Here is a 230,686-nt window from a genome sequence, read left to right as displayed (position 1 = left end):
AATAACCAAGCCGACAACCCAAATATAAGCGACAGCAAACGATGCAGCCAGCAGAGTGACGGCTCCTTTATGCCCCATCAGGATCGCCAATGTTTTGCGTCCGCCTTTTTTATCCTCTTCGATATCACGAATATTGTTCGACAGGTTGATCGCGCCGACAAGAATCGCAATCGGAATCGAAATGAAAATGCTCTGCTTATTGATCATGTCTGTCTGAATAAAAAACGAAATCAGCACAAACACCGAACCCATGCAAATGCCTGAGAATAATTCACCGAACGGTGTATATGCAATCGGCAGAGGCCCGCCTGTATACAGGTAGCCGATCGCCATTCCGACGAGGCCGATGACAGCCAGCCACCAGCTGCTGCTCATGCAAATATAAACACCGAGTAAAATGGCAATGCCGTATGAAGCGAGCGCTAATTGCAGAATCGTTTTGGGCTTCATACCATGTCTGACAATTGCGCCGCCGATTCCGACAGATTCAGCTGTATCTAACCCGCGTTTAAAATCGTAGTATTCATTGAATAAGTTCGTCGCGATCTGGATCCATAAGCAAGAAAACAGCATAGCCAGAAACAGCAGCAAATCAACCTTCACATAAAACATCGCCAAAACTGTTCCGAGAAGCACAGGAACAAACGACGCCGTTAATGTATGCGGACGCGTTAATTGCCAAAGGATCTGCCCCATACTTTCTTTTTCCGGCGCTGTCTGACCCTCACCCTTATTTGTTTGGTTCATCTTCCTCTTCCTTTCTATTAAAAGGCTTACTTTTTTTCAGCCGGCCACTTGATGAAACTTGCGTTTTGCTTCCTTATCTATCATAATGACTTCTCCACCATTTCACAAGATACCTTAAGCGGGCGTTTTCCTTCTTATTATACGCTTTCTGCCCTGATTTCATTAGAGTTCTGCCTGCGCCTTTACAAACAGGAGCGGAAAAATTTTTTTAAATCATTTACGCTTTTTAAAAGTTAAAAAGTTCTCTTCATTACATTTGATCTTTCCTTTATAATGAATCAGTCAGAGAAGCTTCATTCATACTCTCTTTCTGAGATAAAAATTCACTTCTGAAGGCAGAAGCCGATATATAAATTTGAGGGAGATTAGGGAAAATATGAAACTTTTTGCGCATCCGCTCGTCATATACTCATGTAATTATCGAAAAAACGGGAAGGGAATTTAGATATGCTGCAATTGATGAAACAGCTGTATGAAAAACCCGCTGTCAAGTGGACATGTCATACAGGCTTTTATTTGTTGATACTGCTTGTTTTGTTTTTTATGTATGGTTTTCACACCGCGAATACCGGTTCTTATATTTATAACGATTTCTAATTGGAGAGAGAATAACAATGAAACTTTTAGATGCTATTCAAACACATGCGGAAACTTATCCGCAAACCGAAGCCTTCCGCTCTCAAGGCCAGTCGCTCACATATCAGGAACTTTGGGCGCTGTCTGACCGTGCGGCTGCCGCGATCAAAAAACGCGTTTCTGGAGAAAAGGGTTCTCCTGTTCTGGTGTACGGACATATGGAACCGCATATGATTGTCTCCTTTTTAGGAAGCGTCAAGGCGGGACACCCTTATATCCCGGTTGACTTGTCCATTCCGTCCGAGCGGATTGCGAAAATTATTGAAAGCTCGGGCGCTGAATTGCTGATTCATGTATCTGGTCTTCCTGTTGATATTGACAGCGGGCTGATTCAGACAGTTTCAGCGGAAGAACTGCTGGAAAACGAAGGCACTGTCAGCCGTGATCAATGGGTGACGGGACACGAAACGTATTATATCATTTACACTTCCGGAAGCACGGGCAATCCGAAAGGCGTGCAGATTTCTGCCGCGAACCTTCAAAGCTTCACAGACTGGATTTGCGCGGACTTCCCGATCAACGGAGGAAAAACGTTTTTAAACCAAGCGCCGTTTTCATTTGATTTATCCGTCATGGATCTTTATCCGTGCCTTCAGTCAGGCGGTACTTTACACTGTGTGACAAAGGACGCCGTGAATAAGCCGAAGATCTTATTCGAAGAGCTCAAAAAGTCCGGGCTGAATATATGGACATCGACGCCATCCTTTGTGCAAATGTGCCTGATGGACCCTGGATTTTCACAAGATCTGCTTCCTGAGGCGGACACATTTATGTTTTGCGGAGAGGTTCTCCCGGTTTCTGTAGCCGAAGCGCTGCTTGAGCGTTTCCCGAAAGCGAGAATCTTTAATACGTACGGTCCGACTGAGGCGACAGTCGCTGTTACGTCCGTTGAAATTACAAGTGACATCATCAGCCGGCATGAATCTCTGCCAGTCGGCTTCGCCAAACCGGATATGAACATTTTGATTATGGATGAACAGGGGAATCAGCTCCCGGATGGAGAAAAAGGCGAAATCGTCATTGCAGGCCCGAGTGTAAGCCGCGGCTATCTCGGTGAGCCTGAGCTGACAGATAAAGCATTCTTCTCTTATGAAGGCCAATGGGCATACCGAACTGGCGATGCTGGTTATACACAAGATGGTCAGATTTTCTGCCAAGGCCGCTTGGATTTCCAGATTAAACTTCACGGGTACCGAATGGAGCTGGAGGAAATTGAGTTTCATGTGAGACAGTCTCAGTACGTGCGCTCAGCTGTTGTGATTCCGTATCAGCCAAACGGAACTGTCGAATATCTGATAGCTGCAATTGTGCCTGAGGAGCACGAATTCCAGAAGGAGTTCCAGCTGACGAGTGCGATTAAAAAAGAGCTTGCCGCTTCCCTGCCGGCTTATATGATTCCGAGAAAGTTCATTTATCAGGATCATATTCAAATGACGGCTAACGGCAAAATTGACCGGAAACGCATCCGCGAAGAGGTTCTTGTATGACGCCTTACAGCTCGTTTTTATTCTTTATATTGCTTGGCATTCTTCTTCTGCCGACCATCATTCTCGGCTTGAACGGGAAAAGATTCCAGGCATACAACATGTTTATATCCATTCTTATATTGGCTCTGATTTTCTCGCATGACTTACACGGCGTCATCGCCCTGTGTCTGTTTACCATATGGCAGGTGCTCCTGATCAGCGGCTACCTGGCGTACCGGCAGAAAGCGAACAGCGGCTTTGTCTTTTGCTCGGCTGTTATCGCGTCTATTCTGCCTTTATTCTTGTCAAAAATATGGCCGTTTCTTTCTCATCCGCAGCCGCATCATCCGCCGCATAACCTGATCAGCTTTTTAGGGATTTCGTATTTAACCTTTAAAGGCGTTCAGCTGATTATGGAAGCGAGAGACGGGCTGCTGAAGGAACAGCTTCCGCTTCACCGCCTGCTGTATTTCATCCTGTTTTTCCCGACGATTTCTTCCGGCCCGATTGACAGGTACCGCAGATTCGTCAAGGATGAGCAGAAGGCTTGGACAAAAGAGGAATATGCCGATCTGCTTTATACGGGAATTCACAAGATTTTCATTGGATTCCTTTACAAGTTCATTATCGGCTATGCGATCAACACGTATTTCATCATGAACCTTCCCGCGATCACGCACAATAAGATCCTCGGGAATCTGCTGTACATGTACGGCTACAGCATGTATTTATTCTTTGATTTTGCCGGCTACACGATGTTTGCCGTCGGGGTCAGCTATATTATGGGGATTAAATCGCCGGAAAACTTTAATAAACCGTTTATCAGCAAAAATATTAAAGATTTCTGGAACCGCTGGCATATGTCTCTGTCATTTTGGTTCAGAGACTATGTATTTATGAGATTTGTATTTTGGATGACAAAGAAAAAGTGGATCAAAAACCGTATGGCCGTCTCAAACATCGGGTATTTCCTGCTGTTTATGCTGATGGGGGTTTGGCACGGCCTTGCGCCGCAATATATCATCTACGGCCTCTATCACGCCGTCCTGATAACGTGTTACAACTTTTTCGAGAAGTGGAATAAGAAATATAAATGGCTCCCGTCCAACCGCTGGACAACGATTCTCGCTATTGTGATCACGTTCCATTTTGTGTGCTTTGGGTTTTATATTTTCTCAGGAAAGCTATTTCATCACCATCATTAAAGGAGATTAGAAAACTATGGATTTTAAACAAGAGGTATTAGACGTTTTAGCAGAGGTTTGCCAGGATGACATCGTAAAGGAAAACCCTGATATTGAAATTTTTGAAGAAGGTTTGCTTGATTCTTTTGGAACAGTAGAATTGCTGCTTGCGATTGAAAACCGTTTTGATATTCTGGTGCCTATCACTGAATTCGACCGGGATGTATGGAATACGCCTAATCACATTGTAAACCAGCTGTCTGAGTTGAAATAATGAAAAAGCGTTTTTTCGGTCCAATTATTTTGGCGTTTATTTTATTCGCAGGCGCCATCGCAGTTCCATCTTCATGGCTGACAGGCTTCATCACCGATAAGCGGGTGAAAGAATCAGCAACAGCCTTGAATCCGAGTATGTTTCAAGGGCTATATTTACAAGATCAAATGCTCAAAGATCCGACATATCTTCCGATTTACGGGTCTTCTGAGCTTTCCCGGCTGGACGAGTTCCACCCATCTAATTATTTTAAAGTAAACAATGAGGGATTTACGCCTTACCTTGTCGGCAAAGGCGGGTCCCAGTCATTGATACATTCCTTAAACTTCGCTGCCCATATGGATCAGCTGAAGGGCAAAAAAATTGTTTTCATCGTTTCTCCGCAGTGGTTTATTAAGCGCGGGTCTGATGAACAGCATTTTGCGCCGAACTATTCCGCGCTTCAAGGGCTGGATTTGGCTTTTAACGAGCAGATCGACCCTGACGTCAAAAAGAAAATGATGAAGCGTATGCTGCGCTTCAAAGCTGTTCAAAACGATGCTGTACTTTCCGAGCTTTATAAGGCGATGGTGAATGGCCAGACATGGAAAGTGAACGCGCTGAAGCCGGCGGCAAAAGTATATTACAAGATGCTAGAAAAGAAAGACCTTTATTATTCAGCGACGGAAACCACGGGACCAAAGCGGTATATCTCACAATCCGTGAAGGATAAGTCATGGTCTGAATTAAATAAACTGGCCGATGAATCAGGCAAACGCCACTCCGGGTCTAACGATTTTCACATCGACAATCCTGTTTATAAAAAGCTGAAGCCGAAAGTGCCTAAGCTGAAAGGGAAAAACAAAGGCAGATCGTATGCGAAGTCACCGGAATACGGCGATTTTGAGCTGATGCTTAATATCCTGAAAGACGCGGGCGCAGAGCCTATGTTTGTCACCATCCCTGTTAACGGAAAATGGTATGACTACACAGGCTTCCCGAAAAAAGGGCGCACTGACTATTATGAAAAGGTCAATAAACAGATTAAAGCGAAGGGCTTCCAAGTCGCTGATTTTTCAGGTCATGAATATGACCCTTATTTTATGAAAGATACCATCCACATCGGCTGGAAAGGCTGGGTGTATGTGGACAAGGCAATTGATGAATTCTATAAAACCGGAAAGGTTACTTCATCGTGAGCATCTATTAGGACGCGGCTGCATATTTCCTGCTAAGATTTGAAATAGTAAAGGAATCACAGCCAGCTTGATAAGAGGTGTTACATCAATGAAGATGACAGGCAATACGGTTTTGATCACAGGCGGTTCAGCAGGCATCGGGCTTGAACTGGCCAAACGGCTGCTTGAGCTCGGGAATGAAGTGATCATTTGCGGACGCAGCGAAACGCGTCTTGCAGAAGCGAAAAAACAGCTCCCAGCCCTCCATACAAAACAATGCGATGTCGCAGACCGCGCGGAGCGTGAGGCATTGTTTGAATGGGCCCAGAAGGAATTTCCAAAGCTGAACGTTCTCGTTAACAATGCGGGCATTCAAAAGGAAATTGACTTTAAAAAAGGGCCTGAGGAACTCTTTGTGGACGGGGATGAAATAGAGCTGAATATCCAAGCGCCTGTCCATTTATCAGCTCTTTTTACGCCTCACTTGATGAATCAGCCGGAAGCGGCAATTGTTCAGGTAACGTCCGGGCTCGCGTTTAACCCGTTAGCTGTTTATCCGGTGTACTGTGCAACAAAAGCGGCGCTCCACTCCTTCTCAATCACGCTCAGATACCAGCTTCGTGATACAAGCGTTGAAGTGATCGAGATGGCGCCGCCTATGGTTGACACGGGATTAAATCAAAAATCACGCGATAAGCAAGGTCTGACGTACCGCGGCATTACACCTGAAGAATATGTTCAATATTTCTTAGACGGCTTAAAAGAAGGCAAACAAGAGATTACAAATGAACGTGTCGAAGGTCTGCGGAATGCGGTCCGTGCCGATTACGACAGAGTATTTGAACAAATGAATGCGCAGGAGAATTAATTTCTCCTGCTTTTTCTTATAAATTTTTTACAAATTTGAGCAAACCTATTGCGATTATTTGGTGAAGGTATACAATAGAATATAAAATATTTTCAAATAAGTTTGATAATATAAACAATTTAACAACAGGGAGATTGACCATGACTAAACAAACGATTCGAGTTGAATTAACATCAGCCAAAAAACCGAAACCAGATCCACATCAGCTTTCTTTCGGAAGAGTGTTTACAGACCACATGTTTGTAATGGACTACGCATCTGATAAAGGCTGGTACGATCCGAGAATCATTCCTTATCAAGCCGTTTCAATGGACCCGGCCGCAATGGTATATCACTATGGCCAAACGGTGTTTGAAGGCTTAAAGGCTTACGTCACAGAGGATGACCATGTTCTGCTTTTCAGACCGGAAAAAAATATGGAGCGCCTGAATAAATCAAATGACCGCATCTGTATTCCGCAAATTGATGAAGAACAGGTTCTTGAGGGTTTAAAACAGCTGATCGCTATTGATAAAGACTGGATTCCGAATGCGGAGGGCACGTCCCTTTACATCCGTCCATTCATTATCGCAACCGAACCTTTCCTTGGTGTCGCGGCATCTCATACGTATAAGCTCTTTATCATCCTTTCTCCGGTCGGCTCATATTACAAAGAAGGCATTAAGCCTGTCAAAATTGCTGTGGAAAGTGAATTTGTCCGTGCGGTAAAAGGCGGAACGGGAGATGCGAAAACCGCAGGAAACTACGCTTCAAGCTTAAAAGCGCAGCAGGTAGCAGAAGAGAAAGGATTTTCTCAGGTTCTCTGGCTGGACGGCATTGAGAAAAAATACATCGAAGAAGTCGGCAGCATGAACATCTTCTTTAAAATCAACGGTGAAATTGTGACACCGATGCTGAACGGCAGCATTCTGGAGGGCATCACGCGCAATTCCGTCATTACTTTGCTTAAGCATTGGGGGCTTCCGGTATCAGAACGGAGAATCGCCGTTGATGAAGTCATCCAAGCCCATAAAGACGGCGTTCTTGAAGAAGCCTTCGGAACGGGTACGGCTGCTGTTATTTCTCCAGTCGGCGAACTGATCTGGAATGACGAAACACTGATGATCAACAACGGTGAAACGGGAGAAATCTCTAAAAAGCTGTATGACACGATCACAGGCATTCAAAAGGGTACAGTTCCTGATGAATTTGGATGGACGACTGAAGTCGCAACGCTCACTGAAAGCAAATAAACAAAAAACCAGCCCAAAACGGGCCGGTTTTTTTATGCTTCAATTTTGTTAAAGAACTGCGGCAGATGTGCTTTGTGCGCCTCCAGCATTTCGTCTAAGATCTGTTTGGCCACTGTGTCGGATGGTACGAGAGGATTAATCGTCATGGCAAGCAGCGCTGTTTGGTAGTCGCCTGTGACAGCCGCTTCCGCCGCGACACGCTCAAATGATTTGATTTGCTGGACGAGACCGCGGACAGATACTGGCAGATCGCCTACGGCGATTGGCTTAGGGCCGTTTTTCGTCATCACGCAGTTTACTTCAACAGCGGAATCATCTGGAATGCTTGCAATCGCACCGTTATTGACCGTGTTCACCGGCTGAATGTCGTGTTTATCATTGTAAATGGAGCTGATGAGGTTGCACGCTGCATCGCTGTAGTAAGCACCTCCGCGTTTTTCAAGCTGCGGCGGCTTGATCGCCAAATTTGGATCTTTATAAAGCTCGAACAGCTCTTGCTCTACCTTTTGCACTACTTCAGCACGGGTGCCTTCCGTTTGTGATGCTTCAAGCTCGTGCTCGAACATTTCTTTTGTTTTGAAATAGTAGCGGTGGTAGCCGCAAGGGATCATGTCGAGTGCTTTTAAGAATTCTGGCTCCCACTCAGCGCCGGAGATGTTTTTCATTGTCATTGCGTTTTTCGGGTCACCCATCGCTTCAATAACTTTATCCTTCACGCTGACGCCGTCTAAGAAGACGTCCATTCCGAACACCATATGATTCAATCCGGCAAATTGAACCTCTACCCGGTCAACATCTACATCGAGCGCTTTCGCTACGCCCATTTTGATGCCGATCGGGACATTGCAGAGACCGACGACTTTCTTCAGGTTGGAGTAGCGAAGCAAGGCCTCCGTCACCATACCTGCCGGATTTGTGAAATTGACGAGCCATGCGTTCGGACAAAGCCCCTCGATGTCCTTCGCAATCTCTAGGATGACCGGAATGGTGCGCAATCCTTTAAAGAGTCCTCCCGGGCCGTTTGTTTCCTGGCCGATGACGCCATATTTTAATGGAATGCGCTCATCCTTGGCTCTCGCCTGGAGCAGTCCGACCCGGAATTGAGTCGTCACAAAGTCTGCATCTTTCAGCGCTTCCCTCCTGTCCAAAGTGAGGTGAATGTCGATTGGGACACCGGCTTTTTCAACCATCCGCTTGGCAAGCGTGCCGACAATGTTCAATTTTTCCTCGCCTTCAGGAATATCAACGAGCCATAATTCACGTACAGGCAGCTCCTTGTACCGTTTGATTAAACCTTCCACAAGCTCCGGTGTATAGCTTGAGCCTCCGCCAATCGTTACAATTTTCAATCCTTTTGTCATATGCTTGCTCCCCCTTGCACGGTGATTTTTTCATATAGCTCAATGAATTCAGCCGCCAAATCCTTGACTGTCATGGCATTCATTAAATGATCCTGTGCGTGGACCATCAGCAGTGTCATTTCTGTTTTTTCTCCGCCCGCTTCACTTTGGATCAGTTCTGTCTGATAATGATGGGCTTTTGATAATTCATCCGCAGCTTCTTGAAGCTTACTCCGCGCCTCTTCGCTGTCGCCGTTTTTCGCGGCGGCGATCGCTTCCATTGCGGAGCTCCTTCCGTTTCCTCCGTAAAGAATGATTTGAAAAATAATTTGCTCCATTTTCTCATTCACGCGACTCACTCCTTTCTTTACAAAGCCGCCTCTTTGTCGTCTGAAACAGCAGGCGTTTGAACGAGTTCTAATTCGTTTTCTTCTTTCAGCTTCTGTTTATCCCACATTCTGAAGAACGGGTAGTAGACAACAAAGGAAACGGCGATATTAATGGCTTGCATGACCGCGCCTGATACTTTGCCTCCTGTCGCCAAGTAGCCTGAAAAGATCGGCGGCATGGTCCACGGGACTGCGATACCCGCAGGTTTGGCGACAAGTCCGGTGCTCATTCCGATGTATGTGAGTGTCAGTGTGATAAGCGGCGTGACGATAAACGGAATCAAGAGCATCGGGTTCATGACGATCGGCATTCCGAAAATGATCGGTTCGTTAATATTGAAGACCGCCGGGCCGATCGCAAGCTTTCCGAGCTGCTTCATTTGTTTGCTTCGGGCGCGAAGGAACATCGTGACAACCAGTGCAAGAGTGGCACCGCTTCCGCCGATATTGATCCAGATATCGAAAAATTGCTGGGTGAAAATCTTAGGCAGCTCCTCACCGGCTTGGAACGCGATCCGGTTGGCATCCATGGCGCCGTACCAAATCGGTGCCATAACGCCGCCGACAATGTTGGCGCCGTGAAGACCGCAGGCCCATAAAAGCATTTTGACGGCTTCTGCGATAAGGCTGCCCCCGAGGCTTCCGCCAAGAATGGAGAGCGGTGTCCCCAGTAAAACGCTTACAATATTATGAAGGCTTTCAAATGGCGTTGCTTCAACAATCAGTCGTGCTGCCCAAATCAGGAAGATGACGGCAAAGCCGGGGATTAAAGCGACAAATGACTTGCTGACCGCCGGCGGAACACCATCCGGCATTTTAAAAACCATATTGCGCTGGATAATGAGACGGTAAATCTCTGTTGACACCATCGCGATAATCATGGCGACAAACAGGCCTTTACTTCCCATCAGCGAAAGCGGAATACCGCCGCTGACCATTATCTCTTTCGTCGTGCCATCCGGCGTAAACGGCACTTGATACGGTGTCGCTAAGAGGAAAGCCGCAAGGGAGATGGCACCAGCTGACAAGGCATCGACCCCATATTTCTCCGCCAGCCTGTAGGCGATGCCGAATGCGGCGACAAGCCCCATAATTTCAAAGGTGGCATCAACCGGGTAAGCGAGCTTCTCAGACCAGGCGCTGCCGAACGTTTTTGCCATAAAATCGGCATATCCGGGAATCGGGAGGTTGCCGATGATGAGGAAAAAGGAGCCGATGATAATAAGCGGCATTGTTAAAATGATACCGTCACGGAGCGCCTGCAAATGACGCTGCCCCGCAATTCTTCCCGCTATAGGCATGACCTTCTCTTCTAACAACTGATTGACTTTATTCACATAGCCCGCCCCTCTCTATGACGCGTTTCCAAGCTGTTCAGCCGATTTCAGCACTTCCGCTCCGTTGCACGTCCCATAATGGACTGTGTTAATGACGTCTACCGGAACACCCTTTGATTCTCCTAGTTTTTTCAGCTGAGGAAGCATGTAACGGACTTGCGGGCCGAGGAGCAATACATCCGCTTTATCGATATGATTTTGTACAGAATCACCTGATACTGCCCAAATGGTATAGTCTTTTCCTTGTTCCTGCGCGCTTTTTTCCATCTTGCTGACGAGTAAGCTTGTTGACATGCCTGCTGCACAAACGAGTAATATATTCATGTAAAAGACCCCCTAAGAGTTTGATAGAATTTGTATGTCCTGCTGTTGATAACATCATATTATGAAATCGCTTTCATAAACACTCAAAGTTTTTCCGCAGGAAACGGAAAAAAGGTATATCCAGGCTGTCAGTTTATCGTTTTTTGTCAAACACATCGGAGAGCTCTTGGTACGTGCGGCTTTTTAACAGCTGGCTTACCGCTGCCGGATCATCCAAAATACTGCCGAGCAGTTTATACATGCTTTGCAAATCCGCTTTGTTTTCCTTTTCGACACAAAGCAGGCAAACAAATTGAACCCGTTTATTCTCCCAGTCTATCGGCTTTTTGAGCGTACAGACGGCCCAAAATGTCGTTTGCGTCTGCGGGACGAGCGGGTGCGGAATGGCCACGAGGTTGCCGAAGCACGTTGGCGACATCTCTTCTCTATCAAATATAGAATCTATTATTTCCTTATTCGCATAGCCGCCGTCCACTGCTTTCTGACCTAAAAATTGAATCACTTCTTCTTTCGAACGCAGATCCTTCTGGAAAAAAACGAGATCCTTTTTGAGATAGCTGACAGCTTTTTCTTTCTCATCATTCAGGATGGATTCTATTTTTGTAAAATCGGTTCCGCCTAAGATGGTGTTTACCTTTAGTACAGGCACAGGGAGTTCTTTTTTGATCGGAATGGTGCTGACCACAAAATCAATCGATTCATAAGACAACTGGTCAAGACTGTAATATTCAGCCGTGCCCAGAATATCGATCCGTTTGCCGAAGTGGGAGCGAAGTTTTTCCCTCAGAAGCTGGGCGCTTCCCGCACCTGACGCACAAACGATGATGCAGCGCTTCGGCGGGCTTTCTGTTTTCTTCCGTTCAATTGCGGCGCCGAAGTGCAGCGCTAAATAACCGACTTCATTTTCATGAATATCGATGCCCGTTTTTTCTTTTATGACGATTCCGGCGATGATTCCGGCCTCAAAGGCGAGAGGATAATTTTCTTTGATCGCTGCCAGCATCGGATTTCTCAGATTCATGCCATACCGGTTGCGGGTGACCGCGGGTTTTACATGCAGTGCCAACCCAATTTTCAGCTCTTGATCATGCAGGATGCCGAGCTTTAATTCTCGGTCGACCGCTTCGATCATGGCGGCAGTCAGCCGATCTGTTTCTTCATCGATTGAAAATTCGCCTTCTCCGCACTGCGGCTGTGTCATTCGTTTCGTGCCGAGAAGATGCATGGCGATATAAGCCGTTTCATTTTCCGGAAACGTGACGCTAAGGGCTGATTCCAGTTCTTTCACAATTGCTTCAGCAGCCTGGTATTCTTTTTGATGCAGAATGTGATCCATATCTTCCGGGAAAAGAGAAACATAGTGTTCCGTTCTGATCCGCTTACAGGCGATGGCGATATGAATGATGAGGTTATTCAATCCAAGGTTAGACAGAGGAATCCGGTCGTTTTTAATCTTTCTCATAATCACAGAATGGATGATCTCAATTTCTTCCTTTGGCAAAATATCAGCCTTTTCATTCAGAAAATCAATTTCTGTTTCTCTTTCATCAACAATGTACTCCGCCATACAGTACCTCATCTGCACCTCGTCTCCGCGCAGCTTGAAGCCGTAATTCGGGCGTGTTTCCATGACAATGCGGTAAGGAAGCAGCCGTTTCTTCACTTCCTTTAAATCGGTTTGGAGTGTAGATTTTGAGATAAAAAGTTCTTCGGCCAGCTCATCCAGCTTGAGATAATGATCCGCCAGCAGCAGCCGTTTCATGAGATATGTAATCCTCTCCTCGGGAAATACCGGCAGCCCCTTTTTCTGCTGAAACACGTCTTGCAGCAGCGTTCTAAAGGTCTGCTCGTCATGAATGCGCAGCTTGTATCCCGAGCCTCTTACCGATTGAACCAAAGCGCCATGGCCGCTTATCACATCTTGGAGTTCCTTTATATCATTGCGGACCGTCCGCGTCGTCACATGTAAATGTGCGGCAAATACCGAGCTTGTCACCGGAACTTCAGCCGCCATCAATAAGCGCAGAATTTCACGAAGTCGCCCATGCAGCATGAGAAAAACCTCCTATCAAGATAGATGCAGGAATTACATAAGTAGGCAGAAAGGATGTGGTGAAGGGAAAGCGAAATGTATATAAATTCTATAATGGGGAGAAATGCAAGTCAATGAACATCGGGAGGACAAGAGGGAAAACAGACCCATAAAAAAACAGCCGGGATCAGCCGGCTGTTCGGGATGCGGACATGTTCTTTTGTTTAGACGCCTTGCGGTCCTTCATGATTTTTCGAACAACCGGGTAAATGACCGGCGCCCATTTGATAACGGTTTTGATCATTTTTTTCAAAGCTCCGATTCTCCCTTCTTTTTTCTCAACCATTCCCCTGATTCCCCTTTGTTTAAACATGCTAACGCGACACGTACCTGTTTCCCGTCACCCAGAAACGCCACGGATAATCGCGCGCCTCTCCGCTGTTGTCGATGCCGATGCGCGGGCCGGTTGACATGTCTTCCGGTGTGTACCCGCTTTCAATGTAAAGCGGCTGTTCCGTGATCCAGCGTCCGTAGTCATTCATCGTGACGCCAAGCGCTTTCGTTAACTTTCCGGGACCATTTGTCCATTCTCTCGGACGCCGGCCCGGCCTTCTTTCCTCCATTAACAGCTGGCCTTCATGAGGCTCAATCGCCCTGATCAATACCGCTTGCGGAACATCCTCTTCTGCGGCAACGACGTTCAGCAATGTATGGGTGTGCATCACATACGTATACACACGGCCAGCTTCACCAAACATAATCTCAGTCCGCTTCGTCCGGCGGTTGTTAAAGCTGTGGGCTGCTCTGTCCCCGGCTCCCATATAGGCCTCTGTTTCCACAATAAAACCTGAAGCTGTCCCTTCATCCGTTTCCTTTACCAAAAGACAGCCGAGAAGAGAAGGAGCCAGTTCTAGGGCCGTTTTTTGATAAAACGTGATGGGCAGCGGATTTCTTTTTCTGGTCACGAATGTCGTACTCTCCTTTTTTCGTTTTGGTAATTGTACCATTCCCGAAGCAGCTAAAAAAAAACTTCAGTTTTAAAATTCTTCCATTAAGGGAATATTGTTACCGTTCAAAAAGGAGGCTCAACCAATGAAAGATGATCATCAAAAAGAGTATCACGGCACAAATGTCGAAGGCAGTGAGGATGCGCTTTCTCATAAGACATCCGGGAAAAACGAGTCAGAGGATACCTTGACGAACAGACAGGGGCATCCTGTCACCGACAACCAGAATGTGAGGACGGTCGGGAACAGAGGGCCGACAACGCTGGAAAATTACGATTTTCTCGAAAAAATCAGCCACTTTGACAGGGAACGCATTCCCGAACGTGTTGTGCATGCCAGGGGTGCAGGCGCACACGGATATTTCGAAGCCTATGGCAGTTTTGGAGACGAGCCGATTTCAAAGTACACACGAGCGAAGCTTTTCCAGGAAAAAGGCAAGAAAACGCCGGCATTTGTCCGTTTTTCCACGGTGAATCACGGAAAACATTCACCTGAAACATTACGGGACCCGCGCGGTTTTGCCGTTAAGCTTTATACTGAAGACGGAAACTGGGATTTGGTCGGGAACAACCTGAAAATCTTTTTTATTCGCGATCCGCTGAAATTCCCGGATCTTGTACACGCGTTTCAGCCTGATCCGGTGACCAATATCCAAGATGGTGAACGTATTTTCGACTTCATTTCTCAATCTCCTGAAGCGACACATATGATCACATTCTTGTTTTCGCCTTGGGGCATTCCTGCCAACTACCGGCAGATGCAGGGTTCAGGCGTTCATGCCTACAAATGGGTGAATGAGGAAGGCAAGGCCGTTCTTGTAAAATACCATTTTGAACCGAAACAGGGCGTCCGCAACCTGACACAGAAGGAAGCAGAAAAGATTCAGGGGAAAAACTTCAACCACGCGACACAGGATTTGTATGAAGCGATTGAAAACGGCGATTATCCGGAGTGGGAGGTGTATGCCCAAATCATGAGTGATGACGAGCATCCGGATCTCGACTTTGATCCGCTTGATCCGACTAAGCTGTGGTATAAAGAGGACTTTCCGTGGAAGCCGATCGGCAAATTAGTGTTAAACAAAAACCCTGAGAATTACCATTCTGAAGTAGAACAGGCTTCATTCGGCACAGGGGTCCTTGTCGACGGACTTGATTTTTCTGATGACAAATTGCTTCAAGGACGGACGTTTGCCTATTCCGATACGCAGCGGTACAGAGTTGGCGCAAACTACCTGCAGCTGCCAATCAACTCACCGAAAAAACACGTCGCGACCAACCAGCAAGGGGGTCAAATGCAGTACCGCGTGGATATCGGCGAAGGTCAAAATCCGCATGTCAACTATGAACCGTCGATTATGGGCGGGCTGAAGGAAGCGAAGCAAGATGGTAAAGACCACACCCCGCATGTCGAAGGTAACCTGAAGCGGGAAGCGATTGACAGAACGAACAATTTCGGACAAGCCGGTGAAACGTACCGGAGATTTACTGAGTTTGAGCGTACTGAACTCATCACAAATCTGGTCAATACGCTTTCAACCTGCAGAAAAGAAATTCAGGAGCAAATGATTGAGAATTTCACAAAAGCCGATCCGGACTACGGAAAACGCGTGGCGGAAGGGCTGAAAAAGGCTTCAGAAAATAACAGCAACGGACCGATCGGCACGACAGAAACGGCTCAAGCCGCCGAGCAGGCTGAACAGGAAAGCCATCCGTCTGATCCGTATTAACACCAAGAACAGGACTTTTTGAAGTCCTGTTTTTTCATTTCTCTATTGAAACGTTTCCACAAATTGTGTTGTACTGGAAGGAAAGAGGTGGTGAGAGCATGGAAATTCAGCAGCCGCTGATTCCTCAGCAAAAAACAATCGGCACTTTAGATCACGCCGTTTTCTTATGCATGGTATTTTGTTTTTGGTTTTCGGGCTATATTTACGTTCCTGTTTTCAGCCTGTATTTGGAGGATCTGCACTTTTCATACGGAGCGATCGGCATGATTCTCGGAAGCTACGGGGTGACCCAAATCCTGCTGCGGTTCCCGCTTGGGGTTCTGTCAGAAATTCTTTTTTCTCTGCGTAAGCCATTGTTAATCGCCGGCTTTGGATGTTCCATTCTCAGTAGCGTGCTTTTTCTTGCGTTTGATTCTTTTTTCTTCGTCCTGACCGCCCGGCTTCTCGCGGGGATTACAGCATCCATGTGGGTGATGGCGACGATTCTATACGCTCATTATTTCAAAGATGGCAGTGCCTCAAAAGCAATGGGCATCATGCAGTTTTTTACCGTCATGCCTCAGTTTGTCAGCATTGTGTTCTGCGGGCTTGCAGCAGCGCATTTAGGCAGGCAGGTTCCGTTTTGGATGGCACTGGCTGCCTCGTGCATCGGCCTTGTGATATGCTGCTTTATTAAAGATCCGTCCGTTTCTTCTGGGCAACGTAAGTCTCTCCGTATAACGCAACACATCAAAGACACATTGCGGCTGCCGAAGCTGAAGATTTTCACGATTCTATCTATGACTGCACATGCCGTGCTATTTATGACGGTGTTTGGTTTTACGCCGCTTTACACGAACCAGCTCGGAATGGGAGACATCGAACTGCTTTGGGTGATGACCGCCTTTTTTCTCCCTCATGCAGCGGCTACCCTGAGCTTTTTGTTTTTGCGTTTTACCGGAAGAATCGCCTATGGCACCATGCTGATCTGTTTTGCTGTCATTGGAGTCTGTTTGATGTTCGTTCCTTTTTCAGCTTCATTGCTCACAGTTTGCATGACCCATGCTTTCATCGGTCTGGCGCTTGGCTTTGTGTTTCCCCTATTGTTAAGCCGGGTCGTCGATATCAGCTCAGCGCGTTTAAAAATGTCAGCCATGGGATTTTATCAATCGTTTTATGCGCTGGGCATCTTTACCGGCCCCCTTCTCGCCGGAAAAATCGCACAGATTTTCGGTTTGGCCGAGGTATTTTATGGAGCCGGATTGATGGCATTGGCCGCTTTGATGATGATGCTGGCCACAAAGCGAAAACTGATCAGTTAATAGCTTTCATACCGGCGGAAGCGCCACACAGAAAAAACGGCCAGAAGCATGATGCACAGAATGGAGAATGTGAGCGACCATCCGAAAAAGTCCGCCCGCTCTCCATGAAGAAGAATATGCTCCGCCTGCTTGCAAAGCTCAGCCGGCAGCCATTTCGCACCATCAGGAAAAAGCGAGACAGCAAAGGAAACGGCAGCCGTCAGCCCAATTCCGGCTGCCGCGGCTGCTCCGAGAGACCGAAACATCGTGCTTCCGGCAAGCCCTGCAGTAACAATAAACATCATCCAAAGAGAGTAGAGCCCGAGGCTTGCTGCAAAGCGGCTGAACGATGCGTGCTCAAACAATATCCGAACGTAATAATAAGCAAGTCCGTACCCAGCTGCAAACGACGCGATCCCGATCATGCTTTGGGTGATCCATTTGTTCAATATATACTGGGCTGCAGTCACAGGCCGCGACATAATCAGAGCCGTTACACCTTGATTTCTTTCATTCGCCACACTGCCCATGACACTGAAGATGATCAGCGCCATGCCAAGCGTGTTAAATTGGGAAAGCGTGCTCACCATCACCTCAGATCCGGAAGGCATGGTAAAACTGATTTTCATACCGTCTGGAAGGTTCCCCCCATGCGCAATGATTTCCGGCATATAATAAATGGTCAGCGGCTGTGTCAGCCCCACGATCATCATCGCAATGGGCAGCCAGATCAGCTTTCCGCTTCTCCAGCCTTCCAGCCATTCCTTTTGTAATAGCGTCATCATGACATTCATGCGTGCACCACCTTAAGATAGACGTCTTCGAGAGACTCTGTTTTCTGTTCAAAACGGGTGACTGTCAATCCCATTTGGATACAATCACTCAGCAATATCCTGCCAGAGCCTGTATCGCTTAGCTCAAAAACAGCTTGGGACGGATTCATATAGACAACATCGGATATATAAGGCTTCTCTTCAAGCCAGCCTTTCAGTTTCTCTTTCACAGTAAGAGTGAAAACATTCGTTTGATGCTGTTCTTTGAGCTGCTGTAAAGCGCCTTTCCATGAAATCTCGCCGCTTTTCATGATCACGACTTGATCACACACCTGCTCCGCATCGTGCAAAACGTGAGTAGAAAACAAAACAGCCATATGTTTTTTCAGCTCCCGCATCATATCCAGCACCTCGATACGCCCTGAAGGATCCAGGGCAGAAACCGGTTCATCCAAAATCAAAAGCTTCGGTTTATGAAGCAGAGCCTGAGCCAGACCGAGCCTTTGTTTCATGCCGCCAGAATAACCGCCGATTCTTTTGTTTGCCGCGTCCTGCAAACCGACAAACTCCAGCATTTCGCCTATTTTCTCTTGGCATTTTTTCTTTGAAAGGCCAGACAGTCTCCCGGCAAAGGTTAAAAATTCATTTGCCGTCATCCATGAATAAAAAGCCGGGTACTGCGGAAGGTAGCCGATCATACTGCGATCTGCTTTTTGCTCCCCGTACAGCTTGACCGTCCCGGAGGTGGGTGACAGCAGTCCGGACAGCATTTGAAGCGTTGTGGTTTTACCAGCCCCATTCGGTCCTAATAGAGCGACACACTCGTTCTCCATGACTTGAAAGCTGACATTCCGTACAGCTTGATGATGCCGGTATGATTTGCATAATGACTCAATAGATAGCATGCTCGCTCACCTTTGCTTTCTGCCGACGGTAAAAAATAAAATCGGCCCAATAATATTGATGCATATAATTACTGCTGCCCACATCCATTTCGGCCCGTTTGTCCGCTCTTCTTTCACACAGCTGATCAGGGCAAACACTGCCAGCACGGCCTGTAACACAATCAGCGGTACAATCATTTCCCAAGAAATATTCATTAGCTGATCCTCCTATTTTTTCGGTCAGGCCTTATCACAAAAAAGTAATAGCAAATCAGAGGCATCGGCGCTTGAATCAGTCCGACAATTCCCCACACCCATGCCAGACGATCCCGTTTTTTCGCATCAATGAATAAAAAGATTCCCTGTGCCAATACAATCAGATAAGCAAACACAAAAATCGTCAAATCTGTTTGGGACATCAGTGTTTCACCTCACGTTCGCCAAGGTATCGTTTTTTCTCAGCTGCAATCAAAATCGGCAGGACAGCCAGCGCACAGACCTGAAGCACGACAAAAGCAGCGGGAACTTGAGTAAATGCCAGAGTCGCCGCGCTTACCACCATCAGTGCACAGAACACAAATAAGATAACTTCTTTCAGCACGCTTTTTCTTCGTTCGGCTTTCATTTGTGACAGCTGATCAAGCAATTCTTTTTGACTCGGTATATTCGGGTTGGCGCATTGGTCAATTTTCTGCAATTCCGATTTTAAATGAACAGATTGCTTTTCTTTATTCATCAGTCCACTCCTTTCTGATTTGCTGGAGCCCTTTATGGACTCTGGACTTTACCGTGCCTTCTTTGATATGCAGCATCATTCCGATATCAGCATAGGTATAGCCGTAATAGTGCCTTAATAAAACGGGCGTGCGCAGCTTCGGGTCAAGCTGAGAAAAGAGATCAAGCGTCTCGCTCCACTCAGAGCCTTTCGTTGACACGTCCCACTTGATCTTGCGTATCGTTTCCTCTGTAACAGCCTGATTTCGTTTCCATTCTCTCTTTCTCTTTTTCTGGTGATCAAGGTAGAGTCTTGACGCGATAGAGATCAGCCAAGTGGAGAATTTGGATCGGCCTTGAAAACTCCCCAGATGGACGTATCCTTTCAGAAAGGTTTCCTGAACTAGATCCTCGCTGACGTCAGGGTGAAGGGAAAGCTTTAACAAGTATTTATATAGAAAAGAATAATAATGCTGAAAAAGGGCTGTAAACGCCTCGTCGCTTCCCTCTTTCGCCTGCTGAATCAATTGCTGTTCTTCATTTGTATCCAACGGCCGCGATCCCCCCTTTTTTTGTTATCTTGCCTTATGAGACGACACCGGATTCCAGAGCGTTCAACTTTTTTTATAATTCTTTTGATCTATTGACTTCACTGGCCTCTCATCAGTTTTCGTGAACATCTAAATTTGTAAAGCGAAGTACAGTCTGTTAAGCTATGTTTTTATGTCTATTTCAAAATTTCATTATATATGGAGGACGATGCATTGAAAGTAGAAAGGCGAACGATTGAATATATTCCGAATGAAGAAAGACATGGTAAAGCAAAAGATTTATTTCCCGTATGGTTCGGGGCCAATATGCATATCACCACGTTAGTGACCGGTACTCTTCCCGTTGCAATGGGACTTAATCTGTTTTGGAGTGTTGCCGCTATTATTTGCGGAACCTTAATCGGTGCCATATTTATGGCTTCTCATTCCGCGCAAGGACCCCAGCTCGGCATCCCGCAAATGATTCAAAGCCGTGCCCAATTCGGCGTAATCGGAGCGATTCTTCCCCTCTTCTTAGTCATGTTTATCTACCTTGGTTTCTTCGCAAGCAGTACAATTCTGGCGGCCGGGACCTTAAGCAGCTTTGTTCCCATCCCGGGATCATGGAGCATTATAGGCTTAAGCGCCGCATGTTTTTTACTCACCATTTTCGGTCATGATTTGATTCATAAAATGCAAAAAATCCTTTCTTGGACTTCTTTTGCCGTATTTTTTGCTGCAACGATACTCATTTTCCAATTACCGATTCCGGCAGGCAGCTGGGTGCCCGGAACGGTCGACTTGCCCGTTTTCTTGGTGGCAGTCAGCGCAGTAGCGACTTGGCAGCTTGCCTATGCGCCTTATGTCGCCGATTATTCTAGATATCTGCCCATTAAAACACCGGCGTCCAAAACGTTTTGGTACAGCTACGCAGGAACATCTGTCAGCTCCATCTGGATGATGCTGCTCGGCGCGCTGCTGACCACAGCACTTCCTGATTTTACGACAAACTCAGGGACCCAGATTGTGCAATTGTTCGGCCCCTTCTCGTTCATTATGCTGATCATTGTTTTATTTGGCCAGATGGCGATTAATGTCTTTAACTTGTATGGAGCTTTTATGTCCACGACGACTACGCTTGAGCCGTTTCTAAAATTAAAAGTCACACCGAAAATCAGAATCATCATGATCCTTGGCGTCACAATCGTCGGAACAGTCCTAAGCCTTCTCGGGCAAAGCAATTTTATGGAGCTGTTTTTGAATTTTATCTTTTTTATCAGTTATTTCTTAATTCCATGGACGGCGATCAATTTAGTGGATTACTACTTCGTCCGCCACGGGAACTATGAGGTCAAAGCGATGTTTGATGTCAACGGGCCATATGGAAGAGTCAATTGGATCACAACGATTGCTTTCATTCTATCCATCTTGTTAGAAATTCCGTTTATCAATACATCCTTTTACATCGGGCCATTGGCAAAAATGTTTGGCGGCGGGGATATTGCATGGATTATCGGCTTAGCCGTGCCTTCTGTTCTATATTATGTACTCATGAAACCGCGCCTGAAAAAACGAGCGGCTTATCAAGAAAAGCTGTCTTCCCTATGAAGACAGCTTTTTTCATTCAAATCGTTTCCACACACGAGGCAACATGTCAGAGAGCTCGTGGGCGAGCAGCGTATGGGCAGAGTGTTCGTCAGTCCAAAGCTCGGCGCATGCACCGTGCAAGTATACGGCATTTAATACGGCATGTTTCGGGTCTTTGTGGCAGCAAAGCATGCCCAATATCATTCCCGTCAGTGTGTCGCCGGTTCCGCCTTTGGCGAGTGCCCCGTTTCCGGTCGAATTGCTCCAGCAGTCGCCATCGGGAAACGCGATGATGGTTTGATTTCCTTTTAACACGATCACCGTTTGCAGCTGAACCGCCCACTCCTTGGCATATTCTGCTCTTTTATTTTGTAAGTCTTTCACCGGAACCCCTGTCATTCGGGAAAACTCACCTGGATGCGGCGTAAGGATGACGGGCGCCTTCCGTTTCGGATACGTGCGCTTTGTCAGCGCCCCGGCATCCAAAATAACGGGGCAATCCTTCTCAAGGACATGATCAACGGCCTGCTGCACCCTCTCTGTTTGCGGAAGCCCCGAACCGATCGCAATTGCCCGGTACGTCTCTTCAAGGCCAGAGCCCGCCGCTTTTTCCCAGCCGTCACGCCAATACGTGGCCTCCGGCAGAACCGGAACGATCAGCGGGATCACGCTTTCAGACGTGCCGATGACAAGCTTGCCGAGACCGCTCCGCATGGCACCAAGCCCGGCTAAAATCGCAGCGCCCGGCATGTCGTCGCTTCCCGCCAGCAGCAAAGCCGTACCGTACGTACCTTTATGGCTCGCTGCATCTCTTTCAGGGAGCGCAGCCCTTACATGCTCTTCCGTCCAAATCGGAACATTCATATCCATACCTCCTCTTATTATCTCTTCTTATTTTTCCTGCACTACTTCCTTTTCAAACAAAAAAGACAGCCCCAGAGGCTGTCTTTTATTTTACAGGAACGTCGAGGTGATAAAGACGGCGATACCGTTCGTTCGTCGCCAGCAGTTCCTCGTGTGTTCCTTCCATTTCTGTTTTTCCATTTTCAAGAAAGACGATTTTATCGGCTGCTTCCACTCCCGCCAAGTGATGCGTAATCCAAAGAATCGTTTTACCTTTCAGCACCTCAAACACGGTTTCCATCAGTTCGCGTTCCGTGATAGGGTCCAAGCCTACTGTAGGCTCATCAAGTATAATGATCGGCGTATCCTGCAGCAAAATCCGGGCGAGCGCGATCCGCTGCCGCTCTCCTCCTGAAAATCGGATTCCGGTTTCCTGAACTGAAGTATGATATCCGTCAGGCAGCGACTCAATGTAATCATGCAGCTTCACCTGCTTTGCGGCGCGGTGCACATCCTCGTCGCTCGCCTTTCCGTTTCCGAGCCTGATGTTATTCAAAATGCTTGTGTCAAACAAGTGAGGCTTTTGATTTAACACAGCCACCGCATCAGCAATCTGCTCCTTTACAAGCGCTGTTTCCACTCCGTTTAACGTTACCGAGCCTGAGTCAGGTTTCAATGCGCCCTCAATTAATGCGAGTGATGTTGATTTTCCCGAGCCGCTCCGGCCGAGCAGCGCCATTTTTTCTCCTTGGTGCAGCGTAAAGGAAAAATGGTTCAGTACTTGGCTGCTGTTGTCATAAGAAAACGTCACATCGCGAAACGCCAAAGTGACGTCTTTGAGATCAAGCCTGTCAGCCGCAGACTCTGTTTGTGAAGCTTCAGGCTGAGGAGCCACCTTGTTCATTCTTCTGATAGAATCCTGATAACCCGGCACTTCGCCCAACGCATCAGAAAGCGGCAGAAAAGCTTCTGTCAGCGGGAACACAACCAGCACAAAGGCAGCAATCATCGTTTTGGCGAGTTCGCCATTTGCATGCTGCCCCGCCGTCCAAAACAGCATCAGCAAAATGAGGCCGGCGACAAGGCATTGCGCGGCGAAATCCCGCCATCTTGTAAAACGATGTTTTTTGCGTTCCAGCTCAAACCAAGCGTTTTCTTCTCTTTCATAGGAATCAATAAAAGCATGCCGGCGTCCGCTGAACATCCAGTCGCTGACCCCCATCACGGCATCTGTGAGACGGCTGTACAGCACATTTCGCCCGCTTTTCAGCTTGGCATTCTTCGCCCGCGTCACAAGCAAAGACACGACCGGAAACAGCACAACCAGAACAAACAAATAAAGCGCCAGCAAAATGGCAAACGGCCAAGAGAAAAAGCCAAGCGCAATCACTGAAACAGCATACAAAAGCAAGGCTGAGATGGCAGGGAAAATGGTTTTTAAGAAGGCATCCTGCAAATGCTCAATATCCTCAGACAAAATGCCGAGCATATCTCCCGTGCGAAAACGGGACCGCAGCATCAAAGCGCCAGGCTCAAGCATGTTGTAAAGGCGGACGCGCATGTCGGACACGATTTTCAAAATGATATGATGCCCGATCAGGCGCTCCACATAGCGTGACACAGACCGGGCGATCCCAAAGGTTCGAACGGCGACAATCGGCACATAAATGAGCAGGATGTTCTCCGGCCTTGTCGCCGCCTTTGAAATTAAAAACCCAGAAGTAAACATGAGAAAAGCAGCGGAAAAAATCGTTACCGCACCCAAAAAGACAACAAGAACAAACAGACGGGCATTTTGCTTGATATACGGCAGAATCCATTCTTCTTTCTTCATGCTCTTTCCCCCAGTTGTGCCTTCACGAGTTTGGTGTACACACCGTTTTTCGACAGCAATTCATCGTGAGTCCCGATTTCTGCTACCCTGCCTCCGTCCAGCACGATAATTTCATCCATATCGAGCATCCAATGGAGGCGGTGTGTCGCGAGAAAGACGAGCTTGTCATCAAATAAATCCAGCATCGTTTCTTTTATTTCATATTCTGTTTCGATATCCAGATGGGCGGTCGGCTCATCCAGCAGCAGAATCGGGCGGTTACCCAAAAAAGCGCGGGCAAGCGCGACACGCTGAGCCTGACCGCCGCTGAGCGCCCGGCCGCCTTCTCCGATCCGTCCCTCTAATCCTTCAAGAAGGGTGTTTACAAACTCCGTCAATCCCGCTGAGGAAGCAGCGCGGGCTGTATCTTCAGCAGAAGCGCTTGGGTGATAAAACCGGATATTGTTCGCCAGCGTATCATCAAAAATATAAGGATGCTGCGGAATATAGAGCAGGTTTTTCTGCCAGTTCCCGTCCTGCAGATGCGAACGGCTTGAATTGTTCACACTGATAACACCGTCATCCGGCTCCAAAAATCCTCCGAGAATATCGATTAAAGTTGATTTTCCGGCACCGCTTGCTCCAATGATGCCGATTTTTTTCTTCCCTTTAAATGAAAGAGTAATATCAGACATCGCTCGGCCGGCTGAGACACCTGACAGCTTCAGTTCATCCTCATCGGACCATGTTTCAAGCTGAAGCGGGGCCTCTTCTTTGAATCCCGGCTGAGATAATATGTCTTGAATCGTCTTGCCCGCTTCCTGACCATTAAGTGTCGCATGATAATCATTTCCCACTTCCCGCACCGGCAGAAAATATTCAGGTGCCAGAATAAGCGCTGTTAAAGCGGGGCCAAGCAAAATATCGCCGTCAATCAAACGCAAGCCTAAAAACACAGCAACTGTCGCCACCGACAGCATCGTGAAAAAATCGAGAGCAAATGAAGATAAAAACGCCACTCGCAGTGTGCTCATTGTCGCTTTGCGATACCGCTCACTGACATGGAAAATGTTTTTGCTATGCGATTTGCTCAATCCTAAAAAACGCAAAGTCTCCAATCCGCGAAGAGAATCAACGAAATGGTTGGACAATGTCTGGTATGATTTCCACTGGCGATCCGCTTTTCGCTGTGCGACAAGGCCAAGAAGAATCATAAAAATAATCAGAATCGGCAGGGCCGCGACTAAAATAATCGCAGAAGTCCGATCCTGAAAAAACACGTAGATGACAACCGCAGCCGGCACAATCGCCATGCTGACCATTTTCGGCAAAAACAGCTCTAGATAGCGGCGGAATTGGCTGATGCCTTCCATCGCCAGCGTCACCATTTGCCCTGTCCCCTCTTTCTTTGCAAAGCGGGGGCCTAAGCGGAACAGCTGATCGAGAAAGCTTTTCCTCAAATCAGCTCCCGTCCGGGCGGCATAATGATAGACGATTTTCTGACGCGCCACTGTCACCCCGTGCCGCGCGACAAAAGCGATGAGGAAAAAGCCGATCACCGGAAACAGGGAGGCAATGCTCTTCCCGTTGAAAAGCCCGGTTACAGCTTCACTCAGCCACTCTGCCTGCATGATAATAGCGGCTGTCTGAATCAGCGTTAAGCAAGTAATCACGGTGAGAATCCGCTTCATTCCTTTATATCGAAACAGGTCTTTTCCCATTAATAAGTCATAGGCTCCTTATGACTGACGCGCTTCCGGAAGACATAATAGCTCCAGATCTGGCTGCCGATTACAAACGGCAATAGCGTTAATGCTGCAATTGACATGACTTTTAGCGAATAATCACCGGAAGAAGCGTTAGCTACTGTTAAATCGAACGCGCTTTGAATCGAGCTGACCATCACCCGAGGGAATAATGAAATGAAAATCATTCCTACGGTCAGAGCAAGCCCCGCGCCTGTCATCGCAAATGTCCAGCCGTCTTTTTTCTTGCGGATGAATAAAGCTGCAAGCATAAAGCAGATGACAGTTAAAACAACAAGCGGTATTGTAATCTCGCCGCGGCGTGTAAACATGTCTGTCTCATAAGCAGAAAGGGCCGCGAAAGCAAGCACCGCCACAAAAACAACACCCATTATCTTTTGCGCCATTTGTCTGGCGCGCTGCTGCAAATCACCAATCGTACGCAGCGTGATGAACATTAATCCATGCTGGAAGCAAAGAAGTGTTACGGTCACGCCGCCTAGTACAGAATATACATTTATATAATCAGATAAGTGCGCGTGAATGTTCATATCGGCATCAATCGGCATACCGCGGAATAATGTCGTAAATAACACACCGAGCACAAACGGAGGAATCAGACTGCCGAAGAAAACCACCCAGTCCCAAACCTTTACCCATTTCAAATGATCAACCTTGCCGCGGAATTCAAACGCGACCCCGCGGCCCATTAACGCAAGAAGCACAATGACAAACGGAATGTAATAACCGCTCAGCATCGTTGCATACCAGTTTGGAAACGCCGCGAAGATAGCACCCGCACCAGTCAAAAGCCATACTTCATTCGCGTCCCAGAACGGTCCGATCGTGTTGATCAGCACTCTGCGCTCTAATTCATTATGGCCAAGAAAACGGGTCGCCATGCCGACCCCAAAATCAAAGCCTTCCAAAAAGAAGAAACCTACAAACAATACAGCAACGAGTATAAACCAAAGATCATGAAGAGATGCCATGGTATACCTCCTGACTAAATGGATCTGTTGATACAGGAACATCATGATGATCATCATGCTCCGCGCCTTTTTTAATTTCACGGATGAACAAGAAGACGAGCAATGCGCCCAAAATCATATACATCACACCGAACGCGATGATTGAGAATAACAGGGAGCCCGCCGTTACGTTAGGCGACACGGACTGAGCCGTTGTCATTAAACCCATGACCGTCCAAGGCTGACGTCCGATTTCTGTCATAATCCAGCCCGCGGAGTTCGCAATAAACGGGAAGGAAATCAATGCGATCATGATGCGCAAATACCATTTGCTGTTTTCCAGCTTTTTGCGGCGGTTCAGCCAAAGGCCGCCTAACGCAGCAAGAATCATGACAACACCTGCTCCAACCATAATGCGGAAACTCCAGAACGTCGTTTTGACAGGCGGAATATAGTCGCCTTTTCCGTACACTTTTTCGTACTCTGCCTGAAGTGTTTTCATTCCTTTGACACTGCCGCTGAATTTTTGATAAGCCAGATAGCTCAATGCGTAAGGAACTTTGATTTCATTAGAGCTCTTTTCATTTTTCGTATCAATTGTGGCAAAGGCCGTCCAAGCGGCAGGGTCGCCGCTGTCTTCCCAAAGCCCTTCACTGGCAGCCATTTTCATTGGCTGTGACTCCATCAAGTGTTCAGCCTGCATGTGTCCGCTAAGGCCGACGCCAAGGCCTGCACAAAGCCCGACAATCATTGCGAGTTTGAAAGATTGTTTAAAGAATGGCACTTCTTTTTTCTTTAATAGTTTAAAAGCACTGACACCGGCGATAAAGAAAGCCCCGGTGGCAAGCGCACCGAAAATGACGTGCGGGAATTCAACCCAAAGCTGCGGATTTGTAATCAGCGCGCCAAAGTCATTCATTTCCGCGCGGCCGTTTTTGATCGTAAAGCCGACCGGCTCCTGCATAAAGGAGTTCGCTGTTAAGATCCAGAAAGACGACATAATCGTTCCGAATGACACGAGCCAAATGCAGAGCGCATGAATTTTTTTAGGCAGGCGGTCCCACCCGAAAATCCATAATCCGATAAAAATAGATTCCATGAAAAACGCCAATAATGCTTCAATCGCAAGCGGCGCGCCAAATACATCTCCGACAAAACGGGAATAATCAGACCAGTTCAGTCCAAACTGGAATTCTTGTAAAATCCCCGTAACAACACCGACTGCGAAATTTATTAAGAATAAGTGTCCCCAAAACTTCGTCATTTTGAGGTACAGCTCATTTTTCTTCACAAGATAAAGAGTCTCCATCAATGCAACCATAAACACAAGCCCGATAGACATTGGCACAAACAAGAAATGAAACAACGTTGTTGATGCAAATTGAATGCGGGCTAATACTAATTCACTCATGCTTTATCCTCCATTTCCGGTTGAGAATGTTATATTGTTCACTACTTCACAAGCAGAACCGAAACTTTGATCAGTATTTCACAAAATAGACGAAAAAAATAATGCTCAACATTTCACAAATACGTCAAAAAGTCGTCCAATATGATTCAAGATTGCCAGACTGACGAATGGCACGATCCCTGAATGGTTCATATTAAGTACTTTACAACGATCTGCTTCAAAAATAAAGCCCAAAATACCCAAAAAGTACTGCGCTATGTGACGGATTATTGTCTATTTTGTTGCTGATTTATGACAGTCGCTAGGATAAATGACCCTTTATTATCGTACATCAATGCCTCGCTCCTTGCGAATAAAATGCTTGACCGGCATCAGCACTCGTTTCTCGGCACTCCGGCACATCCGGAATTTAGTCAGAACGTCTCTTTTCATCTGAATCATAAAGAAGAAACAGTTTGAATAGTAAATTTTTAATATATTAATAATTTCAATTTTTAGTATACTTAACATAGTGAACAATTTCACTGCAACAAGAATAGGGGAGGTTTTTCAATGGGAGAGCTTCAAACTCAATTGCAAATGCAAACGGATACAATTCACGAAGGGGTTCGAAAAGAGAATTGGTTTGCGAAAGCTATGAATATAAAAGTAGGCATCATACCGCTTCCTGTATATGCCCTGCTGTTTATATTAATTACTATTTTTGTATTGCATCACGATGTGAAAAGCGACATCTTGACATCCATTGCCGTTATGGCGTTTTTCGGATTTACCTTTGCCCAAATCGGAAAATCGATACCGATTGTGCGCTCTATCGGCGGCCCGGCCATCCTTGCTACTTTTATTCCATCTGCTGTCGTCTACTATCACCTGCTGCCAAATGATATTGTCAAATCCACCACGGAATTTACAGAAAACTCAAACTTTCTTTATTTGTTTATTGCCGGAATTGTTGTCGGAAGCATCCTCGGCATGAAAAGAGAAACACTTGTAAAAGCATTTATGAAAATTTTTATACCGCTTATCGCCGGTTCTGTCGCGGCCGCTATTGTGGGACTGGCTGTCGGTACATTGCTCGGCCTCGGATTTCAGCACACCCTTCTGTACGTCGTGATTCCTATAATGGCGGGCGGCGTTGGAGAAGGCGCCATCCCTCTGTCCATCGGTTATTCCGATATCATGCCGATGTCTCAAGGGGAAGCGTTTGCACTTGTTCTTCCATCGATCATGCTCGGGAGCCTGTGTGCGATCATCTTAGCGGGCCTGCTCAACAGAATCGGCAAAAAAAAACCGGAATGGACCGGCAACGGTAAAGTTGACCGTTCAGAAGATTCACATGCGCTGGAGGAATCGCAAAACGGCCAGCACATGTTCAACCTTTCTCTGTTTGCGTCCGGCGGAATCCTTGCCGTTTCCTTGTATTTGGTCGGTATGCTCGCCCACGATTTTTTCGGTTTTCCGGCCCCTGTTGCCATGCTGCTGTTAGCTGTTTTGATCAAGCTGTTCAGACTGGTCCCTGCCTCAATTGAAAACGGCGCGTTTGGCGTGTCCCGCTTCTTTTCAACGGCAGTCACCTATCCGCTGCTCTTTGCAATCGGCGTGTCTATGACGCCATGGGACAAGCTTGTTGCCGCCTTTAATCTCAGCAATATCATTACGATCCTGTCTGTCGTAGTCACAATGATGACGGTCGGCTTTTTCACAGGAAAATGGCTGAACATGTATCCGATCGAAACAGCCATTATTAATGCGTGCCATTCAGGGCAAGGAGGCACCGGTGACGTCGCGATATTAAGTGCCGCTGAAAGGCTTGAGCTGATGCCTTTTGCCCAGGTGTCCACTAGAATCGGCGGAGCCATCACAGTGTCCTTGACCTTATTGCTGTTACACCAGTTTTATTGATACGCTGCAAGCAAGTTCTTCGTATAACGAAAGAGCTTGCTTTTTTGCATTTCCGTGTTTTTACAAATTCCTGCCGCATGCTATAGTAATAGTTGGAAAGATTACGATAGAAAGGACTCTAGCATGCCTATGGGAACCAGTCTTTTTCTCTTTATCATTCTCGGGCTGGGCATTCAGCTGATATCAGCCCTTGCAGCAAAGCTTCTTCCGGCATTAGAACTTCTGGATTGATATTGTTCTTTGGATCGGTGCTGCTAGCTTTATCTTCTCTCAACAGCCTTTCTTAGATGGCATCGTCTCTCTGGCATTGATGTTCACCAGCTACTGGACCGCATTGGATCTGACTGTGCCCAGCCGTGTTGAAAAACCATCAGGCGAATGGCAGGAAATTGAGCTTGCAAGAGACCACACACGCCTCCTCTCGGACATTGCTCTGACTGTCATTGTGTTTGCGGGCGCTATTGTTTTCTTCATTTACGGGCCTGACACCAGTGTTCTAAAATATGTGATCCTGTTCGGTTTCATCTCGGGCGGCGCGGCACTGGTAAAACGCATATTAAATTTTCTAAGTGTAAAAGTCTTTTATTCATCGTCTTTAGAAACATGGCATATCAGTTCACGATATGAAAGCCGCACCTACCCGCTTTCAGACCTGAAAGACATCCGGCTTGAATCGACGGCAGATCTATTAAAGCTTCATCCGCTTTTGACCATGTATTCATCCCGGCTCGATATGACAACAAGCTTTCAGCAAGTCATAAGGCTCTCTCTTCCCGGAGAAACGCTGTTTCTGACCGTGAAAGATCCTGAAAAGTGGAAAGCGATTCTCGGGGAATTTCTAGATTCCGAAACCAAAGAGGAAACTGTTATTGCTGTCCTGCCGATTTATCATCGAAAAAATGTGAAACGGCTTTTAGGTAAATTGTATTTTGCCGTAAGCGTAAAAGGGATATCTGCTTACGCCATATTGGTGCTCGGTTTATATGCCTTACACGCCTCCCCTTGGGTCATGGCTGGTGCCGTGATGTTGTACTGGGTTTTGAATATGTATCTATCTGACCGGGTGCTGCGGACGGCAATGGATGCCAGGCCTTGTCTGAATTCAGACGTTCAGGCAGCGGCAGATAAGATTTTTAGAAAAGCAGGCATTTCGCATGTGGAGATATACGAAACGGATAGCGATGAATACAACGGCATGGCAGTCGGAATGAATGTAGGAAGATCAATGGTGATTCTGACAAGCGCTACATTAACCCTTCCGCCGTATGTCATTGAGGGTATTCTTGCTCATGAAGCTGTTCATATTAAAAAACGTGATGTGCTGTCCATGCAGCTGTTGCGCTTTTTATACCTTGGGGCAGTCATCGGGATCATTCTTTTACTTGAGCATTACATCGCTCATCCCGGCGCTTACAAAATCGCACTTTGGGCGCTGATCATGGGAATCATCATTCTATTTCAGCTTTATCAGTCATTTTGTTCCCAATGGATGGAGGTGCGCGCCGATCACATTGGCGCTTCATTGCTGGAGGGCGGATACAGGCAGATGGCCGAATCCTTAAAGATCCTGGCGGTTCGCCAGGATGAAGATCTGCAAAAACAAAACAACTACTGCTCTGATATAGATGAAGACGAAGTTAAGGTGAACTCTCTCATCCGGGATAACAGCTGGCTTTTCAGAATCATAGATTTTCAGTTTTCTCCTCATCCGCCTATGTATTGGCGTGTCAGCGCATTGCTTTCAAACAAAGGACACGGCATGGTCAAGCGCTGGCTGAGAGATCGGCTGAAAGAATCCATCTCCCTTAAATGAAACTTTTCAGGCTTTAAAACGTATGAAAAATAACTGTTTAAAGGGGGACGCCATATGATTGTGATTCTTATCGCTTTGATCTTCGGTATTATCGTCATTTATCAATCGGCTCGATCAACCGCTTCAGAAAACAAAGGACGCCAGCGGGCGGACAGCGGTTTTTTCGGATTTTCCGATGGCGATTCCCGCCATGATGGATGCGGCAGTGACGGAGGCTTCGGGGATTCCGGCTGTGACGGCGGAGGGGGCGGCGGCGATTAATCGCCGCCATTTTTTATTTCATCGACTCGATGTACGCGCCAAATGACGCCCCTGACATCCCCGGGGATACACGTACGCGATGGAGGGCGTACATCCCCTGATCTCTGGAGGCTGCTCCCGGTTCAGTCGTCACTCCCATTTGATAACCGGTTTCTTCAGCGGCCTTCAGGGTAGCTTCGTTGTAGCGCCCAACCGGATAGCTGATGATGGCGGTTTGCTGATCGAACATCCTGTCAAACAGCTTTTTTGAATCTGCCATTTCGCTATGCTGCTGCTCTGGCGTTAAACCGTTCAGCTCAAGGTGGTCAATCGTATGGCTTTCAATCGATATGCCATGCTGTGACATTTCCTTCATTTGATCCTCTGTCAGATGATGTTTATGTCCAATCGATTTGCCGATCATAAAAATCGTCGCCTTCATGCCATACTTCTTTAATACCGGATACGCGTCTTTGTAATTATCGGTGTATCCGTCATCAAACGTGATAAGCACACATTTCTCACTCGGCTTCTTGTCATGAGTCAGCATGAGATACGCCTCTTTTGGAGTTAATGTCTGGTAGCCGTTATCGTGCAGCCATTTCATATGTGCCTCAAATTCTTCCTTTGGCACACGGAGGCTGTTGCCTGAAGAGATGCTGTGGTACATCAAAATCGGCAGCTTTGCCGGTTTCTCTGTTTTGATCCATGCGGATGTATCATCTTCTTTTTTTTGCACATGTATTGTCTTTTCTTCCGGTTTCTTTTGTTCCGCTTTTGGCATCTGCTGCTCTGCGATTGCTTCTTTTTCAGCGCAAGCGGCAAGAGTCAAACAACTAGCCAAAAGAAAACTGCTTAAGATAAAACGTTTCATCGTTTTCCTGCTTTCTGTCTATTTCTTCCTTCTTTTCATCGGTTGATTTGCGGAATTTTCAAGTGAAAAAACCAGACATGTAGCCATGTCCGGTGCAAATTAGGAAAACTGATTCAAAATCAAAGACGTTAAAAGACCAAGAGCAGCAATTAACCCTGTCATCGGACCGCTGTCTTCATACGCTTCGGGCATCATCGTGGATGCAATCATTGCGATGATTCCTCCGCCCGCAAAAGCGGCGATTGCCGACATCATCTCCTCAGGAGCGCCATCGAGGAAGTAATATCCTGACCATGAGGCAAAAATAGAAATCATCAGTACCGCCGCCCAAAGCAGCAAGATTTTCGCCTTTGAATATCCGCTGTTCTTCATGCCGGCCGTGCTGGACAGCCCTTCAGGTATATTGCTGATAAAAATCGCAATCACCAAAAGGAAGCTGACAGATTGTTTTTCAAGAAGGCTGGCTCCAATCATAATAGATTCGGGGACAGCATCCATGATGGTGCCGATAAAAATCGCGATCCCCCCGCTGCCTGCAGCTGCTTGTCCCGATCTTTTTCTTTGAGACGCGCCTCTTTTCGAAACCGCGTAATCAAATAGGGTAAACACGACAGCGCCTGCTATAAATCCGGCTCCTGTCGAGACAATTCCGCCATTCTTCACCGCGTCCTCAAGAAGTTCATAGGCGGCAGCGCCGATTAATACCCCTGTGCCAAAAGCCATGATATAACCGATGATACGCTTGCGAATCGGGAGAAACATAGACGCCAGCGCACCCAGCAAAACAGCAGAGCCGGAAATCCCGCCCCACATCGCCGCATTCCACATTTCTATCTCTCCTTTCTACAAACCACTACCCGCCGCGGTTTTTGCTGTAAACCTTGAAATAGAGAGGGAATGCAAAAAACCGAACATCGCACCATGTCCGGTTCTCCAGCTTAACGGATTCTGATTTCAGTTTCACTGTCAAAGAAATGGCCTTTATTCATATCAAACGCAACTGTCAGCTCATCACCTGACTGAATATCGAGACGGGCGTCGATCCTCGCAATAAAGTCCTGGTTATCGATTTGGGAATAAATCATGATCTCAGACCCCAGCAGCTCCGCAACATTGATTTTCGCTTTAATTGAAGAGCTCTTATACGATTCCACGACAATCAATTCATCATGAATATCCTCAGGGCGGATGCCGAAAATGACCTCTTTGCCAATGTAGCCTTTTTCACGAAGCACCTTCATTTTCCCCTCCGGCACGCTCAACACCGAAGAACCGATTTTGATTGTGCCGTCAGACAGCTTCCCTTTGAAAAAGTTCATCGCTGGTGACCCGATAAAACCGCCAACGAATACATTTTCAGGGAATTCGTATACATCCTTCGGCGTCCCGATCTGCTGGATTTTGCCGTCCTTCATGACCACAATCCGAGTCGCCATCGTCAATGCTTCTGTCTGATCATGCGTGACATAAATCGTGGTGGTTTGCAGCCTCTGGTGGAGTTTAATAATTTCCGCTCTCATTTGCACCCGAAGCTTTGCATCCAGGTTCGACAAAGGCTCATCCATCAAGAATACCTTTGCATCCCGCACGATAGCCCTTCCCAGTGCAACCCGCTGTCTCTGCCCGCCTGAGAGCGCTTTAGGTTTGCGGTGCAAATATTCTTCCAATCCGAGAATTTTAGCGGCTTCCTCCACTCTTTTTTTGATTTCAGGCTTCGGCATTTTGCGAAGCTTCAGCCCGAATGCGATATTATCGTATACCGTCATATGCGGATAGAGCGCGTAGTTTTGGAACACCATCGCGATATCCCTGTCCTTTGGCGCCACATCATTTACCCGTTTTCCTTCAATATAAAAATCGCCTTTCGAAATTTCCTCAAGTCCTGCGACCATCCGCAGTGTCGTTGATTTTCCGCAGCCGGACGGGCCGACAAATACGATAAATTCCTTATCCGCAATGTGAAGATTAAAGTCGTCTACCGCCGCTTCCTTCTGATCATAATATTTATAAATGTGCTCCATCCGCAATTCAGCCATCTAACATCCCCCTTTGTTATTGTAAACGCTTTCTTAAATCAAGTGTATCAGCATTTATCCGACACTGAAATGGGCAGCATTCATAAAATCACACGGCCGTTTTCGTGCATATTTCCAGTTTACTCTGAACCTTCGCTTTGCAGGCAGATAAAATAAGCAAGCAGTGCGCCTGTATACGTTTTAATGTCTATTCCTGACCTCTCGATAAATTTATCAATCCGGTACTGCAGGCTGTTGCGGTGCAGATGCAGTTTTTTCGCTGTTAATGTCACGTTTGAGTTGTTTTCAATAAACAGCTTGATTGTTTTTCTCAGCTCAGGTTCATTTTCAAATAATAGCTCGGCTTCTTCACTAAGCAGTGATTTCAGCTGTTCCTTTTCTTCCTCCAATAATAAAAAAGGGAACATGATATCAAACGTCACACGCTGAACCTGCGGCAGCCGCTTTTCAGCAAATAGAAAATACGTTTGTTCACGGGCATAATGTTTCCGTAAGCGCTCATCCGTTTCATAAAACCTTCCGGCGTAAAAACGGACACTGAAGTAGAAATCACTTTCAAGAACCCTTGCGAGCGACTCCAGTTCGTCTTTCCCCGCTGCCGCTTCACTTTCCTGCTCGACAATCACGCCTCTGTCCTCATGCATCCAAACGATCACAAAAGACACCGGCCAAAAATGGCGCATCGCTTCCGCAAATGATGCCCGTTCAGTTTTGCCGATCAAATGAAAATGAATGAACCTTGTCCTCTTCTTGATATTCGGCGGCACTTCTCCTTTCGAGAATAGAAACGCAAACCACCTGTTTTCTTCCGGCGATTTGAGAGACATGTGATCCGCCTCTTCCGCTAACGTTAAAAATGACTGAAGCAGCAATGTCTCCTTTTGGCTGATCTCCGTTTTTGGGATCGAGATATATTTCTGACTGTTTTCATCAAAAAAACATAAGCAGTCTTCCTTTGTACAAAGCTTGTCAGACACAATCGAATCGGGATAAATAGCCAGCAGCGACTTCATATGGTCTCCTCTCCTATGTAAGGATATGTATTTTCAGTATAAGGCGAAATGCACATGTTCTCCAGCTTCTTTTCGTATTAGATGGCCCTCTTTCGTTTACAGCAACGGCAATAAAGAGGATATGCATGAACTGAAACGCGATACAGAAGCAATGGTTCTAAACAAATAGATCCCTCTGCGTCTGCGCAGAGGGACCTCCTTATTTTGAAATATCCACAAACCCTTCACCAAACACATCGCGCACATCATGAACGATCACAAACGCTTTTTTGTCACAGCTTCTGATGATTTTCTTCAGCATAGAAAGCTCCTGTTTGTTAATGACGATATACAAAATCTCTTTTGACTCGCCCGTATAGTTTCCCTTTCCTGATAAAATGGTGACGCCCCGGTCCATTAGCGTATTAACCTGCTCGGCAATTTCACCTTTATTTTCCGATATGACAGTAATCGCTTTTTTCGTATTCAATCCTTCAATAATGAAGTCCATCACTTTCGTTCCGATATACAGCATCACAATCGTAAACATCATTTTTTCCGCACCAATAATAAAATAAGAGCTGAAGACAACAATTAAATCAAAAAAGAGCAGGGCGTAACTGATATTCCAATCTAAATATTTATTGGCAATTCTGGCCAGAATGGCGGAACCGGCTGTTGTGCCGCCGACCCGAATGATCATGCCGATCCCGACACCCGCAAACACCCCTGCGAAAATCGTGTTAATGATCAGCTCATCAGACGGTGTGCTCCACCCGTGTGTCAAATGCAGAAAAAGCGAGTTTGCTGCCACGGCGATAATCGTATAAACCGTGGTTTTCCCATCGAGAAATTTATATCCGATCAATAGCAGAAAAGCGTTTAATATAAAGTTTGTCACCCCGGGAGACCATTGAAACACATAATACAAAATCAGCGTAATCCCCGTAACGCCGCCTTCCCCAAGGTCATTGGGAATCGCGAATAAATTCACAGCAAGCGCGAAGAAAAAAGCGCCAATCACAAGCATCAGCACATCAAGCATTTTCTTTTTCATCACAGAACACTCCTTCTTCAGATAGTATCAACAAAAAAACCCAGGAGTACGCTCTCGCAAAAGAGCAGAAACTCCTGGGCTTTTATCCCACCGTGTCATAACAGCCAGACTGTTATGTGTTTTCTCTCGGTCACAGGCCAATATGCATTGCGGAACCCTAGAAAACCAATGTTTTAGCATATCCTTTTCACTTTCCAATATTAGCATTATAAGGGACTGAGCAAATAGGTTCAAGGGGTATTTGCGGAGATTTAATTAAGTAAATTGAGAGGAATAAAAAATATAATCAGCTGTTAATAAATGAAAGATTTAACCGATATGATACAAAGTACCTTAAATTAATATAAATTAGAACCTTGTTTCTAATTTATCATTGACTGCATGAAAATATATAGGCAAAATAAAACATATATTTTAAACATTTAATTACATAGGAGGAAATATAATGTCAGATAAGCTACTACACTGTAAAACTTGCGGTCAAGAGATTGCAAAAGGTGTTAAAAAATGTCCGAATTGCGGTAAAGACCAGCGTAACTTTTTTATGCGACATAAAATCATTACGTTTATTTTAGCGATAGTAGTCATTATTATTATTATTGCGAACATCGGAAACAGCGGAGACTCTCAAGCTTCCACTACAACAACCGGCACCGCCTCTGAAAAGTCAACAAAAACAGTACAAAAGGCCGATATAGAAAAACTTTATACCAATGCGGATCAATTTAAAAACTATAAAGTTGATCTGTATGTAAAAGTTTTTGACGTTGAACAAGACGATGATGGTACATATCTTCAAGGCTATAATAACCCAGAAAAGTTAAGCAAAAATACACTTATTATGAGTGATGACTCTGATTTAGATATTAAAGATGACGACATTATTCACGTAGTCGGTACGGTGAAAGACAAATATGATGGTGAAAACGCATTGGGCGGTTCGGTTTCAGCGCCGAGAATCATTGCCGATTCCATTGAAAAAAGCGACTATGCAACAGCTTTTGCCCCAGCTCAAAAAACAATTAACGTGGATAAAACACAGAACCAGCACGGATTTGCACTCACACTTCAAAAAGTTGAACTTGCTGAAAAAGAAACTCGCCTGTATGTAAAGATAGAAAACAAATCACAAGATGAAATCAGCTTTTATGACTTCAATGCCAAAATTACAGCTGATAATAAACAGATTGAGCCTAAATCCGACCTTTCAGAATATCCTGAAATTCAAAGTGAAATTTTACCGGGAGTTAAAACTGAAGGAGTTATTGTTTTCCCTAAAATCGAAAGCAAAACAGCAAATGTTATTTTAGAAGGTTCTTCTGAAAACTACGATATTACAATCAATCCATTCACATTTGAAGTAAACTTGGACCAATAAAAAGAAGGGCTGGGGAAAACCCCAGCCCTTCTTTTTTATGATTTTACACTCTTGTACCCATTCACATTCGAAGACTGCCATCTCCAAGAATCGGCACACATTTCTTCAAGGCCTCTTTTTGCTTCCCAGCCCAGTTCCCGCTTGGCTTTTGCAGGATCTGCGAAGCAGGTTGCAATATCTCCGGGACGGCGGTCCGCAAATTGATAAGGAACCTCTTTCCCTGATACTTTTTCAAAGGCCTTGACCATTTCAAGCACACTGTAGCCCGTGCCTGTTCCGAGGTTGTATGCATCAGCTCCGGTGGAGTTCAATACTTTTTCCAGCGCTTTGACGTGGCCTTCTGCGAGATCGACGACATGAATATAATCGCGCACGCCTGTCCCGTCTTTGGTCGGATAATCATTTCCGAATACGCTTAACTGCTCCAGCTTGCCGACGGCTACCTGCGCCACATATGGCATGAGGTTATTTGGAATGCCGTTCGGATCTTCACCGATTCGTCCGCTCGGATGCGCGCCGAATGGATTAAAGTAGCGCAGCAGGGCAACGCTCCACTCATTGTCAGCCGTATGCACATCACGCAAAATTTGTTCAAGCATTAGCTTCGTCTGTCCATAAGGGTTTGTTGCACCTAATGGAAAGTCTTCCGTAATCGGTGATGTTTCCGGTACGCCGTATACCGTTGCGGAAGAACTGAATACGATTTTCTTAACGCCGTATTTCTCCATGATTTCACATAAAATAAAGGTTCCCGTGAGATTGTTATGGTAATATTTGAGCGGAATCGCAACAGACTCACCGACTGCTTTTAACCCCGCAAAATGAATCACAGCCTCAATCTCGTTTTCTGCAAAAACCGAATCTACCGCTTCCCGATCCAATAGATCCGCTTCATAGAACGTTAACTCTTTTCCTGTAATCTCTTTGACACGATTCAGCGCCTCAGCTGAACTGTTGGACAAATTATCAAGAACGACAATCTCATAGCCGCTGTTCAATAACTCCACACATGTGTGGCTTCCGATGTATCCGGCGCCGCCTGTAACAAGTATTGCCATGATGTAAACCCTCCTAAAAAATGACCTGATTTTATTATATAGTGTTTAGAACCGGGCTACATCCATTTTTAAGAAGTTTAATCGTTTATTAATGGTTTTTTCATATTTCATCTTAAACCCTTGCGATTAATTTGATAGATCTTTCAGCGAGAATATGCCCTTTTATTTTTTATAGAACTGCCCATATATTTTTATTGTATTTATTCTTATTATTATATCGATGTACCGGGAAAGAACTGTAAAGCCCGGGAAACTGCAGGCGCAGTCGGTTACCTGCTGAAGGACACGCTTCCTGAAGAACTGATAGACGCCATTCGGCTGCCTTCAGAGGCAAAGCGATTTTCCGCACAGTCACAGCCGCTAAAATCATCACTGAGACATTCCGCGCAAAGCAACAGCCTCATGCTGAAGAGCTGGCAGAGCCATTTACCAAAAGAGAGCTTGAGGTTCTTCAGCAAATGGCCTATGGCTTGAGAAATGAGGATATTGCCGAAAAGCTTTTTGTCAGTGAAAGCACCGTCAAAACCCACGTGCATCGAATTCTGCAAAAATGCAATGCCCAAGACCGGACTCAGGCAGTCGTTTTTGCCATTCGAAACGGCATTGTAAAATAGATATCTCTCATCCCGGCATGGTAGAATAAAACAAAGGAGATGATTGGAAATGAAACAAGACATCATTGAACGGTTTACTACATACGTAAAAGTCGACACGCAGTCCGATGAATCAGTCGACACCTGCCCTTCCACACCCGGCCAATTGACGTTAGGAAACATGCTTGTTGAGGAATTAAAGTCAATCGGCATGGAAGACGCAGCCATTGATGAAAACGGCTATGTCATGGCGACCCTTCCTTCCAATACTGACAAAGACGTGCCGACGATCGGCTTTCTTGCCCACGTCGACACCGCCACAGACTTTACCGGCAAAAATGTGAATCCGCAAATCGTTGAAAGCTACGATGGAAAAGACATCACGCTCAACGAAAAGCTGCAGGTCATCCTATCGCCTGATCAATTCCCTGAACTGTCGGGCTACAAAGGCCACACCCTGATCACCACAGACGGTACAACCCTTCTCGGCGCTGACAATAAGGCTGGCATCGCCGAAATCATGACAGCCATGGATTATCTCATCAAACATCCTGAAATCAAGCACGGCACCATCAGAGTTGCATTTACACCTGATGAAGAAATCGGCAGAGGCCCGCACAAATTTGATGTTGGGCGATTCAATGCCTCCTTTGCCTATACCGTTGACGGCGGCCCGCTCGGTGAGCTTGAATATGAAAGCTTCAATGCTGCCGCGGCGAAAATCACGATCAAAGGCAACAATGTACATCCCGGCACGGCAAAGGGCAAAATGGTCAACTCTGCGAAGATCGCAATGAAGCTGAACAGCATGCTGCCGGCAGATGAGGCACCTGAGTATACAGAGGGCTACGAAGGCTTCTATCACCTGCTTTCCATTCAGGGAGATGTAGAAGAGACCAAACTCCACTACATTATCAGAGACTTTGACAAAAACATCTTCCAAAACAGAAAAGAAACCATGCAGCGCATCGTTGAAGAGCTCCAGAACGAATACGGACAAAATCGCATTCAGCTTGATATGAACGATCAATACTACAACATGAGAGAAAAAATTGAGCCTGTCATCGAAATTGTCAACATTGCCAAACAAGCGATGGAAAACCTCGGCATCGAACCGAAAATCTCTCCGATCCGCGGCGGCACGGACGGTTCGCAGCTTTCCTATATGGGACTCCCAACGCCGAACATCTTTACCGGCGGGGAAAACTTCCACGGCAAATTTGAATACATCTCAGCCGACAACATGGTCAAAGCCGTAAATGTCATCGTTGAGATTGCAAAGCTGTTTGAAGAACAGGCGTAAGCTGAGAAACCAGTCCAAAAAAGGACTGGTTTTTTTGCGTGAAAATGAAACATTTTAAAAGCTCTGTCCGTAAAACAACTATCAACGGATGAGGAGGAAATGCAAAGATGAAGAACACAATTGCCGCAAAAAGCCTGTTCAAAAAATGGATGATTTCCCGCCCGCTCAAAATGCAAACAAAACGATCAAACCCATTTAAAAAAATAAGAAGAATGTTTAAACGCTTTTTCTGACCCTTCGCCGGACTCCCCTCAAATCAGCCAACCATTCCAATTTTCCGCCCAAATGCTCCGTAATTTGGGTTTTTTGTGTTCAATTCCTCAAAATAGGGTATACATCAAACAAAGAAGAACACATTATCCATATATAGTTAATTTGAATTACGGAAATTTAGGTTAAAAGTTATATAAAGGAATTCATTTTAACGTCGATAGTAACTATAGAACCAATCAAAAGGAAAAACACCGGCTTAATGCAAGACTATTTTCAGGTCATCGGAGAAAAGGATTTTTGAGGGATACGCATTTATTATTAGTTGATTTAGAATTTTTTGAATACTTTTAGACGTTTTATCCGTACAATAGAGAATACCAAAACTTTTTTTGGGAGGTATGTAAAATGATCCTATTTATTATCATCGCATTATGTGGCTATCTTCTCTTTTCATTCAGCAAAGACAATAGACGAAAACCGCAAAAGACAAGCCCTCTTCCTGCACCCGTTCCTCATCATAATAACCTAATCGACCTTGACGCCATCCGCCAAAAACGCCGGATGCATCTTTCCTAAGACATACCATATAAAATGAAAAGGCTGCAGATACATGCAGCCTTTTCGTTATTCCTGGAACCTATCCAAACAAAAGGAGACTTCAGTAATGATCGAATGATTGATGAAACAACGGATCTTTTCGTTTAAAGATGCTTTTCACATTTACAGCCAGAATGTGCGGATGTCTATCAGCAAAAAGCGGCTCAGCTGGGGTGATACGTATCGCCTCCAGATTGGAATGCTGATTTGCACAGCCATCGCGATTGTGCTGGATATGGTATTGTATGACGGTGAAGATAAGTCAATTTTCTAAAAAACTGTTGACAATTCATGCAAAAATACTAATATTAAGATAATTGAAAATCCAATAAGAAGATTTACCTTATCAAGAGAGGTGGAGGGACTGGCCCTATGATACCCGGCAACCGCTGTTTTACACAGAATGGTGCTAAATCCTTAAGAACATCGCGTTCTTGCAGATGAGGCAGAGATTTGATCGTTCAAGCTCTTCCTTACACAAAGGAAGAGCTTTTTTCATGCAGCAAACATTTTAGAAAAGAGGCGAATGATATGGCTCAACAAGTAAACCTTGCAGCACAGAAATCAGAAAAACAAAAGAAAGCCCCTTTCCGCGCCGATCATGTCGGCAGTTTATTACGATCCACCCCAGTAAAAGAGGCGCGGCAAAAACAAGCGGCCGGCGAGATCACGGCAGAACAGCTTCGTGATATTGAAAATAAAGAAATCACCCGCATTGTCGAAAAGCAAAAGGAAATCGGCCTAAACGTTGTAACCGACGGAGAGTTCCGCCGTTCGTGGTGGCATTACGATTTCCTGGAAGGGCTCGACGGAGTGGAACCGTTCATCCCGGCTGAAGGAATTCAGTTCCATAACGCGAAAACAAAAGCCCGCAGCATTAAGGTGACGGGAAAACTGGATTTCACCAGCCATCCGGCGCTTGCCGATTATCAATTTTTACACAGCATTGCCGGAGATGCGACAGCAAAACTGACAATTCCAAGTCCGAATATGCTGTTTTTCGGTGAAAAAGCTGATCAAGGCGTATATCCCGATCAGGAGGAATATTTTCATGATCTGGCCCAGGCGTACAAAAAAGCGATTAACGCTTTCTATGATGCGGGCTGCCGCTATCTTCAGCTCGATGATACGTCATGGTCTCTCTTCTTTGAAGAAAAAGGCAGAGAGGTTGTCCGAGCCCTCGGCGGTGATCCGGAAACATTGCCTGCGTTGTTTGCCAAAACGATTAACGATGCAGTGGCGGACCGTCCTGACGACTTAACGGTCACGATGCACATTTGCCGCGGCAACTTCCGTTCAACTTGGGCGGCATCTGGAGGCTACGACGCTGTAGCGGAAACGATTCTTGACGGTTTAGACCTTGACGGCTTGTTCCTGGAATACGATGATGACCGCTCCGGAAACTTTGACCCGCTTCGTTTTGTCAAACGCAAGGATCTGCAGATTGTCTTAGGCTTGATTACATCCAAATACGGAGAACTTGAGGACCCAGAGGATGTCAAACGCCGAATCAGCGAAGCTGCGCGCTTTGTCAGCTTAGATCAGCTTTGCTTGAGCCCGCAGTGCGGTTTCGCTTCAACAGAAGAAGGAAACCTTTTGACTGAGGAGCAGCAGTGGGCGAAGCTCCGTCATGTGGTCGACATTGCCAATGATGTGTGGAAATAATCTATCATTGACAGAAAAGAGAAATGTGTGAATAATAGATACTATCAGAAAATTTCATAAAAAGGTTTTCCTTATCAAGAGAGGTGGAGGGACTGGCCCTGCGATACCCGGCAACCGCTGTTTAACAGAATGGTGCTAAATCCTTTAGAGCAGATTTTTGCTCTAGAAGATAAGGTTGAGATTGTTCACGCAAGCTCTTCCTTATCCAAAGGAAGAGCTTTTTTATATTCGAATGGAAAGAAGGAATGAACAACATGTCACAGCAAACAACACCCGCAGAACAAAAACAATCGCTTCAGAGAAAAAAAACGCCGTTTCGCGCGGATCAAGTCGGAAGCCTGCTGAGATCTGAGCCCGTCAAAAAAGCGCGGCGGCAAAAGGCGGCCGGCGAAATCACTGCCGAACAGCTTCGCCAGATTGAAAACGATGAAATCATCCGCATTGTGGAAAAACAAAAAGAAACCGGCCTGAACGTCGTGACAGACGGGGAATTCCGCAGAGCGTGGTGGCATTTTGATTTCCTTGAAAATCTGGATGGCGTTGAGCCGTTTATACCTGAACAGGGTATTCAGTTCCATAATGTGCAGACAAAAGCACGCGGCATCAAAGTAACAGGCGATATTGATTTCTCAAATCACCCAATGCTCGAAGATTACTCATTTTTACATGGCATCGCTGGTGATGCAACGCCAAAAATGACAATTCCAAGTCCGAATATGCTCTTTTTCCGCGGCAGATTGGAAAAGGATGCATACAAAAACGATTATGCTCTTTTCCAGCATGATGTATCAAAAGCGTATAAAAAAGCGATTCAAGCGTTTTATGACAGAGGCTGCCGTTACCTCCAGCTTGATGATACAGCATGGGCTGTTTTCTTATCTGAAAAAGGCTTGAAACAAGTGGAAGCATTCGGAACAACGCCTGACGAGCTTCGCCAGCTGTTTGCGAAGTCGATCAATGACGCAATTGCCGACCGTCCGGATGATATGACCATTACCATGCATATTTGCCGCGGCAACTTCCAGTCCACTTGGACAGCTGAAGGCGGTTATGATGCGGCGGCGGAAACCATTTTTGACGGCTTGAATCTGGATGGGCTTTTCTTAGAGTATGATGATTCACGCTCAGGCGGATTCGAACCGCTTCGTTATGTGAAACGCTCTGATCTTCAGCTTGTCCTAGGCTTGGTGACATCTAAATTCGGTGAGCTTGAACATCCGGACGAAGTAAAACGCCGTATCGAAGAGGCGTCCCGTTATGTCAGCCTAGATCAGTTGTGCCTGAGCCCGCAATGCGGATTCGCTTCAACTGAGGAAGGCAACAAGCTGACCGAGGAACAGCAATGGGCGAAGCTGCGCCATGTTGTTGAGATCGCTAACGATGTTTGGAAATAAGGAACAGAAAAACACACTTGATTCCCTGGCGGGGCATGTGTGTTTTTTTATGCCTGCTCAATTTGATAGGCTTTGCATTTTTCATATAAGCTTGTTTTTCCTATGCCTAATAGCTTTGCTGCCTTTATTTTATTGCCGTCTGCTGCGGCAAGCGCCTCGATGATCGCGTTTTTTTCCGCCTCAGCGATTGTCTCTTTTAATGGCTGTATAGATTGATATTCCCGGATTTTGATTGTTCTTTGGATGGGTTGATCTTCAGGAGTGAGATTCAGGTGTTTCGGTTCGATTCGTTTGCCGTCGAGGACGTTGACAGCCCGTTCTAGGACATTTTCCAATTCTCGTATGTTGCCCGGCCAAGAATAGCTCTGAAGCACTGCAATTGCTTCTTTAGAAAGCTCCAAGCCATCAAAGCCAAATTTCCGTTCAAGTTTTTTTAATAGAAGCCCCGCGATCGGCACTACATCCTCTATGCGCTCTCTTAAGGACGGGATTTGAATGTTGATCACATTCAGTCGGTAATAGAGGTCTTGCCGGAAGTCTCCTTCCCGGACCATTTCTTCGAGATTTCGGTGTGTCGCCGCAATCACTCGTACATCTATTGGGACCGGGCTTCTTGCGCCGATCCGCTCTATCTCTTTCTCCTGCAGTACGCGAAGGATTTTGCTTTGCATATGCAGCGGCATATCACCTACCTCATCAAGGAAAATGGTTCCTTGATGCGCAAGTTCGAATTTTCCTTTTTTCCCGCCTTTTTTTGCCCCCGTAAAAGCGCCGTCTTCGTATCCGAACATTTCTGATTCAAACAAATGCTCTGGGATCGAGGCGCAGTTGACGCGCAGAAAGGGAGCATACCGGCGGCGGCTGTTCTGATGGATGGCGTGTGCAAACAGCTCTTTTCCCGTGCCTGATTCTCCTAAAAGCAAAACGGCCGATTGGCTGTCAGATACCCGTTCAGCCAGCCGTTTCGCTTCCATAAAGAGAGAGCTGTTTCCGATCAAATCGCCAAAATGATATTTACTGAAAAGCTCTTTTTCGTATCTATTTTTGTAGTAATTGAGTTCATTGAGGAGGGGTTTAATTTTTCTTGAATAATCCATCCATTCCTGCGGATTGCGAAACATAACGGTTCCGACCGCTCCTACAAGCTGCTGGTTCACATAGAGCGGATACCGGTTGGCGATCATTTCGCTGCCGTTAATCGGATGAATAGCGGCAGCCTCTGTCCGCCCCGTCTTCGCCACGATGTGCATTCTCGAGTTTTCAATCACGTCCTGAACGGGTTTTCCTATCGCTTCTTCCTCTGTTTTTTTAAGAAAGTCACAGTACGCCGGATTGATATAGAGAATTTTCCCCTCATGATCAACCACAACAATACATTCCGCCGCAAGGTTGATGATTTCATCCAGCCATTCAAAGGGTAATCTTTTAATAGAATGTTTCATCTCCCTGTCGCTCCCGTCACATTTTGTAATCGCTTTCAACCTTATGATAAACGAGAGCCTCCTATGAATACAAGAATCTATTATTGAGCTGTGTAGCCTCCATCCAGCACGACCGCCTGCCCTGTGACGCCTTTCGCCTTTTCACTCGCCAAAAATACGGCATAATCAGCAATTTCTTTCACCGAGAGAAGACGTTTTTGCGGCACAAGCGGAAAAATCACCTCTTCCAGAACCGATTCATAGGGAACATTTCTTGTTTTAGAAAGATCGCTCAGCTGATTGCGGACAAGCTGTGTGTCCACATATCCCGGGCAGAGTGCATTCACCGTAATCCCGTGGGGCGCGCCTTCCAGCGCCCCCACCTTTGTCAGCCCAATGACGCCATGCTTTGCGCTGTTATAAGCGGCTTTTCCCGCAAACCCCACCAGTCCGTTCACAGACGCGATATTGATGATCCTGCCGAACTGCTGTTTTTTCATAAGGGGAAAGACATGCTTCATTGCGATGAATGGCGCGGTCAGCATGACGCGAATAAGCTGTTCAAACCGTTCTGTCGGAAACTCTTCAATCGGCGCGACATGCTGTATGCCTGCGTTATTCACCAAAGTATCCAAACGTCCGTATCGGGTCTTGATAGTATGGACGATATCAGCGATTTGCTCTTCCTTTGTTACGTCACATGGAATGCCCGTGGCGCTAAAGCCTTCCTCGTTCAGCTTGGCAGCGGCCTCACCGCACGCTTTTGGATTTACATCTGAAATAATGACATCGGCGCCTTCCCGGGCGAATTCCTTTGCGATTTCAAATCCGATTCCGCCGGCTGCGCCTGTCACAAAAGCGACTTGTTTTTTCATGACATACACCTTCCTGCTCAAGATTTTTGCCGGATGACTGACTGGCTTACGGCGAAGTCAGCTTCAGTTTTCTCATATACCTCTTCCAGCGTGACGCCGTCCTGGAGCTCAGTCAGTGTCATATGTCCATTATCAAAATCAAAAACTGCTAAATCAGTAATTAGCCGATGAACGACTTTCTGTCCTGTCAGCGGGAGGGAGCATTGTTTTTTCACCTTCGATTCCCCATGTTTATTGACGTGCTCCATGATGACGACGATTCGCTTAGCCCCGTTGACCAAGTCCATAGCGCCGCCCATTCCCTTCACCATTTTGCCCGGAATCATCCAGTTCGCCAAATCCCCTTGCTCAGAAACCTCCATACCCCCAAGGATGGCCAGGTCGATATGCCCGCCTCGTATCATCGCAAAGGATTCCGCGCTGTCAAAATAGGATGCGCCTGTTACGGCGGTGATCGTTTCTTTCCCCGCATTTATCAGATCCGGGTCTTCCGTTCCTTCCAGCGGATACGGGCCGATCCCGAGCAAACCGTTTTCTGATTGAAGCATTACATGCACGCCCTCGGGTATCTCATTTGCGACAAGTGTCGGCATCCCTATCCCAAGATTGACGTTCATACCGTCTTTTATTTCCTTTACAGCACGTTTGACCATTCGTTTTCTGGCTTCCTTCATTGTGCCGCCTCCTTTCCCTTCGCTTGCCGAACGGTTCGTTTTTCAATCCGCTTTTCATGTGTGCCGAGCACAACATGCTGTACGTAAATACCAGGCGTGTGGATGTGGTCGGGATCGAGCTCTCCCGTCTCAACAATTTCTTCTGCCTCGGCAATTGTGATCTTTCCCGCCATGGCGGCAACCGGATTGAAGTTTCTTGCCGTTTTCCGAAAAACTAAATTTCCCATGGTGTCCGCTTTCCACGCTTTTACAATGGCGACGTCCCCAGTAATTCCTTTTTCTAACACATATGTGCGTCCGTCAAAGGTTTTATGCTCTTTCCCGTCAGCGATGGTGGTTCCGACGCCTGTGGCTGTATAAAATCCCGGTATGCCTGCTCCGCCTGCTCGGATTCTTTCAGCGAGCGTTCCTTGGGGAACCAATTCCACTTCCAATTCTCCGCTTAAAAATTGCTTTTCAAAAATTTTGTTTTCACCAACGTAGGAGGCGATCATTTTTTTGATTTGCTTGTTTGCCAGCAGAAGGCCGAGCCCCCAATCATCGACTCCGCAATTATTGCTGACGACGGTTAAATCTTTTACCCCTTTATCCCTTATCGCCAGAATGAGCTGCTCGGGAATTCCGCACAGGCCGAATCCGCCCGCGATCAGTGTATCCCCCTCCCGAATGAGTTCTGCGGCTTCCTTACTTGATGACAGCACTTTTCCCATATCTGATTCCCCTTTCGTTTGTCCTATACAAGGCCCGTCAAACTGTAAATCGCGATAATCACAAATACGGCGGCGGTTTTGATGAGAGTAATCGCAAAAATATCCCGATACGATTGGCGATGGGTCAGACCCGTCACAGCCAGCAGGGTGATTACCGCCCCATTATGCGGAAGCGTATCCATGCCTCCTGATGCCATTGAAATGACCCGGTGCATCACTTCAGGCGGTATGTGATAGGTCTGAATCGCTTTTAAATATTGATCAGACATCGCGCTTAACGCGATTCCCATTCCCCCTGAGGCCGATCCGGTGATCCCTGCCAGCGTTGTTGTCGTCACAGCTCCGTTTACAAGCGGATCCGTAAACGTATGTGAAATGCCGCTGCTCAGCTTATGAAACCCCGGCAGCGCAGCAACGATACCGCCGAAACCATACTCGGCGCCTGTATTCATCGATGCAAGCAAAGCGCCGCCGATCCCTTCATTCAGCCCTTCCTTTAGCTGTCCAAACACTTTTCTCCAATCAAACAAAATGGTTGCGATGATTCCGATCAGGAGGGCCAGCTCCACTGACCAAATGGCAACCGCGGAGGAGATATCAAGTTTCCCGAACTCTCCCAATCCTATGGCGGAAAAATCAAATTCATTCGGATACCACTTGGGAAGGAACGTGGTGAAACATTTGTTCATCAAACCAACGAGAATAAGAGGAACAAAAGCGAGTGCGTGCCGGACCTTACTTGTGTCAGGCTCTAAGACCGGCGGGCTTTGTTCCGGGGCAAGATCAGATGGCTCACGCGCGGCAGAAATCTCCGATTGAAAACCGGCGTAGCCTTCGCCCGTTTTCTCTGCTTTTTTGCGCCTCGATTCCAAGTAGAACATACCTGCCGCCAGCACAAACACCGCACCGATCATACCAAGCCAAGGGGCGGCGTAAATGTCTGTTTTGAAAAACGTCGTAGGAATTACATTTTGGATTTGCGGTGTACCCGGCAGTGCGTCCATTGTAAAAGTAAATGCCCCGAGAGCAATCGTTCCCGGTATGAGGCGCTTCGGGATGTCAGCTTCTTTGAACATATTTTTCGCAAAGGGGTATACAGCAAAGACGACAACAAACAGGCTGACTCCGCTGTACGTTAAAATGGCGCCCATCAATACGATAGCGAGTGTTGCTCGTTTCGCCCCGACCAGTCTGACAATTGTCTTCGCAATGGAAGCCGCCAAGCCGGACATCTCGACAACCTTTCCGAAAATGGCGCCAAGCAGAAATACTGGAAAGTACAGCTTAATAAACCCCGCCATCTTTTCCATAAATATGGTTGAGAAAAAAGGAAGCACAAAGCTTGGATCTGTCAGCAGCACAGCAAATAAGGCGCAAATCGGAGCAAACAAAATGACTGAAAATCCCCGATAGGCGACAAACATCAGCAAACCCAAAGCCAAAAGAATAATAATAATGTCCACAAACATCCCTCTTTTCCGCTTGTCTGAGAAAAGGAAAGCGTTTACAAAATATCCCCTCCCTTTCCGTCATTTCTAATGCAAGTTCTGTGCCAGTTGCCAGAACACCATTTCAAGCCTTTCCCTTTCCATATTTACGGAAAATGTGAGATAACTATTCCAATCCAGTGGAAATTTCCGTTTTTGCGGAAAACAAGAAAGGAAAGCTCCTTTTTGGGAGCTTTCCTCTTTCACTCATTTCGTTCCGATTAATACATCGACATCAACTGTCAGCTGAGCCGATTCCATTTTTCTAAACCGGTTGATTTTTTCAGCCGATGCGGACCAGGCTAACGGTGTCATGTTCAGAAGCCATTCTACGCCTTGCTGATGAAGCGTTTTGGTATAGCGCAGCCTCATCAGATGATCGAGCTGAAAATGTGTGGTAAAGCGCTCAATTGCAGGTGTATTGGAATAGGTTCGTCTTTCTGAATCTGCGTATAAAACCTGCCTTAGTTCTGTTAAATAATCTCTTTGAGGAACTACCTTTATAACCAAACCATCTTTTTTCAGGAGTCTGTGAAACTCTGCATAATTTGAAGGTGAGAAAATCGATAGAATGACATCAAATTGCCGGTCTTGAAAGGGCGCATTAGCTACATCGGCTACGGCCCACAGCTTTCCGCCACTATTTTTTGAAGCTCGTAAAATGCCATCCTTGGCAATATCAATCCCAATTCCGCGAACTGTTTTCTTTTCTTGAAGCAGATCGCACACCGCTTTCAAGTGGGTCCCCTCACCGCATCCGCAGTCTAAAATGGTTAACGTCTCTTTTTCAGACTTACGGTCACTGATCAAGTCAGCTATTGCCTGATGAAGCGGTGCAAAAAAATGATACTCTGCCATCAGCCGGCTTCTTGCTTCGAAAAGCCCCGCCCGATAGCTGCTTTTGACCGGCTTTGTCAGGAAATTTACGTACCCATGCCGGGATATATCAAACGTATGCCCGCTCTTAAAACAAACCAAACTTTTCCAAGATGTGACCATCATTGAAGAATTGCAAATCGGGCATTGAAATTGAGAGACAAATTGATTCATATAAGCAGCATGCTTCTTTATGTTTGACACAAAAAACACCTCATTCATTCGTTTTTAAATAAATGAAAAAGGCATAGACAAATAAACCTGGGCCTATCTAACTTTTTGGCCAGGTCTGGAATGTCGTCTATACCTGTCATTATCTATAACGAATGAATTGAATAATCATAAAAAAGAACTCCTTTTTGCTGCATAGAGGGTTTCCCCGCTATTATGATACAACAATCATCCAGAAATAGGAACAAGATTCTCACCGAGAGGCGGCTGCCCGAACTCCTCACTGTTCAGAAGGTCAATTAATAAGCAGACTGCAATCTTCCTTCTTTCTCTAACTGAATGAATTGATCAGCATCAGGAAAATCCTCTTTACGAACGGATCGGATTTCAGTTTGCAGCCGGGTATCAATCAATCCGGGATACAGCTGATCCACCTGCTCCAGACTGATGCTTTTAGAAAATGAATTCAGCCCCGCTTTTGACGTGCTGCAGCAGCTTTGTGAAGGCAGCAGATATTTAGCTGGAAGCTGACGAGATATTCATGATTCGCTTATCCGTTTTGATGTGCTTGTTGCGCTTCATAAAATGGAGGTGATCACCATAGGTTAATTGATCTGCAGGTATTTGTATCATCTCCTCCGCTTCATATTGTTTGATCAGCCTTTGATTAGGCTGCCTTGACATACAGTACAGCCGATGGTCAGCATGTATTCATTTCTTCACCTTTATTTTCTCGACTTCGAAATATAAATTTATTATTTTGAAAATAGTTAAAAAGGTTGATTTTCAAAAAGTGAAAGGATAAAATACTGCTATCATCTTAGAAAAAAGACATTCTTGTATATGATCAGTAATATGGTCTGATTGTTTCTACCTAGTAACCGTAAAAAACTAGACTACAAGAAAGTTTGAATAAATTTGAACGAGTTGAAAAGGACAAGTTCTTTTCTGTTTGCTCTTATTTTTCACACTTTCTGCACTTCCAGAATTTGTGAAGGATAAGGGCTTTTTTCATTTCCATAATAAACCTCATAGGAGTTGCTATCATGTACTTTTTATTAAACCTTGTCGGTCTCATTGTGATTATGGCAGTTGTGTTCCTATGCTCCCCGCAGAAAAAGAAAATCCAGTGGCGTCCAATCATTACGTTAATTGTTCTGGAGCTTTTGATTACGTGGTTTATGCTGGGGACAAAAATTGGCAGCTGGGCCATCGGACAAATTGGAAATTTCTTCACTTGGCTGATTGCTTGTGCCAGTGACGGGATCGCGTTTGCCTTCCCTTCTGTGATGGCAAATGAAACGGTAGACTTTTTCTTCAGCGCACTTCTTCCAATTATTTTCATCGTCACATTCTTTGACATCTTAACATATTTCGGCATTTTGCCATGGCTGATTGATAAAATCGGCTGGGTGATCTCAAAGGCTTCCCGCTTGCCGAAATTAGAAAGCTTTTTCTCTATTCAAATGATGTTCTTGGGAAATACAGAAGCTCTGGCAGTCATTCGCCAGCAGCTCACAGTATTAAACAACAACCGCCTGCTCACATTCGGCTTAATGAGCATGAGCAGCATCAGCGGCTCCATTATTGGATCTTACCTGTCAATGGTGCCGGCGACATACGTGTTTACAGCGATTCCTTTAAACTGCTTAAACGCACTGATTATCGCAAACCTGCTGAATCCAGTGCATGTGCCGGAGGATGAAGACATCATCTATACGCCGCCTAAAGAAGAGAAAAAAGACTTTTTCTCTACGATTTCTAACAGTATGCTTGTCGGCATGAACATGGTGATCGTTATTTTGGCAATGGTGATTGGATATGTGGCGTTAACGTCAGCAGTCAATGGCATTCTTGGTGTTTTCGTACACGGCCTGACCATTCAGACGATTTTTGCTTATCTCTTCAGTCCTTTTGCATTCCTACTTGGGCTGCCGGTACACGATGCGATGTATGTCGCTCAGCTGATGGGAATGAAATTGGCAACGAACGAGTTTGTTGCGATGCTTGACTTGAAAAATAATCTGAAAACACTGCCCCCTCACACAGTTGCGGTAGCGACGACATTCCTGACGTCATTTGCCAACTTCAGTACTGTCGGCATGATTTACGGAACGTATAACTCGATCCTTGACGGCGAAAAGTCAACCGTGATCGGGAGAAACGTGTGGAAGCTGCTCGTCAGCGGAATTGCGGTATCTTTACTAAGTGCTGCGATTGTCGGTCTGTTTGTGTGGTAGAAAAATGGAGCCATATCCCTTTTTAAGGATATGGCTCTTTTGATTATTGATAAACAGAGGAAGGCACCTGCACATCACGGATTCCAGCTGCATAAGGTCCCAAGTCATACTGGCCGAAGACGATGGCGATCCCGTTTTTCGTAAAGTAAAACGTTGTGTTTTGGTTAAGGATAATATCCTCTTTCTTTACATCAGGGAAAAACAGCGTGTCATGTTTTTTGATATAGCTGTATAGGTAATCTTTCGTTTTGCTGACTTTAGTTTTGGTATTCAGAATCTGATTCAGTGTCACCCGCTTGTGTGTGTTCAAGTCGTAGTTGAAGGACTGAACAGACGTTAAACCATGGGCGCCGCCTGAATAGATATAATTGAGCGTTTGAATGCTGAGCTTGCCTGCCGCATTATATTTGACGCTGAAGGATGTTTGATATTCCGCGTTGAAGCCCTGCTGTTCACCGGCTTTTTTGTTTTTCAGGTATTCTTGATACGATTGTTCAATGTAGGCTTTCAGCTCTTGATTGATGTTTTTTTCAAACGCGGCATTCCCGAAGTGATGCACCTGAGGATACTTTAATTCCTTGATCTTTTTGTACGTATGGCTGCTGACAGTCGGCGTTTTCGCTTGAACCGCTTTTAAAGATGGGGCCGCATATGCAAATACACTAAAAAGCAAAACAGCAGCAGCTACCGCATATTTCATCATTTTGTTCCATTTCATACAATCTCCTCCTTTTTGATCTTCTTTGTTTATCATTCCCTTTTTTCTGCAACGCACACTTTTATAGACTGATGAAGTGAAAAGAAGTTTCTAGGTCTATCTGCTCGATTTTCCCCAATAAAAAAGAGACAATATATTGTCTCTTTTTTACTATTTACGCCCGGCAATCACTTCGTGAACCGCTTGTGCCAAATCAATATTCCCAAACATCTCTAACACCGCAATGACGGTCTGGTCAGGTATGTGTTCTGACTCGTTCTTCGGCACGATCAGTTCTTCCACTGTTTTTTTCAAGCTTTCATTCAGCTTTTGCTGCGGATATGCTTTGGCATATAGCTCCAACGGATCAAGATCATGGTTCACACACCATTGGGCAAACACTAATATCATCATATTTTCGTCGCGCTCGTAAGCCTCTGCGAGCTGTTTTTCGTTCATATGTCATGCTCCTTATGAAAAGTATCTTCCTCTAAGATACAGGAGCGAATCAAATTCGTCTATCCCAATGGCGGTGGGCGGCAACTGCTTCGATAAACGCTTTGCTAAAGCCGGTGTAATCATCTTCGTCTTTTGCTGTCACAACGCCCGGCCCCTCTTTTGTGCCGACAGCTGATTTGAGGAGGTCAACTCCTTCGTTTGCCGCGCCGACCGCCTTATAGTGATTGTAGGCTTCTCTGATAAACGCCATCGCTTGTTTATCTTCTTTTAATTCAGGTCCTCCTGCGGCATAAACCGCGTCATACAGAACAGAGTCTGTCGTCAGGAATGTGCCGCTGACCTCAAGCTGCTGTCCGGCGCCGCTTGTGATGTACCCCAGCGTTTGACTGATGATATCCGCTGTGATCCCTTCTTGTTTTAAGGTATCCAGCACTGTTTGCAGTTCTTTTTCATCAAAACCATTGCCGGCGAGAACCGCGACTTTTCTCGTTGACGCTGCTTTCACTGTACGGGCTTGGCTTAATGCAGGTGAGGTAAGGATTTCTTTTGATGCTTTGCGTTTCGCCGGCGGCGCCACACCTACTCCTTTGGCGATTTCTTCTGCCAGGACAGTATCTACGTTGCTGAAGACATCTACGACCTGCCGCTGCACATCTTTGCTTTTGACCTTCCCGACCTCGAAGCAAAAGGCAGAAATGATGTGCTTTTTCTCAACCGGTGACATGCTGTTCCAGAACAGTTTTGCCTGTGAGTAGTAATTATTGAAACTGTCGCTCCGCTGGCGGATTTTTCTGCCCTCTACTTTCTCCTGATAGTGGACGTAACCGCCTTCTTCGGCTGACGCAGGAGACGGGTCATTGTTCTGCAGAGAGTTTTTATGATAAGCGACCGGCCCCTTGTTGATGGTCATACGGTGATAGCCGTCGTACTGGTTGTTATGGAACGGACATACCGGGCGGTTAATCGGAATCTCGTGGAAGTTCGGGCCGCCAAGACGGATCAGCTGTGTATCCGTATAAGAGAAAAGCCGTCCCTGCAGCAGCGGGTCATTTGTGAAGTCAATGCCCGGCACCACATTTCCCGGGTGGAATGCGACTTGCTCAGTTTCAGCAAATACATTATCCTGATTGCGGTTCAGCGTCATTTTCCCAATGATCTTCACTGGCACAAGCTCTTCCGGCCAAAGCTTCGTTGGATCAAGAATATCAAAATCAAATTTGAATTCATCTTCTTCATCTATCATCTGCACGCCTAGCTCATATTCAACAATGCCGCCGTTTTCAATCGTTTCCCACAGGTCGCGGCGGTGGAAATCAGGGTCTTTTCCGGCAATTTTCTGCGCTTCATCCCATACGAGAGAATGCACGCCGAGCACCGGCTTCCAATGGAATTTCACGAAACGCGCCTTTCCTTGTTCGTTCACAAAACGGAACGTGTGAACGCCAAAGCCCTCCATCATCCGGTAGCTGCGGGGAATGCCTCTGTCAGACATCGTCCACATCACCATGTGAGCCGACTCTGGATTATTGGCGACAAAGTCCCAAAACGTATCATGAGCTGTCGCGGCCTGAGGCATTTCATTGTGCGGCTCAGGCTTAAACGCATGCACCAAATCCGGGAATTTGATCGCATCCTGAATAAAGAACACCGGGATATTATTGCCTACTAGATCATAGTTTCCTTCTTCGGTATAGAATTTCGTCGCAAAGCCTCTGGCGTCACGCACCGTGTCAGCGGAGCCTTTGGAGCCCGCAACTGTTGAAAACCGGACAAACACGGGTGTCTTCACCGAAGGGTCCTGAAGAAATTTCGCCCGGGTGAATTCTGTCATCGGTTCGTAAACCTGAAAAAAGCCATGTACGCCATAACCGCGCGCATGCACGATCCGTTCAGGGATTCTCTCATGGTCAAAATGGGTCATCTTCTCCCGAAAGTGAAAATCCTCCATCAGCGTCGGGCCGCGAACTCCGGCTTTTAACGAATGTTCGTCCTCAGACACCCGTACACCTTGGTTTGTCGTCATTTTCTTTCCGCTGTTATCGACCCTGTACTGTTCGAGCTGCTCGTCTTTTGAGTGTTCATTGACTCGTTTGTTTTGATCATCACTCATGTCTGCTCCCCCTTTTCCTATTCCAGATCTCAAAAATAAACATTCTACAGCACATTTACCCGTGGCGATCTGCATATAAACTGCTCATCTGCTCTCTAGGTTTTTAGGTCTACTTGTCAACATGAGGTCATAAATATTTGAAATAAGCCTTCCCGAAGTGTGGAAGCGCTTACTAAAATTGTGCTGTTGAATGGGGGAGGTCATATCGTGCTTGCGATACTTGGTTTTGTGATGATCATTGTCTTCATGTATCTTATTATGTCTAACCGGCTTTCCGCTCTTATTGCCTTGATTGTCGTTCCTGTTGTGTTTGCCCTGATCAGCGGATTCGGCAAAGACCTGGGCGATATGATGCTTCAGGGTGTAACAGGCCTCGCTCCAACAGGCATCATGCTATTATTTGCGATCCTGTATTTCGGCATCATGATTGATTCAGGTTTGTTCGATCCGCTTATTGCCAAAATCTTATCCCTTGTCAAAGGAGATCCATTAAAAATCGCTGTCGGCACAGCGGTGTTGACGATGACCATTTCGCTGGACGGAGATGGGACAACAACGTATATGATTACCATTGCTGCGATGCTTCCGCTATACAAACGGCTCGGCATGAACCGGCTGGTGTTGGCGGGAATTGCAATGCTCGGGTCGGGAGTCATGAATATTATTCCGTGGGGAGGGCCGACTGCAAGGGTTTTGGCTTCTCTCAAATTGGACACGTCAGAAGTCTTCACTCCGCTGATTCCTGCTATGATTGCCGGCATTCTTTGGGTGCTTGCCGTAGCCTATATTCTAGGAAAAAAAGAACGGAAACGGCTCGGCGTCATCTCAATTGAACACCAGCACGCCTCCGATCCGGATACTGCGCCGCTCAAACGCCCCGCTCTCCAGTGGTTTAACCTGCTGCTGACTGTCGTGCTGATGGCCGCTTTGATCACCAGCCTGCTCCCGCTTCCTGTTCTTTTTATGATCGCATTTGCTATCGCCTTGATGGTGAACTATCCGAATGTAAAAGAGCAGCAAAAGCGAATCTCAGCGCATGCAGGAAATGCGTTAAACGTTGTCTCCATGGTATTTGCCGCCGGCATTTTCACAGGCATTTTGTCGGGCACAAAAATGGTAGACGCCATGGCGCATTCTCTCGTATCACTCATCCCTGACGCCATGGGCCCGCACCTGCCCTTGATTACAGCCATCGTCAGCATGCCATTTACCTTTTTTATGTCGAATGACGCCTTTTACTTCGGTGTTCTGCCGATCATCACGGAAGCCGCCGCTGCTTACGGAATAGATGCCGCAGAAATCGGCAGAGCCTCTTTGCTGGGCCAGCCTGTGCATTTGCTCAGTCCTCTCGTTCCCTCCACTTATTTATTGGTCGGAATGGCGGGCGTCAGCTTTGGCGACCATCAAAAATTCACGATCAAATGGGCAGTGGGAACAACCATTGTGATGACGATTGCGGCACTGCTGATTGGGATTATTTCGTTTTAACGTGAGAAAAGGATTTCCGCTGCCGGAAATCCTTTTTTGGTAATTTAGTTGATATATTTTATGACAGGCAAGCTTTCAGCACCTGAAGCATAGTAGTAATTTAAAACACTGAAAAAGTCTATCGCTTTGCCGGTTTTCAGATCAACGATCAATATATGGTCCCCATAGTTCTGATCATCCGCATCAAGCCTTCTAGGTGTTTTTTTACCTAACGTATCAAGGAAAGAATCATCATAACCTACCCCGGACTGATAAGCTGATACATGATGCATAAAAAGCGTGCCTGTGTCTAAGTAAACCATGATGGCTGAGCTTGAACTTGCATAACTCGAACGATAAGTGACAGGGTCAGAAATATTTTTAACCTTCACATCAGAAATGGAATGGGTGCGCTGATTATACCCGCCTCCATAGGAAAAATAATATTCTCTTTCCCAGTCTAATGAAGATGTTTTCGTATTAGAATTGTACAGCAGTGTACCATTAGCATAAACGGAACCGTCTCCATACTCAGCAACAAAGGCTTGTAAATTAGACGTTACCGATTTTACACTTGAATAATTTGAAGGGTTTTTCGCATTTAACTGAATGTTATATGAATCTCCCGTCGTTCCTTCAGAGTAAACCCGGATCATATAATCACCAGCGGGAAGCTCTTTTAAAAGCACTAAGTTCCCTGCTGCCATTGATATATTAGACGGCTGAGCTTCTCCTGTATCCCAATTGACAACATACAATTTCAGATGGTAATCGCTGTTGTCTGAAAGAATTCTTGTGATAAGGGTTCGATCTGACGAAGTACTGAAAAAGTACATATCATCAGGATTATTTTCATCAAGGACAGAGGTTGTATTGAAAACCTGGTCATCGGAGTTGTACATGGAACTTGTTTTAAAAACATTCTCATTCGAAGGCTTCTTCACTTTCATCTTTTCTGTTTTATTGTCCGTTTTAAGGCTTACTTGCTTCGCTTGATTTAATGAAACATCCTCAGTTTCCTTTTGTTTTTTCAGTTTTTCCTGCTGCTCCATGATTGGTTTATCTTTTAACACACTTTGCGCTGAGGCAGCATTTGAACTCATACATAAACTAAAAACAACAAGCAACACAGTACACAAAAAAGGCAGTGAAACAATTTTTTTGTTCTTCATATACAAACCCCTTTCCAATTTTATACTATACATATCGGCAAGGAGCTCGGATCATTTACATAAATATATTTATTTTCATAAATTGTTTATTTTTTCTATCAGTTCATTGACGCGCCATTCGAAGCAATCAGCTCTTTATACCAATAAAAGCTTTTCTTGCGGATACGGCGCAGGTCTTTCAGGTCGAATTCATCACGATTGACATAGATGAAGCCGTAGCGTTTAGAACAGCCCTGGTGAGTGGAAATTAAGTCAATCGCAGACCACGGTGAGTAGCCGAATACGTCAACACCGTCTGTAATCGCCCATTGAATTTGTTCAATGTGCTGCTTTACATAATCAATCCGGTAATCGTCATTAACCGTATCGTTTTCTTCGAGTTGATCGAAAGCGCCTAACCCGTTTTCTGTGATGATCAATGGCAGCTGGTAGCGGTCATAGATTTCACGAAGTGTGGAACGGAAGCCAACCGGATCAATTTCCCAGCCGAAATCGTTTTTCTTCAGGTTCGGGTTGGCGCTGCCGCGGTAGACGCCGTCTTCTCCCGTTTTCAAATGCTGGTCTCCTCCGCGCGCTGTTTCGTCCGAGCCGTCGCCTTTGCTTGCTTCCGCCGTTTGAGACGTGTAGTAGTTAAATGCGATAAAATCAGGCTTCGCAGATCGCAGAATCTCCATATCACCATCTTCAATGACTGGCGTATAGCCTTTTTCTTTCATATATGCCCAAGCTGTCGTGTTATAACGCCCGTGAACCGCCATATCTAAATAGAGCCAGTTGCGGATTGCATTGTAGTTGAAGGCTGCGACAACATCTTCCGGTTTTGAAGATGCCGGGTAAATCAGCGCAATGTTTGGAGCTGGGCCGATCTTGGCTTCCGGCAGCATCTCATGGCATAGATTCATAGCCTTCGCCTGTGCCACCAGCATGTGGTGATTTTGCTGATACAGTTCTTTTTTCGGGTTTTTCAGATTCGGATCAAGTGTGCCCAGCGCACTTCCATGCAGGATCATCATGTTTTGTTCATTGATCGTCAGCCAGTACTTGACACGGTCACCGAAGTGTTCAAACAGCACCTTCGAATAACGTTCAAAAGCGTCAATTGTAGATCGCTTTGACCAGCCTCCCTTTTCCTGCAATGCATTCGGCAGATCAAAGTGATACATCGTGACGATCGGTTCAATCTTATATTTGAGCAGCTCATCAATCAGATTACTGTAAAATTCAATCCCCTTTGGATTGATGTCTCCGTCGCCATCAGGAATAATGCGCGTCCAGGCGATAGAAAAACGGTATGCTTTAAAGCCCATTTCAGCAAACAGCGCAACGTCTTCTTTATAACGGTGATAATGGTCGCTGGCTACCTTAAAATCAGTCGTTCCCTCAGGATAGCTGTCGCGGGCGTCAATCACTGAAGGTCCCTTTCCATCTTCGTTCCACGCGCCTTCAACCTGATAAGCAGAAGTTGATGCTCCCCACAAAAAGTTCTCCGGAAATGCCGCAAGTTTGTTATAGTTCATCGTTTGTTCCTCCAATGTTTTAGATTAAAGAAAGAATTCTTTCTTCTGTTTTGACTTGCTTTTGATCAGTTTGAATGACGTCGGTATATTGATCTGTGTTTGTGATGATGATCGGCGTGTTCATATCAAACCCTGCTTTTATTAACTCCTCTAAATCAAATTCAGCCAGCAGATCGCCTTGTTTGACGGCTTGCCCCTGCACCACTTTAGGATAAAAGTGTTTTCCTTCCAGCTTCACCGTATCAAATCCGAGGTGAATCAGGATTTCTGTTTCCTGATGGGTGATCATGCCGAATGCATGGCCAGTCGGGAAAACGGTCGATATCACGCCATCTGCCGGAGCCACCAGCCGGCCTTTCTCCGGCAAAATCGCAATCCCCTTTCCAAGCGTCTCCGATGCGAACACCTTATCCTTCACTTCCGCTAACGGAATCACGCTTCCTTCTAATGGACTGCTGATCTGTTCATGATGTGCGACAGGTGCTGGCGGTTCCGTTTTGGCATCTGCTTTTTCTTCCGCGGGATCTTCAAAACCGACAATGTACGTTAGGATAATTGAGAGAATAAAAGATACCGAGATTCCCAAGATAAAGCCTGCAAACCCCTGTCCGTAGAAAATCGGGATGGTCAATAGACCCGGCGCACCTGAAGCGATGGCCACACTGTGAGCCTGCCCGATAATCGCGCCGCCAACAGCCGCACTGATGACACCGCATACAAAAGGTTTTTTCAGTCGGAGCGTCACCCCATAAACGGCAGGTTCCGTAATGCCGAAAATTCCGGTGACAGCGGCGGAGCCCGCAAGCGTCTTCAATTTTTTATTTTTCGTTTTTAACATGACTCCGATGGCGGCACCTGTTTGGGCAAACACAGCAGCTGCTGTAGCCGGTTTGATAGAATCCTGCCCGTTGACCGCAATATTATTTAAAATAACCGGCACGATGCCCCAGTGAATGCCGAAGATGACAAGGATCTGCCAAAGGGCTGCGATCACGGCACCGGCCAGCATCGGATTAAAATGAAAGATCGCCAGAATCACAGCCGCGATGCCATTTCCGGCATTTACGCCAATCGGCCCGAACACGATTAATGTGAGCGGCACGACCGTCACTAAACAGATCAGCGGCGTGATGAAGGTTTTTACACTGTCATGAATCAGCCTGTTTAGAAACTTCTCCATGCAGCTCATCACAAAAATCGCCAGGATGATCGGTATAACGGTTGATGTGTAATTCATTAAAACAACAGGAATGCCAAAAAAATCGGTATCCGCATTGCCATTCTTCAGTTCAATAATGGTTGGATAAATGAGCGCCCCGGCAACCGTGACAGACACAAACACGTTTGCGCCGAATTTTCGGGCAGCTGTAATGGCAAGCAGCAATGGCAGAAAATAAAACAGGCTGTCTGCGGCGGCATACAAAATCGTGTAAGTTGTATCCTCAGTTTTGAGCCAGCCGGCATTTGTACAGATCATAAGCAGGCCCTTTAAAATTCCCGCTCCCGCCATCACGCCAAGCAAAGGCGTAAAAATGCTCGATACGATATCAACCAGCCGGCCGAACAGATTCCCTTTCTGAGCATAACGCTCTGTTTGGTCATCCTGCAGCACACTTGATATCTTTCCAATCTCGCGATACACTTCGGAAACATGATTACCGATGACCACCTGAAACTGCCCGCCGCTTTCCACAACAGTCACGACATCGTCTAAAGCTTCTATTTTTTCTTTGTCTGCTTTTGAGCGGTCGTTCAGCGTAAAACGCAAGCGCGTCGCACAATGTACAAGCGAACGCACATTTTCTTCCCCGCCGACCAATTGTAAAATGTCTCTGGCTGCTGCCTGAATCCCCATTTTCCCTCATCCCTTCCGCTGAAAAATAAAAAACCTAAACTACCCCTGCCACAATAGGAACAAGTAGTTTAGGTTTTGCCTGCTGACCAGTAACAATCCTATAAAACTTCATCATTCGATTTTTCTTCAATTTTGCACCATCACCATCCCCTGAAAAAAATAAAAACCTAAATTACCACCAGCGCAGACAGAGATTCTCCGCACTCATCGTAATTTAGGTTTTGCCTGCTTATCAGTAACAATCCTAAAATCATAATATATTGATGTGAGAAAAAATTAACACACGAAAACAAAAATGTCAACGCTTTCATCATGTTTGTTTGACGACCCTTTCAATATGAATCGTTAAGTACAGAAGCTCGTCCCTGGTGAGTTTGTGTTCATATTCTTGTTCCATATACGCTTTGATTTTCTTCGTGCAGTCATACGCGCGATGATATTTTTCTTTCACCGTTTCCAGCAAAAAATCGTCCTGGCTTTCAAGATAAGTTCCGTTAAAAAGACGCTGCGCGAAAAACTTCAGGTGAGTGACAAACCGGTAATAATGCAGCGATTCTTCATCAAATTCAATATTAAAATGATATTTTACAATACTTAAAATCTCTTGCATCACTTTTGTAATGTTAATGATATTGGGCATCTCTTCATTGAGTTCGGCATTCACGATATGGAGGGCAATAAAACCTGCTTCATCCTCCGGAAGGGAAACACCTGTCTTGTTTTTCACCATGTGCAGCGCTTCTTTGCCAATGGCAAACTCATCTTTGTACAGCCGTTTGGTTTCCCACAGCAAAGCATTTTTGATATCAAGACCCTTTTTATTGCGCTGTATGGCAAAGTTAATATGATCGGTCAGCGACACGTAGATGCTGTCGTTCAGCTTTTTGCCAAGCTGTAATTTCGCGTAGCTGATAATGTCCTCACACACTTCCATACACTCAATCGGTATTTCATACAAAAGGGTTTTAAATTTCTCTGATACATCCTTGTTATCGAGAGTGAACACCTTCTCAATGCGTGCTTCATCGACCTCGTCGCCGGACTTTTTTTGGAACGCGAGCCCTCTGCCCATGATGACCAATTCGTTCCCTTGTTCATTGACCACACTGATCACGTTATTGTTGATCACCTTCGCAATCTTCATGACATGTCCCTCCAATCAGCTAAGAACAGACTACACCTTGATTGTACATTCTTTTTGTACTAGGTCAATATCTTCAGGGAAAGAGCAGCGATCCGGTCAATATACTTCACTCAGCACCGTCTGCCCGCTCTGTTTCTGAAGCAGCGCCTCAAGATGGCGTTCAAAGGATTCCTTATCTGCCCCCTGCTTCTTGACTATGCCATTCATTAAGTTGATGCTTTCGGCATTATATTTCGTATATTGTTTTTTCAGCTGATCCAGCTGTTTTCTTGTTTGTTTAGCGTTTTTCGGTGTGACCTGATTGATGAGCGCGATCATGCTGCCGGTAATCTCAAAAAAGGTGTCTCTATTGTCTTTAAGCTGCTGATTCTCATTCCGGCTCTTTTCTTGATTCCGGGTTTTTTGTAGCATTGCGAATGCCTCGCTGTTTTGTTTTTTGAGCCGCCCGTTTTCGAGTTTAATTGATTCAAGATTTTTCTTCGCTATATCTGCTTCCTCTTCTGTCATGCTGCTGCGAATGAAATATTCAGGGTTGCCGATCCCATAATCAAACGTCTCGCTTACGTGTACCATAGAACTGAATACAACCGCCAGCTGCATATCGTTTGATAGGGTCTGAAAGTCTTGCTTTTTCTTGCTGCCCAGTGATTTTACCATGCTTTGTTTGATCGTCTTTTGATCATGTTGGGCAGCGTTCTGAACATTGCTTTCGCTTTCACATGCGCTCATCGCAAGAACAGCGACCAGCAGGCTTATCAACAAGCCTATTCGCCTCATGCTCTGTCTCCTCTCTGCTGAAACCCTTCTGGAAAATGCGGCAAAATATAGTTAAATCGTACCAGATATTTGATGTGTCAGCAATAAACCAAAAGTATTATTTGACCTATATAGAACATAAACATTTTGTAAAAATTGACCACGGTTCCATCCTTTTCTATGCGGTTTCTCGTACAATAGAAGTATCGTTACTGGGGAGGGGCTCTGCAGATGAAACGTTTTACGAAACAAGAAAACAGCTGGGTTGTATATGACTGGGCAAACTCTGCTTATTCCATTGTCGTCACAACCGCGGTATTTCCGTTGTTTTATAAATCAGCCGCTGCGGAAGGCGGTGTCAGCGCTGCTCAATCAACTGCTTATTTAGGTTATACGATAGCGATTTCTACCTTTATTCTCGCCATGCTCGGCCCGATTTTAGGAACCATCGCCGACTATGAAGGCTGCAAAAAAAAGTTCTTCGGTTTCTTTGTGTCAGCCGGTGTCGCCAGCACCGCGGCGCTTGCCTTTATTCCAAGTGAACATTGGCTTCTTTTGCTGCTGTTCTACACCATATCGGCTGTCGGTTTTTCCGGCGCCAATGTATTCTACGACGCCTTCCTCGTTGACGTCACGCCTGAGGAACGGATGAATCTCGTCTCCGCCCGCGGCTTTGGCTTAGGCTATATCGGCAGCACGATCCCATTTATCCTCAGCATCGCCGTCATCCTGCTTGCACAAGCAGAAACGATTCCGATGTCCGTGTCTGCCGCAAGCCAGCTGTCCTTTTTTATAACGGCCGCTTGGTGGGGACTGTTTACCATTCCGATGCTGAAACACGTTCATCAGCGCTATTACATCAAAAGAGAACCCCGCATCATAGCCAACAGCTTTAAACGCCTCGGGCAAACGATGAAACGGATCCGGCAGTACCGGGCGCTGTTCCTCTTTCTGCTCGCTTATTTCTTTTATATCGATGGAGTCGGCACCATTATTACGATGTCGACCTCTTACGGGTCAGATTTGGGCATCAGCTCCACAAGTCTCCTGATCATCCTGTTTGTCACTCAGGTCGTCGCCGCGCCGTTTGCCATTTTATACGGAAGACTGGCGGAACGCTTCACAGGGAAAACAATGCTGTACGTTGGCATCGTCATATATATGATTGTCTGCGTATATGCGTATTTTCTGGAAACGACGTTTGATTTCTGGATTCTAGCCATGCTTGTCGCCACCTCGCAGGGCGGCATTCAAGCATTAAGCCGCTCCTATTTTGCCAAGCTCGTCCCGAAACACCATGCAAATGAATTCTTCGGCTTCTACAACATTTTCGGAAAATTCGCCTCAATTATGGGGCCGCTGCTCATCGCCGTTACCGCCCAGCTTACCGGAAAATCATCGACTGCGGTGTTCAGCCTGATCATTTTGTTTGTGATCGGGATTGTCATCCTCGCCTTTGTGCCGGAAGAAAACAGCACCAATGTCAGCCATCACGAAAATGACCTGCCCCTTTAACTGGGAGCAGGTCATTCATCATTTATTCGCTTTATTCACCTTAAGCTTTTTCCCTTTGACGGTTGTATCCTTCATGGCTTTGAGAACATGTGGGCCTTTTCCGTTTAAAATTTCCACGTACGAGGCGTTATCCATGATCGTAATGATGCCAATGTCATCAGCAGAAACCCCGTCGATTTTAGCGATCGTTCCGACAAAATCAACGGCTCTGATTTTCTTTTTCTTTCCGCCGTTAAAATACAGCTTCATGATGTCTTTATTCAGCTCTTCGCTTTTGTCCTTTTTGATTTTCGGACGGTCCTTCAGTTTAGCGAGAAAATCCGGTTTCTTTTTTGCGATTTCCTCTTGGGACGGGGCTTCTAATGTCTGAATCCCGAATCCGATATACTCTTCTATTTCAGCTAGGAACCGCTTTTCAAACGGTGCCACAAATGAAATCGCTTTTCCCTGATTCCCGGCTCGCCCTGTCCGTCCTGTACGATGTACGTAGCTTTCTTTCTCAAGGGGCAGATCATAGTTGATGACAAGGGCGATATTCTCTATATCGATCCCCCGTGCGGCGACGTCTGTCGCGACTAGATACCGGTACTCGCCTCTCTTAAATTCATTCATAACGTCAAAGCGGTCTTCCTGGATCATCCCGCCGTGAATTTTATCACATGGATACCCTAAGTCATCCAATTCATCAGTCAGCTGATTGACATGCTCTTTCGTCCGGCAGAAAATGATGCAGCTGTCAGGGTTCTCAGTAATAAGTACATCTTTCAGCAAAGAAAACTTATTCTCTTCTCTGACTTGAATCACCGCATGTTCAATATTCCTTGTGGTGAGGCCGGCCGCTTTGATTTCGATATGCTCTGGGTTTTGCATATATTGACGGCTTAATTTCTCAATATCCTCTGGCAGTGTCGCAGAAAACAGCATCGTCGTACGCTCGGTCGGGAGATGCTTGATAATCGCCTCCACCTGATCGATGAAGCCCATATTCAGCATCTCATCCGCTTCATCAATGACCAGATAGGAAAGGCGATCCAGCGGCAGCGTGCCTTTTTCAATATGATCTAGGACGCGTCCCGGTGTGCCGACAACGATATGGCTTTTTTGCTTCAGCTCGGCTTTTTGTTTATCAAAAGATGATTTTCCAAACACAGCTGTCGCTTTGATTCGTTTAAATCTTCCGATGTTCGTGATATCCTCTTTTACTTGCACGGCAAGCTCACGGGTCGGCGTCAGCACCAGTGCCTGCGGTTTGTTTTCATCCCAATCCGCCAGCTCGCAGAGAGGAATGCCAAACGCAGCCGTTTTCCCGCTTCCCGTCTGTGATTTGACGACAAGATCTTTTCGTTCAAAGGCTGCCGGAATCACGTTTCGCTGCACCTCGGTCGGTTCTGTATACCCCAGTCCTTCCAATGCTCGTAAAATGTCGTGACTGATTTGATAGTTTTTAAAATGACTCATGTATAAACTCCTGTCTCTTGCAGATGTTCTCATTATACTCTAATTTACGGCATCGTATGTGTTTTGCCGAAAAATGACGTTTTAGAAGCCATCAATCCCCTGTCTTTTTAGTTCCTGAACGGCCAATCGCGCCAGTGCATCGGCACCCGCGCGGTTCGGATGCAGCGTATCTCCATTCATATAAAGGGCAAGCGTTTTTTCCGGACCGATCGATGTAAAGTAAGATGAACTGAGGACATTCAGGTCAATAAGCCTTGTTTTTTCTTCATCGGCCAAAGCCAAAATAGAAGCCCTGTACCATCGGTTTACAGAGGAATGGATGCCTTCAGAAGTAAAGTCTGTCGCCCGGCCCTGCGGTGTTGAAAGGATGACTTCCGCTCCCTTTGCTTTCACCTGCCGAATCATATCACGCATAATCTCCTTAAATTCCGCTTCAGATTCATTATGCTTCGGATTTGTATCGTTAATGCCGAGCTGCAAAATAAAGTAATCACCCGGTTTGATGTACTTCAAGATCGCTTCCAACTGACCGTCATTTCGAAACCCTCTCGCAATCTGCCCGCCTGACGCCATGTTTCTCACTTGAAAGGTACGCTTGTCGACATAGTGAGGCAGCATCTGCCCCCAGCCCGCCTGCTTGCTGCTGTTGAGCGGATAATAATTGCACACCGTCGAATCGCCGCCGATATAGATCGTTCGGTTTGTCACCGGCTGATCAGACAATTTCTTGATTTTTAGGGCGCTGAGCGTAAAAGCGGTACCCGCCTTGCCTTCAGTCACCAGCAGATTCAGTTGCCCGTCGGTGACAGGAATTTGAAACGTATCCTCCGCACCGTCTCCCGTCATATTGATGACCTGAAACACACCCTCCGCCGCCACACTTGCCCTCGCCGTATTGCCCAGCGTCACCTTCACCTCATAAAGACCCTTCGGAAGATCCACATTAAACGTGTTGTCGCTTTTCGTCCCATTCGCCAAAAATTGAACCGCGTCACTTTTCACGCCCGTCCCGGATGCCGCCACATCCTTCATATGTTCCGGCGTTTGAAAACCGTAGCCCCTTGACGGGTTATAACGGTCAGACGCCCTTACCCCAATGTAATCAGGCTCAACCGAACCGCTTCCAAAGTCAAACTGATATACCTTCGGCTCTGACGCCTTCAGACTCTCCGCCCCGCTGAAACCCAACATTAACATCATCACAAAACCCGCCGTTATCCATTTTTTCATTAAGAATCCCCCTCTATGAAAACGCATTCATTAATGCATACTCGGTGATTGTTTCTTTATGATGACTGAATGCAGAAAAAAATTGCATTGACAAAGGAAAAGGAAGATTTTATTATATCAATAAGTGATATATCATTAGTTGATATAAGAAATGAGGTGACCGTTTGCCAAAGCAACGTCCGCAGGAAATGGATCAGCTTACCGATCCAGCCTATTATATTGTCTTAACCTTGCTGGAGCCAAAACACGGATATTCGATCATGCAGGAGATTGAGGACATGACCGATGACTCCTTTACGATCGGCCCAGCTACCTTATATACATTGTTAAAGAAACTGTTGCAGGAAGAGATCATTGAGCTTGTCAACAACGACAACCCGCGCCGCAAAGTGTACCAGACAACCCTGCACGGCCAAGAATTACTCAAAAAAGAAATTCAGCGCAGAAAAGTGATGGCTGAACACGGCGAACGCGCTTTTCAACAATTGAAAGGGGATTCATCATGAAACAGAAAAAATATATGATGTCCGACGGCTTGGCTTTTTCAGAAGAAAAAGATATGAAGAAACTCAGCGATATGGCCAGCAAAGGCTGGTTGCTCGATTCTTTTGCGGTTATGGGGTATAAACTTAGAAAAGCTGAGCCGCGGAAGTTGATTTACAGTATTGATTATCATGATGTTGGGGAAGAAAGCTTGGCGGAATACACCGAGATGTTTGAAGCGGCCGGGTGGGAACGTGTTTGCTCTTCACAAGGTATGCATATCTTTTCGGCTGAGCCTGGGACTTCGCCGATATACAGTGATCAATCCACCATGAGAGAGAAATATAAAAGAAGCGAAAAAGACGTTCGAAACGTCACCTGCACCTTGACTTTCCTGACTCTCTTGTCAATTGCACTCCATTATTTGACCGGATTAACAAATTGGGTGCCTGTGGCTTTTCTGGTTGTGACTTTTCCGTTTCTCGTGACATATGCGGCAACAAAAGCAAGAACGCTTGGAAAGTGGGGAAAATCAGTGTGACTTCTTGTCACACTTGATTACATCCCACCCTCCGCAATAGAAACTCATTTGGTTTTCTTGATCATACACATAATAACGGAGCCTTTCCCATTGATCATCAGTCGGTAAAATCTCCAATTCAATCGAATCGATGGATTCAAGATCATCCAGCTTCGATGCACTGATGTCTTCAAACCGTAAATGAATGTCACAGGTTTGAGCAGATAGTTTTAATTCAAACACAGGAATTTGAATATAACGATCATCTTCTTTCATATAGAAAGAAAACTCGTTTAATGTAAATGGACCAGTATCCGTGTGAGAAAGATGCTGTTTCATTTTCTCGTATTGTGTGATATTCATATGGATTCCTCCTCCTTTTATGTTTCATCGCCAACCATATAGATCTCCGCAGCATCGTATTCAAACCACATGATCCGTTCGCCTGAGTCCGTTAGGCACTGGAGTTTGCCTTCGGAAAAATAGTTTTTATCCGGTTGAGGGTCAGTGATCAGAAAAACATCATCATTGATGGAAGCTAACAGAAATAGAAAACCTGCAATGTCCCGATCTGTTTCATGTACTATGCATTGGAAATGAAATTGCCTTTTCGCCAGCTTCGTCACTTTGTAAGCATAGCCTTTGAAAAACTCTGACAGGTCTTCTATAAATGAACCACCCGTTATCACCTGTATCATGATTTGCTCATAGGCAAGCCCCTGCCAAAAACGATAAAAAGACTCAGCATCTTTAAGTTCGCATGATGTAACGGTTTGGTCGGGCTTAAGCTCGACCATGTCCAAATTGCCGATACTGCTTATAGAGGTTTTTTCCTAAAATCCTCCTTATTAGTTGGATAGCGCAGCGCAAATCTCTTGTCTGACTTGCTCGTACAAAAGAATGTGATGATACAAATCAGTATCGTGTTTGATCATATCCGGCGGGATGTCAGGATACAGCTCAAAAAAGCTTTTCTCCAACGAATGCCGCTGATGCCGGGGCATCCTTTTATTCGCCAGTACATAACCCAAACTGCCGGCAATAAGCATAAAAAACTCATACACTTCCGCTTCAAAGCCGTACAATTCATCAGGATACGGCGTTTCTTCAAGCTCTTGCTGTCTTTTTCTCAGTTTTTCAAACACGCGATCCTCTCCCTTCCACCACCTCATATTGCCGGCAATAAAAGCGGAACGTCTGCTCCTCCCATTCTTCCACAAGGTAGATGCCTTGCGTCTGCGGTTTAATACGGAGAAGCACATCAGACATGTCCTTTAGGGTTTCCAAATCTCGTATCGTAACGGCTGAAACGTCTTTGAATGTAAAAATAATTGAACGGAAATGATAAACAACTGCTAACTCAATCGTATAAATGGCGTCCCTATCTGTTTCTCGATAAAGACGCCATTTCTTGATATGCTGTAACAAAATTGGAGAAACTCCAGAAATATTCAATTCATTTGCCAATTTTGATTCCTCCGTTTGATGCTTCCCTATGCTCGATACTCACAGTAAGGCTTCAAATCAGGGAATGCAGCCTTTAACATCCTTTCTATTCCTTCTTCATTAACGGTAAAAATAAGATCTGACGAATCAAAAAAACCGACCTCAAAAACACATTCTTTCACAGGGGAGATATAGTCATCTTCATAAAAGTCAGCATTCCCATCAACAAACGGAACTTGTGTTAAATCGTACGGTATCGTCTCTTTAGGCACAGCAGTTAAAATAGAAAATATCACATAAATCTCAAATTCATTTAATATACGATGAAATTCCTCACCTGTGATAAAAAGATAGTCTTCACGCTCGCCGATGATATCGTTCCAATGATTCTTATCCTCGGATAAATCCATCATATTCAAAATATCGCCAATTACCCAATTATACTCAGTGATAGGCAGAGGGAATTGTTTGAAAAAATCATTTAAAAGAAAAAGATCAGAATTCGCATATTCCAGACAATACCTGCTCATGTTTTACCTCCACATCATTAAAGACACATGTTAAATGACAAACTCATCTATCTTGAAACAGGATAGGCGGATATTTATCTATCGCCTTCAATAACTCTTCACCAAACACAGTGATGGTGCATTTCCACGGATCACCCAAAAGCCCCCAAGAAAAATCCTGATGAAAAAAGAAATAATAGTCTCCGTTTGGAAATATCGGAACAGGCCATTCGCCAAATTCATCCTTAGGCATTGTCTGGTGAGGGCTAAAGATATAGCCGTCATGCTGCCAGTCTAATGCGTACATCACATCGTTCTTTTCAGTACATGATTGAAATGCTTTTAAAATAGAATTCTCTAAATCACTCAGCACTCCGCTCACATCATTATGACCAGCTTTACTGCTCATCCCGCTTGAGATATCAAACACTCGATATGGATCAGGCGGGATGATGTGATGACATCTGCTTCCAGGCTTCCATCTTATGAGCTGGTTCACTTCTGACCAGATGCTGTCTTGTTTTGTCTGACTTAAAGTGTGCCAATTCATCATGATCTCATCAACACCTTATTGGATATCCTGCTTATAAACACCAGAAGAAGTCACTGCGTAAACAGCGTTACTTGTCAGTTTCAGCTGTTGAACGTCTAGGGCTTCACCGTTCGAGTCACAGCACTTCACCTCTTGCATCGGCAGACTCACATCGGTAGAAATCAAATAAAGAGACGGCTTAAGGTCTGCTCTGTAACAGTTGACCGTCCCGACCCAAAAACCTTCTTTAGATACTGTGAGCTGATCAAATGCTTCTGATTTAGGTGCTTCATCCGACAGAATCCACACCCGTCTCACAACGTTTTCATCAAATGCGGCGACTGCATCTCCGTAATACAGCATATAAATCAATCCGTTTTTTTCTGCAAGCCCATAACAATCATCTACAACCGGCGCATCCATTTCTTCGAGCTTTCTATCAATATACATTTCCTTCTGCTTACCATCTAACGTAAAACACCACACACTATCACCCTTGGGATTTTCATCATGATAAATGCCTTCATCACATAAACCGACCCAAAGGTGTTGCTTCTCATCAAGAAGACAGCAGGAGACCCCTGAAGGCAAACAAAAAGCACTTCTCACTCTTCCCTCTTCTAAAAAAACCTTTACCTTCGGCTCATACGATTCGTAATAAACGAAGACATAGCCATTTGCACATTGTTGAAAGAGCTGAATATCGCTGTATGCAATCTGCTCTTTCACTTTAAAATCCCGAACTTCACCAGAAGGATCATAGATTGAAACAGTGATATCACCTTTCTCACCTTTTCCAATGTAAACACGCCCCTGTACATCGGCATGGAAAAAATAATCTTGGATGTCCGTGCTGATGATTTTATTCATTTTTATTTTTTTCATTGGTTATACTCCCAAGTTAGAAATTCTTTTACTCGTTAACCTTATACGCATAAAATTGTTTTGAATCAAAAGAAACAAACTCAGCCTCTACGGATATCAATCTTCTGTTTATGTCAATGAGAAAATTAGCATTTGATTGATACTCTGGTATCATAAGATTTGATAGGTTTCCGATTCCTTCCGGGTGATAACTAATCTCAAATATTTGCCAATTGTATTCTTCTGGAACAATTTTCTCCAATCTGATATCACCGTCACCTGCATTAAAATAAACAGAAGCTACATTTTGAAAGAGAATGTTATGAGTATATTTATTATTGTTTTCAAAAACTTGAATATCGAGTGAGAGTTCTTTTTTAAAGAACTGATAATCGACCTTTAAAACATCGCATCCCCCGTCAATATAATCTATCCATTGTTCAATTGTATTGTACATTGCTCTCTCCTAACTAATCTCTGAATTCTATTTACCAATGCAACTCCTTTATAGGCACAACCACCCAAGCCAAAAAAAACAAATACATTACTCCGTATATTGTTTTATCCAATCATTTAAATCATCTGTTGAATGCAAATAAGTTTCCGCAGAGTCTTTCAAATCAATCCCACTTAGAAGGATTAACATATCCCAGACTCTATCATCTTCTACTTCTGGGTCATCCGCATAAACATAAGTGCCCGCCCAATCTGACACTTCTTCTCTTGATGTTTGTTCATTTAAGACGCTTTTGATTTTATTTATGCATTCTATTAGCTTTGGCTCAGTCAAAATTTGATCACCGCGTACATCGTCTTCATTTTTAATCACCGACAATTCTTTTTTACTAAAGCTTTCTGACCTTTCAGATGATCAACAGACAATACTTTATTCGTTCTAATTGAAGAACTATCAGGAAGATCACACACAAAAACGTCAAATATTGCTTATTATTTGTTAAATTATGTTTAGAACATTTTCTATTTCTTGAACCTATTCTGATAATCTCAGAATCTGTTATTTCTATATGACAGAAGACAAGATTCGGTATCTTTAATAAAGTTTTTTCTGTTAACTGAACTCTGCTCAATATATCTATTAACTCAACGTTTTTTGAGTAATCTGATATTCTCATGAGCAACAATTGTATTTTTTATCCTCTGCTGAAGTTTTCATAAATAAATTTTTTATATTTAAACAAAGTATTTGTTTTTCATTCGTGAGTATCCACAATCATCCCTATCTTTATTTGAAACTGAGTAAAAATACGTTGCATATTGTTTATTTTCTATAATTTCACAGTTCAATGATTCGCCAAAAAATTGAAATAACTGTATTATTGATTAAACAATGTTAGCGCCATTGGAATATGATTACAATATTTTTACTAGAATGTTTATGTTATTTTAAGAATAAAAAAAGGCCACTTAGGCCTTTTACATCTTCAATCTCAAACTTGTTCTATATTATTGTCCTCAGCCACCACATCCGCCTTCCCCTGCCTCCTGACAAGCGTCAAAGCCATACCCGCAAAGATCATTGCAATGCCGAGTGTTTGAAAAAGATCCGGGCGGAATCCCGTAAACACGGTATCGAGCACGATCGCGACAGCGGGGTCGAGGAAGACAATGACCGAAATAAATTTCGTTGATAAAAATCGCAAACTGTCAAAAAACAGCAAATACACAATACCTGTATGAATAATACCAGTGGAGACGACCATGATCCAGTTTCCCTGAGACAGGTTTGCAAAAGCGCCGAAGTGAATAAACGGAATCAGGATGATAACCCCTAAACCGGTTTGCAGGAAGGTGGTCGTGTAAGGGCTGAGGTTTTGAATGCCTTTTCCCAATAAAGTGGTGAACGCATAAAACAGTGCGGCGAGAACTGCCCAAATGATTCCTGATCCCATCAGCTGTGTCAATGAAGTGCTGCCGTTAATCCCGGAAATCAGCGCCGTTCCAAGAAAGCAGATGATAATGGAGCTGACGGAGATCACATTTAATTTTTCTCTATAGATGATACTCCCCAGGAGAAGAACAAGCACAGGTGCAAGGTGGTATACAGAGATGGCAATTGTAACTGACGTTTCTTCAAAAGACTTAAATAAGAAGACCCAATTGAATACCAGAAAGAAACCGCATGCTAATGTTTGAAGGACTTCCCGCTTGCTCCATTTTTCAGTTTTATGCTGACCGGACACCAGCCAGCAAAAGCTTAAAAATAGCGTCGCGCACAGACAGCGAACGAATACCAATTCAAACGACGGCAGATTGGTATGCTCAGAGAAAAAGCCGATGGAACCGAAAATCACCATGGAAATGACCATTTTCAGCACGGCTGTTGATTTTTGTTTTGGTAATAAGAGATTTTGCTGCATCAAATGCCCCCCAGTATAGCTATCTGCAGATATAAGAGAAAATCCTCTTTTTTACATATTGATACTATTATAAAGGAAGCAGTTCCATAAATCACCCAGAGTTATTTTACGAATCTATACATAAAAAAAGCGCCTTGTAGGCGCTTTTTTCTTCTTATCTATCGAACAATTAATACAGGACAAGGTGATAATTGAGACACTTTATGGCTGACGCTTCCAAGCATCATTTCTTTCAGGCCGCTGATGCCCCGGCTTCCTACTACGATCAGGCTAACGCCTTTCTCTTTTGCGGTATTTAAAATTTCGTATGCCGGCTCTCCCTGTGCGTAAATGATGTCGGCTTGAACGCCGCTCTCGGCCGCTTTCGCTTTCGCGTTCTCAAGGATGTGTAAGCCTTCTTTTTTCACTTCTTGCCTGATTTCATCAATAAAATGTTCTGGTACATAGACAATCCCGGTCAGAGAAGAAGTCGCTACGACGGCTTCTCTCCCCACATGAAGGATGCTTAGTTCTGCCTGCTGTTCTTTTGCCAGATGCACTGCGGCATCAAGGGCTTTTGCACTCATTTCTGACCCGTCAATCGCAACTAACATTTTGTTAAACATACGCTTCCCGCCTTTCGGACTGTGGGTGGTTCATCTTTCTCTTTTATTGTCCGCCTGCTGTCTGTTATTGTCAATTGGGGTGTATGTTTATTCATAAAGTTGTCAGAGACTTTCTCCGTTTGTGGCAATGACCTGCTGATACCAGCCGAAGCTTTTTTTCTTGATGCGATTCAATGTTCCGTTCCCCTCATTGTCTCGATCAACATAAATGTAGCCATAGCGTTTTTTCATTTCGGCAGTGGACGCGCTGACAAGGTCAATCGGTCCCCATGATGTGTATCCGATTAAATCAACGCCGTCCGCAATGGCTTCCCGTGCTTCAATTAAATGTTCTCGCAGATAGTTGATTCTGTAATCGTCCTGGATCGTGCCGTCCTCGTCAACTTTGTCCACAGCGCCAAGGCCGTTTTCCACAATGAACAGCGGCTTTTGATAACGGTCGTATAAGGTATTGAGCGTGATGCGCAAGCCTTTCGGGTCAATCTGCCAGCCCCATTCTGATGATGTCAAATAAGGGTTTTTGACTCCGCCCAGCAGATTGCCTCCTGATTTCGCAAGATCTTCAGGATCAGTGCTCGCCGCCATGGACATGTAGTAGCTGAATCCGATGTAATCGACCGTATGTTTTTTCAACAATTCCTCATCGCCTTCAGCCATTTCAATTTCAATATTGTTTTCTGCCAGATAGCGTTTCATATATCCCGGGTACGCACCTCTTGCCTGCACATCTGAGAAGAAAAGTGTTTTGCGCTCATTCTCCATTGCCGCGAAGACATCCTCCGGCTTAGAGGTCATCGGATAGGTTGTTGTCGCGGCGATCATACAGCCAATTTTTGAGTCGGGAATGATCTCATGCCCCGCTTTAACGGCAAGGGCGCTGGCGACAAACTGGTGATGTGCGGCCTGGTACATCGCGTTCAATTGATGTTCTCCTTCTTCAAAAACAAGACCGCCGCCTGTAAACGGTGCATGGAGGACCACATTAATTTCGTTGAATGTCATCCAGTACTTCACTTTGTGTTGATAGCGTTTGAAAACAGTTCTGGCATAGCGTTCATAAAACTCTATGACTTTGCGGTTCTTCCAGCCGCCATAATGTTTCACAAGACCGAGCGGCATTTCATAATGAGAGATGGTCACGACTGGCTCAATATGATGCTTTAACAGCTCATCAAACAGATCATCATAAAATTTGAGGCCTTCTTCATTTGGCTCCTCTTCATCGCCATTCGGAAAAATTCTTGTCCACGCAATCGAAGTCCGGAACGCTTTGAAACCCATTTCTGCAAATAAGGCAATATCCTCTTTATAACGATGATAAAAATCAATTCCGGTATGATACAGATTTAAAGAAGTCATCGATTCATCAAATGGAGACATGATGCCGTTCGGTGATACATCAGCTGTCGAAAGTCCCTTGCCGCCCTCGTTATAAGCACCCTCCACTTGGTTGGCAGCGACCGCGCCGCCCCATAAAAACCCTTCTGGAAATCGTTTTGCATTTGCACTCATTACAGTTCACCTCATCAGTTTATTTTTTAAGATAAAGCAAGCAGCGCTTCTTTTGTTTGAACCCTGCCGATTTCTTTTACCGGCGAAAATGAATATCGGTCTGTGTTAGTGACGATAACCGGGGTGATCACGTCATATCCAGCTGCTTTAATCTGTTCCAGATCAAAGGAAACGAGAGGATCTCCAGGCGCGACCTTGTCGCCTTCTTTGACATGAGACGTGAACCATTGGCCCTCCAGTTTGACAGTGTCCAATCCAATGTGTATGAGGATTTCAGCTCCCTGATCACTCGTAATGCCAATGGCATGCTTTGTTTTAAAAACAGTGGTAACGCTTCCATTCACAGGAGAAACCACTTCTCCTTCTTCCGGCTCAATAGCAAATCCTTTTCCCATAATCCCGGCAGAAAACACTCCGTCATTGACTTCGCTTAATGCCTTGACTTCACCTTTAATCGGACTGTGAATGATTTCTCCGCTGCCCTCATGGCCATTTGTCACAGAAGGCTGCTGATCACTTTCAGACGGTACATCCTCGAATCCAATAAGATAAGCTGCCGCTGTTCCCGCAACAAACGCAAGCACAAGACCAATTATCGCGTAAATAAACGTTGGGCCGATAAAGACCGGGATACTCGGCAGCCCTGCGTTGCCTCCGACAATGTAGGAAGCGACACCCGTAACGCCGTAAAATGCGCCGCCAGCCGCACCGCCAAGTAAAGCGGCCGCAAACGGTTTTTTCAATCGCATATTAACGCCGTACATCGCGGGTTCTGTAATTCCCATCAGCGCCGTCACACTTGTGGTAAGCGCAAGCGATTTAAATTTCTTATTTCTGGAGCGAAGAAAAACCGCAAAAGATGCGCCGGCCTGCCCCATATTCGCCAAAAACATGGCGGGCAGCAAATAATCGTGGCCGTTTTGCGCGATGTTGTTAATCATAATCGGCACCAATGCATAATGCATGCCCGTCATAATGATCAAAGAGAACGTTCCCGCAAGCAAAATCATCGCCACAAGCCCGGCATGAGCAAATAAATAGTTTACGCCGACAGACAAGTATTCTCCTAAAATAGCACCCAGCGGACCAACTGTAATCAATGTCAGCGGCACGACAATCAATAATGTCATGGTCGGAACGACAATCAATTTGAGAGAAGAATGCGTGATTCGGTCAATCCATTTTTCCACATACGATGCGATCCAAATCGCAAGCAAAATCGGGATGACCGTTGATGAATAAGTGGCAGCGGTTACAGGAAGCCCGATAAAGGAAATGCTTTTCCCTGAACTGAGCAGCGCCGTCAGATCCGGATGCAGAATCGCCGCTGCAATCGCCGCCGCTACATACGGATTGCTTCCAAACTTTCTCGCCGCACTCATCGCAAGCAGGAGCGGAAGAAAGTAGAACGCACCGTCACCAACAGCTGACAGAATGACATGGACCTGGCTTTCCTCCGCCATCCAGCCGAATGTGACCGCTAGCGCAACAAGCCCTTTGATCATCCCCGCTCCCGCAATCGCAGGCAGAATCGGTGTAAACACACCAGAAATCACATCAAAGACCGCACTCAGCACATTCTTTTTCTGGCCAGATGCCCCGGCGCTCTTTTCATCACTGAGGCTGCTGTTTTGCAAAATCGCCTGATACACCTTCGGCACATCATTTCCGATGATAATTTGAAACTGCTCGCCGCTGATATTGGTGCCCATCACACCCGGCAACTGCTCCAATTGACTCCGGTCCGCTTTCGAATTGTCATAAAGATTAAAACGCAGTCTCGTCATGCAGTGAATCACGCGCTGAACATTTTCTTCACCGCCTACGAGTTGTAATATGTCTCTCGATAATTTATCATAATCCATGTGTATACCTCCTTTTTTTGGGGGAACTGGCTGGATGAAAGGTGGCCGCCTTTCTCCAGCTTTTTTTGTATTTAATGCTGCATCACCTCCAAAATGAGAATAAAAAAAACCTAAATGACACAGATTGCGAGAGTCTCCTCCTGCACCTGTACCATTTAGGTTTTGCCTGCTTTCGCAGTAACAATCCTGACGGGTCGCTGTATTTGTTTTGTAGGTATACTTTAGCACTAGATTTATGGGATGTCAACGCTTTCATTTTTGGTTTTGGACCTGAATATTTTACTTTTTAAATAACATTGTTTCTAATTTATCTAGCTCTGCCACAAGAGGTTCTTGATAGCTTTCACCTAGATATGTTTCAAAATATGCACGTAAAGCTCCTTTTACAAAAGTTTATTTTTTAATATTTTCTTGTCCTCATTACTATTTAATAACTCGTCTACTCTTTTTAATCTTCTTAAAAGAGTATTTAAATAGTTATGATCTTCTCGATTTACTCTGTTCTTTTTTTCTAATACTAAATCAATAACTTTTTGGACTTGTTTTTTAATCTTTGTTTCGCTATACACCACAAACTCCTATTTCCTAAGAATCTACCCTCTAAAATACGAAAAACCTTTTATTCTAAAAATAAACAAAAGCCTCAAAAGGATTTCCCAATCAAGTCTTGCTATTAGTTTATGAATCTATTTCGTATTTTTTTATACAAGGGCTATTACCTATCTGTATAAATTTCTGCTTTTTTCCATTATTATTTAACTTTTAATATTTAAACAGACTCTCTTAAAAATTCTATACTTATCCTGTCAACCTTCATCTCAACATTTTTACCAATCAAATAAGGATATTCTGAAAAATACTCATCTTCATCAGTAAGAACGATTCCTGCATCAATAGAATCCTCTTGTAAAACCCCCCTAATATAATATTGATAACCTAAACCAATACGTTCTAATTCTTTTGTTTCTTCTTTATTTTCACGAATAACTAACTCATCCAAAATAGTAAAACCAACTAATACAGAATATTTTTTCCCCACTTCAATTTCATAAGGACAAACAGAAGAAAAACCTGTGAATTCAACACCTTCAATTTCGAGGATCACTTCCTCTTCGATATGTGGATCAATTCCTTTAACAAGCGCTTTATATATCATAGTAGAACCTCTTTGATTTGTTTATTATATTGAATGAGATAGAGATTGTTTTTATACATTAAAACCTTGAAAGGCGTTTTGCCAATCAAGGTTTTATCATAGGCTAAGGCTCAAAAGCTGTTTTTTCTGGAAATACACCTCCTTCTCTTACTAAACAAACAGCTAATCTTTGTGCAGCTCGATCAAAATAAAATGTTGACAGGAGATCTTTATCAGGAATTTCTTCTAACTCTGAAAACTTCCTAGTTATTTTATTTAATTTCATTTTGCCCATAGTATTTTCATTAGGCCCGAATTTGTAAACCACACTTTCATCATCTTCATATTCTTTTAGTAATAAAACGTATGAAGCCAATGTTTTTTCCTCATTTAATAAAATCTAATTCACTGCACTTTTCTTTTATCCATTCTATTCTTTCATCAGCTTCCTTTTTTGATAAAATACCTCGTTTATTTTTGTACTTAATATTTTCTTTTGCCCAAATTAAAATGATCTTGGTATATTCCACTGTCTCTATTGTGCATATACTATCTTCTTCTTCGTCTGCGAAAATATCTTCAACCACAGTTTTATGTTTATCAGAACTAATTATATTTACATTTCCTCCACTTTCGTATATTGGTAATTTTCCAGCTAATACTTTTATTAAATGCTCAATCTCTTCTTTTATGCTATTAAAATCACTAAATATATCAGATCCTAATGAATTACTAATGAGGTAACCATTTTTAAGTGACTCTTCTTTTTCGAAATCCAAAATGACTTCATCATAATCATCTTTATATTCAATCTTATACTTATACTCGAGCAATTAAACTATCTCCCATCTGTTTTTTAATATACAGGGTATGCCGATACTACCTTACCATTTTTTACAATTATCTCAATCGTCATACCATTACTAGCTGTTCCTCTATATCTGTTATTCTTATATAAAACTTTATTATCAAAAGCTAAATTTATTTCATTAATTACTTGTTGTGGAGTCCATTCTCTCGGAAAAAAAGTAGATTTTGCTTTTTTTGTTACCCCATTCACTTCTATATTCGCTCTATAAACACCATATTTATTTGGCGGATCTACATTACCAATAACTTTACCATGACTTTTTGAAAGGCCTTCGTAATGAAATCCAACTGCTTTATCTTTCACTATTTCACCGTCAAAAATATGATTTAGTGCATTACTTTTACTACCTTTTTTGAAGTTATCTGTTGCTGTAAGATCCGATATTTTCCAAATTGGTTGATATGAATTTTTCTTCTCAACACTCGGAATTCTGGTAAGTGCTTTCTCTCCCTTACTCCACACAAAAACATACTTTCCAATCTTAGCAATAGGAATAATAAAAAGAGTACTCAATATTCGTTCATCAACCGAAACTTTTTTATTAGTTTTAGGATCTTCGCCAGTTGTTGCCCGAATTCCATCATTAACAACAAAAAACTCACCTATTGTATCCGTTACTTTCCCTAAACCAGGTGCTTCTTCATCAATATTTTTGACTCCGCCAGCACTTCTGCCTTCTGGAATCTTTTCAACAATTTCTATACTAGGTTTACCATTTTTAAGATATCGTCGAACGATTTGGCCATTTTCGTAGATACTGTATACTCCGCCGATATAGTTTATATCTGCTTGATTCCTCACAGTTTCATCAGCAACATCTACTCTTTGGACCACTTTCCAGCCTTTAACGTTATAAAGTTTACCATTTATCACTCGAATATCTCCAGCTACTTTTGGAGATATCATAGCTGCTTCTTTCTGCAGTACCGTCAAGTTACTGTCATCACCATAAATCTCGCGCTCGATCTTCTGTTGTTTGTCATCCATCATCACAGAATCAACGTTTGATTGCTTATGTTTCTCCAGTTTCTTCAGCATCATCTCCATCGGTGAATCATCCGCCTGCTTCATTTGCGGATTGATGGCGCCGAAGGTTTGGTTGATCTTTTCTTCTTCCTGTGATTTCAAGATGGAGCCGCTTTTGTAGCCTGTGATTTCAATTTTCGGACCGGTGTACATCGTTTCGAGCTGATCGATATATTTTTTCATCGTTTGAAAATCTGATTTTGGCGTTTCTAGTGCTTGAGTTTGCTGGCCGTCAAATTGAAAGAGCTTATTCAGGGTGTCCGAAATCAGTCGCTCAGCCTGTTCTGTTTCCAACCGAAAAAAGGAGTCATTGACTGTCGGCAGGCTGACGATGTGGCCGATGGCTGATGTCTGCCGATTCACTGCGTCTGTGAGCTGCTCTGTCACTTCTCGTGCATGCTTGATCCCATGTCTGGCATCGTGTGAGAGAAAAGCCTCCGCAATCATGCCGTGGGAGTCAGATTCTACAGAGGAAATCGCATGCTGTGTTTGCTTCAGCACTTTTTTGTATTCGTCGATAAACATGCCAAAGAAAAGGAGAAAAGGCTTGTGGCACTCCTCGTAAAAGGTCCGGATGGCATCTCCGCCTTTTCCTTTTAACGCATCCTTCATGCCTGCCAGATGCTCAACACTTTTTTCCAGCTTCTCCAGCTGCTGTTTTTGCTTGTCCAGTTTCTCAATCGTATGCTGAATGCCCTCGTGAAGAGCGTGGACATCTAATGTTTTCAATCCCTTGTCCTCCCGCGCTTTATTTCATGGAAGATGATATGTTTTCGTCCGTTTCCTTCATGGCGTTTACCGCGCTTTCCGTTTGTGCGATATGCTTGGCCAGAACGGATGCATATGCTTCAGTGAGCTCTTTGATGTCCTCATTTAATTGCTCGATGGACTTCACAACGTTTAAATGATTTTTGCCTGAGAGATGGCCGGGCACGGAGGACTTGAGTTCAGCTGAATTCTTGAGCTGAGAAAGCCCTTGCTTCACTGTGCCATAGACCATTTTAATTTCCTGAGCCATTTGTGCTCACCTCACTTTTTATGTTTTTCCTTCTCTATTTCATGCTCTATTCTCGTGATTTGGCGTCTGATGGAATAGACGTCGCCCTCTAATGAGTGGATTTTTCCTTCGATGCTTTCAATGATTTCGCTGACCTGTTCACTTTTGATTTGACGATATGCTTTGTTCATTCCTTCACGAATATCTTCAAATCGCTCCGCATGTGTTCCTCTCCATGCCTCTCGGTTAAGATGAGGCCGATGAATGAGATGCTGGGCCTCGGAAAATTCGTGTTTGATTTGCCTGATTTCGTGCAGCACTCGTTTTAACTGATGGATCTGTTCCTGTTTTTCATGTAAGTCGGCTTTTACCGAATGTAACAACATTTCACTATGCATGCCGCAACACCTCGTGTTTCTATCAAACTGTGTAAATTCTTTACAATACAGACTATTTTCATATTACATGATGGGTCATATTGGATAAATAGGTAAAAAGGTTTGTCTTAAGAGGCGTTTCACTCGTTCTAATTTGCTAAAAATTCGATCTCATCACCTTATGAGAGGAGAAAACAATCATAGGAGGGACTTTTTATTTAAGTCTTTAATCTCTCTTCCATTTCTATTTTTTCTCCCACTTAACTGTTTCTTATAGTCAATAAAACTCATAAAAAACGCCTTCCTACGAAGGCGCTTCTCCATCTTATTTAGTTCCCCATACAGCCTCACCACTGCCATTCAACACACTAAACGTCATCACGTTCTTCTCTCTCACCGAATCCCACTGGCGTAAAAATACGCCATTATACGTCTTGCCGGCTAACGTGATTTCGGCTGCGTCATTTCCAGTTTTCTTCCACGTTCCGGTCATTTCCCCGGAAATGGTGTGGTCTTTGTTGAGCTGAATGTTGATGGTTTTTTTGATGTCGGCTGAGATGTCTTTTCCGTGCTGGATGAGTTTGTATGTTCCTGTGATGTCTTTTTGCTTTACTTTTTTCAGTGTTTCACCTGCGTATCGATATGGCGCTGCTACCGGCCAGCCGTCTTTGTTCATGAACATCTGGTGGACCCTGACTTCGTGTTCTTCACCTCTGCCCGTGAAGCGGGTGTGGAAGATTAAATAGGAACGGCCGGTTTTTTCGTCATAATAGGCTGAGTTGTGGCCCGGTGAGACGTATCCGGCTCCTTTTTCAGTTTCTGTTTCAAATGAATAGCTGCCCATGAGTTTGACGCCGTACGGCTCAATGGAGCGGTCATCGAAGAATGTGCCTTCTTTGCCTTTGACATCAATCATTGGATTGCCCTCTGCGTCATAATACGGGCCATCTGGTTGTTTGGAGCGGGCGACACGGATGTTGTAGCCGCCTGTTGCGTCTAGACCGCCATATGATAGGTATAAGTAGTAGTAGTTGGTGTCTGGATTGTAGAGGATATATGGGCCTTCGATTCTGCTGTGGTTGCCGCCGAGCAGTTTTTTGCCGTACCCCTGTCCAGGGAGCGGGAAGCCAGTTTTCGGATTCATTTCCAGGATGAAAATGCCGCCTGAATATGAACCGTACACCATCCACAGCTTGCCGTTTTTATCAAAAAAGGTGTGCGGGTCTACGACGTTCGGGTGTTTTGTTGCGTCATACGGTGTTCCGTCATTGCTTGTGCCTTCCATGCCTGATTTCAAAAAGATGCCCTTGTTTTTATAGGGCCCTTCGATGTTGTCAGCGACGGCCACTCCCATGGCGGATCTTGGTGAGTCACCGCGGCAGGCATTGTAGTACATATAGTATTTGCCGTCCGCCAGCTGCGCGACATCAGCCGCCCACAGGGTATCGGATTGCGCCCATTCGAAGGTATCTTTTAATTCTTCATAGACATTGGGAATAAGAGGGTTATTGTTGCTGACACTGCCAGTCAGCTGCTGCCATTGCATGAGGTCATTTGTTTTCGCTGAAGCTAAGTGAGATCCGAAAACATAAAAGCTGCCGTTCGTCTCAATGATGGAAGGATCATGGACGCTGACTTCTTTAAAGACGGGTTTTTCTGCCTTTTGTGCATGGGCAGCGTTGGGCAGGGTGAAAGCCATGAGAAGAGCAGCAAGGAAACATACACGAAACAATCGGTTGAACATCTGAACAGTTCGCCTCTCTTTTTTATTAAATTTTTAAGCGCTTACATTTCATGAAGGAACACCCGCCCTTTAGGAAGGCCGGATGTTTTCATATTCAAACGGATAGGTGATTCCCCACTGTTGTCTTACATTGTCCATGATGCTCATGACATCCAGGGAGAGACTGATGGTTTGGCTGCCTGTTTGATGCAGGACTGCATTTTGCATATCCTCTACTTCATAGTTCAACCCTTTTGCAGTTTCTCCTTCTTCAATCACCTCTGTTTTTCCATTGGCGTACGTAATGAGTGCTTTGTCCGGCCTTGTAAAATCGTCGACTGTGATAAAGCCGTTTTCTCCAGCGACTACGCCTCTTTTTGGCATTTTTGCGCGCATGGTCAGCGATATGACGGCTATTTCGCTGTCGGTGTTTTTTAAGATGATGCCTGACTGCTCGTCTACACCTGTATCAGCCGGCTTGGCCGTGCTGAGGATCTCATTCGGCTGGCTCGTGAGAAAATATCTTGCGAACGAGAGCGCATAGGCTCCTGTGTCTAAGAGTGCGCCGCCAGCCAGTTCCTGATTAAAGAACCGGTTTGTGACGTCGTATGGCTTGCACGTTCCAAAGGAGACTTGAACCATTTTAAGGGGCCCGATGCGACCCGCCTTTACGATCTCCCGGAGTTTTTTATACAGCGGCATATGGTAGATGGTCATCGCTTCAGATACAATAAGCTGTTTTTCTTTAGCCAAACCGATGATCTCCTTTAGCTGTCTCGCATTGACGGTAATGGCCTTCTCACAAAGAACATGCTTGTGATGCTGAAGGCTTTTCATCATATATTCATAGTGGTTTAAATGCGGAGTGGCAATGTAGACAATATCAACATTCTCATCTAGCAGCAGTTCTTCGTAGCTGCCATAGGCTTTTTCCACATGATGCTCCTTGGCGAACGCCTTGGCTTTATCCAAGCTTCGTGACCCTGCAGCATAGACCGTTCCGTTTACTTCTCTCAGCGCTTTGGCGAAATCTGAGGCGATTGCGCCAAGGCCGATGATTCCCCAATGTAAGCTCTTCACTGCACTTCGCTCCCCTTCTATTTGAACTCATATCTAGAGTACGACAGCAGCCGCCCGCACACCTGTCTTGCTATGGTGTGCAATGTGCTAGATTTCTGCGTCACGATATCACAATACCAATCTAACTTGTTAAAGACTGTAAAAAACCTTTTGACTTCTATTGCTGAAACAATTAATATAATACTCAGTTAATAGTTATCAGAATTTTTAGGAATTGAGTGATTCATATGACACTGCACAAAGAGCGCCGGATCGGCCGGCTGTCTGTTCTTCTGCTGCTTCATGAAGCTGAAGAACGTTCACAGGTCGAGGAGCTGGAGCGAGATGGATGGAAGGTCTGTCTCGGCAAGGTAGGATCAATGGACGCGCATAAAGTAGTAGCTGCAATTGAAACCGCTTCCAAAAAGAGCGGAGTCATTCAATCCGAGGGTTACCGTGAGTCACATGCGCTTTATCATGCGACGATGGAGGCTTTACATGGCGTGACCAGAGGTGAAATGCTGCTTGGATCACTGCTTCGGACGGTTGGCCTGAGGTTCGCCGTTTTGAGGGGAAATCCTTATGAAAGCGAAGCGGAAGGCGATTGGATTGCTGTCTCGCTTTACGGAACAATCGGGGCGCCGATTAAAGGACTTGAGCATGAAACATTCGGCGTTGGAATTAATCACATATGAAACAGCCCATAGATCTTAGACGATAGGGGGCTATGCGTGAAATTAAATTTTCACAGCATAGCCCCTTTTTGTATGGGCGCTTTACCAAAGTAAAGACAAAGGAGTTGGGCTTATGGTGACATTAGACGGTTCTTCATTGACAACAGCCGACGTCGCGCGAGTGCTGTTTGATTTTGAAGAGACAGCGGCTTCCGAAGAAAGTATGGAGCGTGTGAAAAAAAGCAGAGCGGCAGTGGAGCGGATTGTTCACGAAGAAAAGACAATATACGGCATTACCACCGGATTTGGCAAATTCAGTGATGTCCTGATTCAGAAGGAAGACTCGGCGGCTCTGCAGCTGAATTTAATTCTTTCACATGCCTGCGGTGTCGGCGATCCTTTTCCTGAGTGTGTTTCCAGGGCCATGCTGCTTTTGCGCGCCAATGCGCTGTTAAAAGGTTTTTCCGGTGTACGTGCGGAGCTGATTGAGCAATTGCTTGCCTTTTTAAATAAACGCGTCCATCCTGTCATTCCACAGCAGGGATCACTTGGCGCAAGCGGGGATCTGGCGCCGCTCTCCCATCTGGCGCTTGCACTGATCGGGCAAGGAGAAGTCTTTTTTGAGGGAGAAAGGATGCCGGCAATGAAAGGCTTGAAAAAAGCCGGCATTCAGCCGGTAGCGCTGACATCCAAGGAAGGGCTTGCCCTGATTAACGGCACACAGGCTATGACCGCTATGGGTGTGGTCGCATACATTGAAGCGGAAAAACTAGCCTACCAAACAGAGCGCATTGCCAGCTTAACGATTGAAGGGCTCCGCGGGATTATCGATGCGTTTGACGAGGATATTCACTCCGCACGCGGTTATCAGGAGCAGATCGATGTCGCAGAACGAATCCGTTTTTATCTATCTGACAGCAGCCTGACGACCTCTCAAGGAGAACTGCGTGTCCAGGATGCATATTCATTGCGCTGTATTCCGCAAGTGCACGGTGCGACCTGGCAGACGTTAGGCTACGTGAAGGAAAAATTAGAGATTGAGATGAATGCAGCTACGGACAATCCTCTTATTTTCAATGATGGTGACAAAGTCATTTCTGGCGGAAACTTTCACGGGCAGCCGATCGCCTTTGCCATGGATTTTCTAAAAATCGCAGTATCAGAGCTTGCGAATATCGCAGAGCGCAGGATAGAGCGCCTTGTGAACCCGCAGCTGAATGACCTGCCGCCGTTCCTAAGCCCTCATCCCGGTCTGCAATCCGGTGCAATGATCATGCAGTATGCCGCTGCCTCGCTTGTTTCTGAAAATAAAACACTGGCCCATCCTGCAAGTGTGGATTCTATTCCGTCATCCGCCAACCAAGAAGACCATGTCAGCATGGGAACCATCGCCGCTCGGCATGCTTATCAGGTGATCGCGAATACGAGAAGAGTGATTGCGATTGAAGCGATTTGCGCATTGCAGGCTGTTGAATACAGAGGCATAGAACATGCAGCGTCCTACACCAAACAGCTTTTTCAAGAAATGAGAAAAGTCGTGCCGTCCATTCAGCAGGACCGTGTTTTTTCCTATGACATCGAATGCTTGACTGCCTGGCTGAAGAAGGAATCTTTATTACCATATCAACAGAACGAAGAATTGAGGGGGATGAACATATGACTGATGTAAAAAAATCAATCCGTGCCAACCGGGGGACAGAGCTTGAATGTTTAGGGTGGGAACAAGAGGCGGTGCTTCGGATGCTTCGCAACAACCTTGATCCAGATGTCGCCGAGAAGCCCGAGGACCTAATCGTATACGGCGGGATTGGCAAAGCCGCTCGGGATTGGGATGCATTTCGCGCCATTGAGCATTCTCTGAAAACACTAAAACATGATGAGACATTGCTCGTGCAATCCGGAAAGCCCGTTGGCATGTTCCGTACGCACCCGCAGGCGCCGCGCGTGCTTTTAGCAAACTCTGTTCTTGTTCCAAAGTGGGCGAACTGGGAGCATTTCCACGAGCTTGAGAAAAAAGGGTTAATGATGTACGGGCAAATGACAGCTGGCAGCTGGATTTACATTGGCTCACAAGGCATTTTGCAAGGAACGTATGAAACCTTCGCTGAGCTCGCGAGACAGCATTTCGGAGGCAGCTTAAAAGGAACATTGACGCTGACAGCCGGTCTCGGCGGAATGGGAGGCGCCCAGCCGCTGTCTGTCACGATGAATGACGGAGTTGTGATTGCCGTCGAGGTTGATGAAAAACGAATCGACAAACGAATTGAAACGAAATACTGTGACCGTAAAACAGCGTCGATTGAGGAAGCCTTAGCGTGGGCTGAAGAGGCAAAGCTAGCAGGAAAACCTTTGTCCATTGCGCTTCTCGGAAACGCGGCTGAGGTGCATCACACACTTTTGAACCGAGGCGTCAAAATTGATATTGTGACAGATCAAACATCTGCCCATGACCCTTTAATCGGTTATGTTCCCGAGGGCTACTCCCTTGATGAAGCTGACCGTTTGCGTCAAGACAATCCAGAGCTTTACGTGCGCCTTGCGAAGCAAAGCATGAAAAAACATGTCGAAGCCATGCTGGCCTTTCAGCAAAAGGGCTCTATTGTATTTGACTACGGCAACAATATCCGGCAAGTCGCAAAGGATGAAGGGCTGGAGAATGCCTTCGATTTTCAGGGGTTTGTCCCTGCCTACATCCGCCCCTTATTCTGTGAAGGAAAAGGGCCGTTCCGCTGGGCGGCGCTTTCCGGAGATCCGGCAGATATTTACCGTACGGATGCGTTATTAAAAGAACTGTTCCCGACAAATAAAGCCCTTCACCGCTGGATTGATATGGCACAGGAAAAAGTCACCTTCCAAGGCTTGCCGTCCCGTATTTGCTGGCTTGGATATGGAGAACGAAAAAAAATGGGCCTCGCCATTAACGAGCTGGTTAGAACCGGGGAGCTAAAAGCGCCTGTCGTGATTGGGAGAGATCATTTGGACTGCGGGTCTGTCGCCTCTCCAAACCGGGAGACAGAAGCGATGAAGGACGGAAGTGACGCTGTCGGCGATTGGGCTGTACTCAATGCGCTTGTCAACACGGCGGCGGGTGCAAGCTGGGTTTCCTTCCACCATGGCGGCGGTGTTGGAATGGGCTATTCCCTGCATGCCGGCATGGTTGCCGTTGCCGATGGAAGTGAGCTGGCTGACGAGCGGCTCGCCCGTGTCTTAACGAGCGACCCGGGCATGGGTATTATCCGCCACGCGGATGCGGGTTATGAACGTGCCGTTGAAGTAGCGAAGGAACAGGACATTATCGTGCCGATGCAAAAATAAGGGAGTGATGACATGTCGAAACAAATTGATACGATTCTCATCAACATCGGTCAGCTTTTGACGATGGAAAGCAGCGGCCCGCGCGCGGGCAACAGCATGCAGGATCTTCATGTGATCGAAGACGCTGTTGTCGGAATCCACGAACAGAAGATTGTGTTCGCCGGAAAAAAAGGGACTGAAGCCGATTACGAGGCAGACGACATCATTGACTGTTCGGGACGGCTTGTAACGCCGGGCCTCGTCGATCCGCATACCCATCTTGTATTTGGCGGATCTCGGGAAAAGGAGATGAATCTAAAGCTTCAGGGCATCTCCTATTTAGATATTCTGGCGCAGGGAGGCGGTATTTTGTCCACTGTCAAAGACACCCGGACCGCCTCAGAAGAAGAGCTGCTGCAAAAAGGCCGTTTTCATCTGCAAAGAATGCTGTCATACGGCACGACCACGGCTGAAGTGAAGAGCGGCTACGGCTTAGATAAAGATACTGAGCTGAAACAATTGCGTGTCGTGAAAAAACTGCATGAGAGCCAGCCCATTGACCTTGTCTCCACATTCATGGGGGCTCATGCCATTCCTCCTGAAGATAAGGACAGCCCCGATGAATTTTTAGATCGCATGCTGGATCTCTTGCCAGAAATAAAAGAGGGGGAGCTCGCAGCCTTTGCAGATATTTTTACAGAAACAGGCGTTTTTACAGTCAGTCAATCCCGACGTTACTTAAAAAAAGCGGCTGAGGCGGGATTCGGATTAAAAATCCACGCTGATGAAATTGATCCTCTTGGAGGAGCTGAATTAGCGGCTGAGCTAAGAGCTGTCTCAGCCGATCACTTGGTGGGCGCCTCTGATGAAGGCATACAGCAAATGGCTGAATCAGGAACCATCGCCGTCCTCTTGCCGGGCACGACATTTTATCTCGGCAAACACACATATGCCAGGGCAAGAGACATGATTGATGCGGGCGTACGTGTGAGCCTGGCAACGGACTTTAACCCGGGCAGCTCCCCAACTGAAAATATTCAGCTGATCATGTCGATTGCCGCGCTTCATCTGAAAATGACCGCAGAAGAAATATGGCACGCGGTCACAGTCAACGCCGCATATGCCATAGGAAAAGGCGAAGAAGCAGGGCAGCTCAAAGCTGGCCGCTCAGCTGATCTAGTCATTTGGCAAGCCTCGAATTACATGTATATTCCGTATCACTACGGCGTCAATCATGTACATCAAGTCATGAAAAACGGAACAATTGTTGTCAACAGGGAGGGAGCCATTCTTGGATAAATACCCTTTTCTCAGAGAGGCCGGTTCATCGTTTAAAGACCGGGATGTAACGAAAATGAGCGATCTGATAGAAAAATGGGATGGCCAAGGCATTAAGGGGCCGGCGCTGATAGGTGCCCCCCTGTCAAAATCATCCATCAGTCATTCCGGCGCTTCCTTTGCCCCCGGAACAATCCGCCAGGCTCTAAAACATTCATCTGCTTATTCTGCGGAGCTTGGGGAACATGTCGTATCAGATTTTCTTTATGATCTGGGGGATGTCGATATTCATGTGACTGATATCGTGAAATCACATGATCAAATCTTCCAAACCATGCATGCTCTGCTTTCAGATCACCCAGATTGGGTACCGCTCATACTCGGGGGAGATAACTCTATCAGCTACTCCACCATAAAAGCGATTGCGCAAACGAAAGGAACGACAGCCGTTATTCAATTTGATGCCCATCATGATGTGCGGAACACGGAGGACGGAGGGCCGACAAACGGCACCCCCTTCCGCCGCCTTTTGGATGAAGAGATCATAGAAGGCCAGCATTTAATTCAACTGGGTATCAGAGAATTCAGCAACAGCCTGGCTTATGAAACATACGCGAAAAAACATCACGTGGATATCCGCACGATGGGAATGATTCGTGAAAAAGGACTGATCCCGACCATTAAAGAGATCCTGCCTGCCGTTCAAACTAGAACAGACTTCATTTTTATATCTGTTGATATGGATGTCTTAGACCAGTCCCATGCCCCCGGCTGTCCAGCGATTGGCCCGGGTGGCCTCTATACAGACGAATTACTCGAAGCAATCAAGTACATCGCACAAGAGCCCAATGTCGCAGGGATCGAAATCGTTGAAGTTGATCCCACCCTCGATTTTCGAGATATGACAAGCAGAGCCGCAGCTCACGTTCTGTTACACGCATTAAAAGGAATGAAACGCTCCCGATTCAAGTGATCTTCCGGCAGGTTGTATTTTGGTTACAAGAAAACTCATCTGCCTGATAAACGGCAGCTAAAAGGAGGACGAAACGGTGGGTCTTCAAGAGAAAAGCGGCCATCAGCTAAAACGGACAATGAAAAGCAGGCACTTATTTATGATTTCATTGGGAGGCGTCATAGGAACAGGACTTTTCCTCAGTACGGGCTATACGCTCAGCCAAGCCGGTCCCGGCGGTACGATACTCGCTTATTTAATCGGCGGATTGATGATGTACCTCGTCATGCAATGTCTCGGTGAATTGTCGGTCGCCATGCCGGTGACCGGTTCCTTTCAAAAATACGCCACAACATTTATCGGGCCATCTACCGGTTTTATGGTCGGCATCATGTACTGGGTGAATTGGGTGGTGACGGTAGGTTCTGAGTTTACCGCATCCGGTATTCTCATGCAGCGCTGGTTTCCTGACAGCAGCGTATGGATGTGGAGTGCGATTTTTGCAGCTCTCCTTTTCGTATGCAACGCATTTTCAGTCAAATTATTTGCGGAAACTGAATTTTGGTTTTCGAGCGTGAAGATTGTCACCATCATTTTATTTATCATTTTAGGAGGCGCCGCCATGTTTGGCTTGATCTCTTTAAACGGGACGGCTGATGCCCCTATATTTTCAAATTTCACAGGTCATGGAGGATTGTTTCCGAACGGCTTTCTCGCTGTATTTATCGCCATGATATCTGTGAGTTTTGCCTTTTCCGGAACAGAATTAATCGGAGTCACAGCAGGTGAATCCGCAAATCCTCAAAAGGATATTCCGCGTTCCATCCGCAATGTCGCATGGCGGACAGTCATTTTTTTCATCGGTGCCGTCTTCGTATTATCCGGACTGATTTCATGGAAAGAAGCAGGAGTAATTGAAAGCCCCTTTGTAGCAGTATTTGCAGAAATCGGAATCCCGTACGCCGCAGATATTATGAATTTTGTTATATTAACAGCTTTGCTGTCCGTTGCCAATTCAGGCCTATATGCCTCAACCCGTATGCTGTGGTCGTTAGCAAATGAAAACATGATCAGCTCTCGTTTTAAAAAAGTCACATCTAAAGGCATTCCACTAAATGCCTTAATCATCAGTATGGCTGTATCTTGTTTATCTCTCGTTTCCAGTATTGTGGCGCCTGGAACTGTTTATGTGGTGATGGTAGCGATTGCTGGATTTGCAGGGGTCGTGGTCTGGATGAGCATTGCGCTGTCTCAACTCTTGTTCCGAAAGAGATTTCTTAAAAAAGGGGGGAATGTAAAAGATCTGACATTTCGCACACCGCTTTATCCTCTTATGCCTATAGCCGCTCTTTTATTATGTTCAGCTTCTTGTATCGGTCTCGCTTTTGATCCCAATCAAAGAATCGCTCTCTTCTGCGGAATCCCTTGTATCATCCTATGCTATCTCATCTTCTATTTCAGAAGAAATCTTACGAAAGCAAAAAAAATCGGACAAGAGGAATATCCGATTGATCACATCCTTTAATCAAAACAGCACACCCCACTCAGGATGGGATGTGCTTTATTTTTATTCTGTAATTAACGTATGAATCAGCTTCGGCGCCTTCGCCTCCGCTGCGATACGGATATTGTCATATACTTTCGCGATGACTTCATCGACATTTTCCCGGTTGGCATAGAGCGTCACGAGAGGTTCGCCTTTTTCAACCTTGTCGCCGACCTTTTTGCGGAGCATGATGCCGACGGCTAAATCGATTTCGTCTTCTTTTGTGGCGCGTCCGGCACCTAACAGCATGGCTGCGACGCCGATTTCGTCTGCGACAATTTCGGAGACGACACCCGCTTCTTTGGCTGGCACATCAATGTGATAAGCCGCTTGCGGAAGCTTAGACGGATCATCAACAATCGAGCTGTCACCGCCTTGGTTTTTCAAGAAATCTTTGAATTTCTCAAGCGCTTTGCCGTTTTTCATGACCTCTTCAAGCTTTGCTCTTGCTTCGTCTAATGTACCTGCTTTTTTCGCAAGCACGACCATCTGGCTGCCGAGTGTTAAGACAAGCTCGTGCAGGTCTTCAGGGCCTTCGCCTTTGAGCGTGTCAATCGCTTCTTTCACTTCAAGCGCATTTCCGATCGCAAAGCCGAGCGGCTGGGACATGTCGGAGATGACAGCCATCGTTTGGCGGCCGACTTTGTTGCCGATTCGTACCATTGCTTTCGCGAGTTCAGCCGCATCCTCCTCTGTTTTCATGAAGGCGCCCGCTCCCGTTTTTACGTCAAGCACGATCGCGTCCGCTCCGGCAGCGATTTTTTTGCTCATAATGGAGCTAGCAATAAGCGGGATGGAATTCACCGTGCCCGTTACATCACGCAGGGCGTACAGTTTTTTATCCGCTGGCGTTAAGTTGCCGCTTTGGCCAATGACGGCAACCTTGTCGCGGTTCACTAGCTTAATAAATTCTTCCTTTGACAGTTCCACGTGAAACCCGTCGATCGCCTCTAATTTATCAATTGTTCCGCCCGTATGGCCGAGGCCGCGGCCGGACATTTTGGCAACCGGCACATCAAGAGCCGCGACAAGCGGTGCAAGCACGAGTGTTGTCGTGTCGCCGACGCCGCCGGTTGAATGTTTATCCACTTTAATTCCTTTAATGGCAGAAAGATCAATCGTTTCACCGGAGTTCACCATAGCCATTGTTAAGTCCGCCCGTTCACGATCACTCATATCCTGGAAGAAAATCGCCATGGCAAGCGCGCTTGCCTGATAATCAGGAATGCTTCCGTCCGTATAGCCGTTCACGAAAAACTGGATTTCTTCTGTGGTGAGTTCTTTTCCGTTTTGTTTTTTGATGATAATATCTACCATTCTCATTATAGTCACCGATCCTTTTCGATTATGTTCAGTAAATCAGACCTACAACTGCCGCTGTTAAAAAGCTGACAAGCGTGGCGCCGTATAATAATTTCAGACCGAAACGAGCAACGACGTTTCCTTGTTTTTCATTCAGACCCTTTACAGCACCGGCAATGATACCGATGGAAGAGAAGTTCGCGAACGAAACGAGGAATACTGATACAATCGCTGTTGTACGGCCGCTGAAATGAAAACCGTTTTGCGAGAGAGACGTCATGGCGACAAATTCGTTTGATACCATTTTTGTTGCCATAATGCTTCCGGCGTTAACAGCTTCATTCCATGGAATACCGACAAGAAAAGCGAATGGAGCAAACACATATCCAAGCAGGTCTTGGAAGGAAATACCGAGTACAGCGTTAAAAATACCATTGATCAAAGCAATAATCGCGACAAATCCGATCAGCATCGCTGCGACAACAACCGCTACTTTGAAACCATCTAAGATGTATTCTCCGAGCACTTCGAAGAAGGATTGTTTTTCTTCATTTTCTACACGGAGCATATCCTCATCTTTTGCGACCTCGTAAGGATTAATAATAGAGGCAATGATAAAACCGCCAAATAAGTTCAATACAAGAGCCGTTACGACGTATTCAGGCTTCAGCATCGTCATGTAAGCGCCGACGATTGACATGGATACGGTTGACATCGCAGAAGCGCAAAGCGTATACAACCGCTGCTGTGACAGTAAACCGAGTTCTTTCTTTAAGGAGATAAATACTTCTGATTGCCCTAAAATCGCAGATGCAACAGCATTGTACGACTCCAGTCTTCCCATCCCGTTAACCTTGCTGAGGGCAAGGCCGATGTATTTAATAATAAACGGGAGGATCTTCCATTTTTGCAGAATCCCGATGAGTGCTGAAATAAATACAATCGGCAAGAGAACGTTCATAAAGAATGTCGATTGATCCGCATTCACCAAACCGCCAAACACAAAGTTGATTCCTTCTGCCGCATAGCCAAGCAGGTAGCTGAATCCTTGTGCAAATCCTCCTACGAGAAAATTCCCAATCCCCGTATTGAGGAGAATGTAACCGAGAATAAACTGCAAAATGAGCATGACAATAATTGGGCGGATCTTAATTCTTTTTTTGCCGCTGCTCGCGATCCACGCAAGGCCTAAAAACACGATTAAACCGATAATCCCAATCAAATACTTCATATGTGTTTCTCCTTTATTTGTATTCGCTTACATTATTATTTCCCCGGAAAGAAAAGAAGGGCACGGAAAGCGTATTGCCTTCCGTCTGCTTCTTAATAATCGTCTCCGCCGGCTCCGTTCTCTCCTTTTACAATGGAAACACCTGCGCTTGCGCCAATGCGGCTTGCACCTGCTTCGATCATCGTGTCTACATCTTCTTTCGTTCTGATACCCCCGGATGCTTTTACGCCGATATCAGGACCTACTGTTTTGCGCATTAAAGCGATATCTTCCTTCGTTGCGCCGCCTGTTGAGAAGCCTGTTGAGGTTTTCACGAAATCCGCTCCCGCAGAAACCGCTAAACGGCATGCACGCTCTTTTTCTTCATCTGTCAGCAGGCATGTTTCAATAATAACTTTGACAAGCGCTTTTCCGGCTGCAGCTTCCACCACACCGCGAATATCCGCTTCCACCACGTCGTCTTCTTTGTCTTTCAAAGCAGCGATGTTAATGACCATGTCCACTTCAGTGGCGCCTTTTGAAATCGCATCCTTCGTTTCGAACGCTTTTGTTTCTGTTGTGTTGGCGCCGAGCGGGAAGCCGATGACTGTACATACGTCAACTCCTGTTCCCTCAAGCTCTTTTGCAGCCAGCTGCACCCATGTCGGGTTTACACATACAGAAGCGAATTTGTATGTTTTCGCTTCTTCTATTAATTTCAGAATATCCGCTTTTTGTGTATGCGGTTTCAAAGCTGTATGATCAATTTTATTGGCTAATGTCATCCTTCGCACACTTCCTTTTTTGTTAAGATATTTTTTAGCATACCCGACTTTTGAACATATGTAAATTGGTAATTGAAATTTTGTTCAGCGAACGGTCTGAAGGTGTCACAAATCATTAACAAGTGCCCTTGCGGTATGCTGGTCAATGATTAACACATTGGCATATTTTCCTGTTAACGCACCATGGATGGAGGACACTTTTCGGCTTCCGCCGGCCACTAATATAGAGCGTTCCTTCAGCCTCAGATCCTCAAGCTCGACGCCGATGGTCCGGTCATTGATGGCGGTGCTGCAAATCTTCCCTTCCTCGTCAAAGAAACGCGAACAGATATCTCCGACAGCCTGATGTTTCAGCAACGCTTTCTCTTCTTCGTTAAAATAGCCGAGCCGGAATAACAGCGCTTCGTCACGGACTGTTCCCACCGTGAAAAGAGCGATATTCGCCTGCTTGCCCATCTCAATGATCCGCTCGATATGACGGTCTTTCTCCACCATTTTCTTCACATCCGCATTATCAAACACGACGGGAAGCGGAAGATAGCGCGGCATCGTTTGAAAAGCCTCTGCAAACAGCTGAATCGTTTCAGCTGAATAGGTGTTTACCCGGGAATGGCTGATGCCGCCTTTCAGCTGGACGACCTCTACGCCTTTTACCTGCTTTGGCTGCATGTTTTGCGCGATCTGATACATGGTGGTTCCCCAGCTGACGCCGACGATGTCGCCGTCTTTTACCGTTTCATGCATATATTCTGCACCGTAACGGCTCAAGTCATGTGTGATTGCTGCATAGTCCGGTGTCGGAGAAAACACAACGTGCGCTTCGAGAAGCCCGTATTTCTCTTCCAGCATGGAACCGAGCGCATCTAAATCCTCAAAAGGGTCCATCACGCGAATTTGGACAAATCCTTTTTCTTTTGCGTATTGCAGCAATCGGGAAACGGTCGGCCTCGAAATGCTGAGCTGCTCTGCGATTTGCTGCTGACTGTAGTCAGACTGATAATAAAGCCTTGCCGCTTCTATGCTTAATTGTTGTTTTTCCCGATCCATTCCGCACCTCCCTTGGATCAGTTCATGGTGAACCTGCTTTTGATTTGCTTTTATTATACAGGCTGGCAACAGCTTTCATCCACCTGATTTGCAAGAAACTGAAAAACGCTCTGGCACAGATCTGCCCAGAGCTTATTTTTCCCACTTCATATATTGATAAATGCCTTTCATGATGGCGTATATTCCATATAACACAAGCCCGCACGCCAAAAAGATCAGAATCACTCTGCCATGCGGCTGCTGCGCGAGTTCGGCGAGCGCCCCGTCAAAGCCTCTTGTGTCGTCCGGATCAGAGGTGAGAGCGGTTTTTATGAGAAAGAAGCCAATGGCTGAAAAAATAATGGCACGGGCGATGTTGCCTGCGCGTCCTGTGTTTTTTGCAATACATATCATTTCTTTGCTCATTTTTGACGTATCGAATTCTCTCATAAAAGAAGCCCGGATACCTTTCATGAATTGAACCATCGCAAATAGGATAAAGCCCGCTCCTGTGAGTCCCGTCAGCCACTGGCCAAACGGCTGCGCCAATACATAAGCGGACCACGTCTGTTCTGAAGTGCTGCCGCTTCCATGATCAAAGACAAACCGAAGGGCATTCCATGCAATCGATGCATATACGGCGGCGCTGAACAAATTTCCCGTTCTTCGCGACAGGCCCCTTCTTCCTGTGCCGTGGCCCTCTGTATCCTTAACCGCACTCAGCACCATCCATATGACATACCCGATGAGTCCGACTCCGATGAAGAAAAGCAGAATAGATCCGTATGGCATGCGTGATAAGGTTTGGAGCGCTCCGCTTGAATCCTTTGCCCCGCTGCCAGCTCCGGCAGCCGTCATCAATGCCAGAATGCCGAGCAAGATAAAAACGCCGCCAAATGTAAAATAACCAAGCCTTCCGAACCGCTGTATCCAAGGCTTGGTTTCCTGTTTTATTTTAGAGATGCACTGGTCCTTCGCATCCATGTGCCCAACCCTCTTTCCGGAAACGTTACTGTATCATTTCCCGAATGAGAAGAATTGAAACAGACTATCCTTCAAGAGAATCGTTTCTTTGCTTTTTGGCTGTATAGGCGGGGGGTCGTCCAGGCAGCTGCCGTGACAGCTGTGATGCCGCCGGCTAATTTCCCGATGATCATGGCCGCTGCCATTTCTTTCTTCATTCCCGCCACAAAGCCGAGGTGGCTGCCGAGCACAAAGGCTGCGCTGACCGCAAACGCGACATTGATAACCTTTCCTCTCGGCGTCATGTCTTTTAATAAGGCGAGCATGGGGATAAGATGTGCCAAAGAAGCAACCATTCCCGCTGTCGCTGCCTGGTCTAAGTGTAACAGCCTGCCTAATGTATGGAGCGGTTTCTCAAAAGCTTTTGTGATAAAAGCTGTCAGCGGAAAAGCGCCCGCCAATACAACCGCGATGGTGCCTACGGTTTGTATGCCTGTTTCAATCTTTTCGAGGCCAGGTATGAATACAAAGCCTGTCATTGTTTCAATCGAGACAGCAACAAGCCCAATGATCGCAACAATACTGACAGCCTTCCCGAAAACGTGAAATACGCGGATTGTCTTGTCGGTGCAGCGCCAAAGTCCAAAAGCGATAACCGCAGAAAAAAGACTTGGAATCAGAATGTTTTTCAGGATCAATCCCATCTCAAATCCCGCAGCTAACCCGCCTGCGAAGCATCCGATCGGCACAGTGCACAGTCCGATTAAAATGCCTTTTGCAAAATACGGGTGATCCTGCTTTTCAATTATGCCAAGAGCGACGGGAATGGTGAATACGATCGCCGGCCCCATCATCGTCCCCAGAAATACCCATGAAAACAAGCCGGCGTCCGGATCTTTCGCCATTTCTTGTGCCAGCGCATAGCCCCCCATATCAATGGCCAAAATGGTGTTGGCAAAGGAGGAAGGGTCTGCACCAATGGCGGCATAGACCGGAGACACGACGGGAATCAGTATGGCCGCAAGCACTGGCGCCAGCGACACAATCCCGACCATTGACAGCGCAAGCGGCCCCATGGCCTTAAAGCCATCCGCAAACCGCTCGCCAAGCCCCCACCTGTTTCCCAAGCAATAATCGGCTGCTCCCCATAATAAAAAGACCGCCAGAATACATACAACCGCATCATTTACCGTCATGGCCTTTCTCCTTTTTCAAACGTATGATTTGGCTTTATCATATCATCTGAAGGAGGGGATGAGAGGCGGATTCTAATCTAAATGCGATATAAATTCTTTCATGTCAGCGCACTCAATGGCCTCTATGATATGCGATGCTTTTTGCACATCACTTGGCAGCGCTAATTTTAATTTTTCTTTTACATCTTCTTCAGACAGACCGTTTCCGGGAGCTCCCTTCGGGCAGTCCACCCGCGCTTCACATATGCGTCCATCTGATAAAAACGCCCGAACAATGGTGAAACGGCCTTTCGGAACCGCTTGAGAGGCCGGCTGAATGCGATTGTCATACACACGCTGAATATGACGCATTGCGGCCTGCATATGATTTGGTATTGGCTCGCTGTTGAAATGTTCAGCAATCAGCTTCTGTCCGTGCAGGGCAAGGGCAATGACATATTCAACGCTGAAGCGGCCTTCCTCTCCTGTTTTTGGTGATCTTGCCGTTAATGCAGCATCTCCGCCAGGCGGAAAAACGACTTCAATCCGTTCTGTATTGTCAGCAGAAATGGCTTCCTGAGAGATAAGCTCGCGAATGGCATCTGCCGCGTGGTGCGCCGCAGAACAAAATGGATAGATTTTAAACCATAAACCTGGCTTCACGATTCTCCATGGTTTGCCCCAATGGCTTAACAGCGTGGTTTGAGCCTTGTCTAAATCACCGTATAGGCTGAAGAAACCTTTTTCTCCATCCAGTGCCGTACGAGAGCCTCCAACATCAGATTGGGCCAGCTTAACAGCAAGTAAGCCTGATTGAGCTGCCAGCCCTGCGTGCAGCGGTTTCATTTCTGTGCCGAATTGCACCCTCATTCCGGCAGACTGCGTTGCGGCAAAACCAATTGCTTTTTCCATTTCTTCTTGAGTGAGTTCCTCCGCGAACCCTACAGCACAGGCGGCGGCTATGGCTCCGAGCGTTCCCGTATTGTGCCAGCCTTTTTCATAGTGCGGGCTGCCAATCGACTCCCCAAGCCTTGCCATTACTTCCACACCGACAATATAAGCGCCAAGAAGCCGCTCGTCACTTTCTCGAGCGGCAGCTGAAGCAATGAGTGCCGGCAAAATAACTGCACTCGGATGTCCCCTTACATCGGAATGGACATCATCGAAATCCAGAGCATGGGCGATAAATCCATTGAGCAGCGCAGATTGCAATGGTGCTGCCTTTTTTCCTTGTCCGATGATAGGGACAAGGGGCGTGCCGCCTTCCTCTTCGATCAGCTGCAAAAGCTTTTGAATGCCGTTTTCTTCTCTTCCGGCAAATGATGCGGCTGTAAAATCGAGCAATCCCTTTTTGGCTTCACGCATCGCGTCAGTGGCGTTCTCAGGCTGTGATAATCTTACGGCCTCAGCAAGACCTGCTGTCAGTTCTGTTTGGATCATTTGATTGACCCCAGTACAATAACAGCCAGCTCAGCAAAGTAGCTGGATGCAACTTGCAGTGCGTCTTCATCCAATGTAAACGCCGGGTGATGCCACTCCTCTGTACCGTTCGTTCCCATCCACACAAAAAATCCCGGGATCTTCTCTTGATACAGAGCGAAGTCTTCTCCGCCCGGAGATTGCTCCGCATGAACCGTTTGATAGCCAAGCCGGGCCGCAGCTTCTGACGCCGCGTTCAAAAACGTGCCGTCATTCTGAACGGACGGCAAATAAGGAAACCACCGGAATTCGGCCTGTGCCCCGTAGCCCGTTGCGATTCCTTCAGCCACTCGTTTCATATGCTCCGGAACGGCCTTTCTCGCTTCTTTTTGGAAGGTGCGAACGGTGCCCTCCATTTCAGCCTGGTCCGGAATCACGTTCCATGAACTGCCTGCCTGTAATCTTGTGATACTGACGACCGCGTTTTGCAGTGAGCTGATGTTGCGGCTGACCACAGATTGCAGACCGCTGACCATTTGGCCTGCCGCTGCTATGGGATCAATGCTGTTATTGGGAATGCCGGCGTGTCCGCCTTTTCCTTTCACAACAATCTCAAACCGGTCAACGCTTGCCATGAGCGGACCTTCCTTTATCCCAATGGTGCCGACAGGCAAATCAGGCTTATTGTGCATGCCAAAAATGGCAGAAACATCATCCAGCACGCCTGCTTCTATGACTTTCCTTGCTCCTGCGGCGATTTCTTCCGCTGGCTGAAAGATAAAGCGGACCGTGCCTTTCAGCTCGTCTCTTCTTTTATTCAGCAAAATGGCCGTGCCGATAATGGAAGCTGTATGAAAGTCATGCCCGCACGCATGCATCGCGCCGTCAATCTTAGAGGCAAACGGCAGGTTCGTTTGTTCTTGGATCGGGAGCGCATCAATGTCCGCTCGTATCGCAATCACAGGTCCGTCTGACTGCCCTTTGATTTCCGCAATTACACCTGTTTCTAATTGAGGAACCTCAAGAATCTCTATATGTTCTTCCTCGAGCCAGCGGCGGATTTTTTTTGTCGTTTCAAACTCTTCAAATGAAAGTTCAGGGTGTGCATGAAGGTCACGCCGCATATTGATTAAACGAGTATGAAACGTTTCTTCGGCCATTCTTCTTCTTCCCTTCTATATAAGCTCTGCAGGCTCTCCCACCTGCTTGATAAATCGTTTCGTCCGTTCGTTTTTCGGATGGTCAAACAGTTCTTCAGGCGTTCCCTGCTCGATAATATGGCCGTCTGCCATAAAAATCACTTTATCGGCAACCTCTCTTGCAAATGCCATTTCGTGGGTGACGATGATCATTGTTGTTTGTTTTTCCGCAATCGATTTGATGACCTGAAGCACACCCGCCACGAGCTCTGGGTCAAGCGCCGAAGTCGGTTCATCCAGCAAAATCGCATGCGGATTGACCGCAAGTGCCCGCGCGATGCCGATTCGCTGCTGCTGGCCGCCGGACATTGTGATCGGGTAGCTGTCAGCTTTATGCTCTAAACCAACCTGCCTCAGAATCTCCATCCCAATGCGGTTCGCTTCATCTCGTGATTTTCTTTGAGCCGTGAGTAAAGCCTCAGTAATGTTTTGCAGGGCGGTTTTATTTTTGAACAGATTGTAATTTTGGAAGACCATGGCCGTTTGCTGACGGAGCTGGTACGCTTCCTTGCGTGTAAACTTTTCCGCGTTCAGTTTGGCTTCTCCAATTTCAATGATGCCTTGATTGGGGCGCTCCAATAGATTCAAGCACCGAAGAAGCGTTGATTTTCCGGAACCGGACGGACCGATGATCGCCACCACTTCTCCGCGTTTTACTTCAAGGTCGATTCCGTCCAGCACGACCAGATCTTTAAACGCTTTGCGAATATTTTTTACTTTTATCAACTGATTTCACCTCTAAGTCCGGTATGGCTTGCTCATGGCGCGTTCAAACAAGTCCTGCAGGATGCTGTAAATGATTGTAAGAACCCAGTAGACAATCGCAACCGCCAAATAGGTTTCAAAATACTTCAGATTTCCAGATGCATACATCTTACCTTGCGCAAACATCTCCATGACACCCAAAGTAAATGCCAATGAGGTTTCTTTTAGGAGGCCGATAAATGTATTACCCGTTGCCGGTATCGCATTCCTGACTGCTTGCGGAAGGATAATTCGTCTGTAAGCCTGAAGTTTCGTCATACCGACAGACAGGCACGCCTCCAGCTGCCCTTCATCAACAGAGTTAAGGGCGGCGCGGAAGATTTCTGCCAAATAGGCGGCGTTTTTTAAACTTAAACCGATAATGGCAGCTGTGAGAGCTGTCATCTTGCTCATCTCCGGAAACAGCTGCGGCAGCCCGTAATAAATTAAGAACAGCTGCACAAGTGTCGGCACGCCCCGGAAAAATGAGATATACAGCTTTGACAGCTGATGAAGCACTGGAATTTTGTTTTTTGTAATGAGTGCGAGAATAAGTCCTCCGATAATCGCAAAAATCATAGCTGCTACAGCCATAAACAATGTAATCGGAAGGGCCTGAATTAAAGTCGGGAATGCAGAGATCATGAATTCCCAATCAATCGTATTCATTCTGGTGGTTCACCGCCGTTTCTTAATGCTTCTGTTCTGCTGTGATATCTTCGTTAAAATATTTTTCTGAAAGCTTTTTAAGTGTTCCGTCTTTGCGCAGTTCATCGAGCGCTTTATTGACTTTTTTACGGGTCTTGTCGTGCGCGTCATCCTTGGCAAATGGGAATGCGACTTGCTCGTACACAATCGGATCTCCGGCAAGCTTCAACGGCAAGCCTGTTTTCTTAATTTGCGCGATCAGCACACTTCGGCTGTTTACGTAAGCGTCCACACGTCCGTATGCGACATCCTTCAGCGTGCCTTCTTGTGTTTCGTATGTTTTGATATTGATTTTTTTGTCAGGATCTTTGCTTTCAAGATTTTTCGCGTGATTTGAACCTAAAACAGCAGCTACTGTCTTTCCTTTTAAATCGTCTGCTGATTTGATGTCGTTGTTGTCTTTTTTGACGACAATCTGTGTTCCTGCATAAGAGTACGGTTCTGTGAAGTTGTACATTTCCTTGCGTTCATCTGTCACCGCTACCTGATTGGAAATGGTGTCAAGCTTGCCTGTTTGAAGCTCTCCCATCAGACCGCTGAATTCGAGCAGCTTCCAGTCCAGTTTCATGCCGATTTTCTTTGCAACAGCTTCCATTACTTCTACATCAAAACCTGTCAGCTTTCCGTCTTCTTTATAAGCGAACGGGTAGCTCTGTCCGGTCGCACCCACATGAAGTATGTTGTCATCCTCTTTACTGCTGCTGTTTCCATTGCCGCAAGCTGATAGCACGGCTAATAACGCAGCAACTAACAGCACAGTCCATTTTTTCATTTTCATTTGATTTTCCCGCCTTTTATCTTTTATAGGTCATGTCGCAGTTGTTTTTTCATATAGACTGTCATATGTCCTTTGCCCAGATCCTTCTCGCCTGCTCGGACATATCCTTTTCTTTCATACATCTCGATCAGCCACGGGTGCTTATCCGCTGTTCCTAGCGATACAAACGGAACCTTTAACGTATCGCGCAGGATGGTCTGCTCAAGCCATTGAAGCAGCTTTGTCCCGACTCCCTTTTGCCCGGTTTCAGGATCAACAGCGAACCACCAGATATGAGGAACGCCATATGGTCCAGGCTGCTGTCCCCAAGGCATTCGTAAGGAGATGGTCGCGATGATCCGCCCGTCTTCTTCCATGACGTAACAGGCGTTTTTTCGGATATTGTTTAAGACCAGATCCAGATCCGCTTGGGCCGCGGCAAAACGAATGCCGAGCTTTCGAATCGGTTCGTAGGCGCGCCATGTCAGCTTGAGAAGCTGTTCGGCATCACGTTCAGCTGCGAGGCGATATTGCGTCTTCATCGAGCGTTCCTCCTTACTTCGCATAACGGTTTACCGGTTTTTCTAAACCAAAATGCTCTCTCAATGTTGTGCCTTCATATTCGTTTCTGAACACGCCGCGCTCCTGTAAAATCGGAACCACTTTGTCAACGAACAGTTCAATTCCTTCCGGAAGGAGCGGAGGCATGATATTAAATCCGTCACAAGCTTTATGATCCACCCATTCCTGCATCTTGTCGGCAAGCTGTTCCGGCGTTCCGACAAAAATGTGATGGCCTCTGGAGCCTGCAACGTATTTGTAAAGCTCACGTATTGTCATATTGTCTCGTTCAGCCATTTCTTGAACAAGCTTAAATCGGCTCTTCACCGCGTTTGATGCATCCGCGTCAAGCTTTGGCAGCGGCCCGTCAAGCGGATATGCAGACAAATCAATTCCGCCTAAATAATTCTGAAGGATTTGCAGACCGACAGATGGAATGATTAAATCTTGAAGCTCTTGATATTTAGCCCGCGCCTCTTCTTCAGTGTCTGCGATGACCGGAAAAATGCCCGGCATGATCGCGATCTTCTCAGGATCGCGGCCAAACTCGGCTGCCTGCTTTTTAATTGATTGATAAAATTCCTGTGCCGATTCTAAATGGTTTTGCGCCGTAAAAATCACTTCAGCCGTTTTGGCAGCCAGCGCTTTCCCATCCCCTGATGAGCCCGCCTGAATAATGACCGGCTGGCCCTGCGGCGTTCTTGAAACGTTCAGAGGCCCGCGGACTGAGAAATAATCTCCTTTGTGGTTGAGCTCGTGCATTTTTTCTTTATCGAAGAATTCACCTGTTTCTTTATTGCGGATAAAGGCGTCCTCTTCCCATGAATCCCAAAGCCCCTTTACGGCCTCGACAAATTCTTCTGCCCGCTGATAGCGCAAGTGATGTTCGAGATGCTTTTCCCCGCTGAAATTCAGCGCTGTTGACTCAATGGATGAGGTCACGACATTCCATCCGGCACGGCCGTTGGACAGGTGATCCAGTGAGGCGAACTGTCTGGCAATGTGAAACGGCTCGCTATAAGTAGTAGAAGCTGTCGCTGTCAGGCCAATTCTTGAAGTCACCTGCGCCAAAGCTGAAAGCAAAGTAAATGGCTCAAACCTTGTAAGCACATTCGGATGCGATTTGCTGTCGATCGACAGGCTGTCTGCTAAAAACAGCATATCCAGCTTGCCCCGCTCCGCTGTTCTCGCCAGCTCTTTAAAATAATCCAAGTTCATACTCGCATCCGCAGGCGCGTCCGGATGCCGCCAAGACGCAACATGATGTCCGGTCCCCGCAAGAAAAACTCCTAATTTGATTTGCTTCTTTTTGCTTGTCATGACGTTACTCCTTTTATAATGTTTTTAGGCTGAAAAGTCCGAAAAATAAACTCCTATATTCCTAGTCGTTTAATATGAATAAATCAAAATGTACATTTGTATTGCGAGTTTGTCAATGAGTTGAGATTAATTTTTTCTATTTAAGCTGAAAAGACCCTTGCGTAACCATAATGGAACGGCATTGGTTCATTCAACTAGTGCAATAACCTGTATATCGGCAAGAAAACTGAGTCTGATGAAGCAAAGACTAAGTTTTTATATAAGATTTCGCCATTTCCTTGCCTTTGCTTTCGCTTTTAGCAAACCGCCTATCCACTCAGACGCCGTAACGATCGTATAAAAAAACAGCTGACTCCGGATTCAAACCGGAATCAGCTGATTGATGTGAATTAATTAAGCTCGTGAATACTTTCTTCTGCTTTAGCGGAAAACACTTTAGGCTCCAAACAGTCAAGGTCTTCATGAAATAAATTTACTTTTTGGATTTGCCGATTGTCATAGTGGTGGAAATAGTAGTTTCCCGTGTCGTTACACATCACGGAAGTATATTGCGTATAATGAATTTCGTCTTTTTCCGTTATCACTGCGCCCTTGGGTATCGTCATATTTGCCAAAATTTGAAGAGCGGCTGTTACACCTTTCGTTTCATCGGCCGCCGGCTCTAGGTGTTCTTTCAAATACACAGCTCTGACAAACCGGGAAGGCGGTGTATAATCCCCCGGCAGGCCTACAGTTCCTAAACCTTGGCCAAAAGCGGAAAGGGCTAATCCGCCCATCTCTTTGCTCTCTAATTGCTTCGGTCTGATTCCTGTATATTGCTGCAGATTGGTTACATGCCATATAAAGTCGGGGCTGTTCGTCATGACACCAGGCTGATTGTCATAGACTTTGAGGCCATCTGCTCTCGGTTCTATCGTCAGGCTGCGTCCCGTCCGGTCTGACAATATCCAGTGAAGCGGTAAAACCGTATCCAATAGATCTAATTTTTTCTCTACAATCGTTAAAGATCGAATCTTTTCTTTCACGTCATCCAAAGACTGACAGACTGACAGCGCCCATGTCACAAACTCATGCGGGGCAATGTGTACGGTGTCTTCCCGTATCGTTTTTTCGTACTCCGCATAGCCCGGAAAATAAAGTGCAGCACACGATAAACCGTTTTCATTAACGCCGTCTGCAAATAAAATATTACCAAGTTTTCTCCCCATACCGATAAAAGCGTACTGTGTCTGATGGGCCTTTCCGTCAGCTTCACTACTCCAACTGTAACGGCGCGGATAGAGAATCACCTCTGTCCCCAGCTGAAATGCAAAATCCATTGTTCTCGCTAATACATGTTTACGGTCAGCAGTTTCCAATGTAAGACTTGTGCACATCTGATCAGTCCCCTTTTCAATTCAGATTAATATCATACATATTGTGAACGAATTGGTTTTATCAGCATAACGAAAGTCAAATCGATTCGTCAAAGAATTGACATTATATCAATAAAACGAAAAAATCCAGCCTTTAAAAGGCTGGATTTTTTATTTAGCCAAAACAAGCTCGTGAATCGCATGCGCAACACCATGTTCATTATTGGAGCGTGTTTGAAAGTTTGCGGCCTCAAGCACTTCCGGAATGGCGTTTGCCATGGCAACGCCGCAGCCGGCCCATTCGATCATTGTCAGATCGTTGCCGTTGTCGCCTATGCTCATGACTTCAGCCTGCTCGATTCCGAGCAGATTCGCCAGCTGACGCACAGCGTTTCCTTTGCTTGCTTCCGGATGCAGAATTTCGTAAAAGAAAGGAGCGCTTCTGACCATCGTATACCTTTCTCTCACGTCTTTCGGTATCGATGTAATGACGCGGCTTAAGTGCTCTGGTTTATCAATAAACATCACTTTCGGAATGAGAATGTCTTTAGGCATTTCCTCAATCTTGCGGTAATGAAGCGGCACCTGTGTCACGTACGACTCATATACGGTAAATTCGCTGATATCACGGTTAGGCGTATACAGGTTGGCTGAGTCGAAGAAGTGCATCGGTGTCTTCAGCTCTAAGCTCAGATCATATAATGATGCCAAATCATCATATCCTAGAGACAATTCCGTCACCACTTCTTTTGTATGCGTATTTTGAACAAGCGCCCCATTATAGGCAATGACGTAGTCACCTTCCTCAATTAAATTGAGTTCATCTAAGTATCTCCGAACACCTCCGATAGGCCGGCCGGTGCAAAGGACAATTTTTACCCCTTCCGCTTTTGCGGCATGCAGTGCGTCGCGGACCTCCGCCGTCACTTCATGATGATCATTTAAAAGTGTTCCGTCCATATCAATTGCTATTAATTTGTACATCCTGCATCTCCTTCGTGTCGTTTTCAGGCTATAGTCCCATCATATCGTTTTTTCTTTTTGATATTCAACTGAAAGCGATGATTTTCTCCTGTTTCTGTTTAGACGTCTGCCTTGTCTCCGGATCCGCGTGCGCGGCTTTCGCTTTGGTTCTGCACCCTTTTCGCCGGTTTCTGCTTGTTTCTGTTTCATCAGCAGGAAGCCGGCAGCTAAAAATGGAATACCCGTGATATTTAAGATTGCAAGCTTTACACCCGCCGCCGTCAAAAAATATGCCCATGAAGATGAAGGATTCCGTCTGATCATCACATAAGCAGCCATTTCCAGAACAATCATGACCGCATGAAGCACTAAACAATAGATAAGCAATGCAATCACAAAAAACAGAACGTAATTCACCATGGCGCCCGAGTACATCATAGAACGCAGCATTTGCATAAACGATAACGACTGCATTGTTCCGTTTATGACATTCGGATTGTAGATCGTATAGTCACTAAATACATGTTTGATTTTGAGAAAAGCCCATAATACCAACAACCACTGAATGATATGTAAAATAAGGCCTGTTAACACCAGTCTTTCCGCTTTTTTATTTCTCATGTTTCTCCTCCTTGCCGGCCTTTGACTCGATTCTTGTCATCGTTTTTTCCTGACCATTTTGCTCCCATATCAACGTCCCGTCTTTCCCTCTTTTCAGTTTGCTTTTGAGCGGATAATAGGAGCCAAGGTACTGGATCTCAATGGAACCGTCAGCGCTTTGAGATATCACCTTGTATTCCATAAAGGGCAGCTGCACCTCTCCTCTCCCTTCAATCACCTCCGTCTCCAGCACCTTGTCTTTGGTAAATGTGACCGTTGCTGATTTCACGCCATCCATGGGACCGGGGATAATGCCCTCATCCCAAGTTCCGTAATAAAACGGCGTCTCGTCTTTTGGCTTATGGCAGCCCGAAATGATGAGACATACAGCAGACAGAAACACAATAACAGGTCCTTTTCTGCTCAGCGTCATCACCGTCCTTTCTTACTTTTTTAGGCGAATGCCGTGGCACTGTGCCAATGACTACATAGATTATAAGGAATTCACCCACATTTCTTTTTAAGGAGATTGATTACATGAACCCTTATCAATATTACAGCCCGCAGCTCCCTCAGCAGGAACCCTACTATAACCAATATGAATACAATCCATATCCGCAGCAGGATGTATACCAGCCATACCAGACGGACAGACAGCCGGCATTGGAAAGAAGAGTCGCTGCTCTTGAACGGCAAAACGAACAGCAGACAAGAGAATTAACCCGTCTGTCGAATGAGGATCGCCGTCAAAACCGGGAAATTGCAAGATTGGCCGATCAGGTCAATCAGCTAAGCCAGACTGTTGAACGCCATACACGCCGCTTAAACCGTCTCAATCAGCGCCTCCGCGCCGTAGAAAACAGATTAAACATCCCATTTACTGCGGGCGAAGGCGGTTTCTGAAGCAAGAAAAGAAAAAAGCGGAATACGATTCTCCAGATTTCGGAGTTTCGTTTTCCGCTATTCTTATGTGCAGAGCGGGACATTTACATAAAAAGGGTTTTTACAAGTATACAATCTTTGCCGATTTCATTCAAAGATAGAGGGGGTAAGGAAAATAATTGTAGTTCCCCTTTTGCAGAATTTCTTTTGGTTCGGGTCGCATGATAATACCGACAAATGTCAATTGAACATACGGAGGGGTCATTTATGCACAATACGCAACACAGCCTGCAGCAGCTGAACCAGTGCCGCCAGACAGCTCAGCAGCTTATTCAGCAAACACAGCAAAGCAGCAACCAATATCGTCAAATGCTTCATCAGGAGCAGCAAAACATTCAAATGCTGCAACAGATTCTAAACCACGAACAACAAGCTGCACATACCATTCAGCAAGCGCTGCACGGACACGACATGGCCATTCAAAAGTGCCGGCAGGTTGTCAACATGTGCAACCAAATGCAACAGGAACTTACTGGACAATCCAGCGTGATGAATACGAATGTGTCTACACTTCCATTCGGCCAACAAACGCCATTCCAGCAGCATACCTATCAGCAGTAGCATATAAAAAGCTCAACACAATGTTTAGTGTTGAGCTTTTTTCTTACCGTTCTTTGCGAATATGTATATCTTGAATAGACTGTTTCGGCGCATGAAATCTGCTCTCGGCCTCACTTCTTGCCTCAGCAAAGGCCCGTGCCTCCACATTGTCTTTGTAGACATCCAGCTGAATCAGATACAGCGGACGCACTTTAAAACCGTGAATAATCGTCACAGCCCACAACGGGAGCACAATAAGCAATCCGGGCGGATCAGGCAGCACGAAAGCAAACGCAAATACGAAAAAATAAATGATTCCGTACATGATCCACTTTTTATTTCTAACCTTGATGCCAATAAATAAAAAGGCAAAAAAACTGGTAATGGCAAAAGGCATGAAAATAAACAGCATCCACCAGCTATGAAGCCATTCCCATGCGGCACCTCTTTTTGTGATTTCCATATTTTCCTCCTCCTATTTACCTATAATAATCGATTAAGAATACCGCGTCACTTGTATAACAAAAACTTTCTCCTATTAAAATAGTGATAGACGGGGCACAGGTTTCTTGCTATATTATTAATTGATAATGATAATCATTACTAATGGATCAAAATACATATTGGAGGGTTCTTGATGAAAAAGAACACATTGCTCGTGGGCATGCTGGTGCTGCTCCTCATGTTTGTCAGTGCTTGCAGCGGCACGGCTTCGAAAGGAAGCTCAGGTGATTCAGCTTCCGAAAAGACAGAAATGAGAACATACAAATCAACAAAAGGGAACGTCAACATTCCTGCACATCCGAAACGCATCGTCACTGATTTTTATGCTGGGGAATTGCTGTCTGTCGGGGCAAATGTGGTCGGCTCGGGCTCATGGTCATTTGATAATCCATTTTTAAAATCAAAGCTGAAAGATGTAAAGGATGTCGGTGATCCGATCAGCGTTGAGAAAGTCATGGAGCTTCAGCCTGACTTAATTGTTGTCATGAATGAAGAGAATGTCGATAAATTAAAGAAAATCGCTCCAACCGTTGTCGTTCCTTATAACACCGCGAAAAACGTCGAAGATACCGTTGCAATGTTCGGAGATATTGCGGGTGCCAAGGATAAAGCAAAAGCATTTATGGCTGACTTTAACAAAAAAGCGGAAGCAGCCAAAAAGAAAATAGCCGGCGTCATCGACAAAGATGCGACCTTCGGCATTTATGAAAACACGGACAAGGGCGAATTCTGGGTCTTCAATGACAATGGCGGACGCGGCGGCCAAGCTGTATACAATGCGCTTGGGTTAAAAGCGCCTGAAAAAATTGAACAAGATGTCATCAAAAAAGGAGAGATGAAACAGCTCTCTCAAGAGGTCATTCCTGAGTATGCCGCAGATTATATGTTCATTACGGACTACAATCCGAAAGGCGAAAGCAAAACACTCGACAAGCTGAAGGAATCCTCCATTTGGAAAAACCTAGACGCTGTGAAACATAATCGCGTGTTTATCAATGACTTTGACACGTTCTACCCGTACGATCCGATTTCTGTCAGCAAACAGGTGGATATCATCACCGACATGCTGATCAAACGGGCCGAAGAAAATAAAAAATAAAGAAAATGGCACAGTTATGACACTGTGCCGTTTTTTATGATTCACTTTAATGCTGACTGTACGGAGTGCGGCATATCTTCAAACCTGACTTCTTCCCAAGTCTCGACATACTTTCCTTTTGCCTTCACCTTCAAATACGCGTTCTTCCGAAGGTCTTTACCGGCGAAAAAGGTCACTTCTTCTTTTTTTCCGGATGCATGATATCCGTCTAATGTATACTCAGTACCGCCTGGGCTAAGATGTTTGCCATCTCGATCAATCTGCACATAGACATCTTGCTGGTGAATAAACGGATTAAATCTGTCTGTAACATCGTTATGAAAAAAGAGAAGCCCGCATATTATGGCAGCAGCCGCCAAGACGGCCAGGATTGCCATTGCTTTTTTCATCTTTGCACTCCCCTTACTTGTTCATTTTTTTCAAATAGCTTGACCGCACCGCGAGGAAGAACAGAAGCTGAAAAAGGAAAAACCCTCCGATGGTGAGACTGAGCGGTCCCGCTACAACGGAATAGCCATCCACGGCCAATGTTCTCAAGGCAAACAGCGTATGCATGACAGCAATGACAAATGGAAAGAAAAAGAGAATCGCCAATTGTATCGTCACGCTTTGTGACATCTCACGCTCACTCAAACCGATTTTTGCCAGCGAACGGTAACGCTCCCGATCTTCTTCTAAATCGGTGAACAGCCTGAAATATAAGAAACTTGCTGCCGCGATAAAGAAGACGATCGCGATAAACAGGCCGATGAATAAACTTAAGCTCGGCAGCTGCACCGTATCATAGTAAGTCCCGGCTTTTGCCATAAAATCAGAATGCACGTCGATATAATTGCCGTAAATCTCATTTTTCAAGGATTGGCTGAACCCAAGACTGTCTTTCCAATGATCATACCTGTAGCCGTATAATGTCGCTTTATCACCGAGTGATTTGAGCTGATCAAAGGTTTTATCGTTCACCGCAATGATGGCATTTAATGAAATCAGCGGTTTTTTGACTTCTTTTACCGACAGTTTTTGGTCAGACGGCTTGCCTTTTTGGTTCAGCAGCTTCAGCTGATCCGGCGCTTCGTTTTTGAAATTGCGGTCATACGTGCCCGGGAAAAAGACAGCCTCATCATTTTTCAGGCCGTTCAGCTTGACATGGAAGTATTTTGATACATCCGATTCGCTGATCATGTAAACAGGGGGAACAGTTTCTCCTTCCTGATAGCGAACATAAGAAACATCTATTTCGTCTTTCTTATACGTAAAGCCGTGTGTTTTCAGTTCATGGTCAATTTTTTTCAAATGAGTCTGTTCTTTTGGATTGCCGCTGTAAGATATATACTCCATCTCATAAGCGGACTCTTCCGCCCCGACGGTCGATTTGTACATCACGAGCACGCCCGTAGCCGTAAACGCAACCGCGGAAATCATGCTGACAATAAAGAACAGGCGGGCGTTGTCTTTTAAACGATAGACAAGGTCAGAAACCCAAATGATATTTTTCCCGCGCAGATAAAAGGTTTTCCACTTCTTCAGCGCGCGCAGAATCCAGATGCTGCTTTGGCTGAAAAAGAAATACGTTCCGATAACGGTGAGCAGTAAAATGATAAACGGTTCGGTCCCGTGGACATTGCCTTTAAGGACCATGCCGTACCCGCCGCACAGACAGGCGATGCCGAATAAGGACAGTAGCACGGACGGCTTTGGCTCCGGCTTAATCTTGTCAGTGCCCTTTATTAATTTGATAACCGTATTTGATCTGACAAAAAGGATCGTAAACTGCGATAAAAGGAAAAATAAGAGCAGAAATCCGCCAGCCGTAATACCGAGCGCTTTCCAAGGCATATACAAAGGCAGCGCGTCCATTTCTAAAATATAAGCGCCGACCGTAAAGAACGTCTTTGAAAAAATGAATCCTCCGATAATGCCGGCTGCAATTGACATGACGCCGATGATCATATTTTCCGCAGTAATGAGCTTTCTCAGCTGCCCCGGCGTGATGCCCTGCATGAGCAGGATGCCGAATTCTTTATTTCTCGATTTCAAAAATGCATTAACCGAATACAGAACAAATAAGAAAGAAAAAACAAAGATCATCCATTCCGCAGCGGTTAAGCCTTTTTTGGCGATGTTATTCAGGTAGCCTTCCTTTAATGCCGGATGAAACAGGAACATCGCAAAGGTAAAGAAAATCAAAACGGAAAAGGCGCTGCTTAAAAAGAATGCAAGATAGGCCCTTTTGTTTCTCGTGACGTTTTTATAAGCGAACTGAAGAAAGGTCATTTGCGTTTCCCCCCAGCATAGACAGCACATCAAGAATTTGTTCATAAAATACTTGGCGGTTTTCCCCGCGGTAAATCTCATTAAACAGTTCGCCGTCTTTTATAAAGATGACGCGGCGGCAGTAGCTTGCCGCAACAGGATCGTGGGTCACCATCAAAGCCGTGACATGATCATCCTGATTCAGGCTCTGCATCGTTTCCATGACGTCTTTTGACGCTTTGGAATCAAGGTTTCCCGTCGGTTCATCGGCCAGGATGAGTGACGGCTTATGAATGACCGCTCTTGCGATGGCGGCCCGCTGGCGCTGGCCTCCGGACACTTCAAACGTCCGTTTGTTGAGCAGGTCTTCGATTCCGAGCTTTTCCGCGATGCCTTGCAGTTTTTCTTCCATTACAGACGGTGCTTCTTTTTCAAGCGTTAACGGCAGCATGATATTTTCACCGATCGTCAGCGTGTCCAGAAGGTTGAAATCCTGAAACACAAATCCGAGCTGCTTGCGGCGGAAATGAGCGAGCTTTGTCCGCTTCAGCCGGTGCGGGTTTTCTCCGTGAATCAGGATATCGCCTGAATCCGGACGGTCGATCGTTGAAATGATATTCAAAAGGGTTGTTTTTCCGGAGCCGGACGGTCCCATCACCGCCGTGAACCCACCTTCTTCTATAGAAAATGAAATTTGCTTTAAAGCTTGATAGGACACTTGTCCTTTATAGGTTTTATTTATATGTTTGACTTCAAGCATATTCGCCATGAAAATCCTCCTTATGGTTTTATTCTTGTTGGTCTGGGCTGCTTTCATGTAGTGCCGGGGCATTTAACATAAAAATCCCCTTGACGTAAATCCATGTTATCAAGGGGAAACAAAACGAGCTATGTTGTTTTCTTAACGCAGCCTTACATTTTTGTAAGAAATGAAAATCGAACCGATGTCCCTTTACCGGGAGACGAGCTGATGTCCACCGTATGATTGAGCTTGTCCGTAATTTCTTTGACGAGATGGAGGCCGATTCCCGTAGATTCTTGGAAACGCCGTCCGTTTTCACCGGTATAATAAGGGTCAAACACCCGCTTGATGTCTTGGGAGGGAATGCCGACACCGTAATCTTTGACTTCAAGCACCGTCCTGTCTTCATCGCGGGAGACATTCAGCTCAAGTCTGTCACTCTTGCCCGCTGAATACTTGACCGCATTTGTGACCACTTGGCCGATCGCAAATTTGAGCCATTTTGCATCGGTGTAAATCTTATGATCATCGCAAATGTTCATTTTCGGATAAACGCGGTATTGAATAAAAAATCGTTTATAGCTTTGAACGACTGATTGGAGAAGCTCGGACAGGGAAACCGCTTCGATTTTAAAATCCCGTTCAAACAGGTCGAGCCTTGAAGAATAAAGAAGCGTCTCCAGCCCAAATTCAATCTGCCGGACTTCTTTTTTGATTTGTTCAAAAACGGGCTCATCCTCTTCCTGAATGATTAAATTAATGACCGACAGCGGCGTCTTTACTTGATGCACCCATTGATTCATATACGTTACCCGCGCGTCAAGCTTGGCTTCGGTCTCATGGAGCTTCTGGTGCTGCAGCCGGATTAGCTCCATCTGCTTTTCATACAGCTCTGAACAAAACACTGAAGAACCGAGATACGGGATGTCCGTCCCTTCCTGTCCTGAACTGAGCCAATGATACACGCCGCGGTCTTTGTACCAGCGATAGGCAAGATAACCCGCCAAAATAAGAAGCTGCACGCCCAATATGTAAAACAAGTGAGAAAAAGAATGAAGACCCGCAAACCAGTAATAAAAGAAGACAAACAGCCCTTGAAGGAGAAAAAGCAGAATCAGCACTGCATGAGACCGGAGAAACAGCTTCATGACAGCGCCCTCAGCTGGTAGCCTTCGCCCCGCACCGATTCAATCGAAACAGGCGCATTCAGCTCCCGCAGTTTTTTTCTGAGCCGCGTGATATACACGTTAAGTGTATTATCATCGACGAAAATGTCGGTGTCCCACGTTTTTTCCATGAGCCGGTCTCTTCCCGTCACCTTTTCTCCCCGCTCCAGCAGCACTTCCAAAAGCTTACTTTCTTTTTTAGAAAGCTCGCTTTTTTCGTCATGAAAGCGCAGTTCAAACCGTTCCACAAAGAGCTGCACGCCGGCATATTCAACCACTTTCTCCCCCTGTTTTGCGGCGTACTCTCCGTATGCCCTGCGGATCTGGCTTTTGATTTTCGCCAGCACAATATCGTAGGAAAACGGTTTTTCGATATAATCGTCTCCGCCGTTTTCAATCGCCATCACCTGATCCATTTCCCCGCTTCTGGCTGAAATGAAAATGATCGGACTTGTGGAGTGCTGGCGGATCTGGCGGCACCAATAATAGCCGTCATAGGACGGCAGGTTGATATCAAGCAGCACTACATCAGGCTTTTCCCGCAAAAAAACATCAAGAACAGCAGTGAAATCCGCGGTGACCACGGTTTGGTATCCGTATTTTTCAAGATAATTCTGCAATAGTCCGCGAATGTCTTCACTGTCTTCTACAATCATGATTTTATTCAAACTGAACCACTCCCGTTTCTTACACTGCTGCCATCATCATAATCGTTTCGGGGGTACGGACGCAACACCGCACAAAAAAACCGCCATCTCGGCGGTTTCAGGTCTCTTCAGCCGACCTGCTGCTTAGCTGCTTTACCGGCTGATCCGAACTCTCTCATTTTGCTTCGCACTGTCTCTTCCACGGCTCCAATGCCGGGTGTCATATAGCCGCGCGGTTCGTACAGATCGCTGTTTTCCTGAAACATGCGGCGTGTTTCGTTTGTCCAGGCTACCATACATTCCGTATTGATATTGATCTTCGCGTGGCCGAGCGTGATGGCTTTTTTGATCTGATTCTGCGGAATCCCGGATGCCCCGTGAAGAACGAGGGGAATATCAGTCATGCGGGAGATAGCCTCCATTTCCTTAAATCCGAGATTCGGCTCACCCTGATATTTGCCGTGTACAGAGCCGAGGGCAGCGGCTAGCGCGTCGATATTGGTTTCTTTGACGATCCGCTCACATTCCGTGATATCGGCATAGCGGACCCCGCCGACCAGCCCGTCTTCCATTCCTCCGACCGTGCCGACTTCGGCTTCTACTGACACGCCGTGCTTTGCGGCATAATCGGTGACTTCTTTTGTCATCGCGATATTCTCGTCAATCGGCTGATGAGAGCCGTCAATCATCACTGAGCTGAATCCGGCATCAATGGCCTGTCTGCAACGTTCCGCACTGCTTCCGTGATCAAGATGAAGCACCACGGGAACGGTAATTGCCATTTCCTCCATTAACGCTCCGACCATGGAGGCAATCGTTTTAAATCCGCCTAAATAGTCGACCAGGCGATCGGAAGCCGCGGCGATGACTGGTGATTGCTCCTTTTGCGCCGCTTGCAAAATCGCCTTCGTCCACTGCAGGCCGTTGATATTAAACTGTCCGATCGCGTATTGCTCCCGCTTTGCATCTTCAAGAAGCTCTTTCATCGATACAAAAGCCATGTCCACCCCTCCTTTATCAATTACATTCTGAAATATTTTGATACCGCATCAATTGTAGTTTCTTTCGCTGTTTGAATCGTTTCTTCCGCACTGAGCTTATAGTATTCAGGCCGGAACAGCTCAACGGATACCACATCAGAGAAGCCGATTTCCTTGAGGGCTGATAAGTGGGCATCCAAGTCAATCGCCCCTTGGCCGGGCCATACGCGATCTTCATCCGTTAAAAAGCCGATTGGGAAATCTTCCGTATCGTCAATATGATAAATAAAGATTTTCTTCCCGTCCGCCTGCTTTAAGCTTTCAATATTGGATCCCATCGCATGGAAATGGAAGCTGTCAAAGACAAGCCCGACATTGTCGCGGCTGACAGTATTGATGATGTCATACGCCTGTTCAAATGTATTGACTGTACATTGCGGATGGCCGACAAACTCAAGGGCGATTTTTACGCCGTACGGTTCGGCGATATCAGAAAGCTCAGTCAGCACCTCTACACAGCTCTTTTTGATCTCTTCTTTTAAGATTTTCTGCTCCGTCACAAGCGGAACGGCCACCACATATTTCACACCGAGGGTTTTGCAGGTTTCCATCATGCCCTTAAATTCAGCAATGACCTCCTGATAGCCCTTTTCATCACGGTTATTGAAGAAAACGAGTGCGTTTAAGGCAAGCGGTTTAATGTGATGGGTTTGAAAGTATTCCGCAAGATCGGCCAATGAATGGTCTTTTAAGTACTCGGGCAGCTTATCCATTGTGCGGATTTCAATATAATCATAGCCATGCTTTTCACATAGCTCTAAATCCTGTTTAAGATTTGAGTTTTCCAATGTTGTTGCTTCATTGAAACACAGTTTCATGTCAGACTCCCCCATCTGCGTTTTAGATATGAAGGGAGTTCGGCAGGAAGGCTGTTCGCCATATCCCGCCGAACTCCATGCTCAGCTTATGCCAGACCTAATTCTTCTTTCATTTTTTTAAGCATAAATCGGCTTGATTCATCCGCTCTTTCGTCGACCCAAGCAAACACGGCATTCGTCGCAATTCCGTCGAACTTCATCTCTCTCAGCTTTCTGAAAATCGTATCAAAATCAACCTCACCTTGACCAATGTCCAAATGCTGGTGAACCGTTACTTTCGCGTCAGGCGGATTGACGATGTAGCGCAGGCCGTGAGCCGCTTTATGATTAAAGGTATCTGCAAATAAAACATGTGTGAGACGGTCTCCGGCTTCGTCAAACATTGTCGCGATATCGCCTTTTCCGTCATCGTAGAAGAACGTATGCGCAGTCGAGTAGACAAGGTTGATCCAGTCCTTGTCGAGCGCGCGGATCATATCCATCGCACCTTTGTGCGTTTCGATAAAATCGTACGGATGGGCTTGAAGATTGAGTTTAATGCCTTCTTTTTCAAAGACTGGCAGAAGTTCATCCATGGATTTGATAAATTTTTCTTCGCTTGTTAAAGGATCATATTTTGAACCGCTGAATTCACTGTTCATCAAATCCACTTCAAGTTCAACCGCAATTTCGATTGCCCTTTTCCAGTTGCGCACCGCAGCCTGGCGGCGGTCTTCTTCAGGACCCGCCCAATGGTAAAGCGGAAGGAGTGATGAAAGCTTAACACCTGTATCCCTTAAAAGCCGCTTTAATTGTTTGATCTTTGCTGAATCGACTTTAGGATATTTATAGAATGGACAAAAATCCTCGCGCGGGGAAAGTTCAATATATTCATAGCCAAGCTCCGCCGTTTTATAGACCATTTCCTCCAACGTTAAATCATCTCGATACATCGATGGATCCAATGCTAATTTCATTTTTTTCACTCCTCCATATTCCTAGTTTTCCACTGTTGTAAAGGATTGATAGAATTCCGGTTTTTCCTTCAAATCAACCTTTTCTTTTTGTCCAGATTCCTGGGCCTTTACACACGCGTCAGTCGTAACGGCAGCAATATAGCCGTCCCAAGCCGTCGGCCCGCTGACTTCGCCTTTTTTCTGGATCGAATCAATGAAGTCTTGGATTTCCACATCGTACGCATCCACAAAGCGTCTCTGCCAATCCATCAGAATATTTGTGCTGAATTTGCCTTCTTTTCTCATGCTGATGCTTGATGGTTCAGGAAGCTTGATGATGCCGTCTTCTCCGACGATTTCACATTGAATGTCATAGCCGTATTTACAGTTCACATAGATTTCAGCATTGATGACGATACCGCCTTTTGTTTCAATGACTACGATTTGCGGATCTTTTAAGTGCGGCAGGGCATTTTTTGATTTTTTCGGATAGATGACTTGAACGGACTCGTAGTCATCATTGACGAGCCAGTGCAGCACATCAATTTCATGAACAAGCGTGTCGACTACGGCCATATCCGTTGTGTAGTTGTCTCCCACAGTCGGGTTGCGGTGCGCGCAGTGAATCATGAGCGGCTCGCCGATGACATTGTTGTCGAGCGCCTCTTTCAGCTGTACGTAACCGCTGTCATAACGGCGCATAAAGCCGACTTGAACGAGGCGTTTCCCCGTTTTCATTTCCTCTTCGACGATGCGCATGCATCCTTCAGCAGTTGTCGCAAGCGGCTTTTCACAGAACACATATTTCTGGGCTTTAATGGCTTTCAGCACACTCGATTCATGCGCAGGCCCCCAGCTTGTCACTAGGACAGCGTCTACATTTTCATCTGCCAGAAGGCTGTCATCATCAGGATATACTGCTGCGTTTAATTGGTAGTGCTCGACGACATTCTGTGCGGCTTCTTGATTCACATCCGTTACAGCTACAATTTCTGCGCCGGACAGCTTGTTCGTGATGCGGTTAATATGTTCTTTTCCGATTGCTCCAGTTCCAATTACGCCAATACGTAAACTCATTGACAGCCACTCCTTCTGTTGGTTACATCATTTTGCTTTCTGTTCCTTGCTTTACTTGGCTCTGAGGAGATCCGTAGAGTTCCTCTTGAATTTGTTCAAGCGACTTGCCAGACGTATTCGGCGCGAAGAGAAGCCCGATGATCATACTGGCCGTCACACATCCGAGGAGAATTGCAGCCATCGTTCCAATGCCGAAATTGGTTATAATCATTGGGACAAACAGACTCCAAATCCCTATTGAAATACGTACGAGGAAAAACATTAGTCCTTGTGCGGAAGCACGATATTGCGTAGGAAAGATTTCACTGGCCCATAACTGATAGTTGGCTTGCTGCCCGGCTCCGTTATTGATGCCGATCACGACAATAAACAGGAGCAGAATAGGCATGCCTTGAACCGGCATCAGAAACAGCGTCCATCCGATCACCGCCATAAAAGCGGCGATTCCAAATACGGTTTTTCTATATTTGTCGGCAAAGGGCATGAAGATGAAAGCGACCCCCAACCCTGTGAAGATAAACAGTCCCATTTGCAAAAGGTTTGCCATGTTGGCAGATACACCGCCGACCTGCTGATAAATGTATGGCATAAAGAAGCCCATCACACCGGCGGCTAAATTCCAAACCAAGTACACACCCATCAAAAACAGTATGCTTTTTAGATACATTGGCTTGAGCAAATCAAAATACGATGTTTTGTTCAGTACGGCCGGCTTCTCTGTTTGTATGTCTGCGGGCTGGTTTTTCTGCTGCCACGCATCTGACTCCGGAAGCCTGATTCTCAGGATGTACGTAATCAGCGCAATGACAAGCAGATGGGCAAATACGATTTTATTCCCCAAGAGGCCTAAATCACCGACCAGTACGGAGAGAAGCAGCACAACGACAGCGCCCGCGGCCCAGGCGACTTGTGCCACGCCGCAATGGCGGGCTCGATTTTTCTTTGGCGCATTTTCTGCAATAATGGTCCATGATGCAGTAATGTCAGCTCCCACTGATAAACCGATAATCATGTAACCGCTTAACAACATGGGGAAATTAACCCCAAACAGAACCAAACAAATCCCTAATGCATAAACCAGCATGCTATTGGTATAAACAGCCTTCCGCCCGACTTTATCAGCCAGATACCCGCCAAGCAGGGCGCCGACAGCGGCAGAAATTGCATTTGCGCTTAGCGCGCCGAGCAGCCCGATTTGTGTATCAGATAGCTTTAGATAACTGACCCATAACGATAAACCAGCAGATCCAGCCACAATCGAACCGGCATCAATATAGTTAGCCAATGCTGCCGCGATTGTCCGTTTATTGAAGGCCGAATCTGCATTGGTATTGCTCATATATCCAGTCCCCATTACGCCAGATCCAGCAACTGCTCATCAATATAGTTTCTCGCGATCAATGCATACTCAAGCGGGTTTGCGACATCCGGGTCCTGTTCAGCTTCAATGACAATCCATCCGGAATAATTGTGTTTTAACAGCAGCTGATATACGTCTCTAAAATCAATGCAGCCGTCACCGGGAACCGTAAACATGCCTTGTAAAAACGCTTGCTGAAACGATTTCCCTTCGAGTTTGCATTTTTCCATGACATTCAGCCGGGCATCTTTAAAATGGACATGTTTAATGCGATCGATATGCTTTTTCAGCATGCCCATGTAGTTGCCGTCAGAAATATACGCATGACCCGTATCGTAGAGGAGGTGCACATGTGCAGGGTCTGTTCCCTCCATCAGGCGGTCCACTTCAGCCGCTGTTTGGACGCCGGTGCCGAGATGGTGATGATATACCAGCTTTAAGCCATGCTGATCGGCAATTTTCCCAAAATGATTTAATCCTTCACAAAGCCGTTCCCATTCCTCATCAGTAAAATGCGGTTTCTCTGTGAATACGTTTTTCTCCAGACTTTGCACGCTGTAGGTTTGTTCAGAGACAACTGCGACATCCGCATTGACTTGCTGCAAATACTCACAATGCAGGGTAAATGCCTTCGCCGCTTCACCAAGTCCGTCACGCAAAATAAAACTGCTGAACCATTTTCCCGCAATGCGTAAATTCCGAAGCTTAAGCTCTTTATTAAGAATGGAAGGCTCGGGGAAAAAGCCCCCGACTTCCGTACCTTGAAAACGCGCGACAACTATATCACTTAACAAATGCTGAAGTGTATTTCCCGCTCCGATTTCAGGCATATCATCATTCCGCCACCCAATGGGAGCGATCCCCCACAGGATTTCATGTTTGCCCATCATGATGCCTCCCCTCTAATACTGCTTTGCAGATTCAAGCATTTTCTCTTTTGCTTCATATGCTTTTTGAACGCTTTCTTGTTCAGATACTTCAGCCACTCCGACATGCCACCAGCTGTCATAGCCGTCAGTCATTGTTTTTGGCAGCACTTTCATTTCAATCAACGTTGATACGTCTTGTTTCTTCGCATCCTCTAACGCCGCTTTTAACTCTTCTACTGTGTTAGCACGGTACGTTTTCGCGCCATAACCCTCAGCGACTTTCGCGTAATCGACATTCAAGATTTGGTTGTCATCTGTGCGGAACTCACAGTAGTAGCTGCCGCTTCCGTGGTCCATTTGCAGGTTGTTGATACATCCGAATCCTGAGTTGTCAAAAAGCAGCACATTGATCTTCTTGTTATACTGAATCGCTGTGATCAGTTCGGAATGAAGCATCAGGAAGCTGCCGTCTCCGACAATCGTATACACTTCTCTGTCTGGGTGAGCCAATTTAAGCCCCAGTGTGCCGGACACTTCATAGCCCATGCAGGAATATCCGTACTCCAGGTGATACGTATTCGGGACATTGGAGTGCCACAAACGCTGCAAATCTCCCGGAAGAGAGCCTGCCGAACAGATAATCACACTGTCTTCAGGAATGGTCTCGTTAATCGTCAGCAATGCCGTTGTTTGCGGAAGCTCGGTATTCAACGCGTCAGCGTACTCGTTTAGAATCTCTTGAGAGAAATGATGTTTGATTTCCGGATCAAATTCTTCCCGCTTAAATGTCACTTTGCTGAGGCGGTCGCGTTCAGCGAGCCATTCGTCCTTCAGCTCTTGAATCGTTGAGCCAAATTCACTCTTATAGCCTTCAAGCAGGCCGCGCAGTTTGCCAAGCGTCACTTTCGCATCCGCTACCACTTGGAACGCATCGAGTTTATACGCCTGCATTCGGCTGACATTGATGTTCAGAAACTTTGCTTTATCAAAATCAAAAGCAGTCTTAGAGGATGTCGCAAAATCCGTATATCTTGTACCGATACCGATAATCAAATCAGCCTGGCGGGACGCCTTATTTGCCGCGAGTGTTCCTGTGATGCCCATTCCGCCCAAGTTGTTCGGAAAATCAGCTTCCACTGTCGATTTGCCTGCCTGTGTTTCAACCAGCGGAATGTCATAGGCCTCAGAAATGGCGATTAATTCATCGCGCGCACCGGAATATTTCGCGCCTCCGCCTACGAGGATCACAGGGTTTTTGCTGGCTTTAATCAGCTCCGCCGCACCTTGAAGTTCACGCTCGCTCGGCTGCATGCGATCAATATAGTGAACCCGTTTGACGAAGAAACTTTCATCGAAATCGTACGCTTCGCCTTCCACATCCTGAGAAATGCAAATGGTCGCCGGACCCGCTTTTGCCGGATCAGTCATGACTTCAAAAGCGCGAAGCAAGCTGCTCATCAGCTGCTCAGGGCGTGTAACGCGATCCCAGTATCTCGATACAGGCTTCAATGCATCGTTTGTTGTAACCGCCGCACTGTACTCTTGCTCCATTTGCTGCAGTACAGGGTCGGGCTGTCTTGTCGCAAATGTATCTGCCGGAATGAAGAGAACAGGAATATTATTTGCCAATGCAGTGCCGGCTGCCGCCACTAAGTTGGCCGCTCCCGGTCCGACAGATGTTGAGACCGCGTAAATTTTTCTTCTCAGCATTTGCTTGCTGTACGCCATTGCGGCATGCGCCATTCCCTGTTCATTTTTCCCTTGGTACACTTTTAAATGGCCAGCATCCTGCTCAAGCGCCTGCCCAATCCCTAAAACATTTCCATGACCGAAAATCGTGAAAATCCCTTCTACGAAAGGCTCTTCCTTGCCATCAACATGGATGTACTGCTGGTTTAAGAATTTAATCAGCGCTTGTGCTGTTGTTAAGCGAATTTTCTTATCCACAAACGATCCCACCTTTACTCGATCTTTTTCAATTATGACTGTGCTTCAATAAGCTGAGCGATTTCATCCGCCGTCGGCATGGCTTCCGATGAGCTATGCTTGCTGACAACAATGGAGGCTGAGGCGCTTCCGTACTTCAATGCCGTTTCAATGTCTTTGCCGCTGACAAGTCCGTAGATAAAGGCCGAAGCATATGAGTCACCGGCTCCGAAGGTTTTCAGCACTTTTGTCTTGTACGCTTGGGCGCGGAAGACTTCGCCGGATTTGCTGTATGCGTACGAGCCTTCTACGCCATGCTTGATGACGACGAGGTCGGCTGAATGGTCAAATAAATAATCGACAGACTCTTCATTGCTGCCGCCTGTGCGGTTTTCCATGACATCGAATTCATCCCGTGTTCCGATGACAATATCGGACTGCTCAGCGACCAAAGAATAGTAAACAGCTGTTTCATCGGCTGACTGCCATGTATATGGGCGATAATCCAGTTCGAACACGACTTTTACCTGGTGATTTTTCGCATATTGAACGGCTTTTAACACCGCTTCCCGTGACGGGCTTTTAGCGAGCGCTGTCCCGGAAACGAGCAGCATTTTCGCATTTGCAATGTAGTCCTCGCTTACCTCTGAAGGCTCAAGATAAAGATCGGCCACGTCATCGCGGTACATTAAGATGCTGCATTCTTCCGGACTCAGAATTTCAGTAAATGCGAGACCGGCTTTATGCCCTTCCTTATCAACGACCATTTGCGTTGTGTCTACGCCGGTTTTTCTCATATAGGACTCTATGAATCTGCCATGCTGGTCATCTGGAATTTTGCCGATAAAGCCCGCTTTTAAGCCGAGCTTTGAGCTGCCGATCGCGATATTCGCAGGCGAGCCGCCAACGTATTTCGAAAATGTCATCGTTTCTTCCATTGGGCGATTGTATTCAACCGCGTTCAAATCAATACACGCCCGGCCGATGGCAACAATATCAAAGTCCTTCTCTTCGTTGAATGTATACTTCATCGTAAACAGCCACTCCTCACTTGTTAGCGTTCTAAAATCCACTCATGAGCCGGATCATTATGAAACTTCCATTTTCGTGTCGGTCCTGCCATGACATTTAAATAGTAGGACGTATATCCGTCCGGCACACCTACCGGGTGATATCCCGCAGGAACGATGACAACGTTTTCATTTTCTACAGTCATTGTCTCGTCAATGGAGCGGTCATCTGTGTAAACGCGCTGAAATACAAAGCCTTGGCCCGGATCTAATTCATGGTAGTAGGTTTCTTCCAAGAAGGACTCCTCCGGCAGGTTGTCTTGATCGTGTTTATGAGGCGGGTAGCTGGACCAGTTTCCGCTGTCTGTATAAACTTCAACCACTAAGAGGCTGTTAGCGGAAGGATCTGAATCCGGAAGAATGTTGTGAACGGTCCGTTTGTTGGAAAACTTTCCGCGATGTTCAATCCCGTTGTCTTCCGCCTTGATCAGCTTTGTCGGAAGCTGTTTCTCTGATGGCGAATAGCAAAGCGCCACTCTCGCATCACTCTCTGCCGTAATCTCAAAGGCAAGGTCATTGGAGATATAGACGCTGTCTGTCGGTTTTCTCTCAAATACGCTTTCACGCGTACCGATATGTTCAAACGTAGATTCATGATCCGTCACTGTGATTTTTCCCGTCACTGCCACAATGCAGATTTCTTGTTTTTTCAATTCTTCTGTATAGCTTGAACCGGATGCGAGTTCTAACACTTTAAACTCTACATAGGTAAGATCTGAGTTTGATTTCGTTACTTCATGCACAAGTTTGACGCCTTTTGATACTTCATTCGACTGCGGCTTACGCAACAAATGACTCATGGTTAAGCCCTCCTCTTTCTATGGTAAGAATGAGTCCGAACAGCGCAGAGACACGCCGTTCGGCTGTTCGTCGTTTAGTTGAAATCAGGTGCCGGGTATCTTGCTGTCACTACTTTTTTACGCGTGTAGAAGTCAACGCTGTCCTTACCGTTCGCGTGCAGCGTTCCGAAGAATGAAGACTTCCAGCCGGAGAATGGAAAGAACGCCATCGGTGCCGGCACACCCAGGTTGATGCCGAGCATTCCCGCGTCAATATTTTCACGGAAGTAGCGGATGGCATTCGAATTGGATGTGAACAGGCAGGCGCCATTCGCAAATTCAGACTTGTTGGCAATCTCAATGGCTTCTTTCAGGTTTTTCACACGAATGACGGATAGGACAGGAGCAAAGATTTCGTCTTTCCAGATCGTCATCTCTGTTGTGACATTATCGAAGATTGTCGGGCCGACAAAGTAGCCGTCGTCAGACACATTTTCACGTCCGTCACAAACGAGTCTCGCGCCTTCTTCCAGCCCTTTTTCAATGTAGCTGAGCGTGCGTTTCTTGTTGTCCTCACGAATAACCGGTCCCAAGAATACGCCGTCATCAAGGCCGTTTCCGATTTTAATCTCAGCGGCTTTTTCTTGAAGCTTCGCCATGAATTCATCAGCGATACCTTCTTCAACTGTCACAACCGCACAAGCCATGCAGCGTTCTCCGGCTGAACCGAAGGCTGCTCCGATGATGTTTGTGATCGTGTCTTCGAGATTCGCGTCATTCAGGACAATCGTGTGGTTTTTCGCGCCTGTCAGAGATTGAACACGTTTTAAGTTTTCGCTTCCTTTTTTGTAGACGTATTCACCGACCGGCTTTGAGCCTACGAATGAAATCGCTTTAATTTCAGGATGCTCGAGGATGCCATTCACAACGTCATGCGCACCGTATACGACGTTGAAAACACCTTTTGGAAGGCCCGCTTTTTCAAAAAGCTCAACCAATTTCTCCGTTAACAGCGGCGTACGCTCAGACGGCTTTAAAATAAATGTGTTGCCGAGTGCAATGGCCATTGGGAACATCCAGCAAGGAACCATCATCGGGAAGTTAAATGGTGCGATTCCGCCGACAACTCCAATTGGGTAGCGGTAGTTGGCCGCTTCCACATCCGTCGCAATAGAAGCAAGTGAGTCACCCATCATCAGAGAAGGCGCGCCGGCTGCGAACTCAACGTTTTCAATCCCGCGTCCCACTTCTCCCAGAGCTTCTTTTGTGTTTTTGCCGTTTTCGATGGTAATCAGATGAGCAAGTTCTTCTTTATGCTGAGACAGCAGCTGCTGGAAGTTAAATAGAATTCTCGCACGGCGCGGAACCGCCACTTTCGACCATGTTTTAAATGCCTCACCCGCTGTTTGAGCCGCGTAATCAATATCTTCTTTTGTAGAAATCGGCACTTGGCACAGCACTTCTTTCGTAGCCGGATTGATAACGTCTTCATATTGATCCGTTTTGCTTTCAACCCATTCACCGTTGATATAGTTTTTTAATTTTCTGATTTCTGCCATTCTTATTGCCTCCTTCATTAGTAAACACATACACTTGTATGGATGGTTCAGGATAGATTCATAAGATTACAATTAAACGCTTTCAAAAAAACAAAAAAAATCAATGGTTAGATACACTTTTTGTAAGCAACCATATCATCACTGAAATCACACACAACAGGTTACTTCTTGGTCATTTCTTGGTTATATTCTAATCGTATAATACCCATAAGTCAATCACAAACACTAAATTTTTTCATTATTTTTATTATACTAATCTTTCAGTAATGCAAGAGACCGCCTGGAAGTCCGGCGAATCTTGCAAAAGATACATACCAATGTTATCATTTTTTAAGCAACTATTGATTAACTTTTGGTTTTTATTATATATTTACATTACTTTAAGATTCAAGAAGGAGTTTTTTGTATGAAACTGATGCGGATACAGGAAATGGAGGAGTACATTTTATCGCATGGCACTGTTTCCTTAGATGAGCTGTGCCAGGTTTTCAATGTCTCAAAAAACACAGTCAGACGCGATATCAACAAGCTGACGGAAAAAGGTGCGATCGAAAAAGTATACGGCGGCGTAACATCAATTGAGAAAACCGCACTTGTTCCTTTTGAGAATCGCACCATCCAGCACCAAGATGAGAAAACAAAAATTGCCCATTATGCTTCCCGGTTTATTGAAGACCATGACTTAATCTTCATTGACTCAGGAACAACAACCAAGTCGATTCTCGATACGCTTGATCCGAACAAAAATGTCACCATTTTAACCAACAGCTTGGACATTATCAATGCGGCATCGGCTATGAAGAATATCAACCTAATCATTATCGGAAACAATTATAAAAGAAAAACACGCTCCTTTGTCGGCATGGATGATCCGGGCACTTTGGAGAAGTACAATATCAATAAAGCCTTTATGTCTGCAACCGGAACAACACTGACACACGGACTGACCAATTCGGATCTGCTCGAGTATGACATTAAAAAGAGGATTTCTGAAAAAGCGAAAGAAGTGTATTTATTGGCCGACCATTCAAAATTCGGAAAATCAACGCTGCTGACCTATGCGCCCTTTGACAGACTGCACTGTATTGTGACATCTCAGCCGTTAGATGACGAGTACACGCAGTACTGCCATGAGCACCAAATCGGCATTCATCTGGCCTAACGTTTACAATAGTGTTGAGAGTCTTTCATCAATTTTATTCCAGGAGGTAGATCATGAAAAAAGCAACGCTCGGAAAATCAGACTTGCAGGTATTCCCTATCGGATTAGGAACAAATGCTGTAGGAGGACATAACCTCTACCCGAATCTGAATGAAGAAACCGGAAAAGAATTGGTTCGCGAGGCCATTCGTAATGGCGTGACCATGTTAGACACCGCTTATATTTATGGCATCGGCCGTTCGGAAGAGCTAATTGGTGAAGTGCTGCGCGAGTTCAATCGCGAAGATGTCGTCATCGCCACAAAAGCCGCGCACAGAAAAGAAGGAAATGACTTTGTTTTTGATAATTCGCCTGAGTTTCTGAAAAAATCAGTTGATGAAAGCCTGAAACGTTTGAATACCGATTATATCGATCTGTTCTACATTCACTTTCCGGATGAACATACGCCGAAGGATGAAGCGGTTAACGCACTGAATGAAATGAAGCAAGCCGGAAAAATCCGTTCCATCGGTGTCTCCAATTTCTCTCTGGAACAGCTGAAGGAAGCCAACAGAGACGGTTTGGTCGATGTGCTCCAAGGTGAATACAACCTGTTAAACCGTGAAGCGGAAACAACCTTCTTCCCGTATACGAAGGAACACAATATTTCATTCATCCCTTACTTCCCGCTTGTATCAGGATTACTGGCCGGAAAATATACGGAAGATACGACGTTCCCTGAAGGAGACCTGCGAAACGAACAGGAACACTTCAAAGGCGAGCGTTTCAAAGAAAATATCAGAAAGGTCAACAAACTGGCGCCGATTGCTGAAAAGCACAACGTGGACATCCCTCACATCGTATTGGCTTGGTATTTGGCAAGACCGGAAATTGATATTTTAATCCCTGGAGCAAAACGTGCCGATCAGCTGATTGATAACATCAAAACAGCCGATGTAACGCTTTCTCAAGAGGATATTTCGTTTATTGATAAGCTGTTCGCATAATAAGAAAACAGCCTTCTCCATAGGGAAGGCTGTTTTTTTTGCCCATAAATTGGTTTGATTTTGTTACAAAACTTACAAAAAGAGCCATGAATCCGATAAAATAAAGGTAGTTTATCTCAGAAAGAAAGTGATTGAAAAAGCTAAACATGATATGAAAGATTGATATGACGCTAGAATCAGCTAGCAATAGAATAAGCTCATCAGCTTCTATCACTTTTACTGACGATTCAAACCAGAAATAACGGGCCGTTGCGGTCTATGGAGGAAACAGAATGAAACTGAAATATGTTAAAGCCTTAGTCGCAGTAACCGTTGCTTTAGGTGTACTGCTGCCATCAGCCATTTCTCACGCAAAAAGTTTTAGCGGCCGCTCATCATCCAGCCACAGCAGCCGAAGTTCAAGCTCGTCATACAGCGGAAGCTATAAATCCAGCCCGAAATCAAGCTACAGTTCAGGATCAAGCTCTTCAAGCAACAAGTCCAAAACGTCTGATGATTCATCATCATCGATTTCACTGAAAAAGAAATCTTCCGAAAAGACAAGCTCATCAAGCTCTAATAAATCGCCAGGCACGTTTTCCGGCGCCACATCAAAAGTAAGCGGAAAGACATACAGCGGAAAAACATCTAAAGCTTATGTTGGCGGACGTTATGTTTCAGTGAATCATTATTACAATGCAGGATTCTCGCCATCAGGATGGTTTGGCTACTATAGCGGATTCACAATGAGCATGTTCATGATCAGCATGATGCACCCTTGGGGTTACACCTATCATCCAGTCGGAGGCCCAGGCTATGTTTCTTATGGCGCTTCACCCATTGCCTGGATCGTTGATGTCATCGCTTTGATCATTATTTTAATCATTGTCATCGCACTGATTCGCGCATTTAAAACACCGAAGACGTACAGAAGGAGCTTTTAGGTAATGAAGTTAGTATTAAATGAGCAAGAAATTGTAGACGGGATTTGTGTGTATATTTCTAATGAAGAAGAGATTTACCCTGAGGACGTTGAAGTAAAAGAGCTGTCTTACAACAAGCGTACAGGATTCTTCGCTGAAGCCAAATATGGCCTGCATCACAAGCAGCTTGAGTCAGATGACATTTCAGAAGGCATTATTCAGTTCTTAGAGGAATACCACAACTTCAATCCAGACGTTACCGTCGTTGAATTGCAATTTGATAAGAAAAAAGGATTCTCCGCCTTGGTTTTCGTCAACGAGGGTGAAGAATAAAAATGTCTTAATCAGAACCTTACTCCGGGCGAGTAAGGTTTTTTTATGATGTTTTTTGAAATGCAGGTACAGAAACGGCTGTTTCCGGTAATGGGAAGAGCACCGCCCCTAATGATCGGCAGACTGCCTGACAGATAAAATGGGAATAAGCCTCCTTTTACTCATATCCTTGCGTGAAAAAGGTTTTGGCGCTTACAATGATTTTGAAAGGAATGATTACAATGGCAAATGCTCAATTCCCTCTTATCACACAAAACCTTTCTCTCGATCTCGTTAATACTGAAATCATAAGCTATGATAAACGGCACGATCTCATCCAGTCAGAAAAAGATCTGATGGCATGGTTTGAAATAATGGGAGAAACTGCTCCTTTTCTCAGGTCTTTTACGCTGCAGCAAGTCCAAGAACAATTGCAACGGATTCATCAATTCCGCGCTGAGCTGAGAAAACATTTTGAGAGTATCGCCGAAGGCAGTAAACCTTCTCTAGCTTTTATCGCTTTCCTGCAAGATCAAATCGCCGCCGCTCCTTTTTCTTATCAAATCTTAGATGACAAACTTGCCCGCATTCCGAATGGAAAACCAGATGATTCTATTTTATCACTTATCGCTTACGATGCCTTATGGCTGATTCATACAAAAGAAATCCAACAGCTGAAACGGTGCGCAAACGAAAAGTGCATTTTGCTTTTTCTTGATAAAACAGGAAGGCGAAAATGGTGCTCCATGAAGATATGCGGCAACAGACAAAAAGTCTCACGCCATCATAAAAAAAATCAATAATGAGTAAAAAACCGTTCCCCAGAGAACGGTTTTTTTATCGAAGTTGAAACTAACTATTAAAAATAAAATTTACGGGTTAGTTTATAGCTATTATCCTATACATACTGGGAGAGATAAATTTGGAAAACAACTTCTTTTTGAAAATGTAAGGAAAAGGAAAAACACCTTTACAGGTAAATGGAAAGGACGCCGTCACAGGCTTTTTAGGAGGATTCATCACCATTCTGGCGCTTGCAGTATTGACCTCTTATACATCAAGCCCATGGTTAATGGCCCCTTTTGGAGCGAGCTGCGTGCTGGTATTCAGCGCTTGGAATGCACCTTTATCACAGCCGAGAAATGTGATTGGCGGGCATTTTATCTCTGCACTTACAGGACTGGCTGTCCTTCATATATTCGGAGCTCATCCCTGGACTTTTGCATTGGGGACAGGGCTTGCCATCTTTTTCATGATGCTGACCAAAACCACTCACCCTCCTGCCGGCGCAGATCCCATTGTGGTCATTCAAGGGGCGTATGCTTGGAGTTATTTACTGTTTCCCGTTTTCATTGGGTCTGCCATCATCGTGATCATCGCTCTCGTGATCAATAACTTGCGTAAAAACCGCCAATACCCCTCGTTTTGGCTTTGAATTTCCTTTTGTGAAATCAATCTTTTTTCAAACAAATGTTTCAAATTGATTAGGAGAAGGGTACTAATCTATTAACTTTGTTACATCGTACATACTCATTGGCTCAAAGACTGAGGAGGAACATTTGTGAAGACAAACACAAGGAAATATATGATCTACTTTTTCGGCGCTTTAGGGGGGCTGCTTTACGGTTATGATACGGGCGTTATCTCGGGAGCGCTGCTGTTTATCAACAATGATATCCCTTTAACAACACTGACAGAAGGATTGGTTGTCAGCATGCTGCTCCTCGGCGCGATTTTCGGTTCCGCTTTAAGCGGCACGTGCTCCGATCGCTGGGGCAGGAGAAAAGTCGTATTTGTTCTATCCATCATTTTTATCGTCGGGGCGCTTGCTTGTGCATTTTCTCAAACCATTACCATGCTGATCGCGTCTCGGGTCATTCTCGGCCTGGCCGTAGGCGGTTCAACGGCGCTGGTGCCTGTATATCTTTCCGAAATGGCACCGACAAAAATCCGCGGAACACTCGGCACGATGAACAATTTAATGATTGTCACCGGTATTTTACTTGCATACATCGTAAACTATCTATTCACACCGTTTGAAGCGTGGCGCTGGATGGTGGGGCTGGCTGCGGTGCCTGCCGTGCTTTTATTAATCGGGATCGCATTTATGCCTGAATCACCAAGATGGCTCGTGAAGCGCGGACGTGAAGATGAAGCGAAACGAATCATGAAAATCACTCATGATCAAGAAGATATTGAACGTGAACTGGCAGATATGAAACAAGGGGAAGCAGAGAAAAAAGAAACAACACTCGGCTTGCTAAAAGCCAAATGGATTCGCCCTATGCTTCTCATTGGCGTCGGCCTCGCCGTTTTCCAGCAGGCTGTCGGGATTAACACGGTTATCTACTACGCGCCAACCATTTTCACGAAGGCCGGTCTCGGCACATCGGCATCGGTGCTCGGCACAATGGGAATCGGCGTACTCAACGTCATCATGTGTATTACAGCTATGATTTTAATCGACCGCATCGGCCGCAAAAAGCTGCTGATCTGGGGAAGCGTCGGTATTACGCTGAGCTTGGCCGCACTATCGGCTGTGCTCCTGACGCTGGGGCTCTCAACATCAACAGCTTGGCTGACCGTTGTTTTTCTCGGAGTTTATATCGTATTCTACCAGGCAACATGGGGTCCGGTTGTATGGGTTCTGATGCCTGAGCTCTTCCCATCCAAAGCGCGCGGGGCCGCGACGGGCTTTACCACTTTGGTGTTATCGGCAACCAACCTGATCGTGTCGCTTGTCTTCCCGCTGATGCTCAGCGCCATGGGCATCGCATGGGTGTTTACAATTTTTTCAGTCATTTGTCTTCTCTCATTTTTCTTCGCCCTTTACATGGTTCCTGAAACCAAAGGGAAAAGCTTAGAAGAAATTGAAGCAAGCCTGAAACAACGTTTTAAAAGAAAGAACAGCGGACAAAGCCGTATGCTCAATGAACGGACGTCATAAATAGAAAAAGGAATCGTCTCATCGGGACGATTCCTTTTTTATGGTTACACCATCACCTTGCACATATTGTTCGTAAATTCCACAGGGTCCTGAATCGGCAGACCTTCGATCAGAAGCGCCTGGTTATACAGGAGATTTGTGTACAGGCTTAGTTTCTCTTTATCTTGTTCGAAAGCGTTCTGCAGCGTCTTGAATACCTCGTGATTCGGGTTGATTTCCAGCACTTTGTCCGCTTTTACATTTTGGCTGTCCGGCATCGCGTTTAAAATTTTTTCCATCTCGATTGTCACTTCACCGTCAGCTGCAAGGCAGACCGGATGAGATTTAAGGCGTTTCGATACTCTGACGTTTTTCACTTTGTCAGACAGAATATTTTTCATTTCCTCAAACAGATCCTTGTACTTGCTTTCCTCTTCTTCAGACTGCTTTTGATCCTCTTCTGAATCGATGCCAAGATCGCCGCTTGATACAGATTTGAACTCTTTTTCTTGATATGAAGCGAGCATTTTGATCGCAAATTCATCGATGTCCTCTGTAAAGTAAAGAATTTCATAGCCTTTGTCCGCTACCATTTCCGTTTGCGGCAGTTTTTCAATGCGATCGTATGAATCACCGGTCGCGTAGTAGATATATTTCTGCTCTTCAGGCATTCTGGATACGTACTCGTCCAGGCTGACCAGTTTTTTCTCTTTGGAAGAGTAGAATAGTAAGAGATCCTTCAATTGATCTTTATTCGCGCCAAAATCATTGTACACGCCGAACTTCAGCTGTCTGCCGAACGATTTGTAGAAGGTCTCATATTTTTCTCTGTCTTTTTTCAGCAGGCTCTGCAGCTCGCTTTTGATCTTTTTGCTGATGTTTTTCGCAATCAGCTTCAGCTGGCGGTCATGCTGCAGCATTTCTCTGGAAATGTTCAGCGACAGGTCCTCAGAATCGACCATACCCTTCACAAAACTGAAGTGGTCCGGAAGCAGATCCGCGCATTTGTTCATGATGAGCACGCCGTTGGAATAGAGCTCCAAGCCTTTCTCATATTCCTTAGAATAATAGTCAAACGGCATGTTTTCAGGAATAAATAAAATGGCGTTGTAGCGCACGGCACCGTCAACACTGATATGGACATGAGTGAGCGGTTTATCAAATCCGTAATGCTTTTCAGAATAGAACGTTTCATAGTCCTCATCTGTCAGCTCGCTCTTGTTTTTTCTCCAGATCGGCACCATGCTGTTAACCGTCTGTTCCTCCTGCACCTCTTCAAATTCATTGTCGCTGCCTTCCTTCGGCTTATTAACCGTTGTATCCATTTTGATCGGGTAGCGAATGAAGTCAGAGTACTTTTTGATGATCGCTTTTAAACGATATTCTTCTAAAAACTCATCATAGCTCTCATCTTCCGTGTTCTCTTTGATCTTCAGGATAATGTCTGTGCCGACAGAATCCTTTTCACACGGCTCAATTGTGTAGCCGTCCGCACCTGCAGACTCCCATTTATACGCTTCTTCACTGCCGAGCGCTTTACTGATAACGGTCACCACATCGGCAACCATAAACGCCGCATAAAATCCGACACCGAATTGCCCGATGATGTCATGGCCGTCCTTCAGTTCGTTTTCTTTTTTAAACGCAAGAGAACCGCTTTTCGCGATCGTACCGAGGTGCTGTTCAAGCTCGTCCTTTGTCATTCCGATCCCTGTATCCGTGATCGTCAGCGTTCTCGCGCCTTTGTCAGCCGCGACTTTTATGTAGTAATTGTCTTTATCGAAGGTTAGCGCATCATCTGTCAGCGCTTTGTAATAGATTTTGTCAATCGCGTCACTCGCATTGGAAATTAACTCGCGAAGAAAGATTTCTTTTTGAGTGTAAATGGAGTTAATCATCATATCCAGCAGTCGTTTGGACTCTGCTTTAAACTCTTTTTTGGCCATTCAGCTCGCTCCTTTTTCATGCTTTGTGATGTTATGTAAACTCTTTTCAGCATCTATTTATCATAAATGATGACTCATGTCAATACGGTTTCCATCAAAGATTGATAGATGCATATATATGTAAATTTAACATTAGTTGGGGGTGTTTTCACTATTTTTTCTAGACAGTCTGATGAGAAAAAGAGAGGATCAGCCTCTCTTTTGTCCTGCATCATTCCATCGGCTAAACTCCCGCTTCATCCAAATATGCACCGGATAGAAAAACAAACAGAACGGTATCAGAAACAATAGATTATGCCATGAAGCATTCAGAAATGCGCTAGCTGTAACCGGAAACGTAATCTCTTGCAATAAAAAAGAGATGACAGTCAGCACAGCAAACGCAGCCGGAATCGTAATGAGACAATAAAATTTGAGTTCCTTCTTATGCTGTATCTTCAAAACACTTAAAACCTCCCAACAATTTCTCATTCATATTAACATAGGCAGTTATTACTTTTCTCACATGTTTATCACTGCACACAGCGGGAAGACAAAAAGAAAAAGGAGGATTCGTGTTATGGGAAGACTTGATAACAAAACCGCTGTGATCACAGGCGCCGCAACAGGCATTGGACAAGCAACGGCAGAGGTTTTTGCCAATGAAGGCGCGCGTGTGATGATTGGAGACATCAATACAGATCAAATGGAAGATACAGTTGAAGCAATCAGACAAAACGGAGGACAGGCGGATGCCTTTCACCTCGATGTGTCAGATGAAAACAGTGTGAAAGCATTTGCTGAGCAAATCAAGGACGCCTGCGGAACGATTGATATTCTGTTTAATAACGCCGGCGTCGATCAGGAAGGCGGAAAGGTGCACGAATACCCCGTTGAGCTGTTTGACCGTATTATGGCCGTCGACCTGCGCGGCACATTCCTTTGCAGCAAATATCTGATTCCGCTCATGCTCGAAAAAGGAGGCTCCATTATCAACACCTCCTCCATGTCAGGCCGGGCCGCGGACCTCGATCGCTCCGGCTATAACGCCGCAAAAGGCGGTATCACCAACCTGACAAAAGCGATGGCGATCGACTACGCGCGAAACGGCATCCGCGTCAATTCCATTTCTCCGGGCACGATCGAAACGCCGCTGATTGATAAACTGGCCGGCACCAAGGAACAGGAAATGGGCGAGAAATTCCGCGAAGCCAACAAATGGATCACACCGCTCGGCCGCCTCGGCAAACCGAAGGAAATGGCGACGGTGGCGCTGTTCCTCGCTTCTGACGACAGCTCATACGTCACAGGCGAAGACATCACCGCAGACGGGGGCATCATGGCGTATACATGGCCTGGCAAGATGCTGATTGATGAAAAATGGAAGGAAGAAACGAAATAAGAGAGGGGATTCAGCCCCTCTCTTTTTTGTTGTTCAAAGCAATATAATCTTATACTTCTTCACATCCAAAAACTGCAAAAACTCCCTGGCCAGCACCCCCGGATCGTGCGCCTTTCCCTCATCCAGCCGATACAACATCAAACCGATAATCATAGCGGAAACATAATAAGCATAAAGTTTCTTCCCCGCGCGGATATCAAGCTGCTGATGCAGGTAAAAAGATTCCAGGGCTTTGAACATGCTGGGTATCACATGAGGAATTCCCCATTCAGGATTGAGAAACCGGACAATGGGCGAGCGTTCCGATAATGCAGAAAGCAGGCTGGCAAGCGCCGTCTCAGCTTCCGCTAAAGAAAGCTCATCCGGACTGGCACTCACCGTCAGCCGATCAATCATATCTGCACACGATTGATGAATCATCGCTTGTAACAGGTCATCTTTATTGGCATAGTGATCATAAAAGGTCGCCCTGCGGATGTTGCTTTTTCTGGTGATATCCGAAATGGTCACCGCCGCATAGTCTTTTTTCTCCGCCAATACGTCCAGCAAAGCCTCTTGCAGCGCCTGTCTCGTGCGGACAACACGCCGGTCAATTTGCTTATTCTCCTCCGGCTCCGCTTCAGCAGCCTGCCCAAACAGCCAATAAAACCGTTTCTGAGAAACGAGTTCCCATACCTTGTGGCTGATGGCTTGCGGAGATGCAGACGCATCCTCATTCAGCCAGTACAAAATAATCGCATACGTATACAATGCTCTGTAATGTCCGTAAATCTCCTGCTCCATCGGCGTTAAATTCACATGAATCGGAGACAGCATGACATCCTGCTGAAACACATCTTTAAAAAACCGGTGGAAATTGTGATACGGTACGTTGTCTCTGACCATCATTGCTGAAAAAAAGGATTGATGCTGATGAACAAAAGACAATGTCGGATGCACTGTTTGCCGCTTTTGGCTGAGATGAAGTGTATCCATGTGCTTGAAAGCTTCGTAGAGCGCTTCGCTCAATCCTTCCTGCATGTCACTCATCAAATCCTCAATGATTGAAAACTTATCCTCGTAATAAAGATAGAGTGTCCCGCGGCTCACTTGTGCGTGTTCAGCAATTTCTTTCATTGTAATCTGTCGAATATCCCTTTTTTCTAATAAATCCAGAAGCGCCTGTTTGATTTGAGCCTCAGCAGATTCCGGCAAAAGAGTCACCTCCAAACTTAGACAGATGTTCGATATATGTACGGTAACGTATAGATGATTCTCCGTTGTCTTTCTTATAGAAAAGATACCACTTTATAATAGTTCCGAGATAAGCAGAAAGCAAATGAGGGGGATTTTACAATGGAACAGCAAGTAAAAGACGACATTCAGCGCGTCTTCCAGCTTCAGAAAAAACAGCAAAAAGTGCTGCGCGCTTCAACAGCGGAACAGCGTAAAGAAAAGCTTCAGCGCTTTTTGGATTCCGTCATTGCACATGAAGAGGAAATCATCGAAGCGATCCGCAAAGACGTGCGGAAGCCATATCACGAGGTCAAAAAAGCGGAAATCGAGGGTACAAAAAAAGCGATCAGAGATAATATGAACAACCTGGAAACATGGATGGCACCCAAAGAAGTCGGTTCATCCTTAAGCTCTGATGCCAACGGAATCCTTATGTACGAGCCTAAAGGCGTCACGCTTATACTCGGTCCGTGGAACTACCCGTTTATGCTGACGATGGCGCCGCTTGCCGCTTCTATCGCTGCAGGAAACAGCGCCATTGTGAAGCTGTCCGATTTTACGATGAACACAAGCAACATTGCCGCAAAAGTCATCCGAGATGCTTTTGACGAAAAAGAAGTTGCCATTTTTGAAGGAGAGGTTGAAGTGGCCACTGAGCTTCTTGATCAGCCGTTCGACCACATTTTCTTCACCGGAAGCACAAATGTCGGAAAAATCATCATGACAGCCGCCGCCAAACACTTGGCATCTGTCACGCTTGAGCTTGGCGGCAAGAGTCCGACCATCATCGACAGTGAATACGACTTAATGGACGCAGCGAAAAAAATTGCTGTCGGCAAGTTCGTAAATGCCGGCCAAACCTGCATCGCACCGGATTATATCTTCATTAAAAAAGACGTGCAGGACAAGTTCGCAGGCATTTTACAAACCATTGTCAACGCAGGATTTATGGAAGATGATTACACGCCGGATCGAAACAAATTTACGCAAATTGTCAATGACCGCAACTTTAACCGCGTCAAAGCGTTATACGACGATGCCATCGAGAAAGGCGCGGAAGTCGTGTTCGGCGGCGTATTTGATGCAAGCGACCGTACGATCTCGCCAACCGTTTTAAAAAACGTTACGCCAGATATGAAGATCATGCAGGAAGAAATCTTTGCACCGATCCTGCCGATGATGAACTATGAAGACATCGATGAGGTCATTGATTACGTAAATGACCGCGATAAACCGCTCGCGCTTTATGTATTCAGCCACAACCAAGACCTGACCGACAACGTCCTTCAGCACACCACATCAGGAAATGCAGCGATCAATGATGTCGTCGTTCATTTCAGTGACGTCAACCTGCCATTCGGCGGCGTAAATACAAGCGGAATCGGCTCTTACCATGGGGTATACGGATTTAAAGAGTTTTCTCATGAAAAAGGTGTGTTTATTCAAGCAGCTAAATAAACATGATTTAGAGAATCTGCATCATCTTGCAGGTTCTCTTTTTCTATCATCCCCGACAAAGTTTCATAACAATAAATAAATGTAGTTCACAGAAAAATCATGCATTAACACAAAATAGAAAACTATGTAAAATCCCTTGTGACAGGTTTCTTTGGCGCAGAACGAAACGCTGCAAAAAACCAAATGATGTTTACAGCCGCTGAAGCGAGACAGAGCCCCATCACAGTGATCACATCAGAGAGCGGATGGTCACTGAATATACTGACCATCAGCACAATGGCGGCAGTAGATAAGTGAATCAGCAAACCCATGCCGCAAAGCGCCGCCATCACATATCTCATTACATCCACACCCAGCATGTAAATGAGGATTGGAATGAGATAGAAAACAAGTATCATACCAATTGCCGACCACATACCGATAGAGTTAAACTGATTGGCTGAGGACCCCGTGTCTGCCAGCGGAGAAAGTGAAGCCGCAGCAATCATCACGCAAAAAAGGATCGCAGAAATCGCAGTCATGATCACCACGCTATTTTTTCTGGACATGATCAATTGACACCTCCTAAAATAGAAATATTAACCTTTATTATCATAAGGTAATATCTAATAGAAATCGATGGGTTTTCTAAAAACACCCATAAAAAAAGATATACTCCATTCATTTGAAATAGAGTATAACTGGAAAAAACGTTAAGAACTGAACATCTGATCCATTTGTTTCAGTTCATCTTCTGATAAATGAAGATTTGCTGTTTTGATATTCGTCTTGAGTTGGCCAGGCCGAGTGGCTCCAGGAATGATCAAATCAATCCCAGGCTGATGCAGCAGCCATGACAAAGCGACCTGTGCCGGCTCCGCTTGTTTTTGTTCAGCAAACCGCTTTAATTTCTCCAGCTTCGCTTCGATCAGCTCCCACATCTGCTGCAAGTCACTTTGCTTCTGTTTCAATTTCTCCTGGTAATTTCTTAGCAGCTCGCGCTGAGTATCATCCAAGCGATCTGTCTGTTCCTGCAGGCTGAGGAACGGCTTCATTTCCTCTAAAGACATGCCCGTTTTCTTCAAACATCTGATGAACAGCAGACGTTTCTTGTCATCCTCACTAAACACTCGATGGCCGTTCGCCTTTCGTTTAACCGGTGGAAGCAAGCCGATTTTCTCATCATAACGAACCGCATCCTCAGTCATTTGGCACTGCTCCATGACTTCTTTTAATGTATAAAGCTTGTTTTTTCACCGTCCGTGGTAGATTTATATAGTAAAAAAGAAAGGATAAAAGACTCATTTTTCAGTAATATCAGGATTTTATCACCATATCATATTGCAAAAGCTTTTTTTACAAAGTATACTGTTCCAGATTAATTCAAAGGAGAGAGAAATATACATGGAAAAACCGGCAGGATTTTGGATTCGTGTTTTAGCTTATTTGATTGATGGCATTATTGTATCTGTTCCTAGCTATATTATTCTATTTATTATCAATTCCGTATTTATCGCTGGATCCATCGCAACAGACCCATATATGACACAAGACGAATATATGGTGAAATACTTGACGCTTGCATTTTTGCCAACCATGCTGATTATGATTGTCATCAGTGTGTTATATTACGGGCTGCTTACAGCTTCTAAAATGCAAGGCACGCTCGGCAAGAAAATTCTCGGGCTGAAAGTAGTCAATGAACAAGGCGGACGCGTGTCTATCGGGCAGGCAATCGGCCGTTACTTTGCGTACATAGTATCTGGAATTATCTTTTATATCGGTTTTATCATGGTGGCATTCGGAGAGAAAAAAGGCCTTCATGACATCATTTGCCGTACGCGTGTTGTATATAAATAATTGAAAACATGAAAAGTCTAGACGTCAATTATGAGTCTAGACTTTTATTTATCTATGATTTCTTCAAGATCGGCTGCCACTTCATATACGTAAGGCTCCTCCAAAACCATTCAAACGGTCCCATTCGGAATGCCCGCAGCCAAAGGTGACTGGTGATCATTTGAAGGGCACATACCGCGATCGTGATCAGCACGCCCGCAGCCGGATATACTTTTCCGTATAACCCTAACCCGTAATGATAGAAAATCCACGTACAAATGATTGATTGCATGAGATAGTTGGTAAATGCCATTCTCCCGACTGCGGAAAAGTATTGCAGCGGCTTAGCCAGTCTTGTCTTATGATAAAGATACACAATTGTTGTGACGTAGAAAAACATAAGAAAAGGCGCACCAACCAGCAAAAATACTTCTATTTCGGTCACACTGTACAATATATGAGCGCTGATGCCAATGACCAGCCCAGACAGCCATACTCTTTTTAACGCTTTGCGGTGCTTTTCCGGCTGATGCAGCAATCTTGATTTTGCCGCCGCGGCTCCCAGCAAAAACATACTGAAATATGGGATGGAGGCAAAAAAGAAATTCAGCGGATTATAGGTCAGCATGCCATTCATTGACATATAAACGAGCCGATCGTGGATTCGCTGTTCCGCAATGTCTTTCAGGCTGCCGTTTCCGTAAGCATGCAGCGCCTGCTTCGCTTGCTGAATGGCTGCTTGTGCCCATTCTTGTCCGTTTGCTTGATGAAAGCTTGCCAAAATGAACGGAAGAGAAAACAGGAGATACAAAGAGACTGCCCATATCAACAATGTTTTCGGCTTTGCTTTTCTGAACAAAAGTAAAACCAAACCAAGCAGGGCGTATTCCGTTAAGATATCCCCGTCCCATATCAAAAAAGCATGAATGGTTCCAAAGATGAAGAGTGCCAATAATCTTCTGATATAAAGCGGGACAAAACGTTTTCCTTTGCTTAACGCTCTCTCCATCATCACCACCATGCCAAACCCAAATAAAAATGAAAACAGTAAAATACATTTGGTTTGAATCAAAAATTTCAATATTTCTGCTGCAGCAAAGTCTGCACCAGACCACTTTTCCGTGAAAAAATTATCCTTTCCAAGCATAGACAAATACATATCCGGATAACTGAAGTGCGCCAAATTCACAAATAGGATGCCGAAAATGGCAATTCCTCTTAACACGTCAAGCACACCAATCCGCTCATTTGTCAGAGTCGGCTGTAATGAAGCCATATGAATCACGCTCCTTTTTTCTATACCTCAATCGTATGAAAAAAAGAAGCGAAGAAACATCGATTTAGGTGGCAGCGCAAAGGAAAAACCTTACAATCTCGTCACCTTCACAATAAAAAACCAGGCTTCACAGGAAGCCCGGCGGAGATATTATGGTTTCATGACCTTTAAATCTAATGTGTCGATATTCTGCAAGACACGGTCGAATCGCAAAGCTTGAGGCTCACTCGGGAAAATATGCCCTTCATACGGATCTCCTAACGTGCGGAAAAACGGCTCGAATAAGCCCGGAACCAATACACCCACCATTTTTGTATAGTGAGAATCCAAGCGATATGAGTGTACAGTGTTGGCAGGAACATGCAGGAAATCTCCAGGATTAAGCTGAATTTCTTCACCATCGGCCCACATCGTCATTTGCCCTTCAAGGCAATAGAAAGTTTCTGTATGATGCTCATGGTAATGATCAACGATGCGATCGCCTTTAGGACCTTCAGATGATACAACGATAAATTGCCCGTCCGTATTCTTTTGCGCAGCCACAATGCGGTGAAGCTGATCGCCCGTCAATAGGCGGTCTCCTTCTCCAGACTCAAGCACGTATGGAACAACGCCAGCCGGAAGTTCTGTCTTCTCCACTAGTTTTGGAGCACCGGCACGGTTTTCATCCTCCGCAAATATAATGTCCGCCGCCTCAGCCGCTTTTGAAAAACGCTCTTTTGATACCTCTTCGCTTGCGTGCGGCGGATGTTCAGCGTGATCATACGGCGTTCCAAGCACGGAATACATATGTGCGACATTCCCTTTCATTGTGTAAGACACCAGCCGTGTTCTGTGGCTCTGCATCCGGTAGCTGTGCGGCGTTCCGGCCGGAATGTTCGCATAATCACCAGCTGCTAAAAGATGATGTTCTCCATCAAGCGTCAGTTCAAGCTTACCGTCCAGAACAAGAAGCCCTTCATGCGTATTTTTGTGAATATGAAGCGGAAAGGCATCTCCTTTTCCCCCAGAAAGCAGCACGATCTCGAACAAATCTCCCGTGCTCTTTCCGTTTGCCATCACTGTCGCGACCTGTCTGCCGAACAAATAGCGCTCTCCCTCTCCGCTGCGAAGCAAGTAAGGCACTTTTTCTTTGGGCAGTGAATGTTTACTTAACGTTTTCATGTTACGTCCTCCAATTTAGACCAGTCTATATATTATAGGTTTCCTACTAGACCGTTCTATATAATTGTAGGGGAAAGGATAACAAATTGCTACCCTTTTTTCCTCACCAATACTGGAATTTGTTCGGCAATGAGAAGAAGGGGCGTTTTGTCTTTATTCGTTAAAGAAAGCATAATGCCGCCTTCAATCATCGAATTAATCAGCATTCCCAGCTGGCTTGCTTCTTCTTCTCCAAATCCGTTTTCCATTAATTTTCTGGCGAAAACCGCTTCCCAGCTTTTAAACACCTTCATGCAAACCGTACGCAGCGGCTCGCTGATTAACGCCGTTTCACTCGCCAGCAAGCCGACTGGAATCCCTTGAATGCTTTCCGTATTGTCAAACTGGCTGGCGGTTTTTTTGATAAAACGCTGAATCGCTTCAACAGGATCAGAGGATTCATCCATGCTTTTCTGTATCACATGTTCAACGATCTTACCCGTATATGTAACCGCTTCAATTGCTAATTCTTCTTTGCCATTCGGAAAAAAGTGATAAAGCGATCCCTTAGGAGCACCGCTTTCCTTCACAATCTGGTTTAAGCCCGTCGCGTGATATCCTTGCAGCTGGAACAGACGTGACGCTGTGTGAAGGATTTTTTCACGTGAATCTCCTCTGCTAGTCATTGAAACATTCCCTCCTAGGTATGGTAGAGCGACTTATATAATATAAAAAAGAACCATGGGATTGTCAAAAGGGGTAATAACCTTCTGGATGGGGTAAATGTAGACAAACATGTCTAGGAGGGGATTCTCGATGACAACTGATGATACGGTCACCAATACTGAACAGCTTGAAAAACAGCAAAACCCGAAAACGAAGCTCAAACTGAAAAAAGTAAAGGATCAAGTCATCGTCATTACCGGTGCTACAAGCGGAATCGGCCTCGTCACCGCGCGAATGGCGGCCGAAAAAGGAGCAAAAGTCGTCGCAGCAGCCCGAAATGAAGACGCCCTTCAGGAGCTCGTTGATGAAGTAAAGAAAAAAGGGCACGAAGCCATCTATGTAAAAGCGGATGTGGGAAAAGAAGAAGACGTCAACCGCATCGCAGAAACCGCGATCAGCACATTCGGCCGCTTTGACACATGGGTTAACAACGCCGCTGTTTCGGTTTTCGGACACGCCATGGATGTTACCACCGAAGACATGAAACGCGTGTTTGACACCAATTTCTGGGGTCCGGTCTATGGAACAAGGGCAGCCGTCAAACACTTTACAAGCAGAGGCGGTCCGGGTGCTCTCATCAATATAGGAAGCCTGTTCGGCGACAGAGGAACCGTTATTCAATCCACCTACGCGTCTGCGAAATTCGCGCTTCACGGATGGACAGAAAGCATCCGAATGGAGCTTGAAAAAGAACTGGCACCCGTCTCGGTCACACTCATCCATCCAGGCAGAATCGACACGCCTTACAACGAACACGCCAGAAGCTACCTGGACAAACAGCCGGCTCATTACCGCTCTATGATCTACCCGCCGGAAGCTGTAGCCGAAGCCATTCTGTTTGCCGCTGAACATCCGAAACGCGACATGTACATCGGCTCACAGGCAAAAGCCATCGCCATGCTGGGTGCACTCTTTCCCCGGCTGACCGACAGACTGATGGAAAAAATCATGTACTGCAGCCAGCATGCGGAAAGGCCGTCCAAACCGCGTGAAGAAAGCGCGCTTTACCATGCGGGCTACGGCATGCATGACAGAGGGACAAATAAAGGGTGGCTTCGGTCAAGAAGCTATTATGTAAAGGCCACAAAGCGCCCAGCGGTAACTGCGGCAGTTATTGCCGGACTGGCGGCTTGGGGGATGATGAAGCGAAGGAAGTAAGCCGGCTCTCGAAAAAATAAACAGGCATTTCGCCTGTTTATTTTAATTCTCCTATGTCTTTTAAGTATTGTTCACGCTCTTTGTTATCAGGATATGCGGTTTTGATGTATTCTTCTTTTTCTTTCTTGCTGTATTTGCTCCAGTCAGTAAAACGGTCTCCCACTTCTTTAGAATATCCAATTGAATCTACTTCATTCGATTTATAATATAAAGAGGCATCAAATGTGAACTTTTCCGGCTCATTATTTATATAACCAGTAACTTCAATCATTCCCATTGGACTTATCGTAACCTTCTCATTAAACTTAATATCCTTAATAAAATGATGAATATCCTCTTTTTTCAATTTTTCCTTTATTTTCGGTTTCATCTTTTCAGCGTACTCTTCAGCTTTTTCTTGTTCACTTTTTTCTTTACTAGTTATGTATTCTTTATCCTTAGAAGTGTCTGACGTTTTTTTGATTTCATAAATGAAGCCAACCATTAAAATTAACAAAACGCTAACAAAAGCTAGCAATTTAAATGGCGCTTGTTTTTTCATAGATTATTTCATTTCCCCTATATCTTTTAAATATTGTTCACGCTCTTGTTTATCAGGGTATGCGGTTTTGATATATTTATCTTTTACCTCTTTGCTATATTCGCTCCAATCTCTGAAACGGTCTGAGACATCTTGGGAATAGCTTATCCCATCAACTTTATTGGACTCGTATATCAAATCTGCGGAAAAATCGAATTTCTCTGGGTTGTCATTTATATAACCATTTACTACAATTCTTCCCATCGGGTTTATATTAACTTTATCTTCAAAAGTCACAGACTTTATAAAATGATGAATATCCTCTTTTCTTAACTCTTCTTCTATTTTTGGCTTCATTTCCTCAACGTATGCTTCTGCTTTTTCTTGTTCGCTTTTTTCTTTATTATTCATATTTTTTTTACCTCCTGTGACCTCCGATTTTTCTGGTTTATTTAGTTGATGATTAATATAAAAAGCACATGTTAGTGAGATTAATAAAACTGCCCCTACAATTAGTATTTTTTTGGTATTTATCATGGTATTTCATCCTTTTTTATTTTATTATACAAGATAGGTAAAGTTTGGGGGAATAGTGAAATGGCTATAAGAAAAAACACTTTAAAAATTAGTGATGAAGATTATAATGAAATTTCCAGTTCAGCATATAACCTTAAAAAATACCACATTGGTCAAACAATAAAAATTAGCAACGGCCAAAAGCTGTATGTTGTTGATTATAAAAAAACTGAAAAGGGTCTTGATGCCTTAACTCTTGTTAATGAAAGAGATTATACAATTTCAAACAATGGAAAAGACAAAGAAAAAATCCAAAACGCCATCATCGCATATCGCGGGTCAGAACCTATCAGCACTAACCAATTAAAAGAAACGATTAAGGAAACAAATCAGCGTGGAAAAAGAGAAGAGCTCATTAAAGAACTAGAGAAAAAAGGGATCAATATTCCAGCTGAAGAAGATGGGTCTTCTTTTGACTCAGTAACAGGTTTCTCTGAATATGCAAATGAAATCATCCAAGATTGGCTTCACATGGATACTAGTTATCTAGTTGGCAAAAAGCCGTTTGATGATGGAACGGATAACCAGGCCATTCAGGCAGATCAATATGCAAAAAAAATACATAAAGACTTTAAAAATGCTGACATTCAAGTCACCGGTCACTCATTAGGCGGATCTAATGCAAGCTATGCAGTCGTGATGAATGACTTTATAGAACGCGGTGTCACTTTCGAGAATCCTAACATATATGAAAACCTGCCTGAGGATGTAAAAGCCCGGGCGTTAAAGGGAGAGTTTCGCAGCCGTTTAACAGAATATATTAATTTAAATGATGGATTATCCTTGCTGAATCGGGATGCTGCTGAAGTAGGCAAAGTAAAAGTGATGTATGACGAAGCTTTGCCCAATGGTGTACAGAATAATAGCCTCCCTGATGAAGTGAAAATGCTGGGTCTTGGACTTAAACATTATGGCAATCAATCTCTTGATATCACACTATTTGCTGAAGCCTTGATGGGAAGTCACGGCTTGGATCGATACAGCTTCCATTCAGATGGCTCTGCCCAAACTGTGGATGATGTTTTAAAGAACAACCCTGACTTTGCATTAACGATGCTTAAGCAAATGAAATCAACGAATGTGAAGGCCAATACAGGTGTTTCGATTCTCATTAAGTCACATGTATTGATGAATACAAGCACCCAGTTAAAACATATCGCTGAATCAGAATGGTCTAAGATTATACGCCAGATTGAAAGAATTGATGACAAAGTAAAGGATTCAATTGAGGATGTCAGGAATATGCATACACGAATGGTTGGTTTTGGCGCCTATGATGAATTATCAGTTTCCGATGTCGATGATCTGATCAATAAGATCAAAATGAACAAACCGCACCACCTTTTTTACTCAAAAGAAAAATATGATCAGGCAGTAGATGCAGCTCTCAATCTGCAACACTTTCTGCAGATGATTGCAGATGATCTCGGACATATGGGACATGCGTATCATGATGCAGATCTGGCAGCGGCCAGTCGAATGGGGATTTCATAAGGAGAGAAAGAAACATGGATTTTATGAATAAGAAACCAACAGATGCTGACCGTTTTATGCAAAGAATGACGAGTCAGCATTCAAGCACTTCGATTTTTTCAAATGCTGATGGAAATACCTCTGAAATGACACCTGAACAATTGGCTGCGTTCAAAGAGAGGAAGAGACAAGAACAAAAATTGGCGTTAATGAATTCAATCAAAAAGCAATTAAGCTATGCATTCCAGGAAGACCGTAAGAATTTGTCTTCGATCCTTGAAAACATTACAGATGCCGAGCAGGCTATAAAGACAAAACGAGAAATCCTTAACCATCATATGTCTGGAAAAGCAATAGATAGTGTCACTGATAAAATGAAAGATCACCTTTCATTTGATAAAGTTTATTCTGATGTTTCGAGTGTAATCAATTCCATTGGCTTATAAGGTAGAGAGTCAATATAGCTTAAAATAAAGAAGATATCATCTCCGACGAAGCGGCGCAGCGAGAACGAATCACGGATGAAACTGTTCGCCTGGAAAACGATCATTAGCACAAAAAGCAGACTGTTCCCAGTCTGCTTTTCCCATTACGATCTAAAGAAATCAATCAGCGGCTGAAAATCCTTAGACAAATCAACGTCATTCGGCTCTGCTTGAAGCAGGCGGTCAATCATTTGCTCTAATTCCTCAATATCATTTTTATCTGTGTATTCAATGAAGTTTAAGCTTTCAAGCCAATCCCGGTATGAATGTTTGGCTTTGCCGTAGCTATTTCCAAAGACGAGGCATGGCGTTTTTGTGATAATCGAAAAGATCATAGCGTGAAGGCGGTCTGTCACCACCAATTTACTGGAACCAATGCGGTCGAGCATTTCCATGAAATGCTTTTCCCGATCCTCGTAATCAATCATATCGACCGTATCAAGCACCGTGTCTGTACGCTCCGCATAGGTTGTTTTTTCTGCCCATTTCATCATGTGTGAAATAAAATCTTCATCGGTTACCTTCTCCTTGTCCGCTCTTAAAATAAAAAGAACGCCGTCCCGTTCAAGCTCTTTCGGTACGATATCCAAAGACAGCACCATATCAGGTGTAAAGATGACATCTGAATTGAAGGTTTCTTTCACAACATCGAGCGTCTGTGTCTCCCGCGCGGCAATCGTTAAATTTGGATTTTGATGGTACGCATCCTGTGTTTTTTTCTTTTCTTTGTTTCCGTCCTCTGTATCTTCAAAATAGACGGATTGCGGAAGAGAAATGGATTTGTAGTCTTTAAACGCTGCAAAGACCTTCCTTCTGTCCTCCTCAATATCAAGGTAAAGGTTCCCCAGATTTCCTCCGCCGGTAAAGCAGACAATATCGTCTTCACGGATGATCTCCTTCACCAATTCGATGCCTTCGTCCGTCGCGTAGTCCATAATTTCAATATATTCATAGTACGGAAAATGATTTTTAATAAATTTCTCTTCCGCATACGCAATCGCTTGGTCTCCGATGTTTGTGTAACTCGGGGAACCAAACAAAAATACTTTTCGTTTATCGTTTAATAAGGCTTCGGGTTTTACATTCGGCGCGATCCCTTTACCTAGTTTTTTGCCTTTGATTTCTTGTACAGTCATGTCTGTGTCCTCCTTCTAGGTTGTGCTTGGTTATCTGTCTGTACCCAGAAAGGAGGGTGAATATGCACGGGCATGTGCTTGACTGGCTTTATATCAGATACATCGATTTCGCCAGTTTTAAAGATGCCGCAATGTTTCTTGCCGTTCTTTCCATATTCTCGGCTGCATGCCCAAGTGCGTCTGCAAGTGGCACGGCTCCCGGCACGATGCTAAAAAGGGCATCCATCCCGTGTGCATAGACCGCATCACTGTCTCGCGAAACGGATCCCGCAAGTCCAATGACAGGCACATCGTATGCCTTAGCCGCTTTGGCCACGCCAATCGGCGTCTTCCCGTAAACTGTCTGGCTGTCAATCCGCCCTTCGCCGGTAATCACAAGATCTGCATCCTGAACCTCGCTTTCAAACTGGACCGCATCGAGGACGATGTCAATGCCTCTCTTCAAATCAGCACGGAGAAAAGCAAGAAGACTCCATCCGAGACCGCCTGCTGCACCGGCGCCCTCTGTTTCCCTGAAGCTTGTTTCAAGCGTTGTTTCTGCCACATCCGCAAAGCGGGACAGGTTCTGGTCAAGGATACGCACCATGTCAGGCGTGGCGCCTTTTTGAGGACCGAAAACAGCGGAAGCCCCTCTTGGCCCTGTTAACGGGTTATCCACGTCGCAGGCGACTTCGATTTTCACATTTCGTAATCTGGGATCAAGTCCTGCCACATCTATTGAGGAAAGCTGAGAAAGCGCACCGCCTCCGGGACCGATCTCATGGCCTGATTCATTAAGAAGCCTTCCGCCCAGCGCCTGAACCATCCCGGCTCCGCCATCATTTGTGGCACTTCCGCCGATTCCGATGATCAAATGCTCTGCACCCGCATCAAGAGCGGCTCCGATTAATTCTCCCGTTCCTCTAGTAGAAGTGGCAAACGGATTTCTCTTCTCTGCGGGCACAAGGTGCAATCCCGATGCGGCAGCCATCTCAATCACAGCCGTTTTTCCGTCTCCCATTAGGCCAAAAAACGCTTTTACCGGTTCCCCGAGCGGACCCGTAACCATCTGCTCTTTTATGATTCCGCCTGTGGCATCGATTAATGACTGTACCGTTCCCTCACCGCCGTCCGCCATCGGCAGCTTCCGATATTCAGCATTCGGGAAAACTGTTTTGAAGCCTCTTTCTATGGCGTGAGCAGCCTCTAACGCTGATAAGCTTTCCTTAAAAGAATCCGGTGCAATAATGATTTTCATCCAATCGCCTCTTTCAAAAAGTGATGATTTACAGTGTCTTTTCTTCAATTTACCATAATTACTTTTGGCGATATATACCAATTTACCAGGAAAAATTTTATTAAAAATTAGAAATGAAAGTGTTTGCATTAATAAAACATTCACGTTATCATACTTGTATACAAGTATACTCCTTAGTGAAGAAGGTGAGCGTATGCTAGACTCCAAGGACCTGTTATATCCCGCAAAATGGCTTTCAAAAGCGTCAACCGGCGTTCGCGTTGCTTGCGAGCTGAGAATGCGAATTATTTCAGGCATGATTGAAAGCGGTACCATTCTATCAGAAAATACAATCGCGGCTGAGTTTTCCGTAAGCCGTTCGCCGGTTCGCGAAGCGTTAAAAATACTGGCTTCCGAAAAAATCATTCGTTTAGAACGAATGGGAGCGGTTGTGATTGGGTTAACTGAAAAGGAAATCGCAGAAATATATGACGTGCGTTTATTATTAGAAACGTTTGTCTTTGAACGGCTTGTCAAAATCGACGTTGAGCCTTTAGTCAAAGATCTCAGCAAGATTCTAGAAATAATGAAAGTCTCCATCAAATACGAGGACGCGGACGAGTTTTCATTTCAGGATGTGTTATTCCATGAAACGATTATCCGCGCCATTGATCACTCATACATTCAGATGATCTGGAACAATCTAAAACCCGTAATGGAAAGCTTTATTCTTTTATCAATGCGGGTACGGTTAAAGGAAAAGTACGAAGATTTCTCAAGGATTCTGGACAACCATGAGCTATATATTCAAGCGATCAAAACAAAGGACAGGGCGCTGATGGTTCAGTCTCTGCACCAGAATTTTGACGATGTGCAAGAAAAAGTAGAGGACCTCTGGCTCTCACAACAAATGCTGGCAAAAGGAGCTGAACACCAAAATGACTAGTTATATGTTAGGAATCGATATCGGTACGACCAGCACAAAGGCTGTATTATTCACTGAAAACGGAGACGTGGTACAGAAAGAAAGCATCGGCTACCCGCTCCATACACCGGACATCTCAACAGCTGAACAAAATCCGGAAGAGATTTTTCAGGCTGTCATCCATACAACAGCAAAAATCACGAAACAGCACCCGGAAAAACAGATCTCATTTATTTCCTTCAGCAGCGCCATGCACAGCGTCATTGCCATGGGCGAAAATGATCAGCCTCTGACACCATGCATCACGTGGGCAGACAATCGAAGCGAAGGCTGGGCGCATAAGATTAAAGATGAACTCAACGGGCATGAGGTCTACAAACGAACAGGAACACCCATTCATCCGATGTCACCGTTAAGCAAAATTGCCTGGATCACAAACGAACGAAAAGAAATTGCTTCTAAAGCCAAAAAATATATCGGCATCAAAGAGTACATTTTTAAACAGCTATTTAATGAGTATGTAATCGATTACTCATTGGCATCAGCGACAGGGATGATGAACCTGAAAAGCTTGAATTGGGACGAGGAAGCACTGACGATCGCAGGCATTACGCCGGATCACTTATCCAAACTCGTGCCGACAACCGAGATCTTTCAGCACTGCAGCCCGAAATTAGCGATACAGATGGGAATCAATCCGGACACACCTTTTGTCATCGGCGCAAGCGACGGCGTCCTGTCCAATCTCGGTGTGAATGCCATTAAAAAAGGAGAAATCGCCGTTACGATCGGTACGAGCGGCGCTATCCGAACCATTATCGACCAGCCGCAAACCGACGAAAAGGGGAGAATTTTCTGCTACGCGTTAACGGACAAGCATTGGGTTATCGGCGGTCCGGTGAACAATGGGGGCATCGTTCTTCGCTGGATAAGAGATGAATTTGCTTCGTCAGAAATCGAAACAGCGACAAGACTGGGAATTGACCCGTATGACGTGCTGACGAAGATTGCTGAACGCGTCAGACCGGGTTCTGACGGCCTGCTGTTCCACCCGTATCTTGCCGGGGAACGCGCTCCGTTATGGAACCCGGATGTACGCGGCTCATTTTTCGGCCTGACCATGTCACATAAAAAAGAACATATGATACGTGCAGCATTAGAAGGGGTCATTTACAATCTGTACACTGTGTTCCTGGCGCTAACAGAATGCATGGACGGACCGGTCACCCGAATTCAAGCGACTGGCGGCTTTGCAAGATCAGAGGTTTGGCGGCAAATGATGTCGGACATATTCGAATCTGAAGTCGTCGTTCCCGAAAGCTACGAAAGCTCATGTCTCGGCGCCTGCATTTTAGGCCTGTATGCGACAGGGAAAATCGATTCGTTCGATGCCGTGTCCGACATGATCGGCAGCACGTACAGACATACGCCAATCGAAGACTCAGCCAAAGAATATAGAACATTAATGCCGATATTCATCAATCTATCAAGAGCATTAGAAAATCAATACACCCAAATTGCAAATTATCAAAGAAGCCTAATTACACACAAATAGCACATGACATGAAGGGGAGGGCATTATCATGCCATTAATCATTGTTGCACTTGGGATCCTAGCTTTACTGATTTTGATTATGGGCTTAAAATTAAACACATTTATTTCATTACTGATCGTATCATTCGGCGTGGCACTGGCACTTGGGATGCCGTTTGATAAAGTTGTCAGTTCCATTGAAGAAGGTATAGGGGGGACACTTGGCCACATCGCACTCATCTTCGGACTCGGTGCGATGCTGGGCAAGCTGATTGCTGATTCAGGCGGCGCACAGCGTATAGCAATGACGCTCGTCAACAAATTCGGGGAGAAAAATATACAGTGGGCTGTTGTGATTGCTTCCTTTATTATCGGAATCGCGTTGTTCTTTGAAGTAGGATTGGTTCTATTAATCCCGATCGTATTCGCTATTTCAAGAGAATTGAAGATTTCTATTTTATATCTCGGTATTCCGATGGTCGCAGCATTATCCGTCACACACGGGTTCCTGCCGCCGCACCCGGGACCGACAGCAATTGCCGGAGAATACGGCGCAAATATCGGGGAAGTGCTGCTGTACGGCTTCATTGTTGCTGTTCCGACAGTCCTGATTGCAGGGCCAATATTTACAAAGTTCGCGAAAAAAATCGTCCCTGCATCATTTGCGAAAAACGGAAATATTTCGTCACTCGGCACACAAAAAACATTCAAGCTTGAAGAAACACCAGGCTTTGGAATCAGTGTGTTTACAGCAATGCTTCCGATTATCATCATGTCGATCGCAACCATCATTGATTTGCTTCAGGAAACAATAGGATTTGCGGATAACGGTCTTCTGGCTTTTATCCGTTTGATCGGGAATGCATCGACTGCCATGATCATCTCCCTGCTCGTTGCTGTTTACACAATGGGAATCGCACGCAACATTCCCATCAAAACCGTCATGGACTCTTGTTCAACAGCCATCTCGCAAATTGGCATGATGCTGTTGATCATCGGGGGAGGCGGCGCCTTTAAACAAGTGTTAATCAACGGCGGTGTCGGCGACTACGTAGCGGATTTATTCAAAGAAACGGCATTATCGCCGATTCTGCTGGCATGGCTCATCGCAGCGATCCTGCGCATCTCCTTAGGATCAGCAACCGTTGCCGCATTAAGCACGACGGGGCTCGTCATTCCATTGCTGGGACAGTCCGATGCCAACCTTGCATTAGTGGTGCTCGCAACAGGCGCAGGAAGCGTCATCGCTTCACACGTCAACGATGCCGGCTTCTGGATGTTCAAAGAATACTTTGGATTAAGCATGAAAGAAACATTTGCCACATGGACCTTGCTGGAAACAATTATCTCCGTTGCTGGACTAGGATTTATATTATTGTTAAGTTTAGTTGTATGAAATTAATGAAGGAGATGTAACACACATGTTCAATACAATTGGTGTCATAGGCTTAGGCGTAATGGGAAGCAATATCGCCTTAAACATGGCAAATAAAGGCGAAAAAGTCGCCGTCTATAATTACACCAGAGATTTAACGGACCAGCTTGTGAAAAAGCTGGATGGACAATCGCTGAGCCCGTACTACGAGCTTCAAGATTTTGTTCAATCACTAGAAACACCCAGAAAAATCTTTCTGATGGTCACAGCGGGAAAACCGGTCGATTCCGTCATCCATTCGTTAATGCCTTTGCTAGATGAAGGAGACGTCATCATGGACGGAGGCAACTCCCACTACGAAGACACAGAAAGAAGATATGACGAGCTGAAGGAAAAAGGAATCGGCTACTTGGGAATCGGCATTTCCGGCGGGGAAGTCGGCGCATTAAAAGGGCCTTCCATCATGCCGGGCGGAGATCGAGACGTTTATGAAAAAGCCGCTCCGATCCTGACCAAAATCGCCGCACAAGTCGGAGAAGACCCATGCTGTGTCTACATCGGACCAAAAGGGGCAGGTCACTTTACAAAAATGGTGCACAACGGCATTGAGTATGCAGATATGCAGCTGATTGCTGAAGCCTATACATTTCTTAGAGAAACGCTTCGTCTGCCGCTCGAAGAAATCGCCAGCATCTTTGAAACGTGGAACCAAGGTGAGCTGAAAAGCTATTTAATAGAGATTACAGCGGAGATTTTACGGAAAAAGGACGAACATACAGGTCAGCCGCTGATCGATGTCATTCTTGATAAAACCGGCCAGAAAGGCACAGGAAAATGGACAAGCATGCAAGCTATTGATAACGGCATTCCATCCGCTATTATCACCGAGTCCTTGTTTGCCCGCTACCTGTCGTCCTTAAAAGAAGAACGTATGGCGGCTGAACCATTGTTAGCCGGTCCGGAAACAGAGGAAAAACATTACGATAAGGATCTCTGGATCGAATACGTCAGACAAGCCTTATACATGGGAAAAGTATGCGCCTACGCACAAGGCTTTGCTCAATATAAAATGTCATCTGAGCTTTACGGATGGAACCTGCCGCTTAAAGACATCGCTTTGATTTTCCGCGGCGGCTGCATCATCCGCGCGGATTTCCTGAACGTCATCAGCGAAGCATTCCAAGAGCAGCCAGATCTCTCAAACCTGCTGATTGCACCTTATTTTTCAGAAAAGCTTAAAGCTTATCAGACAGGCATGCGAAAAGTCGTTTGCGAGGGAATCAGCGCCGGAAGCGCATTCCCATGCTTAAGCACCGCGCTCTCTTACTACGACGGCTACCGCACAGGGCGTTCCAACGCCAACCTGTTACAGGCGCAGCGCGATTATTTCGGCGCCCATACGTACGAGCGGACAGATATGGATGGCGTTTTCCATACCAATTGGTCTGATGCAAACTAATAGATAAGGCTGACAGCTGGAGCTTTTATACCAGCTGCCAGCTTTTTTTATAGGCTAAACTCACATATCACAACTAATTGAGAATCAGACATATAAAATTTGAATATTTGTCAAAGTGCAATTTATGCTGATCACACCAGCACTTTCCTACACGATGAAAGGAAAAAGAGAAAATAATTAAGGGGTTTTGTCTTGACAAAAAATATATATTAATTAATAATTCATATATAATTAGAATTATTATTGAAAGCACTATTGCTTTCTAAACCATTTTTAGGAGGAATAACATTATGTCTTTAATCGGTAAAGAAGTACAACCATTCGAAGCAAAAGCATTCAAAAACGGTGAATTCATCGATGTAACAAACGAATCTCTAAAAGGTCAATGGAGCGTATTCTGCTTCTACCCAGCAGATTTCTCTTTCGTATGCCCAACTGAGCTTGAAGATCTTCAAAACCAATACGCTGCACTTAAAGAATTAGGTGTTGAAGTGTACTCTATCTCTACAGATACTCACTTCGTACACAAAGGCTGGCATGACAGCTCTGAAAAAATCGGCAAAATCACTTACGCAATGATCGGTGACCCATCTCAAACGATCTCTCGCAACTTCGATGTTCTTGACGAAGAATCTGGTCTTGCTGACCGCGGAACATTCATCATCGATCCAGATGGCGTGATCCAAACTGTTGAAATCAATGCAGGCGGTATCGGCCGTGACGCAAGCAACCTGATCAGCAAAGTAAAAGCAGCACAATACGTTCGTCAAAACCCAGGTGAAGTTTGCCCGGCTAAATGGGAAGAAGGCGGCGAAACTCTTACACCTAGCCTTGATCTAGTAGGTAAAATCTAAGGAGTGCATTCAATTGGTACTTGATCCAAATATCAAAGCACAATTAAATCAATACATGCAGCTAATTGAGAACGACATTGTTCTCAAAGTGAGTGCAGGTGAAGATGACACTTCTAAGGACATGCTGGCTCTCGTTGATGAGCTGGCTTCCATGTCATCTAAAATCACTGTTGAAAAAGCTGAATTGAACAGAACGCCAAGCTTCAGTGTGAACCGCGCCGGAGAAGACACTGGCGTCACTTTCGCCGGTATTCCTCTGGGCCACGAATTCACATCATTAGTGTTGGCGTTGCTCCAAGTGAGCGGCAGACCGCCTAAGGTAGATCAGAAAGTCATTGATCAGGTGAAGAAGATCAGCGGTGAATACCACTTTGAATCTTATATCAGCCTGACATGCCACAACTGTCCTGATGTTGTACAAGCTTTAAACATGATGAGCGTACTGAACCCGAACATCACTCACACTATGATTGACGGTGCGGCATACAAATCAGAAGTTGAAAGCAAAAACATTATGGCAGTGCCAACGGTTTACCTAAACGGCGAATCCTTCGGAAGCGGCCGTATGACCCTCGAAGAGATTCTTGCGAAAATGGGCAGCGGCGCAGATGCATCTGAGTTCGCTGACAAAGATCCTTACGACGTTCTTGTTGTCGGCGGCGGACCTGCCGGCGCAAGTGCAGCCATTTATACGGCACGTAAAGGAATCCGCACAGGTGTTGTCGCTGAACGCTTCGGCGGACAGGTTCTCGACACACTGAGCATCGAAAACTTCATCAGCGTAAAAGCAACTGAAGGACCGAAGCTTGCCGCAAGTCTTGAAGAGCACGTGAAGGAATATGATATTGATGTCATGAACCTTCAGCGCGCAAAACGACTTGAGAAAAAAGATCTGTTCGAACTTGAACTCGAAAACGGTGCTGTCCTGAAAAGTAAAACAGTCATCCTTTCAACAGGTGCCCGCTGGCGCAATGTCAACGTACCTGGTGAACAAGAGTTCAAAAACAAAGGTGTCGCATACTGCCCGCACTGTGATGGACCATTGTTTGAAGGCAAAGACGTAGCCGTTATCGGCGGCGGAAACTCTGGTATCGAAGCAGCGATTGATCTTGCAGGTATTGTCAATCACGTCACTGTGCTAGAGTTCGCGCCGGAACTGAAGGCAGACGAAGTCTTGCAAAAACGTCTCTACAGCCTGCCAAACGTCACTGTACTCAAAAATGCACAAACAAAAGAAATCACAGGCGATCAAAGCGTAAACGGCATCACATACACAGACCGCGAAACAGGCGAAGAAAAACACGTTGAACTCCAAGGTGTATTCGTCCAAATCGGTCTCGTGCCAAACACTGAATGGTTAGACGAAACCGTTGAACGCAACCGCATCGGCGAAATCGTAGTCGACAAAAATGGCGCTACAAGCGTCCCAGGCTTATTCGCTGCCGGCGACTGCACAGACGGTCCTTACAACCAAATCATTATTTCAATGGGATCAGGAGCGACTGCCGCTTTAGGCGCGTTTGATTACCTTATCCGTAACTAATACAAGAAAGCCTCTATATTGCCTGATTGGCAGCATAGAGGCTTTCTTTTTTACACCATATTGCATATTTTATCCACTTGTAATAGAATTGTAATATTGTAGTGTGAATCGTCACTTCACACTAAGCATATTTGCTGTTTTTAAAGCGAAACGCACTGATTTTCTATTTAAAGTACCTTGATACTTTTTGACCTTGTTTTTCAGATCTTTAATGGTTTTTTCCTTTTTGGCATTTTCTAATGCCATAAGCGCTTCCCAGCGTTTAGCTGTTTCTGTAGAACTGCAGCCGCTAACTGTAGTCACAGGCGGAAGAAGCTTCGTGCTAGATAGCTTTTCGTCAAAAGGAACTGTATCAGGAATCATCTTCTCTTTATAAATATGGTCCAATTCATTTTTATTTAAGAAGCTGATAAAATGGTCAAAGTTTTGTGCTTGCCGTTTCTCAGGCTGATGGAAATCAAGTGTTTCAATTAATTCTGACAGTTTTGTCTGAGCCGTTATCTCATTTGCCATGACATGCGTTAACTGATGGTACTCAGCTAATTCCCGCATTCTGGCATCTTTCGGCAGCAAAAGGCTCGGTGTTCCGGCGATCGTCGCTGCGATATTTCCATGCAGTCTTGCGCCAAAGCTCAAATCAGCTTGTTTCAGGAAGTCCAGCCAAGTCGGCACATTTAAAAAGAACCGCACTCTATCATTCTGATAAGCAGGGTCTTCCATGCTGACCGGATAATTATCGGCAGGCTTCGCTAAAGCAGGGGCACCGGCATATGTCAGAATCATCTCTTTCCGCCATTGCGGGATAAAGTAATGATTAGGGAACTCTTTCATGCTTCTCGTAATGAAGTCCAGCACATGCTTAGGAGACAGCCTTGACGAGTTAACCGTCACCATCGATTCTGATGTGATATTGGTTTCTCTTATCTTTAGTTCTCTTCCAAACGCATACATAGAAGGACAGCCAATTACCGTATGGTCAACACCTTCACGGAAGCCTAATCTGGAAAGGTATTTCGCTGTAATTTCACCGCGGACACCGATCATCTTGGATCTCTCCAGCACAGCACTCACAAATGCCTTTACATCCTGATCAAATGGGAAACCCTCATTTAACTTCGGTTCAAATGGAGCACGCAACCCAACACCAATTACAACAACCGGAATGGTTAGTTTTTTGATTAATTGGGTATATTTCCGTAATGAAGGCACAAAATCCTCTCGGAATGCATCTGCCAGCGGAATAATGTACATATCATACTTTTTATTGATTTGTTCAGCATCTGCCGGATTAATTCGATAATAATCAGGAGTAATTGTTGTTTCTTCCGTCATCAGCGTACGAAACACACTGTAAGCATACACTAGGTTTCCTACGTTGCCGCCGATGGAGTTGCGAACAATCATTTCAGCTGCATTAAATGTATCAAATGGTGATATGCCAGCTCTTATTAAAATGTTTTTCAATGTGATGTTGCCCCTTCCTCGCCAAATTTTTGTCAGGAGATTTGCTTAGGGAACTCTATCATGATCTTAAAATCTTCAGCCGGACACCCGCTTTCATCCCTTTTTACTCACAAACTCTCTCCCTTTCTTCCGTTCTAATATTAAATTATACAAAAAAGAATCTTACAGGTGAAATCATAACACAGCAATCAGCGTTGGTAATCTATTCCCATTACTGGATATCTGTTCGGATCACAAAAAAACCCGAACCAGGCACTTCGGTTAAGTGCTCGATTCGGGCCATCTGCTTTATAATTCCTCACCATTCGTTTGAATGACGTTTTTGTACCACTCAAATGAATCCTTCTTATACCGCTTCATGGATCCGTTTCCTTCGTTGTCACGATCAACATAGATCATGCCGTAGCGTTTTTTCATTTCGCCTGTTGTGAAGGAGACGATATCAATAATGCCCCACGGCGTAAAGCCGATTAAATCTACACCGTCGTAAGTGACCGCTTTTTCCAGTGCTTCAATATGTGATTTCAAATATTGAATTCGTTCCGGGTCATGGATGGCGCCGTCCTCTTCCAGCGTATCAACCGCCCCAAAGCCGTTTTCAACGATGAATAATGGAATTTGGTATCGATCATAAAAGCGATTTAACGTGTATCTCAAACCAGTCGGATCAATCGCCCAGCCCCAGTCACTGGAGGTGATGTACGGATTTTCAACACTATTAGGCAGCCCGCCGTTTACGACATCTCCTGTATTGTCATTTTCGACATCGCTTTTCACAGTTGTCGACATATAATAACTGAAGCCTAAATAATCGACTGTCCCGTTTCTCAAAATCTCGTCATCGCCGTCTTCGAAGATAATATTGTAACCTTCTCTTTCAAACTCTTTTAACGCATACTTCGGATAATAACCGCGAACCTGCACATCCGGGAAGAAATAACGCTGTCTCATTTCTTCTTCAGCAAGCATCACATCTTCCGGATTAGAGGAGTAAGGATAAATCGGCACATGTGACACCATGGCCCCAATTTGGAACTCAGGGTTGATTTCCTTTCCTTTTGCCACTGCCAATGCGCTTGCAAGTAACTCGTGGTGCGCCGTTTGATACATGACTTCCTTGGCATTTTCATTTTCTCCGACCACGACACCTGAGTTCGTCCATAGGAACAGAGGGTTGTTCACATCCATCTGGTTATTGATCTCATTGAATGTCATCCAGTACTTCACTTTATCTTTATATCGGTTGAAGCAAACCTCAGCAAATTTGACGAAAAAGTCTACGACTTTGCGATTTCTGAAGCCGCCGTATTCTCTTGCAAGATGCAGCGGAAGTTCAAAATGAGACAGGGTAATCACCGGCTCGATTCCATGCTTCAGCAATTCATCAAATACATTATCGTAGAACTGCAAGCCTTCTTCGTTCGGTTCAGCCTCATCGCCTTTCGGGAAAATCCGGCTCCAGCCGATGGACGTCCGCAAGCATTTTAATCCCATTTCCGCAAACAAAGCGATATCTTCCTTGTATCTGTGATAAAAATCAATGGCTTCATGGTTCGGATAAAATTCGTTCTCTTCAATGGAATCCGTGATTTTTCTCGGTACGCCGTGCGCACCCGCTGTCATCACATCGACGACACTTGGCCCTTTACCGCCCTGATTCCATCCGCCTTCAAATTGGTGGGCAGCTAAAGCGCCGCCCCATAAGAAATCCTTCGGCATTTTTTCCATCTTTTATTCCTCCCTAGCTTACGACTGTAAAGATTTTTTGGTCTAGCGCACTTTCTTCAAGATCCTCAATAAGAATTTCCTGATACGCATGTGAATTGGTAATGATGACTGGAGTAATCGTTGTTAACCCTTTTTGTTCAATGAATGCTTTATCAAATTCAGCAAGCACCTCGCCTTTTTTGACTGTATCGCCCTCTTTGACCTTCAAGGAAAAAGGAGTTCCGTCTAACGTCACTGTATCCAGCCCGATGTGCACAAGCAATTCAACACCAGAGGTTGAACGCAGGCCGATCGCATGCTTTGTAGGCGCGACCATGACGATGGTTCCGTCAAACGGAGCATAGAGTTTACTATCCGATGGCTCTATCGCCAACCCTTGTCCCATGGCACCCGAGCTGAATACTTCGTCAGGCACCTTAGAAAGCGGGATGACCTTGCCGCTAAATGGCGCATATACTGTCTCTTCATTTGCCTGTTCCGCCAGAAGATTGTCCTTTTCCGTCTGTGCAGCAGTATCTTCACCGTAGCCAAAGATCTGAATCAGCACAACAGGAAGAATCACCGCAATCGCAGCTCCGATTAAAATGCCCCAGATAGAAGTTGGGAATTTTTCATTGATTCCATTTACGATCGTCAGCGGTCCCGGAAGTCCCGCATAGGCAAAGTAATACGGATGAAAAAAGCTTGCTACGACTGCGCCAACCGCGCCGGAAATACAGCCAAAGATAAACGGCTTCTTAAATCTTAAGGTCACACCGTAGATCGCCGGCTCTGTAATGCCAAACAATCCTGTGACTCCAGCCGAAACGCTGACTTTTCTCGTTTCCTTGTTTCTCGCCTTTAAGATGACGCCAAGCACTGCGCCAACCTGTGCAACCACCGCAATCGTTTGATACGCCTGGAATGAATCCCGGCCGTATAAATCAAAGTTTGCCAATACCATAGGCGTAATGCCCCAATGTACGCCAAAGATCACGATGACCTGCCAGAATGCGCCGATGATGGCTCCAGCCAAAGCCGGCACGTTTTCCGCCAAGAAGTTGTAACCGTTTGCAATTCCATTCGCGCCTAGCGTTGTCACAGGACCAATGAGGACAATTGTTACTGGCACCATAATGACCATGCATAGAAAAGGAACAAATAACGGTCTGACCACTTCGTTCATTCTCTTATTCAAGAATCGTTCAAGGTAAGACAACATCCACACTAAAAATAATGGCGGCAGCACGGAAGACGTGTATGTCGTTTGCGACAAAGCAATCCCTAAGAAAGAAATGCTCTTTCCGTCTGCGATTTGAGTCGCCATCTCCGCCCATGTTGGACTGACTAACGCGGCACAGCACGCTACAGCGATATACGTGTTGGTCTTAAAATGCTTTGATGCCGTAATCGCGATAAAAATAGGCAAAAACGTAAACGGCGCCCATGATATGAAACTAAAAACCTGATAAGTTCCCGTTTTCTCAAAGCCATCAAACAATAAATTAATGATAATTAATGCACCTTGCAAAATACCGGCCGCAGCCAAAATGTACACGAATGGCGCAAATACCGCTGACATGGTCGCGATAACACGGTTCAGGATCGTTCCTTTATTTTCGCTCTGTTCATCGGACAGATCAATATTGACCAGCTTCGAAAAAGCTTCGAAAACGTCTCCTACGTGCTGTCCAATGACAATCTGAAATTGGCCGCTGTTCTCCACGACCGTAATCACGCCGGGCATGGCCTTAACGATATCCTTCGCTTGCGGCTTAGACCGCTTCAGCACCAAGCGAAGCCTGGTAGCGCAGCGAGAAGCCCCTATCACATTCTCTTCCCCGCCTACGGCCTCCAAAATGTCTTTTGCTAGTCTCGTATAATCTCTCACTTTCCCCGACATTTTCACCCACCCCTTTATTTCGGTTACGCTTTCATTATAATTGTACCGGTATAATTTATCAATACTCTAACAAAGTATTTATACCTTTATCAAATCTGTAAGCGGTTTATGCTATAATTTTGACAAGTGAAACTAAACGAATGAATGAGGAATGCGTATGTTAAAGTACCAGCAAATCGCAGCGGAAATCGAAAAGTATATAGAAGAACACGAGCTTAAACAGGGAGATAAGCTGCCAGTGCTAGAAACCCTCATGGCCCAGTTTGAGGTCAGCAAAAGCACAATCACAAAGTCTCTGGATCTACTAGAACAAAAAGGCGCGATCTTTCAGCTCAGAGGAAGCGGCATTTTCGTCCGAAAGCATAAACGAAAAGGCTACATCAGCCTCCTGTCGAATCAAGGATTTAAAAAAGACCTCGAGGATTTCAATGTCACCTCAAAGGTCATTGAGCTGGACGTGAGAAAACCAACACCGGAAGCGGCAGAAAACCTCAACATCGGACTTGATGAAGACGTCTACTATGTCAAAAGGGTCCGCTATATCAACGGACAAACCCTATGCTTCGAAGAATCCTATTACAACAAATCCATCGTGACGTACTTGAACAAGGAAATTGTGTCTCACTCAATCTTTCATTACATCCGGGAAGGATTGGGACTGAAGATTGGCTTTTCTGATTTGTTTCTTCATGTGGGCCAGATTAATGAGGAAGAAGCGGAGTTCTTGGGGCTGAAGGCTGGACTGCCCAAGCTTTATATAGAAAGTATTTTTCATCTGACAAATGGGCAGCCGTTTGATTTCTCGAAAATCTCTTATCATTATGAGCAGTCGCAGTTTGTGGTGCAGGCGAATAGTTTTTTGTTGTAGGGCAGCTGCATCTTGCTTCTAATGAAAAAACACCCCTCTTCTTTCATCAACTATGGAAGGTGGTCGACATGTACAAAATCATCATTCCTGCCATACTAGCCATCTTCGTGCTCTGGATACTATTACAGATTTCACTAGAGATGAGCATCTTTAAGAATCCAATGAATTACTTTATCGTATTCATTATCTTTTTCCTCTTTATCAAGATGGCGAAAGAAAAGCATTGAACGGCTATAGGAAACCAGATTTGTACTGAAATCTGGTTTTTTTGTGTTTCACTTTATTCATCCATTTTATACGCACTCATTTCGCCGCCCTCATTCCCTCATTTTCATTGTCTCTAAAAGGAGTTATGCGTTACTATCGTATAAGGGTCCAATGATGAAAAATAATGTCATACTTTTAAATTCACTTTATCATGCAAATGCTCGTAAATAGGGGCAGCTCTTATTATAAAAAGGGGATGGACGATTTTGGAAAGCAAGTACCTAGATCTACTCGCACAAAAATACGATTGTGAAGAAAAAGTGGTAACGGAAATCATTAATTTGAAAGCGATACTGAACCTGCCAAAAGGCACCGAGCATTTTGTCAGTGATTTGCACGGGGAGTATCAAGCATTCCAGCATGTGCTGCGTAATGGTTCAGGACGAGTCAAAGAGAAGATCCGCGATATTTTCAGCGGTGTCATTTACGATAGAGAAATTGATGAATTAGCAGCATTGGTCTATTATCCGGAAGACAAACTGAAGTTAATCAAACATAACTTTGATATGAAAGAAGCATTAAACGAGTGGTATAAAGAAACGATTAACAGAATGATTAAACTTGTTTCTTATTGCTCCTCGAAGTATACCCGCTCCAAACTGCGTAAAGCACTGCCTGCCCAGTTTGCTTATATTACGGAGGAGCTGCTATACAAAACAGAACAAGCTGGCAACAAGGAGCAATATTACTCCGAAATCATAGATCAGATCATTGCGCTTGGCCAAGCCGATAAATTGATCACCGGTCTTGCTTACAGCGTTCAGCGATTGGTGGTCGACCATCTGCATGTGGTCGGCGATATTTACGACCGCGGCCCGCAGCCGGATCGGATTATGGAGGAGCTAATCAATTATCATTCTGTCGATATTCAGTGGGGAAATCACGATGTCCTTTGGATCGGCGCCTACTCCGGTTCCAAAGTATGTCTGGCCAATATTATCCGCATCTGTGCCCGCTATGACAACCTGGACATTATTGAAGACGTGTACGGCATCAATTTAAGACCGCTGATGAACCTGGCCGAAAAATATTACGATGATAATCCAGCGTTCCGTCCAAAAGCAGACGAAAACAGACCGGAAGAAGAGATTAAGCAAATCACAAAAATCCATCAAGCCATTGCCATGATCCAATTCAAGCTTGAGAGCCCGATTATCAAGAGACGGCCGAACTTTAACATGGAGGAACGGCTGTTATTAGAAAAAATTGATTATGACAAAAATGAGATTACGCTGAATGGAAAAACATATCAACTGGAAAACACCTGCTTTGCGACAATCAATCCGGAACAGCCAGATCAGCTATTAGAAGAAGAAGCAGAAGTCATAGACAAGCTGCTATTCTCTGTCCAGCATTCTGAAAAGCTGGGCCGTCATATGAATTTCATGATGAAAAAAGGCAGCCTTTATTTAAAATATAACGGCAACCTGTTGATTCACGGCTGTATTCCTGTCGATGAAAACGGCAATATGGAAACGATGATGATTGAGGATAAACCGTATGCGGGCCGTGAGCTGCTTGATGTATTTGAACGATTCTTGCGGGAAGCGTTTGCCCACCCGGAAGAAACCGATGATCTGGCGACAGATATGGCTTGGTATTTATGGACAGGCGAGTACTCCTCCCTCTTCGGAAAACGCGCCATGACGACATTTGAGCGGTATTTCATTAAAGAGAAGGAAACGCATAAAGAGAAGAAAAACCCGTATTATTATTTACGTGAAGACGAGGCAACCTGCCGAAACATCCTGGCAGAATTCGGCCTCAATCCAGATCATGGCCATATCATCAACGGCCATACACCCGTAAAAGAAATCGAAGGAGAAGACCCAATCAAAGCAAACGGAAAAATGATCGTCATCGACGGCGGCTTCTCCAAAGCCTACCAATCCACAACAGGCATCGCCGGCTACACGCTGCTATACAACTCCTACGGCATGCAGCTCGTCGCCCATAAACACTTCAACTCCAAGGCAGAAGTCCTAAGCACCGGAACCGATGTCTTAACGGTGAAACGACTAGTGGATAAAGAGCTTGAGCGGAAGAAAGTGAAGGAAACGAATGTTGGTGAGGAGTTGTTGCAGGAGGTTGCGATTTTGGAGAGTTTGCGGGAGTATCGGTATATGAAGTGAGGGGTGTGGGGTTCAGAGCTGACTGACTTTCTCTGGGCTCTTTTTTATGGTTATTCAGTATCTCATTTAACCCTACACCTTTTTAAAATCGCTAACAAGTCTGGTTATCTACTCATTCATAAGTAAGTAAATAAAACCAATACAAATATTCACTAGAGATGAGCCTCTTTAAGAAACCAATGAATCACTTTATCGTATTCATCTATCTTCTTTCTCTTTATTAAATGGTCAAGAAAAACAAAAATAATATTTTATGAACAATAATGGGAAAATAAGTTTTTTATCCTGGTGTGCATTTATTTACTATTATAATTCCTTTGATAAAAGACCACAACATAATCAACAGAAAACCGAACCCTGACGACTATTTTGTCAAACCGGTCTGCTACACAACACGGCCAAACCCTGCGCTTTGAAAATTTCTATTACAACTAACACATGGTAACGTAATAAACACCGAAAATGTTTTCCACTCTATCTTTCTTTAAAACATCCGGGGCGGAATATTTGGGTTGGAGGCTGGGTTTGCGAAGCTATATAGATTTTTCTTCTGACTAATAGGATGTCTTTTTATTTCCAGAAAACCCCATGTAATTGTGAGTGTCTCATTTGGTTGTACACGCATTGATTTTAAATACATCAATTATTTAGATTACAACTTTTGCTATGGATGAGGTTGTAGAGGATCGAAGAAGCGATTCTGGGTGAAAAGGACCAAGAATAAATTCTTGGTCTTTTTTGTGTTTAATTCATAAGAACCTCTTACTATATGATATTGAAGGTAGAATTGTCGGTAACATGTAAGATTAAACTTGTTAGTATAATTTATTCCGCTAGTGCACTCTTAATCAAGATATAATACTAGCGATCCTTAAAAAATCTTATTAAATTGTTGAAATATAAAAATTAGAGATAATGTCAGAAACACCTGCGAGTAACAAAACCAGTATTTAATAAATTTTGGCGAATCTCTCTTGATAAATAACTTCCTTAGAGATTTAGAAAATTTTCTTATAATCCTTTGTACTTCGCTAGCATTTTGCCCATGCAGATAAATGCTGATAGCATACCGCTTGGTGAATTAACTAAAAATTTTAACTCTTGAAAAAGTTATAATACTCTTCTTATTAACGAATTTTTTTGGATTAAAACCTTATTTAATATTAAATTACTTGATTCTATAGTTAATTTTTCTTGATCTTTTACTCACAATTTCAGCAATTCTTTAGCTTCAACTTCAACACTAAATCCCGTTCTCTTCAATTTAAAAATCAGATCCTCAGAAAAGTCTTTTACCTTAGACTTATCAATAAAAATAGTTAAATTGCTTTTTGCTCTTGAGCAACCAACATAAAAAAGTCTATACGCAGACAGAACTCCGTACACCGTACTTTCTTTAAAACATTTTTTAATGTTTGTAACATTAGGTTTTAGAAGGTATTTATTATAAAGATCTTCACACAGATCTTTAAATATCCAATTATCCTCGAAATGTTTGCATAATTTTTCCACTCTCGTTTTTAGATAAGTTGCATGTGTGTCATACCTTTCTTTATTCAAATCTGATATTTTACATTCTAAATGGGCGATTGTATCTTCAATCCACTTTTTATAATCATAATAAAAGGATTCTAGAGAATCTAACGATAGTTCTGTAATAGACCACAGTTTTAAGAATTTATACATATGAACCACTGGTGTTCTAAAAGAATCCTCTGCAATGAAGAAAACAGTATTATGACTCTCTCCTTTTACACCGTGCTGCGTTGAAACCTTCGGATCCTTCAAATAATTTGAAAGTGCTTTGAAATCGTTTAATGTAACTGCTAACACTCCAATATATTCATCAGCTATATTATCTATATAGCTCTCTTTAATAACTTTAGATCCACTTAATAAAGTTAAAAATTCATTTATTGAGCTTGCTTTCTGATAAAAATCATATATTTTTTTTAATAGATTGTTTAAATTAACTTTATCCTGATGTCTAGTAATTGTACCAATTTTAGTATCAAATATCTTTTGATTTGCTTTGAAGGTTTGAATTATACTGCCAAGATTAAAATTCTTATAATAACTTAGAACTTTTTCTACTATAAAAAGCAACTTTAAAAGAGGATCTTTATTTTCATTAGTATTATCAGATAAGACATCAATAGCATTTAATTGGTTTACTTGTGAATATCTATCCAACCTATTAAATTGTCTGTACAATTCTCCTGCGCCTATCGAATCGAATCTTTGTTGATTTAATAAAAATAACAACAAAGCATTCGGATAAATTAAATGTTCCCTTTTTAGCCTTTTTTGTATGTTATCACACACTACTACTCTTGGTGGATGGCCTGGTTTATTAACACGGTTTCTGTCAGATGAGATTTGTTTAAATTCCTTATCATTATATATATTATTTAATATAGAAACGATATCTGGTATTGACCGGTGATTAGTATCTAATTTAATATCAGTATTTAGAGTTTTTAATTCTTCTTCAAACGATCCATCATAGTTTTTATATATTTGTTGCATCTTGTCGCCAAGAAAATAGAGTTTTGAGCTAGTATTTAGTCCTGCTTTATAAAACATTTTTAATACACTGGAAGCGGAGTCTTGGTACTCATCTATAAAAATCAATTGATACTTTTGAGTTAATCTCTTCTTAATCTTCGGAAATTTTTCGAATACCTTTTCTGCAAATAAGATCAAACTATCGTGAGACAAACCTCCCTTGTAAAGATGATTGTTTGAAGATTCATTATAATAAATAGTACTTATATTAGCTTTTATCGCTTCTATTGATAAACAACCATACTTATCGATATACTCCTTGTTTCTAGCTGATACATGTTCTTTCTCTTCCTTGTTCTCGATACTCTCTCTGATTGAATCCCCAAATATCTCAATATATAGATGTATTATTTCATTCTTACAAAAATAAATCCTTAAAAATTTATGTAAAAATGAATGAATTGTACTTATGTGAATCCCTTCTTCATTTAATCCCTTTTTAAGCTCTTCTGCAGCTCTCTTCGTATAAGTAATACAAAGTATATTATCCAGTGGATATTTTATCTTATGACTTACAATCATTGATTTTATTTTGGTTGTTTTGCCACTACCTGCTGGAGCATTAATGAGAAAAATATTATCAACTATTTTTGCAGCCAATCTAATCCCTCCTTAATATAAATAGGAAGCATCTTTTCTATTAGACCATTTAAAATAACTGAGTACATAAAATCAGTTTTATTATTCTCTGAATGTCTAACAATATCTCTAATACTGTATTTTTCATCTTTATCTAAATCATCTCTTTTAGGTTTAACAGGGCTTGGAATAGTATATTTAAGTCTATCGTTATTTCTTTTCTCAATCCAGAAATTTCTATCTTTTTTTTCTAACACATTCAAATTGTAAAATTTTGATAACATAGCTTCTTCTAAAGTCCGAGCATATTGTTCAGCTTTTCCTTGATAATTAATTAGGACTAATCCTCCCAAAATCTCATTCTCACCTTTGTCTTTCCATTCATACAAATCAAGTATTGTTGGAGACTTTATTCCTTTTGACACGTCATAATAGATGTTGATTGTTGCATTTGTTGTTTTAGACTCTTTTACTGCTTCCACAGTTGTTGCATCTTTTTTATAATCTAGATCAGTTAAAACAAGAGTTTTTATTTTCAGAAAATTTATTACTTTACTATATTTATGTGCGTAAGCACCACCAACCTGAACATACGCTATATACTTTTGATTAAGTTCTTCATATGCATCTAGAGTCAATAACTTTCTTATAAGCAACCTTTCTGTGTCACCCTCATAAAGAATTACTCTATCTGCAAAAACTATTTCAGAAAATCCTATTTCATAAAACCAATCATAAAATGTATCCAATGTGGTGTCACCACTCAAGCCTTTTTTAAACATAGAAAAGTCATAAATTTTACTCTCTAACTGATCTATTGGTCGTGAAACTCTTAAATTCTTCATTTCGGTTAGGCGCACCATTTCACCAGAATGAGTAGTTATTAAACCCTGTATTTTCTTTTGAAGATAGTAATCTTTTAAATACTTCCCAAAGATTCTTTGCATTTGGGGGTGCATATGTGATTCAGGCTCCTCTATCACAAATAGGTTGACTAATAGTGGATCTATTTTTCTTTTATATGTTTCCAACTGTAGCAGTATATAAATCATATTACTGTAACCCAATCCTTGTGAAGCTTCATTGAGGAAATAACCTTCATATTGATATTTTGTGTTAGTTATTTGGTTAAGAAGAGAAGTTATAGTGCCTTCGTTAATATCTATATCAAGAATCATACTTCCCGTATTGCCTCCACTTGCTTTAGCAATTGTTTTAACAGCGTTGCTAAGACCTTTTACCGATGTGTCTCTTACCTCATCAATAATTTTCGCATCTTGTATTGGACTGAGTATTTGATCTGGCAAGTTCTCTAATAAGGCACCTAACTTTTCATTATGAGTTGCGAGCTCAACCATGTTTTTACTTAAACTTTTAAAGTTACCATTACTTTGATCATCAAGTGGTCTACCTGCGTTAATATATTTAAAGTTAAAAAGCCTTCGAAAAGTTGAAATATCAATTTCTACTTTGTCTGTATAATCGCTATCACTAAAGTAACACTTCTCAATTATACTTGCTTCATAAATTGACAATATTACTTCTTTAAATTGCTGTATTTTTGAAGTTGGATCTTCTAAGGAATGAATTTTATTATATCTTGCATATAATTTTTTGTAATTTTCCTCCAATGATTGTCTGAAGGATACATACGTTGGTTGAAATGAATATTCAAAATAGAAGCTTTTATTATCCGGGTTCAAGTCCATAATAAAATCGGCAAACTTTCTAATATCGTCCTCTTCACTATAATCTATTTTAAAACGTATAGATGTTGCAGGAATTATTAGATCACTGTCTAAACTAGATGTTTCAGTACAAAATAGTTTGTTTATAATTCTCTCTACTGTAGATAATGAATCCTCGCCTTCCTTAAAGCACAATATAAATGTCTCATAAACTTCATCTACCCATTGTTTTGATAGCCTTACTGGTATATCCGAAATAAAAAATGGAGTTTTTCCATTTTGCATTATAGATCCTATTAAATTAATCATAGAAGTTTTACCACTATTATTAGCACCTGCAAGCAAAGTAACGTTGTCAGCCATTGAAAATGATTCGTTTTTAAACTTCCTATAATTTTGTATGGTAACACCTTTTAAAAGCACTTCAAAAAACCCCCAACTATTTATTAATGTTAAAAGATTAGTTTGATGGATTTCCGATTTTATAAAATCTCACTCACTTATGATAAGGCTCCCCGCACTTAGTGCAACGGCAGTCTTCTAAAAGTGAATTTACTTGTGAAATATTATCATTTTTTTAAATATAAGAATTTGTTATTTTAGTCTTAAGTAATTTGAGGTTAATCTAATTATAAAACCTGACTCTTCTTCCTCATGTTCACTTAGTACAGTTAAATCAAAGGAGAGTTCATATGATTGATCAAAAAAAGTGACTATCTTATCCAAATCAATTAAAAGTTGATTAGAAAAATCTTTGTAAACTAGCAATAAATCTATATCATTTGGGGATCTATTCTCATTGAGAATTGACCCAAATAAATATACACTTTTAAATAACTCAAACAATTCTATATGATGTAGGATTTTCTGAATGACAAAATCTTTTGTGTTAAAAGCCATTAATGTATTTATAAAATTTATCCATTGTTAGTAACGTTACTTTCATTTCTTTTGCTAGTTCGTATGCTTCCCCTGAAATACAACTCTCACCATTCCAATTATGTAAGTTTAAAACCACACATTTTTCCTCTGGACATAGTTGTTGCAATTTAACTTTACTTAAGCAATACTCATAAATAAAAACTATCTTTACACCCTTTACTGTAATTTCTTTTAGATTATCTATCTCTAAAAAATCAAAATTTAAACCTCTTGATTTTATAACTTTTAGAGCATAATTCAAACTTTCAAATCGAACATTAACTCTCCTAAAACATTTGCTATCATAGTATATTTGCCTTAACCTTGGAGTATCATTTAGATAAATTTTTTCAGAACTACTGTCTTTTTTAACCTGTATATATGGATTATCAATGCCTAAAACAATAGATTCAAATTCCCCCTTATTCAGCAATACTGCTATTAAACTCTCAATAGACTCTACAGATGGTATAAAGTCTTTCTGTAAAGGTTTTATTCCAAACAAAGAATTAATCTCAGTCGGAAATAATACATGTCTTATTTTTTCTTTACTTATTCGAGTAGCTTCAAATTCATCAATATGAAGCATAAATTTTTGTACTATTGCTAAGTTTGAGTAGCTTTCCTGAGAATGCTTTTGAATTAACTTAGTATTGTGTTTTAAAATTTTTTTTAGTATTCTATTATTTGATAAAATCTCACCTTCAAAAATGTCCCACAATCCCCTTTGGTCCTCTGAATAATAGTTTTCAAAGATTGCTTGATTATGTAGTAACAATGGAACTACTTCACTTTTTAAATCCTCAAAAGTATCATACTCTTTACTAAAAAAACGCTCGAACTCAGCCTTGCGTATTTTTTTCCATTTTTCAACATCATCTGCACTGAATGCATTGTTTTTATCAAAGTTTGTATGACAATTTGGGCATAAAATAATTAAATTTTCATACGAGTTGTCTTTAGTATCACAATACGGAATTATATGAGCCTTTTCCATTATGTCGCCACTATCTTTAAATAATTCTACTTTACATTCTGGATTCATACATCTCCCCATAGATTCAGCATATATCCTTCTTTCAACCTGAGTACTTATCTTTCTGCTCACCTCGTTCATCTCCTTTAAAACCATCACTTTAGTCTCTCTTACTTTGACTGTATTCAAGATTCACATTACTCTAACTAAGCGTTCTATACTTAATAATCTCTGTAAGCTTTAAAATATTAGCTAATATATTTTAGGATTCACATATCTACTATTATAAACACCTGCAATAAACCTCATTCACTTATGATAAGGCTCCCCACGATTAATCCGAAAAGACCGATAAATCTGCTCGACTAGTATGAGACGCATCAACTGATGAGGAAACGTCATTTTCGAAAACGACAACTTTTCATCCGCTCGCTTCATCACCGCGTCACTCAATCCGAGTGATCCGCCGATGACGAAGGTGACTTTGCTTTTTCCATAAGTAGCCAGCTTATCTATTGTATCGGCTAGTTCTTCGGATGTTTTCATTTTTCCTTCGATGGCGAGGGCGATGACGTGGGTGTCGGGGCTGATTTTTGATAGGATGCGGTCGCCTTCTTTGTCTTTTATGATTTTCATGTCCTGATCGCTTAGGTTTTCCGGCGCTTTTTCGTCCGGGAGTTCGATGATGTCGATTTTTGCGTAGGCCGAAAGTCGTTTGGTGTATTCTTCAATGCCTTGCTTGAGGTATTTTTCTTTTAGTTTTCCGATTGTCACAATATTGATATTCACAGGTCATCCCCACTTTAAAAACAAGTTATTCATATATGTTGTCCACAATTGTGGATATCTTTTCTGTATTTTGTGTAAGATCATTCGTTCCCCACTATATATACTGCGGGGTCTCCACATAATTCACAGGCTGTGGATAAACTGTTAGTATGTTCGATTTTTCTGATTTCGGGCGGCAGCTCGTGGTCGTCTATGTACATATCCAGCACGGTTTCGATGTGTTCTTCACAGGAATAATACGTTTGTTTCATGTTCAAATCCTCCGATGGTTTCTTGCATTTTTGCAAATATTCTCTTCCCAATATAACCTATTTATTCACATGTTAGTAGTGCTTCGGGCTGAGTTTTATCCACAAATCGACAAACAAGCTGTTGATGACTCTATTTCGCTCGTATGTTAGTTTGGATGTAACCGATGTTTGGGGAGGTCTGCATGTGCGCTTCAGATGGGTTTGGCTTTTTGTGATCATGTTGCTGCTTGCTGGGTGTCAGCCGTCTTATTGGGTGTTAGAGAAGGAGCGGATCGGTGAAGGCGGTTCAGAGCTAGAATTATACGCTAATTATCTTCAAATGCATGATGACGTAAAAGGATATCAAGTCTTCACTATATCAGAAGGCAAAAAAATGGTCGTGGTGTCTCTCAGAAGCAGCGAGAAGGATAAGAAGCTTGTGGTGTCAGACGTCAAATTCTCGACTAAAGAAACGATTGTAACTGTGAAGCGAAAACCTGCTCTAAAAGCAAATGAGAAGAACCCTTATATTCTGATTGGACTGGATAAAATCGAAGGGGATTTAATTGTCCAAGACGAATCAGGAAATAGCTTTGAAGAAACAGATTATCAGCAATAAAGCCGGCGTTCCGAGAACGCCCGGCTTTTCTTCTTACTTCAGCATTCCATGCGGATCAATCACAAATTTCTTCGCCGCTCCTTTGTCAAAGTCGCTGTATCCTTTTGGCGCGTCGTCCAAAGAAATGACAGTGGCGTTGACGGCTTTTGCGATTTGCGCCCTGCCGCTGAGGATCGCTTTCATCAAGTTGCGGTTGTATGTCATAGCGGGTGTTTGCCCGGTGACGAAGGTGTGGGCTTTGGCCCAGCCGAGTCCAAAGCGGATTTTTAAAGAGCCTGTTTTGGCGTCCGCATCCTTTGCACCGGGATCTTCGGTCACGTATAAGCCTGGAATACCGAGACTTCCTCCGACCTGGGTGACATCCATGATCGAGTTCAGTACGGCGGCCGGCGCTTCTCCTTGGCTGCCGTGTCCGGATGCTTCAAAGCCGACACAGTCCACTGCGGCATCAACGGTTGGTTCACCTAGTATTTGTTCAATTTGTTCGCCGAGGCGGTCGTGTTTTTGCACGTTGACCGTTTCACAGCCAAAGCTTCTGGCCTGTGCCAGTCTGTCTTCATTCAAATCGCCTACAATCACTGTGGAAGCGCCAAGGAGCTGGGCGGAGTGCGCGGCGGCTAAGCCGACAGGTCCCGCTCCTGCGATATAGACAGTCGATCCCGTTTGCACACCCGCTGTGTACGCCCCGTGGAAACCGGTCGGAAAAATGTCGGACAGCATGGTTAAATCAAGAATTTTCTCCAACGCCTTTTCTTTATCCGGGAATACCAACAGCTGAAAATCAGCGTACGGCACCATGACGTATTCAGACTGGCCGCCGACCCAGCCGCCCATATCGACGTAACCGTAAGCCGATCCCGGCCGGTCCGGATTGACATTCAGGCACACATGCGTTTTCTGCGTTCTGCACATCACACAGCGTCCGCAGGCAATGTTGAAAGGAACGGAAACAATATCGCCTTTTTTGATAAATTCAACATCCCGCCCCGTTTCAATGACTTCTCCCGTAATTTCATGCCCGAGCACCAAGCCGTCAGGGGCCGTTGTGCGACCTCTGACCATGTGCTGATCGCTTCCGCAAATGTTTGTGGTAATCACCTTCAAAATCACCCCGTGCTCACATTTCCGGTTTACATTCGCCTTCGGAACGCCGGGCCCGTCCCTCAAGATTAACTCCGGATAGCCGATATCCTCCACCGCCACGTTTCCTTTGCCTTTGTACACAACCGCTTTGTTTCCTGTCAACGCCATTCCTCCCATTCATGTCTTTGGACTTTGCGTCCTTGAACATGACTTCGGTTCGGCATGACCCTTTCCCTTTTTCACGCCTGCTTTTTCTGTATTCTTACAACAACAAATATGCCAAGAAAGCAGCCGATAATGGTTCCGATGAGGTCAAACCAGTCCAATTTTCCTCCATTCAACAGGAACACAACAACCGCCGAGATGATGCCGATGATAACTGCCAGAAGAATGACCCGTTTGGTGCGCATATGCTTCCTCCTTTATCTGCATCCATTTTATATATTCATTTTACAGTAATTAACACCTGTTTGCTTGAAAAGGCCATTCGAGATTTATAGTTTTGAACCTCGTTTAGATGGAGGCTGGACAACGTTCTATTTGATATGTATCAAATTGCACAACAAAAAAAAGAGACTTCACAAGTCTCTTCATAAACAGCGGTCAGTTGAATAATAATTTCCTGAGAAATAATGTGACAACACTGGCTGCTAACGCAATTGCAGTATAAAGCACAACCCAAAACATGAATGAACTGTTGCCAGAGGCTAACGTAAACAACAATATCAAACTCGCAATAAAGACGATGAGCGGACCAATCCAAACTTTCTTCCATATGAAATAACCCGCTGCACCAATTACGCCTGACATCATCGGAAAAACAAAAACGATAAGCAGTATAACGGCTCCCAAGTCGGAACCCCCTTCACCTTAAAGATCCTTCATCACCTCAAAATCATACAGCTTCAAATGACTCTTCGGCGCCACAATCTCCTTTACCTTCCCGATCTCTTTTTCCTTCAGTTTCTTTCCGGTTTTCAGGCTGTATTGTTCAATGTATGCAGGCTGGTTGTAGGTATATGTGAAGAAATAGAGGCTGCTGCCTTTTTGTGTGATTTCTTTAAAATCGGCCTTCATTTTTTCTGGGGAAAGGGCGAAGGCAATCCGGCTTTTTCCTGTCTTTGCATCGATCTTGTATACCTTTCCGAAGCCGTCAATGAAATACAGGGACCCGTGATACGAGAAAAAGCTTTTTTTAAAGCTGAATGGCATAGAGCTGTATATTGTTTGCTCGTCGTTTTTGTATTCGGCGATATTGTAAAGCTTCACCTTGCCGTTTTTCTTATTGATTTTCACCATTTGATAGAGATTGCTGGCTTTTTGCCCCCGAACCATCACATATACAGCTTGATCGTCCGCAGCAAGCTGAGACTCGATTGAGGCTCCTTCCCGATACTGCCATTCCGTGATGGCGTGATAGGTAAGCTTCTTTTGATCGGCCTGAATCTGAAGGAGCTGATAGCCTTTCTCGTCGTCTGTCGGGACAAGTGCGTAAATGGCGCCACCGTGAAAACCGGAGGCTCGGATGTAGTAAGGAATGACGTCTTTTTTCCACTCTCCGTTCATCTGGCGGTACAGCTCTGAGCGGTACCCGTCTCCCTTTTTGTCGTAGCCGGAATTGTATAGGGTATAAAAACCATCCGTATTTTGCAGAAAGCCTGCGCTGTCTCCAGTGTGCTGATAGGCTCTTTTATGGGAGCTCAGGCCGTCTTTGATCGTGAAAATCGTGTGTTTGTCCTCCAGCATCACACTGTCGCCGTGAACCTTGGCTGAGCCCAGCTCAAGGCCCTTCATCTTAAATGACGACAGCGAACCGTCTTGGCTGATAAACAGGGCATAGCTTTTCCCGCCTCCGAATGCATCTTGATCCGCTGAGGTTGAGAAATACAGCAGGACTTCTTTGTCGTTCAGAAAATCAGGGTCTCGGAGATCCTGCTGACTCACGGCTATATGGCTTTTGAGAGGGGAAACGAAGACAACTAATGCGATTCCTGCGAGCATCAGCAAGGCGATGGTGATCATCCACTTTTTCATATCCGCTCCTTAATGAATCGTCATGACGGTTGTCGTATAGGAAGAACTTGTGATGTCGCGCGGGTAAACGCCTAACCCTTTATTGCTGTCGATATCAATGCCGGCTTTGAGCAAAAATGCAGACCATAGGAGCTTCGAACAGTTTTTGGCGCCGTCATGGCCGGTATTTCTGTTATTGACGAAGTTAAATGAGTATGGGTCGCCGACTCTTGATACCGCCCAGTCGGCAGCGGATGTTTTGTTAGATGAGGTGACGTTGACTGTTTGTACGATGGAGTTGTCTTCCACGTCTCTGGCATTATAAGCAATTTGTCTGACGCCGTCGCTTGGAACAGATTCAACAATTTTGTCAGCGGCGGAGTACATGCCGACGTGGCCATGGTTGTAGTAGGCTGTGTAGGAGTTGGTGTAGTAGATGTTTCCTTTCGAGCTTGTGGGAAGTTTTTTCGTACCGGATGAGCCGCCCATCATGGACATGCCGCTTTCCTTGGCGAGCCGGTCTCCTTCTGCTTTATCGGCGGTGATTTCATTGTAAAACTGTTTGAGAATGACATCGGTCTTTACGCGCTGCTGTTTGGCAATCTGGCTGGCGGATTTTGTGATTTCTTCTGAGGTCGTGCCTGGCTGAAGCGCTGCAATTTCTTCAGCATAGTTCGTGGCCTTTACAGCTTTGACGGGAGAAATAAACAGGCCGCCGCTAATTGTAAGCGCTACCAAAATAATAAACATTTTTCCCTTAATACTCATAACATCTCCTCTTTTCATGTGTGTTAGGAAAGATGATTTCCTTTATCAACATTATATTAGGGAAATGTGGAAGGTAGCTAGGTGATTTACAGAATTTTTAGAAATCATTTACAGGAAGGTTGTCTCACAAAAAAAGGCCTTCCCCAGACCTAGAGCTTCTTACTCATGATCACATCAGTCTCCTGAAATCCAGTTTGCTCATACAGCCGCCTTGCTGTCTCATTGTGAGCGAATACGTGGAGAGACAGCTTTCGAATGCCCATGTTTCCCGCCATCTCATCCAGTGCGTTCAAGGCTTGCTTCGCGAAACCTTTTCCCCGATATGATTCATACAGCCCGAAATCGTAAATAAACGCTTCCTGCTGCGGGTGTTCCGGTTCTGCGTGAATCCAGAGCCAGCCAGCTGTTTCCTTACCGTTCAGGATAATACTCCACAAATGGTGATGATGCGTGTGCAGCCCATTCGGAAGCAAATCAGAAAAAGTCTGTTTGGACAAAAGCATGGCCTCTTCAGGGAGCCACGATCCTGCCTTTATCTTTTCTTTTGCATAATGCTTAGTCGTGTATGTCAGATAGGTTCGAAAATCTTCGATCTGCATGGGGGTTAGCGTGATGGTCATATAGCTTCTCCTTTATTTATTGACTAGAGGATTTTACATAAAATAGAAAGAGGTGTTACTATCAAGATAAGCAAATAGATTGATAAATGAATAGAGAAGGGAGTTTCAAATGAATAAGATTGCACCCGCAGAAATCGCTAACATGCTCAACGATTGGTACCTTGCGATCAAGAAACATGAAGTTGAAGAGTCCGCCCGTATCTTTGAAGAAGTGAAGCCTTTATTGGATGATATGGAAGAGGATCAGGAGGTGCTTGCCTACTTCTCCTTATTAGAATTGCGCCATAAAGTATTGCTTCATGAAGCGAGAGGGCTGGGCTTTGAGCATGAGGAGTCTCCTCATATGAATGCTACGTCAGACATGCTGAAATATTACTTTTTTCTGTTTGAAGGCATGTATGAAGCCTATAAAAATAATTACGAAATTGCCATCGGGCTCTATAAAGAAGCGGAGCAGTATCTCAGCAACATCCCCGATCCGATCGAAAAAGCCGAATTTCATCTGAAGGTCGGCAAGCTCTATTATAAGCTGGGACAAAATATGGTGTCTCTCAACCATACAAGGCAAGCGGTCAAAACGTTCAGAGAAGAAACGGATTACAAAAAGAAACTCGCCTCCGCATTAATTACGATGTCAGGCAATTTTACCGAGATGAACCAGTTTGAAGAGGCGGAAACTTATTTGGATGAAGCCATTCGCATGACGAGAGAATTAGAGGACCATTTTTTTGAAGCCCAGCTTTTACATAACTTTGGACTTCTCCATGCCCAAAGCGGCAAATCAGACGAGGCGATCTCAAAATTAGAAGAGGCGTTACAGAATGAAGAGTACGCCCGATCTGCCTATTACTATCATTCTGTTTACTTGCTGATACGAGAGCTGTTTAAGACCGAAAAGAAAGAACAGGCCCTAGCTTATTACCAAAATTTGAAGGAAAAATTAAATACTGAGCCGAATAAGATATGTGAGGCAAAAATTGATATTTTATATGCCATTTACGCAGAAGGAGGTCATGCGGAAACGTTTCACTTATGCAAAGAACATATGGATGTGTTGATGTCGGAAAGAGAATACGACAGTGTAAGAGAACTTTCCATTTTGGCTGGCGAACGGTATAGGGAAAACGAGCTTTACAAAGAAGCTGCCCACTTTTTTTATGAAGCATTACAGATTGAGGAACTCATTAAACAAACGGAGGTTATGTAAATGAAAAAGTTTCTAATTGGCGCAGGCGTTGCAGCAGTGATTTTATCCGGCTGGTTTATTGCAGATCATCAATCACACTCACAAGAGATGAAAGTCGCTGAGAAAATGATTGGATAATAAAGAAAACCCCCGCTGGGATGCGGGGGTTTTCACATGTCTACAGCAATTTCTTCCCTAGCAGGGATTCTACTAGCTCTACCGCTGTTCTTCCGGTTTTGTTTTCATGATCAAGGATCGGGTTGACCTCAACAAATTCAGCTGAGGTAATGATGCCTGCATCATACAGCATTTCCATAGCCAGGTGGCTTTCGCGGTAGCTGATGCCGCCGACGACAGGGGTTCCGACACCCGGTGCGTCGTTTGGATCAAGTCCGTCCAGATCGAGGCTGAGATGGACGCCGTCGCAGTCTGATAAATAATCAAGGGTTTCTTCGATCACCTTTGTCATGCCGAGGCGGTCGATTTCGTGCATGGTGTACACCTTCATGCCGCTTTCCTTAATATACTGGCGCTCTCCTTCATCAAGTGACCGGGCGCCGATAATGACAACATTTTCCGGTTTGATTTTAGGCGCATATCCTTCAAGGTTCACCAGTGACTCGTGTCCGATGCCAAGGCTGACGGCCAGCGGCATGCCGTGAATATTGCCTGAAGGTGATGTTTCAAGCGTATTCAGGTCACCGTGTGCGTCATACCAGATGACGCCGAGCTTATCGTAATGCTTCGCTGTACCTGCGAGCGTGCCGATCGCGATACTGTGATCGCCGCCCAAGACAAGCGGGAATTTTTTCTCTTCAATTACGGTGTTCACCTTTTGAGCGAGCTTTTCGTTTCCTGCCAGTACGGAATTTAGGTTTTTCAGTTCTTCATCGTTTTTGATCTTTTCACGGCTGATCGGAATGTCACCGAGATCTTCAACCGTATAACCCATTTCTGACAGCCTCTCAATCAAATGGGCATATCGGATGGCACTTGGTCCCATGTCCACTCCGCGTCGTGCTTGTCCTAAATCCATTGGCATTCCAATAACCGAAATCGTTTTATCCATCTGTGATTCCACCTCAACATATAAGATAATGTCCTTATGCGGGTTCTAACAAAGATGACTTGCGGACAACGTTTTTAAAGCTCTAGCTGACGATTTGCCTGCTTGCGTTTTTTAATGACGACATGATAAATGATGTAGCAAATGACCATAAACGGTACTCCGCAATACAGCGCGATACGCTGCTCCGGATCAAACGCGAGACTGATGAGAACGACTGTATTTAACGTCAGGCCGATCAGCGGAAGTACCGGATATAGCGGTGTTTTAAATTTCAGATCTTCTATCTTGCCGCCTTCACGGATATATTTTCGTCTGAACCTGATTTGGGAAAGCGATATCGCGATCCAGCCGACTTGCGCGCTCATGCCCGCCAAGGATAGAAGCACCATATACACGGTTTCGGCCGCCGCTACTTTTGACAGAAGCGACAGGCAGGCCACAGCCATCGTTACAATTAACGCGTTCAGCGGCACACCTCTTTTATTTGTTTTGCCTAGCGCTTTGAAGGCCTGTCCTTCATTCGCCATCGCGTACAGGATACGAGTCGATGCGTATAAACCTGAGTTTGCAACGGATAGCAGCGCAATTAAAATAACAAAGTTCATGATATCAGCGGCATATGGAATTCCGATTTGCTCAAATACGGCAACAAACGGACTTTCCACAACACCCGCCTGTTTCCACGGAATCATGCCGGCAATGACAATGATTGAAAGAACAAAGAAGACAAGTGTTCTCCATACTGTCTGTTTGATGGACCGCGGAATCGTTTTTTCAGGGTTTTCACTTTCTCCGGCTGCAACCCCGATCAGCTCAGTTCCCTGGAATGCGAAGTTCACGGTAATCATCGTTATCAATATTGCCTTTATGCCGTTCGGGAATAACCCATCTTCATAAAAATGCGTCAGAAACGGCGCTTGCTCTCCGCCTTTTAGGTCAATGAAGCCGAACATAGCGGCTCCGCCGAGAATAATAAATAAAAGGATAATCAATATTTTAATGCCGGAAAACCAAAATTCAGATTCTGCAAAGGCTTTCGCGGTTATTGCATTTAAGGTAAACATTAGGGCCGCAAAGACCAGACACCAAATCCAGACATCAACGTGCGGAAACCAGCGGAGCATCAGCTGCCCCGCTGACAAAAATTCTATTGCGCATGTAACTGCCCAGCCGAGCCAGTACAGCCAGCCGAACGCAAACCCAAAGGCCGGGCTGATAAATTTTGTCGCATAGGTCTGGAAGGACCCCGATACAGGAAAGGCGACCGCAAGCTCCCCTAAGCAGAGCATGGTCAAAAACATGATAAAGCCGCCCACTAAATAAGACAGAACCGCGCCGAGCGGTCCCGCTTGGTTAATGGTAAACCCGGTTCCCAAGAAGAAACCGGTTCCGATCACTCCGCCCAATGAAATCATAAACAAGTGGCGAGATTTCATTGTCCGCTGGAGCTGATTTCCGTTATCTTGGTTCGTATTCACATTCTGCACCCCTTCAGCAACTTGTATTGGATCTAAGCTGGAACATCTACATGGTGCGTATCCCAGTTTGCTGTCCAAAGAGTCTCTATCTATTTAATATGAAATTCACTTCTTCTCATAAAGATACATTATACTAAAATACTGTAGCTGAGCAAATAGGGAGTGCTAATTTTTCTGTTGTAAATTTATACAAACGAAGTGAATATCCCGCCATGATGCGGATTTATGCCTTTTGCAGCACATGCTTAATTTTTTCAATCGCCCAATCCAAATCCTTTTTGGAAATGATTAATGGAGGGGCAAAACGAATGACGGTATCATGCGTTTCCTTGCATAAAAGCCCTTCATCTTTTAAACGCTCACAATACGGACGCGCCGCTTCCGTCAGTTCCACACCGATAAACAGCCCTCTGCCGCGGACTTCTTTAATGATTGGGTTATCAATGCTCTCCAGCTCTTGTTTAAAATACTCGCCAAGCTCAAGAGAACGCTCCGCCAGCTTTTCATCTTCCAGCACTTCCAGTGAGGCGATGGACACCGCACATGCCAGCGGATTTCCGCCAAATGTGGAGCCGTGTGAGCCCGGGTTAAACACGCCTAAAACGTCGCGGTCCGCCGCAATGCATGAGATCGGGAACACACCGCCGCCAAGCGCTTTCCCCAAAATGTACATATCAGGATTAATGCCATCCCAGTCACAAGCGAATGTCTTACCTGTACGTCCGAGACCCGTCTGAATTTCATCGGCAATCAACAGCACATTTTCTTCCTTACAAATTGCCGCCGCTTCCTGCAAAAATCCTTCAGGCGGAATCACAATGCCCGCTTCGCCTTGAATCGGTTCAAATAAGAATGCCGCTGTGTTTGGCGTAATCGCCTGGCGCAGCGCTTCCGCATCTCCGTAAGGGATTAATTTGATTCCCGGAAGCATCGGGCCGAACCCTCTTTTATACTCTTCTTCAGAAGAAAGAGAAACCGCCAGCATCGTCCGGCCATGGAAATTTCCGACGCACGCAATGATCTCCGCCTGATTGTCCGCCACGCCCTTCACTTCATAAGCCCAGCGTCTCGCTGCTTTCACCGCAGACTCAACCGCTTCAGCCCCCGTATTCATCGGCAGAATCATTTCTTTGCCCGTCAGCTTAGCCGCCTTTTCGTAAAACGGTCCGAGCTGATCGTTGTGAAACGCGCGAGACGTCAGCGTAATTTTATCAGCCTGATCCTTTAACGCCTGAATGATCTTCGGATGTCTGTGCCCCTGATTCACCGCAGAATAAGCACTCAGCATATCCATATATTCATTGCCTTCCGGGTCCTTTACCCAAGCACCCAGCGCTTCAGAAATAACAATCGGCAGTGGATGATAATTGTTGGCACCGTAATGAGACGTCTGATCAATAATTTCTTTGGATTTTGATAAAGCTGGCATATTTGAATTCCCCCTTGTTTTCTGTTTCAACACTATATCCTGCTTTCCCTTTTTATAAATGCAAGTTTCGTGCCAACTCGCACATTCGTGTATTTTCTACAATATTCGAGGCAAGGGTGCAAAAATATTCAGATATTTTGAGCGAGATTTTCATATAGTGCAAAATTCTTTTGCATATCCTCTCCATTCTTTTATAAAATAGAAGCAATATTAAGAAAATAAATGAGGGAGGTTTATACTTTGATCAAAGACAGCGAATTCCTCACATTAGTGTTTCAGAGCATTTTGGATGAAATTGATGTCGGCCTGCACGTGGTGGACGAGCATGGAAACACGATTGTTTATAACAACAAAATGATGCAAATTGAAGATATGGAGAAGCAGGACGTTTTAAATAAAAACCTGATGGATGTATTTATGTTTTCGAAGCAGCAGGACAGCACACTTGTGCAAGCCCTACAGGAAGGCAAAACGATCAAAAATGTAAAGCAAAGCTATTTCAATAATAAAGGCCAGGAAATCACGACAATTAATCATACATATCCGATCGTCCAAGACGGCAACATCAAAGGTGCTGTCGAAATTGCCAAGGACGTGACAAAGCTGGAACGCCTGATCAGAGAGAATATGCATAAAAAAGGAAATGCGACTTACACATTTGACAGCATTCTCGGCACCAGTCCGGCGATTCAGGATGTCATCGAAAACGCCAAGCGGGCGACCCGCACGTCTTCATCGGTTCTTCTCGCAGGTGAAACCGGCACGGGAAAAGAGCTGTTCGCACAAAGTATCCATAACGGCAGCGACCGATCAAGCGGCCCGTTCATTTCTCAAAACTGTGCGGCTCTGCCGGACAGTCTGGTGGAAAGCATCCTGTTCGGTACGAAAAAAGGCGCGTTTACAGGTGCCGTTGACCAGCCTGGCTTGTTTGAGCAAGCCCATGGCGGCACACTTCTGTTAGATGAAATCAACTCACTGAATTTGAGCTTGCAGGCAAAATTGCTGCGCGCCCTGCAAGAACGGAAAATCAGACGCATTGGTTCGACCAAGGATACACCGATTGACGTGCGCATTATCGCCACGATGAACGAAGACCCGATTGATGCCATTGCGGGTGAACGAATGCGCAAGGACTTGTATTACAGGCTGAGCGTCGTGACACTGATCATCCCGCCGCTTCGGGAACGCAAAGAGGACATTTTGCTTCTCGCGTCAGAGTTCATCCAGAAAAACAACCACCTGTTTCAAATGGCTGTCGAACATATCAGTGAAGATGTGAAGCAATTTTTCTTATCCTATGATTGGCCGGGAAATATTCGCGAACTTGAGCATATGATCGAGGGTGCGATGAATTTCATGACAGATGAACAAACGATTACGGCCAACCATCTGCCATATCAATACCGCATGAAAATCAAGCCGGCAGACATCTCGAAGCCGGAACCCGCAGGGCATCAGCCCGCCGCTGATTTGAAAGAAAAAATGGAGAGCTTCGAAAAATATGTGATCGAAAACATCCTTAGAAAACACGGCCATAACATTTCAAAAACCGCTCAGGAGCTCGGCATCAGCAGACAAAGCCTGCAATACCGGCTGAAGAAGTTTTCTCTGCACGCAAAATAACAATCTTAATTACCCGAGGAGAGCCGGATCAGAAAAACCGTTCATCTTCCGATTTCACTTTTCACTTCAGTTTACATCTGATGATAAGGAGGAAATACCAAGGGACTGTTCAATCAGCTCAAATGAAGAAAGTGGACGGTGTATACGTCTATGTCATTAAAGCGCTTGGAGAAGATGGCAAACTTCATACCTTCAATGTCCACAGCAGCATGAAAGTAATGAAGCATCAGGTTCAGAAACCATCACAAAAGCAAAAGCACATAGCATTGCGGTCACAAATACAAAGGTACCGGGAAATCTTCTACGTTGTCAAAAGAAAACGGAAGTATTTGCAGCTCACAAGCCCTTACATGCTGTTTCACGTGTAACATCCATCTTGTATGTTTCTTCATATTCGATCTATCCTTTTAGAAACGGAACGGACGTAACCCCCGTTCCGTTTTTTTGCATAAAAAAACAGCCTGGCATCAGTGCCAGACTGCTTTTTAACTTCCTAACTGATCTGCGGAGGACAGCTTCACTTCAACGGATTTTTCTTTTCCGCCGCGGTAAAACGTCACCTTCACCCGATCACCGACTCTTTTCTGATAAAGCCGCTTCCGAAGATCCACAATATCATTTATTTTTTGCCCGTCAAATTCAGTGATGACATCCAGCTCCTTGAGTCCCGCTTTTCCGGCAGGTGAAAAGGCATCTACACCCATTATCACCGCTCCATTGGTCACATGTTTAGGAAGCTTCAGTGTTTCATCCCAATGGTAGCTTGCAATATCGCTTAGCGATTTCATTTCAATTCCAAGGAACGGACGCTTCACTTTGCCGTATTTCTCTAAATCCTCTATCACCGGGATCACAAGCTTAGATGGAATGGACAGGCCAATCCCTTCAACCGCTGACTCCGCGATTTTCATTGAATTGATGCCAATGACTTTTCCGTCCATATTCAACAAAGCTCCGCCGCTGTTCCCCGGGTTAATGGCCGCATCGGTTTGCAGCACCTCTGCATTCCAGTCAGGCTGACCGTCATCATTGGAATCTACCGGAATCGCCCTTTCTGTTCCCGATATAACGCCCTGTGTGACAGAACCTGCAAATTCAAGGCCTAACGGATTGCCGATCGCAATCACCGGTTCACCTGATTTCACTTTATCTGAATTGCCAAAATCAGCGACAGCTTTGATTTTATCGCTTTTCACCCGCAAAACGGCAAGATCCATCAGCTGGTCGCTGCCGACAAGCTCAGCAGACACGCGCGAACCGTCTTTTAAACTGATTTCAATTTGGGAAGCGCCCTCGATCACATGATGATTGGTCACGACATAAGCAGAGTTGTCATTTTTCTTATAGATGACGCCTGAGCCGCTCCCAGCCTCACCGCTCTCTCCCCAAATATCTGTTTTTTGAATGTTTACGACGCCGACAACAGCTGGCGACACATTGCTGACAATCTGAGTGACAGCGTTGTTCACACTGACATTCACTGTTCGAATTGATTCCCGGCCGTTGGTCTGCTGCTGATCCGCCTCGCCCGTATCAAACCCCTCATTTGAAAGGTACGGCATAATAAACGCCATCAATACAGCGCCGACAATCACCCCGATCAGGCTTGAAAGAAAATAACCTTTTTTGCTTCTCTTCGGCTGTTCAGGAGTATTATGTTCTTCCTCACGCTCGTAATCCACCATATTCCATCCTTTCAGAGAACGTTGATATGGTTATATTGTGGATTAGAAACTCCTATAATAGTCATGTTACACAAGAAAAAATTATACAGCGCAAAGCGGAGTAGCCTTTTTCGGATCGGTATCAAACAAATCAAATGTTTCGCCTGTCACAAATCCTTTGGAAGCCAATGTCTGCTGGACAGACATTCTGGCCAGCTCTTTCATATTGTTGTCCTGACTCAAATGAGCGAGGTAGATACGAGACGTCTCGTCGCCGATGACATCAGTCATCGCCAACGCAGCGTCTTCATTTGAAACGTGCCCGACGTCACTTAAAATCCGCCGCTTAATGCTCCAAGGGTATCTTCCCATTTGCAGCATGCCGACATCATGATTGCTTTCAAAAACGAACACATTCGCCGAGCGGATAATGCCCTTCATCCGGTCGCTGACATACCCTGTATCTGTCATTAACGCGAGCTTGCGCCCATTACAATGAAACACATAAAACATGGGCTCTGCCGCATCGTGAGAGACGCCAAACGATTCTACATCAAGTCCGCCAAACGACTTCACCGTCTCCATCGGAAACTCAAACTTTTGATCGGTATCAATTTTGCCGATCTGGTTCTCCATCGCCTTCCACGTCTTCTCGTTCGCATAGATCGGAAGCTTGTACTTTCTGGCGATGACGCCGAGGCCTTTAATATGGTCACTATGCTCATGCGTCACAAAAATGCCGTCCACATCATCCAGCTTACGTCCGATTTGCGCCATTAATCCGTCCATGGCTTTCCCGCTCAAACCGGCGTCCACTAAAAACGCGTGATCCTCTGTTTCCAGGTAAAACGCATTTCCCGTACTCCCGCTCGCAAGAACGCTAAATTGCAAGCTCATTTCAGTTCACTCCATTATTTTGATTGGTCTGTATCTAAAATCGTACTCTCCAAAGCATTCACAGTAAAATACTCTTGCACTTTCTTTTTCTCGCCGTTCACTTTTTTATCATACTCCACCGTAACTCTCCATACCGGAGCCAGCACCTGCGTGCTTGTCAGCGGATATTGCGCCACATAGCCGAATTTCACACTCTTTATGGTGCAGTATTCTTTTAATTGATTTTGATAGTACAATAATTCAACCGCATCAAGCTCAGTAATTAAGTTTTCCTTCTGAATCTGTTTAAAGGTTTCAAGCGTCGACTGCTCGTATGACACAACCTCGTTTTTATCGTTTAAGTGCAAAATCACTTGTCCGATCATATTAGAGGAGTTGTCAGTCTTCTGATAAATGTAATGACCTTCATACGTTTGGAAGTAAATGATTTCTTTTTTAGATTTATCCACCTTCCAAAGCTTATATTTTTCACCATCTTGAATTTTAGAAGACACAAGCGCCTGTGCATCGTCCTCTATGTTTTTCTTTGAAAGGGCAATCGGGCTCGTAAACTTCATCTTTAGGTTCGTTACTTTATGATCATCACTAGGCATATCCATCATAGGCTTTTGATCCTTGAGTGATTCAATATCATCCTTCGTGAAGACTTTTTGATTCGCTGTGATCCGATAGCCTTCTATCGCTTCTTTATCCAGACCTTCATACGTGATATGGTCTGCCTTCATGTCATGCTCTACATCATTTTTAATGACTTCATATTCTTTACTATTAGATCGCTTCTCAAAAAACTGATAGCCTAAGAAAATATCTAAAATGAGGAAGGCAACGATGAAGATTGTTTTTGTCTTATTCCACTCCATTGTCTGCCCCCTCCTTCGTCAATAATTCCTTCGTAATCGGCACCATTTTTCCGTTTATTTTCATAGCCCAAACCGGTTCAAGCTCAACAAGAGGATCATCGTTGGTTGATGTTGAGATCATCTGATACGCAGGGAAAATCTGATCAATTTTGTCCGTATCATACGCCGTTTGTTTGGACAGAAGGGCCCTCACTTCCCTGCCGCTCATCAGCTGTGTCTCACTTGTTTTAATCGGATTGGTCCCAAGACTGTAGTTCGGCCGTTTATAGCTGAGAATATCGTCATTGGCCCATTGGACGGTGATTGCCGAAGTTCCGCCAAACGGTTTAGACATGCTGTTAATGACCGGGAGCTGATCCATAAAGATATAGAAGCTCAGCTGCTGGCTGTCGTTGATATTAAAAAATTGATAGTGATCCGTCCAGCTTCCTGTATCCTCTAGGTACTTCTGGCTCTTTTTGATTAATTCACCTGTTTGATACGAAGTGCTCTGCACTAAATTACGCTGCTGGAATTGAACCTGCCGCTGGGTCAGGCTGACATCTAAACGGCTGATGCCGTCCGTCAGTACATTTCTGTTATTATAATTCGAATCTTCTCTTACAATGCTCGGATCGCTGAACAGCGCTTGTTTAAAAGTGTTTGTTTTAATTGATTCCGTGACAAATTCCTTTTTATCCATCGTAAGCGATTTGTTCGGCAGCAAAAACTCTTTCTTTGTGCCGATCGAGAACAAGCTGTACGCAGGCATATTTGATTCTTTGTTTTTTAAATCGTTCATGATATTCCGGTAGTTTGCTGATTCAACCGTCACTTCCAGAATAAGCTGCTTGCTGTAAGATACCAAATAAATCTTCTTATTCGTTTTTGTTTCATCGAATGGGATCATAATATGATCAAATGAGCTGTATTCAAACGATTGATTGGACCATTTAAACAGCGTTTGAATAATATCAATAGGTATCGTGTCACTGAATTGCAGATCAAGCTTGGCAGCAGAACCGCCTTTTCCATAAAACCAGCTCTTAAATCCGGCCTTATCATATTGATCCGATATATCTTTAATGCCTTTTACATCCCAATGCGGCAAATCTGACCAGACTTCATCATAAAGCGTTTCATCATCGACCTTATAATGAGCCCCGTCATCATGAATAAACATTTCCCGCGGTTTTACCGTTTCAGACAGCTTTTGGGTATTTTTTTCAATTTTATGCTTCTCACGCACCATAGACTCTGCTGATGACGAGTCTTCAGAAAAATTAGGCTGAAATGTCCATATGCTCCATGTGAAAACAAGACTGATGACGACGAGTACCGTAAGTAATATTGTTTTTATATTTTCACGCTTCATCCCAATCATCCTCTTGTTCCTCTTTATATGGAAGAGTAAAAGTTATCGTTGTGCCTTTTCCTTCTACACTGTCTGCCCAAATCTCTCCGCCGTGCGCCTGAACCATTTCCCTGGCAATAGCAAGTCCCAGACCGGTCCCGCCGAGCTTTCTCGTTCTCGCTTTATCAACCCTGTAGAAGCGGTCAAAGACTTTTTCGACATCCTTTTTCGGAATCCCGATCCCTTCATCCTTAACGCTGATATAGAGAAGTTCTTCCTCTTCATTTACGTCAATCGAGAAGGTGACATGTCCGCCTTCAGGCGAGTATTTTAAAGCGTTGGATATAATATTATCGAGCACCTGCGTAATTTTATCCTGGTCAATCTCCACATACAGGTTTCTGTCCGGCAGATTGCGGATAAATTCCACATGCTGCTCCTTCGTCATTTCAAAACGATCAATAATGAGCGACATAAATCGGACGATTTGAATCCACTCACGATTAAATTGATAATCCTTGCTGTCAAACTTAGAAAGCTGAAGCAAATCGTTTACAAGCCGAATCATCCGCTCTGTTTCATTCTGCGTCACCATTAGGAAACGCGGTGCAATGTCTTTATTTTCCCACGCGCCTTCCGCTAATGCCTCTAAATAACTGCGCATGGTCGTAAGCGGCGTCCGCAGCTCGTGTGATACATTCGCTACAAACTCTCTGCGTTCCTGGTCAATTTTCTCCTGCTCGGTTACATCGTAAATGACAGCAATTAAACCGTCGATTTTGCCATGCTCCCTTTGAATCACGGAGAAATTGACACGAAGCACTGTCAATTCATCGTCGCGCTCAATTTCGAGCAGCATAGAGTCCTGCTGTTCGACTAAATCTTCAAAAGTATAATTCTCTTGAATCCCCAACAAGCTTGTAATCGGCATTTCTAAGGCTGTTTCACGTGAAACGTTCAGCAGCTCCAGCGCCGGGCTGTTCAAGAGAATAATCGCGCCGTTTCGGTTTGTGGCAATAACGCCATCCGTCATATAGGCAATAACAGAGGAAAGCTTTCTGCGTTCACCCTCTGTCATTGCCTGAGCATCTTCAAGCTCTCTCGTTAAGTGATTAAACGTTGTGGCGAGCTGTCCAATTTCATCATGTCCGTACTTTCTAACCTTCCTGGAGAAATTTCCTTTCGCAAGCTCCATTGCCTGCTTCCTCATATCTGAAAGCGGGTGGGTAATGGTTCTGGCCAGAAAAATACCGAGAAGGGCTGTCAAAACGAGGGCCAAGCCAGTGCCGGAGGCCAGTATCGTGTTGATGGTCTTCATTTGGCCAAAGACATCTTCCATGCTCGCTACTACATAAATCGCTCCGACAACCTCTTGGTTTTCAGTCGTAACGGGCTTTGCGGAAATGAGGACTCTTATTTTGCTTTTCGGGTCATAATATTTTCTCGAATAAGACTGTTTCGTAGAAAAAATTCTTTTGAAAATGAGATCCGTCGTTTGTTTCCCTGCAACTTCTTCTCCATATGGCCTTGAAGAGCCTACCACTTCATAGCTTTTATCAACAAAACTAATTTCCCGAATCTCATCACTCTTCGTAAAGTCATTCAAAATACGGCTGACATCATCCTTAATGACGGTGCTGTCATTATCACTCTTATATTCCTGCTCAATATAATAAGAAAGGTTGTCGATTCGCTGATTAAGCGATTGTTCATAAGAGGTAATCAGCGACTTCTCTACCTGATTGACAAAATACACACCAATGACTTGCATCGCGATGATAATCAAAAGCACATAAATCAAGGTAATCTTAAATTGGATCGACCGAAAAAAACCAACCTTATTCATTGGGCATTAGTCCTGTTCTGGGTTTCTCAAGTAATAACCGACGCCGCGGCGTGTGACAATCCAATTTGGATGGCTCGGGTTGTCCTCAATTTTTTCACGAAGGCGGCGCACTGTTACGTCAACCGTTCTGACATCCCCAAAGTAATCGTAGCCCCAGACTGTTTGCAGCAAGTGCTCACGTGTCATGACTTGACCGATGTGTTTTGCCAGGTAATGCAGCAATTCGAACTCACGATGGGTCAATTCGATCGTTTCATCTCTTTTAGACACTACATACGCGTCAGGGAAGATCACGAGGGAGCCGATATGAATGTCGTTGGAAGATGATTCTTCCTCCGCTGGCGCTGTTGTCAGCTGGCGGCGCAAGTTCGCTTTCACACGGGCTAAAAGCTCTCGTGTGCTGAATGGTTTCGTAACATAGTCATCCGCGCCGATTTCAAGCCCGATGACCTTATCAATTTCTGAATCCTTAGCCGTCAGCATAATGATAGGCATATCGTATTTCTTTCTGACTTCACGGCATACTTCAACGCCGTCTTTATTCGGAAGCATAATATCTAAAAGAATTAAATCAGGCTGAAGCTCTTCCACCATTTCAACGGCTTCATTTCCGTCATAGGCGCAATGCACTTCATAGCCCTCTTTTCTTAAGTTAAATTCTAATATATCTGCAATCGGTTTTTCATCATCTACTACAAGGATCTTTTTATCCATCATTTTTGATTTCCTCCTGCCGAATGGTCTTCATTTCATCTATATCACATTCGTTACATCACTTATGGCCCAAATAGAACAATGGGTCCTTGTCTATTATAACGGTTTAAGGTCAAAAGATAAAAAAAATAAAGGTTTAGAAAAAAACACATTTTTCACCTTCATCCACCAGTTGTTTATCTTTTGTCATGTTTTTCAACTTTTCTTAAAAAAGATAATTTAAATGAAACCTCCCCTCACCTGCGTGCGTCATTTCATTGACGTCTTCTTCTTTGAACCGGCCGCAGGGCCGGTTCTCCCTTTTTCTTCTATTATAACACTCCGCATGTTTATCTTTTTTATAAAGAAAAAACGCACCTACGATTGCAGATGCGTTTGGTAAGTGGCTCGGGACGGAATCGAACCGCCGACACACGGATTTTCAGTCCGTTGCTCTACCAACTGAGCTACCGAGCCAAATCATTTATTTTTCTCTACTAAGTAAAGTAAAATGGCGGTCCGGACGGGACTCGAACCCGCGACCTCCTGCGTGACAGGCAGGCATTCTAACCAACTGAACTACCGGACCTTACAGTAATTTGTCTGGAGAGCTGTCGTGTCAACTCTCGCAGACAAATAAGGAATTTAGCAATAACGCTAAAGTAAATCAATGACCCGTACGGGATTCGAACCCGTGTTACCGCCGTGAAAGGGCGGTGTCTTAACCGCTTGACCAACGGGCCTTCACAAAAATGGTGAGCCATGAAGGACTCGAACCTTCGACCCTCTGATTAAAAGTCAGATGCTCTACCAACTGAGCTAATGGCTCTTAAGATGCCGGATTTTTCATAGAGCAAACGACTTGGATCAAGTTCTCATCTTGTACTCTATTGAAGCAGTTTCCGTAACAACGAGATTTATAATATCACGAACAAATAGAAGTGGCAATAACTTTTTTGGTTTTTTTTCATATTTTTTTCTCAGACCAACTTATCTGCAGTTTTCAAACAAAAAACAAGCCCCTGAAAACAGGGGCTTGCGGGTATTCTGCTTAGTTCGCACGGTACACGCTGCGAAGGACATTTGTCTGTGAACGGTCTGGACCGACAGAGAAAATAGAAAGCGGAATGCCTGTCAGCTGAGACACACGCTCAAGATAGTGGCGCGCGTTTTCCGGAAGCTCGCTAAGGCTCTTCGCACCTGTGATATCCTCAGTCCAGCCTGGCATTTCTTCATAAACCGGTTCACATTCTGCAAGTGCTTTAAGGCTTGCAGGGAACTCTTCGATGACTTCTCCTTTGTAACGGTAAGCCACACAAATTTTCAGTGTTTCAATACCTGTTAACACGTCAATTGAGTTCAATGAAAGATCTGTGATTCCGCTGACACGGCGGGCGTGGCGGACAACGACACTGTCAAACCAGCCGACACGGCGCGGGCGGCCTGTTGTTGTTCCGTATTCACGTCCGACTTCACGGATTTGATCGCCGATTTCGTCTTTCAGCTCAGTCGGGAAAGGACCATCGCCGACACGAGTCGTATAGGCTTTTGAGACACCGACTACGTGCTTTATTTTTGTCGGGCCGACACCTGAACCGATGGTGACACCGCCGGCAACCGGGTTAGATGACGTAACAAATGGGTATGTTCCTTGATCGATATCAAGCATAACCCCTTGTGCGCCTTCAAATAACACGCGGCGTCCTTCATCAAGCGCATCATTTAAAACAACGGATGTATCGCAGACATATTTCTTAATCTGCTGTCCGTATTCATAATACTCATCTAAGATATCTTCTATTTTAAATCCTTCTGTCTCGTACATTTTCTCAAGCAGACGGTTTTTTTCTTCAAGATTGCGTTCGAGTTTCTCCGCAAACGCGTCACGATCCAACAAGTCTGCGATACGAATGCCGATTCGGGCTGCTTTATCCATATAAGCAGGGCCGATTCCTTTTTTCGTTGTGCCGATCTTGTTTGCTCCTTTTCGCTCTTCTTCCACTTCATCCAACTTCAAATGATACGGCAGAATGACGTGAGCTCTGTTGCTGATTCTCAGGTTATCTGTACTGACGTTGCGCTCATGAAGATACGCAAGCTCTGTGACTAATGCTTTTGGATCTACAACCATTCCGTTTCCGATCACACACGTCTTATCTTTATAGAAAATTCCAGACGGGATTAAGTGAAGCTTGTATGTGACTCCGTCAAACTTGATGGTGTGCCCTGCGTTATTTCCGCCTTGATAACGGGCGATCACTTCTGCATTTTCTGACAGGAAATCTGTGATTTTACCTTTCCCTTCATCGCCCCATTGCGTACCTACTACAACTACTGAAGACATGTCCGTGCACCTCCGTTAACCTTTCAAAAACGATTCTATTCAAACAAATCAAGTTTATCAGTGAAGAAACAGAAAGTCAATTGTAAATCCGAACATTAAATTCTTGTAAATCCAAATTCGTTCGCTTTAATTGACTTTAGAAGCGTTTTCTTAAAGATTTGCCTTGAAAAGCTCATGAAACTTTTATCCTTTAGCAGGAGAAAGGATTACTTGCCTGAAATCCCTTTTGTGTTCATGAACACGATCCGCCAGCCGTCTGGATCCTCTATCGTCACCCCTCCATGACTCCAGTACGGGTTCTCAGGTTCAGCCTCCTGATAGCCCATGTTTTTTAATTTTACAGTGATGGCTTTGATTTCTTCTTCGCTCGGCACATAAAAGACGAGCAGGCTGTCTGGGTGGGGAACGGGGGCTGTTCTTTCCTCGTCATGCTGGGTGAATTCCAAGTGGTAATCGGTATGCGGGAGGCCAAACATGACTCCGTCAAACCCATTATGCTGATGAATTTTACCAATTCGTTTTAAGCCCAGCCCTTCTTCATAAAAGCGAATGATCTGATCAAGCCGGCCCGTAGGTCTTGCTATCCTAATTTGTGCGGCATGAAATTGTGAAAAACGCTTTCTCATTGTTACCCTCTCCTTTTTGTCTCATTTTATTAAAACGTTTTCATTTTTACATCAGCTAAGTGGCTGGTTTCTCCTCCGTCTTTTGGATGAAAAAAACCCCAAGAAGAAGCTCTTGGGGTTTACGCACCGGGCGGAACACCTGCGTCGTCAAAACGCCGTTCCAGGTTGACGAATTTATTGTATTCTTTTACGAACGCAAGAGACACGGTTCCTACCGGGCCGTTACGCTGTTTGGCAATAATGATTTCGATAATGTTTTTGTTCTCAGTTTCTTTGTCATAGTAGTCATCACGATAAAGGAACGCGACAATATCCGCATCCTGCTCAATACTTCCTGATTCACGGATATCAGACATCATCGGACGTTTATCCTGACGCTGCTCAACGCCACGCGAAAGCTGAGAAAGCGCGATAACAGGGACTTGAAGCTCCCTGGCGATCGATTTCAGTTCACGGGAAATTTCTGATACTTCCTGCTGACGGTTATCTTTTGAACGGCCGCTTCCCTGGATCAATTGCAGGTAATCGATCAAAATCATGCCAAGACCGCTTTCCTGCTTCAAACGGCGGCATTTGGCACGGATTTCACTGACACGGATACCCGGTGTGTCATCGATATAAATTCCGCTGTTGGACAGGCTTCCCATCGCCATCGTCAGCTTTCCCCAATCCTCTTCTGTCAGATTTCCTGTACGAAGGTTTTGGGCATTGATATTTCCCTCGGCACAAAGCATACGCATAACGAGCTGCTCGGCACCCATCTCAAGACTGAAAATGGCTACACTCTCGTCGGTCTTCGTCGCTACGTTTTGCGCGATATTCAAGGCAAAGGCCGTTTTCCCAACTGACGGACGGGCAGCCACAATAATCAAGTCATTTCGCTGGAATCCGGCAGTCATCCGATCAAGCTCAGAAAACCCTGTCGGAATCCCGGTAATATCGCCTTTTCGATTGTGAAGCTGCTCGATGTTATCATACGTCTGAACAAGGACATCCTTGATATTTTGGAAGGCGCTTGTATTTTTGCGCTGCGCCACTTCCATAATCGTTTTTTCCGCTTCACTGAGTAAATCTTCGACCTCGTCCTCGCGGGTATATCCGTCCTGAGCGATTGTTGTCGCTGTTCTGATTAACCGGCGAAGAATTGATTTTTCCTCAACGATCTTTGCGTAATATTCTATGTTAGCCGCTGTCGGCACCGAGTTTGCGATATCAGTCAGATACGATATGCCTCCCACTTCTTCCAGCAGGTCCGTGTTGGCAAGCTCTGACGTCACCGTAACTAAATCAACCGGTTCACCGCGGTCTCCGAGCACCAGCATCGCATTATAAATTTTTTGGTGGGACATTCTATAGAAATCATCTGGAATCAATACCTCTGAAGCCAGTGTTAAAGCAGACGGCTGTAAAAAAATAGCGCCTAACACGGCTTGTTCGGCTTCTATATTTTGCGGCGGCAGCCGATCATTCAGAAGGTCTGTCATGCTAAGCACCGTCCTCTCATTAAAAAATCTCCAAACTCCATTTTACCATTTATCCAGAAAAAAAATAGAAAAATTCTTTGTTTCCCATTTTTTTCAGTCAGCAGATTGGATAGTTTCGGACAGTGCCAGGCTGGGAAAAAAACTGATAAAACTTGAGGGAGGAATGAATGATGCTGAAAAAATACGCCGTAACACCCAACGTCGATGCGGACGGCTGGTTTATCAAAGTGGAGAATGTGGCGCCTACAGCTTTATACACCTCAAAAGACGCCGCTATTGAAAAAGCGAAGCAGGTAGCCAAAGAGAACAGCCCGGCAAAGCTTGTGATTTATGACCAGCATAAAAATGTGGAAGACGAACTCTCTTTCTAACAAACTGAAAGCCTTCGCTGCCGCGGGGCTTTTTTTAGCGCGTACCACGCTATTCCATCCATTTGAATCCAATACGCATCATGAGATCCGCCGCCTTTTGATACAGCTCCCACTCTTCAAAGGAAGCAAATTTCCCCATCAGCTCCTGAAGCTTATGCCGCAATGCAATATATTCTTCCAATGTGACAGCTTTCTCTGTGTCTATCTGATGCTCATACAGCATTTGTTTTAATAATGATAACGGTTTGTTCATGATGAACCCTCCTTATCTCTTTTATAAGGGGCATTTTCCGAATGCACCATCCCTTTGTGATATCTTCTTACGTTTCACATCTGATTCTTGTACAATGGACAAAAGAGAGGAGGGATCTTTGTGAGACCTTTGCAAATTTCTGCTGAAACTGCACAAAAGCTTGCAGAGTCTTTGAATCTGCCGCTTGAACAGATCATGCATATGCCTCAACATATTCTGCTTGCCAAAATGGCTGAATTGCAGAAAGAGGACAAATCATAACCTGCACTCGCATACTTGCTTACATGTATCGGAATGATATTAAGTATATGTTAGAAAAGAGGAGTAACTGCTTTGCCACATCCACAAAATAAAAAAATCCAATCGTTTTGGCTGATTGCTGGTATTATCTTTATCGCGTTTAACTTAAGACCCGCAATCACTTCAGTCGGGCCGGTCATCAGCTCCATCAGGACCGAGCTGCACATGTCCAACGGGGCAGCCGGGTTTTTGACCGCACTGCCGCTGCTTTCGTTTGCCGTTCTTTCTCCGCTCGCGCCTAAGCTAGGACGTCGTCTTGGAAATGAGCGAACCTTATGGCTTGGTCTCCTGGTACTGTTTGTCGGTGTTTTGATTCGCTCTGCCGGCTATACTGCCGCTTTGTTTTTCGGAACGGCACTTATCGGAATCGGAATTGCGATCGGAAACGTACTTTTGCCAAGCTTAATCAAACATAAATACCCTGAAAAGCCAGGGCTCATGATCAGCCTGTATACGACATCAATGAATATATTCGCTGCTTTAGCATCAGGTATCAGCGTACCTTTAGCGGCCCAGTTGGATGGCGGATGGAAACAGGGATTTCTCTTATGGGGAGGCTTGGCATGTCTAGCCTTGCTGATTTGGATACCTCAGCTCCGACATCGGGATGCGTCCAACCAGACGCCGCAGCTTAAAACCAGTCCGATTTGGGCTTCCAAAGTGGCATGGTTCGTCACCATCTTCATGGGCCTGCAATCATTTTTATTTTACAGCAGTATCGCCTGGTTTCCTGAGATTCTCCGTTCACACGGGATTGATACGTCAACCGCCGGATGGCTTGTATCACTCATGCAATTTGCGAGTCTGCCTTCCACTTTTCTGACACCGGTTTTAGCTGACCGCGTGAAACATCAGCGCGGGATCGTTGCAGCGCTGACCGCAGTCTATCTGATCGGTCTATGCGGATTATTAACGGGCGGCAGCCATACCATGCTTGCCATCTGGATGGTGATTATCGGTATCGGACAAGGCTCCAGCATTAGTCTGGCACTCACTCTCATTGGGCTCCGCAGTGAAAATGCGTATCAGGCTGCAGCGCTGTCAGGCATGTCACAGTCATTCGGCTACCTTCTTGCAGCCGTCGGGCCGATCTTTGTCGGGTATCTCTTTGACCAGACACATTCATGGACAATGCCGATTGTGCTTCTTATTGCTGCTTTAATCGTCATGGGAACAGCAGGACTTGGGGCTGGACGCGATCGATACGTCCTTCAGACAGAGAGAAAGAGAAATTCAGCGTAGAAAAAGGGCGGGGAAGATGTCTCTGCCTCTTTTTTTATGAAAAAACGGTCAGACATTCTTTGAATCTTTATGGTTTATTCATAAGTTTTTCATATTTGTTTTTTACAATAAGACATCATAAAGAGGCGAAAAACGATGAAAACCAAACGTTTCGACACAGTCCTTATTGTTATTTTGCTTGCAGCGGCTTTTCTCAACACCTATCACATTTGGCAGGATGACGCTGCGAACCAATACTATCTGGCAGCGGTGAAAAGCATGACGCAAAGCTTCCACAATTTCTTCTATGCGTCATTTGACCCTTCCGGATTTGTAACAGTTGATAAGCCGCCTGTTGTTTTATGGATTCAAACGATCTTCGCGCTGATCTTTGGTGTTCATACGTGGAGTGTCATCATTCCTCAGGCTCTCGCCGGGGTTGGATCGGTATTCCTTCTGTACAGAATGATCAAACCGACATTTGGCATTGGAGCGGCCCGCGCCGCCGCGCTTGTCATGGCGCTGACACCGATCGCAGTCGCCGTCAGCCGTACAAACAACATTGACAGCATGCTTGTCTTTACCTTATTGCTCGGTTCATCATGCCTGCTTCGGGCGGTCAAACAAGGCAAGCTCGTTTGGCTCCTGACAGCTTTTGGCCTGATCGGCCTTGCATTTAATATGAAAATGATGCAAGCCTTTATGGTATTGCCTGCATTTGTGTTATTCTACCTGATTGCTTCTCGGATTTCGCTAAAGAAAAAAACAGGATCGCTGATTCTGTCTCTTATTCTCCTAACCGGTATATCGCTCTCATGGGCGGTTATTGTGGATTCAACATCCTCCTCCAGCCGGCCGTATATCGGAAGCAGCCAGACAAACTCTGTGTTAGAACTCGCCTTCGGATATAACGGCACAGAGCGGCTGCTTGGGCAAACCACCGGCCTTGCACGCGGTGATATGAATGCCGCAGGCGGCGATAACATGCAGAATAATGGCACAAGGCAAGCGCCAAATCACAATGAATCATCTGATGGAACCTCTTCATCTGAGAACGGAAACAGCAAGGCAGATGGAAATCAAAACAGCACCGGTTCCTTCGGGGGCAATGCACAGGCTCCTCAGCCGCCTTCTGGAAAAAATGGCACCTTTAATGGAGACGGAGGTACACCTCCAACAGGCGGACCAAACGGCGGAAATGGAGGACCCGGCGGTGGCGGCGGAAAAAGCATGAACATGTTCGGCACAGGTGATGCAGGACCGCTTCGTCTCTTCCAATCTGCTCTTTCCGGCCAGATCAGCTGGATGCTTCCATTCGCATTGATCGGATTACTTGGTGTAATTGTCAGCTGGTACCGTAATCGTCGCGGTCAGACTAATGAAATGAAAGAAACGCTATTCTGGACAGCATGGCTTGTACCTGTGGCAGGTTTCTTCAGCATCGCGGGATTCTTCCACCAGTATTACTTGATTATGCTGGCACCGCCGATTGCCGCACTTTCCGGTATCGGATGGTATACAATGTACCGCCTATACAAAAACAATAAAGATTGGACAAGCTGCCTGCTGCCAGCGGCCGTCTTCATTACAGCCGCATTCCAAGTGTATATTTTGAGTGCTTATACAAGCCAAATCGGCAGTGGTTGGATGTATGTACTCGGACTCGCAGGACTCGGCACCACCATTGCTCTGCTCATGCTCAAAAGCAGCAAACAGCTAATCATTGTCAGCTTATGTGTGCTGCTCCTCGCACCAATCTACTGGTCAGCAACGCCGCTTTTATACGGGGGCAACAGCGTTCTTCCTGAATCCGGCCCGCAGCTTAAAAGCTCGGCAAACGGAGGAAACATGTTCTCCTCAGAAATGGACACCGGTCTCCTGTCTTATCTGAGAGAGCATAATACCGGCGAAGAGTATTTATTCGCTACGTTAACAACCGTAACGGCTGCGCCATATATCATCGATACAGATGAATCTGTCATGGCACTCGGCGGCTTCAACGGCACAGATCCGATTCTGACTGTCTCTGATCTGAAAAAACTAGTCAAAGAAGGCAAAGTGAAATACTTCCTGCTGTCAGAAACTAACTCAGGCAATACTGAACTCGTTTCTTGGATCAAGAAACACGGTCAAGAAATATCTTCTGACGAGTACAGCAGTTCCTCGAGCAGCACAAGCAGCCAGCAAGGCATGAAAGGTGGACCTGGCGGAGAAAGCCAGCAAACCCTTTATCTCGCAGAATAAAAAAAGAGGCTTGGATCAATCCAAGCCTCTTTTCTATTAAGCTTCTTCTTTCACATGTACCTTTAACACAGCCTGCACCTCAGGATGCAATTTCACAGGAACGTTTGTATATCCTAACGCACGGATGCCGTCCGGCAGTTCCAGCTTCCGCTTATCCACTTTGATGTTATGGTCTTTTTGAAGCTGTTCAGTAATTTGCTTGCTTGTGACAGAGCCGAACAAACGGCCGCCTTCACCTGATTTCGCGCTGAGCTCAACAGTCAGTTTTTCTAATGTTTCTTTTAAGCTCTTTGCCTGCTCAAGCTCTGCGATGGCTTCTTTTTTCTCTTTCTGCTTTTGACCGTTTAGTACACTGATGTTTGACGCGTTCGCTTCAACCGCGAGGCCTTTTTTAATCAGAAAGTTATGCGCATAACCGTCTGCTACGTTTTTCACTTCGCCTTTTTTTCCTTTTCCTTTTACATCCTGTAAGAAAATAACCTTCATCTTTGTACGCCTCCCTCAAAATACTCATCTATGGCGCCCTTCAGCCGCTCCAGCGCTTCTGTTACTGAAATGCCGGATAACTGAGTCGCCGCATTTGTTAAATGTCCTCCGCCTTCCAGCGCCTCCATGATGATCTGAACATTCACATCGCCAAGAGACCTCGCACTGATACAAACAGTTTGTTCATCACGTCTTGCTACCGCAAATGAAGCCTCAACCTCGCTCATCGACAGCAGTGAATCCGCAGCCTGCGCAATCAGCACTTGATCGAAATATTCATCCTCATTCTCAGGCAGAGACGCAATCGCGATGTTCTCTTTATAGAGGGCCGTATGCTGGATCAGCTTCGCCCGTTTAATATAGGAATCAACGGTTTCTTTGAGGAACTTCTGCACAAGCACCGTATCGGCGCCTTTCGCTCTTAAATATGAAGCTGCATCAAAGGTCCGCGAGCCAGTGCGGAGTGAAAAGCTCTTTGTATCCACTATTATACCAGCTAATAGGGCGGTTGCTTCAATCATATTGATTTTTAAGCGCTTCGGCTGATACTCAAGCAGCTCTGTCACCAATTCCGCTGTTGATGAAGCGTACGGCTCCATATAGACGAGCAGCGGGTCTCTGATAAATTCTTCGCCTCTGCGGTGATGGTCGATGACCACAATATGTTCAATTTTGTTTACCAGCCGTTCTTCCATAACAAGCGACGGCTTATGTGTATCCACGATGACAAGCAGCGTATCGTCATTGGCAATTTCCATCGCTTCTTCAGGCGTAATGAACCTTGACCACAGATCTTCATATTTTTTAATTTCCTCAATCAAGCGCTGCACACTTGAACCGATTTGATTCGGATCAATCACAATAAATCCATCTTTGTTATTTGCCTGTGACACCTTTAATATCCCGATCGCCGCGCCGATAGAATCCATGTCGGGGAATTTGTGACCCATGATAATCACATTGCTGCTTTCAGAAACGATTTCCTTTAAAGCATGAGAAATCACGCGGGCGCGCACCCTTGTTCGCTTCTCCATCGGGTTCGTTTTACCGCCGTAAAACTTCACTTTTCCGTTTGGCAGCTTAATGGCTACCTGGTCTCCGCCGCGGCCCAGTGCTAAGTCCAGACTGGATTGCGCCAAATCGCCAAGCTCTTTCAGCGATGAGACCGAAGCTCCGACACCAACGCTTAAGGTCAGCGCAACGCCGTCAAATGAAGTTTTTTCCCGTACCTCATCCAGAATCGAAAACTTCGAATTTTCAAGTTCGGTTAAAATGTGTTCATTAAGCACAGCGATGAAACGTTCTGATGAAGTCCTTTTCAGGAATATTCCATACTCCTGCGCCCAAGCGTTGAGCAAAGATGTCACTTGGCTGTTCATCGTGCTTCTCGTCTGGTCGTCTAATCCTTGCGTCACATCATCATAGTTATCAAGGAAAATATAGGCCAGCACAGTTCTTTCATTTTCATATTGCTTTTCAATCTGTATCTGTTCCGTCACATCGAAGAAATAAAGCAGACGCTCATCCCGTTTGATGACCACTTTAAATTTTCGGTCATTCAATGTAACCGTTTCCGATTCTACCTCTTGTTTGATGAGCGGCACAACTGATTCACACGTATCATAAAGTGATCTCCCCACTAAAGTACTTTCATTAAAGCAAGAAGAGAGAAACGGATTTGCCCATTCTATATAGTATTGATCATTAAAAAGCATGATGCCGATCGGCATTTCCATCAATGCCTCTTCACCGACTTTTTTCAACCTGTAGGATAACGTAGAAATATAAGCGTCAATCTCTTTTCGAATAAGAGAATCCGCGCGTTTTATAAAAAACAGTATAACTGCAAGCAGCAACACTTCGACGGTTCCTATGATCCAGTTAAAATAAAAGCTGATGAGGATTGTAATGATTGACAAAGTAATCAATGCATAGATGGGATACCGAAACAACGGTTTTTCATAAAAGCTTGGCATTTCTATCACTCCCCACCATGTGAGTACAACTCATATTCACTTCACCTTATTCCTTATGTTAAAGCCCATGTCCATAACGCCTAAAATGCGAATGGCTGCCATAAAAATCGGATGCAGAAAACCAAGAATGACTGCAATGACGGCGACTGCCTTCGGATATTTTTTCTTATGGCAATAGAAAAAGATAAATGATAAACCCTGGATAAAAATAAGAAACCCGAGTATAAACTCCCCATTTAAAGCGATAGAGTACAGCATTTGGCCTTTTTCTAAAGGCAGAAATGAAAGAATGACAATCAACAAATACAGCACTACCACACTTTGCGGAAACTTCAACTCTCTAAAAGGCTTTAGACTAGGAATATCGGGGGAGAATCGCCTTAAGAGCGGCTTAGCGATAAGGTAACTGAGGAAAGAAAAAATGGCTCCTACCATCACGATAGCTGTTGGAAAAAGATATTGAACCGTACTCAATTGTTCTTCCATCAGTTTCATTTGTTTCTCAAGCTCTTCAGCATTACCCGATTGTTTCAAAACGGATTCAACGATATCGAGTGATTGCCGGTATTGTGTCATTGCTTCATCAATGATATTGATACCCAAAAACTGAATGCTTATCACAAAATAGAACACGATACAAAGCATATAAATAAGGGCACCCGAAATAATAGCATGACCGGGTTCTCTTTTTTTGAAAAAATGCCCCATGACAATGCCCGCACAAGCTGACATAAAAGCTACAATAAGTCCGTTAAAGGACCCGACAATAAAGACAACAGGAAGACTGACAGCGCCCATCCATAATCCTAATTTCAATCCGTGTCTGATCGTATAAAGGATCATAGGCAGCGGCAGTGCAAATAACAGAATTGTTCCAATCAATGGAACATAAACGACCAACAGTGTGATGATCGCAAACAAACTGATTAAAATAGCACCTTCCATTAATGCTCTTGTTTGTTTCACTTAGTCACCTCGTATCATACTGAACATACGAATAGAAAAGAGCAGCATAAACGACTGCTCTTTTTTTCATCGCCGCAACATGTTTTGCACCAATGTTTTCATATCATCTCTAAAATTACTTTTATATTTTAACATAAGTCCAAATCGCAAGTAAAATGACGCCAATGTTTCATGTGAAACATTGCAAACGAAAAGACATTCTTTAAAAGAATGCCCATCACTTCTTATTCTTTATCATCCATAAAACCAGAAGATTCTTTGTTTTTCTTCTTCGTTTTTCTGACATACACAAATATTAAAATCACAAGTAAAAGGGTTGTTGCTTGCAGAACGCCGCTGCTAAACAAGAAAAAGTTCTTTATCATGTCCCACATCGTGTTTCACCTCTTTTTGGATGTTCTCAACCCGTAGCCTATATAAGGTGAATTTCCCTTTTTAAAAACTTCAAAACATCATGAACAACATTGAACGTTGGGCATATGCTGATACAGAATCTGATTGATAAAGGAGATTTGTTACATGGATGAACGCAGAACGTTGGCTTGGCATGAAACATTAGAGATGCATGAGCTGGTTGCTTTTCAGGCAAACGGGCTCATTAAACTGAAGAAAATGATTAGAGAAGTTAGAGATCCTCAGCTCAGACAGCTTTATAGCGTGTCCATTCAGGCCGTTGAGCAAAACTTAAAAGAGCTTCTCCCGTTCTTCCCTCAGGCGCCGATGCCTCGCAATGATGAAGAAGAAGAGCGCGCGGATAATCCATTTTACAGCGGTGACCTGCTCGGCTTTGCCAAAACATCTGTCCGCAGCTATGCCATTGCAATTACAGAAACAGCAACACCTCAATTAAGAACCGTACTTGTCAAACAGCTAAACGCTGCCATTAAGTTGCATGCGCAGGTTTATCAATACATGTATCAGCATGGATACTACCCATCTTACAACCTTTCTGATCTGTTAAAAAATGACGTCAGAAACGCCAATAAAGCCATTTCGATGAAATAAAAGAAGCAGCAAAGGCTCTCCCTTTGCTGCTACTTCTGCTGTTCTTTTAATAAACTGTTCGAACGACGCGCCTCCAATACTTCTCGGTTGGCGTCACCCCATTCTTTCATTTGCAATACAATCGGCTCAAGCGTTCGCCCGAATTCTGTCAAAGAATACTCGACCTTGGGCGGCACCTGGTGATAAACTTCGCGATGAACAATGCCATCCGCTTCAAGCTCCCGAAGCTGCAGGGTCAGCATTCGTTGGGTAATACTCGGGCAGATTTTGCGAAACTCATTGAACCGTTTCTTGCCATCTATCATGTGATAAAAAAGGATTCCTTTCCACTTTCCGCCAATGACATCTAGTGTAAATTCAACTGGACAGCCTTCTTTGTTCGGATAAATATTATTTTTTCGGCTCATGTTCGACCCTCCAATAGTACCTTTTTTGATACTACAGATCATTTTGCAACTGACCTACCCAGTATTTTACACACCTTTCCTCTTCCACTCAAAAAAAATGCTTTTTATTCACATCAATTTTTAAGGGTTTGCATGATTACACCCGCAGCAAGACGTGTTAAACTATAAAAAGAATGTTTACACTACTTAAAAAAGGATAAGGAGTTATCATGGAAAAAATACTTATTTTCGGACACCAAAATCCAGACACAGATACGATTTGCTCTGCTATTGCTTACGCTGATTTAAAAAACAAACTCGGTTTCAACGCTGAGCCTGTCAGACTTGGACAAGTCAACGGCGAAACACAATACGCGCTAGATTACTTCAAACAAGAAAGCCCTCGTCTTGTAGAAACAGCTGCAAACGAAGTGAACGGCGTTATCCTTGTTGACCACAACGAACGCCAGCAAAGCATCAAGGATATTGAAGACGTTCAGGTTCTTGAAGTCATCGACCACCACAGAATCGCAAACTTCGAAACAGCTGAGCCGCTTTACTATCGTGCTGAGCCTGTCGGCTGTACTGCTACAATCTTAAACAAAATGTACAAAGAAAATAACGTAACAATCGAGAAAGAAATTGCCGGCCTTATGCTGTCTGCTATCATTTCTGACTCTCTGTTATTCAAATCTCCAACTTGCACTGATCAAGACGTAGCGGCAGCAAAAGAACTTGCTGAAATCGCTGGCGTAGATGCTGAAGAATACGGCTTAAACATGCTGAAAGCCGGCGCTGACTTAAGCAAAAAAACAGTTGAAGAGCTGATTTCTCTTGATGCAAAAGAATTCACACTCGGCAGCAAAAAAGTCGAAATCGCACAAGTCAACACAGTGGATATTGAAGATGTCAGAAAGCGCCAAGCTGAGTTAGAAGCAGTGATTTCTAAAGTTGTGGCTGAGAAGAACCTTGATCTGTTCCTTCTTGTGATCACAGACATCTTAGAAAACGATTCACTTGCACTTGCAATCGGTAACGAAGCGGACAAAGTGGAAAAAGCATTCAACGTCACATTAGAAAACAATACAGCCCTTCTTAAAGGCGTTGTTTCTCGTAAAAAACAAGTCGTTCCTGTGTTAACAGACGCGATTGCAGAATAAGAAAAAGCATCCCGCTCCCGGGATGCTTTTTCTTATTCGCCAAGCTTTTCAATTTGCCCCATCACATCAGTAATTTGCTTAGCGTTTTGGACCAATTCGGATTGCTCCAATTCCTCAAGCGATACCTTTCCTTCTTCCACTTGCTGCAAGACGTCTTCCGCACTTTTTTGCAATGTGTCGTTATGCTCCTGCAGGGTGTTGTGAAGCTCCGCTGCGGCATCAGGCGGTGTTAATTCATTAAAATCAGCCGCTGCCTTTTGAATGGACTCAAGCTGTGTCTCTAGTTTTTCTTTCGCCTCAGTGTCATTTACAGCTTCCTCAGCCAATGCAGGCGCTTCCTCTGCAAACGTCTTCACCTTTTCCACATAAGCTGACGCTTCATTTGTATAATCCAGCCCTTCATTCACCTGATCCAGTATTCCGCATCCGCCTGCCCCCAAAAGACCCGCGCCGGCCAAAACCGTCAGAACCATTTTCTTCATTGTTTGCCCCCTTATCGTTTCTTCTTCATTTTTTCTTTTAAGATCGGAATCAATTTCTCTTTCGCTAATGGCAGCCCCTTCTTCACCAATTCACGGTTCAGCCATTTCTTCAGCTTAGACATCGTAAATCTCCTCTCCCTTTTTTGATAAAAACGAAAAAAACTCCACCGATTTGGTGAAGTTCAGAAACAAAAAGACCTTCACCAAATCAGATTTGGCAAAGGTCTCGCTAACAATCAAATTGCCAGCAAAGCCGAGGACACCTTGTCCCGTAATGACGACTTTACTGTGAAAGCTACTCCCCTTTGGAGTGTTCATTTTTATTACTTTCATTTTAAAGCAATGGGCTTTTCCAGTCAAATTCCTGCTGTCCGTTTACATAAAAGAGAGCTGTGGTAATTAAAATTTGAATGGTATTTACATCCGGAGATCATGCTATAACAGAGGAGGTTTTCATCATGAGTCAAGAGCGCGTGAAACGGCCCGGGCATACCAGATGGTATATATCTTCGTTACTGAGCGGCATTATCATTCTTAATTATTTTGATCGAGTGGCCATTTCTGTAGCTGCCCCGGCGATACAAGATTCGTTTCACCTCACAGCAACTGAACTCGGCATTGTGTTTTCGATTTACACATATTCGTACACACTGATGCAGCTGCCCGTCGGAAGTTTATTGGACAGGTTTGGCGTGGCCTGGGTCACAAGAATCGGAATGACGGTTTGGAGCATTTTAACGATCATTCTCGCTTTTTTACAAGGAAAACTGCTCTTATATGTGTTCCGATTTCTCATTGGGCTGACAAGCGCATCGGCGTTCCCCGCCGCTTCCAAAGCAACCGCTCTATGGTTTCCTCCAAGTGAACGGGGTCTGGCGAACTCACTGTTTGATTCAGCCGCCAAATTTTCAAACGTAATCGGAGCGCCGCTGGTCGCCTTTCTCGTCACAACATTTGACTGGCGGGTCGCCTTTTTAACGATCGGATGCATCAATGTGCTGTTTACCATCTTTTTCTGGCAGTACTATGAGCAGCCCGAACGGCACAAACGCATTTCCAAAAGCGAATTAAACTATATTCAGAAACACAATACAATCACAATAGAACAAATCCCCTATAAAACGGTCCCGCTTTTAAAAGCACTGTTTTCCAACCGTAAAGTATGGGGCTTAATGATCGGATTTACGGGGTACGGCTATACATTCAACCTGCTGCTTACATGGCTTCCGACTTTCTTTAAGCATACATACGGAATGGATCTCATGTCATCCGGTTTATTCACCGCCGTGCCGTGGCTGATCTCAACCATTTCCGGCATTGTGGTCGGCGGCTGGCTCGTCGATTACCTTATCAAAAAAGGCTATTCCAACACCAAGGTGTACCGAACCGTGATCATTGTAGGGATGAGCTTCGGCTTTTTCTTTTTGGGCTCCATTTTGACGAATAATATTACCGTTGCAATTATCTGCATTTCAATCGGCCTCGCCGGCGTTTCTGCAACGGCTCCGGTCGGCTGGTCCATCTCCGCAGAACTGGCCCCGATTGGCTCCGTTTCCATGCTGAGTTCCATGGTAAATCTGGCAAACAACCTATTCGGAGGCATAATCGCCGCTTCACTCACGGGATATTTGTTTGATGTGACAGGTTCCTTTACGCTCAGCTTTCTTGTTGCCGGTTTTGTATTGCTGCTTGGGCTGATTTTTTACGTATTTGTGCTAGGAGATGTGAAAAGAATTAAGTTGGAGTAAAGAGTGCTTGTGTGCAAGCACTCTTTTCTTTGATCATAAAAAAAGACGGCTTTCTCGGGGGCTATATCCCATCCGGGCAAAAATAACATCATTTTTATTCTTGACTCCAACCAAAGGTAAGGCCTCATAGTGATAGAGGAAGGAGGAGTTGAGTTGTGAAGGTAACAGTAAAAGAATTGTCGCACATTGCGAACGTGACAATCAAAACGCTTTATCACTACCACAAAATCGGCTTGCTGGTCCCAAAAGAAATCAGCGAAGCCGGATATCGGTACTATGGTGCCGACGAGCTAAAAAGACTGCAGGAAATCCTTTTTTACAAAGAATTAGATATTCCTTTGTCAGAAATAAAAAGGTTATTAGTTGAGGATGCTGACAGAACTGGCACATTAGAAAAGCAAAAAAAGCTGTTTGAAAAGAAAATTAAAAAGTACCAGCGCTTCGTTCAAACGGTCAATACGTCTTTAGAATACACAAGAAAAGGTGAGAACATGGATCATAAGGTAATGTTTAAAGGATTTGAAACCTCAAACGAATGGAAACAATCTTTAGCGGAACAAAATGACCATTTAAAAGAGCATTACGATTTTGAAGTAGATACCCACGCTATCAATGTAGATGAAATGAACAAAATGGCGATAGAGGCAAAACATTTTCTTGATGGAATGGCTGATTTTTTAAGAAGCGGCGTGACGTATCATGACCCTGCCGTGCAAGAGCATGTCATGAATCATATTACGTTCCTGAATCAAAACGGACATCCGACAAGCAAAGAAGATTACGTAAAACAAACGCGATTTTTTATGCAGGATGATTTTCATCGAGGAATGTTAGAAGAGCAGCAAACCGGTTTATCTTATTATCTGACCGTCGTTGCAGAACACCTGTAGCGTGAGTCTTTGCCACTAACGCATTCCCTCTGCTCAAGTTGCGGCACCGCCAACAATCGATACATTCTGCCGGTCAACGCCAAAATTCAGCCCGTTCCATTTCAATACGGTTTGAACATATCCCAATGAGTCGGCGTTATACCTTCCGGCGATCCGCTGATACGCCAGCAATTCGTATACGCCGTCTCTGTTGAAATCAACCGGATACAAGCCGGATAAAGGATTGACCCAGCCTTCTATCGGCGCTTTTAAAACACCCTGATTCGTATAAATTTCATTCAAATAGTCTCTGCCTTTGTAAGTAAGATCCAGTATATATTGTTCATGCTGGCGTTGACTGACCACGCTCGCTTTATATTGATTTAGATAGCTCACACTGTACTTGAATTCATCATTAAAAGAATCCGAATTGAAAATCTGCCTGAACTGCCGGTTCATATAGGCAAATACATATGCATAGATAGAGCCTCCGCTTCCCCCGGTATCGATTACAACAGCCACATCTTCCGTTTTATTGCCTGTCACATCAGCCAGAAAAAGTGACGGATTGTATCCGATATTGTTATGAAGCTGGATTTGCCGTTCCTGATGTGTTTTGCCGTTACGTATCACCAAAGTGATATTTCTCCATAGCGGACTGCCTGACGTTTGATTGCCAGTAAGGAAGACTTCATCAGCGACTCCATCACCGGTCACATCACCCCGCGCTGCAGTAATAATGGCGCGCGAGAAACCGGGCTGCCTATAGACATATGGATACTGGTAAAGCGTTGATTCTCCGCCATGATAAACCCAATAAGGTGCCATTCTGCTGTTGTATGGATTCAATTGAATTCACCCTTTCCTATTCACCTTCATGAATCATTATATGCAGGAAAAGTACACAGCAGATCACATGCAGCCCGTCTTGTTTCAGAATGTCTAAGCACTATAAACTAAATTAAATCCGTACCATATGAATTATCAATTGCACAAAGCCACTCACCTTGCATATTCTTCTTAAACACATAGGTCGCCCTTCTTTCCATCGCATACTCGGAATCCTTTTTATCCGATTCAAGCAGCGTTTGAGAAAGGACCAGAGCAGTGTCGCCTGCTTCCAAAATGACCATTTCCCCTTGCGTCGGGACAAGCTGATGATTGAAATAATTTGCGATCGCAATAAACGCTTTTTTGATTTCTTCTTTACCGCGTGCGATCATGCCAGGCTTCACAACTAAAATGGCATCCTCTGTATAGTAATTCATCAGTGTATCAAAATCTTCGTTCCGGATAGCCACATCACAAGCAGAAATGATCTCTTTAATTTGCTGTTCCAAAAGGTTCCCTCCCCATCATCACGGTTGGATATATTATACATTGTTTGAGGGGTTGATCATGAAAAAATAAAATGAAAAGTATACCTATTTCCTATATAATGCAAATAGCACGAACAAAACCTATATTTTACAAAGTTCCCGAGTGAAGGGGTGAACGATATTGTCTGTGGAATTCACATTACATGACAATAGACAGCATGAGATAAGCGCAGATTGCCAACATTGTTTTGGCCTGTGCTGTGTTGCCTTGCCTTATGCGAAATCGGCCGATTTTGCTTTTGATAAAGATGGCGGAACGCCTTGCCGCAACTTAGAATCAAACTATCAATGTGCCATACATGAAGCTCTTAGAGAAAAAGGATTTCGAGGCTGCTCAGCTTATGAATGCTTTGGCGCCGGTCAAAAGGTATCCCAAATTACTTATGAGGGAAAGGATTGGCGAAACAACCCGGAATCCGCGAAAGAGATGTTTGACGTTTTTCCAATTATGCAGCAGCTGCATGAGATGCTTTGGTATTTACATGAAGCTCTTTCTATAGAGGCAGCCAAGCCGATTCACCGTGAGTTGCGGGCTTGTTTCGAAAAGACGGACAAACTTACCAGGCTCAGCGCGGAAAACCTGCTGAACCTACATGTGTCCGAGCATAGAGCTGAGGTTAATGAATGGCTGTTAAAAACGAGTGAGCTGGTGCGTGCCCAAGCCCGCAATCAAAAACTCCCGAAAAAAATCAGCCGGGGAAGCGCCCTGATCGGCGCGAAACTGAAAGGGCTTGATCTAAGAGGAGCAAACTTCAGAGGAGCACTGCTCATAGCAGCCGACCTGAGACATTCTGATCTGAGAATGACAGATTTCATCGGCGCTGATCTCAGAGATGCTGATTTAAGCGGAGCTGACCTGACAGGAAGCATTTTTCTAACGCAGGCACAAGTGAACGCTGCAAAAGGCAATTCTCGCACAAAGCTTCCGCCTACTTTAAAGATCCCGGCCCATTGGAACAACAGCCAATAAGAAAAGGACCCGCCAGAGGTCCTTTTTTTGTCACCATCATTTCAATTTACTGCCCTGCACCTCAGGACATGTTAAATCAGTCATAGCGCGCTGCCCGACACGTTTTCACTCCTTGCCAGAAATACCGACAGCACGAAAGCAAACAGCAGCATGAACGTGATCATACCGACGACACCCAGCCAATGAAAAGCAGACCAAAACACGCCGCCGACTGTTCCGCAGATACTTGAACCTGAGTAATAAAAGAACAAATACAGCGATGAGGCCTGCGCCTTGTTATGCAGGGCTCTCCGTCCAACCCAGCTGCTGGCGACTGAATGCCCTCCAAAGAAACCAAAGGTAAAAAGAGCAATCCCCAGAATTTTTACTGCTAATACGCCGTTTAACGTTAATAATGCACCTGCGAGCACGATAAAAATATTCATCATCAGTATTTTATGATAACCGTATTGATCGACCATTCTTCCAATAAAAGACGAGCTGAAAATCCCGACAATCATCACAATAAATATCCAGCTGACAATCGCTTTGTTAAAGGAATACGGCGGTGCTAACAGCACATACGCAATGTAGTTGAACAATGCAACATTGCTTCCGAGAAGCAAAAAACCAATGAAGAACAAGCTTAACAGTTTCCGGTCCTTCAAGTGGCTGATTAAAGACATTCCCAACTGACCGATCTCAAGTTTTCTCGGCGTGAAATGGGTCGATTGAGGCAAATTCATAAAAAATATCATACTCGCTATCAAACTAATCACACCAATTGACCCCATCGCTATATGCCAAGTAAAGTACTCACTCAAGAGCCCTGAAACAATCCTTCCAAAAACGGCGCCGATCGCGTTTCCGCTGATATACAGCCCCATCGCCGACCCAAGGCTTCCGGGTTCAATTTCTTCTCCAAGATAAGCCATCGCAATCGAAGGGAGACCAGCGAGCGCAATCCCTTGAATGGTTCTCAATACGAGCAGCGTATGAAAATTCGGGCTGAAGGCCGACGCCAGACAGAGAACGGATGCGGCCAGCATGGATACAGCCATAATCGGCTTACGTCCCCATACCTCTGACAACGAACCGAAAACAAGCATGCTGACAGCTAAGAGCATTGTTGTAGCAGATAAAGAAAGACTCGCTGTTGTAGGGGTCACATGAAACTCCCGCGTAAATTCCTCCATAAGCGGCTGTACACAATACAGAATGGCAAATGTATTAAAACCTGCAGCAAAGAAAGCAAACGTAATTTTACGAAAAACCGGTGTGCCTTTTTGAATGTATGTCATCGGGACTTTATCTGCCCCTCACCATTTTGTTGAAGACTGCACTCCATAAACACCCATCCTTTATTTCTTGCGATTTCAAACATCCTCGAGTCTGTTTATACATTTATCTTAGCACCGTTGATATATGTTGTATAATGCATAATAAATATCCATTTCATGCTTAAATGTAATGTAGGAGGTGTTGACGATTTGGAATGGGAACAATTTGAATATTTTCAAACACTGGCCCGCATGGAGCACGTCACGAAGGCGGCACAAAGTCTGTCGATCACACAGCCTGCGCTTTCACGCTCAATCGCCAGACTCGAACACCATTTAGGCGTCCCGCTATTCGACAGGCAAGGACGTTCGATTAAACTAAACAAATACGGAGAAATATTTTTAAGACGCGTTCATGCCATGATGAAGGAATATACCGAAGGGAAAGAAGAAATCCAAGCTTTGTTACAGCCTGACCAAGGCGAAGTGTCTCTCGGTTTTTTACATACATTAGGAACAACGCTGGTTCCCGATTTAATCGGCAGCTTTCAGCAGAAATATCCCGACATTACCTTCCAGCTGAAGCAAAACCATTCATATTGGCTGCTTGAACGATTAAAATCCGGAGATCTGGATCTCTGTCTCCTTGCCTCCATCAAGCCTGAAAAACTGATCCGCTGGATACAATTATGGAGCGAAGAACTGTTTGTATTTGTGCCAAACAACCATCCGTTATCTCATCGAGAAAGCATTGCACTGACCGAAGTCGCCGATGAGCGTTTCATTTTATTGAAAAAAGGATATGCGCTTCGCATGACGGTTGATGAATTGTTTGAGAAAGCGGACATTCAACCGAACATTATGTTTGAGGGTGAAGAAGCAGCCACTGCGGCAGGTTTTGTGGCAGCCGGTCTTGGCATATCCATTCTGCCCGATCTTAAAGGGTTAGACCAAAGCAAAATCACAAAAATTCGTGTCAGCTGGCCGGAATGTCAGCGCGTCATAGGAATCGCCTGGATAGAAGGCAGATTTTTATCCCCGGTGGCAGAGACCTTTAAACAGTATGTCATCAGCCATTTTTCTGATAAAGAGGAGGATCAATCATGAATGTGAAGAGAATAACGACAGAACATGATTTACATACAGCGTTTGACATCAGAAAGACAGTATTTGTTGAGGAACAAGGCTGTCCAGTTTCCGACGAGTTCGATGAGTTCGATACACTCCATGGGGATTGCCAGCACATTCTGGTTTACCATGAACAACAGCCGGTCGGCACAGCGCGTGTGCGTATCGTTGATCACGCGGGCAAACTGGAAAGAATCTGCATTCTGAAGCCCTATCGCAAATTCGGGTTGGGGAAAGTGATTGTCGCTGAGTTAGAACGTATTGTGAAAGAAAAAAGCATTTATACATGTAAACTGCACGGTCAGACACAGGCAGCAGGCTTTTATGAAAAGCTCGGCTATCAGACAGCATCAGAGGAATTTATATTGGATGGTATTCCGCATGTGCTGATGACAAAAGAAGACGATTCCGGCCAATAAATTGTTCACAAATTTGTCACTTATGAGCATGTGTGATTCATTGGTATACTAATCACCGATTATTGAGAGAAGGATTGATTGTATGCCAGCAAATAAAAAAGAAGGCCTTATCTTTGGCGTGATGATGTGCTTTGGAATGGTCTGCGTCATGTCGATTTACAATGCAGTGATCAACGGAGCCATTCGTGATTTTTCATGGGTTACAGCTTTTGAGATGATCATTGGATTTATTGTAGCGTTACTGTTAGATTTACTTTTAGTCGGTCCGCTCGCAAGAAAAATGACATTCAAAATGCCGTTCGACAAGTCTAAGAAATTATATATGGTCCTTGCCATGTCGACTTGTATGGTGGTTGGTATGGTACTTTGCATGTCTGTTTTCGGATTAATCACGGCAGCTTTGTCGAATGGACTTAACGAGAACAGCCTATTCAGCGCTTACCTTATGATCGTTCTGAAAAACTTTATTTTAGCCTACCCATTGCAATTATTAATAATGGGCCCTTTAGTCCGGGGTATTTTCGTAAAGTTTGTAAAACCCAAGGTTTCAGCTGCATTTTAATGGATGACTAATATGAAAAGGAGTGAGCGTACCAACTCCTCCTTTTCCAACATCCTGTCTATTCACCGGACATACCAACGAGAGACTCCTGTTCAGATTCACGAAACGAATGTAAAACAAGTTCAGCAAAAGCCTCTGCCGCCGGCAATTGCCATTTTTTCTTTTTGATCAGCATATGGGAATACAGCGGTTCGAAAGCTTCAGAATGACCAAGGATTTTCAGCTTACCACTTTCCACCTCTTCTTTCACTGTCACATAAGGTAAAACAGAAAAGCCAAGCCCGCTCATGACCGTTTGTTTGATCGCTTCGATACTCCACAGCTCCATTGTTTGAACGTTGCAGATGTCATGCTTAACAAGATACCTTTCAAACATTGATCGATAGCTGCAGCCTTCTTCATTTGTGATAAAAAAATGGCCGCTGATATCTTGTTTATAATCATCAAAATGATCCGGTCCGTCATGACTGCCCACAAGGACAATCCTCTCCTCAGTTAAAGTATAATGAATGCATTTGTCCGGGCTAATTGCTGGATAGACCATAAAAGCAATATCCACCCGTCCGCTCAATAAATCTACCTGGTTTTCCCCGCATGTCCCATTGCTTAATATAATCTTCACATGAGGATATTTCAGTGAAAATTCCCTTATGATTGGCCCTAGTCTAGAAATCGTTAAAGACTCAGGTGCGGCTACCTTTAATACTCCCTTGATTTCATGAACACTCTTCATATTCTTGATCTGGTCGTGGGCAGAAAGTAAATCTTCTGCCAAAGGGATTAATTCTCTGCCTAAATGAGTCAGCTTTAGATTTCTTTTTTCATACGAAAATAAAGCGCCGCCGATCTCCTGCTCAAGCGCTTGGATATGAGTGGTGATCGTGGATTGCGTATAACCCAGCTTAGCAGCAGCTCCCGTGTAACTTCCCATTTCTACAATTGCTTGGAACGTGACAAGATGTCTGATCTCCATACGTTTTCCCCTTCTATCGAAAAAAATGATAATGCTTTTTTATATTTCAATTTTATTTATAGATATGACTATCATACAATAAAAACTGCCCAATATGACATTAGTAAATGAAGGTGATTCAATGAGTATTATAGCTTTTCTTTCGTATGTGATTTTGACATCCATTACGCCCGGCCCAAGTAACATCTTAATGATGAATGAAGCGCGAAGGTTTGGCTTTATCGGTTCGTGGCGTTTTAATAGCGGCATCTTATCGGGCTTTGCAGCACTGGGGATTCTCAGCGGTATATTCACAATAGGTGTATACAATTGGATTCCTCTTGTTGAGCCCTACTTCAAAATAGCTGGTGCAGTCTATTTGCTCTATTTGGCCTGGCAGATCGGTTTCGCCAAAGGCTCAAAGAAGGATTCCGGAGATACGCACTCTTCTTTTTTATCCGGTTTCATCTTCCAGATCATCAATATCAAAAGCGTTTTGTTCTTCTTAACATTGATGAGTGCTTTTATACTGCCGTTTCAGCATTCAATGACATCAATTATTTTTTATCTCTCATTGGCCATTTTTCTGGGCTGGTTCGCCCTGCTGCTATGGTCAGGGTTCGGCTCTGTTTTTAAAAAGCTTTTTGAAAAACACGATAAGGCATTTCGAGTCATCATGTGCTTGCTGCTCATTTATTCTGCGGTAAGTATCTTTCTTTAGTTAATCTCATCTGATACGAAAGCAGCTATGCAGGATTAATAATAGATTTAGTGAAATGTATACTTTGCAGGAGGGATCGTGAATGATAAAACGACTTGATCATTTGGTGTTAACGGTAAAAAGCCTTCAGGAGACAATCCGCTTCTACACCTCTGTTTTGGGAATGCAGGAAGAAACGTTTGGTTCGGGCAGAAAAGCATTGCGTTTTGGCAATCAAAAAATAAACTTGCATGAGGCCGGTCATGAATTCGAACCTAAGGCACAGCACCCATTACCTGGATCTGCGGATTTGTGTTTTATCACTGATGAACCTATCAATAAAGTAGTAGAACATCTCACGAAAATGAATGTCAATATAGAGCAAGGGCCTGTAAAAAGAACCGGCGCCCTTGGCCCGATTATCTCTGTTTATATTCGAGATCCCGATCAGAACCTCGTCGAAATATCAGAGTATCTTTAAATCTCCCAAAACATACCGAGTGTTTGGTATGTTTTAAGGGACTTATTTCTTCTAAAAACGATACTCAAAATAGTCTCACTCTTCTCCCCAACCAATTCATATTTACTGCTACAAACTTTCTTTAATCTCTATATTTTAAAACATACCTTTTATACAGTTCTTCGTTATAAAGAATGCTTTGTCCATGCGAAGAGCAGATAAGAGTTGGTTTGATTTCATCTATGATTGCGCCGCTATCTATATTCTCATTCATATCCACGCTGAATTTTCTGATAGGCGGGTGCAGCTCCTCCTTACTTGTAATAAAAAGGTCTCCCGATAATAAAATGTTATCAATTTCATGATGGTAGATAACATGCCCCGGAGAATGTCCGGGTGTTACATAGTATTGTATCGGCAAGTGAGTAAGTGTATGCTCCGTCAGCGGCCGGACAGTATGTGCTACCCTTGTGTTTTCGACGTCATTTTTGTTCGGATAAGGCGCTTCTCCATTTATATAAATCAGTTCTTTTTGATGGGCATAAATAGGAATGTCAAACTTCTCTAACCATTTTGCTGCACCTTGAATATGATCACTATGGCCATGGGTAAGCAGAATGGCTTTGGGATGACCAATTGCTAACGCTGCCTTTATTTGAGCATCTGCGAAACGTTCTATTCCTGTATCAATGATATAAACATCATCGCCATCTTTAATAAACCAAATATGAACTGGGATATGAATCGGTATATCGAGTTCAAATTCACACTGATAGACATGTTCTGATATTTGTATTAAGTTCAAGCAAACCACTTCCTTTGAATATTTTTGTAAATGGCTTTACACATTGTTGGCTGAAAATGGCAAGGAATCATCATCGATACCCTGTCTCATCAACCGGTCAGGTTTAATGAACTGAAAAGATCAATACCGGGTATCACACAAAGGATGCTGACGTTGCAGCTAAGGGAACGGAAAACAGATGGTGTGGTGAAGACATCACAGGCTTTACGTCTCGAAACATAAGGAGATAAGCCACTTTATCACTTTGCGTTCCGCTACTCATATGAATATGGCACCCATCTGCTTTCTCCACTTTTGATGGAGGAAGTATGTTTTCCATTCAAATCTTAGATACTCAATTTAAAGTATTTCTCAAATGCAGCTTTTCCGTTTTGTGTAACCTTAATAGCTCTAGTTTTAGGCATACGCACAATCCATTGCAGTTCTAGCATCCTGTCTAATAATGCATGTCCCAAAGCGCCTGCTAAATGATGCTGCCGCTCGCTCCAATCTAAACAGCAAAGCGCAAAAGCTCTCCTCTTATTTCTTTGTTTTTCTTCGTCGACTCCAAAATCCTTTAAAAACAAAGAGCCTTCTGAAGTGACCTCAAAGTGTAAATCCGTTTTTCGTAAGAAGCCCTGCTCGACTAATGAATGTGTCACTTGCACGCCGATATAACCAGCCAGATGATCATAACAGGTACGGGCAAAGTGTAAATCACTTTTTTCTTTTGAATCATTGAAAGACTTCACTTTTGAATCAGGCGAAATACTTAGCAATTGTTCGATCACTTTTGCAGCATCGGCGCAAGCCAATTTATAATACCGATGTCTTCCATGCTTCTCTACACTGATGAGCTGTGCTTCAAGTAATTTTTGCAGGTGAAAGCTCGCAGTTTGAGGCTTGATTTTAGCGAAATATGCAAGCTCTCCAGCAGGGTGTATTCTTCCATCCATAAGGCTCAAAAGAATAGAAGAACGCGTGGGGTCAGATAGTAACGAAGCAACCTTTGCAATATTAGGATTCATCATTCTCCTCCTTACATTCATATTTCGATGATAGTTGAAATGTTAAACCTTTACAATATGAATAAATAATGATTAGGAGGCATTAAGCGTTGAACAGTGAAAAACAAGACACCCTTCATTTTAAAGAAATCAAACCAAACATTATGTACTATGGCACGTCAACATTCCTTCTTTCCACTTTGAATGAAGATGGAACCACCAATATTAGTCCGATGTCTTCCTCGTGGGCGCTTGGAAACTATATTGTTCTGGGAGTAGGACTAGGAGGAAAAGCTATTGAAAATATAAAGAGACACAAAGAATGTGTCATTAACTTGCCCAGCCCCGATTTATGGAAAAACGTTGAAAAAATTTCGTCTTTTAGCGGAAAAAAGAATATCCCGCCTTTGAAGAAACAGCTCGGGTTTACTTACAAAAAAGAGAAATACGAAGCGGCAGGGTTAACACCTTTACCATCAATGACAGTAGCACCAACAAGGATTAAAGAATGCCCTATCCAAATAGAAGCAGAAGTGAAACATATTCGGATACCAGATTACGAACCATCATTTGCGATTGTGGAAACACAAGCTTTACATTTTCATGCCGAGGAAAAGATCATATTAAACGACAACCACATTAACCCTTCAAAATGGAGTCCGCTTATTTATAATTTCAGACACTATTTTGGTTTAGGAAAAGAAATAGGAAAAACCTTTCGTTCGGAAACATGACTCAAAATAAACATTTAATGGGGAATTGCGTATTATACCCCTTCAATGTTTCAATGGAAATAGGTAGTAACAGCTTAAAATAAAAACGGAGATATTGAAAATGAGAATTTCAAATACGAGATTTAAACGTTTATTGAGATTAAGAGATTTTGAATTCTTTCAAGTAGAATTAAACGATGATGAGAGATGTGCTTTTTTATTATACGTTGATGAAAGACTGCCAGATTCTGAAGAAGGTAACAATATTAATGTTTATTTGATTTCTCACTTTGAGCTACCTGATTCATCATATCAAGCTGTGCTACGTTTTAATGATGATCTATTGGGTATGAAACATAATTGTTCATATGTAATGGACACTTTAACTGTTACAGAGGAATTTGATTTCGATTTCCCATTTGATATGCTAGCTATTCGTGAATATGTTCAAGAGTTATTGTCCGCTTTAAAAATTGACAAAAAACTTCCTGAATTTGAAGAAACGGATTTCAATTATTTATCTCAAGAATAGTAAGGAAACGTTAGATGTAATATAAACGTTTAAGGTTTTGATTTGTCTTTTACTAATAGTTGTTTGTCTGGGATAGTTTTAAATTTTCTCAGTGTTGTAATTTCGATCTTATCTATCACTCTATCGAATAATTTGATAATATGATCAAAACAGCAGATTCCTGAAGAAGTCTGCTGTTTTTGTTATGTTAAATTTCTCAGTAGTGGCTACGTGTAATAACGTGTCATTGGTGATATGTCTGTTAGAGTAAGCACCTGTCTCCATTTCATTCCAATATTTTTTATAAGAAACAATTGAAATGGCTAGTTCTCCATGTTTTATCATTACTGATACAGGACTCCGGCTTGCTGAAGTTTTTCTATGATCTGACCTGGCTTTTTATCTTTTCCATTTCTTAATCGGCAGAACTCGCGGTTTGTTTCAAAATCCTTCACATAAATGATCTCAACTTTTTGACTGCTTTCCTTATATTCCCCTTAAAATTGAATAATCACTTTCCCTTTTGGTCGTCCATTTGCGACTAGTTTTAGTGCTTCGTTTACGTTGTCTATGGTAAATCGTGTTGGATGAATTGCTGGAACAATGTTATTTTCTTCAATGATTTTGGTAATCTCTTTAAGTTGTGCGCCGTCAGAACGAACGAAGATAAAATGGTATTCCACGTTTTGTTTCTTGGCTTTGCGGTCAAACTTTGCACCAGCAAGGGAAAATAGCATTTGTTTCCACGATGGGAAATTTCGGTCTTTTCCGAAACGTTTATTTGGTCCTGTACGGAGAGAGAGCAATCTTCCGCCCGGTTTGATAATACTCAATTCACTGTCAAATTCTTTAGGTCCCAGTGTATCCATCACGTAATCCACATTCGACAACAAGTCAACATAGTTTTCTATTGTATAATCTAAATATTGGTCTGCACCCATTTCCAAAGTGCGTTCGCGCGCTTCTGAGCTGCCACTAACAATGACATTTAGGCCCATTGCCTTTGCGATTGGTACAGCCATTTGACCAAAGCTGCCTGATCCACCTGGAATGAAGACAGATTTACCTGACTGTGCCTCAAGTTCTTCATGCAGACCTTGATACGCTGTGAGTCCAGCCAGTGGTGCAGCAGCGGCTTCCACGTAAGACAAATTTTTTGGCATGGGTGCAATCGCGGCAGCGTCAATTGCGGCATATTCCGCAAAAGCACCAATTTTTTCGAGCGGGAGACGTGTATAGATGGCATCTCCTACGTTAAATTCCGTCACTTTTTTTCCGACTTTTTCGATAACTCCTGTCAATTCATTACCAAGCGTTAATGGGAATTCATAATCTTGAATCAGTTTCACGCTGCCTGTCATTATTAACATTTCGAGTGGATTGACCGCCGCAGCTTTGACCTTTACCAAGACTTCGTTTTCATCGATTTCTGGAATTGGAATGTCATTGACTTTGGCATGGATATTTTTTGAATACTTGGTGATCTGAGCTGCTTTCATGAGTGTTTTCATTTTTTCATTAGCATCCTTCCTTGAGATTATTACAGCCGGTGTTCCCGCACTCAATCGGTGGAACAGATGTTAGAGTTCATCAGCCCATAGCGTCCGAATGCAGTATACGTCTGCCAGTGTAGCGCAATTCATGCGTCAAGCATTTTTCAGCTTCATGACATTTTTAAGCAATTTTGTAGATTCAATCCAAAAACTACTTTTTATTCCTTTTTTTCGTTACAAAAATAGAGTGTCACTTCCCAGTCCCAAACTGTTTGTGGAACCTTGATATTTGCCATAAGTTATACTTATCCTTTCTGAGATTCTAATTCTTTCACGTAGGATAATCCGTATAACCCTTGCTTCCGGCATCAAAGAATGTTGTAGGGTCTGCTTCGTTCAATGGAGCACCTTCTTTAAGCCGTTCTACTAAATCGAATTAGCTAATGACCATGCACCGACTGGTACCATCAGGAGGTTGTGTACCTTCACTAATAAGTAAACCTATAGATGCTCTTTGAGCATAATAAAGGGAACTTAGTTCTCCTGATGTACCATCTTCTTGCGCTCTGCTACGTGTCATTGGTGCCATCGCCAAACGATTATGTTACCATACTAGTATTGGATAGATCGGCTTTCTCAAATTGAATTCATAGTTTTCATCTACAACCCCCACCACTTCATCTTTGTCATAAACCTCTATCATAAAACCTGCCATTTGCTTAGCTGTGTGGTACATAGGGAGATTTGCTTTGTAATCAAACTCTTTCATATCATTTGCATATTTTGCGAATTCTGTTTCCGTCATTGCTGGCGCTAAAACTTTTGCCTTCATTTTCGCACCTTTCAGTTCAAGTTCTTTTGCAAGCCCTTCGGTGAAGGCACTAACATAATATTTAGAAGCAGAATAAGCAACACTGCCAACAGCAATTACATATCCAAGTGCTGAGGATACGTTAATTAATTGAGTTCCCTCTACATCAGCATAATCTCTTACAAATAGTGTAGAAAGGATTGTCAAGGATTCTATGTTAACGCGTAACATGGTTTCTACTTTATCTAAATTCTGATCTATGACAGAAGAGGTTTCACCAAGACCAGCATTATTAATCCAAGTCTCAATTTGATACTCCTTTAAACTGTTATACAGTGTATATGCCTGATCTGTGACAGATAGGTCACTTGTACGAATAATAACATCTAAATCAGGATTTAGATTCTGAATGGTTGATTTAAGTTCTTCTAATTTATCTAATCTTCTAGCTACAATAATTAAATTTTTGCCACGAGCAGCAAATGCTAATGCTGTCTCATATCCTATACCTGAGCTTGCTCCTGTAATAACTGTGTACTTCATATTATTCTCTCCTTAAAAATATTTCAGATTGGGTTGACAAAGTCAAACCGATAATGGTTTCTAATTCTTTTTTATCATTTGTTGTTTTTGCTAATACTTGTATTCCTACGAGTGAATTATGAATAAATTGAGAAAGCCCTTTGATATCATAGTGTTTAGAAATTTCTCCTTGTTCTTGACCATATTTCAGTAGATCAAATAAGAAGGTTTCTGTCTTTATAAAAGTCTCTGTAACTTTTTTAGTAAACGATTTACCATTACGAGATCTTGGCTAGATGGCAGATCATAATCAACTGCCACTCCACTCCTAGTTACCCTCAATTAGGTCAATGCCCTGTTCTTTGCTGTGTGGATCTGACCATACGGGTCACCATTTTGCGTGGCATCAACCGTGGAAGGAATGCCATGAACCGGTTTCGAGCCCCTGGCATTATGAACGTCTTGCCACGTAAGAAGCCTCGGTACCCTTCCTCAGCCACCTGCCCGGCCTCCATGATAGCACCACTCTGGAACAACTTCGATTCACCAATACCCGAACGATCAACGAAGCCGGTTGACGTCAGTCCCGGACATAGTGCCGTCACAGTCACCCCTGTACCGCTCAGTTCGTTCTCCAAAGCCTCGGTGAACGACAGCACGTACGCCTTCGTTGCGTAGTAAACCGACATCATAGGTCCCGGGAAGAAAGCCACCAACGAAGCCACATTCATCACGCCTCCTTGACCCCGTTTGACCATATCCGGCAAGAACAGTTTCGTCATAACAGTCAGAGCCTTGATATTGACGTCAATCATATTCGTCTCTTGTTCTAACTGCGTCTCCAAGAACGTCCCGTACAAACCGAAGCCGGCATTATTGACAAGATAGTCGACGACGATTCCCTTCTCCTTGAGCTCCGCAAAAATCTCTTCCGGCACGCCGGGTGACGCCACATCCTTGGCGATGACCGTCGCTTGACTGCCATATCTTTTCCGATATTCCTTCGCGAGCTCCAAAAGCTTACCCTCGCTACGCGCCACCAGCACCAAATTATATCCTCCCTTGGCGAAACGATCCGCCAACTCTTTGCCAATCCCACCCGATACCCCGGTGATAAGAACAGTTTTTTTCATTTTACAGCACACCTCCATTTTTAGTTTAATTAAACCTTTAAAACGTTTTACAGCGTTTCTTACTGCGCGTTGTTACTATGGATGTAGGTTATCCATAATTCGAATTTTTGTATCAAGAGAATTTATACTTGCCGCATATATCTCAACTAAGACCTCGTCATTATTTATTTTAGGCTTAGGGAAGTCTAAAACATTTGGTTTTTTACCGTAGTTTTCAATCGCTAAAGCTTTCATTACAATCTTCCACATTTTTATTTAACGCACATGTATCTGTTCATAACGAACCTAAGAAAAAAGAATATGAATATCCCTTCCCTAGATGGGATATTCATATTAAATAAATCATTTTAAGAAAGGATAATCTGTATAACCTTCTTTTCCTCCTGCATAGAGCGTGTTTTTATCAGGTTCGTTTAGGCGAGCACCTGATTGAATCCGTTCTGCAAAGTCTGGATTTGCTAGTACCCAAGTGCCTACTGTGACAACATCTGCAAGATTATTATCTACATCAGACGAAAGTTGATCTAGAGGACGACCTGGACGGTTAACAAGAAGTGCTTGATCCCAAAGTTGGCGCACATCTTTTAGGAATTGCTCGTTTCCAAAGTGCATTAAATGCAGATATGCAAGGTTAAGCTTATTTATTTCACTTATTAAATAGCGATACATCTCAAGGCTATTTTCCCCCTCATCAATGCCTTGCAGTGTTCCTTGAGGAGAAAAACGGATGCCTGTTCTTTCTGCTCCTATTTCATCAACAACTGCTTTAGCTACTTCAATAGCGAATCGAGAACGCCCCTCAATCGTACCACCGTATGCATCTTGACGATGATTGGAGTTTTCACTAAGGAATTGTTGGATCAGATAACCATTTGCTCCGTGAATTTCAACTCCGTCTGCACCAGC

The 230,686-nt window shown here is 44.5% G+C and carries 224 protein-coding genes, 4 tRNA genes, 11 pseudogenes and 4 riboswitches (2 of these 243 running past the window's edge); of the genes and pseudogenes, 79 read left to right on the top strand and 160 right to left on the bottom strand.

The annotated features are described in order from the left end of the window. On the bottom strand, nt 1-747 hold the 5' portion of the coding sequence (locus DIC78_RS11670; RefSeq protein ID WP_059292251.1) for a 1,4-dihydroxy-2-naphthoate polyprenyltransferase. The gene continues 189 nt to the left of window position 1, outside the view; 747 of the gene's 936 nt are visible here — the first part of the coding sequence; its start codon is at nt 745-747; the stop codon falls past the left edge of the window. 447 nt (nt 748-1,194) lie between these two features. On the opposite strand from DIC78_RS11670, the gene DIC78_RS11665 reads away from it, so the two are divergent. The 7 genes from DIC78_RS11665 to DIC78_RS11635 all read left to right on the top strand — a co-directional run bounded on the left by DIC78_RS11665 (nt 1,195) and on the right by DIC78_RS11635 (nt 7,564). After that, nucleotides 1,195-1,344, top strand: a complete 150-nt coding sequence (locus DIC78_RS11665) for a teichoic acid D-Ala incorporation-associated protein DltX (protein WP_010332387.1) — start codon at nt 1,195-1,197, stop codon at nt 1,342-1,344. 17 nt (nt 1,345-1,361) lie between these two features. Then, nucleotides 1,362-2,870 (top strand): D-alanine--poly(phosphoribitol) ligase subunit DltA, encoded by a 1,509-nt coding sequence (gene dltA / locus DIC78_RS11660; protein ID WP_106019781.1) that lies wholly within the window; start codon nt 1,362-1,364, stop codon nt 2,868-2,870. Next, nucleotides 2,867-4,054, top strand: a complete 1,188-nt coding sequence (dltB, locus tag DIC78_RS11655) for a D-alanyl-lipoteichoic acid biosynthesis protein DltB (protein ID WP_127696344.1) — start codon at nt 2,867-2,869, stop codon at nt 4,052-4,054. The genes dltA and dltB overlap by 4 nt, the downstream gene beginning before the upstream one ends. A 16-nt stretch (nt 4,055-4,070) precedes the next feature. Then, a complete protein-coding gene (gene dltC / locus DIC78_RS11650) occupies nt 4,071-4,307 on the top strand; it encodes a D-alanine--poly(phosphoribitol) ligase subunit 2 (RefSeq protein ID WP_024123329.1) in 237 nt (78 codons plus the stop codon). Further along, nucleotides 4,307-5,485, top strand: coding sequence for a D-alanyl-lipoteichoic acid biosynthesis protein DltD (dltD, locus tag DIC78_RS11645; protein ID WP_127696343.1), 1,179 nt, complete (start codon nt 4,307-4,309; stop codon nt 5,483-5,485). The genes dltC and dltD overlap by 1 nt, the downstream gene beginning before the upstream one ends. Before the next feature lie 88 nt (nt 5,486-5,573). After that, complete coding sequence (locus DIC78_RS11640; RefSeq protein WP_106019783.1) at nt 5,574-6,332, top strand: SDR family oxidoreductase; 759 nt, start codon at nt 5,574-5,576, stop codon at nt 6,330-6,332. Between the two features lie 140 nt (nt 6,333-6,472). Next, nucleotides 6,473-7,564, top strand: a complete 1,092-nt coding sequence (locus DIC78_RS11635; protein WP_095712711.1) for a branched-chain amino acid aminotransferase — start codon at nt 6,473-6,475, stop codon at nt 7,562-7,564. 32 nt (nt 7,565-7,596) lie between these two features. On the opposite strand, the gene licH is transcribed toward DIC78_RS11635, so the two are convergent. The 7 genes from licH to DIC78_RS11600 all read right to left on the bottom strand — a co-directional run bounded on the left by licH (nt 7,597) and on the right by DIC78_RS11600 (nt 13,951). Beyond that, nucleotides 7,597-8,925, bottom strand: coding sequence for a 6-phospho-beta-glucosidase LicH (licH, locus tag DIC78_RS11630; protein WP_127696342.1), 1,329 nt, complete (start codon nt 8,923-8,925; stop codon nt 7,597-7,599). Further along, complete coding sequence (gene licA, locus DIC78_RS11625) at nt 8,922-9,254, bottom strand: PTS lichenan transporter subunit IIA (RefSeq protein WP_106019785.1); 333 nt, start codon at nt 9,252-9,254, stop codon at nt 8,922-8,924. The genes licH and licA overlap by 4 nt, the downstream gene beginning before the upstream one ends. A 17-nt stretch (nt 9,255-9,271) precedes the next feature. Then, on the bottom strand, nt 9,272-10,630 hold the full coding sequence (gene licC, locus DIC78_RS11620) for a PTS lichenan transporter subunit IIC (RefSeq protein ID WP_127696341.1): 1,359 nt from the start codon (nt 10,628-10,630) through the stop codon (nt 9,272-9,274). 15 nt (nt 10,631-10,645) lie between these two features. Then, entirely contained in the window at nt 10,646-10,954 is a 309-nt protein-coding gene (licB, locus tag DIC78_RS11615) for a PTS lichenan transporter subunit IIB (RefSeq protein WP_024123336.1), read from the bottom strand. Between the two features lie 133 nt (nt 10,955-11,087). Further along, nucleotides 11,088-13,007: a transcriptional regulator LicR gene (licR, locus tag DIC78_RS11610; protein ID WP_101859757.1), complete on the bottom strand. Its 1,920-nt coding sequence runs from the start codon at nt 13,005-13,007 to the stop codon at nt 11,088-11,090. 166 nt (nt 13,008-13,173) lie between these two features. After that, nucleotides 13,174-13,332 (bottom strand): hypothetical protein, encoded by a 159-nt coding sequence (locus DIC78_RS11605; RefSeq protein WP_044159993.1) that lies wholly within the window; start codon nt 13,330-13,332, stop codon nt 13,174-13,176. Nucleotides 13,333-13,360: 28 nt separating this feature from the next. Continuing rightward, entirely contained in the window at nt 13,361-13,951 is a 591-nt protein-coding gene (locus DIC78_RS11600; RefSeq protein ID WP_101859756.1) for a DNA-3-methyladenine glycosylase, read from the bottom strand. A 127-nt stretch (nt 13,952-14,078) separates the two neighbouring features. Between DIC78_RS11600 and katX the strand changes: the two genes are divergently transcribed. Both katX and DIC78_RS11590 read left to right on the top strand, forming a co-directional pair. Continuing rightward, on the top strand, nt 14,079-15,722 hold the full coding sequence (katX, locus tag DIC78_RS11595; RefSeq protein WP_127696340.1) for a catalase KatX: 1,644 nt from the start codon (nt 14,079-14,081) through the stop codon (nt 15,720-15,722). Between the two features lie 98 nt (nt 15,723-15,820). Beyond that, nucleotides 15,821-17,023, top strand: a complete 1,203-nt coding sequence (locus DIC78_RS11590) for an MFS transporter (protein ID WP_101864291.1) — start codon at nt 15,821-15,823, stop codon at nt 17,021-17,023. Here DIC78_RS11590 and DIC78_RS11585 read toward each other — a convergent pair. From DIC78_RS11585 to sigY, 6 genes are read right to left on the bottom strand one after another with little or no spacing between them, the layout of a single operon-like run. Continuing rightward, nucleotides 17,020-17,796, bottom strand: a complete 777-nt coding sequence (locus DIC78_RS11585; protein WP_024123342.1) for an ABC transporter permease — start codon at nt 17,794-17,796, stop codon at nt 17,020-17,022. The two genes, DIC78_RS11590 and DIC78_RS11585, sit on opposite strands and share 4 nt — an antisense overlap. After that, nucleotides 17,793-18,680, bottom strand: a complete 888-nt coding sequence (locus DIC78_RS11580; protein WP_105990997.1) for an ABC transporter ATP-binding protein — start codon at nt 18,678-18,680, stop codon at nt 17,793-17,795. The genes DIC78_RS11585 and DIC78_RS11580 overlap by 4 nt, the downstream gene beginning before the upstream one ends. A gap of 6 nt (nt 18,681-18,686) precedes the next feature. Beyond that, nucleotides 18,687-18,875, bottom strand: a complete 189-nt coding sequence (yxlE, locus tag DIC78_RS11575; RefSeq protein ID WP_024123344.1) for a sigma Y negative regulator YxlE — start codon at nt 18,873-18,875, stop codon at nt 18,687-18,689. Continuing rightward, nucleotides 18,875-19,078 (bottom strand): sigma Y negative regulator YxlD, encoded by a 204-nt coding sequence (gene yxlD, locus DIC78_RS11570; protein WP_059292240.1) that lies wholly within the window; start codon nt 19,076-19,078, stop codon nt 18,875-18,877. The genes yxlE and yxlD overlap by 1 nt, the downstream gene beginning before the upstream one ends. Then, nucleotides 19,078-19,395 carry a YxlC family protein gene (locus DIC78_RS11565; protein WP_127696339.1) on the bottom strand — a complete coding sequence of 106 codons (318 nt, stop codon included), beginning with the start codon at nt 19,393-19,395 and terminating at the stop codon, nt 19,078-19,080. Before DIC78_RS11565 ends, yxlD begins: the two co-directional genes overlap by 1 nt. Then, nucleotides 19,388-19,924 (bottom strand): RNA polymerase sigma factor SigY, encoded by a 537-nt coding sequence (sigY, locus tag DIC78_RS11560; protein WP_095712702.1) that lies wholly within the window; start codon nt 19,922-19,924, stop codon nt 19,388-19,390. The genes DIC78_RS11565 and sigY overlap by 8 nt, the downstream gene beginning before the upstream one ends. A gap of 213 nt (nt 19,925-20,137) precedes the next feature. Between sigY and DIC78_RS11555 the strand changes: the two genes are divergently transcribed. Further along, complete coding sequence (locus DIC78_RS11555) at nt 20,138-21,511, top strand: purine-cytosine permease family protein (protein WP_127696338.1); 1,374 nt, start codon at nt 20,138-20,140, stop codon at nt 21,509-21,511. A gap of 12 nt (nt 21,512-21,523) precedes the next feature. Here the strand turns inward: DIC78_RS11555 and DIC78_RS11550 are convergent, their stop codons facing one another. The 5 genes from DIC78_RS11550 to cydA form a co-directional block, all read right to left on the bottom strand. Next, the gene (locus DIC78_RS11550) at nt 21,524-22,354 is read right to left on the bottom strand and encodes an NAD(P)H-hydrate dehydratase (RefSeq protein ID WP_127696337.1); all 831 of its coding nucleotides are present in this window, start codon (nt 22,352-22,354) and stop codon (nt 21,524-21,526) included. 85 nt (nt 22,355-22,439) lie between these two features. Continuing rightward, nucleotides 22,440-24,167 (bottom strand): thiol reductant ABC exporter subunit CydC, encoded by a 1,728-nt coding sequence (gene cydC / locus DIC78_RS11545; protein WP_106021895.1) that lies wholly within the window; start codon nt 24,165-24,167, stop codon nt 22,440-22,442. After that, nucleotides 24,164-25,867 (bottom strand): thiol reductant ABC exporter subunit CydD, encoded by a 1,704-nt coding sequence (gene cydD / locus DIC78_RS11540; RefSeq protein ID WP_127696336.1) that lies wholly within the window; start codon nt 25,865-25,867, stop codon nt 24,164-24,166. The genes cydC and cydD overlap by 4 nt, the downstream gene beginning before the upstream one ends. Next, nucleotides 25,867-26,883, bottom strand: a complete 1,017-nt coding sequence (cydB, locus tag DIC78_RS11535; protein ID WP_095712697.1) for a cytochrome d ubiquinol oxidase subunit II — start codon at nt 26,881-26,883, stop codon at nt 25,867-25,869. Before cydB ends, cydD begins: the two co-directional genes overlap by 1 nt. Then, the gene (gene cydA / locus DIC78_RS11530; RefSeq protein WP_127696335.1) at nt 26,867-28,273 is read right to left on the bottom strand and encodes a cytochrome ubiquinol oxidase subunit I; all 1,407 of its coding nucleotides are present in this window, start codon (nt 28,271-28,273) and stop codon (nt 26,867-26,869) included. The genes cydB and cydA overlap by 17 nt, the downstream gene beginning before the upstream one ends. Before the next feature lie 552 nt (nt 28,274-28,825). Here cydA and cimH point away from each other — a divergent pair. The 3 genes and pseudogenes from cimH to DIC78_RS11515 all read left to right on the top strand — a co-directional run bounded on the left by cimH (nt 28,826) and on the right by DIC78_RS11515 (nt 32,249). Further along, complete coding sequence (gene cimH / locus DIC78_RS11525; RefSeq protein WP_127696334.1) at nt 28,826-30,175, top strand: citrate/malate transporter CimH; 1,350 nt, start codon at nt 28,826-28,828, stop codon at nt 30,173-30,175. A 123-nt stretch (nt 30,176-30,298) separates the two neighbouring features. Then, nucleotides 30,299-31,988: pseudogene (locus DIC78_RS11520) on the top strand (M56 family metallopeptidase). A 57-nt stretch (nt 31,989-32,045) separates the two neighbouring features. After that, nucleotides 32,046-32,249, top strand: a complete 204-nt coding sequence (locus DIC78_RS11515; RefSeq protein WP_240671145.1) for a hypothetical protein — start codon at nt 32,046-32,048, stop codon at nt 32,247-32,249. Nucleotides 32,250-32,262: 13 nt separating this feature from the next. Here DIC78_RS11515 and DIC78_RS11510 read toward each other — a convergent pair whose 3' ends face one another. The 5 genes from DIC78_RS11510 to DIC78_RS11490 form a co-directional block, all read right to left on the bottom strand. Beyond that, nucleotides 32,263-33,102 carry a polysaccharide deacetylase family protein gene (locus DIC78_RS11510; RefSeq protein WP_127696332.1) on the bottom strand — a complete coding sequence of 280 codons (840 nt, stop codon included), beginning with the start codon at nt 33,100-33,102 and terminating at the stop codon, nt 32,263-32,265. A 99-nt stretch (nt 33,103-33,201) separates the two neighbouring features. Further along, nucleotides 33,202-33,930 carry a ZIP family metal transporter gene (locus DIC78_RS11505; RefSeq protein WP_024123356.1) on the bottom strand — a complete coding sequence of 243 codons (729 nt, stop codon included), beginning with the start codon at nt 33,928-33,930 and terminating at the stop codon, nt 33,202-33,204. A gap of 110 nt (nt 33,931-34,040) precedes the next feature. Then, a complete protein-coding gene (gene msmX, locus DIC78_RS11500) occupies nt 34,041-35,138 on the bottom strand; it encodes a maltodextrin ABC transporter ATP-binding protein MsmX (protein ID WP_010332420.1) in 1,098 nt (365 codons plus the stop codon). Between the two features lie 119 nt (nt 35,139-35,257). Further along, the gene (locus DIC78_RS11495; protein ID WP_106019794.1) at nt 35,258-36,151 is read right to left on the bottom strand and encodes a PucR family transcriptional regulator; all 894 of its coding nucleotides are present in this window, start codon (nt 36,149-36,151) and stop codon (nt 35,258-35,260) included. A gap of 199 nt (nt 36,152-36,350) precedes the next feature. Next, a complete protein-coding gene (locus DIC78_RS11490; protein WP_003218811.1) occupies nt 36,351-37,187 on the bottom strand; it encodes a YitT family protein in 837 nt (278 codons plus the stop codon). Nucleotides 37,188-37,256: 69 nt separating this feature from the next. After that, a riboswitch (guanidine-I (ykkC/yxkD leader) is annotated at nt 37,257-37,359 on the bottom strand. 273 nt (nt 37,360-37,632) lie between these two features. Between DIC78_RS11490 and DIC78_RS22165 the strand changes: the two genes are divergently transcribed. Beyond that, nucleotides 37,633-38,565: a zinc ribbon domain-containing protein gene (locus tag DIC78_RS22165; protein WP_127696331.1), complete on the top strand. Its 933-nt coding sequence runs from the start codon at nt 37,633-37,635 to the stop codon at nt 38,563-38,565. 35 nt (nt 38,566-38,600) lie between these two features. On the opposite strand, the gene galE is transcribed toward DIC78_RS22165, so the two are convergent. Then, on the bottom strand, nt 38,601-39,623 hold the full coding sequence (gene galE / locus DIC78_RS11480; protein WP_127696330.1) for a UDP-glucose 4-epimerase GalE: 1,023 nt from the start codon (nt 39,621-39,623) through the stop codon (nt 38,601-38,603). A gap of 187 nt (nt 39,624-39,810) precedes the next feature. Between galE and DIC78_RS11475 the strand changes: the two are divergent. The 8 genes and pseudogenes from DIC78_RS11475 to DIC78_RS11450 all read left to right on the top strand — a co-directional run. Further along, a pseudogene (locus DIC78_RS11475) lies at nt 39,811-39,879 on the top strand (DUF1453 domain-containing protein); the annotation flags it as partial. Beyond that, nucleotides 39,879-40,237, top strand: a pseudogene (locus DIC78_RS11470) (response regulator transcription factor); the annotation flags it as partial. The pseudogenes DIC78_RS11475 and DIC78_RS11470, both read left to right, overlap by 1 nt. Nucleotides 40,238-40,286: 49 nt before the next feature. Beyond that, nucleotides 40,287-41,519 carry a peptidase T gene (gene pepT, locus DIC78_RS11465; RefSeq protein WP_024123364.1) on the top strand — a complete coding sequence of 411 codons (1,233 nt, stop codon included), beginning with the start codon at nt 40,287-40,289 and terminating at the stop codon, nt 41,517-41,519. Between the two features lie 107 nt (nt 41,520-41,626). Next, a complete protein-coding gene (locus DIC78_RS22000; protein ID WP_010332428.1) occupies nt 41,627-41,752 on the top strand; it encodes a hypothetical protein in 126 nt (41 codons plus the stop codon). Nucleotides 41,753-42,029: 277 nt separating this feature from the next. Next, nucleotides 42,030-42,308: pseudogene (locus tag DIC78_RS21870) on the top strand (hypothetical protein). Between the two features lie 151 nt (nt 42,309-42,459). Continuing rightward, nucleotides 42,460-42,603 (top strand): annotated as a pseudogene (locus tag DIC78_RS11460) (LURP-one-related/scramblase family protein); the annotation flags it as partial. Between the two features lie 66 nt (nt 42,604-42,669). Continuing rightward, nucleotides 42,670-42,776, top strand: a riboswitch (SAM riboswitch). Nucleotides 42,777-42,860: 84 nt separating this feature from the next. Continuing rightward, on the top strand, nt 42,861-43,994 hold the full coding sequence (locus DIC78_RS11455) for a 5-methyltetrahydropteroyltriglutamate--homocysteine S-methyltransferase (protein WP_106019946.1): 1,134 nt from the start codon (nt 42,861-42,863) through the stop codon (nt 43,992-43,994). 68 nt (nt 43,995-44,062) lie between these two features. Next, nucleotides 44,063-44,170: riboswitch (SAM riboswitch) on the top strand. A gap of 78 nt (nt 44,171-44,248) precedes the next feature. Continuing rightward, on the top strand, nt 44,249-45,388 hold the full coding sequence (locus DIC78_RS11450) for a 5-methyltetrahydropteroyltriglutamate--homocysteine S-methyltransferase (RefSeq protein WP_127696329.1): 1,140 nt from the start codon (nt 44,249-44,251) through the stop codon (nt 45,386-45,388). A gap of 47 nt (nt 45,389-45,435) precedes the next feature. On the opposite strand, the gene DIC78_RS11445 is transcribed toward DIC78_RS11450, so the two are convergent. From DIC78_RS11445 to DIC78_RS21995, 7 genes are all read right to left on the bottom strand, one after another. Next, nucleotides 45,436-46,830 (bottom strand): sigma-54 interaction domain-containing protein, encoded by a 1,395-nt coding sequence (locus DIC78_RS11445; RefSeq protein ID WP_101859850.1) that lies wholly within the window; start codon nt 46,828-46,830, stop codon nt 45,436-45,438. Between the two features lie 80 nt (nt 46,831-46,910). Next, nucleotides 46,911-47,684, bottom strand: coding sequence for a 3-hydroxybutyrate dehydrogenase (locus DIC78_RS11440; protein WP_106019795.1), 774 nt, complete (start codon nt 47,682-47,684; stop codon nt 46,911-46,913). Nucleotides 47,685-47,701: 17 nt separating this feature from the next. Next, nucleotides 47,702-48,358, bottom strand: coding sequence for a CoA transferase subunit B (locus DIC78_RS11435; protein WP_024123370.1), 657 nt, complete (start codon nt 48,356-48,358; stop codon nt 47,702-47,704). Continuing rightward, nucleotides 48,355-49,068: a CoA transferase subunit A gene (locus DIC78_RS11430; RefSeq protein ID WP_101864273.1), complete on the bottom strand. Its 714-nt coding sequence runs from the start codon at nt 49,066-49,068 to the stop codon at nt 48,355-48,357. Before DIC78_RS11430 ends, DIC78_RS11435 begins: the two co-directional genes overlap by 4 nt. Before the next feature lie 23 nt (nt 49,069-49,091). After that, nucleotides 49,092-50,531 (bottom strand): GntP family permease, encoded by a 1,440-nt coding sequence (locus tag DIC78_RS11425; protein ID WP_106021886.1) that lies wholly within the window; start codon nt 50,529-50,531, stop codon nt 49,092-49,094. 231 nt (nt 50,532-50,762) lie between these two features. Continuing rightward, entirely contained in the window at nt 50,763-51,605 is an 843-nt protein-coding gene (locus DIC78_RS11420; RefSeq protein ID WP_127696929.1) for a methyltransferase domain-containing protein, read from the bottom strand. Between the two features lie 296 nt (nt 51,606-51,901). After that, nucleotides 51,902-52,036, bottom strand: coding sequence for a hypothetical protein (locus tag DIC78_RS21995; protein WP_255002349.1), 135 nt, complete (start codon nt 52,034-52,036; stop codon nt 51,902-51,904). A gap of 383 nt (nt 52,037-52,419) precedes the next feature. Further along, nucleotides 52,420-52,521: riboswitch (purine riboswitch) on the top strand. Between the two features lie 127 nt (nt 52,522-52,648). Between DIC78_RS21995 and DIC78_RS11415 the strand changes: the two genes are divergently transcribed. After that, on the top strand, nt 52,649-53,842 hold the full coding sequence (locus tag DIC78_RS11415) for a NupC/NupG family nucleoside CNT transporter (protein ID WP_095712686.1): 1,194 nt from the start codon (nt 52,649-52,651) through the stop codon (nt 53,840-53,842). Between the two features lie 43 nt (nt 53,843-53,885). Here DIC78_RS11415 and DIC78_RS11410 read toward each other — a convergent pair whose 3' ends face one another. The 3 genes from DIC78_RS11410 to DIC78_RS11400 form a co-directional block, all read right to left on the bottom strand. Next, the gene (locus tag DIC78_RS11410) at nt 53,886-54,560 is read right to left on the bottom strand and encodes a DUF3298 and DUF4163 domain-containing protein (protein ID WP_127696328.1); all 675 of its coding nucleotides are present in this window, start codon (nt 54,558-54,560) and stop codon (nt 53,886-53,888) included. 150 nt (nt 54,561-54,710) lie between these two features. Then, nucleotides 54,711-54,998 carry a protein YxiS gene (locus DIC78_RS11405; protein WP_044160029.1) on the bottom strand — a complete coding sequence of 96 codons (288 nt, stop codon included), beginning with the start codon at nt 54,996-54,998 and terminating at the stop codon, nt 54,711-54,713. Nucleotides 54,999-55,047: 49 nt separating this feature from the next. Further along, nucleotides 55,048-57,108 (bottom strand): catalase, encoded by a 2,061-nt coding sequence (locus DIC78_RS11400; RefSeq protein ID WP_127696327.1) that lies wholly within the window; start codon nt 57,106-57,108, stop codon nt 55,048-55,050. A gap of 207 nt (nt 57,109-57,315) precedes the next feature. Between DIC78_RS11400 and citH the strand changes: the two genes are divergently transcribed. Next, nucleotides 57,316-58,596 carry a citrate transporter CitH gene (gene citH / locus DIC78_RS11395; RefSeq protein WP_010332446.1) on the top strand — a complete coding sequence of 427 codons (1,281 nt, stop codon included), beginning with the start codon at nt 57,316-57,318 and terminating at the stop codon, nt 58,594-58,596. 44 nt (nt 58,597-58,640) lie between these two features. Here the strand turns inward: citH and DIC78_RS11390 are convergent, their stop codons facing one another. The 5 genes from DIC78_RS11390 to DIC78_RS11370 all read right to left on the bottom strand — a co-directional run bounded on the left by DIC78_RS11390 (nt 58,641) and on the right by DIC78_RS11370 (nt 65,040). Continuing rightward, nucleotides 58,641-59,747 carry a hypothetical protein gene (locus DIC78_RS11390; RefSeq protein ID WP_105954510.1) on the bottom strand — a complete coding sequence of 369 codons (1,107 nt, stop codon included), beginning with the start codon at nt 59,745-59,747 and terminating at the stop codon, nt 58,641-58,643. A gap of 98 nt (nt 59,748-59,845) precedes the next feature. Continuing rightward, a complete protein-coding gene (locus DIC78_RS11385) occupies nt 59,846-61,264 on the bottom strand; it encodes a glycoside hydrolase family 1 protein (RefSeq protein WP_127696326.1) in 1,419 nt (472 codons plus the stop codon). 19 nt (nt 61,265-61,283) lie between these two features. After that, complete coding sequence (locus DIC78_RS11380; protein ID WP_127696325.1) at nt 61,284-63,119, bottom strand: beta-glucoside-specific PTS transporter subunit IIABC; 1,836 nt, start codon at nt 63,117-63,119, stop codon at nt 61,284-61,286. Between the two features lie 310 nt (nt 63,120-63,429). Then, entirely contained in the window at nt 63,430-64,263 is an 834-nt protein-coding gene (gene licT / locus DIC78_RS11375) for a BglG family transcription antiterminator LicT (RefSeq protein WP_127696324.1), read from the bottom strand. Between the two features lie 96 nt (nt 64,264-64,359). Continuing rightward, nucleotides 64,360-65,040: a hypothetical protein gene (locus DIC78_RS11370; RefSeq protein ID WP_127696323.1), complete on the bottom strand. Its 681-nt coding sequence runs from the start codon at nt 65,038-65,040 to the stop codon at nt 64,360-64,362. 210 nt (nt 65,041-65,250) lie between these two features. On the opposite strand from DIC78_RS11370, the gene DIC78_RS11365 reads away from it, so the two are divergent. After that, on the top strand, nt 65,251-66,534 hold the full coding sequence (locus DIC78_RS11365) for an MFS transporter (protein ID WP_106019804.1): 1,284 nt from the start codon (nt 65,251-65,253) through the stop codon (nt 66,532-66,534). 18 nt (nt 66,535-66,552) lie between these two features. Here DIC78_RS11365 and dbpA read toward each other — a convergent pair whose 3' ends face one another. Continuing rightward, nucleotides 66,553-67,992, bottom strand: coding sequence for an ATP-dependent RNA helicase DbpA (dbpA, locus tag DIC78_RS11360; protein ID WP_127696322.1), 1,440 nt, complete (start codon nt 67,990-67,992; stop codon nt 66,553-66,555). An 81-nt stretch (nt 67,993-68,073) separates the two neighbouring features. After that, nucleotides 68,074-69,222, bottom strand: a complete 1,149-nt coding sequence (locus DIC78_RS11355) for a rhamnogalacturonan acetylesterase (RefSeq protein WP_127696321.1) — start codon at nt 69,220-69,222, stop codon at nt 68,074-68,076. 164 nt (nt 69,223-69,386) lie between these two features. Between DIC78_RS11355 and DIC78_RS11350 the strand changes: the two genes are divergently transcribed. Beyond that, a complete protein-coding gene (locus DIC78_RS11350) occupies nt 69,387-69,728 on the top strand; it encodes a PadR family transcriptional regulator (protein WP_046161026.1) in 342 nt (113 codons plus the stop codon). Continuing rightward, nucleotides 69,725-70,246, top strand: coding sequence for a DUF2812 domain-containing protein (locus DIC78_RS11345; RefSeq protein ID WP_106021877.1), 522 nt, complete (start codon nt 69,725-69,727; stop codon nt 70,244-70,246). The genes DIC78_RS11350 and DIC78_RS11345 overlap by 4 nt, the downstream gene beginning before the upstream one ends. Nucleotides 70,247-70,459: 213 nt before the next feature. Here DIC78_RS11345 and DIC78_RS21865 read toward each other — a convergent pair. The 23 genes and pseudogenes from DIC78_RS21865 to DIC78_RS11225 all read right to left on the bottom strand — a co-directional run. Next, a pseudogene (locus DIC78_RS21865) lies at nt 70,460-70,588 on the bottom strand (hypothetical protein); the annotation flags it as partial. A 17-nt stretch (nt 70,589-70,605) separates the two neighbouring features. Continuing rightward, nucleotides 70,606-71,022 carry a hypothetical protein gene (locus DIC78_RS11335; RefSeq protein WP_127696928.1) on the bottom strand — a complete coding sequence of 139 codons (417 nt, stop codon included), beginning with the start codon at nt 71,020-71,022 and terminating at the stop codon, nt 70,606-70,608. Between the two features lie 51 nt (nt 71,023-71,073). Continuing rightward, nucleotides 71,074-71,370 carry a YxiJ family protein gene (locus DIC78_RS11330; RefSeq protein ID WP_127696320.1) on the bottom strand — a complete coding sequence of 99 codons (297 nt, stop codon included), beginning with the start codon at nt 71,368-71,370 and terminating at the stop codon, nt 71,074-71,076. Then, on the bottom strand, nt 71,363-71,692 hold the full coding sequence (locus tag DIC78_RS11325; protein ID WP_127696319.1) for a hypothetical protein: 330 nt from the start codon (nt 71,690-71,692) through the stop codon (nt 71,363-71,365). The genes DIC78_RS11330 and DIC78_RS11325 overlap by 8 nt, the downstream gene beginning before the upstream one ends. 26 nt (nt 71,693-71,718) lie before the next feature. After that, nucleotides 71,719-72,201 carry a hypothetical protein gene (locus DIC78_RS11320; protein WP_127696318.1) on the bottom strand — a complete coding sequence of 161 codons (483 nt, stop codon included), beginning with the start codon at nt 72,199-72,201 and terminating at the stop codon, nt 71,719-71,721. A gap of 43 nt (nt 72,202-72,244) precedes the next feature. Further along, entirely contained in the window at nt 72,245-72,733 is a 489-nt protein-coding gene (locus DIC78_RS11315) for a DUF2716 domain-containing protein (protein WP_127696317.1), read from the bottom strand. A gap of 15 nt (nt 72,734-72,748) precedes the next feature. Further along, on the bottom strand, nt 72,749-73,198 hold the full coding sequence (locus DIC78_RS11310; RefSeq protein WP_127696927.1) for a hypothetical protein: 450 nt from the start codon (nt 73,196-73,198) through the stop codon (nt 72,749-72,751). A 72-nt stretch (nt 73,199-73,270) separates the two neighbouring features. Continuing rightward, nucleotides 73,271-73,597 (bottom strand): annotated as a pseudogene (locus tag DIC78_RS11305) (DNA-binding protein); the annotation flags it as partial. Nucleotides 73,598-73,625: 28 nt separating this feature from the next. Then, nucleotides 73,626-74,033 carry a YxiG family protein gene (locus DIC78_RS11300; protein ID WP_127696316.1) on the bottom strand — a complete coding sequence of 136 codons (408 nt, stop codon included), beginning with the start codon at nt 74,031-74,033 and terminating at the stop codon, nt 73,626-73,628. Between the two features lie 87 nt (nt 74,034-74,120). Further along, nucleotides 74,121-74,366: pseudogene (locus tag DIC78_RS11295) on the bottom strand (hypothetical protein); the annotation flags it as partial. A gap of 658 nt (nt 74,367-75,024) precedes the next feature. After that, nucleotides 75,025-75,954: a DMT family transporter gene (locus tag DIC78_RS11290; RefSeq protein WP_106021872.1), complete on the bottom strand. Its 930-nt coding sequence runs from the start codon at nt 75,952-75,954 to the stop codon at nt 75,025-75,027. Nucleotides 75,955-76,112: 158 nt separating this feature from the next. Continuing rightward, a complete protein-coding gene (locus tag DIC78_RS11285) occupies nt 76,113-76,559 on the bottom strand; it encodes a universal stress protein (protein ID WP_059353273.1) in 447 nt (148 codons plus the stop codon). A 102-nt stretch (nt 76,560-76,661) separates the two neighbouring features. Continuing rightward, nucleotides 76,662-78,071, bottom strand: a complete 1,410-nt coding sequence (bglH, locus tag DIC78_RS11280) for an aryl-phospho-beta-d-glucosidase (protein ID WP_127696315.1) — start codon at nt 78,069-78,071, stop codon at nt 76,662-76,664. Nucleotides 78,072-78,097: 26 nt separating this feature from the next. Beyond that, nucleotides 78,098-79,936 carry a beta-glucoside-specific PTS transporter subunit IIABC gene (locus DIC78_RS11275; protein WP_127696314.1) on the bottom strand — a complete coding sequence of 613 codons (1,839 nt, stop codon included), beginning with the start codon at nt 79,934-79,936 and terminating at the stop codon, nt 78,098-78,100. Between the two features lie 383 nt (nt 79,937-80,319). Beyond that, a complete protein-coding gene (locus DIC78_RS11270) occupies nt 80,320-80,505 on the bottom strand; it encodes a hypothetical protein (protein WP_127696313.1) in 186 nt (61 codons plus the stop codon). A 200-nt stretch (nt 80,506-80,705) separates the two neighbouring features. Next, nucleotides 80,706-81,092, bottom strand: coding sequence for a hypothetical protein (locus tag DIC78_RS11265; RefSeq protein WP_127696312.1), 387 nt, complete (start codon nt 81,090-81,092; stop codon nt 80,706-80,708). A 103-nt stretch (nt 81,093-81,195) separates the two neighbouring features. Next, entirely contained in the window at nt 81,196-81,447 is a 252-nt protein-coding gene (locus tag DIC78_RS11260) for a hypothetical protein (RefSeq protein WP_127696311.1), read from the bottom strand. Between the two features lie 10 nt (nt 81,448-81,457). Next, the gene (locus tag DIC78_RS11255) at nt 81,458-81,904 is read right to left on the bottom strand and encodes a hypothetical protein (protein WP_127696310.1); all 447 of its coding nucleotides are present in this window, start codon (nt 81,902-81,904) and stop codon (nt 81,458-81,460) included. A gap of 23 nt (nt 81,905-81,927) precedes the next feature. Continuing rightward, nucleotides 81,928-83,697, bottom strand: a complete 1,770-nt coding sequence (locus tag DIC78_RS21585; RefSeq protein WP_164848139.1) for a T7SS effector LXG polymorphic toxin — start codon at nt 83,695-83,697, stop codon at nt 81,928-81,930. 19 nt (nt 83,698-83,716) lie between these two features. Next, on the bottom strand, nt 83,717-83,986 hold the full coding sequence (locus DIC78_RS11240; protein ID WP_127696309.1) for a YwqI/YxiC family protein: 270 nt from the start codon (nt 83,984-83,986) through the stop codon (nt 83,717-83,719). A gap of 11 nt (nt 83,987-83,997) precedes the next feature. Next, a complete protein-coding gene (locus tag DIC78_RS11235; RefSeq protein WP_127696308.1) occupies nt 83,998-84,363 on the bottom strand; it encodes a YwqH-like family protein in 366 nt (121 codons plus the stop codon). A 304-nt stretch (nt 84,364-84,667) separates the two neighbouring features. Further along, the gene (locus DIC78_RS11230) at nt 84,668-86,086 is read right to left on the bottom strand and encodes an arabinan endo-1,5-alpha-L-arabinosidase AbnB (protein WP_127696307.1); all 1,419 of its coding nucleotides are present in this window, start codon (nt 86,084-86,086) and stop codon (nt 84,668-84,670) included. 69 nt (nt 86,087-86,155) lie between these two features. Further along, nucleotides 86,156-87,145: a Gfo/Idh/MocA family protein gene (locus DIC78_RS11225; RefSeq protein WP_127696306.1), complete on the bottom strand. Its 990-nt coding sequence runs from the start codon at nt 87,143-87,145 to the stop codon at nt 86,156-86,158. Nucleotides 87,146-87,372: 227 nt separating this feature from the next. Between DIC78_RS11225 and hutP the strand changes: the two genes are divergently transcribed. From hutP to DIC78_RS11195, 6 genes are all read left to right on the top strand, one after another. After that, nucleotides 87,373-87,819, top strand: coding sequence for a histidine utilization transcription antiterminator HutP (hutP, locus tag DIC78_RS11220; RefSeq protein ID WP_127696305.1), 447 nt, complete (start codon nt 87,373-87,375; stop codon nt 87,817-87,819). A gap of 112 nt (nt 87,820-87,931) precedes the next feature. Next, entirely contained in the window at nt 87,932-89,458 is a 1,527-nt protein-coding gene (hutH, locus tag DIC78_RS11215) for a histidine ammonia-lyase (RefSeq protein WP_106021869.1), read from the top strand. Then, a complete protein-coding gene (gene hutU / locus DIC78_RS11210; protein ID WP_127696304.1) occupies nt 89,455-91,113 on the top strand; it encodes a urocanate hydratase in 1,659 nt (552 codons plus the stop codon). Before hutH ends, hutU begins: the two co-directional genes overlap by 4 nt. Before the next feature lie 12 nt (nt 91,114-91,125). Then, a complete protein-coding gene (gene hutI, locus DIC78_RS11205) occupies nt 91,126-92,391 on the top strand; it encodes an imidazolonepropionase (RefSeq protein ID WP_127696303.1) in 1,266 nt (421 codons plus the stop codon). Beyond that, complete coding sequence (gene hutG, locus DIC78_RS11200; RefSeq protein ID WP_127696302.1) at nt 92,384-93,343, top strand: formimidoylglutamase; 960 nt, start codon at nt 92,384-92,386, stop codon at nt 93,341-93,343. The genes hutI and hutG overlap by 8 nt, the downstream gene beginning before the upstream one ends. A 76-nt stretch (nt 93,344-93,419) precedes the next feature. Continuing rightward, on the top strand, nt 93,420-94,847 hold the full coding sequence (locus tag DIC78_RS11195; protein ID WP_127696301.1) for an amino acid permease: 1,428 nt from the start codon (nt 93,420-93,422) through the stop codon (nt 94,845-94,847). A 42-nt stretch (nt 94,848-94,889) separates the two neighbouring features. Here the strand turns inward: DIC78_RS11195 and DIC78_RS11190 are convergent, their stop codons facing one another. The 18 genes and pseudogenes from DIC78_RS11190 to DIC78_RS11105 all read right to left on the bottom strand — a co-directional run bounded on the left by DIC78_RS11190 (nt 94,890) and on the right by DIC78_RS11105 (nt 111,388). Continuing rightward, entirely contained in the window at nt 94,890-96,191 is a 1,302-nt protein-coding gene (locus tag DIC78_RS11190) for a pyrimidine-nucleoside phosphorylase (protein ID WP_127696300.1), read from the bottom strand. 28 nt (nt 96,192-96,219) lie between these two features. After that, nucleotides 96,220-97,401 carry a nucleoside permease NupC gene (gene nupC, locus DIC78_RS11185; protein ID WP_024123414.1) on the bottom strand — a complete coding sequence of 394 codons (1,182 nt, stop codon included), beginning with the start codon at nt 97,399-97,401 and terminating at the stop codon, nt 96,220-96,222. A 92-nt stretch (nt 97,402-97,493) separates the two neighbouring features. Further along, the gene (deoC, locus tag DIC78_RS11180; RefSeq protein ID WP_024123415.1) at nt 97,494-98,165 is read right to left on the bottom strand and encodes a deoxyribose-phosphate aldolase; all 672 of its coding nucleotides are present in this window, start codon (nt 98,163-98,165) and stop codon (nt 97,494-97,496) included. A gap of 105 nt (nt 98,166-98,270) precedes the next feature. Continuing rightward, entirely contained in the window at nt 98,271-99,212 is a 942-nt protein-coding gene (deoR, locus tag DIC78_RS11175; protein WP_103672009.1) for a DNA-binding transcriptional repressor DeoR, read from the bottom strand. 132 nt (nt 99,213-99,344) lie between these two features. Further along, nucleotides 99,345-100,175, bottom strand: a complete 831-nt coding sequence (locus DIC78_RS11170) for a DUF1206 domain-containing protein (protein WP_127696299.1) — start codon at nt 100,173-100,175, stop codon at nt 99,345-99,347. A 71-nt stretch (nt 100,176-100,246) separates the two neighbouring features. After that, nucleotides 100,247-101,350, bottom strand: coding sequence for an ethanolamine utilization protein EutH (eutH, locus tag DIC78_RS11165; protein WP_127696298.1), 1,104 nt, complete (start codon nt 101,348-101,350; stop codon nt 100,247-100,249). A gap of 72 nt (nt 101,351-101,422) precedes the next feature. Beyond that, the gene (locus DIC78_RS11160; RefSeq protein WP_127696297.1) at nt 101,423-102,769 is read right to left on the bottom strand and encodes an MmgE/PrpD family protein; all 1,347 of its coding nucleotides are present in this window, start codon (nt 102,767-102,769) and stop codon (nt 101,423-101,425) included. Next, nucleotides 102,766-103,908: a M20 peptidase aminoacylase family protein gene (locus tag DIC78_RS11155; protein ID WP_127696296.1), complete on the bottom strand. Its 1,143-nt coding sequence runs from the start codon at nt 103,906-103,908 to the stop codon at nt 102,766-102,768. The genes DIC78_RS11160 and DIC78_RS11155 overlap by 4 nt, the downstream gene beginning before the upstream one ends. 15 nt (nt 103,909-103,923) lie before the next feature. Continuing rightward, the gene (locus DIC78_RS11150; RefSeq protein ID WP_024123422.1) at nt 103,924-104,673 is read right to left on the bottom strand and encodes an amino acid ABC transporter ATP-binding protein; all 750 of its coding nucleotides are present in this window, start codon (nt 104,671-104,673) and stop codon (nt 103,924-103,926) included. A gap of 12 nt (nt 104,674-104,685) precedes the next feature. Beyond that, complete coding sequence (locus tag DIC78_RS11145; RefSeq protein ID WP_024123423.1) at nt 104,686-105,360, bottom strand: amino acid ABC transporter permease; 675 nt, start codon at nt 105,358-105,360, stop codon at nt 104,686-104,688. Between the two features lie 22 nt (nt 105,361-105,382). After that, complete coding sequence (locus DIC78_RS11140) at nt 105,383-106,177, bottom strand: amino acid ABC transporter substrate-binding protein (protein WP_127696295.1); 795 nt, start codon at nt 106,175-106,177, stop codon at nt 105,383-105,385. A 23-nt stretch (nt 106,178-106,200) separates the two neighbouring features. Next, nucleotides 106,201-106,698 (bottom strand): GNAT family N-acetyltransferase, encoded by a 498-nt coding sequence (locus DIC78_RS11135; RefSeq protein ID WP_024123425.1) that lies wholly within the window; start codon nt 106,696-106,698, stop codon nt 106,201-106,203. Nucleotides 106,699-106,711: 13 nt separating this feature from the next. After that, complete coding sequence (locus tag DIC78_RS11130) at nt 106,712-108,037, bottom strand: LLM class flavin-dependent oxidoreductase (RefSeq protein WP_024123426.1); 1,326 nt, start codon at nt 108,035-108,037, stop codon at nt 106,712-106,714. A gap of 186 nt (nt 108,038-108,223) precedes the next feature. Beyond that, nucleotides 108,224-108,431: pseudogene (locus tag DIC78_RS11125) on the bottom strand (hypothetical protein). Further along, a complete protein-coding gene (gene yxeI / locus DIC78_RS11120) occupies nt 108,427-109,413 on the bottom strand; it encodes a penicillin V amidase (RefSeq protein ID WP_024123427.1) in 987 nt (328 codons plus the stop codon). Before yxeI ends, DIC78_RS11125 begins: the two are co-directional and overlap by 5 nt. Before the next feature lie 150 nt (nt 109,414-109,563). Then, nucleotides 109,564-110,376 (bottom strand): sugar-phosphatase, encoded by an 813-nt coding sequence (gene yidA, locus DIC78_RS11115; RefSeq protein WP_127696294.1) that lies wholly within the window; start codon nt 110,374-110,376, stop codon nt 109,564-109,566. 39 nt (nt 110,377-110,415) lie between these two features. After that, nucleotides 110,416-110,976: a hypothetical protein gene (locus tag DIC78_RS11110; RefSeq protein ID WP_024123429.1), complete on the bottom strand. Its 561-nt coding sequence runs from the start codon at nt 110,974-110,976 to the stop codon at nt 110,416-110,418. Next, nucleotides 110,966-111,388, bottom strand: coding sequence for a DUF3255 family protein (locus DIC78_RS11105; protein WP_127696293.1), 423 nt, complete (start codon nt 111,386-111,388; stop codon nt 110,966-110,968). The genes DIC78_RS11110 and DIC78_RS11105 overlap by 11 nt, the downstream gene beginning before the upstream one ends. 104 nt (nt 111,389-111,492) lie before the next feature. Between DIC78_RS11105 and cotNE the strand changes: the two genes are divergently transcribed. Both cotNE and DIC78_RS11095 read left to right on the top strand, forming a co-directional pair. Then, nucleotides 111,493-111,858, top strand: coding sequence for an inner spore coat protein CotNE (gene cotNE / locus DIC78_RS11100; RefSeq protein ID WP_106019828.1), 366 nt, complete (start codon nt 111,493-111,495; stop codon nt 111,856-111,858). A 246-nt stretch (nt 111,859-112,104) separates the two neighbouring features. Next, nucleotides 112,105-112,458: a hypothetical protein gene (locus DIC78_RS11095; protein WP_127696292.1), complete on the top strand. Its 354-nt coding sequence runs from the start codon at nt 112,105-112,107 to the stop codon at nt 112,456-112,458. 43 nt (nt 112,459-112,501) lie between these two features. Here DIC78_RS11095 and DIC78_RS11090 read toward each other — a convergent pair whose 3' ends face one another. Continuing rightward, nucleotides 112,502-112,900, bottom strand: coding sequence for a hypothetical protein (locus DIC78_RS11090; RefSeq protein WP_024123433.1), 399 nt, complete (start codon nt 112,898-112,900; stop codon nt 112,502-112,504). Nucleotides 112,901-113,074: 174 nt separating this feature from the next. Here DIC78_RS11090 and DIC78_RS11085 point away from each other — a divergent pair, with 174 nt between their 5' ends. Next, entirely contained in the window at nt 113,075-114,040 is a 966-nt protein-coding gene (locus tag DIC78_RS11085) for an iron-hydroxamate ABC transporter substrate-binding protein (protein ID WP_095712639.1), read from the top strand. A 41-nt stretch (nt 114,041-114,081) separates the two neighbouring features. Here the strand turns inward: DIC78_RS11085 and DIC78_RS11080 are convergent, their stop codons facing one another. From DIC78_RS11080 to iolA, 15 genes are all read right to left on the bottom strand, one after another. Beyond that, nucleotides 114,082-114,429, bottom strand: coding sequence for a YxeA family protein (locus tag DIC78_RS11080; protein WP_106019830.1), 348 nt, complete (start codon nt 114,427-114,429; stop codon nt 114,082-114,084). A 13-nt stretch (nt 114,430-114,442) separates the two neighbouring features. After that, on the bottom strand, nt 114,443-116,311 hold the full coding sequence (gene yxdM, locus DIC78_RS11075; protein ID WP_095712637.1) for an ABC transporter permease YxdM: 1,869 nt from the start codon (nt 116,309-116,311) through the stop codon (nt 114,443-114,445). Beyond that, nucleotides 116,286-117,059: an ABC transporter ATP-binding protein YxdL gene (gene yxdL, locus DIC78_RS11070; protein ID WP_095712636.1), complete on the bottom strand. Its 774-nt coding sequence runs from the start codon at nt 117,057-117,059 to the stop codon at nt 116,286-116,288. The genes yxdM and yxdL overlap by 26 nt, the downstream gene beginning before the upstream one ends. Nucleotides 117,060-117,202: 143 nt before the next feature. After that, nucleotides 117,203-118,180: a two-component system sensor histidine kinase YxdK gene (yxdK, locus tag DIC78_RS11065; RefSeq protein WP_127696291.1), complete on the bottom strand. Its 978-nt coding sequence runs from the start codon at nt 118,178-118,180 to the stop codon at nt 117,203-117,205. After that, nucleotides 118,177-118,866, bottom strand: coding sequence for a two-component system response regulator YxdJ (gene yxdJ, locus DIC78_RS11060; RefSeq protein WP_106019833.1), 690 nt, complete (start codon nt 118,864-118,866; stop codon nt 118,177-118,179). Before yxdJ ends, yxdK begins: the two co-directional genes overlap by 4 nt. A gap of 107 nt (nt 118,867-118,973) precedes the next feature. Beyond that, complete coding sequence (iolJ, locus tag DIC78_RS11055) at nt 118,974-119,846, bottom strand: 6-phospho-5-dehydro-2-deoxy-D-gluconate aldolase (RefSeq protein ID WP_127696290.1); 873 nt, start codon at nt 119,844-119,846, stop codon at nt 118,974-118,976. 20 nt (nt 119,847-119,866) lie between these two features. After that, the gene (gene iolI, locus DIC78_RS11050; protein ID WP_127696289.1) at nt 119,867-120,703 is read right to left on the bottom strand and encodes a 2-keto-myo-inositol isomerase; all 837 of its coding nucleotides are present in this window, start codon (nt 120,701-120,703) and stop codon (nt 119,867-119,869) included. A gap of 86 nt (nt 120,704-120,789) precedes the next feature. Then, nucleotides 120,790-121,659 (bottom strand): sugar phosphate isomerase/epimerase family protein, encoded by an 870-nt coding sequence (locus DIC78_RS11045; protein ID WP_059335278.1) that lies wholly within the window; start codon nt 121,657-121,659, stop codon nt 120,790-120,792. Nucleotides 121,660-121,680: 21 nt separating this feature from the next. Continuing rightward, a complete protein-coding gene (gene iolG, locus DIC78_RS11040; RefSeq protein ID WP_103672023.1) occupies nt 121,681-122,715 on the bottom strand; it encodes a bifunctional inositol 2-dehydrogenase/D-chiro-inositol 1-dehydrogenase in 1,035 nt (344 codons plus the stop codon). A 22-nt stretch (nt 122,716-122,737) separates the two neighbouring features. Beyond that, entirely contained in the window at nt 122,738-124,054 is a 1,317-nt protein-coding gene (iolF, locus tag DIC78_RS11035) for a myo-inositol transporter IolF (RefSeq protein ID WP_106021864.1), read from the bottom strand. A gap of 14 nt (nt 124,055-124,068) precedes the next feature. Further along, nucleotides 124,069-124,962 carry a myo-inosose-2 dehydratase gene (iolE, locus tag DIC78_RS11030; protein ID WP_106019837.1) on the bottom strand — a complete coding sequence of 298 codons (894 nt, stop codon included), beginning with the start codon at nt 124,960-124,962 and terminating at the stop codon, nt 124,069-124,071. Between the two features lie 15 nt (nt 124,963-124,977). Continuing rightward, nucleotides 124,978-126,891, bottom strand: coding sequence for a 3D-(3,5/4)-trihydroxycyclohexane-1,2-dione acylhydrolase (decyclizing) (gene iolD / locus DIC78_RS11025; RefSeq protein WP_127696288.1), 1,914 nt, complete (start codon nt 126,889-126,891; stop codon nt 124,978-124,980). Nucleotides 126,892-126,923: 32 nt separating this feature from the next. After that, the gene (gene iolC, locus DIC78_RS11020; RefSeq protein WP_106019839.1) at nt 126,924-127,901 is read right to left on the bottom strand and encodes a 5-dehydro-2-deoxygluconokinase; all 978 of its coding nucleotides are present in this window, start codon (nt 127,899-127,901) and stop codon (nt 126,924-126,926) included. 23 nt (nt 127,902-127,924) lie between these two features. Next, a complete protein-coding gene (gene iolB / locus DIC78_RS11015) occupies nt 127,925-128,740 on the bottom strand; it encodes a 5-deoxy-glucuronate isomerase (RefSeq protein WP_127696287.1) in 816 nt (271 codons plus the stop codon). A gap of 74 nt (nt 128,741-128,814) precedes the next feature. Further along, on the bottom strand, nt 128,815-130,278 hold the full coding sequence (gene iolA, locus DIC78_RS11010) for a methylmalonate-semialdehyde dehydrogenase (protein WP_105954570.1): 1,464 nt from the start codon (nt 130,276-130,278) through the stop codon (nt 128,815-128,817). A gap of 406 nt (nt 130,279-130,684) precedes the next feature. Between iolA and iolR the strand changes: the two genes are divergently transcribed. The 7 genes and pseudogenes from iolR to DIC78_RS10975 all read left to right on the top strand — a co-directional run bounded on the left by iolR (nt 130,685) and on the right by DIC78_RS10975 (nt 136,587). Further along, nucleotides 130,685-131,440, top strand: a complete 756-nt coding sequence (gene iolR / locus DIC78_RS11005) for a myo-inositol utilization transcriptional regulator IolR (protein ID WP_024123450.1) — start codon at nt 130,685-130,687, stop codon at nt 131,438-131,440. A gap of 53 nt (nt 131,441-131,493) precedes the next feature. Then, entirely contained in the window at nt 131,494-132,426 is a 933-nt protein-coding gene (locus tag DIC78_RS11000; protein WP_024123451.1) for an aldo/keto reductase, read from the top strand. A gap of 272 nt (nt 132,427-132,698) precedes the next feature. Further along, on the top strand, nt 132,699-133,349 hold the full coding sequence (locus tag DIC78_RS10995) for a hypothetical protein (protein ID WP_127696286.1): 651 nt from the start codon (nt 132,699-132,701) through the stop codon (nt 133,347-133,349). Nucleotides 133,350-133,352: 3 nt separating this feature from the next. Then, nucleotides 133,353-133,661, top strand: a complete 309-nt coding sequence (locus DIC78_RS10990; RefSeq protein ID WP_024123453.1) for a DUF2653 family protein — start codon at nt 133,353-133,355, stop codon at nt 133,659-133,661. Nucleotides 133,662-133,882: 221 nt separating this feature from the next. Next, on the top strand, nt 133,883-134,443 hold the full coding sequence (locus DIC78_RS10985; protein ID WP_106022022.1) for a CGNR zinc finger domain-containing protein: 561 nt from the start codon (nt 133,883-133,885) through the stop codon (nt 134,441-134,443). Nucleotides 134,444-134,562: 119 nt separating this feature from the next. Then, nucleotides 134,563-135,075 (top strand): annotated as a pseudogene (locus DIC78_RS10980) (HPP family protein). A gap of 126 nt (nt 135,076-135,201) precedes the next feature. Then, entirely contained in the window at nt 135,202-136,587 is a 1,386-nt protein-coding gene (locus tag DIC78_RS10975) for a sugar porter family MFS transporter (RefSeq protein ID WP_106021860.1), read from the top strand. Nucleotides 136,588-136,631: 44 nt separating this feature from the next. Here the strand turns inward: DIC78_RS10975 and htpG are convergent, their stop codons facing one another. Further along, the gene (htpG, locus tag DIC78_RS10970) at nt 136,632-138,512 is read right to left on the bottom strand and encodes a molecular chaperone HtpG (protein WP_103672032.1); all 1,881 of its coding nucleotides are present in this window, start codon (nt 138,510-138,512) and stop codon (nt 136,632-136,634) included. A 189-nt stretch (nt 138,513-138,701) separates the two neighbouring features. Then, nucleotides 138,702-138,953: a hypothetical protein gene (locus DIC78_RS10965; RefSeq protein WP_024123458.1), complete on the bottom strand. Its 252-nt coding sequence runs from the start codon at nt 138,951-138,953 to the stop codon at nt 138,702-138,704. Between the two features lie 118 nt (nt 138,954-139,071). Between DIC78_RS10965 and DIC78_RS10960 the strand changes: the two genes are divergently transcribed. Beyond that, nucleotides 139,072-139,893 carry an SDR family oxidoreductase gene (locus DIC78_RS10960; RefSeq protein WP_106021857.1) on the top strand — a complete coding sequence of 274 codons (822 nt, stop codon included), beginning with the start codon at nt 139,072-139,074 and terminating at the stop codon, nt 139,891-139,893. A 33-nt stretch (nt 139,894-139,926) separates the two neighbouring features. On the opposite strand, the gene DIC78_RS10955 is transcribed toward DIC78_RS10960, so the two are convergent. Next, nucleotides 139,927-141,087, bottom strand: a complete 1,161-nt coding sequence (locus DIC78_RS10955; RefSeq protein WP_127696285.1) for a TetR/AcrR family transcriptional regulator — start codon at nt 141,085-141,087, stop codon at nt 139,927-139,929. A 141-nt stretch (nt 141,088-141,228) separates the two neighbouring features. On the opposite strand from DIC78_RS10955, the gene DIC78_RS10950 reads away from it, so the two are divergent. Beyond that, nucleotides 141,229-142,566, top strand: a complete 1,338-nt coding sequence (locus DIC78_RS10950) for an aldehyde dehydrogenase family protein (protein WP_127696284.1) — start codon at nt 141,229-141,231, stop codon at nt 142,564-142,566. 122 nt (nt 142,567-142,688) lie between these two features. Here DIC78_RS10950 and DIC78_RS10945 read toward each other — a convergent pair whose 3' ends face one another. Together DIC78_RS10945 and DIC78_RS10940 are read right to left on the bottom strand one after the other, a co-directional pair. Next, a complete protein-coding gene (locus DIC78_RS10945; RefSeq protein WP_127696283.1) occupies nt 142,689-143,114 on the bottom strand; it encodes a DUF5391 family protein in 426 nt (141 codons plus the stop codon). A gap of 144 nt (nt 143,115-143,258) precedes the next feature. Beyond that, the gene (locus DIC78_RS10940; RefSeq protein ID WP_240671121.1) at nt 143,259-143,753 is read right to left on the bottom strand and encodes an aldo/keto reductase; all 495 of its coding nucleotides are present in this window, start codon (nt 143,751-143,753) and stop codon (nt 143,259-143,261) included. 196 nt (nt 143,754-143,949) lie between these two features. Here DIC78_RS10940 and DIC78_RS10935 point away from each other — a divergent pair, with 196 nt between their 5' ends. Further along, a complete protein-coding gene (locus DIC78_RS10935; protein ID WP_106021853.1) occupies nt 143,950-144,405 on the top strand; it encodes an RDD family protein in 456 nt (151 codons plus the stop codon). A 52-nt stretch (nt 144,406-144,457) separates the two neighbouring features. Here DIC78_RS10935 and DIC78_RS10930 read toward each other — a convergent pair whose 3' ends face one another. The 3 genes from DIC78_RS10930 to yxaF all read right to left on the bottom strand — a co-directional run bounded on the left by DIC78_RS10930 (nt 144,458) and on the right by yxaF (nt 147,489). Next, the gene (locus tag DIC78_RS10930; protein ID WP_106019850.1) at nt 144,458-145,660 is read right to left on the bottom strand and encodes a DUF418 domain-containing protein; all 1,203 of its coding nucleotides are present in this window, start codon (nt 145,658-145,660) and stop codon (nt 144,458-144,460) included. A 150-nt stretch (nt 145,661-145,810) separates the two neighbouring features. Continuing rightward, nucleotides 145,811-146,824 (bottom strand): quercetin 2,3-dioxygenase, encoded by a 1,014-nt coding sequence (locus DIC78_RS10925; RefSeq protein ID WP_106021852.1) that lies wholly within the window; start codon nt 146,822-146,824, stop codon nt 145,811-145,813. Nucleotides 146,825-146,913: 89 nt separating this feature from the next. Continuing rightward, nucleotides 146,914-147,489, bottom strand: coding sequence for a transcriptional regulator YxaF (gene yxaF / locus DIC78_RS10920; RefSeq protein ID WP_101859680.1), 576 nt, complete (start codon nt 147,487-147,489; stop codon nt 146,914-146,916). Between the two features lie 130 nt (nt 147,490-147,619). On the opposite strand from yxaF, the gene DIC78_RS10915 reads away from it, so the two are divergent. Next, nucleotides 147,620-148,687: an SDR family oxidoreductase gene (locus DIC78_RS10915; RefSeq protein ID WP_127696281.1), complete on the top strand. Its 1,068-nt coding sequence runs from the start codon at nt 147,620-147,622 to the stop codon at nt 148,685-148,687. Nucleotides 148,688-148,724: 37 nt separating this feature from the next. On the opposite strand, the gene DIC78_RS10910 is transcribed toward DIC78_RS10915, so the two are convergent. Next, nucleotides 148,725-149,228, bottom strand: coding sequence for a DUF1433 domain-containing protein (locus DIC78_RS10910; protein WP_127696279.1), 504 nt, complete (start codon nt 149,226-149,228; stop codon nt 148,725-148,727). A gap of 3 nt (nt 149,229-149,231) precedes the next feature. Continuing rightward, nucleotides 149,232-149,744 carry a DUF1433 domain-containing protein gene (locus tag DIC78_RS10905; RefSeq protein ID WP_101865052.1) on the bottom strand — a complete coding sequence of 171 codons (513 nt, stop codon included), beginning with the start codon at nt 149,742-149,744 and terminating at the stop codon, nt 149,232-149,234. 60 nt (nt 149,745-149,804) lie between these two features. On the opposite strand from DIC78_RS10905, the gene DIC78_RS10900 reads away from it, so the two are divergent. Together DIC78_RS10900 and DIC78_RS10895 are read left to right on the top strand one after the other, a co-directional pair. Continuing rightward, nucleotides 149,805-151,277, top strand: coding sequence for a DUF2974 domain-containing protein (locus tag DIC78_RS10900; RefSeq protein WP_127696277.1), 1,473 nt, complete (start codon nt 149,805-149,807; stop codon nt 151,275-151,277). A gap of 14 nt (nt 151,278-151,291) precedes the next feature. After that, on the top strand, nt 151,292-151,702 hold the full coding sequence (locus tag DIC78_RS10895; protein ID WP_106021849.1) for a hypothetical protein: 411 nt from the start codon (nt 151,292-151,294) through the stop codon (nt 151,700-151,702). A gap of 143 nt (nt 151,703-151,845) precedes the next feature. Here DIC78_RS10895 and DIC78_RS10890 read toward each other — a convergent pair whose 3' ends face one another. Then, nucleotides 151,846-152,877, bottom strand: coding sequence for a polysaccharide pyruvyl transferase family protein (locus DIC78_RS10890; protein WP_024123479.1), 1,032 nt, complete (start codon nt 152,875-152,877; stop codon nt 151,846-151,848). An 88-nt stretch (nt 152,878-152,965) separates the two neighbouring features. Further along, entirely contained in the window at nt 152,966-154,114 is a 1,149-nt protein-coding gene (locus DIC78_RS10885) for a glycerate kinase (protein ID WP_127696275.1), read from the bottom strand. A gap of 193 nt (nt 154,115-154,307) precedes the next feature. Between DIC78_RS10885 and gntR the strand changes: the two genes are divergently transcribed. The 6 genes from gntR to ahpF all read left to right on the top strand — a co-directional run bounded on the left by gntR (nt 154,308) and on the right by ahpF (nt 161,783). Next, nucleotides 154,308-155,039, top strand: coding sequence for a gluconate operon transcriptional repressor GntR (gene gntR, locus DIC78_RS10880; protein ID WP_010332563.1), 732 nt, complete (start codon nt 154,308-154,310; stop codon nt 155,037-155,039). Next, complete coding sequence (gene gntK / locus DIC78_RS10875; RefSeq protein WP_127696273.1) at nt 155,032-156,573, top strand: gluconokinase; 1,542 nt, start codon at nt 155,032-155,034, stop codon at nt 156,571-156,573. Before gntR ends, gntK begins: the two co-directional genes overlap by 8 nt. A gap of 28 nt (nt 156,574-156,601) precedes the next feature. Next, the gene (gene gntP, locus DIC78_RS10870) at nt 156,602-157,948 is read left to right on the top strand and encodes a gluconate permease GntP (RefSeq protein ID WP_127696271.1); all 1,347 of its coding nucleotides are present in this window, start codon (nt 156,602-156,604) and stop codon (nt 157,946-157,948) included. Nucleotides 157,949-157,973: 25 nt separating this feature from the next. After that, nucleotides 157,974-159,386 carry a decarboxylating NADP(+)-dependent phosphogluconate dehydrogenase gene (gnd, locus tag DIC78_RS10865; protein WP_101859671.1) on the top strand — a complete coding sequence of 471 codons (1,413 nt, stop codon included), beginning with the start codon at nt 157,974-157,976 and terminating at the stop codon, nt 159,384-159,386. A 290-nt stretch (nt 159,387-159,676) separates the two neighbouring features. Beyond that, nucleotides 159,677-160,240, top strand: a complete 564-nt coding sequence (ahpC, locus tag DIC78_RS10860; protein ID WP_024123485.1) for an alkyl hydroperoxide reductase subunit C — start codon at nt 159,677-159,679, stop codon at nt 160,238-160,240. Between the two features lie 13 nt (nt 160,241-160,253). Continuing rightward, the gene (gene ahpF / locus DIC78_RS10855) at nt 160,254-161,783 is read left to right on the top strand and encodes an alkyl hydroperoxide reductase subunit F (RefSeq protein ID WP_127696270.1); all 1,530 of its coding nucleotides are present in this window, start codon (nt 160,254-160,256) and stop codon (nt 161,781-161,783) included. Between the two features lie 111 nt (nt 161,784-161,894). Here ahpF and DIC78_RS10850 read toward each other — a convergent pair whose 3' ends face one another. From DIC78_RS10850 to DIC78_RS10840, 3 genes are all read right to left on the bottom strand, one after another. Beyond that, nucleotides 161,895-163,247: a polysaccharide pyruvyl transferase family protein gene (locus tag DIC78_RS10850; protein WP_127696268.1), complete on the bottom strand. Its 1,353-nt coding sequence runs from the start codon at nt 163,245-163,247 to the stop codon at nt 161,895-161,897. Nucleotides 163,248-163,535: 288 nt separating this feature from the next. Continuing rightward, entirely contained in the window at nt 163,536-164,975 is a 1,440-nt protein-coding gene (gene bglA, locus DIC78_RS10845; RefSeq protein WP_127696266.1) for a 6-phospho-beta-glucosidase BglA, read from the bottom strand. 13 nt (nt 164,976-164,988) lie between these two features. Then, nucleotides 164,989-166,857 carry a beta-glucoside-specific PTS transporter subunit IIABC gene (locus DIC78_RS10840; protein WP_127696264.1) on the bottom strand — a complete coding sequence of 623 codons (1,869 nt, stop codon included), beginning with the start codon at nt 166,855-166,857 and terminating at the stop codon, nt 164,989-164,991. Nucleotides 166,858-167,014: 157 nt separating this feature from the next. On the opposite strand from DIC78_RS10840, the gene DIC78_RS10835 reads away from it, so the two are divergent. The 3 genes from DIC78_RS10835 to fbp all read left to right on the top strand — a co-directional run bounded on the left by DIC78_RS10835 (nt 167,015) and on the right by fbp (nt 170,124). Next, nucleotides 167,015-167,725 (top strand): GntR family transcriptional regulator, encoded by a 711-nt coding sequence (locus DIC78_RS10835; protein WP_127696262.1) that lies wholly within the window; start codon nt 167,015-167,017, stop codon nt 167,723-167,725. A gap of 68 nt (nt 167,726-167,793) precedes the next feature. Further along, nucleotides 167,794-167,952 carry a hypothetical protein gene (locus tag DIC78_RS10830; RefSeq protein WP_010332572.1) on the top strand — a complete coding sequence of 53 codons (159 nt, stop codon included), beginning with the start codon at nt 167,794-167,796 and terminating at the stop codon, nt 167,950-167,952. Nucleotides 167,953-168,198: 246 nt separating this feature from the next. Continuing rightward, nucleotides 168,199-170,124: a fructose-1,6-bisphosphatase gene (gene fbp / locus DIC78_RS10825; RefSeq protein ID WP_127696260.1), complete on the top strand. Its 1,926-nt coding sequence runs from the start codon at nt 168,199-168,201 to the stop codon at nt 170,122-170,124. 1,206 nt (nt 170,125-171,330) lie between these two features. On the opposite strand, the gene DIC78_RS10820 is transcribed toward fbp, so the two are convergent. The 5 genes from DIC78_RS10820 to DIC78_RS10795 form a co-directional block, all read right to left on the bottom strand. Next, nucleotides 171,331-173,292, bottom strand: a complete 1,962-nt coding sequence (locus DIC78_RS10820) for a UvrD-helicase domain-containing protein (protein ID WP_127696258.1) — start codon at nt 173,290-173,292, stop codon at nt 171,331-171,333. Next, a complete protein-coding gene (locus DIC78_RS10815) occupies nt 173,277-175,382 on the bottom strand; it encodes an AAA family ATPase (protein WP_127696256.1) in 2,106 nt (701 codons plus the stop codon). The genes DIC78_RS10820 and DIC78_RS10815 overlap by 16 nt, the downstream gene beginning before the upstream one ends. Nucleotides 175,383-175,848: 466 nt before the next feature. After that, on the bottom strand, nt 175,849-176,988 hold the full coding sequence (locus DIC78_RS10805; protein WP_127696254.1) for an HNH endonuclease signature motif containing protein: 1,140 nt from the start codon (nt 176,986-176,988) through the stop codon (nt 175,849-175,851). A 177-nt stretch (nt 176,989-177,165) separates the two neighbouring features. Then, nucleotides 177,166-177,645 (bottom strand): 23S rRNA (pseudouridine(1915)-N(3))-methyltransferase RlmH, encoded by a 480-nt coding sequence (rlmH, locus tag DIC78_RS10800; protein WP_127696252.1) that lies wholly within the window; start codon nt 177,643-177,645, stop codon nt 177,166-177,168. Nucleotides 177,646-177,725: 80 nt separating this feature from the next. Then, nucleotides 177,726-177,896, bottom strand: a complete 171-nt coding sequence (locus DIC78_RS10795) for a CxxH/CxxC protein (RefSeq protein ID WP_003236479.1) — start codon at nt 177,894-177,896, stop codon at nt 177,726-177,728. Nucleotides 177,897-178,080: 184 nt separating this feature from the next. Between DIC78_RS10795 and DIC78_RS10790 the strand changes: the two genes are divergently transcribed. Further along, entirely contained in the window at nt 178,081-178,494 is a 414-nt protein-coding gene (locus tag DIC78_RS10790; RefSeq protein WP_127696250.1) for a hypothetical protein, read from the top strand. Nucleotides 178,495-178,527: 33 nt separating this feature from the next. Here DIC78_RS10790 and fdhA read toward each other — a convergent pair whose 3' ends face one another. From fdhA to DIC78_RS10765, 6 genes are all read right to left on the bottom strand, one after another. After that, the gene (fdhA, locus tag DIC78_RS10785; protein ID WP_127696248.1) at nt 178,528-179,754 is read right to left on the bottom strand and encodes a formaldehyde dehydrogenase, glutathione-independent; all 1,227 of its coding nucleotides are present in this window, start codon (nt 179,752-179,754) and stop codon (nt 178,528-178,530) included. Nucleotides 179,755-179,816: 62 nt separating this feature from the next. Beyond that, complete coding sequence (locus tag DIC78_RS21580; protein WP_024123503.1) at nt 179,817-179,987, bottom strand: hypothetical protein; 171 nt, start codon at nt 179,985-179,987, stop codon at nt 179,817-179,819. A 193-nt stretch (nt 179,988-180,180) separates the two neighbouring features. Beyond that, complete coding sequence (locus DIC78_RS10780) at nt 180,181-180,429, bottom strand: DUF2651 family protein (RefSeq protein ID WP_101859660.1); 249 nt, start codon at nt 180,427-180,429, stop codon at nt 180,181-180,183. An 18-nt stretch (nt 180,430-180,447) separates the two neighbouring features. Next, the gene (locus tag DIC78_RS10775; protein ID WP_127696246.1) at nt 180,448-181,611 is read right to left on the bottom strand and encodes a hypothetical protein; all 1,164 of its coding nucleotides are present in this window, start codon (nt 181,609-181,611) and stop codon (nt 180,448-180,450) included. Nucleotides 181,612-181,620: 9 nt separating this feature from the next. After that, on the bottom strand, nt 181,621-182,358 hold the full coding sequence (locus tag DIC78_RS10770; RefSeq protein ID WP_127696244.1) for a YiiX/YebB-like N1pC/P60 family cysteine hydrolase: 738 nt from the start codon (nt 182,356-182,358) through the stop codon (nt 181,621-181,623). Nucleotides 182,359-182,507: 149 nt separating this feature from the next. After that, entirely contained in the window at nt 182,508-182,978 is a 471-nt protein-coding gene (locus DIC78_RS10765; RefSeq protein WP_127696242.1) for a GNAT family N-acetyltransferase, read from the bottom strand. Nucleotides 182,979-183,087: 109 nt separating this feature from the next. Here DIC78_RS10765 and rapG point away from each other — a divergent pair, with 109 nt between their 5' ends. Together rapG and DIC78_RS10755 are read left to right on the top strand one after the other, a co-directional pair. Next, a complete protein-coding gene (gene rapG, locus DIC78_RS10760) occupies nt 183,088-184,185 on the top strand; it encodes a response regulator aspartate phosphatase RapG (protein ID WP_127696240.1) in 1,098 nt (365 codons plus the stop codon). After that, nucleotides 184,186-184,302: a Phr family secreted Rap phosphatase inhibitor gene (locus DIC78_RS10755; protein ID WP_010332587.1), complete on the top strand. Its 117-nt coding sequence runs from the start codon at nt 184,186-184,188 to the stop codon at nt 184,300-184,302. It begins immediately after the preceding gene. 40 nt (nt 184,303-184,342) lie between these two features. Here DIC78_RS10755 and rocF read toward each other — a convergent pair whose 3' ends face one another. The 3 genes from rocF to rocD form a co-directional block, all read right to left on the bottom strand. After that, nucleotides 184,343-185,233, bottom strand: coding sequence for an arginase (gene rocF, locus DIC78_RS10750; protein ID WP_127696238.1), 891 nt, complete (start codon nt 185,231-185,233; stop codon nt 184,343-184,345). A gap of 74 nt (nt 185,234-185,307) precedes the next feature. After that, entirely contained in the window at nt 185,308-186,711 is a 1,404-nt protein-coding gene (locus DIC78_RS10745) for an amino acid permease (protein ID WP_095712589.1), read from the bottom strand. 223 nt (nt 186,712-186,934) lie between these two features. After that, a complete protein-coding gene (rocD, locus tag DIC78_RS10740; RefSeq protein WP_010332590.1) occupies nt 186,935-188,140 on the bottom strand; it encodes an ornithine aminotransferase in 1,206 nt (401 codons plus the stop codon). Between the two features lie 240 nt (nt 188,141-188,380). On the opposite strand from rocD, the gene rocR reads away from it, so the two are divergent. Next, a complete protein-coding gene (gene rocR, locus DIC78_RS10735) occupies nt 188,381-189,763 on the top strand; it encodes an arginine utilization regulatory protein RocR (protein WP_127696236.1) in 1,383 nt (460 codons plus the stop codon). 485 nt (nt 189,764-190,248) lie between these two features. Here the strand turns inward: rocR and htrC are convergent, their stop codons facing one another. The 13 genes from htrC to dnaB all read right to left on the bottom strand — a co-directional run bounded on the left by htrC (nt 190,249) and on the right by dnaB (nt 201,510). Then, nucleotides 190,249-191,448, bottom strand: a complete 1,200-nt coding sequence (gene htrC, locus DIC78_RS10725; protein ID WP_106019881.1) for a serine protease HtrC — start codon at nt 191,446-191,448, stop codon at nt 190,249-190,251. 81 nt (nt 191,449-191,529) lie between these two features. Next, entirely contained in the window at nt 191,530-192,324 is a 795-nt protein-coding gene (locus DIC78_RS10720) for an MBL fold metallo-hydrolase (protein WP_024123515.1), read from the bottom strand. A gap of 14 nt (nt 192,325-192,338) precedes the next feature. Beyond that, entirely contained in the window at nt 192,339-193,184 is an 846-nt protein-coding gene (locus tag DIC78_RS10715; protein WP_024123516.1) for a WalRK two-component regulatory system regulator WalI, read from the bottom strand. Beyond that, the gene (yycH, locus tag DIC78_RS10710; protein WP_106019951.1) at nt 193,171-194,538 is read right to left on the bottom strand and encodes a WalRK two-component regulatory system regulator WalH; all 1,368 of its coding nucleotides are present in this window, start codon (nt 194,536-194,538) and stop codon (nt 193,171-193,173) included. The genes DIC78_RS10715 and yycH overlap by 14 nt, the downstream gene beginning before the upstream one ends. Further along, a complete protein-coding gene (walK, locus tag DIC78_RS10705; protein WP_127696234.1) occupies nt 194,528-196,363 on the bottom strand; it encodes a cell wall metabolism sensor histidine kinase WalK in 1,836 nt (611 codons plus the stop codon). The genes yycH and walK overlap by 11 nt, the downstream gene beginning before the upstream one ends. A 6-nt stretch (nt 196,364-196,369) precedes the next feature. Beyond that, nucleotides 196,370-197,077: a cell wall metabolism DNA-binding response regulator WalR gene (walR, locus tag DIC78_RS10700; RefSeq protein WP_010332599.1), complete on the bottom strand. Its 708-nt coding sequence runs from the start codon at nt 197,075-197,077 to the stop codon at nt 196,370-196,372. A 383-nt stretch (nt 197,078-197,460) separates the two neighbouring features. Continuing rightward, nucleotides 197,461-197,533 (bottom strand) — tRNA-Phe (locus tag DIC78_RS10695). Nucleotides 197,534-197,568: 35 nt separating this feature from the next. Next, nucleotides 197,569-197,645 (bottom strand) — tRNA-Asp (locus DIC78_RS10690). An 82-nt stretch (nt 197,646-197,727) separates the two neighbouring features. Continuing rightward, nucleotides 197,728-197,799: transfer RNA gene (locus tag DIC78_RS10685), tRNA-Glu, on the bottom strand. A 10-nt stretch (nt 197,800-197,809) separates the two neighbouring features. Further along, nucleotides 197,810-197,885, bottom strand: a tRNA-Lys gene (locus tag DIC78_RS10680). Between the two features lie 222 nt (nt 197,886-198,107). Beyond that, nucleotides 198,108-199,400: an adenylosuccinate synthase gene (purA, locus tag DIC78_RS10675; protein ID WP_101859653.1), complete on the bottom strand. Its 1,293-nt coding sequence runs from the start codon at nt 199,398-199,400 to the stop codon at nt 198,108-198,110. 206 nt (nt 199,401-199,606) lie between these two features. Beyond that, a complete protein-coding gene (locus tag DIC78_RS10670) occupies nt 199,607-200,026 on the bottom strand; it encodes a VOC family protein (protein WP_127696232.1) in 420 nt (139 codons plus the stop codon). A 119-nt stretch (nt 200,027-200,145) separates the two neighbouring features. Continuing rightward, nucleotides 200,146-201,510, bottom strand: coding sequence for a replicative DNA helicase (gene dnaB, locus DIC78_RS10665; RefSeq protein WP_010332602.1), 1,365 nt, complete (start codon nt 201,508-201,510; stop codon nt 200,146-200,148). Nucleotides 201,511-201,680: 170 nt separating this feature from the next. Between dnaB and DIC78_RS10660 the strand changes: the two genes are divergently transcribed. Then, nucleotides 201,681-201,881 carry a DUF2188 domain-containing protein gene (locus DIC78_RS10660; protein ID WP_038954329.1) on the top strand — a complete coding sequence of 67 codons (201 nt, stop codon included), beginning with the start codon at nt 201,681-201,683 and terminating at the stop codon, nt 201,879-201,881. A gap of 49 nt (nt 201,882-201,930) precedes the next feature. On the opposite strand, the gene DIC78_RS10655 is transcribed toward DIC78_RS10660, so the two are convergent. After that, entirely contained in the window at nt 201,931-202,134 is a 204-nt protein-coding gene (locus tag DIC78_RS10655) for a hypothetical protein (RefSeq protein WP_059335329.1), read from the bottom strand. Nucleotides 202,135-202,254: 120 nt separating this feature from the next. On the opposite strand from DIC78_RS10655, the gene DIC78_RS10650 reads away from it, so the two are divergent. The 3 genes from DIC78_RS10650 to DIC78_RS10640 all read left to right on the top strand — a co-directional run bounded on the left by DIC78_RS10650 (nt 202,255) and on the right by DIC78_RS10640 (nt 205,899). After that, complete coding sequence (locus DIC78_RS10650; RefSeq protein WP_003242786.1) at nt 202,255-202,395, top strand: YycC family protein; 141 nt, start codon at nt 202,255-202,257, stop codon at nt 202,393-202,395. Nucleotides 202,396-202,467: 72 nt separating this feature from the next. Continuing rightward, nucleotides 202,468-203,676, top strand: a complete 1,209-nt coding sequence (locus tag DIC78_RS10645; protein ID WP_127696230.1) for a CynX/NimT family MFS transporter — start codon at nt 202,468-202,470, stop codon at nt 203,674-203,676. A 135-nt stretch (nt 203,677-203,811) separates the two neighbouring features. Continuing rightward, nucleotides 203,812-205,899 carry an ArnT family glycosyltransferase gene (locus tag DIC78_RS10640; protein ID WP_127696228.1) on the top strand — a complete coding sequence of 696 codons (2,088 nt, stop codon included), beginning with the start codon at nt 203,812-203,814 and terminating at the stop codon, nt 205,897-205,899. 36 nt (nt 205,900-205,935) lie between these two features. On the opposite strand, the gene rplI is transcribed toward DIC78_RS10640, so the two are convergent. From rplI to DIC78_RS10620, 4 genes are all read right to left on the bottom strand, one after another. Beyond that, a complete protein-coding gene (gene rplI, locus DIC78_RS10635; RefSeq protein WP_010332608.1) occupies nt 205,936-206,385 on the bottom strand; it encodes a 50S ribosomal protein L9 in 450 nt (149 codons plus the stop codon). Then, nucleotides 206,382-208,361, bottom strand: coding sequence for a cyclic-di-AMP phosphodiesterase GdpP (gene gdpP / locus DIC78_RS10630; protein ID WP_127696226.1), 1,980 nt, complete (start codon nt 208,359-208,361; stop codon nt 206,382-206,384). Before gdpP ends, rplI begins: the two co-directional genes overlap by 4 nt. Nucleotides 208,362-208,397: 36 nt before the next feature. Beyond that, nucleotides 208,398-209,327, bottom strand: a complete 930-nt coding sequence (locus DIC78_RS10625; RefSeq protein ID WP_024123526.1) for a YybS family protein — start codon at nt 209,325-209,327, stop codon at nt 208,398-208,400. 224 nt (nt 209,328-209,551) lie between these two features. Next, a complete protein-coding gene (locus tag DIC78_RS10620; protein WP_010332611.1) occupies nt 209,552-209,701 on the bottom strand; it encodes a hypothetical protein in 150 nt (49 codons plus the stop codon). Between the two features lie 145 nt (nt 209,702-209,846). Here DIC78_RS10620 and DIC78_RS10615 point away from each other — a divergent pair, with 145 nt between their 5' ends. After that, nucleotides 209,847-210,332 carry a spore coat protein gene (locus DIC78_RS10615; RefSeq protein ID WP_127696224.1) on the top strand — a complete coding sequence of 162 codons (486 nt, stop codon included), beginning with the start codon at nt 209,847-209,849 and terminating at the stop codon, nt 210,330-210,332. A gap of 29 nt (nt 210,333-210,361) precedes the next feature. On the opposite strand, the gene DIC78_RS10610 is transcribed toward DIC78_RS10615, so the two are convergent. Next, a complete protein-coding gene (locus DIC78_RS10610) occupies nt 210,362-210,739 on the bottom strand; it encodes a winged helix-turn-helix transcriptional regulator (protein ID WP_024123528.1) in 378 nt (125 codons plus the stop codon). A 209-nt stretch (nt 210,740-210,948) separates the two neighbouring features. On the opposite strand from DIC78_RS10610, the gene DIC78_RS10605 reads away from it, so the two are divergent. Next, the gene (locus DIC78_RS10605) at nt 210,949-211,878 is read left to right on the top strand and encodes a manganese-dependent inorganic pyrophosphatase (RefSeq protein ID WP_010332614.1); all 930 of its coding nucleotides are present in this window, start codon (nt 210,949-210,951) and stop codon (nt 211,876-211,878) included. Between the two features lie 32 nt (nt 211,879-211,910). Here the strand turns inward: DIC78_RS10605 and DIC78_RS10600 are convergent, their stop codons facing one another. Further along, nucleotides 211,911-212,360, bottom strand: a complete 450-nt coding sequence (locus tag DIC78_RS10600) for a DUF6376 family protein (protein ID WP_106021834.1) — start codon at nt 212,358-212,360, stop codon at nt 211,911-211,913. 437 nt (nt 212,361-212,797) lie between these two features. Here DIC78_RS10600 and DIC78_RS10595 point away from each other — a divergent pair, with 437 nt between their 5' ends. Together DIC78_RS10595 and DIC78_RS10590 are read left to right on the top strand one after the other, a co-directional pair. Further along, a complete protein-coding gene (locus tag DIC78_RS10595) occupies nt 212,798-214,108 on the top strand; it encodes an MFS transporter (protein ID WP_106022020.1) in 1,311 nt (436 codons plus the stop codon). Between the two features lie 155 nt (nt 214,109-214,263). After that, complete coding sequence (locus tag DIC78_RS10590; protein WP_106021833.1) at nt 214,264-214,998, top strand: MerR family transcriptional regulator; 735 nt, start codon at nt 214,264-214,266, stop codon at nt 214,996-214,998. A 33-nt stretch (nt 214,999-215,031) separates the two neighbouring features. On the opposite strand, the gene DIC78_RS10585 is transcribed toward DIC78_RS10590, so the two are convergent. Continuing rightward, nucleotides 215,032-215,826, bottom strand: coding sequence for a YybI family spore inner coat protein (locus DIC78_RS10585; RefSeq protein WP_106021832.1), 795 nt, complete (start codon nt 215,824-215,826; stop codon nt 215,032-215,034). 107 nt (nt 215,827-215,933) lie between these two features. Further along, nucleotides 215,934-216,317: a YybH family protein gene (locus DIC78_RS10580; protein WP_105954638.1), complete on the bottom strand. Its 384-nt coding sequence runs from the start codon at nt 216,315-216,317 to the stop codon at nt 215,934-215,936. Between the two features lie 160 nt (nt 216,318-216,477). Between DIC78_RS10580 and DIC78_RS10575 the strand changes: the two genes are divergently transcribed. After that, nucleotides 216,478-217,326 carry a pentapeptide repeat-containing protein gene (locus DIC78_RS10575; protein ID WP_101859647.1) on the top strand — a complete coding sequence of 283 codons (849 nt, stop codon included), beginning with the start codon at nt 216,478-216,480 and terminating at the stop codon, nt 217,324-217,326. Between the two features lie 80 nt (nt 217,327-217,406). Here DIC78_RS10575 and DIC78_RS10570 read toward each other — a convergent pair whose 3' ends face one another. Continuing rightward, the gene (locus DIC78_RS10570) at nt 217,407-218,606 is read right to left on the bottom strand and encodes an MFS transporter (protein WP_106021831.1); all 1,200 of its coding nucleotides are present in this window, start codon (nt 218,604-218,606) and stop codon (nt 217,407-217,409) included. A gap of 189 nt (nt 218,607-218,795) precedes the next feature. On the opposite strand from DIC78_RS10570, the gene DIC78_RS10565 reads away from it, so the two are divergent. The 3 genes from DIC78_RS10565 (at nt 218,796) to DIC78_RS10555 (ending at nt 220,694) form a co-directional block, all read left to right on the top strand. Beyond that, nucleotides 218,796-219,692: a LysR family transcriptional regulator gene (locus DIC78_RS10565; RefSeq protein ID WP_101859645.1), complete on the top strand. Its 897-nt coding sequence runs from the start codon at nt 218,796-218,798 to the stop codon at nt 219,690-219,692. Continuing rightward, nucleotides 219,689-220,132, top strand: a complete 444-nt coding sequence (locus DIC78_RS10560; protein WP_095712568.1) for a GNAT family N-acetyltransferase — start codon at nt 219,689-219,691, stop codon at nt 220,130-220,132. Before DIC78_RS10565 ends, DIC78_RS10560 begins: the two co-directional genes overlap by 4 nt. Nucleotides 220,133-220,214: 82 nt before the next feature. Next, on the top strand, nt 220,215-220,694 hold the full coding sequence (locus tag DIC78_RS10555) for a DUF2798 domain-containing protein (protein ID WP_106019892.1): 480 nt from the start codon (nt 220,215-220,217) through the stop codon (nt 220,692-220,694). 58 nt (nt 220,695-220,752) lie between these two features. Here DIC78_RS10555 and DIC78_RS10550 read toward each other — a convergent pair whose 3' ends face one another. Continuing rightward, entirely contained in the window at nt 220,753-221,667 is a 915-nt protein-coding gene (locus DIC78_RS10550) for a LysR family transcriptional regulator (protein WP_024123539.1), read from the bottom strand. A gap of 121 nt (nt 221,668-221,788) precedes the next feature. On the opposite strand from DIC78_RS10550, the gene DIC78_RS10545 reads away from it, so the two are divergent. Together DIC78_RS10545 and DIC78_RS10540 are read left to right on the top strand one after the other, a co-directional pair. Continuing rightward, entirely contained in the window at nt 221,789-222,367 is a 579-nt protein-coding gene (locus tag DIC78_RS10545) for a LysE family translocator (RefSeq protein WP_024123540.1), read from the top strand. Between the two features lie 82 nt (nt 222,368-222,449). Continuing rightward, nucleotides 222,450-222,827 (top strand): VOC family protein, encoded by a 378-nt coding sequence (locus DIC78_RS10540; protein WP_024123541.1) that lies wholly within the window; start codon nt 222,450-222,452, stop codon nt 222,825-222,827. Between the two features lie 121 nt (nt 222,828-222,948). On the opposite strand, the gene DIC78_RS10535 is transcribed toward DIC78_RS10540, so the two are convergent. Next, the gene (locus DIC78_RS10535; protein WP_101859640.1) at nt 222,949-223,611 is read right to left on the bottom strand and encodes an MBL fold metallo-hydrolase; all 663 of its coding nucleotides are present in this window, start codon (nt 223,609-223,611) and stop codon (nt 222,949-222,951) included. A gap of 30 nt (nt 223,612-223,641) precedes the next feature. On the opposite strand from DIC78_RS10535, the pseudogene DIC78_RS21855 reads away from it, so the two are divergent. Continuing rightward, a pseudogene (locus DIC78_RS21855) lies at nt 223,642-223,833 on the top strand (winged helix-turn-helix transcriptional regulator). Between the two features lie 104 nt (nt 223,834-223,937). Here the strand turns inward: DIC78_RS21855 and DIC78_RS10525 are convergent. Continuing rightward, entirely contained in the window at nt 223,938-224,618 is a 681-nt protein-coding gene (locus DIC78_RS10525; protein ID WP_127696222.1) for an ArsR/SmtB family transcription factor, read from the bottom strand. A gap of 89 nt (nt 224,619-224,707) precedes the next feature. Here DIC78_RS10525 and DIC78_RS10520 point away from each other — a divergent pair, with 89 nt between their 5' ends. Both DIC78_RS10520 and DIC78_RS10515 read left to right on the top strand, forming a co-directional pair. Next, on the top strand, nt 224,708-225,331 hold the full coding sequence (locus DIC78_RS10520) for a flavin reductase family protein (RefSeq protein ID WP_095712564.1): 624 nt from the start codon (nt 224,708-224,710) through the stop codon (nt 225,329-225,331). Between the two features lie 100 nt (nt 225,332-225,431). Next, on the top strand, nt 225,432-225,842 hold the full coding sequence (locus DIC78_RS10515) for a hypothetical protein (RefSeq protein WP_106019896.1): 411 nt from the start codon (nt 225,432-225,434) through the stop codon (nt 225,840-225,842). A gap of 476 nt (nt 225,843-226,318) precedes the next feature. Here DIC78_RS10515 and DIC78_RS10510 read toward each other — a convergent pair whose 3' ends face one another. From DIC78_RS10510 to DIC78_RS10480, 6 genes are all read right to left on the bottom strand, one after another. Beyond that, a complete protein-coding gene (locus DIC78_RS10510; protein WP_106019897.1) occupies nt 226,319-227,332 on the bottom strand; it encodes an NADP-dependent oxidoreductase in 1,014 nt (337 codons plus the stop codon). 418 nt (nt 227,333-227,750) lie between these two features. Then, nucleotides 227,751-227,894, bottom strand: coding sequence for a hypothetical protein (locus tag DIC78_RS21675; RefSeq protein WP_240671137.1), 144 nt, complete (start codon nt 227,892-227,894; stop codon nt 227,751-227,753). 24 nt (nt 227,895-227,918) lie between these two features. Further along, on the bottom strand, nt 227,919-228,668 hold the full coding sequence (locus DIC78_RS10495; protein ID WP_106019898.1) for an SDR family NAD(P)-dependent oxidoreductase: 750 nt from the start codon (nt 228,666-228,668) through the stop codon (nt 227,919-227,921). A gap of 326 nt (nt 228,669-228,994) precedes the next feature. Next, nucleotides 228,995-229,780, bottom strand: coding sequence for an SDR family NAD(P)-dependent oxidoreductase (locus tag DIC78_RS10485; protein WP_087990794.1), 786 nt, complete (start codon nt 229,778-229,780; stop codon nt 228,995-228,997). A 75-nt stretch (nt 229,781-229,855) separates the two neighbouring features. Then, nucleotides 229,856-230,014 carry a hypothetical protein gene (locus DIC78_RS21570; RefSeq protein WP_164848138.1) on the bottom strand — a complete coding sequence of 53 codons (159 nt, stop codon included), beginning with the start codon at nt 230,012-230,014 and terminating at the stop codon, nt 229,856-229,858. A gap of 108 nt (nt 230,015-230,122) precedes the next feature. Beyond that, on the bottom strand, nt 230,123-230,686 hold the 3' portion of the coding sequence (locus tag DIC78_RS10480) for an alkene reductase (protein ID WP_106019899.1). It continues 495 nt past the right edge of the window; 564 of the gene's 1,059 nt are visible here — the last part of the coding sequence; its start codon lies off the right edge, out of view; its stop codon occupies nt 230,123-230,125.

This window comes from Bacillus halotolerans, assembly GCF_004006435.1.
In the GTDB taxonomy this organism is placed as follows: domain Bacteria; phylum Bacillota; class Bacilli; order Bacillales; family Bacillaceae; genus Bacillus; species Bacillus halotolerans.
Note: the sequence above shows the minus strand (reverse complement) of the source record. Positions and strands in the feature narration are given on the sequence as shown.

Coding starts and splice junctions, on each gene's coding strand:
- DIC78_RS11355 (WP_127696321.1), bottom strand. CDS start 69,222: ATGAAAAAATGGATAACGGCGGGTTTTGTGATGATGTTAATGTTGGGT.
- dltB (WP_127696344.1), top strand. CDS start 2,867: ATGACGCCTTACAGCTCGTTTTTATTCTTTATATTGCTTGGCATTCTT.
- rapG (WP_127696240.1), top strand. CDS start 183,088: ATGAATAAGATTGCACCCGCAGAAATCGCTAACATGCTCAACGATTGG.
- DIC78_RS10770 (WP_127696244.1), bottom strand. CDS start 182,358: ATGAGTATTAAGGGAAAAATGTTTATTATTTTGGTAGCGCTTACAATT.
- hutI (WP_127696303.1), top strand. CDS start 91,126: ATGTCGAAACAAATTGATACGATTCTCATCAACATCGGTCAGCTTTTG.
- eutH (WP_127696298.1), bottom strand. CDS start 101,350: ATGACGGTAAATGATGCGGTTGTATGTATTCTGGCGGTCTTTTTATTA.
- iolG (WP_103672023.1), bottom strand. CDS start 122,715: ATGAGTTTACGTATTGGCGTAATTGGAACTGGAGCAATCGGAAAAGAA.
- dnaB (WP_010332602.1), bottom strand. CDS start 201,510: ATGACAGACCTTCTGAATGATCGGCTGCCGCCGCAAAATATAGAAGCC.
- DIC78_RS10720 (WP_024123515.1), bottom strand. CDS start 192,324: ATGAGCTTGCAATTTAGCGTTCTTGCGAGCGGGAGTACGGGAAATGCG.
- DIC78_RS10930 (WP_106019850.1), bottom strand. CDS start 145,660: ATGGCTTCATTACAGCCGACTCTGACAAATGAGCGGATTGGTGTGCTT.
- DIC78_RS11440 (WP_106019795.1), bottom strand. CDS start 47,684: ATGAAAAAACAAGTCGCTTTTGTGACAGGCGCAGCCGGCGGAATCGGA.
- DIC78_RS11400 (WP_127696327.1), bottom strand. CDS start 57,108: ATGAGTGATGATCAAAACAAACGAGTCAATGAACACTCAAAAGACGAG.
- DIC78_RS11240 (WP_127696309.1), bottom strand. CDS start 83,986: ATGGCTCAGGAAATTAAAATGGTCTATGGCACAGTGAAGCAAGGGCTT.
- DIC78_RS11490 (WP_003218811.1), bottom strand. CDS start 37,187: ATGAAAAAGAAAATGCTTGATGTGCTGATGCTTGTGATTGGCGCTTTT.
- DIC78_RS22165 (WP_127696331.1), top strand. CDS start 37,633: ATGTCAGATAAGCTACTACACTGTAAAACTTGCGGTCAAGAGATTGCA.
- DIC78_RS10495 (WP_106019898.1), bottom strand. CDS start 228,668: ATGAAGTACACAGTTATTACAGGAGCAAGCTCAGGTATAGGATATGAG.
- licB (WP_024123336.1), bottom strand. CDS start 10,954: ATGAATATATTACTCGTTTGTGCAGCAGGCATGTCAACAAGCTTACTC.
- DIC78_RS11045 (WP_059335278.1), bottom strand. CDS start 121,659: ATGAAATTAGCATTGGATCCATCGATGTATCGAGATGATTTAACGTTG.
- DIC78_RS11190 (WP_127696300.1), bottom strand. CDS start 96,191: ATGAGAATGGTAGATATTATCATCAAAAAACAAAACGGAAAAGAACTC.
- DIC78_RS10915 (WP_127696281.1), top strand. CDS start 147,620: ATGACAACTGATGATACGGTCACCAATACTGAACAGCTTGAAAAACAG.
- hutH (WP_106021869.1), top strand. CDS start 87,932: ATGGTGACATTAGACGGTTCTTCATTGACAACAGCCGACGTCGCGCGA.
- DIC78_RS10660 (WP_038954329.1), top strand. CDS start 201,681: ATGCTGAAAAAATACGCCGTAACACCCAACGTCGATGCGGACGGCTGG.
- DIC78_RS10600 (WP_106021834.1), bottom strand. CDS start 212,360: ATGAAGAAAATGGTTCTGACGGTTTTGGCCGGCGCGGGTCTTTTGGGG.
- DIC78_RS11290 (WP_106021872.1), bottom strand. CDS start 75,954: ATGCAGCAAAATCTCTTATTACCAAAACAAAAATCAACAGCCGTGCTG.
- gdpP (WP_127696226.1), bottom strand. CDS start 208,361: ATGCCAAGCTTTTATGAAAAACCGTTGTTTCGGTATCCCATCTATGCA.
- DIC78_RS11135 (WP_024123425.1), bottom strand. CDS start 106,698: ATGAAGACGCAATATCGCCTCGCAGCTGAACGTGATGCCGAACAGCTT.
- DIC78_RS11085 (WP_095712639.1), top strand. CDS start 113,075: ATGAAAAAGAACACATTGCTCGTGGGCATGCTGGTGCTGCTCCTCATG.
- licT (WP_127696324.1), bottom strand. CDS start 64,263: ATGAAGATTGCGAAGGTGATCAACAATAACGTGATCAGTGTGGTCAAT.
- iolB (WP_127696287.1), bottom strand. CDS start 128,740: ATGAGTCATTTGTTGCGTAAGCCGCAGTCGAATGAAGTATCAAAAGGC.
- DIC78_RS10985 (WP_106022022.1), top strand. CDS start 133,883: ATGGCAAATGCTCAATTCCCTCTTATCACACAAAACCTTTCTCTCGAT.
- bglH (WP_127696315.1), bottom strand. CDS start 78,071: ATGAGTGCAAATGCAAAACGATTTCCAGAAGGGTTTTTATGGGGCGGC.
- DIC78_RS10835 (WP_127696262.1), top strand. CDS start 167,015: ATGTTAAAGTACCAGCAAATCGCAGCGGAAATCGAAAAGTATATAGAA.
- DIC78_RS11590 (WP_101864291.1), top strand. CDS start 15,821: ATGGAAATTCAGCAGCCGCTGATTCCTCAGCAAAAAACAATCGGCACT.
- gntR (WP_010332563.1), top strand. CDS start 154,308: ATGCTAGACTCCAAGGACCTGTTATATCCCGCAAAATGGCTTTCAAAA.
- DIC78_RS11140 (WP_127696295.1), bottom strand. CDS start 106,177: ATGAAAATGAAAAAATGGACTGTGCTGTTAGTTGCTGCGTTATTAGCC.
- DIC78_RS11665 (WP_010332387.1), top strand. CDS start 1,195: ATGCTGCAATTGATGAAACAGCTGTATGAAAAACCCGCTGTCAAGTGG.
- DIC78_RS11550 (WP_127696337.1), bottom strand. CDS start 22,354: ATGAATGTTCCGATTTGGACGGAAGAGCATGTAAGGGCTGCGCTCCCT.
- dbpA (WP_127696322.1), bottom strand. CDS start 67,992: ATGAGTCATTTTAAAAACTATCAAATCAGTCACGACATTTTACGAGCA.
- DIC78_RS11380 (WP_127696325.1), bottom strand. CDS start 63,119: ATGGGGATTCAGGCAGCAGCCAGAGACATTTTACAATTGGTCGGCGGG.
- DIC78_RS10905 (WP_101865052.1), bottom strand. CDS start 149,744: ATGATAAATACCAAAAAAATACTAATTGTAGGGGCAGTTTTATTAATC.
- dltA (WP_106019781.1), top strand. CDS start 1,362: ATGAAACTTTTAGATGCTATTCAAACACATGCGGAAACTTATCCGCAA.
- DIC78_RS10925 (WP_106021852.1), bottom strand. CDS start 146,824: ATGAAAACGTTAAGTAAACATTCACTGCCCAAAGAAAAAGTGCCTTAC.
- DIC78_RS11640 (WP_106019783.1), top strand. CDS start 5,574: ATGAAGATGACAGGCAATACGGTTTTGATCACAGGCGGTTCAGCAGGC.
- iolR (WP_024123450.1), top strand. CDS start 130,685: ATGAAACTGATGCGGATACAGGAAATGGAGGAGTACATTTTATCGCAT.
- DIC78_RS10890 (WP_024123479.1), bottom strand. CDS start 152,877: ATGACTGTACAAGAAATCAAAGGCAAAAAACTAGGTAAAGGGATCGCG.
- DIC78_RS10895 (WP_106021849.1), top strand. CDS start 151,292: ATGGATTTTATGAATAAGAAACCAACAGATGCTGACCGTTTTATGCAA.
- DIC78_RS10950 (WP_127696284.1), top strand. CDS start 141,229: ATGGAACAGCAAGTAAAAGACGACATTCAGCGCGTCTTCCAGCTTCAG.
- DIC78_RS11345 (WP_106021877.1), top strand. CDS start 69,725: ATGAAACAGAAAAAATATATGATGTCCGACGGCTTGGCTTTTTCAGAA.
- galE (WP_127696330.1), bottom strand. CDS start 39,623: ATGGCAATACTTGTTACAGGCGGCGCCGGATACATCGGAAGCCACACA.
- DIC78_RS11415 (WP_095712686.1), top strand. CDS start 52,649: ATGTACTTTTTATTAAACCTTGTCGGTCTCATTGTGATTATGGCAGTT.
- DIC78_RS10830 (WP_010332572.1), top strand. CDS start 167,794: ATGTACAAAATCATCATTCCTGCCATACTAGCCATCTTCGTGCTCTGG.
- DIC78_RS10515 (WP_106019896.1), top strand. CDS start 225,432: ATGAGAATTTCAAATACGAGATTTAAACGTTTATTGAGATTAAGAGAT.
- rocD (WP_010332590.1), bottom strand. CDS start 188,140: ATGCCAGCTTTATCAAAATCCAAAGAAATTATTGATCAGACGTCTCAT.
- yidA (WP_127696294.1), bottom strand. CDS start 110,376: ATGTACAAATTAATAGCAATTGATATGGACGGAACACTTTTAAATGAT.
- gntK (WP_127696273.1), top strand. CDS start 155,032: ATGACTAGTTATATGTTAGGAATCGATATCGGTACGACCAGCACAAAG.
- nupC (WP_024123414.1), bottom strand. CDS start 97,401: ATGAAGTATTTGATTGGGATTATCGGTTTAATCGTGTTTTTAGGCCTT.
- DIC78_RS10560 (WP_095712568.1), top strand. CDS start 219,689: ATGAATGTGAAGAGAATAACGACAGAACATGATTTACATACAGCGTTT.
- DIC78_RS10615 (WP_127696224.1), top strand. CDS start 209,847: ATGGATGAACGCAGAACGTTGGCTTGGCATGAAACATTAGAGATGCAT.
- DIC78_RS11105 (WP_127696293.1), bottom strand. CDS start 111,388: ATGACGCTGAGCAGAAAAGGACCTGTTATTGTGTTTCTGTCTGCTGTA.
- yxdL (WP_095712636.1), bottom strand. CDS start 117,059: ATGGCGAATATGCTTGAAGTCAAACATATAAATAAAACCTATAAAGGA.
- DIC78_RS11585 (WP_024123342.1), bottom strand. CDS start 17,796: ATGAATGTCATGATGACGCTATTACAAAAGGAATGGCTGGAAGGCTGG.
- DIC78_RS11430 (WP_101864273.1), bottom strand. CDS start 49,068: ATGGGAAAAGTGCTGTCATCAAGTAAGGAAGCCGCAGAACTCATTCGG.
- cydC (WP_106021895.1), bottom strand. CDS start 24,167: ATGAAGAAAGAAGAATGGATTCTGCCGTATATCAAGCAAAATGCCCGT.
- DIC78_RS21570 (WP_164848138.1), bottom strand. CDS start 230,014: ATGAAAGCTTTAGCGATTGAAAACTACGGTAAAAAACCAAATGTTTTA.
- DIC78_RS11420 (WP_127696929.1), bottom strand. CDS start 51,605: ATGAATCAATTTGTCTCTCAATTTCAATGCCCGATTTGCAATTCTTCA.
- yycH (WP_106019951.1), bottom strand. CDS start 194,538: ATGAAGCGTGAAAATATAAAAACAATATTACTTACGGTACTCGTCGTC.
- DIC78_RS11495 (WP_106019794.1), bottom strand. CDS start 36,151: ATGAAGTCGCTGCTGGCTATTTATCCCGATTCGATTGTGTCTGACAAG.
- iolE (WP_106019837.1), bottom strand. CDS start 124,962: ATGGGCAAACATGAAATCCTGTGGGGGATCGCTCCCATTGGGTGGCGG.
- DIC78_RS22000 (WP_010332428.1), top strand. CDS start 41,627: ATGAAGAACACAATTGCCGCAAAAAGCCTGTTCAAAAAATGGATGATT.
- cydA (WP_127696335.1), bottom strand. CDS start 28,273: ATGAGTGAATTAGTATTAGCCCGCATTCAATTTGCATCAACAACGTTG.
- htrC (WP_106019881.1), bottom strand. CDS start 191,448: ATGGTGGATTACGAGCGTGAGGAAGAACATAATACTCCTGAACAGCCG.
- walK (WP_127696234.1), bottom strand. CDS start 196,363: ATGAATAAGGTTGGTTTTTTTCGGTCGATCCAATTTAAGATTACCTTG.
- DIC78_RS11235 (WP_127696308.1), bottom strand. CDS start 84,363: ATGCATAGTGAAATGTTGTTACATTCGGTAAAAGCCGACTTACATGAA.
- iolC (WP_106019839.1), bottom strand. CDS start 127,901: ATGAAGTATACATTCAACGAAGAGAAGGACTTTGATATTGTTGCCATC.
- walR (WP_010332599.1), bottom strand. CDS start 197,077: ATGGATAAAAAGATCCTTGTAGTAGATGATGAAAAACCGATTGCAGAT.
- DIC78_RS10840 (WP_127696264.1), bottom strand. CDS start 166,857: ATGTCGGGGAAAGTGAGAGATTATACGAGACTAGCAAAAGACATTTTG.
- yxdM (WP_095712637.1), bottom strand. CDS start 116,311: ATGACCTTTCTTCAGTTCGCTTATAAAAACGTCACGAGAAACAAAAGG.
- licR (WP_101859757.1), bottom strand. CDS start 13,007: ATGCTGCATGGGCGACTTCGTGAAATTCTGCGCTTATTGATGGCGGCT.
- DIC78_RS10900 (WP_127696277.1), top strand. CDS start 149,805: ATGGCTATAAGAAAAAACACTTTAAAAATTAGTGATGAAGATTATAAT.
- DIC78_RS10995 (WP_127696286.1), top strand. CDS start 132,699: ATGAAACTGAAATATGTTAAAGCCTTAGTCGCAGTAACCGTTGCTTTA.
- DIC78_RS10540 (WP_024123541.1), top strand. CDS start 222,450: ATGATAAAACGACTTGATCATTTGGTGTTAACGGTAAAAAGCCTTCAG.
- DIC78_RS10795 (WP_003236479.1), bottom strand. CDS start 177,896: ATGAAACAAACGTATTATTCCTGTGAAGAACACATCGAAACCGTGCTG.
- DIC78_RS11080 (WP_106019830.1), bottom strand. CDS start 114,429: ATGAAAAAAGCAATGGCAATCCTGGCCGTCTTGGCGGCTGCTGCCATA.
- DIC78_RS11230 (WP_127696307.1), bottom strand. CDS start 86,086: ATGTTCAACCGATTGTTTCGTGTATGTTTCCTTGCTGCTCTTCTCATG.
- DIC78_RS10755 (WP_010332587.1), top strand. CDS start 184,186: ATGAAAAAGTTTCTAATTGGCGCAGGCGTTGCAGCAGTGATTTTATCC.
- DIC78_RS11160 (WP_127696297.1), bottom strand. CDS start 102,769: ATGATCCAAACAGAACTGACAGCAGGTCTTGCTGAGGCCGTAAGATTA.
- yxdK (WP_127696291.1), bottom strand. CDS start 118,180: ATGAAGCTGTTTCTCCGGTCTCATGCAGTGCTGATTCTGCTTTTTCTC.
- yxlD (WP_059292240.1), bottom strand. CDS start 19,078: ATGTCCCAAACAGATTTGACGATTTTTGTGTTTGCTTATCTGATTGTA.
- purA (WP_101859653.1), bottom strand. CDS start 199,400: ATGTCTTCAGTAGTTGTAGTAGGTACGCAATGGGGCGATGAAGGGAAA.
- cotNE (WP_106019828.1), top strand. CDS start 111,493: ATGAACCCTTATCAATATTACAGCCCGCAGCTCCCTCAGCAGGAACCC.
- DIC78_RS10510 (WP_106019897.1), bottom strand. CDS start 227,332: ATGAAAACACTCATGAAAGCAGCTCAGATCACCAAGTATTCAAAAAAT.
- DIC78_RS21580 (WP_024123503.1), bottom strand. CDS start 179,987: ATGCGCACCAAACGGGTCATTCTTCTGGCAGTTATCATCGGCATCATC.
- DIC78_RS10570 (WP_106021831.1), bottom strand. CDS start 218,606: ATGACATACATTCAAAAAGGCACACCGGTTTTTCGTAAAATTACGTTT.
- gnd (WP_101859671.1), top strand. CDS start 157,974: ATGTTCAATACAATTGGTGTCATAGGCTTAGGCGTAATGGGAAGCAAT.
- DIC78_RS11155 (WP_127696296.1), bottom strand. CDS start 103,908: ATGGCCGAAGAAACGTTTCATACTCGTTTAATCAATATGCGGCGTGAC.
- cimH (WP_127696334.1), top strand. CDS start 28,826: ATGGGAGAGCTTCAAACTCAATTGCAAATGCAAACGGATACAATTCAC.
- DIC78_RS10990 (WP_024123453.1), top strand. CDS start 133,353: ATGAAGTTAGTATTAAATGAGCAAGAAATTGTAGACGGGATTTGTGTG.
- DIC78_RS11435 (WP_024123370.1), bottom strand. CDS start 48,358: ATGAAGGAAGCCAGAAAACGAATGGTCAAACGTGCTGTAAAGGAAATA.
- hutU (WP_127696304.1), top strand. CDS start 89,455: ATGACTGATGTAAAAAAATCAATCCGTGCCAACCGGGGGACAGAGCTT.
- DIC78_RS11275 (WP_127696314.1), bottom strand. CDS start 79,936: ATGGATTATGATAAATTATCGAGAGACATATTACAACTCGTAGGCGGT.
- DIC78_RS21675 (WP_240671137.1), bottom strand. CDS start 227,894: ATGACACGTAGCAGAGCGCAAGAAGATGGTACATCAGGAGAACTAAGT.
- DIC78_RS11505 (WP_024123356.1), bottom strand. CDS start 33,930: ATGTGGAATGCGGCGATGTGGGGCGGGATTTCCGGCTCTGCTGTTTTG.
- DIC78_RS11090 (WP_024123433.1), bottom strand. CDS start 112,900: ATGGAAATCACAAAAAGAGGTGCCGCATGGGAATGGCTTCATAGCTGG.
- DIC78_RS11405 (WP_044160029.1), bottom strand. CDS start 54,998: ATGAACGAAAAACAGCTCGCAGAGGCTTACGAGCGCGACGAAAATATG.
- fdhA (WP_127696248.1), bottom strand. CDS start 179,754: ATGGGAGGAATGGCGTTGACAGGAAACAAAGCGGTTGTGTACAAAGGC.
- pepT (WP_024123364.1), top strand. CDS start 40,287: ATGAAACAAGACATCATTGAACGGTTTACTACATACGTAAAAGTCGAC.
- yxeI (WP_024123427.1), bottom strand. CDS start 109,413: ATGTGCACAAGTCTTACATTGGAAACTGCTGACCGTAAACATGTATTA.
- deoR (WP_103672009.1), bottom strand. CDS start 99,212: ATGGATCGGGAAAAACAACAATTAAGCATAGAAGCGGCAAGGCTTTAT.
- DIC78_RS11170 (WP_127696299.1), bottom strand. CDS start 100,175: ATGGATGCGAAGGACCAGTGCATCTCTAAAATAAAACAGGAAACCAAG.
- yxlE (WP_024123344.1), bottom strand. CDS start 18,875: ATGAATATTTCTTGGGAAATGATTGTACCGCTGATTGTGTTACAGGCC.
- DIC78_RS10640 (WP_127696228.1), top strand. CDS start 203,812: ATGAAAACCAAACGTTTCGACACAGTCCTTATTGTTATTTTGCTTGCA.
- DIC78_RS11455 (WP_106019946.1), top strand. CDS start 42,861: ATGGCTCAACAAGTAAACCTTGCAGCACAGAAATCAGAAAAACAAAAG.
- DIC78_RS11390 (WP_105954510.1), bottom strand. CDS start 59,747: ATGAAGAACAAAAAAATTGTTTCACTGCCTTTTTTGTGTACTGTGTTG.
- DIC78_RS11130 (WP_024123426.1), bottom strand. CDS start 108,037: ATGACAAGCAAAAAGAAGCAAATCAAATTAGGAGTTTTTCTTGCGGGG.
- DIC78_RS11320 (WP_127696318.1), bottom strand. CDS start 72,201: ATGAGCAGGTATTGTCTGGAATATGCGAATTCTGATCTTTTTCTTTTA.
- DIC78_RS10670 (WP_127696232.1), bottom strand. CDS start 200,026: ATGAGAAAGCGTTTTTCACAATTTCATGCCGCACAAATTAGGATAGCA.
- iolI (WP_127696289.1), bottom strand. CDS start 120,703: ATGAAACTGTGTTTCAATGAAGCAACAACATTGGAAAACTCAAATCTT.
- DIC78_RS11605 (WP_044159993.1), bottom strand. CDS start 13,332: ATGGTTGAGAAAAAAGAAGGGAGAATCGGAGCTTTGAAAAAAATGATC.
- DIC78_RS10525 (WP_127696222.1), bottom strand. CDS start 224,618: ATGAATCCTAATATTGCAAAGGTTGCTTCGTTACTATCTGACCCCACG.
- DIC78_RS10945 (WP_127696283.1), bottom strand. CDS start 143,114: ATGTCCAGAAAAAATAGCGTGGTGATCATGACTGCGATTTCTGCGATC.
- DIC78_RS10885 (WP_127696275.1), bottom strand. CDS start 154,114: ATGAAAATCATTATTGCACCGGATTCTTTTAAGGAAAGCTTATCAGCG.
- rplI (WP_010332608.1), bottom strand. CDS start 206,385: ATGAAGGTTATTTTCTTACAGGATGTAAAAGGAAAAGGAAAAAAAGGC.
- DIC78_RS11410 (WP_127696328.1), bottom strand. CDS start 54,560: ATGAAATGGAACAAAATGATGAAATATGCGGTAGCTGCTGCTGTTTTG.
- iolF (WP_106021864.1), bottom strand. CDS start 124,054: ATGAGCAATACCAATGCAGATTCGGCCTTCAATAAACGGACAATCGCG.
- hutP (WP_127696305.1), top strand. CDS start 87,373: ATGACACTGCACAAAGAGCGCCGGATCGGCCGGCTGTCTGTTCTTCTG.
- cydD (WP_127696336.1), bottom strand. CDS start 25,867: ATGGGAAAAGACCTGTTTCGATATAAAGGAATGAAGCGGATTCTCACC.
- DIC78_RS11315 (WP_127696317.1), bottom strand. CDS start 72,733: ATGATGAATTGGCACACTTTAAGTCAGACAAAACAAGACAGCATCTGG.
- DIC78_RS10910 (WP_127696279.1), bottom strand. CDS start 149,228: ATGAAAAAACAAGCGCCATTTAAATTGCTAGCTTTTGTTAGCGTTTTG.
- DIC78_RS10610 (WP_024123528.1), bottom strand. CDS start 210,739: ATGAGCCGAAAAAATAATATTTATCCGAACAAAGAAGGCTGTCCAGTT.
- DIC78_RS11385 (WP_127696326.1), bottom strand. CDS start 61,264: ATGAACTATAACAAACTTGCGGCATTTCCGGAGAACTTTTTGTGGGGA.
- rocF (WP_127696238.1), bottom strand. CDS start 185,233: ATGGATAAAACGATTTCGGTTATTGGAATGCCAATGGATTTAGGACAA.
- DIC78_RS10960 (WP_106021857.1), top strand. CDS start 139,072: ATGGGAAGACTTGATAACAAAACCGCTGTGATCACAGGCGCCGCAACA.
- DIC78_RS11565 (WP_127696339.1), bottom strand. CDS start 19,395: ATGAATAAAGAAAAGCAATCTGTTCATTTAAAATCGGAATTGCAGAAA.
- DIC78_RS10775 (WP_127696246.1), bottom strand. CDS start 181,611: ATGAAAAAGTGGATGATCACCATCGCCTTGCTGATGCTCGCAGGAATC.
- DIC78_RS11510 (WP_127696332.1), bottom strand. CDS start 33,102: ATGAAACGTTTTATCTTAAGCAGTTTTCTTTTGGCTAGTTGTTTGACT.
- DIC78_RS11445 (WP_101859850.1), bottom strand. CDS start 46,830: ATGAAACATTCTATTAAAAGATTACCCTTTGAATGGCTGGATGAAATC.
- DIC78_RS10620 (WP_010332611.1), bottom strand. CDS start 209,701: ATGTGGGACATGATAAAGAACTTTTTCTTGTTTAGCAGCGGCGTTCTG.
- DIC78_RS10485 (WP_087990794.1), bottom strand. CDS start 229,780: ATGAAAAAAACTGTTCTTATCACCGGGGTATCGGGTGGGATTGGCAAA.
- htpG (WP_103672032.1), bottom strand. CDS start 138,512: ATGGCCAAAAAAGAGTTTAAAGCAGAGTCCAAACGACTGCTGGATATG.
- DIC78_RS11335 (WP_127696928.1), bottom strand. CDS start 71,022: ATGGTCGAGCTTAAGCCCGACCAAACCGTTACATCATGCGAACTTAAA.
- DIC78_RS10550 (WP_024123539.1), bottom strand. CDS start 221,667: ATGGAGATCAGACATCTTGTCACGTTCCAAGCAATTGTAGAAATGGGA.
- DIC78_RS10715 (WP_024123516.1), bottom strand. CDS start 193,184: ATGGAGTGGAATAAGACAAAAACAATCTTCATCGTTGCCTTCCTCATT.
- DIC78_RS11370 (WP_127696323.1), bottom strand. CDS start 65,040: ATGAGGCGAATAGGCTTGTTGATAAGCCTGCTGGTCGCTGTTCTTGCG.
- gntP (WP_127696271.1), top strand. CDS start 156,602: ATGCCATTAATCATTGTTGCACTTGGGATCCTAGCTTTACTGATTTTG.
- DIC78_RS11095 (WP_127696292.1), top strand. CDS start 112,105: ATGCACAATACGCAACACAGCCTGCAGCAGCTGAACCAGTGCCGCCAG.
- DIC78_RS11110 (WP_024123429.1), bottom strand. CDS start 110,976: ATGAGAAATAAAAAAGCGGAAAGACTGGTGTTAACAGGCCTTATTTTA.
- iolJ (WP_127696290.1), bottom strand. CDS start 119,846: ATGGCTTTTGTATCGATGAAAGAGCTTCTTGAAGATGCAAAGCGGGAG.
- DIC78_RS11265 (WP_127696312.1), bottom strand. CDS start 81,092: ATGATATATAAAGCGCTTGTTAAAGGAATTGATCCACATATCGAAGAG.
- DIC78_RS11450 (WP_127696329.1), top strand. CDS start 44,249: ATGTCACAGCAAACAACACCCGCAGAACAAAAACAATCGCTTCAGAGA.
- licH (WP_127696342.1), bottom strand. CDS start 8,925: ATGACAAAAGGATTGAAAATTGTAACGATTGGCGGAGGCTCAAGCTAT.
- DIC78_RS11285 (WP_059353273.1), bottom strand. CDS start 76,559: ATGTTTAACAAAATGTTAGTTGCGATTGACGGGTCAGAAATGAGTGCA.
- DIC78_RS11000 (WP_024123451.1), top strand. CDS start 131,494: ATGAAAAAAGCAACGCTCGGAAAATCAGACTTGCAGGTATTCCCTATC.
- DIC78_RS10545 (WP_024123540.1), top strand. CDS start 221,789: ATGAGTATTATAGCTTTTCTTTCGTATGTGATTTTGACATCCATTACG.
- deoC (WP_024123415.1), bottom strand. CDS start 98,165: ATGACATTAGCCAATAAAATTGATCATACAGCTTTGAAACCGCATACA.
- DIC78_RS10555 (WP_106019892.1), top strand. CDS start 220,215: ATGCCAGCAAATAAAAAAGAAGGCCTTATCTTTGGCGTGATGATGTGC.
- DIC78_RS11580 (WP_105990997.1), bottom strand. CDS start 18,680: ATGCTATCTATTGAGTCATTATGCAAATCATACCGGCATCATCAAGCT.
- DIC78_RS11145 (WP_024123423.1), bottom strand. CDS start 105,360: ATGAATACGATTGATTGGGAATTCATGATCTCTGCATTCCCGACTTTA.
- bglA (WP_127696266.1), bottom strand. CDS start 164,975: ATGGAAAAAATGCCGAAGGATTTCTTATGGGGCGGCGCTTTAGCTGCC.
- ahpC (WP_024123485.1), top strand. CDS start 159,677: ATGTCTTTAATCGGTAAAGAAGTACAACCATTCGAAGCAAAAGCATTC.
- iolA (WP_105954570.1), bottom strand. CDS start 130,278: ATGGCAGAAATCAGAAAATTAAAAAACTATATCAACGGTGAATGGGTT.
- dltD (WP_127696343.1), top strand. CDS start 4,307: ATGAAAAAGCGTTTTTTCGGTCCAATTATTTTGGCGTTTATTTTATTC.
- msmX (WP_010332420.1), bottom strand. CDS start 35,138: ATGGCTGAATTGCGGATGGAGCACATTTATAAATATTATGATCAGAAG.
- DIC78_RS10655 (WP_059335329.1), bottom strand. CDS start 202,134: ATGAACAAACCGTTATCATTATTAAAACAAATGCTGTATGAGCATCAG.
- DIC78_RS11635 (WP_095712711.1), top strand. CDS start 6,473: ATGACTAAACAAACGATTCGAGTTGAATTAACATCAGCCAAAAAACCG.
- DIC78_RS10935 (WP_106021853.1), top strand. CDS start 143,950: ATGGAAAAACCGGCAGGATTTTGGATTCGTGTTTTAGCTTATTTGATT.
- DIC78_RS10605 (WP_010332614.1), top strand. CDS start 210,949: ATGGAAAAAATACTTATTTTCGGACACCAAAATCCAGACACAGATACG.
- cydB (WP_095712697.1), bottom strand. CDS start 26,883: ATGGCATCTCTTCATGATCTTTGGTTTATACTCGTTGCTGTATTGTTT.
- DIC78_RS11300 (WP_127696316.1), bottom strand. CDS start 74,033: ATGTACAATACAATTGAACAATGGATAGATTATATTGACGGGGGATGC.
- DIC78_RS11365 (WP_106019804.1), top strand. CDS start 65,251: ATGAAACGTTTTACGAAACAAGAAAACAGCTGGGTTGTATATGACTGG.
- DIC78_RS10765 (WP_127696242.1), bottom strand. CDS start 182,978: ATGACCATCACGCTAACCCCCATGCAGATCGAAGATTTTCGAACCTAT.
- dltC (WP_024123329.1), top strand. CDS start 4,071: ATGGATTTTAAACAAGAGGTATTAGACGTTTTAGCAGAGGTTTGCCAG.
- yxaF (WP_101859680.1), bottom strand. CDS start 147,489: ATGACTAGCAGAGGAGATTCACGTGAAAAAATCCTTCACACAGCGTCA.
- DIC78_RS10940 (WP_240671121.1), bottom strand. CDS start 143,753: ATGACTGAGGATGCGGTTCGTTATGATGAGAAAATCGGCTTGCTTCCA.
- katX (WP_127696340.1), top strand. CDS start 14,079: ATGAAAGATGATCATCAAAAAGAGTATCACGGCACAAATGTCGAAGGC.